General features: G+C 62.4%; 212 protein-coding genes, 2 pseudogenes and 2 riboswitches (1 of these 216 cut by a window edge). Of the genes and pseudogenes, 107 read left to right on the top strand and 107 right to left on the bottom strand.

Annotated elements, in window-relative coordinates; genetic code table 11:
• From CLU93_RS28405 to CLU93_RS28485, 13 genes and pseudogenes are all read left to right on the top strand, one after another.
• The coding region (locus CLU93_RS28405; protein WP_218968315.1) for a hypothetical protein at window positions 1-198 on the top strand (198 nt) is incomplete at its 5' end.
• On the top strand, window positions 165-533 hold the full coding sequence (locus CLU93_RS00005; RefSeq protein ID WP_099759478.1) for a S24 family peptidase: 369 nt from the start codon (window positions 165-167) through the stop codon (window positions 531-533). The genes CLU93_RS28405 and CLU93_RS00005, both read left to right, overlap by 34 nt.
• Window positions 534-551: 18 nt before the next feature.
• Window positions 552-938 (top strand): hypothetical protein, encoded by a 387-nt coding sequence (locus CLU93_RS00010; RefSeq protein ID WP_143451675.1) that lies wholly within the window; start codon window positions 552-554, stop codon window positions 936-938.
• 154 nt (window positions 939-1092) lie between these two features.
• Complete coding sequence (locus tag CLU93_RS28090; RefSeq protein ID WP_180287760.1) at window positions 1093-1245, top strand: hypothetical protein; 153 nt, start codon at window positions 1093-1095, stop codon at window positions 1243-1245.
• Window positions 1246-1386: 141 nt separating this feature from the next.
• Window positions 1387-1830, top strand: a complete 444-nt coding sequence (locus CLU93_RS27750; RefSeq protein ID WP_143451676.1) for a hypothetical protein — start codon at window positions 1387-1389, stop codon at window positions 1828-1830.
• A 1610-nt stretch (window positions 1831-3440) separates the two neighbouring features.
• On the top strand, window positions 3441-3770 hold the full coding sequence (locus CLU93_RS00020; protein WP_099759481.1) for a hypothetical protein: 330 nt from the start codon (window positions 3441-3443) through the stop codon (window positions 3768-3770).
• A complete protein-coding gene (locus CLU93_RS28480) occupies window positions 3767-3901 on the top strand; it encodes a hypothetical protein (protein WP_257224800.1) in 135 nt (44 codons plus the stop codon). The genes CLU93_RS00020 and CLU93_RS28480 overlap by 4 nt, the downstream gene beginning before the upstream one ends.
• Window positions 3898-4143, top strand: coding sequence for a hypothetical protein (locus tag CLU93_RS00025; RefSeq protein ID WP_099759482.1), 246 nt, complete (start codon window positions 3898-3900; stop codon window positions 4141-4143). Before CLU93_RS28480 ends, CLU93_RS00025 begins: the two co-directional genes overlap by 4 nt.
• Window positions 4144-4255: 112 nt before the next feature.
• A complete protein-coding gene (locus CLU93_RS00030) occupies window positions 4256-4834 on the top strand; it encodes a hypothetical protein (protein ID WP_218968316.1) in 579 nt (192 codons plus the stop codon).
• A gap of 40 nt (window positions 4835-4874) precedes the next feature.
• The gene (locus CLU93_RS00035; RefSeq protein WP_257225113.1) at window positions 4875-5324 is read left to right on the top strand and encodes a DUF1367 family protein; all 450 of its coding nucleotides are present in this window, start codon (window positions 4875-4877) and stop codon (window positions 5322-5324) included.
• A 27-nt stretch (window positions 5325-5351) separates the two neighbouring features.
• Window positions 5352-6056, top strand: a complete 705-nt coding sequence (locus CLU93_RS00040) for a hypothetical protein (RefSeq protein WP_099759484.1) — start codon at window positions 5352-5354, stop codon at window positions 6054-6056.
• Window positions 6057-6069: 13 nt separating this feature from the next.
• A pseudogene (locus tag CLU93_RS28410) lies at window positions 6070-6990 on the top strand (recombination-associated protein RdgC); the annotation flags it as partial.
• 240 nt (window positions 6991-7230) lie between these two features.
• The gene (locus tag CLU93_RS28485; protein ID WP_257225146.1) at window positions 7231-7539 is read left to right on the top strand and encodes a DNA translocase FtsK; all 309 of its coding nucleotides are present in this window, start codon (window positions 7231-7233) and stop codon (window positions 7537-7539) included.
• 11 nt (window positions 7540-7550) lie between these two features.
• Here the strand turns inward: CLU93_RS28485 and CLU93_RS00050 are convergent, their stop codons facing one another.
• Complete coding sequence (locus CLU93_RS00050) at window positions 7551-8171, bottom strand: hypothetical protein (RefSeq protein WP_143451677.1); 621 nt, start codon at window positions 8169-8171, stop codon at window positions 7551-7553.
• 14 nt (window positions 8172-8185) lie between these two features.
• On the opposite strand from CLU93_RS00050, the gene CLU93_RS00055 reads away from it, so the two are divergent.
• The 8 genes from CLU93_RS00055 to CLU93_RS00080 are packed head-to-tail and all read left to right on the top strand — an operon-like array spanning window position 8186 to window position 12421.
• A complete protein-coding gene (locus CLU93_RS00055) occupies window positions 8186-8854 on the top strand; it encodes a hypothetical protein (RefSeq protein WP_099759486.1) in 669 nt (222 codons plus the stop codon).
• On the top strand, window positions 8851-9285 hold the full coding sequence (locus CLU93_RS27755) for a hypothetical protein (protein ID WP_143451678.1): 435 nt from the start codon (window positions 8851-8853) through the stop codon (window positions 9283-9285). The genes CLU93_RS00055 and CLU93_RS27755 overlap by 4 nt, the downstream gene beginning before the upstream one ends.
• Window positions 9282-9404, top strand: a complete 123-nt coding sequence (locus CLU93_RS28490; protein WP_257224801.1) for a hypothetical protein — start codon at window positions 9282-9284, stop codon at window positions 9402-9404. Before CLU93_RS27755 ends, CLU93_RS28490 begins: the two co-directional genes overlap by 4 nt.
• A 9-nt stretch (window positions 9405-9413) precedes the next feature.
• Window positions 9414-9740 carry a hypothetical protein gene (locus tag CLU93_RS00060; protein ID WP_218968317.1) on the top strand — a complete coding sequence of 109 codons (327 nt, stop codon included), beginning with the start codon at window positions 9414-9416 and terminating at the stop codon, window positions 9738-9740.
• Window positions 9737-9979, top strand: a complete 243-nt coding sequence (locus tag CLU93_RS00065) for a hypothetical protein (RefSeq protein WP_099759488.1) — start codon at window positions 9737-9739, stop codon at window positions 9977-9979. Before CLU93_RS00060 ends, CLU93_RS00065 begins: the two co-directional genes overlap by 4 nt.
• The gene (locus CLU93_RS00070; RefSeq protein ID WP_099759489.1) at window positions 9976-10974 is read left to right on the top strand and encodes a hypothetical protein; all 999 of its coding nucleotides are present in this window, start codon (window positions 9976-9978) and stop codon (window positions 10972-10974) included. The genes CLU93_RS00065 and CLU93_RS00070 overlap by 4 nt, the downstream gene beginning before the upstream one ends.
• Complete coding sequence (locus CLU93_RS28100) at window positions 10971-11306, top strand: hypothetical protein (RefSeq protein WP_180287762.1); 336 nt, start codon at window positions 10971-10973, stop codon at window positions 11304-11306. The genes CLU93_RS00070 and CLU93_RS28100 overlap by 4 nt, the downstream gene beginning before the upstream one ends.
• A 5-nt stretch (window positions 11307-11311) precedes the next feature.
• Window positions 11312-12421 carry a tyrosine-type recombinase/integrase gene (locus tag CLU93_RS00080; protein ID WP_257224802.1) on the top strand — a complete coding sequence of 370 codons (1110 nt, stop codon included), beginning with the start codon at window positions 11312-11314 and terminating at the stop codon, window positions 12419-12421.
• A gap of 188 nt (window positions 12422-12609) precedes the next feature.
• On the opposite strand, the gene CLU93_RS00085 is transcribed toward CLU93_RS00080, so the two are convergent.
• Window positions 12610-12906, bottom strand: coding sequence for an RnfH family protein (locus tag CLU93_RS00085; RefSeq protein WP_099759491.1), 297 nt, complete (start codon window positions 12904-12906; stop codon window positions 12610-12612).
• Window positions 12899-13330 (bottom strand): type II toxin-antitoxin system RatA family toxin, encoded by a 432-nt coding sequence (locus CLU93_RS00090; RefSeq protein ID WP_099759492.1) that lies wholly within the window; start codon window positions 13328-13330, stop codon window positions 12899-12901. Before CLU93_RS00090 ends, CLU93_RS00085 begins: the two co-directional genes overlap by 8 nt.
• A 93-nt stretch (window positions 13331-13423) precedes the next feature.
• On the opposite strand from CLU93_RS00090, the gene smpB reads away from it, so the two are divergent.
• Window positions 13424-13873, top strand: coding sequence for an SsrA-binding protein SmpB (gene smpB, locus CLU93_RS00095; RefSeq protein ID WP_034752217.1), 450 nt, complete (start codon window positions 13424-13426; stop codon window positions 13871-13873).
• Between the two features lie 318 nt (window positions 13874-14191).
• On the opposite strand, the gene CLU93_RS00100 is transcribed toward smpB, so the two are convergent.
• The 5 genes from CLU93_RS00100 to ppsA all read right to left on the bottom strand — a co-directional run bounded on the left by CLU93_RS00100 (window position 14192) and on the right by ppsA (window position 19753).
• Window positions 14192-14500 carry an H-NS histone family protein gene (locus CLU93_RS00100; protein WP_071077739.1) on the bottom strand — a complete coding sequence of 103 codons (309 nt, stop codon included), beginning with the start codon at window positions 14498-14500 and terminating at the stop codon, window positions 14192-14194.
• Between the two features lie 604 nt (window positions 14501-15104).
• Window positions 15105-16049 carry an SPFH domain-containing protein gene (locus CLU93_RS00105; protein WP_099759493.1) on the bottom strand — a complete coding sequence of 315 codons (945 nt, stop codon included), beginning with the start codon at window positions 16047-16049 and terminating at the stop codon, window positions 15105-15107.
• A 15-nt stretch (window positions 16050-16064) separates the two neighbouring features.
• Window positions 16065-16481 carry an NfeD family protein gene (locus CLU93_RS00110; RefSeq protein ID WP_099759494.1) on the bottom strand — a complete coding sequence of 139 codons (417 nt, stop codon included), beginning with the start codon at window positions 16479-16481 and terminating at the stop codon, window positions 16065-16067.
• Window positions 16482-16656: 175 nt separating this feature from the next.
• A complete protein-coding gene (locus CLU93_RS00115; protein WP_099759495.1) occupies window positions 16657-17154 on the bottom strand; it encodes a Dps family protein in 498 nt (165 codons plus the stop codon).
• Window positions 17155-17320: 166 nt separating this feature from the next.
• Window positions 17321-19753, bottom strand: coding sequence for a phosphoenolpyruvate synthase (gene ppsA, locus CLU93_RS00120; RefSeq protein WP_099764156.1), 2433 nt, complete (start codon window positions 19751-19753; stop codon window positions 17321-17323).
• Window positions 19754-19904: 151 nt separating this feature from the next.
• On the opposite strand from ppsA, the gene ppsR reads away from it, so the two are divergent.
• The 3 genes from ppsR (at window position 19905) to CLU93_RS00135 (ending at window position 22229) form a co-directional block, all read left to right on the top strand.
• A complete protein-coding gene (gene ppsR, locus CLU93_RS00125) occupies window positions 19905-20753 on the top strand; it encodes a posphoenolpyruvate synthetase regulatory kinase/phosphorylase PpsR (RefSeq protein ID WP_096235121.1) in 849 nt (282 codons plus the stop codon).
• Window positions 20754-21206: 453 nt separating this feature from the next.
• Window positions 21207-21617: a DUF4136 domain-containing protein gene (locus CLU93_RS00130; protein WP_099759496.1), complete on the top strand. Its 411-nt coding sequence runs from the start codon at window positions 21207-21209 to the stop codon at window positions 21615-21617.
• Window positions 21618-21677: 60 nt separating this feature from the next.
• Window positions 21678-22229 carry a hypothetical protein gene (locus CLU93_RS00135; RefSeq protein WP_099759497.1) on the top strand — a complete coding sequence of 184 codons (552 nt, stop codon included), beginning with the start codon at window positions 21678-21680 and terminating at the stop codon, window positions 22227-22229.
• A gap of 36 nt (window positions 22230-22265) precedes the next feature.
• Here the strand turns inward: CLU93_RS00135 and CLU93_RS00140 are convergent, their stop codons facing one another.
• The 17 genes from CLU93_RS00140 to rpsB form a co-directional block, all read right to left on the bottom strand.
• Window positions 22266-23462 carry an aminotransferase class V-fold PLP-dependent enzyme gene (locus CLU93_RS00140; protein WP_099759498.1) on the bottom strand — a complete coding sequence of 399 codons (1197 nt, stop codon included), beginning with the start codon at window positions 23460-23462 and terminating at the stop codon, window positions 22266-22268.
• 11 nt (window positions 23463-23473) lie between these two features.
• Window positions 23474-24259, bottom strand: a complete 786-nt coding sequence (locus tag CLU93_RS00145) for a TrmH family RNA methyltransferase (protein ID WP_099759499.1) — start codon at window positions 24257-24259, stop codon at window positions 23474-23476.
• The gene (gene rnhB / locus CLU93_RS00150; protein WP_096235118.1) at window positions 24256-24894 is read right to left on the bottom strand and encodes a ribonuclease HII; all 639 of its coding nucleotides are present in this window, start codon (window positions 24892-24894) and stop codon (window positions 24256-24258) included. Before rnhB ends, CLU93_RS00145 begins: the two co-directional genes overlap by 4 nt.
• Before the next feature lie 44 nt (window positions 24895-24938).
• The gene (lpxB, locus tag CLU93_RS00155) at window positions 24939-26123 is read right to left on the bottom strand and encodes a lipid-A-disaccharide synthase (RefSeq protein WP_099759500.1); all 1185 of its coding nucleotides are present in this window, start codon (window positions 26121-26123) and stop codon (window positions 24939-24941) included.
• On the bottom strand, window positions 26107-26898 hold the full coding sequence (gene lpxA / locus CLU93_RS00160; protein WP_099759501.1) for an acyl-ACP--UDP-N-acetylglucosamine O-acyltransferase: 792 nt from the start codon (window positions 26896-26898) through the stop codon (window positions 26107-26109). Before lpxA ends, lpxB begins: the two co-directional genes overlap by 17 nt.
• A complete protein-coding gene (fabZ, locus tag CLU93_RS00165; RefSeq protein ID WP_071077748.1) occupies window positions 26898-27392 on the bottom strand; it encodes a 3-hydroxyacyl-ACP dehydratase FabZ in 495 nt (164 codons plus the stop codon). The genes lpxA and fabZ overlap by 1 nt, the downstream gene beginning before the upstream one ends.
• A complete protein-coding gene (gene lpxD, locus CLU93_RS00170; protein WP_099759502.1) occupies window positions 27389-28444 on the bottom strand; it encodes a UDP-3-O-(3-hydroxymyristoyl)glucosamine N-acyltransferase in 1056 nt (351 codons plus the stop codon). Before lpxD ends, fabZ begins: the two co-directional genes overlap by 4 nt.
• Window positions 28445-28469: 25 nt before the next feature.
• Window positions 28470-28988 (bottom strand): OmpH family outer membrane protein, encoded by a 519-nt coding sequence (locus tag CLU93_RS00175; protein WP_071077751.1) that lies wholly within the window; start codon window positions 28986-28988, stop codon window positions 28470-28472.
• A gap of 51 nt (window positions 28989-29039) precedes the next feature.
• Window positions 29040-31376: an outer membrane protein assembly factor BamA gene (bamA, locus tag CLU93_RS00180; protein WP_099759503.1), complete on the bottom strand. Its 2337-nt coding sequence runs from the start codon at window positions 31374-31376 to the stop codon at window positions 29040-29042.
• Between the two features lie 83 nt (window positions 31377-31459).
• Window positions 31460-32821: an RIP metalloprotease RseP gene (gene rseP, locus CLU93_RS00185; protein WP_099759504.1), complete on the bottom strand. Its 1362-nt coding sequence runs from the start codon at window positions 32819-32821 to the stop codon at window positions 31460-31462.
• Window positions 32818-34002 carry a 1-deoxy-D-xylulose-5-phosphate reductoisomerase gene (gene ispC / locus CLU93_RS00190; protein WP_099759505.1) on the bottom strand — a complete coding sequence of 395 codons (1185 nt, stop codon included), beginning with the start codon at window positions 34000-34002 and terminating at the stop codon, window positions 32818-32820. Before ispC ends, rseP begins: the two co-directional genes overlap by 4 nt.
• Window positions 34003-34010: 8 nt before the next feature.
• Complete coding sequence (locus CLU93_RS00195; protein ID WP_099759506.1) at window positions 34011-34844, bottom strand: phosphatidate cytidylyltransferase; 834 nt, start codon at window positions 34842-34844, stop codon at window positions 34011-34013.
• Window positions 34844-35611, bottom strand: coding sequence for a polyprenyl diphosphate synthase (gene uppS / locus CLU93_RS00200; protein WP_099759507.1), 768 nt, complete (start codon window positions 35609-35611; stop codon window positions 34844-34846). The genes CLU93_RS00195 and uppS overlap by 1 nt, the downstream gene beginning before the upstream one ends.
• Window positions 35612-35710: 99 nt before the next feature.
• Window positions 35711-36271 (bottom strand): ribosome recycling factor, encoded by a 561-nt coding sequence (gene frr / locus CLU93_RS00205; RefSeq protein ID WP_071077757.1) that lies wholly within the window; start codon window positions 36269-36271, stop codon window positions 35711-35713.
• A 175-nt stretch (window positions 36272-36446) separates the two neighbouring features.
• The gene (pyrH, locus tag CLU93_RS00210) at window positions 36447-37163 is read right to left on the bottom strand and encodes a UMP kinase (protein ID WP_071077758.1); all 717 of its coding nucleotides are present in this window, start codon (window positions 37161-37163) and stop codon (window positions 36447-36449) included.
• Window positions 37164-37310: 147 nt separating this feature from the next.
• Window positions 37311-38222, bottom strand: coding sequence for a translation elongation factor Ts (gene tsf, locus CLU93_RS00215; RefSeq protein WP_071077759.1), 912 nt, complete (start codon window positions 38220-38222; stop codon window positions 37311-37313).
• A gap of 159 nt (window positions 38223-38381) precedes the next feature.
• Window positions 38382-39134 carry a 30S ribosomal protein S2 gene (rpsB, locus tag CLU93_RS00220; RefSeq protein WP_071077760.1) on the bottom strand — a complete coding sequence of 251 codons (753 nt, stop codon included), beginning with the start codon at window positions 39132-39134 and terminating at the stop codon, window positions 38382-38384.
• A gap of 390 nt (window positions 39135-39524) precedes the next feature.
• Between rpsB and map the strand changes: the two genes are divergently transcribed.
• From map to CLU93_RS00240, 4 genes are all read left to right on the top strand, one after another.
• Window positions 39525-40337 carry a type I methionyl aminopeptidase gene (gene map / locus CLU93_RS00225; RefSeq protein WP_096238442.1) on the top strand — a complete coding sequence of 271 codons (813 nt, stop codon included), beginning with the start codon at window positions 39525-39527 and terminating at the stop codon, window positions 40335-40337.
• Window positions 40338-40373: 36 nt separating this feature from the next.
• Window positions 40374-42941 carry a [protein-PII] uridylyltransferase gene (locus CLU93_RS00230; protein ID WP_099759508.1) on the top strand — a complete coding sequence of 856 codons (2568 nt, stop codon included), beginning with the start codon at window positions 40374-40376 and terminating at the stop codon, window positions 42939-42941.
• 41 nt (window positions 42942-42982) lie between these two features.
• Window positions 42983-43732 carry a pseudouridine synthase gene (locus CLU93_RS00235; protein ID WP_096235107.1) on the top strand — a complete coding sequence of 250 codons (750 nt, stop codon included), beginning with the start codon at window positions 42983-42985 and terminating at the stop codon, window positions 43730-43732.
• Window positions 43733-44007: 275 nt separating this feature from the next.
• Window positions 44008-44772 carry a flagellar brake protein gene (locus CLU93_RS00240; RefSeq protein ID WP_099759509.1) on the top strand — a complete coding sequence of 255 codons (765 nt, stop codon included), beginning with the start codon at window positions 44008-44010 and terminating at the stop codon, window positions 44770-44772.
• A 177-nt stretch (window positions 44773-44949) separates the two neighbouring features.
• Here CLU93_RS00240 and def read toward each other — a convergent pair whose 3' ends face one another.
• The 7 genes from def to CLU93_RS00275 form a co-directional block, all read right to left on the bottom strand.
• Window positions 44950-45486 carry a peptide deformylase gene (gene def / locus CLU93_RS00245; RefSeq protein WP_099759510.1) on the bottom strand — a complete coding sequence of 179 codons (537 nt, stop codon included), beginning with the start codon at window positions 45484-45486 and terminating at the stop codon, window positions 44950-44952.
• Complete coding sequence (gene galU, locus CLU93_RS00250) at window positions 45483-46376, bottom strand: UTP--glucose-1-phosphate uridylyltransferase GalU (RefSeq protein ID WP_099759511.1); 894 nt, start codon at window positions 46374-46376, stop codon at window positions 45483-45485. The genes def and galU overlap by 4 nt, the downstream gene beginning before the upstream one ends.
• A gap of 25 nt (window positions 46377-46401) precedes the next feature.
• On the bottom strand, window positions 46402-48753 hold the full coding sequence (gene ligA / locus CLU93_RS00255) for an NAD-dependent DNA ligase LigA (protein WP_099759512.1): 2352 nt from the start codon (window positions 48751-48753) through the stop codon (window positions 46402-46404).
• Window positions 48754-48767: 14 nt separating this feature from the next.
• A complete protein-coding gene (locus CLU93_RS00260) occupies window positions 48768-49934 on the bottom strand; it encodes a cell division protein ZipA C-terminal FtsZ-binding domain-containing protein (protein WP_099759513.1) in 1167 nt (388 codons plus the stop codon).
• Window positions 49931-53458, bottom strand: coding sequence for a chromosome segregation protein SMC (gene smc / locus CLU93_RS00265; protein WP_099759514.1), 3528 nt, complete (start codon window positions 53456-53458; stop codon window positions 49931-49933). The genes CLU93_RS00260 and smc overlap by 4 nt, the downstream gene beginning before the upstream one ends.
• A gap of 181 nt (window positions 53459-53639) precedes the next feature.
• A complete protein-coding gene (locus CLU93_RS00270; RefSeq protein ID WP_257224804.1) occupies window positions 53640-54275 on the bottom strand; it encodes a phosphatase PAP2 family protein in 636 nt (211 codons plus the stop codon).
• Between the two features lie 148 nt (window positions 54276-54423).
• Window positions 54424-55008 (bottom strand): ATP-dependent Clp protease proteolytic subunit, encoded by a 585-nt coding sequence (locus tag CLU93_RS00275; protein WP_257224805.1) that lies wholly within the window; start codon window positions 55006-55008, stop codon window positions 54424-54426.
• Window positions 55009-55177: 169 nt separating this feature from the next.
• Window positions 55178-55264, top strand: a riboswitch (glycine riboswitch).
• 27 nt (window positions 55265-55291) lie between these two features.
• A riboswitch (glycine riboswitch) is annotated at window positions 55292-55397 on the top strand.
• Window positions 55398-55477: 80 nt separating this feature from the next.
• On the opposite strand from CLU93_RS00275, the gene gcvT reads away from it, so the two are divergent.
• The 3 genes from gcvT (at window position 55478) to gcvP (ending at window position 60063) form a co-directional block, all read left to right on the top strand.
• Window positions 55478-56599 (top strand): glycine cleavage system aminomethyltransferase GcvT, encoded by a 1122-nt coding sequence (gcvT, locus tag CLU93_RS00280; protein ID WP_099759517.1) that lies wholly within the window; start codon window positions 55478-55480, stop codon window positions 56597-56599.
• Between the two features lie 70 nt (window positions 56600-56669).
• Entirely contained in the window at window positions 56670-57050 is a 381-nt protein-coding gene (gene gcvH / locus CLU93_RS00285; RefSeq protein ID WP_071077771.1) for a glycine cleavage system protein GcvH, read from the top strand.
• 112 nt (window positions 57051-57162) lie between these two features.
• Window positions 57163-60063 carry an aminomethyl-transferring glycine dehydrogenase gene (gene gcvP / locus CLU93_RS00290; RefSeq protein WP_099759518.1) on the top strand — a complete coding sequence of 967 codons (2901 nt, stop codon included), beginning with the start codon at window positions 57163-57165 and terminating at the stop codon, window positions 60061-60063.
• 169 nt (window positions 60064-60232) lie between these two features.
• Here gcvP and CLU93_RS28105 read toward each other — a convergent pair whose 3' ends face one another.
• Window positions 60233-60400, bottom strand: coding sequence for a hypothetical protein (locus CLU93_RS28105; RefSeq protein WP_180287764.1), 168 nt, complete (start codon window positions 60398-60400; stop codon window positions 60233-60235).
• Between the two features lie 145 nt (window positions 60401-60545).
• Here CLU93_RS28105 and CLU93_RS00295 point away from each other — a divergent pair, with 145 nt between their 5' ends.
• On the top strand, window positions 60546-61763 hold the full coding sequence (locus tag CLU93_RS00295; RefSeq protein WP_099759519.1) for a Bcr/CflA family efflux MFS transporter: 1218 nt from the start codon (window positions 60546-60548) through the stop codon (window positions 61761-61763).
• A 25-nt stretch (window positions 61764-61788) separates the two neighbouring features.
• The gene (locus CLU93_RS00300) at window positions 61789-62406 is read left to right on the top strand and encodes a TetR/AcrR family transcriptional regulator (RefSeq protein ID WP_099759520.1); all 618 of its coding nucleotides are present in this window, start codon (window positions 61789-61791) and stop codon (window positions 62404-62406) included.
• Window positions 62407-62602: 196 nt separating this feature from the next.
• On the opposite strand, the gene CLU93_RS00305 is transcribed toward CLU93_RS00300, so the two are convergent.
• Together CLU93_RS00305 and CLU93_RS27760 are read right to left on the bottom strand one after the other, a co-directional pair.
• Window positions 62603-63346 (bottom strand): hypothetical protein, encoded by a 744-nt coding sequence (locus CLU93_RS00305; protein ID WP_099759521.1) that lies wholly within the window; start codon window positions 63344-63346, stop codon window positions 62603-62605.
• Between the two features lie 194 nt (window positions 63347-63540).
• Window positions 63541-63882: a hypothetical protein gene (locus tag CLU93_RS27760; RefSeq protein ID WP_143451679.1), complete on the bottom strand. Its 342-nt coding sequence runs from the start codon at window positions 63880-63882 to the stop codon at window positions 63541-63543.
• 511 nt (window positions 63883-64393) lie between these two features.
• Between CLU93_RS27760 and mgtA the strand changes: the two genes are divergently transcribed.
• Genes mgtA through CLU93_RS00320 form a run of 3 tightly spaced genes read left to right on the top strand, consistent with a single transcriptional unit; the run spans window position 64394 to window position 67977 of the window.
• Entirely contained in the window at window positions 64394-67078 is a 2685-nt protein-coding gene (gene mgtA, locus CLU93_RS00310) for a magnesium-translocating P-type ATPase (protein ID WP_099759522.1), read from the top strand.
• Between the two features lie 36 nt (window positions 67079-67114).
• Complete coding sequence (locus CLU93_RS00315; RefSeq protein WP_099759523.1) at window positions 67115-67468, top strand: DUF6677 family protein; 354 nt, start codon at window positions 67115-67117, stop codon at window positions 67466-67468.
• Window positions 67465-67977 carry a ribonuclease HI family protein gene (locus tag CLU93_RS00320; RefSeq protein ID WP_099759524.1) on the top strand — a complete coding sequence of 171 codons (513 nt, stop codon included), beginning with the start codon at window positions 67465-67467 and terminating at the stop codon, window positions 67975-67977. Before CLU93_RS00315 ends, CLU93_RS00320 begins: the two co-directional genes overlap by 4 nt.
• Window positions 67978-68030: 53 nt before the next feature.
• Here CLU93_RS00320 and CLU93_RS00325 read toward each other — a convergent pair whose 3' ends face one another.
• From CLU93_RS00325 to CLU93_RS00335, 3 genes are all read right to left on the bottom strand, one after another.
• The gene (locus CLU93_RS00325; RefSeq protein ID WP_099759525.1) at window positions 68031-69668 is read right to left on the bottom strand and encodes a methyl-accepting chemotaxis protein; all 1638 of its coding nucleotides are present in this window, start codon (window positions 69666-69668) and stop codon (window positions 68031-68033) included.
• 80 nt (window positions 69669-69748) lie between these two features.
• Window positions 69749-71377 carry a methyl-accepting chemotaxis protein gene (locus CLU93_RS00330; RefSeq protein ID WP_099759526.1) on the bottom strand — a complete coding sequence of 543 codons (1629 nt, stop codon included), beginning with the start codon at window positions 71375-71377 and terminating at the stop codon, window positions 69749-69751.
• 216 nt (window positions 71378-71593) lie between these two features.
• Window positions 71594-72085, bottom strand: a complete 492-nt coding sequence (locus CLU93_RS00335; RefSeq protein WP_035818113.1) for a chemotaxis protein CheW — start codon at window positions 72083-72085, stop codon at window positions 71594-71596.
• A gap of 332 nt (window positions 72086-72417) precedes the next feature.
• On the opposite strand from CLU93_RS00335, the gene CLU93_RS00340 reads away from it, so the two are divergent.
• The 4 genes from CLU93_RS00340 (at window position 72418) to CLU93_RS00355 (ending at window position 76267) form a co-directional block, all read left to right on the top strand.
• Window positions 72418-73068, top strand: a complete 651-nt coding sequence (locus CLU93_RS00340; RefSeq protein WP_099759527.1) for an HD domain-containing protein — start codon at window positions 72418-72420, stop codon at window positions 73066-73068.
• Between the two features lie 119 nt (window positions 73069-73187).
• The gene (locus tag CLU93_RS00345) at window positions 73188-74471 is read left to right on the top strand and encodes a TCR/Tet family MFS transporter (protein WP_099764157.1); all 1284 of its coding nucleotides are present in this window, start codon (window positions 73188-73190) and stop codon (window positions 74469-74471) included.
• Between the two features lie 100 nt (window positions 74472-74571).
• Window positions 74572-75399, top strand: coding sequence for a substrate-binding periplasmic protein (locus CLU93_RS00350; protein ID WP_099764158.1), 828 nt, complete (start codon window positions 74572-74574; stop codon window positions 75397-75399).
• 10 nt (window positions 75400-75409) lie between these two features.
• On the top strand, window positions 75410-76267 hold the full coding sequence (locus tag CLU93_RS00355) for a DMT family transporter (protein ID WP_099759528.1): 858 nt from the start codon (window positions 75410-75412) through the stop codon (window positions 76265-76267).
• Here CLU93_RS00355 and CLU93_RS00360 read toward each other — a convergent pair.
• Complete coding sequence (locus tag CLU93_RS00360) at window positions 76264-78243, bottom strand: CocE/NonD family hydrolase (protein ID WP_099759529.1); 1980 nt, start codon at window positions 78241-78243, stop codon at window positions 76264-76266. The two genes, CLU93_RS00355 and CLU93_RS00360, sit on opposite strands and share 4 nt — an antisense overlap.
• Window positions 78244-78540: 297 nt before the next feature.
• Between CLU93_RS00360 and trpS the strand changes: the two genes are divergently transcribed.
• From trpS to CLU93_RS00375, 3 genes are all read left to right on the top strand, one after another.
• Window positions 78541-79617 carry a tryptophan--tRNA ligase gene (trpS, locus tag CLU93_RS00365; RefSeq protein WP_243420194.1) on the top strand — a complete coding sequence of 359 codons (1077 nt, stop codon included), beginning with the start codon at window positions 78541-78543 and terminating at the stop codon, window positions 79615-79617.
• A 163-nt stretch (window positions 79618-79780) separates the two neighbouring features.
• Window positions 79781-81370 carry a pyridoxal-dependent decarboxylase gene (locus tag CLU93_RS00370; protein ID WP_099759530.1) on the top strand — a complete coding sequence of 530 codons (1590 nt, stop codon included), beginning with the start codon at window positions 79781-79783 and terminating at the stop codon, window positions 81368-81370.
• A gap of 36 nt (window positions 81371-81406) precedes the next feature.
• Window positions 81407-82648, top strand: a complete 1242-nt coding sequence (locus CLU93_RS00375) for a voltage-gated chloride channel family protein (RefSeq protein ID WP_099759531.1) — start codon at window positions 81407-81409, stop codon at window positions 82646-82648.
• A gap of 201 nt (window positions 82649-82849) precedes the next feature.
• Here CLU93_RS00375 and CLU93_RS00380 read toward each other — a convergent pair whose 3' ends face one another.
• Both CLU93_RS00380 and CLU93_RS00385 read right to left on the bottom strand, forming a co-directional pair.
• Window positions 82850-83761, bottom strand: a complete 912-nt coding sequence (locus tag CLU93_RS00380; RefSeq protein WP_099759532.1) for an ADP-ribosylglycohydrolase family protein — start codon at window positions 83759-83761, stop codon at window positions 82850-82852.
• Between the two features lie 15 nt (window positions 83762-83776).
• A complete protein-coding gene (locus tag CLU93_RS00385) occupies window positions 83777-84334 on the bottom strand; it encodes a helix-turn-helix domain-containing protein (RefSeq protein ID WP_180287765.1) in 558 nt (185 codons plus the stop codon).
• A gap of 51 nt (window positions 84335-84385) precedes the next feature.
• Here CLU93_RS00385 and CLU93_RS00390 point away from each other — a divergent pair, with 51 nt between their 5' ends.
• Window positions 84386-85297 carry a DMT family transporter gene (locus CLU93_RS00390; RefSeq protein WP_099759534.1) on the top strand — a complete coding sequence of 304 codons (912 nt, stop codon included), beginning with the start codon at window positions 84386-84388 and terminating at the stop codon, window positions 85295-85297.
• Here the strand turns inward: CLU93_RS00390 and CLU93_RS00395 are convergent.
• The 5 genes from CLU93_RS00395 to CLU93_RS00415 form a co-directional block, all read right to left on the bottom strand.
• Window positions 85294-86241 carry a cupin-like domain-containing protein gene (locus CLU93_RS00395; RefSeq protein ID WP_099759535.1) on the bottom strand — a complete coding sequence of 316 codons (948 nt, stop codon included), beginning with the start codon at window positions 86239-86241 and terminating at the stop codon, window positions 85294-85296. The genes CLU93_RS00390 and CLU93_RS00395 overlap by 4 nt on opposite strands.
• 226 nt (window positions 86242-86467) lie before the next feature.
• Entirely contained in the window at window positions 86468-87211 is a 744-nt protein-coding gene (locus CLU93_RS00400) for a DNA-binding protein (protein ID WP_099759536.1), read from the bottom strand.
• Window positions 87212-87353: 142 nt separating this feature from the next.
• Window positions 87354-87971, bottom strand: a complete 618-nt coding sequence (locus CLU93_RS00405) for an LON peptidase substrate-binding domain-containing protein (protein WP_099759537.1) — start codon at window positions 87969-87971, stop codon at window positions 87354-87356.
• Between the two features lie 66 nt (window positions 87972-88037).
• Window positions 88038-89276 carry a DEAD/DEAH box helicase gene (locus CLU93_RS00410; protein ID WP_099759538.1) on the bottom strand — a complete coding sequence of 413 codons (1239 nt, stop codon included), beginning with the start codon at window positions 89274-89276 and terminating at the stop codon, window positions 88038-88040.
• A 117-nt stretch (window positions 89277-89393) separates the two neighbouring features.
• A complete protein-coding gene (locus CLU93_RS00415) occupies window positions 89394-91475 on the bottom strand; it encodes a TonB-dependent receptor plug domain-containing protein (RefSeq protein ID WP_257224807.1) in 2082 nt (693 codons plus the stop codon).
• Window positions 91476-91861: 386 nt separating this feature from the next.
• On the opposite strand from CLU93_RS00415, the gene asd reads away from it, so the two are divergent.
• Window positions 91862-92710 carry an archaetidylserine decarboxylase gene (gene asd, locus CLU93_RS00420; RefSeq protein ID WP_099759540.1) on the top strand — a complete coding sequence of 283 codons (849 nt, stop codon included), beginning with the start codon at window positions 91862-91864 and terminating at the stop codon, window positions 92708-92710.
• A 17-nt stretch (window positions 92711-92727) separates the two neighbouring features.
• Here the strand turns inward: asd and CLU93_RS00425 are convergent, their stop codons facing one another.
• Window positions 92728-93633: a LysR family transcriptional regulator gene (locus CLU93_RS00425; protein WP_099759541.1), complete on the bottom strand. Its 906-nt coding sequence runs from the start codon at window positions 93631-93633 to the stop codon at window positions 92728-92730.
• Window positions 93634-93758: 125 nt separating this feature from the next.
• Between CLU93_RS00425 and CLU93_RS00430 the strand changes: the two genes are divergently transcribed.
• The 3 genes from CLU93_RS00430 to CLU93_RS00440 all read left to right on the top strand — a co-directional run bounded on the left by CLU93_RS00430 (window position 93759) and on the right by CLU93_RS00440 (window position 96370).
• Complete coding sequence (locus CLU93_RS00430; protein WP_071077794.1) at window positions 93759-94358, top strand: FMN-dependent NADH-azoreductase; 600 nt, start codon at window positions 93759-93761, stop codon at window positions 94356-94358.
• Between the two features lie 67 nt (window positions 94359-94425).
• Entirely contained in the window at window positions 94426-95301 is an 876-nt protein-coding gene (locus tag CLU93_RS00435) for a pirin family protein (protein WP_099759542.1), read from the top strand.
• Window positions 95302-95419: 118 nt separating this feature from the next.
• On the top strand, window positions 95420-96370 hold the full coding sequence (locus CLU93_RS00440) for a cation diffusion facilitator family transporter (RefSeq protein WP_099759543.1): 951 nt from the start codon (window positions 95420-95422) through the stop codon (window positions 96368-96370).
• Between the two features lie 74 nt (window positions 96371-96444).
• On the opposite strand, the gene CLU93_RS00445 is transcribed toward CLU93_RS00440, so the two are convergent.
• Genes CLU93_RS00445 through CLU93_RS00455 form a run of 3 tightly spaced genes read right to left on the bottom strand, consistent with a single transcriptional unit; the run spans window position 96445 to window position 100008 of the window.
• Window positions 96445-98697, bottom strand: a complete 2253-nt coding sequence (locus CLU93_RS00445) for a RelA/SpoT family protein (protein WP_099759544.1) — start codon at window positions 98695-98697, stop codon at window positions 96445-96447.
• A gap of 32 nt (window positions 98698-98729) precedes the next feature.
• Window positions 98730-99080, bottom strand: a complete 351-nt coding sequence (locus CLU93_RS00450; protein ID WP_099759545.1) for a RidA family protein — start codon at window positions 99078-99080, stop codon at window positions 98730-98732.
• A gap of 46 nt (window positions 99081-99126) precedes the next feature.
• A complete protein-coding gene (locus CLU93_RS00455; protein ID WP_099759546.1) occupies window positions 99127-100008 on the bottom strand; it encodes an alpha/beta fold hydrolase in 882 nt (293 codons plus the stop codon).
• 226 nt (window positions 100009-100234) lie between these two features.
• Between CLU93_RS00455 and CLU93_RS00460 the strand changes: the two genes are divergently transcribed.
• Together CLU93_RS00460 and CLU93_RS00465 are read left to right on the top strand one after the other, a co-directional pair.
• Window positions 100235-101572 carry a dicarboxylate/amino acid:cation symporter gene (locus CLU93_RS00460; RefSeq protein ID WP_257224809.1) on the top strand — a complete coding sequence of 446 codons (1338 nt, stop codon included), beginning with the start codon at window positions 100235-100237 and terminating at the stop codon, window positions 101570-101572.
• Window positions 101573-101808: 236 nt separating this feature from the next.
• The gene (locus CLU93_RS00465; protein ID WP_099764159.1) at window positions 101809-102219 is read left to right on the top strand and encodes a DoxX family protein; all 411 of its coding nucleotides are present in this window, start codon (window positions 101809-101811) and stop codon (window positions 102217-102219) included.
• Between the two features lie 50 nt (window positions 102220-102269).
• Here the strand turns inward: CLU93_RS00465 and CLU93_RS00470 are convergent, their stop codons facing one another.
• Entirely contained in the window at window positions 102270-102920 is a 651-nt protein-coding gene (locus tag CLU93_RS00470; RefSeq protein WP_071077802.1) for a CoA transferase subunit B, read from the bottom strand.
• Between the two features lie 21 nt (window positions 102921-102941).
• Window positions 102942-103640 (bottom strand): CoA transferase subunit A, encoded by a 699-nt coding sequence (locus CLU93_RS00475; protein WP_099759548.1) that lies wholly within the window; start codon window positions 103638-103640, stop codon window positions 102942-102944.
• Between the two features lie 147 nt (window positions 103641-103787).
• On the opposite strand from CLU93_RS00475, the gene CLU93_RS00480 reads away from it, so the two are divergent.
• Window positions 103788-104354, top strand: coding sequence for a LuxR C-terminal-related transcriptional regulator (locus tag CLU93_RS00480; protein ID WP_099759549.1), 567 nt, complete (start codon window positions 103788-103790; stop codon window positions 104352-104354).
• 30 nt (window positions 104355-104384) lie between these two features.
• On the opposite strand, the gene CLU93_RS00485 is transcribed toward CLU93_RS00480, so the two are convergent.
• Window positions 104385-105161 carry an SDR family oxidoreductase gene (locus CLU93_RS00485; protein ID WP_034752351.1) on the bottom strand — a complete coding sequence of 259 codons (777 nt, stop codon included), beginning with the start codon at window positions 105159-105161 and terminating at the stop codon, window positions 104385-104387.
• A gap of 251 nt (window positions 105162-105412) precedes the next feature.
• On the opposite strand from CLU93_RS00485, the gene CLU93_RS00490 reads away from it, so the two are divergent.
• The 8 genes and pseudogenes from CLU93_RS00490 to CLU93_RS00525 all read left to right on the top strand — a co-directional run bounded on the left by CLU93_RS00490 (window position 105413) and on the right by CLU93_RS00525 (window position 114871).
• Entirely contained in the window at window positions 105413-107089 is a 1677-nt protein-coding gene (locus tag CLU93_RS00490; protein WP_180287766.1) for an electron transfer flavoprotein-ubiquinone oxidoreductase, read from the top strand.
• A 262-nt stretch (window positions 107090-107351) separates the two neighbouring features.
• Window positions 107352-109922, top strand: coding sequence for a tetratricopeptide repeat protein (locus CLU93_RS00495; RefSeq protein WP_180287767.1), 2571 nt, complete (start codon window positions 107352-107354; stop codon window positions 109920-109922).
• Window positions 109919-110400, top strand: a pseudogene (locus CLU93_RS00500) (DegT/DnrJ/EryC1/StrS family aminotransferase); the annotation flags it as partial. The gene CLU93_RS00495 and the pseudogene CLU93_RS00500, both read left to right, overlap by 4 nt.
• Window positions 110361-110897 carry an FkbM family methyltransferase gene (locus tag CLU93_RS28805; protein ID WP_180287768.1) on the top strand — a complete coding sequence of 179 codons (537 nt, stop codon included), beginning with the start codon at window positions 110361-110363 and terminating at the stop codon, window positions 110895-110897. The pseudogene CLU93_RS00500 and the gene CLU93_RS28805, both read left to right, overlap by 40 nt.
• A gap of 148 nt (window positions 110898-111045) precedes the next feature.
• Complete coding sequence (locus CLU93_RS00510) at window positions 111046-111654, top strand: class I SAM-dependent methyltransferase (RefSeq protein WP_099759553.1); 609 nt, start codon at window positions 111046-111048, stop codon at window positions 111652-111654.
• A gap of 116 nt (window positions 111655-111770) precedes the next feature.
• On the top strand, window positions 111771-112253 hold the full coding sequence (locus CLU93_RS00515; protein ID WP_143451680.1) for a tetratricopeptide repeat protein: 483 nt from the start codon (window positions 111771-111773) through the stop codon (window positions 112251-112253).
• 228 nt (window positions 112254-112481) lie between these two features.
• A complete protein-coding gene (locus CLU93_RS28415) occupies window positions 112482-113672 on the top strand; it encodes a flagellin N-terminal helical domain-containing protein (protein ID WP_257224810.1) in 1191 nt (396 codons plus the stop codon).
• Between the two features lie 98 nt (window positions 113673-113770).
• Window positions 113771-114871 carry a hypothetical protein gene (locus CLU93_RS00525; RefSeq protein WP_180287769.1) on the top strand — a complete coding sequence of 367 codons (1101 nt, stop codon included), beginning with the start codon at window positions 113771-113773 and terminating at the stop codon, window positions 114869-114871.
• Window positions 114872-114940: 69 nt separating this feature from the next.
• Here the strand turns inward: CLU93_RS00525 and CLU93_RS00530 are convergent, their stop codons facing one another.
• The 7 genes from CLU93_RS00530 to CLU93_RS00560 are packed head-to-tail and all read right to left on the bottom strand — an operon-like array spanning window position 114941 to window position 121255.
• Complete coding sequence (locus CLU93_RS00530) at window positions 114941-117028, bottom strand: flagellar biosynthesis protein FlhA (protein WP_099759555.1); 2088 nt, start codon at window positions 117026-117028, stop codon at window positions 114941-114943.
• Window positions 117025-118164, bottom strand: a complete 1140-nt coding sequence (locus CLU93_RS00535) for an EscU/YscU/HrcU family type III secretion system export apparatus switch protein (protein WP_099759556.1) — start codon at window positions 118162-118164, stop codon at window positions 117025-117027. The genes CLU93_RS00530 and CLU93_RS00535 overlap by 4 nt, the downstream gene beginning before the upstream one ends.
• Window positions 118154-118954, bottom strand: a complete 801-nt coding sequence (locus CLU93_RS00540) for a flagellar biosynthetic protein FliR (protein WP_099759557.1) — start codon at window positions 118952-118954, stop codon at window positions 118154-118156. Before CLU93_RS00540 ends, CLU93_RS00535 begins: the two co-directional genes overlap by 11 nt.
• A gap of 12 nt (window positions 118955-118966) precedes the next feature.
• On the bottom strand, window positions 118967-119239 hold the full coding sequence (locus tag CLU93_RS00545) for a flagellar biosynthetic protein FliQ (RefSeq protein ID WP_034757874.1): 273 nt from the start codon (window positions 119237-119239) through the stop codon (window positions 118967-118969).
• Between the two features lie 3 nt (window positions 119240-119242).
• Window positions 119243-120013 carry a flagellar type III secretion system pore protein FliP gene (fliP, locus tag CLU93_RS00550; protein ID WP_099759558.1) on the bottom strand — a complete coding sequence of 257 codons (771 nt, stop codon included), beginning with the start codon at window positions 120011-120013 and terminating at the stop codon, window positions 119243-119245.
• Window positions 120010-120375: a FliM/FliN family flagellar motor switch protein gene (locus CLU93_RS00555; protein WP_099759559.1), complete on the bottom strand. Its 366-nt coding sequence runs from the start codon at window positions 120373-120375 to the stop codon at window positions 120010-120012. The genes fliP and CLU93_RS00555 overlap by 4 nt, the downstream gene beginning before the upstream one ends.
• A gap of 1 nt (window position 120376) precedes the next feature.
• Window positions 120377-121255 (bottom strand): FliM/FliN family flagellar motor switch protein, encoded by an 879-nt coding sequence (locus CLU93_RS00560; RefSeq protein WP_180287770.1) that lies wholly within the window; start codon window positions 121253-121255, stop codon window positions 120377-120379.
• A 551-nt stretch (window positions 121256-121806) separates the two neighbouring features.
• On the opposite strand from CLU93_RS00560, the gene CLU93_RS00570 reads away from it, so the two are divergent.
• From CLU93_RS00570 to CLU93_RS00650, 17 genes are all read left to right on the top strand, one after another.
• Window positions 121807-122145, top strand: coding sequence for a flagellar hook-basal body complex protein FliE (locus CLU93_RS00570; protein WP_099759562.1), 339 nt, complete (start codon window positions 121807-121809; stop codon window positions 122143-122145).
• A 60-nt stretch (window positions 122146-122205) separates the two neighbouring features.
• Window positions 122206-123942, top strand: a complete 1737-nt coding sequence (gene fliF, locus CLU93_RS00575; RefSeq protein ID WP_099759563.1) for a flagellar basal-body MS-ring/collar protein FliF — start codon at window positions 122206-122208, stop codon at window positions 123940-123942.
• A complete protein-coding gene (locus tag CLU93_RS00580) occupies window positions 123917-124960 on the top strand; it encodes a flagellar motor switch protein FliG (protein ID WP_099759564.1) in 1044 nt (347 codons plus the stop codon). The genes fliF and CLU93_RS00580 overlap by 26 nt, the downstream gene beginning before the upstream one ends.
• Complete coding sequence (gene fliH, locus CLU93_RS00585; protein ID WP_099759565.1) at window positions 124957-125646, top strand: flagellar assembly protein FliH; 690 nt, start codon at window positions 124957-124959, stop codon at window positions 125644-125646. Before CLU93_RS00580 ends, fliH begins: the two co-directional genes overlap by 4 nt.
• Window positions 125643-126953, top strand: coding sequence for a flagellar protein export ATPase FliI (gene fliI / locus CLU93_RS00590; RefSeq protein ID WP_099759566.1), 1311 nt, complete (start codon window positions 125643-125645; stop codon window positions 126951-126953). Before fliH ends, fliI begins: the two co-directional genes overlap by 4 nt.
• An 8-nt stretch (window positions 126954-126961) precedes the next feature.
• Entirely contained in the window at window positions 126962-127399 is a 438-nt protein-coding gene (locus CLU93_RS00595) for a flagellar export protein FliJ (RefSeq protein ID WP_070289072.1), read from the top strand.
• A gap of 86 nt (window positions 127400-127485) precedes the next feature.
• The gene (gene fliD / locus CLU93_RS00600) at window positions 127486-128901 is read left to right on the top strand and encodes a flagellar filament capping protein FliD (protein WP_099759567.1); all 1416 of its coding nucleotides are present in this window, start codon (window positions 127486-127488) and stop codon (window positions 128899-128901) included.
• Between the two features lie 72 nt (window positions 128902-128973).
• Window positions 128974-129360 (top strand): flagellar export chaperone FliS, encoded by a 387-nt coding sequence (gene fliS, locus CLU93_RS00605; RefSeq protein WP_373629684.1) that lies wholly within the window; start codon window positions 128974-128976, stop codon window positions 129358-129360.
• Entirely contained in the window at window positions 129353-129661 is a 309-nt protein-coding gene (locus CLU93_RS00610; RefSeq protein WP_099759569.1) for a hypothetical protein, read from the top strand. The genes fliS and CLU93_RS00610 overlap by 8 nt, the downstream gene beginning before the upstream one ends.
• The gene (locus CLU93_RS00615; protein WP_099759570.1) at window positions 129658-130818 is read left to right on the top strand and encodes a flagellar hook-length control protein FliK; all 1161 of its coding nucleotides are present in this window, start codon (window positions 129658-129660) and stop codon (window positions 130816-130818) included. The genes CLU93_RS00610 and CLU93_RS00615 overlap by 4 nt, the downstream gene beginning before the upstream one ends.
• 11 nt (window positions 130819-130829) lie before the next feature.
• Complete coding sequence (locus CLU93_RS00620; RefSeq protein ID WP_243420191.1) at window positions 130830-131294, top strand: flagellar basal body-associated FliL family protein; 465 nt, start codon at window positions 130830-130832, stop codon at window positions 131292-131294.
• A 33-nt stretch (window positions 131295-131327) separates the two neighbouring features.
• On the top strand, window positions 131328-132071 hold the full coding sequence (locus CLU93_RS00625) for a FliA/WhiG family RNA polymerase sigma factor (RefSeq protein ID WP_099759572.1): 744 nt from the start codon (window positions 131328-131330) through the stop codon (window positions 132069-132071).
• Between the two features lie 69 nt (window positions 132072-132140).
• Window positions 132141-133055, top strand: a complete 915-nt coding sequence (gene motA, locus CLU93_RS00630; RefSeq protein ID WP_099764161.1) for a flagellar motor stator protein MotA — start codon at window positions 132141-132143, stop codon at window positions 133053-133055.
• Window positions 133039-134043 carry a flagellar motor protein MotB gene (locus tag CLU93_RS00635; RefSeq protein WP_243420190.1) on the top strand — a complete coding sequence of 335 codons (1005 nt, stop codon included), beginning with the start codon at window positions 133039-133041 and terminating at the stop codon, window positions 134041-134043. Before motA ends, CLU93_RS00635 begins: the two co-directional genes overlap by 17 nt.
• A 16-nt stretch (window positions 134044-134059) precedes the next feature.
• Window positions 134060-134350 (top strand): flagellar biosynthesis anti-sigma factor FlgM, encoded by a 291-nt coding sequence (gene flgM / locus CLU93_RS00640; RefSeq protein WP_071077837.1) that lies wholly within the window; start codon window positions 134060-134062, stop codon window positions 134348-134350.
• Window positions 134347-134787 carry a flagellar export chaperone FlgN gene (flgN, locus tag CLU93_RS00645; protein ID WP_099759573.1) on the top strand — a complete coding sequence of 147 codons (441 nt, stop codon included), beginning with the start codon at window positions 134347-134349 and terminating at the stop codon, window positions 134785-134787. Before flgM ends, flgN begins: the two co-directional genes overlap by 4 nt.
• Window positions 134774-135523 (top strand): glycoside hydrolase family 73 protein, encoded by a 750-nt coding sequence (locus CLU93_RS00650; RefSeq protein ID WP_099759574.1) that lies wholly within the window; start codon window positions 134774-134776, stop codon window positions 135521-135523. Before flgN ends, CLU93_RS00650 begins: the two co-directional genes overlap by 14 nt.
• Window positions 135524-135528: 5 nt before the next feature.
• Here CLU93_RS00650 and flgA read toward each other — a convergent pair whose 3' ends face one another.
• The gene (flgA, locus tag CLU93_RS00655; protein ID WP_099759575.1) at window positions 135529-136176 is read right to left on the bottom strand and encodes a flagellar basal body P-ring formation chaperone FlgA; all 648 of its coding nucleotides are present in this window, start codon (window positions 136174-136176) and stop codon (window positions 135529-135531) included.
• 254 nt (window positions 136177-136430) lie between these two features.
• Between flgA and flgB the strand changes: the two genes are divergently transcribed.
• From flgB to CLU93_RS00720, 13 genes are all read left to right on the top strand, one after another.
• A complete protein-coding gene (gene flgB / locus CLU93_RS00660; protein WP_034758109.1) occupies window positions 136431-136793 on the top strand; it encodes a flagellar basal body rod protein FlgB in 363 nt (120 codons plus the stop codon).
• 8 nt (window positions 136794-136801) lie between these two features.
• The gene (gene flgC / locus CLU93_RS00665; RefSeq protein WP_099759576.1) at window positions 136802-137218 is read left to right on the top strand and encodes a flagellar basal body rod protein FlgC; all 417 of its coding nucleotides are present in this window, start codon (window positions 136802-136804) and stop codon (window positions 137216-137218) included.
• Between the two features lie 3 nt (window positions 137219-137221).
• Window positions 137222-137875 (top strand): flagellar hook capping FlgD N-terminal domain-containing protein, encoded by a 654-nt coding sequence (locus CLU93_RS00670; protein WP_099759577.1) that lies wholly within the window; start codon window positions 137222-137224, stop codon window positions 137873-137875.
• A 58-nt stretch (window positions 137876-137933) separates the two neighbouring features.
• Window positions 137934-139112, top strand: coding sequence for a flagellar hook protein FlgE (locus tag CLU93_RS00675; RefSeq protein ID WP_099759578.1), 1179 nt, complete (start codon window positions 137934-137936; stop codon window positions 139110-139112).
• 26 nt (window positions 139113-139138) lie between these two features.
• Window positions 139139-139867, top strand: coding sequence for a flagellar basal body rod protein FlgF (locus CLU93_RS00680; protein WP_099759579.1), 729 nt, complete (start codon window positions 139139-139141; stop codon window positions 139865-139867).
• A 42-nt stretch (window positions 139868-139909) separates the two neighbouring features.
• Complete coding sequence (gene flgG / locus CLU93_RS00685; protein WP_180287771.1) at window positions 139910-140698, top strand: flagellar basal-body rod protein FlgG; 789 nt, start codon at window positions 139910-139912, stop codon at window positions 140696-140698.
• Complete coding sequence (gene flgH, locus CLU93_RS00690) at window positions 140698-141372, top strand: flagellar basal body L-ring protein FlgH (RefSeq protein WP_243420189.1); 675 nt, start codon at window positions 140698-140700, stop codon at window positions 141370-141372. Before flgG ends, flgH begins: the two co-directional genes overlap by 1 nt.
• Before the next feature lie 9 nt (window positions 141373-141381).
• A complete protein-coding gene (locus CLU93_RS00695) occupies window positions 141382-142494 on the top strand; it encodes a flagellar basal body P-ring protein FlgI (protein WP_099759581.1) in 1113 nt (370 codons plus the stop codon).
• Window positions 142494-142886, top strand: a complete 393-nt coding sequence (locus tag CLU93_RS00700; RefSeq protein WP_373629686.1) for a flagellar biosynthesis protein FlgJ — start codon at window positions 142494-142496, stop codon at window positions 142884-142886. Before CLU93_RS00695 ends, CLU93_RS00700 begins: the two co-directional genes overlap by 1 nt.
• 81 nt (window positions 142887-142967) lie before the next feature.
• On the top strand, window positions 142968-144329 hold the full coding sequence (gene flgK, locus CLU93_RS00705; RefSeq protein WP_099759582.1) for a flagellar hook-associated protein FlgK: 1362 nt from the start codon (window positions 142968-142970) through the stop codon (window positions 144327-144329).
• A 10-nt stretch (window positions 144330-144339) separates the two neighbouring features.
• A complete protein-coding gene (flgL, locus tag CLU93_RS00710; protein ID WP_099759583.1) occupies window positions 144340-145251 on the top strand; it encodes a flagellar hook-associated protein FlgL in 912 nt (303 codons plus the stop codon).
• Between the two features lie 5 nt (window positions 145252-145256).
• On the top strand, window positions 145257-146300 hold the full coding sequence (locus CLU93_RS00715; RefSeq protein ID WP_257224814.1) for a hypothetical protein: 1044 nt from the start codon (window positions 145257-145259) through the stop codon (window positions 146298-146300).
• A 120-nt stretch (window positions 146301-146420) separates the two neighbouring features.
• Entirely contained in the window at window positions 146421-147542 is a 1122-nt protein-coding gene (locus CLU93_RS00720; protein WP_099759584.1) for a glycosyltransferase family 2 protein, read from the top strand.
• Between the two features lie 9 nt (window positions 147543-147551).
• Here CLU93_RS00720 and CLU93_RS00725 read toward each other — a convergent pair whose 3' ends face one another.
• Both CLU93_RS00725 and CLU93_RS00730 read right to left on the bottom strand, forming a co-directional pair.
• Window positions 147552-149705, bottom strand: coding sequence for a putative bifunctional diguanylate cyclase/phosphodiesterase (locus CLU93_RS00725; RefSeq protein WP_257224815.1), 2154 nt, complete (start codon window positions 149703-149705; stop codon window positions 147552-147554).
• 117 nt (window positions 149706-149822) lie between these two features.
• Window positions 149823-150281, bottom strand: coding sequence for a hypothetical protein (locus CLU93_RS00730; protein WP_099759585.1), 459 nt, complete (start codon window positions 150279-150281; stop codon window positions 149823-149825).
• 194 nt (window positions 150282-150475) lie between these two features.
• On the opposite strand from CLU93_RS00730, the gene CLU93_RS00735 reads away from it, so the two are divergent.
• Window positions 150476-150943 (top strand): PACE efflux transporter, encoded by a 468-nt coding sequence (locus CLU93_RS00735; protein WP_099759586.1) that lies wholly within the window; start codon window positions 150476-150478, stop codon window positions 150941-150943.
• Here CLU93_RS00735 and CLU93_RS00740 read toward each other — a convergent pair.
• The 3 genes from CLU93_RS00740 to CLU93_RS00750 all read right to left on the bottom strand — a co-directional run bounded on the left by CLU93_RS00740 (window position 150919) and on the right by CLU93_RS00750 (window position 153607).
• The gene (locus tag CLU93_RS00740; RefSeq protein ID WP_099764167.1) at window positions 150919-151800 is read right to left on the bottom strand and encodes a LysR family transcriptional regulator; all 882 of its coding nucleotides are present in this window, start codon (window positions 151798-151800) and stop codon (window positions 150919-150921) included. The two genes, CLU93_RS00735 and CLU93_RS00740, sit on opposite strands and share 25 nt — an antisense overlap.
• A 121-nt stretch (window positions 151801-151921) precedes the next feature.
• Complete coding sequence (locus CLU93_RS00745) at window positions 151922-152671, bottom strand: YcbK family protein (RefSeq protein WP_373629687.1); 750 nt, start codon at window positions 152669-152671, stop codon at window positions 151922-151924.
• Window positions 152672-152770: 99 nt separating this feature from the next.
• Entirely contained in the window at window positions 152771-153607 is an 837-nt protein-coding gene (locus CLU93_RS00750; protein WP_099759588.1) for an EAL domain-containing protein, read from the bottom strand.
• Between the two features lie 232 nt (window positions 153608-153839).
• On the opposite strand from CLU93_RS00750, the gene CLU93_RS00755 reads away from it, so the two are divergent.
• The gene (locus CLU93_RS00755; RefSeq protein WP_099759589.1) at window positions 153840-154652 is read left to right on the top strand and encodes a class II glutamine amidotransferase; all 813 of its coding nucleotides are present in this window, start codon (window positions 153840-153842) and stop codon (window positions 154650-154652) included.
• 66 nt (window positions 154653-154718) lie between these two features.
• Here the strand turns inward: CLU93_RS00755 and CLU93_RS00760 are convergent, their stop codons facing one another.
• Window positions 154719-155249, bottom strand: a complete 531-nt coding sequence (locus CLU93_RS00760) for a GNAT family N-acetyltransferase (protein ID WP_099759590.1) — start codon at window positions 155247-155249, stop codon at window positions 154719-154721.
• 401 nt (window positions 155250-155650) lie between these two features.
• Here CLU93_RS00760 and CLU93_RS00765 point away from each other — a divergent pair, with 401 nt between their 5' ends.
• Window positions 155651-156607: a sulfate ABC transporter substrate-binding protein gene (locus tag CLU93_RS00765; RefSeq protein ID WP_165829587.1), complete on the top strand. Its 957-nt coding sequence runs from the start codon at window positions 155651-155653 to the stop codon at window positions 156605-156607.
• A 43-nt stretch (window positions 156608-156650) separates the two neighbouring features.
• Here the strand turns inward: CLU93_RS00765 and CLU93_RS00770 are convergent, their stop codons facing one another.
• Window positions 156651-157799 carry a helix-turn-helix transcriptional regulator gene (locus tag CLU93_RS00770; protein ID WP_099759592.1) on the bottom strand — a complete coding sequence of 383 codons (1149 nt, stop codon included), beginning with the start codon at window positions 157797-157799 and terminating at the stop codon, window positions 156651-156653.
• Window positions 157800-157940: 141 nt separating this feature from the next.
• On the opposite strand from CLU93_RS00770, the gene CLU93_RS00775 reads away from it, so the two are divergent.
• Together CLU93_RS00775 and CLU93_RS00780 are read left to right on the top strand one after the other, a co-directional pair.
• The gene (locus CLU93_RS00775; protein ID WP_099759593.1) at window positions 157941-159005 is read left to right on the top strand and encodes a hypothetical protein; all 1065 of its coding nucleotides are present in this window, start codon (window positions 157941-157943) and stop codon (window positions 159003-159005) included.
• 123 nt (window positions 159006-159128) lie between these two features.
• Entirely contained in the window at window positions 159129-159347 is a 219-nt protein-coding gene (locus CLU93_RS00780) for a TOBE domain-containing protein (protein ID WP_099759594.1), read from the top strand.
• Window positions 159348-159413: 66 nt separating this feature from the next.
• Here the strand turns inward: CLU93_RS00780 and CLU93_RS00785 are convergent, their stop codons facing one another.
• Both CLU93_RS00785 and CLU93_RS00790 read right to left on the bottom strand, forming a co-directional pair.
• A complete protein-coding gene (locus CLU93_RS00785) occupies window positions 159414-160163 on the bottom strand; it encodes a LytR/AlgR family response regulator transcription factor (protein ID WP_099759595.1) in 750 nt (249 codons plus the stop codon).
• Window positions 160160-161290, bottom strand: a complete 1131-nt coding sequence (locus tag CLU93_RS00790) for a sensor histidine kinase (RefSeq protein ID WP_180287772.1) — start codon at window positions 161288-161290, stop codon at window positions 160160-160162. The genes CLU93_RS00785 and CLU93_RS00790 overlap by 4 nt, the downstream gene beginning before the upstream one ends.
• On the opposite strand from CLU93_RS00790, the gene CLU93_RS28115 reads away from it, so the two are divergent.
• Entirely contained in the window at window positions 161258-161686 is a 429-nt protein-coding gene (locus CLU93_RS28115; RefSeq protein ID WP_180287773.1) for a hypothetical protein, read from the top strand. The genes CLU93_RS00790 and CLU93_RS28115 overlap by 33 nt on opposite strands.
• 145 nt (window positions 161687-161831) lie before the next feature.
• Window positions 161832-162710: a serine hydrolase gene (locus tag CLU93_RS00795; protein ID WP_099759597.1), complete on the top strand. Its 879-nt coding sequence runs from the start codon at window positions 161832-161834 to the stop codon at window positions 162708-162710.
• Here the strand turns inward: CLU93_RS00795 and CLU93_RS00800 are convergent, their stop codons facing one another.
• Window positions 162711-163643: a DMT family transporter gene (locus tag CLU93_RS00800; protein ID WP_099759598.1), complete on the bottom strand. Its 933-nt coding sequence runs from the start codon at window positions 163641-163643 to the stop codon at window positions 162711-162713. It abuts the gene before it with no gap.
• 109 nt (window positions 163644-163752) lie between these two features.
• On the opposite strand from CLU93_RS00800, the gene CLU93_RS00805 reads away from it, so the two are divergent.
• Window positions 163753-164652, top strand: coding sequence for a LysR family transcriptional regulator (locus CLU93_RS00805; RefSeq protein ID WP_099759599.1), 900 nt, complete (start codon window positions 163753-163755; stop codon window positions 164650-164652).
• Window positions 164653-164658: 6 nt separating this feature from the next.
• On the opposite strand, the gene CLU93_RS00810 is transcribed toward CLU93_RS00805, so the two are convergent.
• From CLU93_RS00810 to CLU93_RS00835, 6 genes are all read right to left on the bottom strand, one after another.
• Window positions 164659-166599, bottom strand: coding sequence for a methyl-accepting chemotaxis protein (locus CLU93_RS00810; RefSeq protein WP_099759600.1), 1941 nt, complete (start codon window positions 166597-166599; stop codon window positions 164659-164661).
• Window positions 166600-166771: 172 nt separating this feature from the next.
• Window positions 166772-168730 (bottom strand): exodeoxyribonuclease V subunit alpha, encoded by a 1959-nt coding sequence (recD, locus tag CLU93_RS00815; RefSeq protein WP_099759601.1) that lies wholly within the window; start codon window positions 168728-168730, stop codon window positions 166772-166774.
• Window positions 168720-172394, bottom strand: a complete 3675-nt coding sequence (gene recB, locus CLU93_RS00820; RefSeq protein ID WP_099759602.1) for an exodeoxyribonuclease V subunit beta — start codon at window positions 172392-172394, stop codon at window positions 168720-168722. The genes recD and recB overlap by 11 nt, the downstream gene beginning before the upstream one ends.
• Complete coding sequence (recC, locus tag CLU93_RS00825; RefSeq protein WP_099759603.1) at window positions 172391-175810, bottom strand: exodeoxyribonuclease V subunit gamma; 3420 nt, start codon at window positions 175808-175810, stop codon at window positions 172391-172393. The genes recB and recC overlap by 4 nt, the downstream gene beginning before the upstream one ends.
• Window positions 175811-175885: 75 nt before the next feature.
• Window positions 175886-178933, bottom strand: coding sequence for a CHASE domain-containing protein (locus tag CLU93_RS00830; RefSeq protein WP_099759604.1), 3048 nt, complete (start codon window positions 178931-178933; stop codon window positions 175886-175888).
• Between the two features lie 142 nt (window positions 178934-179075).
• Window positions 179076-179966: a LysR family transcriptional regulator gene (locus tag CLU93_RS00835; protein WP_099759605.1), complete on the bottom strand. Its 891-nt coding sequence runs from the start codon at window positions 179964-179966 to the stop codon at window positions 179076-179078.
• Window positions 179967-180074: 108 nt separating this feature from the next.
• Here CLU93_RS00835 and CLU93_RS00840 point away from each other — a divergent pair, with 108 nt between their 5' ends.
• A complete protein-coding gene (locus tag CLU93_RS00840; RefSeq protein WP_099764168.1) occupies window positions 180075-181058 on the top strand; it encodes a cyclase family protein in 984 nt (327 codons plus the stop codon).
• Window positions 181059-181060: 2 nt separating this feature from the next.
• Here the strand turns inward: CLU93_RS00840 and cobA are convergent, their stop codons facing one another.
• The 11 genes from cobA to CLU93_RS00895 form a co-directional block, all read right to left on the bottom strand.
• The gene (gene cobA / locus CLU93_RS00845; protein ID WP_099759606.1) at window positions 181061-181831 is read right to left on the bottom strand and encodes a uroporphyrinogen-III C-methyltransferase; all 771 of its coding nucleotides are present in this window, start codon (window positions 181829-181831) and stop codon (window positions 181061-181063) included.
• Between the two features lie 26 nt (window positions 181832-181857).
• Window positions 181858-183036 (bottom strand): CmpA/NrtA family ABC transporter substrate-binding protein, encoded by a 1179-nt coding sequence (locus CLU93_RS00850; protein WP_099759607.1) that lies wholly within the window; start codon window positions 183034-183036, stop codon window positions 181858-181860.
• A gap of 157 nt (window positions 183037-183193) precedes the next feature.
• A complete protein-coding gene (locus CLU93_RS00855; protein WP_099759608.1) occupies window positions 183194-183832 on the bottom strand; it encodes an ANTAR domain-containing response regulator in 639 nt (212 codons plus the stop codon).
• A gap of 74 nt (window positions 183833-183906) precedes the next feature.
• Entirely contained in the window at window positions 183907-185406 is a 1500-nt protein-coding gene (locus CLU93_RS00860; RefSeq protein WP_099759609.1) for a CoA-acylating methylmalonate-semialdehyde dehydrogenase, read from the bottom strand.
• 10 nt (window positions 185407-185416) lie between these two features.
• Window positions 185417-186214 (bottom strand): 5-deoxy-glucuronate isomerase, encoded by a 798-nt coding sequence (gene iolB, locus CLU93_RS00865; protein ID WP_099759610.1) that lies wholly within the window; start codon window positions 186212-186214, stop codon window positions 185417-185419.
• On the bottom strand, window positions 186211-187125 hold the full coding sequence (iolE, locus tag CLU93_RS00870) for a myo-inosose-2 dehydratase (protein WP_099759611.1): 915 nt from the start codon (window positions 187123-187125) through the stop codon (window positions 186211-186213). The genes iolB and iolE overlap by 4 nt, the downstream gene beginning before the upstream one ends.
• A 1-nt stretch (window position 187126) precedes the next feature.
• On the bottom strand, window positions 187127-188956 hold the full coding sequence (gene iolD, locus CLU93_RS00875) for a 3D-(3,5/4)-trihydroxycyclohexane-1,2-dione acylhydrolase (decyclizing) (protein ID WP_099759612.1): 1830 nt from the start codon (window positions 188954-188956) through the stop codon (window positions 187127-187129).
• Window positions 188953-190899: a bifunctional 5-dehydro-2-deoxygluconokinase/5-dehydro-2-deoxyphosphogluconate aldolase gene (locus tag CLU93_RS00880; protein ID WP_099759613.1), complete on the bottom strand. Its 1947-nt coding sequence runs from the start codon at window positions 190897-190899 to the stop codon at window positions 188953-188955. The genes iolD and CLU93_RS00880 overlap by 4 nt, the downstream gene beginning before the upstream one ends.
• Window positions 190900-190907: 8 nt before the next feature.
• Window positions 190908-191693, bottom strand: a complete 786-nt coding sequence (locus CLU93_RS00885) for an ATP-binding cassette domain-containing protein (RefSeq protein WP_099759614.1) — start codon at window positions 191691-191693, stop codon at window positions 190908-190910.
• Between the two features lie 3 nt (window positions 191694-191696).
• The gene (locus CLU93_RS00890) at window positions 191697-192818 is read right to left on the bottom strand and encodes an ABC transporter permease (protein WP_099764169.1); all 1122 of its coding nucleotides are present in this window, start codon (window positions 192816-192818) and stop codon (window positions 191697-191699) included.
• Window positions 192819-193113: 295 nt separating this feature from the next.
• Window positions 193114-194118 carry a sugar ABC transporter substrate-binding protein gene (locus CLU93_RS00895; RefSeq protein ID WP_096238433.1) on the bottom strand — a complete coding sequence of 335 codons (1005 nt, stop codon included), beginning with the start codon at window positions 194116-194118 and terminating at the stop codon, window positions 193114-193116.
• Between the two features lie 260 nt (window positions 194119-194378).
• Between CLU93_RS00895 and CLU93_RS00900 the strand changes: the two genes are divergently transcribed.
• The 3 genes from CLU93_RS00900 to CLU93_RS00910 are packed head-to-tail and all read left to right on the top strand — an operon-like array spanning window position 194379 to window position 197275.
• Entirely contained in the window at window positions 194379-195245 is an 867-nt protein-coding gene (locus CLU93_RS00900; protein ID WP_099759615.1) for a MurR/RpiR family transcriptional regulator, read from the top strand.
• On the top strand, window positions 195238-196224 hold the full coding sequence (iolG, locus tag CLU93_RS00905) for an inositol 2-dehydrogenase (protein ID WP_099759616.1): 987 nt from the start codon (window positions 195238-195240) through the stop codon (window positions 196222-196224). The genes CLU93_RS00900 and iolG overlap by 8 nt, the downstream gene beginning before the upstream one ends.
• 28 nt (window positions 196225-196252) lie before the next feature.
• A complete protein-coding gene (locus CLU93_RS00910) occupies window positions 196253-197275 on the top strand; it encodes a Gfo/Idh/MocA family oxidoreductase (protein ID WP_099759617.1) in 1023 nt (340 codons plus the stop codon).
• Window positions 197276-197290: 15 nt separating this feature from the next.
• On the opposite strand, the gene CLU93_RS00915 is transcribed toward CLU93_RS00910, so the two are convergent.
• Together CLU93_RS00915 and CLU93_RS00920 are read right to left on the bottom strand one after the other, a co-directional pair.
• The gene (locus CLU93_RS00915) at window positions 197291-197638 is read right to left on the bottom strand and encodes a helix-turn-helix domain-containing transcriptional regulator (RefSeq protein WP_099759618.1); all 348 of its coding nucleotides are present in this window, start codon (window positions 197636-197638) and stop codon (window positions 197291-197293) included.
• Window positions 197595-197960, bottom strand: a complete 366-nt coding sequence (locus CLU93_RS00920) for a type II toxin-antitoxin system RelE/ParE family toxin (RefSeq protein ID WP_441326501.1) — start codon at window positions 197958-197960, stop codon at window positions 197595-197597. The genes CLU93_RS00915 and CLU93_RS00920 overlap by 44 nt, the downstream gene beginning before the upstream one ends.
• Before the next feature lie 219 nt (window positions 197961-198179).
• Here CLU93_RS00920 and CLU93_RS00925 point away from each other — a divergent pair, with 219 nt between their 5' ends.
• Both CLU93_RS00925 and CLU93_RS00930 read left to right on the top strand, forming a co-directional pair.
• The gene (locus CLU93_RS00925) at window positions 198180-199415 is read left to right on the top strand and encodes a hypothetical protein (protein ID WP_180287774.1); all 1236 of its coding nucleotides are present in this window, start codon (window positions 198180-198182) and stop codon (window positions 199413-199415) included.
• A 20-nt stretch (window positions 199416-199435) separates the two neighbouring features.
• On the top strand, window positions 199436-200464 hold the full coding sequence (locus CLU93_RS00930; RefSeq protein WP_099759619.1) for a ParB/Srx family N-terminal domain-containing protein: 1029 nt from the start codon (window positions 199436-199438) through the stop codon (window positions 200462-200464).
• 73 nt (window positions 200465-200537) lie between these two features.
• Here the strand turns inward: CLU93_RS00930 and CLU93_RS00935 are convergent, their stop codons facing one another.
• The 5 genes from CLU93_RS00935 to CLU93_RS00955 form a co-directional block, all read right to left on the bottom strand.
• The gene (locus CLU93_RS00935) at window positions 200538-201647 is read right to left on the bottom strand and encodes an ABC transporter ATP-binding protein (RefSeq protein ID WP_096234991.1); all 1110 of its coding nucleotides are present in this window, start codon (window positions 201645-201647) and stop codon (window positions 200538-200540) included.
• A 9-nt stretch (window positions 201648-201656) separates the two neighbouring features.
• On the bottom strand, window positions 201657-202532 hold the full coding sequence (locus CLU93_RS00940) for a carbohydrate ABC transporter permease (protein WP_071077886.1): 876 nt from the start codon (window positions 202530-202532) through the stop codon (window positions 201657-201659).
• Complete coding sequence (locus CLU93_RS00945) at window positions 202529-203413, bottom strand: carbohydrate ABC transporter permease (protein WP_071077887.1); 885 nt, start codon at window positions 203411-203413, stop codon at window positions 202529-202531. Before CLU93_RS00945 ends, CLU93_RS00940 begins: the two co-directional genes overlap by 4 nt.
• A gap of 113 nt (window positions 203414-203526) precedes the next feature.
• Entirely contained in the window at window positions 203527-204780 is a 1254-nt protein-coding gene (locus tag CLU93_RS00950; protein WP_099759620.1) for an ABC transporter substrate-binding protein, read from the bottom strand.
• Window positions 204781-205049: 269 nt separating this feature from the next.
• Window positions 205050-206363, bottom strand: coding sequence for a maltoporin (locus CLU93_RS00955; protein WP_099759621.1), 1314 nt, complete (start codon window positions 206361-206363; stop codon window positions 205050-205052).
• 344 nt (window positions 206364-206707) lie between these two features.
• On the opposite strand from CLU93_RS00955, the gene CLU93_RS00960 reads away from it, so the two are divergent.
• Both CLU93_RS00960 and CLU93_RS00965 read left to right on the top strand, forming a co-directional pair.
• Window positions 206708-208621 (top strand): glucokinase, encoded by a 1914-nt coding sequence (locus CLU93_RS00960; RefSeq protein ID WP_099759622.1) that lies wholly within the window; start codon window positions 206708-206710, stop codon window positions 208619-208621.
• On the top strand, window positions 208605-209690 hold the full coding sequence (locus CLU93_RS00965) for a LacI family DNA-binding transcriptional regulator (RefSeq protein ID WP_099759623.1): 1086 nt from the start codon (window positions 208605-208607) through the stop codon (window positions 209688-209690). The genes CLU93_RS00960 and CLU93_RS00965 overlap by 17 nt, the downstream gene beginning before the upstream one ends.
• 34 nt (window positions 209691-209724) lie before the next feature.
• Here the strand turns inward: CLU93_RS00965 and CLU93_RS00970 are convergent, their stop codons facing one another.
• The 5 genes from CLU93_RS00970 to CLU93_RS00990 form a co-directional block, all read right to left on the bottom strand.
• Window positions 209725-211365 carry a diguanylate cyclase domain-containing protein gene (locus tag CLU93_RS00970; RefSeq protein WP_180287775.1) on the bottom strand — a complete coding sequence of 547 codons (1641 nt, stop codon included), beginning with the start codon at window positions 211363-211365 and terminating at the stop codon, window positions 209725-209727.
• A 232-nt stretch (window positions 211366-211597) separates the two neighbouring features.
• A complete protein-coding gene (locus tag CLU93_RS00975) occupies window positions 211598-212521 on the bottom strand; it encodes a carbohydrate kinase family protein (protein WP_099759625.1) in 924 nt (307 codons plus the stop codon).
• Entirely contained in the window at window positions 212518-213732 is a 1215-nt protein-coding gene (locus CLU93_RS00980) for an AGE family epimerase/isomerase (RefSeq protein ID WP_099759626.1), read from the bottom strand. Before CLU93_RS00980 ends, CLU93_RS00975 begins: the two co-directional genes overlap by 4 nt.
• Window positions 213733-213801: 69 nt before the next feature.
• Complete coding sequence (locus CLU93_RS00985) at window positions 213802-214803, bottom strand: tetratricopeptide repeat protein (RefSeq protein ID WP_099759627.1); 1002 nt, start codon at window positions 214801-214803, stop codon at window positions 213802-213804.
• A complete protein-coding gene (locus CLU93_RS00990; RefSeq protein ID WP_180287776.1) occupies window positions 214800-215624 on the bottom strand; it encodes a tetratricopeptide repeat protein in 825 nt (274 codons plus the stop codon). The genes CLU93_RS00985 and CLU93_RS00990 overlap by 4 nt, the downstream gene beginning before the upstream one ends.
• A 152-nt stretch (window positions 215625-215776) precedes the next feature.
• Between CLU93_RS00990 and CLU93_RS00995 the strand changes: the two genes are divergently transcribed.
• On the top strand, window positions 215777-216166 hold the full coding sequence (locus CLU93_RS00995; protein ID WP_168208325.1) for a DUF1090 family protein: 390 nt from the start codon (window positions 215777-215779) through the stop codon (window positions 216164-216166).
• 13 nt (window positions 216167-216179) lie between these two features.
• On the opposite strand, the gene CLU93_RS01000 is transcribed toward CLU93_RS00995, so the two are convergent.
• From CLU93_RS01000 to CLU93_RS01030, 7 genes are all read right to left on the bottom strand, one after another.
• A complete protein-coding gene (locus tag CLU93_RS01000; protein WP_099759630.1) occupies window positions 216180-218207 on the bottom strand; it encodes an SWIM zinc finger family protein in 2028 nt (675 codons plus the stop codon).
• Window positions 218204-219337: a VWA domain-containing protein gene (locus CLU93_RS01005; RefSeq protein WP_180287777.1), complete on the bottom strand. Its 1134-nt coding sequence runs from the start codon at window positions 219335-219337 to the stop codon at window positions 218204-218206. Before CLU93_RS01005 ends, CLU93_RS01000 begins: the two co-directional genes overlap by 4 nt.
• On the bottom strand, window positions 219330-221840 hold the full coding sequence (locus CLU93_RS01010; protein WP_257224819.1) for a DUF5682 family protein: 2511 nt from the start codon (window positions 221838-221840) through the stop codon (window positions 219330-219332). Before CLU93_RS01010 ends, CLU93_RS01005 begins: the two co-directional genes overlap by 8 nt.
• A complete protein-coding gene (locus CLU93_RS01015; protein ID WP_099764172.1) occupies window positions 221831-222934 on the bottom strand; it encodes an AAA family ATPase in 1104 nt (367 codons plus the stop codon). Before CLU93_RS01015 ends, CLU93_RS01010 begins: the two co-directional genes overlap by 10 nt.
• Before the next feature lie 17 nt (window positions 222935-222951).
• Window positions 222952-226692: a DUF4132 domain-containing protein gene (locus CLU93_RS01020; RefSeq protein WP_099759631.1), complete on the bottom strand. Its 3741-nt coding sequence runs from the start codon at window positions 226690-226692 to the stop codon at window positions 222952-222954.
• 213 nt (window positions 226693-226905) lie between these two features.
• A complete protein-coding gene (gene mmsB, locus CLU93_RS01025; RefSeq protein ID WP_099759632.1) occupies window positions 226906-227799 on the bottom strand; it encodes a 3-hydroxyisobutyrate dehydrogenase in 894 nt (297 codons plus the stop codon).
• Window positions 227800-227809: 10 nt separating this feature from the next.
• Window positions 227810-228238: the 3' end of a CoA-acylating methylmalonate-semialdehyde dehydrogenase gene (locus tag CLU93_RS01030; RefSeq protein ID WP_099759633.1), read on the bottom strand. It continues 1086 nt past the right edge of the window; the window shows 429 of its 1515 coding nt (coding positions 1087-1515); its start codon lies off the right edge, out of view — the gene reads right to left on this strand; its stop codon occupies window positions 227810-227812.

Raw genomic sequence — 228238 nt, forward strand, 5'->3', positions numbered from 1 at the left:
CAGATTGAGGATATTCCTCAAGATCACGGCGATCCCGTGTCTACCTCCCCTGCCCACCCTCTGTTGCCCGGCGCCCGCCGCGTCACCGTAGGCGAAGCCATCCATGCAACGATTCCCATCAAACTGGTCACAATGCACTTGCAGGCCGGGATCATGGATTTGAAGTGGAGCAAAATTTTGAAGATGGCGGCACCTTAGATGTACCATTGCAATGGGTCGAGGAAAATGATTACGTCCCACACTGTCTTATTGCCATCAAAGTGCGAGGCGATAGCATGCAGCCCCTGCTTTACCAAGGCGATATCGCCGTGGTAAATATCGCAGATAATAAAAAGGTAAGTGGGGGCGTCTACGCCATCAATTTCAATGGCGAGCCCGTCATTAAGCGCCTCAAATATGAGGGGCGCGAATGGTACATGACGTCCGAAAATGGCGACCCACGATACGCGAGAAGGCTTTGCCGTGGCGGTGATTGCATTATTGTTGGGCGCATAGTGCGGTTTGAGGCGCGCAATTTCAAAGACCGGCTTTAATTCACGACTAGAATGATTATGAAAAATTTAATCTTGGCGCTAGTCGCCCTCGTAAGCGTCCCAGCCTATGCGCAATACGCATCATTGACACAGAATGCCGCCTCAGCAGCAGAGCTTAAACAAGCAACTCTGCTGGCGGCGCGTGAAAAAATGGCAGGTGCGAAGTTTTGGATCGCGCCGAATGCTTCTGCAATTAGCCGGAAGGAATTTATTGGCGCAGAGGAAGACGGCTCTATCGGCAGTGAAAAATTCGTGGTGACGGAGGCGACCAGCTTTTCAGTTATTGGCTTTGCAACTCATAGATATCGAAATTACGTCAAGATAACTTTCCCCGATGGAAAAATTGCATATTTAGAAGAGGGCATACTATTCCATAAACGACCCGAAAAAATACGCTCTTTTTGATGACCTATATGAGATTGGGAAGCCCAGGCATAATTTTGTTGAATACATCCTGCCAATATCACCAGATGAATTACGCATTGCGGAGAAAAAGTCTAAAACCAAAGCGACAAATGCCAATGCCGCATGGAAAGCTCGTGGCGGAGTCCGTATTGGAATGACCGCAAAGCAGGTTCGCGCATCCAACTGGGGCGGGCCGGAGAGCGTCAATCGCAGCACTGGCACGTACGGCGTACATGAGCAATGGGTGTATGGCGGCGGCAATTATATTTATCTGGAAAACGGCGTGGTTACGTCGATTCAAAATTAAACATGATGTTCATCGCATCGCCGACCTCAAGCACTTGGTGCGCGAGCTGCTGACAAGTGACAATTCGCTAGATTCCCAGTTGCCAATTTATCATATAATGCTGCGGCGAAACAGCACGCACATGCTGAACAATAATGGATTATGAAAAAATTTCTCGCTACAGTATTTATGGTTGTTTTCTTGGTAGGTTGTGCGGCTTCCGAATTTAGAACAGCCCGAGAAAATGCGAATTTGGTTAAAAACGGTATGACTGTTTCCCAGGCATCCCAAATTCTCAGCATGACTCCCAGTCATCAAACATCGGAATTCGCCGATTGGCGCAGAGGAAACGCGCAGACCTACAATGGAACTCGCAATGGCTCAATCAGATTTCAACTAAAGGATGGAGTAATCTACGGCATCCCGGAAGGTGGAATATTTAGCCAGGCAGCGTTCAAAAAATTTGAAGACGAGCGCATCGCAAAACTTGAGGCCAAAGGACTTGCCGATAGGAAGGCCGAGAATGAGGAGCGGGCCAAAGTCCTCGCTGATATAGAAGAAGAAGAAAAAGGCCGCAGTCGAATCTGTCGTCACATGCGCAGATAAAACAATGTGTACGAAAGTTTTTTCCCTTGCACAAATATATACTGCCCGCAATTCCGATCAAAAAATCCAAGTCGCAACAGATACGATTATCGAAACATACAACCCCACTGAAAACGGAAAAATAGGTATCTCGATTGTAAAAACTCCTGGGCGGGGCACTATCGAAACTGTAACCATTGTCCCTACCTGCAAAGTATCGACAAGCAATAAACTTAGTAAGGACCTGTGTCGCAGCAAGCGCATGCTGGTTTATTTAGGGTTCCGCTCATTCATCGAAGAAAATCTAAATCGCTAAGCATCGCTCGCGCCAGCGGGTGTGCGGCTGGTGAATTAAGCTGCCGAATTGCGCGGCACGCGCGGAGTATAAGCGCCCGTCCCATCACGTTCATGCTTGGCCGCCCTGGCCTCCCATTCGCGCAATTTCTCCGGCGTAGCATCGACTATAGTAACGGGCTTCCGGCAGAGCTTCTCGCCCAGCGACGCAAAAGTATGCGTCGATGATTGGGCGGGCATATTGGCGGAATTGGACTGAAGGTATCCCGAGTGCGTCACAATGCTCGGGATAATCGCGCAGCAAAGCAAGCGCTATTTCGGCTGGGTGTTTTTTCGTTTTCCATTTTGAGGAATCCTTATGAGCAATATTTTGTTTGAAAATTCCAACCGTTGACGGCGGCCAAGGCCGCATCGCGGGAGTGGCGATCCTTGCAGCGAGATCGTCAAGCCATATACGGCGACGACGTTTCCCCACCAATTCAGAACGTGATTATCGAAGTACTTACATCGTCCGGCGCACTAGTTCGGGTAGTTATTCCAAATTCAAATACAGGTACTGCGTCCGTTTATTTGGACGATAAAGAAATTTAATCCCGCCTTTTTTTTTCGGTCGAGGGATGTGATCATCAGCGTCCCACCCACCCCAACACCCTTCCCGCATCCGGTCCAACCGGGCTTTCCTTGCGACGGAGTCGAATTATTTCCCACTCCTATTTCCCCTCTATAGGCACTAAAAAGTACCTTATCTTGCACTTGATGCCAGCTTTTGATCTTGCGCTTCAAGGTCAAGAGCACTGCGCTTTTCTCTATGTCCTAGGCTTCGGGACCGAGAACAGCACCTCCCAGTAATCAAGCAAGAACTTGACTACCGTGAATTGCTACATGCCTCCTAAGTATCCAGGGACGCGTTTCACATAGGGCAGACGTTGGGCCGTTTCCTGCCCCCGCCGATTGGCGCTCCGCCCTCTATCCCCCCCCCTGCGGCCAGTCAACTCCTTCTTGCCACCCTACACGCCTTGCTCGTTTCGCTGGTTTCCCCTGGGGTACTGCGAGGCGCTGCCAACTCCATCTATCAGGACTTGCGCAACCCGGCGAGATTTGACCCGGGCTTCCGGTCGCCTGAAATTTCTGGCGACGAAAACATTTTACATGAATTCGACAAAATAAAAGCAAATTGCTCTTGCTATACTAAAAGCAAATTGCTATAGTTCACTCCATCAAAAGCAAACACAGGAGTACGACATGTCCCCAGCAGAGCTTGCAGCACTCGAAGCGGTCCTCATCGCCCACGGCGAAGTGATCCCGACAATCGCCATCCCAGCGCGCGGCTGATCGTCATGCAGATCACATCCTCCACCGTTCAGCAGCTCCTGATCACAGGCGCGCCCGGCCTGGACCCGATCCGTGTATTGATCGAAGACCTGGAGCCGGGCAAAGGCCTGCTGACGGTCTGCTGCTTCCACGCCGCCTGGGCCATGGCCTTCACCGGCTACTGGGGTGCGATGTCTGACCGCACGCTGACGCAATTCCTCGTGGACTGCGATCCGGATTACATCGCTGGCAACCTTGAATGGTCGCTGCCAAAGACGCGTAAGCAAACGAAGTACCTCACAAGCATCGTTATCGCAATGCAAGCGGCATTGCGCGAACTGGCGGTGAAGCCATGAGCTACTTCATAACCACCCGTACAGCTACCGGCAGCCAGCAAACCTACACCGGCACCGGCAGCCCTGACGCCGCCCTCGCCGCGTTGCCAGAGGACGAGCCGATGAGCATCACCGTTCTGGTGCGGCCATGATCACCCTCTTCAACCGCCTGCTGGCCGCCCACCGCCACTACCAGGCTCAGCACCAGCACTGCATGAACAAGATGCGCCTAGCCGGCGTGCGCCGCGAGCTGGCCGGGCTTGAGGAAATGCGCAAGGAACTGATCACCGCGCAGATCGAAGCACTGATCGACCTGGACGCATCCGCAGCGCGCGTGAAGCAGCTGGGCCGTGCCCACCGGGAGGCGCAGTGGACGTCGTCAGCCAAGCCGTGATCGACGTAGCCAGCCAGGCCTTGCGCAACTGGCATGCCGGCCACGCCATCGTCTACGCCGTCCGCCTGGCGCTGTTGAAGGCTGAAATTATAAAACTTACAAGGAGAAAGTCATGAACGCAGTTACGCAAGAAAGCCAAACCGCAATGCAAGTATCGCAATTCGACCAGGGCGAGCTGCCAGTTGCGGCAACCAGCACCGCCGCCCCGATCCTCGGCAGTGCAGGCATGGACAGCATGATGCGCCTGGCCGAGGCTGCGCCTTTCAAGCTGAGCAAGGAACTGCTGGCCGGCCTGCTGACGGGCCGCGAATACGGTAAGGAAATAGCGAAGGAAGAAGAACTGCAGGCCAAGGCCGCCGGCCTGATCGTGATTTTCGGCGCTAGCGACGACTTGATGGAGTTCCGTGGCTTCGTGGACGACGAGCGCGGCGCGCCGACCATCGCACTGCTTGACGCCAAGGGTTTGCTGCCGTTCCGCGAGGATATCCAGCACGACGACGATGCACTCAAGGATTATTTCACCCGGGCGCCGCAGGTGCGCGCCGTGGATGCCCTGTGGGCCAAGGAAGACGGCTACAGCTGGACCTACCGCACCGACGTGCCGCACGCCACCTTCGAAATCGTGGAGGACGGCGAGCCGTACTGCCGCGGCATCGTGATCGACGTGGCCGACCTGGCGCCAGCAGTGTGATGGCCCGGCGCCACGCGGGAGCACCGCCTTGACAGAAATCGTGCTCATGAAAATGGCCAATATCCTCGTGCCGCACGACGAGGCGGCGGCCGATTTCATCCAGAAGATGAAGGCCGGCGCGCTGATGCACGCCGACTTCAAGAAGGTGCGGAACTACCAGTTCCACAAAAAATACTTCGCCCTGGTGTCTTTCGCCTTTGATCAGTGGGAACCGCGCGGCGGCCTGACCTACCAGGGCCAGCCAGTAGCGAAGAACAAGGAGCGGTTCCGGAAAGACGTGGCGATCCTGGCCGGCTTCTTCGAATCGACGGTGAACCTCAAGGGCGAGGTGCGCCTGGAGGCGAAAAGCATTTCGTTTGCGCAAATGGACGAGATCCAGTTCGAGGCGCTCTACAGCGCGACCATCGACGTGATCTTGTCCCGGATTTTGACCAAATACACCAGGCAGGACCTGGACAACGTAATTAACCAGCTGCTGGCATTCACATAAAAGCCGGCGGCAGCAACGAGGAAGATCATGGACCAATTGAAAGAGGCAGTCGCCACAGCATTTGACAAGATAGTCGCATCCGGCGCCATCGAAGAAGCCATTCAGAAGCAGATCGGCGCGGCCGTCACCGCCAGCATCAACGAGCACCTGCGCGACTACAGCGACTTCGGAAAGGCGCTCAAGGCCAAGATTGGCACCCTGATCGAAGTCGACCTGGACAAAATCGACCTGCCATCTTATCGCCAATTGGTCGGCGACATCATCAAGAAGCGCGTCGGTGCGGTCATGTCCACGGAATTCACCGAGAAACTGGACAAGGATATTGCCGAACTGCTGGAGCCGGTGCCGGACTCCATCACGCTGCAAGCGCTGCTGGATGAGTTCATCGAAAGCAAGAAAGACGCGTGGAACGCGCATGAGCTGCGCGGCGAGAAATTCACACTGAACATCAACCGCAGCGAAAACTGTGATGACTACCTGGATGTTTCAATCGATGAAGACCCAAACCAAAGGCGGCACTCGTCCTGCGCCATCCACCTGCGCATCCGGGGAGACGGTGAGGTGTGGGCGCTCAGCCTCGGTGGCACCGACATCAAGAACAAGATTTTCGTCGGACCGCTTTTCAATTTCGAAAAGCGCCTGTTCCAGATGTACACGGCAAAGACCCGCCTGATCATCGACGCAAACGCGGATGCCGACGACTTCGACACCACATTTCCATACAACGATTAAGCGAGCAGCCGCCATGTTTTTCAAGAATTTGCAGATTTACCGCTTGCCCGCCGCTTGGGCCATGACGGCCGCAGTGCTCGAGCAGGCGCTGGCGCCGCAGCAGTTCACGCCCGCTACCAGCATGGACCTGGTGCGCCAGGGCTGGGCCGCGCCACGCGGCGCCGATCAGCCGCTCGTGCACGCCGTAGGCGGCCAGTTCCTGCTGCAGCTGAAAACCGAGAAGAAGCTGCTGCCGTCGACCGTGGTCAATCAGGTGGCCGCCGCCCGCGCGCTGGAAATGGAAGAAGCCCAAGGCTTCGCGCCCGGCAAGAAAGCTATGAAGGAATTGAAAGAGCGCGTCACCGACGAGCTGCTCCCGCGTGCCTTCGCCATCCTCAGCACCACGGCCGTGTGGATCGATCCGGTGAATGGATGGCTGGTGGTGGACGCGGCCAGCCCGAGCAAGGCGGACGAGGTGATCAAGTTGCTGCTGAAATCCGTCGACAAGTTGCCGCTGGAAAGCCTGCGCGTGCAGCGCTCGCCGGTGGGCGCGATGACGGAATGGCTGCAGGCGGACGAATCCCCGGCCGGCTTCACGGTCGACCAGGACGCGATCATGCGCGCCACGGGCGAAAGCAAGGCCCAGGTGGCGTACAAGCGCCATACGCTGGAAGCAGACGATATCCGCCGCCACATCGCCGCCGGCAAGCAGTGCACGCGCCTGGCCATGACCTGGAGCGACAAGATCAGCTTCGTGCTGGACGAGAGCCTGGCCATCAAGTCGGTCAAGCCGCTGGAAATTATCAAAGAAAGCGCCACGCGCAACGACGACGAGCGCTTCGACAGCGATTTTGCGCTGATGACGGGCGAGCTGGCCAAGATGCTGACCGACCTGGTCGAGGCGCTGGGCGGCGAGGCCGACATGGAGGCGCAAGCAGCGGGCCAGGCTGTTGCCGGCCAGCAGAAGATCGAACGCGCCGTGAACTTGACTGCCGATCTGTACAAGCTTCGCGCCCGTTACCGCGATGTGCTCAACGAGCTGTATGACAGCACCGTGCAGCCGGCCGTTGCACGCGTGCGCGAACACATGGCGGAAACCGCCGAGGGCGCGATTAAATCGGCGTTGACGCTGGCCAAGGAGCTGCCAGGCGGCTCGCGATCCGTCGACCTGCTGCTGGTAGCCGCCATTGAGATCATGGAACCAAGCCTACGGCCGGCAGCGGGCGATGCCCCTGTCCGCCAGCAGCGCCCGGCGCTGCAGCTGAATGGCGAAGCGGCAGGCACCGTGCTACCCGGCGACGGCAGCACGAGCGATCCGCTGTACGCCCAGGCCGTCGAGGTAGTGCGCAGCCGGCAGCGCGCATCGATATCCTTGGTGCAGCGGTATTTGGGCATTGGCTATAACCGCGCGGCTCGGCTGATCGAGACGATGGAGTTCGCAGGCGTGATCAAGGACACCCAAGGCATCTACACGGTGGCGGCCTTGGCAGGAGTGCAAGCGTGAACTCACCTAGATCAAATATCTGGAACAGTGCGAAGCGCCCGCTCAAGTTGGAGGACGACGCGGGAAATGCCGGTGGCGGCTTTCTGCGCTGGCTCCTTCACAAACTCTCTCAGCGCGTCACCTTCGACCATGAGCTGGAGGTAATGCATATTCGACACCGCTTGCATATGGGATATAACTTGCTTGAGTCTCGTCCGCTCGATTTCCATTCGAACAGCAACTTCGCCTGGAAAGATCGCAAGCGGCTGCACCTCCGCCACCGTCCAAAATTCGCAGTCGCGGATTTTACCTGCCACGGTCCCGTAGTCCGCTTGGCGTTCCTTCATACGAGGATCGCTCACCACGTCCATGCATTCTTCGAGAGTGTATTCGAGTGCTTTCAATCGGAGAATCAAACTTCCAGCGGCAAGAAGTGCAAGTTCGTGCTCCTTCGCGGCCGTGCGCCGGGCCTGCCCGCTTGCGATCCATATTGCGCCGAACAACGCTCCTACCGAGCCAATTGCGCCGACCCAGGCTGCGCAGTCAGCGGTGGTTACCGGCGGGGAGCAATAAAGCGATGCACCAAAGTAACCAAGGAAATAACCGGAACAGGCGCTAGCGAAACCTCCGCCGGCAAAGTGAAGTATTTTCATAGGGAAATTCTATCATGAGCAAAGAGCATCCCATCCTCATGAACGGCGCCATGGTACGCGCCGTGCTCGATGGCAGCAAGACGCAGACGCGGCGCATCGTCAAGAAAGTCGGATTGGCGGCGCCTGCGCCGCAATCGGTTATTGATGGCGCAGCCACCTACGCGGGCGGCATGGTCGCGCATTGCCCCTATGGCCAGCCAGGCGATCGCAACTGGGTGCGCGAGACGTGGGGCGTCATCAGCCACGCCTGGGATGAGGCCTGCAATCTGATTGATTGGGCGCCTGATCGCCCTGCGACGGCAATCAGCGAAATGCCATTCGGCCAAGGCTACTACTCTGGCCATGTAATCTATGCGGCTGACGGTGCCTTTCAATGGTCCGGCGATGACGATGGTGATGGCGACCCGCGTTCGGCGTGGCATCCATCCATCCACATGCCCCGGCGCGCCAGCCGCATCCTGCTGGAGATCGTGTCCGTGCGCGTCGAGCGCCTGAATGACTGCAGCGACGCCGACGCACGCGCCGAAGGCACGCCTGGTGGCCATGGCGTCATTCCGAGTTACAACTACCACGCGACACCGAGCGAGCACTTCAGCCACCTGTGGGAATCCATCAACGGCGCCGGCAGCTGGGCAGCCAACCCGTGGGTGTGGGTGATCGAGTTCAAGCGGGTGACGCCATGAACCCGCGCATCTACAAGAAGCAGGCAAAGCGCGCGGTCCAGCTGCTGCGCAGCCATGGCGACACGACGAAATACACGCCGTCGCGCGAACCGGGCGTCGTCGATGAGGCGTTTTCGTGGAAGCGCGGCAAGTGGCTGCGTCGTCATCGCCCCGCCGAATACGGCTTGTGGCAACGCATCAGCGCGATTCCAGAGGTTTCTTGGCAAGACTTCGATGGCGAGTGGGATGGGCATGATTCCCGCACAGGCTGGGAGCGCCATTACGATCACGCCCGTTTGCCAGCGGATTACTGGGAAGGGCCGGAATGGGAGTGCGGTGGCAAGCCATGGCCGCGCATGACCACTAGCCAGCGCATGAGGATGTGGCGGCACAACCAGATTGCGCCAGGCTGGCGGTGGCGTGGTGGGCGAGCAGCAAAGGTGGTGCCATGACCGACAACGACGAAGTGCCGAACAGCGAGCGTAGCCCCGGCGCCGCGCGAGTGGCGGCGGCCCTGATCCTGATTTACGTGGCGGCGACCCTGGCGGGCGTCCTGGCCGCGACAACCTGAAAGGTGGATATGAAAAAGATAATTGAAGCAGCACCAGTCATACGCGATGCTCAAGGCTGGTATAGGCATCCTGATCTGCCACCCTTTGACGAAGGCGATGCCGCCAAATTCAAGGAATGGATAGACGCCCAGGGGCTGGAGGTCCAACGCGTCTGGATGGACGGCGACGCGCCCGACTTGGCAGAACGCTACCTGGAAGGTGATGGCGATCCGAGCGCATTGGTCGACTGGCAGCCCACGGCGCCGGCCCCAGGCTGGTTCCTGCTCGCGCTGTACGACGAAGAGAACGATGGTCCTGTGGCATGGTTCGCGCGCCGCGCGTCGGCGGCGCAATGAGCAGCCGCACCCCAGCGCCCGCGCCGGAAACTCCGGCCGAGGCCGCCTACAAGCTGGACCGGGCCGTGCTGCGCGCGATCCACACCTGCCAGACCGTGCTGTTCGAGGGTAAGCAGCCCCACTTGCGCGGCATGAGCACCCAAGTGCTGGGCGGCGGCGTGTCTTCCGTGATTTACCTGATGGGCGACGCGACACCGCGCCAACCAAGCGAGATAACCTTTTTGGAGCATGCAGAATGAACAACAACGCTAGTATTGACGCGCTGGAGCAAGGCGGCCCCCTTTCGGTCGCCGTAACGGCGCAGCGCCTGGCCGTGCAGGACGGCTGGAAGCTGGTGCCGGTTGAACCGACGCCTGAGATCATCGCTGGCGCCGCAATCGCATCCTGGCCAACCGCAACGCTTGCCGATATCGACCTGGCTCGCCAGGCGGCGCCAATCGTCTTGATGCAGATGAACATGGCGCCGGGCACGACCGTCGATGCGTTGGCTGGCATGCTGGCTACGATGGCGCCGGCATATCGAGCGATGATCGCCGCGGCGCCTGCCCCCCCATCGGTGCACATCGTGGGTAAAGACGCGACGGTTGTGGGCGCGTGCGCCGAAATGTGCGCCTTGTGCAGCGCCTGCGGCGGAACTGGCGACGTGCATGGGCTGGACGGCGAGTGGCGTGGCCAATGCACTTGCGTCCATGCATGGCAGCAGCGCGCCGAGAAAGCCGAAGCCGATTTGAAGCAGGTCAACGAATGGCGGGCAGCGGCCCTGACCGAAAGCCAGACATTGGGCGAACTGTGGGCCAGCAAGGTGGAGCAAGCCGAAGCCCGCGTGAAGGAGCTGCAGGCCGAGCTCGATATCGAGCTGGAGCGCGCATACGACCGCCTTCTTGCCGCCCGCACCAACAAGCAGGCCGACCGCCAGGTACTTCAAGCCGACGGGAGGCACCCGGCGCCATGCGCGCGCGATTGCGAGGCGCCGGCATTCAAGAACCAGGTGCGGGAGCGCGATGCTCGCATTGCGCAGCTGGAAGCCCGGCTCGTGCGTCGCCGCGCCCCGCTCTCGCCCGAGGCGCAGCAAGCCATCGCGGCAGCGCGCGCCGCCGGCCAGACCATTGCGGCAACGCCGGGCGGCCTGGTCTTCTTGAACAGCGGCGCCGAACCAGGCAGCGGCGAACTGGACTGCCCCGCTTGCGGTGGTAGCGGGCATGCCGGCGACTTGCCGGCCGGGAGCGCGCCATGAACATGAGCGAGCACGACATGGTGGCCAAGCTGGTCGAAACCATAGAGCGAAATGCGCGCGCGGCGGCCGCCAAGGCAGAGGCAGAGCGTCAGCCTCTGGCTTGGGTGAAGCTGGAGCGCTACGTCGAAATATCAGGTGATTCCGTCGATTCCGTCCAGGCCCGCCGCAAGGCTGGCAAGTGGCTCGATGGCAATCAATGCAAAATTGTGGATGGTCGGCTGTGGATCAACCTGCCGGCAGTAGAAGAATGGGTAGCAAAATGGGAACAAGCAAGTCCAGTCCGCCAGGCGTCGAACTCCGGTCGGGCGTCCAAAGCGAATCGATCCGCATAAAATTTATGTACCGGGGAACTGAATGCCGGGAAACGTTGAAGCTCGCGCACAGCAAGGCAAACATCAAATACGCCGAGCGCCTGCGCGGCGAGATCCTGAACGCGATTGCGCTGGGCAATTTCAGCTATGCCAAGTATTTTCCCGAATCGACGCAGCTGAAGAAGTTCGGCTTGCAACCTCGGGGCAAGGATGTAACCGTTGGCGACCTGCTTGAAAAGCAATTCGAGATCTATGAGCGCATCCTTGCGCCCAGCACGCTGAAAAGCTATAAGCGCGTGCTCAACAAAATTCTGTTGGGGCAATGGGGCGACACCCTGCTCACAGACCTTACGCCGGCCGCGCTGCGTAGCTGGATTGTCGATCTGTCGCTGAAAGCCACCTCGGTCCGACAAATTCTCATTCCGCTGCGCGGCGCGCTGGAGCTTGCGATAAATGACGACCTGATCGATAGCAACCCGCTGGATCGGGTGAAATTGCAAAAAACGCTGGACCGCGACGCCTACAAGGCTGAATACGAAGTGGATCCTTTTTCCGCTCAGGAGATTGCGGCCATCCTCGATGCTGCCCAAGGCCAGGCCCGCAATGTCTTTCAGTTTGCCTTCTACACAGGCATGCGCCCGAGTGAATACATCGCGTTACGCTGGGAATCGGTCGACTGGGCCGGATTCAAGGCGAAGGTGGAGCGTTCGCGCGTGATGGGTGAATCGCGCGAGGAACTAAAGACGCGCGCTGGCCGCCGCCTGGTCGACCTGCGGCGCGGCGCTGTGGAGGCGCTGGTTGCACAGAAACAACATAGCTTCCTTGCTAGTGGCCTTGTGTTCCTTGATCCGGCTACCGGTCAGGGCTGGGACAACACGCAGCGCCTGAGCCTCTTCTGGGCGGCAATGATCAAGAAGGCCCAGGTTCGCTACCGAAATCCGTATCAAACGAGGCACACATTCGCGTCGACGCTACTATCGACGGGCGCCAACGCAATGTACGTGGCAAAGCAAATGGGGCATACCGATACGACCATGATCACCCGAACGTATGGCCGCTGGGTTGAGCAGGAAGGTGGCGTGTTGCCTGATCAGTATTGCAAAATGACTGATGGGCTAAAGGCAGGGGCAGCTTAGTATTTTCGCCCACGTTTCGCCCATGCAAACGGCAAAAGGACTGGAACCCGCATGTATGCTTGCTTGTGGTGGCTAAAAGCAAGTTATACAGAAAAAAGTACCCTCCGTCCTTGCAGCATAGAAAAGATATTTGAAAATGACAAAAAATAGCGCTCGCCGGACGGCGGGCATGCCGCCGCCCTGCCCGCTCAATCCTTCGCTGACTTGCCACTGGCACGCCGTCGGCGCGCCTCTTTCGGGTCGGCCTGCAAGGGGCGGTACACTTCCACCCGGTCATGCTCGCGCAAGACCGTATCGAGCGGCTTTCTCTTGCCATGTATGCCCACCATATTGATGGCCAGGTCGATGCCAGGGATAGCCTGCAGCAAGCCGCTCTGCGCCACCGCCTGCTCGATGGTGGTGCCTGCAGGCACGCGCAAGGAGCGCAGAAAGGTGTTGTCCGGCAGCGCGTGACAAACCTGCACCGTGATGCCCGCTTCAGCCATACACCGTCTCCGCGCGCTTGCAGAAGGAGTCGACCATGCTGTTGGCGATCATGCCGAAGACGGGGCCGATGATCTGTTCCAATACGCGGCTGGAAAACTCGTAGTGCAGGTCCAGTTCGATTTTGCAGGCATCGTCACGCAGGGCCTTGAAGGTCCACACGCCATCGAGGGTCTTGAAAGGACCGTCCACGAGCTTCATCTTGATGCAGGTCGGCGGCACGTTCTCGTTGGACGTGGTGAAGCTTTGGCGCACGCCGTGGTAATGTATGCCCACGCTGGCGACAACCGTGTTCTCGCCCCGTTCGCGAACCTCGACCGCACCGCACCAGGGCAGGAATTTGGGATAATCCTCCACCGCCGCCACCAGCGCGAACATTTGTTCGGCGCTATAACCGAGAAAAACTGATTTATGTACTACTGCCATTGAAGAACCATTTGCTATGATGTTGGATACATTTGATTTGATCGCGCTTGCGCGAGACAGTAGTTTAACCGACCCGCGCACATTTACCATCTCATGACCATAGCAGACAACAGAAAAGCCTTCCACGACTACTTTATCGAGGATCGCTACGAAGCGGGCATCGTGCTGGAAGGCTGGGAAGTCAAAGCCATCCGCGACGCCCGCGTACAAATCAAGGAAGCCTACGTCGTCGTCCGCGGCGATGAACTCTTCCTGTTCGGCGCGCATATCAGCGCCCTGCCGACCGCCTCCACCCATATCCATCCGGAAGCCGTACGCACGCGCAAGCTGCTGCTGCACCGCACGGAAATGGATAAACTGATCGGCAAGGTGGAACGCTCCGGCTACACGCTGGTGCCGCTCAACCTGCACTACAAGGGCGGCCGCGTGAAATGCGAAATCGGCCTGGCCAAGGGCAAGAAGCAGCACGACAAGCGGGCAGCCGAGCGCGACCGCGATGGCGCGCGCGAAGTGCAGGCGGCAATGAAGTCGCACCGCCGCTGATCCGGCACTGCGCGCAGCGTGCTGCGCCGACACCCTCAAGCCCGGCTATATGCCGGGTTTTATTTTGCCACTATCTGCGGCAAACGGAAAAAAAGCCCGGCGCAGCAGGATTAAAACAGGGAGGGAATGAGATAAGGCGGGAAAAAAGACTGGCATTAATAAAAATACCATGGGGATAAGCCGAGGTAAATCAGCTTGGCCGAGTTGGCCAACGAAAACGAATCAACAAAGTTCCGGATGCTTGCATGCTGCCTTGTACTACACCTGTACCACTTCACAGGACAAGCATCCGAATGAACGGTTTTTAAACCTTCAGGATTACACCTTCAGCAGATCGCGCGACTTACCCGAATCGGTCCACTCTTTGACCCATTTCGGTTGACGGCCACGGCCAGTCCATTGCTGCGTCGCATCATCCGGATTGCGATAGCGCACAGCGACCGTACCCGTTTTAGCGCGAATCCCTGTACCCACCAGATCTTTTACGGAAACGCCGACGCTCTGGGCAATCGCCAGGATTTGCTCGCGTGCTTTGGACAGATCATCCTGTTCGCGTTTCTTCATTTGCTTCTTGATGTCGTCCTGCAAGGTGCGCAGTTCGGACAGGGATAAGTTCGACAGATCCATGGTATTTCCTTGTATGAGTTGAAAAATATAACTGAACAGTTAAATTCTATCCAATTGTAACGCGACTGAGGTGATTTTTCTGAAGATTTGATTATTTTTTACAATTCTTTTACCAAAAAAACCCGTTTTCCGGGCTGTCAAACGATGCAAGCCTTCAATCACGGCAGCACACATCGGCCACGGACTACCTGCGCGATCCCCTGCTTTGTGCGGCTACGATTCAATCCGGCGCCATCGGCTGTATTTATTTTGCAGCACTTTCTGTTTCATTGCCATTTATAGCAACTATAAATGGCAATTCAAAATATACATGGGTTCGATACTATCGCCAATCGCACATCGCCTGCAAACGCTACCCGCGATCCTGCGCGGCAGATGTTACGTCAATCAAGGAAATAAGCGCCGCACGACTGCACATAATGCTGAAAGTGCGCATAGCATAGCATGAAGAAAATATTTTCAACGCCATGCATTCAGCCACCGATACTCCAGCCCTGCTGCCGCCACCTATTCCAGGCCCGCAAATGCAAACTGCCCGCTATACAGCGGGCAGTACTGACAAAACATTGCTACAAGCTTGCTATTCACCCAGCCAGCAAGGTAATCAAGGTATAGTCACGTTGCCTTTCGGCTTCTGCGTTTTCACCACCTGCATCGCCGTGGCGATCAACCCGCTTATATCGCCCAGATTGGCCGGCACGATAATCGAGTTATTCGTTTTCGCCAATTGCGCGAACGCGCCCACATACTGTTCGGCCACTTTCAGATTGACGGCATCTTCACCGCCCGGCTCGCGGATGGCGGCGCCCACCTGGCGCAGCGCCTCGGCACTGGCTTGCGCCAGCGCGACGATGGCCGTAGCCTGGCCTTCGGCGCGATTGATCGATGCCTGCTTTTCGCCTTCCGAGCGGGCAATGTTCGCTTCGCGCTCACCGCTGGCAATATTGATCTGCTCTTGCTTGCGTCCTTCCGAAGCGGCAATCAGTGCGCGCTTTTCGCGCTCGGCCGTAATCTGCGCCTGCATCGCATGCAAAATCTCCTTGGGCGGCGTCAAATCCTTGATTTCATAACGCAATACCTTGACACCCCAATTCGCCGCCGATTCATCGATCGCATTCACGATGGCCGTATTAATATGGTCGCGCTCTTCAAATGTCTTGTCGAGTTCCATTTTACCGATCACCGAACGCAAGGTCGTTTGCGCCAACTGCGTAATGGCGGCAATATAGTTCGACGAGCCATACGAAGCACGCATGGCGTCGGTAATCTGAAAATACAGAATACCATCGACCTGTAATTGCGTATTGTCACGCGTGATGCATACCTGCGGCGGCACGTCGAGCGGAATTTCCTTGAGCACGTGCTTGTAAGCGATGCGGTCGACGAAAGGCACAACGATATTCAGGCCAGGACCCAATACCGCGTGGAACTTGCCCAGGCGCTCCACCACCCAGGCATGCTGCTGCGGCACCACATTGACCGTCTTGAAGACAAATACCAATGCCAGCAATAACAAGATCAGCGACATGCTTCCGATGCTTACTTCCATAATCTACTCTCCAGGTTATCCAACAATCAAACGACTGCCACGCACGGCACGTATGGTGTAATGACCGGCCTGCGTATCGCTGCCAGCAATCAGTTCCACATCCCACAAGGCGCCGCGATACATGACGCGCGCCGCGCCATCAACCCAATGCGCGACCGCCACGCTTTGGCCGATATCCAGGTTCACATTCGGATCCTGTGCCGCATCGCGCCGCCCCGCCCTGCCAAAACGGCTGCGCCGCAATAACAGCGTGGCCGCCACGCCGACGATGGCCGCTGTCGCGGCCTGCCAGCTGCCATTGCCGCCCGCCAGCGCCACCAGTCCTCCGGCAGCGATACCGATGGCGATCATCAGCAAATAAAACGTGCCCGTAAACAGTTCCAGGATCAATACCGCGCCAGCCGCTACAAACCAGCCACCCCATTCAGCCATGATGCCTCCACTCTTGCGATTCCAAAAATAAAAAACCCCGCGGCCTATATAAGCGACGGGGTTTAATGCGCAGTATTGCCTGATATTCTTCTTGCCAAACACCTATATACAAACAGTCTAACGCAATTCCTGATGGCGTCAATAGCCGGGGGCGAATTAGCCGCCGGCCCGGCCTTTATTCCTCGAGCAGGCTGCGCAGCATCCACGCCGTCTTTTCATGCACATCGAGGCGCTGCGTGATCAGGTCGGCCGTCGGCTGGTCATTGGCTTTTTCCAGCAGCGGGAACAAGCGGCGCGCCGTGCGCGCGGTCGCTTCCTGCGCCGCCACCAGGTAGCTGACCATGTCCAGCGCCGGCGGCACGCCGTCGATTTCCTTGATCGAGGCCAGCTTGACGAATTCCTTGTAGGTGCCCGGCGCCGGATAGCCGAGGGCGCGGATGCGCTCGGCGATCAGGTCCAGCGCGCCCCACTGCTCCGTGTATTGCGTCATGAACATCAGGTGCAGCGTATTGAACATCGGCCCTTTGACGTTCCAGTGGAAATTGTGCGTCATCAGGTACAGGGTATAGCTGTCGGCCAGCAGGCCGGACAGGCCTTCCGCGATCTTCGCGCGGTCCGCCTCGGAAATACCGATGTCGATCTTTGCTGCTTTGCTCGGTTTCTTGCTTGCCATATGAACTCCCGTCAATGTGTTGGTGGAATCATTTTAGCTGATCTTGCGCCACCTCATCATTCAGGCGCGTGCGCCGGCCGCCATGGGCTTGATGTGAATGAGCCAGACGTAAAAAAACCCGCTGCCAGGTGAGCGGCAGCGGGTTTTCAGACGGCGGGGAAGACGCTTACGCTTTCAGCGCAGCGAGCTTTTGCCAGGTGTCGATCACCGAGTCCGGATTCAGGGACATCGATTCGATGCCCTGCTCCATCAGCCAGACGGCGAAGTCAGGGTGATCCGAAGGACCCTGGCCGCAGATGCCGATGTACTTGCCGCGCGCCAGGCAAGCCTTGATGGCCAGCGACAGCAGTGCTTTGACGGCTGGATCGCGTTCGTCGAAGTCGGCGGCCAGCAATTCCATGCCGGAATCGCGGTCCAGGCCCAGGGTCAGCTGGGTCAGGTCGTTCGAACCGATCGAGAAGCCGTCGAAATGGTCGAGGAACTGGTCGGCCAGGATGGCGTTCGATGGCACTTCGCACATCATGATGACGCGCAGATCGTTTTCGCCGCGCTTCAAGCCATTTTTCGCCAGCAGGTCGATGACTTTCTCGGCCTGGCCCAGGGTGCGCACGAATGGCACCATGATTTCCACGTTCGTCAGGCCCATGTCATTGCGCACGCGCTTCATCGCTTCGCATTCCATGTTGAACGCTTCGGAGAAGTCGGCCGACAGGTAGCGCGCCGCGCCGCGGAAGCCCAGCATCGGGTTTTCCTCGTCCGGCTCGTAGCGCGAACCGCCGATCAGCTTCTTGTACTCGTTCGACTTGAAGTCGGACAGGCGCACGATGACTTTTTTCGGCCAGAACGCGGCGGCGATGGTGGCGATGCCTTCGGCCAGCTTGTCGATATAGAACGCTTTTGGCGAAGCGTGGCCACGCGCCACCGATTCGACGGCCTTTTTCAGGTCGGCATCGATGTTCGGGTATTCCAGGATCGCGCGCGGGTGCACACCAATATTGTTATTGATGATGAATTCCAGGCGCGCCAGGCCCACGCCGGCATTCGGCACGGACTGGAAGTCGAACGCCAGTTGCGGATTGCCCACGTTGAGCATGATCTTGGTGTCGAGCTTCGGCAATTCGCCACGCGACACTTCCGACACTTCCGTTTCCAGCAAGCCATCGTAGATCTTGCCCTCGTCGCCTTCGGAGCACACCACGGTGACGAAGGTGCCGTCTTTCAGCACGTCGGTGGCGTTGCCGCAGCCGACGACGGCAGGCACGCCCAGTTCACGCGCAATAATTGCTGCATGGCAAGTACGGCCGCCACGGTTGGTGACGATGGCTGCTGCGCGCTTCATGACCGGTTCCCAGTTCGGGTCCGTCATGTCGGCAACGAGCACGTCGCCTGGCTGCACGCGTTCCATGTCGGCCGGGTCGTGAATCACGCGCACGGGGCCGGCGCCGATCTTCTGGCCGATGGCGCGGCCGGATGTCAATACGGTGCCGGTGCTTTTCAGCTTGAAGCGTTCCTGCACGTCGGTCGCCTTTTGCTGCGACTTGACGGTTTCAGGACGCGCTTGCAGGATGTACAGCTTGCCGTCGCGGCCATCCTTGCCCCACTCGATGTCCATCGGACGGCCGTAGTGGTTCTCGATGATGACGGCGTACTTTGCCAGCTCCACCACTTCGCTGTCGTTCAGCGAGTAGCGGTTGCGCATTTCGACGGGCACGTCGACGGTTTTCACGGAACGGCCAGCTTTCGCTTCGTTCGTAAATTCCATTTTCAGCAGTTTCGAGCCGATATTGCGGCGGATCACAGGCGACTTGCCTTTTTCCAGCATCGGTTTGTGCACATAGAATTCGTCGGGATTGACGGCGCCCTGCACCACGGTTTCGCCCAGGCCATAGCTGGAGGTGACGAAGACCACGTCCTTGAAGCCCGATTCCGTGTCGATGGTGAACATCACGCCGGCCGCGCCCAGGTCGGAACGCACCATGCGCTGCACGCCGGCCGACAAGGCCACTTCCGCGTGCGTAAAGCCTTTATGTACGCGATACGAGATGGCACGGTCGTTGTACAGCGAGGCGAATACCTGTTTCATGGCGTCGAGCACGTTGTCGATGCCGACCACGTTCAGGAAGGTTTCTTGCTGACCAGCAAACGACGCGTCCGGCAAATCTTCCGCGGTGGCGGAGGAACGCACGGCAAACGACATTTCCGTGTCGGAATCGGCCACCAGCTTGGCGTAGAACTGGTCGATTTCAGCGGCCAGGCGTGGCTGGAATGGCGTTTCCACGATCCATTGACGGATCTCGGCGCCGGCTTGCGCCAGCGAGCGCACGTCATCGATGTTCAGCCCTTCGAGGCGCTGGGCGATGCGTTCGGCCAGCGGCAAGCCGCCGTTGGCGCTGTACGACAGGAAATCGCGGAATGCCTGCGCCGTGGTGGCAAAGCCACCGGGCACGCGCACGCCGGCTTCCGCCAGCTGGCTGATCATTTCGCCCAGGGAGGCGTTCTTGCCGCCGACGGATTCGACATCCGTCATGCGCAAATGCTCGAACGAGGCAACATACACCGCGTCCTTGTCTTCCTGCTGTTGCGATACTGCGTTGGTCATAATGACACCCTTACTGATGATAGAAATCTTTACGCGCGGTGCACGGACAGTCTTCTTGTTATTCTTGGCGTCGTGCAGCACAATCATACCGTTGCAGCCATTTTACCTTGTGCGGCGCAAATTGACGACGCACAATCTTGATCGAAAACCCATGACACAAGATCCACGCCCCCCCCTGCCCTCCGCAGCCCGCACCGTCTTCTTCGTTTCCGACGGCACCGGCATCACCGCCGAGACCTTCGGCCACTCGGTGCTGACGCAGTTCGATCTGCGTTTCCGCCAGATCCGCCTGCCCTTCATCGATACCATGGACAAGGCCTACGAGGCGGCGCGCAAGATCAACGAAGCCTTCGTCAGCGATGGCCAGCGCCCGATCATTTTCTCCACCCTGGTGAAGAACGACCTGTCGGCCGTGATCCGCAAGTCCAGCGGCATGCACATGGACCTGATCCAGACCTTTGTCGCCCCGCTGGAGCAGGAACTGGGCGTGATGTCGACCCACACCATCGGGCGCTCGCACAATATCGTCGACAGCGAAGAATACAAAAATCGCATCGAGGCGATCAACTATTCGCTGGCGCACGACGATGGCCAGTCGCACAAGAACCTGTCCTCGGCCGATGTCATTCTGGTGGGTGTTTCGCGCTCTGGCAAGACCCCGACCAGCCTGTACCTGGCCATGCAATACGGTATCAAGGCAGCCAATTATCCGCTGATTCCCGACGATTTCGAGCGCGACAAGCTGCCTTCCGCCCTGCTGGAATTTAAGAATAAAATTTTCGGATTAAGCATTACGCCCGAACGTTTGTCGGAAATACGCAACGAAAGACGCGCTGGAAGCAAGTATGCGGCCATCGAAAATTGCCGTTACGAGGTCAACGAGGCGGAAAAAATGATGAAACGCGAAGGTATCCGCTGGCTCTCCTCGACCACCAAATCGATCGAAGAAATTTCCACCACGATCCTGCAAGAGATCAAGCCGAACCGCCGCGAGTATTGACGCAGGAAGGTCCGCCGCGTAACGCAGGCATCACGTCGAAAGCAAGGTGTCTGCAATAAAACCTGAGGTGGCCCAAGCTATCGCCTGTTGAAGTGGCACTGCCGCTGGCCGAGGTCTTGCCAGTGGCTTGCTCTTAAAATATCTTTCGCACTTTCCACGACCCTACTCTCTGCTGCAGTCATCCCCGACTGGCCAGCGATCAAAAACTCCCTTCGATGTCCCTGACCAAACTGCGGTGATCCGGCGTGGCCGGTCGCAGGCCAGGTCGCAGCGGACTGAAAACTCCATCTTTACACTTTCCTATTTATCAAAAATGCATTATTATTTTATTTCTTAAAAGCAAATACGAGTTCTCCAGCGCGCGGACTTATTTTTGCTCGATCGCGTTACCACCTAGGCCATCATAGTATGTTTACACGTAATGCCCTTTCCGTTTTTGCTTCAAGCTGCACTATGCTGGCAGCCCTGTCACTGACCGGCTGCGCTGTCAATAAAGCCACCAGCTCGCTCAGTCCGGGAACCGATCTGAACAGCATCAAAAGCGTCTACGTGGTGAAGTTGCCGCAAGACGGGCGCCATATCGACAAAATCATCAAGGCTCATCTGGAAAAGCGCGGCTATGTCGTGACCAACGGTCCTGTATTGGTGGGTCCATACAACGCCGATGTCGCCGTCACGTACGCCGACAAGTGGGTGTGGGATATCACCATGTACATGGTGGAACTGAGCATCAACTTGCGCGACCCGAAAACCGGCTTCCCGCTTGCCACTGGCAATTCCTTCCATACCTCGATGTCGCGCAAGTCGCCCGACGAAATGGTCGATGAAGTGCTGAACAATATTTTTTCCGCCCCGCCGCAGTAAATCCTGCGGTTTGCTGCCTGTGGCAAACCGCGCCGTGTTCACTCATCCACGCCCCATATCATGAAAAAAATTCTGCCATTCCCTGCAGCGCGCCTGCTCGCCATCCCTGTCGTTGCCACTTTGCTGGCACTGGGCGGTTGCGCATCACCCGTCACCTATCAGGCAATGGTGCCGGTGACGCTGAAAGTAAGCCAGCAACATCCACAATCGGTGTCAGTGGCGGCGCTCGGCGGCAGCGACACCGACAGCATGGGTAAGTCGCAGATCGACAACGCGGAACTGGCGAAAGCGGTCACCGAAGCGATCAACCAGACCAAGACCTTTTCGCGCGTGGTGCCCGGCAAGGGCGGCGACTACCTGCTGACCGTCAACATCGTCAACGTCGTCCAGCCCAATTTCGGCTTTTCCTTTACTGTGGGCCTGGAAATGGGCTGGACACTGATACGCGCCAGCGACAGCAGCAAGGTATGGCAGGAAGCCATCAAGTCGGAACACACGGCCGGCGCCACCGACGCCTTCGCAGGAACCACACGCCTGCGCCTGGCGACGGAAGGTGCGGCACGTAACAATGTCGAACAGGGCCTGCGCAAAATCGCTGAGCTGAAACTGTAAGTCACCGCGCAGCCGGCTTTCCTGGCGGACCTGCCGCTATGCCTCGCTGCCCAGCACCTCCAGCGCCGCCACCAGCCGGTCCAGTTCAGCGGTGGTGGTGGTGACGGCCACCGTGGCGCGCACGACGTCCATGTCGCCGATATTGCGCTGCACGGTAAAGACGCCAAAGCGCTGCAGCAAGGCCTGTTGCAGCGCGCGTGGGTCCATGCCATCGACGGCAAACGCCACCAGCGCCGTGCCGCGCAGCGCATCGAGCGGCGACAGCAGGCGTACGCCAGGCAGTTGCGCGGCGCGGCTGACCCAGTAGTTCCTCAGCCAGGCCAGGCGTGCCGTCTTGGCTGGCGTGCCGCCCAGGCGTTCATGAAAGTCGAGCGCGGCGGGCGCGGCCAGGATGGCGCCGATCGGCGGCATGCCCATGTGCAAACGACAGCGGATATCGTCCAATGGATAATCGTCGTCGCCGAAATGCGGCTCGATCTTGTGCAGCTGCGCGGTGCGGATATACACAAAGCCCAGCCCCGGTGGAGCACCCAGCCATTTATGTAAATTAAAACCGGCAAAATCGACATCCATCGCCCGCACATCGAGCGCCACCTGCCCCAGGGCATGGGCACTATCGAGCACGACATCGATGCCGTGTTCGCGCGCCAGCGCAATCAAGGCGCGCAGCGGCAACTGCTGGCCATTCGCAGGCGTCACCTGCGACAGCAGCAGCAGTTTCGGCCTGACGGCCTGGCGCATGGCTTGCGCATAGCGGGCGATGATCTCGTCATCGCTGATGGGCAAGCTCAATGTGACTTGCGTGCTGGTGACGCCATGGCGCTGCGCCAGCCAGCGCATGGCCGTGCGCGTGGCCGGATAATCGAGATTACTCCACAACACGGTATCGCCGGGCGCCAGGCCGTGGTATTGCGTGATCAGCACCTGCATGGACTCGGTGCCGCTGCGCGTCAGCAGAATCTCGTGCGGTTCGGCGTGGATCAGCGCGGCCAGGCGCCGGCGCAGAATATCCACATGCGTGCGCGTGAACTCGCCGCGCACGAATGGACTCAGCTGTTCATTCGTGTAGCGCACGGCCTGCTCGAAGGCGGCTTGCACGGGCGCGGCCATGGCGCCGAAATAGCCATGTTCGAGATTGACGATGGCGTCCGGCGGCGCGGGATACAACGCGGCGACCTGGCGCCACCAGGCCTCGTCACGTGTGGCACCGTCGGCGAGCACAGGGAAAGACATGGCGACCCTGTTCAGGCCTGGCCCTGGCGCAGCTGTTCGAAGAAGCAGACGGCGGCGCAGGCGGCCACGTTCAGCGATTCGATCTGGCCCAGGTGGGGAATGACCACCTGGTGCGTCGCCATCGACAGCAGGTCGTCGGCCACACCCTGCCCTTCATGGCCGAACAGCCAGGCGACGGGCTGGCGCAAGTCGACGTCGTACAATCGCTGGGTGGCGTAGCCGCTGGTGGCGAGCGTCGCCACCTTCGCGCCAGCGACCAGCGCCGCCAGATCGACATTTTCAAAGATGTCGAGCACGAAGTGCGCGCCCATCGCCGCACGCAGCACCTTCGGCGACCAGCAGAAGGCCGTGCCCGCGCTGCAGTACACCTGCGTGATGCCGGCGGCGGCCGCGCTGCGCAGGATGGAGCCGACATTGCCCGGGTCTTGCAGGTTATCGAGCAGCACGGCCGACATGCTCAGGGGCTGCGTGACGGCCCGTTCCGGCGTCTCGATGAGGAACATCACGCCTACGCCGTGTTCGACCTGGCTCACCGCGTGATACAGCGCATCGGGCAAGCCCAGTACGTGCGCACGCTGGCTTTCCAGCTGGCCGACGATCTCCATCACTTCCGGATTGCGCAAGGCGCTTTCGCTGACGATGCACTGCTCCGGCATGCCGCGCAGCTGCAAATACGACTGGCACAGGTGCACGCCGTCGAGCAAGGTGCGGCCGGACTTGCGGCGCGCCTGCGAACTGCCCGCCAGTTTCAGCAGCTCCTTGTATTGCGCATTGTCGCGCGAGGTAATCGTCTTCATGCCACCACCTCCTGCGCGCCAAACAGGGCGATCACGTTGCGCACGGGCGCGAACGAGCGGCGGTGTACGGGCGAAGCGCCGTGCAGGTGCAAGCGCTCCAGGTGCAGCTTGGTGCCATAGCCCTTGTGCTGGTCGAAGCAGTACTCGGGATAGGCCGCGTGCAGGTGCACCAGGGCCGCGTCGCGCGCCGTCTTGGCCAGGATCGAGGCGGCGGAAATCGAATCGACCTTGTCGTCGCCACCGATGATGGCCATGCCGCGTATCGGCATCACGGGGCAGCGGTTGCCGTCGATCAGGGCCAGGGTCGGCACGGTACTCAAGGCCTCGACGGCGCGGCGCATGGCCAGCATCGACGCCTGCAAAATGTTCAGGCGGTCGATTTCCTCTTCGGACGCTTCGGCGATGGCCCAGGCCAGAGCCTTGGCCTTGATCTGCGGCGCCAGCAGGTCGCGTTTGGCCTCAGTGAGCTTTTTCGAGTCGCGCAAGCCGTCGATCGGCTGGTTCGGGTCGAGGATCACGGCGGCGGCGAACACGGGGCCGGCCAGCGGGCCGCGCCCTGCCTCGTCGACGCCGCAGATGATTTCATCGAGCGAGAATGGCAAGTCGTCAAACAGGCCGGGATAGATATTTTTCACGTTAAATCTTTGGTTGGTAATGCGCTTGAAGCGGTGAGCGGGAGTTACTTGCGGTTGGCGGCGATGACTTGCATGACGGCGTTGGCGCTCTCGCGCGCGCTGTCGCGCAGCAGGCTGTGGTGCATGTCCGTGAAACGCTGCACCAGGCGCAAACGGCCCGGCACGTCGCTCAGCTGCTGCCACATGGCCTCGGCCAAGGCCTCGGGGCTGGCCGCGTTTTGCAGCAGCTCGGGCACCAGGTAGTCGCGCGCCAGGATGTTTGGCAGCCCAATCCACGGCTGGTAGCCCATGTGGCGCATGATTTCCCACGAGGCGCGCATCATCTTGTAGGCGATGACCATGGGCTTCTTGTACAGCGCCACTTCCAGCGACGCCGTGCCGGACGCCACCAATACCGCATCGGCGGCGCAGATGGCCGTGTGCGAGCCGCCATCGGTGAGCAATATCTCGACGTCCTGCAAGCCAGCTTCCGCGATCAATTGCAGGAAGTACTGGCGCTGCTTCTCGCCGGCCATGGGTACGACGAAACGCAAGGAGCGGTCGCGCGCCAGCAGCAGCTTGCAGGCGCCGACAAAGGCCACCGTATTGTATTTGAGTTCGCCCATGCGGCTGCCCGGCATCAGGGTCACGACATTCGCGTCATCCGGCAAGCCCAGGGTGCGGCGCGCTGCCGCTTCGTCGGGCTGCAGGGGGATCATCTCGGCCAGCGGATGGCCGACATAGGTGACGGGCACGCCCGCCTTGCGGTAGATTTCTTCTTCGAAGGGGAAGATCACCAGCATGTGCGAGACGGCCTTGATGATTTTCTTGATGCGGCCACCGCGCCAGGCCCAGATCTGCGGCCCGATGTAGTGCACGGTGGGGATGCCGCCTTCCTTCAGTTGCTGTTCCAGCCCCAGGTTAAAACCCGGGTAGTCGGCGCCGATGAAGACGGCGGGACGCTCGGCCAGCAACTGGTCGCGCAGCGCGTTCTGGATGCCCTTGATTTCGCGGTAGCGGGGAATGATCTCGAACAGGCCGCGCACGGTCAGCTTGTCGAGCGGCCAGTCGGACACAAAGCCCTGTTTGGCCATGTGCTCGCCACCGATGCCGTGGAAGCGCGCGCCGGGCAGCTGCGGAACCAGGCCGGACAGCAGCCGGCTGGCCAGCAGGTCGCCCGACACCTCGCCAGCGACGATGGCGACGTTGGCGACCGGCAGGCCGCTGGCCTGGTCAGCGGACGATGCCACGCGACGCCACGCCCAAAAATTCACGCATGGCGCGAATGTGCTGCGCCACCTCGGGCGACGAGGCCTGCTCTTCTTCGAACAGGGCAGCCTTGGATTCTTCCAGGGTCAGGCCGGAACGGTAGATGAGCTTATACGCGGTGCGGATGCCGTTGATCTGCTCGCGCGTAAAGCCGCGGCGCTTCAAGCCCTCGATATTGACGCCATGCGCCTGCGCCGGATTGCCGTTCAGGAGCACGAACGGCGGCACGTCCTGCGTCAGGCTGGTGCTCATGCCGACAAAGGCGTGCGCGCCGATCTTGCAGAACTGGTGCACATTGGCGAAACCGCTCATGATGACCCAGTCGCCGATTTCCACGTGGCCCGCCAGCTGGGCGTTGTTCGAGAAAATCGTGTTGTTGCCCACCAGGCAGTCGTGCGCCAGGTGCACATACGCCGAGATCCAGTTGTCATTGCCCAGGCGCGTCACGCCGCCACCTTGCACGGTGCCCGTGTTGAAGGTGCAGAATTCGCGGATGGTATTGCGGTCGCCGATGTCCAGGCGCGTCGCCTCGCCCGCCCATTTTTTATCCTGCGGTTGCGCGCCGATGGAAGAAAACTGGAACAGGTGGTTGTCGCTGCCTATCGTCGTGTGGCCGTCGATGACCACGTGCGGGCCAACTTTGGTGCCGGCACCGATGCGCACGTGCGGACCGATGATGGTGTACGGACCCACCTCGACCGAGCTGTCGAGCTCAGCCTTCGGATCGATGACTGCCGTAGCGTGGATGGCCGCCATCACTGCCCCGCTGGCTGGCTCGCAGACTGGCTCGCATCCTGCGCGCTACGGATGGTGCACATCAATTCCGCTTCCAGCGCCACTTTGCCGTCGACCGAGCCGACTGCCTTGTATTTCCAGATGCCGCGCGAGACGCGCAGGATTTCCACATCCATCTTCAGCTGGTCGCCCGGTTCGACAGGACGCTTGAAGCGCGCATTGTCGATGCCGACAAAGTACACCACCGAATTCTCGTCGGGCTTGACGCCCATCGACAGGAACGACAGCAAGGCCGCCGTTTGCGCCAGCGCTTCGATCATCAGCACGCCGGGCATGACCGGCTTGTGCGGGAAATGGCCCTGGAAGAACTCTTCGTTGACCGTCACGTTCTTGATGGCGGTGATGGTTTTGTTCGCTTCCCAGTCCAGCACGCGGTCAACCAGCAGCAGCGGATAGCGGTGCGGCAGAAGCGATTTGATAGCCAGGATGTCGAGGGTCTTTTTTTCAGTAGTCATTTTTCGTCTTGCGTGGTCAGTGTTTTAATTGTTTTTTCAAGCGTGCGGATCTTCTCGCGCATGCTTGACAGGTTGCGCACGATGGCGGCGCTCTTTTCCCAGTCGGCATTCTTGGCCAGCGGATAAAAACCCGTGTACTGGCCCGCCTCAAGAATCGAACGCGAAACCATGCTGCCCGAGCCGACATGAACGCGGTCGGCGATCGTCAGATGACCGAGCACCATGGCGGCGCCGCCAAAGGTGCAGTACTTGCCGATGATGGCGCTGCCGGCCACGCCGACGCAGCCGGCCATGGCCGTATGCGCGCCGATATGGCAGTTGTGGCCGATCTGGATCTGGTTGTCGAGCTTGACGCCATCTTCGATGATGGTGTCGGCCAGTGCGCCACGGTCGATGGTGGTATTGGCGCCGATATCGACATCGTCACCGATCACCACCCTGCCCGTCTGCGGAATCTTGATGTACACGCCGCCTTCGTTGGCGAAGCCGAATCCGTCGGTGCCGATCACGGCGCCGGAATGGATGATGCCGCGCTGGCCGATCACGCAACGCGCATGAAAGGTTACGTTGGCGAGCAATTGCGTGCCCGCGCCGATGACGGCATCGCGCCCCACCACGCAGCCGGGGCCGATGACGCAGCCGGCACCGACGATGGCGCCGGCCTCGATCACCGCGTGCACGCCGACAGAGGCGCTGGCATCGACCTGCGCGCTGGCATCGACAAAGGCGCGCGGATGGATGCCGATTGGCGCCTTGATCTCATGCAGGGCGGCGAAATACTGCGCCGCGCGCGCGAAATACACATAGGGATTCGGTGTGACGATGCGCGCGCCGGCGTACTCGCCGCCGATCAGCGCAGCGTCGGCCGGCGTGAGTATCAGCGCCGCAGCGCCGCTCTGGGCGGCCTGCGCGCGAAATTTGCTATTGCTGAGAAAGCTGATGTGCGAAGCGCCGGCGTCGGCCAGCGGTGCGATCCCTGTGACTTCCAGGTTGGGATCGCCCGCCAACTGCCCGCCGAAGCGTTCGACCAAGTCTCCTAGTCGAGTGCCCATCTTGATAACCCTTATTTTGTTACTATTACTTGTCCAGCGCCTTCAAGACCTTGTCGGTAATGTCGATGCGCGGGCTGGCCCACAGGGCTTCCTGCAGCACGATGTCATATCCTTCGATATGCGCCATCTGCTGGATGATGGTGTTGGCTTTTTCCGCGATGGCGCTGCGCTCTTCGTTCGTGCGCTGGCTCAGGTCTTCGCGAAATTCGCGCTGGCGGCGTTGCAGCTCCTTGTCCAGCTCGAAGAATTCGCGCTGGCGCTTGGCGCGCTCGGCCTCGCTCAGGGTGGGCATATCCTTTTCCAGGGCTTCGTTGGCCACCTTGAAGCGGCTGCCCAGTTCCTGCACCGCTTTTTCGCGCGAGCGGAACTCTTCGGCCAGCTTGGCGCTGGCCGCTTTGGCCAGCCTCGATTCGTTATAAATACGTTCGCTGCTGATCCAGGCGATCTTCGACTCCTGAGCCTGCGCCTGCACCGGCAACAGCGAACTCCAGCACAATGCGATCACGGCAAGGGACTTGGGCAGGGTAGCGGATGCGGTGTTCATGATACTCCATGGTCAAAAGGTAAAAGCTGTCGCCCCGGTTCAGATGGCCGGTCAGAAACCGGTGCCCATCTGGAACTGGAAGCGCTCCAGGCGGTCCGTCGGCTTGGCGTTCAGCGGTTTGGCATAGCTCAGCTTGAGCGGGCCCACCGGTGAAATCCAGCTGATGCCCAAGCCAGCAGAATAGCGCAATTGCGAGATCCGCATTTTTTCGCCTTCCTGGTAAACCTGGCCGCCGTCAAGGAAACCGAACCAGCGCAGGCTGCGGTCATTGCCCGAACCGGGGAATGGCATCTGCAGTTCGGCGTTACCGATCAGGCGCGAAGCGCCGCCCAGTGCATCGTTGGTGCTCGGTTCTACCGCGCCCAGCGAGGAACTCAGGTAGCCGCGCACCGAACCGATGCCGCCGCCGTAGAAGTTCTTGAAGACCGGATACACGTGCTTGCCGATGCCATGGCCGTAATCGATCTCGCCTTTCAGCGCCAGGGTGACCTTGCTGAACAGCGGACGGAAATACTGGTGCTCATAGATGGCACGGAAGTACTTCTGGTCGCCGATCAGGTCAGCCTCCAGGTTGACGCGCTGGTAGCGGCCGATCGATGGCGTCAGGGCGCTATCGCGGCTGTCGCGCTGCCATGCCGCCGTCAGCGGGATGGAATTGGTGGTAGCCGAACCGATACCGTCCGACGGGCCGCCATTGTCAACCACGTATTGCTTGAAGCGGATCGGGCTGGTGATGTCGGTTTCGATGCGCGAGCGCTCGGCGCCGATGCCGAAGAAGACGGTGTCGACTTCCGAGAATGGCACGCCGAAACTGACGCGGCCACCGGTTTGCTTGATCTTGTAGCTGCCGATGTTCAGCGCCGGCGGTTCCGTCGTCCGCAGGTACACTTCAAAGCTGCGCGAAATGCCATCGTCCGTAAAATACGGATTGGTTTGCGAAAACGCAATCGTGCGGCTGTAATGGCTGGTATTGAGTTCAATGCCGACCGTGTTGCCGCTACCGGCGAAGTTGGCCTGCGAAATCGATGCCGACAGGGTGAACTTCTCCGACTGCGAAAAGGCGCCGCCGATCAGGAAGTTACCCGTTGGTTTTTCCACCACCGTCACGTTGACGTCGACCTGGTCAGTCGTGCCCTGCGCTTCCGGCGTGTCGATGGTCACATCCTTGAAGTAGCCCAGGCGGTCGACACGGTCGCGCGACAGCTTGATCTTGTTGCTGTCGTACCAGGACGATTCGAACTGGCGGAATTCGCGGCGGATGACTTCATCGCGCGTGGTGGTGTTGCCGGCGATATTCATGTGGCGCACGTACACGCGCTTGCCCGGATCGATGAAGAAAGTAAAACCCACTTCATGCTTGTCACGGTTGATTTCCGGATTGGCATTGACGTTGGCAAAAGCATAGCCGAACGTGGCCAGGCGGTCCTGGATGCGCTTGTTGGTGGCCGTCAGGCGCGCGCCCGAATAGATTTCGCCTTCGCGCATCAGGTTCAGCGCTTTCAGCTCTTCTTCGCGGCCGAACATCTCGCCTTCGAACTTGGTGCCGGCGATCTTGTACTTTTCACCTTCGGTGATATTGATCGTCAGGTAAATGTCTTTTTTATCGGGCGTGATCGACACTTGCGTGGAGTCGACCTGCATCTCGATATAGCCACGGTCCAGGTAGTAGGACTTCAGCGACTCGATGTCGCCCGTCAGCTTGGTCTTCGAATACTGGTCGGCCTTGGTGTACCAGCTGAACCAGCCGCCCGTGTTCAGGGCCAGCTGATCGCGCAGTTCCTTGTCAGTGAAGGCCTTGTTGCCGACGATGTTGATCTGCTTGATGCGGGCCACGTCACCCTCGTCGACGGCGAACACCACGTTGACGCGGTTGCGCTCGATCGGCGTGACGGTGGTGGTGATCTTCACGCCGTACAGGCCATGCGACAGATACTGGCGCTTGAGCTCTTGTTCCGCGCGGTCGACCGAAGCCTTGTCGAAAATCTTCGCTTCGCCGACGCCGATTTCCTTCAAAGCCTTGACCAGCACATCTTTTTCAAATTCCTTGGTGCCCGTAAATTCCACGGCAGCGATGGCCGGGCGCTCCTCGACCAGCACCACCAGCACGTCGCCATCGACTTCCAGGCGCACGTCCTTGAAAAAACCCGTCGCGTACAGGGCTTTGATGGCGGCAATACTCTTCTCGTCGGAGAACGTTTCGCCGACGCGCACCGGCAGATAGCTGAAAACAGTACCCGCTTCAGTACGCTGGATCCCTTCGACCCGGATGTCCTTGACAGTAAATGGCTGGACGGCCAGCGCATGGCCGGCACAGAAGGCCATGACGGCGGCGCCGATCAGGCTGCGACGAAAGGAAGGCAAGGCAAAACGAGCAGAATGTAATTTCATTGGGGTTATTCAATGGGTAAATCAATGGACAACATACACAAAAGATTGCTTGTGCGACTCACGCAATGGCATCAACCACCGCCCTAATTCAGCAATCGCAACACGTCATTAAAGACGGCAAGCACCATCAAGGTCAGCAACAAACCGATCCCCAGGCGCTGGGCAATCTCGCCTACGCGCTCCGGCAAGGGGCGTCCGGTCAAAACTTCCAGCGAATAATACAGCAAATGCCCGCCATCCAGAACAGGAATGGGTAGCAAATTCATCACGCCCAGACTGATACTGATGAAGGCGATGAAGCTCAGGTAGCTTACCAGGCCGGTGCGCGCCGTCTGGCCCGCGTAATCGGCGATGGTAATGGGGCCCGTCACATTCTTCAGCGAGACCTGGCCGGTAACCATTTTACCCAGCATTTTCAGGCTCATGACACTGGTGTCCCAGACCTTGCTGGACGCCTTGCCCACGGCAGAGAACGGTCCGGAGGCCACGTTGATCATATCCGGCACCTGCCCCAGCTTTGCCTGGATCTTACCAACTGTTACAGCTCCCTCTGCCCCCGCACCCGGCACGGCCTCCGGCGTAATGGGCAAGCTCAGGTCCTGGCCCTGGCGCAAGAGTTGCAATTGCAAGGTCCGGCCAGGCGCCTGGCTCAGGGTGGCGATGACGGCCGCCACGTCGTGCACGGGTTGCTCGTCGATGGCCAGGATCTGGTCATTTTTCTGCAGGCCGGCGCGCGCGGCGGCGCCACCGGGCATGACTTCCATCAGGGTAGGCGCGGAACGGGCCAGGGTCAGGCCCAGCTTGCCCAGCACGTCGCCTTCCAGGTCCGTCTCCGTCAGGCTGGCCGTCGGCAAGGTCGCCTCCTGCTGGCCACGGTCGGGACGGCGCACTTCGATGCGCGCCGGCTGCTTGTCGAGCGTGGCCTGGATCAGTTCCCAGCGCAGCTCGGACCAGCTGGCCACGGCCTTGCCGTTGACCGTTTCAACCGTATCGCCGCTGCGCAAGCCGGCCGCGTAGGCGGCCGTTTGCTCTGCCACGGGACCGAGCTTGCTCGACGGCTCTTCGATGCCATGCATGAACAGGCCCGCGTACAGCACGATGGCGACGAGGAAATTGGCCAGCGGGCCCGCGGCCACGATGGCGATGCGGCGCCACACGCTCTGGCGCGTGAATTCACGGCGCAATTCGCTTTCCGGCAAATCGCTGAGGTCTTGCGCGCGGCTGTCGAGCATGCTGACATAGCCGCCCAGCGGCAGCGCGGAAATCGCCCATTCCGTCTGGTCCTTGCCAAACTTGCGCGAATACACTACTTTTCCCATGCCGATCGAGAAGCGCAGCACTTTCACGCCGCACCAGCGCGCCACCAGGTAGTGACCCAGCTCGTGCAAGGTAATCAGTGAACCGAGCGCGACGATAAAGGCCAGCAAGGTAGTAATCAGCGTCATGCAGCCAGCCTCTGGGCGATAAACGCGTGCGCGGCCGCTCTGGCCAGGCGGTCCTGCTCCATCACGGCCTCGATGCTGGAGGCGGCGCCATGCGGCACCGTCTCGATCACGTGGGCGATGACTCTGTCGATCTGGCGGAAGCCGATCTGCTCGTCGAGGAAGGCTTGTACGGCCACTTCATTGGCCGCGTTGAGCAGGGCCGGCGCCGTACCGCCAGCGCGCAAGGCGTCGAACGCCAGCGCCAGACAGGGGAAACGGCGAAAATCGGGACGTTCGAACTGCAGGGTGGCCACTTGCGCCAGGTCCAGCTGTGCCACGCCGGAAGCGATACGCTGCGGGTAGGCCAGCGCATGGGCGATCGGCGTGCGCATGTCCGGGTTGCCCAGTTGGGCCAGCACGGAACCGTCGACATACGACACCATCGAATGGATCACGCTTTGCGGGTGGATCAGCACCTCGATCTGCTCGGCCGGCGCGCCGAACAGCCAGTGCGCCTCGATCACTTCCAGGCCCTTGTTCATCATGGTGGCCGAATCGACGGAAATCTTGCGCCCCATGGCCCAGGTCGGATGCTTGCACGCCTGGTCCGGCGTGACCGTGTCGAGCGTCTCGACGTCGCGCGTGAGGAAAGGGCCGCCGGAAGCCGTCAGCACGATTTTTGCCACGCCCGCGGCGCCAGGCGTGCGGCCATGGGCGTGCGGCATGCACTGGAAGATGGCGTTATGTTCGCTGTCGATGGGCAACAGCACGGCGCCGTTATCGTGCACGGCATCGATGAACAGCTGGCCGGACATGACCAGCGCTTCTTTATTGGCCAGCAATACTTTCTTGCCGGCGCGTGCCGCCGCCAGGGTGGGCGCCAGGCCGGCCGCGCCGACGATGGCCGCCATCACGCCCGTCACTTGCGGCGCGCTGGCGATGGCGCACAGGGCTTCCACGCCATACTCGACTTGCGTATCGACGCCCTGCCCGCGCAGCAAGCGTGTCAGCTCAAGGGCGCCATCCGCCGTGCCGACGACGGCGCGCTGCGGACGGAACTGCAGGCACTGCGCGGCAAGTTCGGCTACGCGGCTATGCGCGCTCAGCGCATAGACGCTGTATTGCTCGGGATGACGCGCGAGCACGTCCAGGGTGGACACGCCGATCGAGCCGGTCGCGCCAAGGATGGTGATGTATTGCATGAGTTTCCTTAAAGCCAGCTGGCCACGAGGGCGGCAAATGGCAGGACCGGGATCAGCGCGTCGATACGGTCGAGTACGCCGCCATGGCCAGGCAGCAGGTTGCTGCTGTCCTTGATGCCGGCGCGGCGCTTCAATTGGGATTCGAACAGGTCGCCGACGATGCTGGCCGCGACGACCAGCAGCAGCACCAGCAAGGCCACCAGCCAGCCGCGGCGCAATTGCAGCTGCACGGCGAAGGTGTCTTGCAAGACCGGCAGCGATGGCGCGGCGATAATCGTGATGGCGGCGATGAGCAGCACGGCGATGCCGCCGCCGATGGCGCCTTCCCATGATTTGCCTGGGGAAATACTTGGCGCCAGCTTGCGCTTGCCGAATGCCTTGCCCGAAAAGTAGGCGCCGATATCGGCGATCCACACCAGGGCCATGACGGACAGCAGGTACAAGGGGCTATGCAGGAACAAGGCGATGATGGCAACAAAGCAGCCGACGATGGTCACCGGGTACACCAGGCTGAGCAAGGTATTGCCCAGGCCTTCGGTGGGCGGCAAGCCCGTCGCCAGCGAGGGCACGAAGCGGATCAGCCAGATGGCCACGCACAGGGCGAACCAGAAATTGAGCTGCGCCATGCCGTTGCCGACAAAAAACATATACGCGAAGGCGGCAGTCCAGACGGCAGCAATCAGGAGCGCCTGGCGATTTTTGAAGATGCGGAAGCTTTCCCAGACGGCGGCGCCGAAAAACGCCGTGGCGATCACGGCGAAGGCGGGGAAATAATTCAGATACAGAACCGGCAGCAAGACCGCCAAGAGGACCAGGGCGGTGATTATCCGTGTTTTCAGCATCAGTTTGTCTTTTCAGTTAATTGCGCGCTGGTACGGCCAAAGCGCCGTTCGCGCTGCTGGTAAGACGCGATTGCCGCGTCGAGGCACTCATCATTGAAGTCGGGCCAGAAAGTCTCGGTAAAAAACAGCTCAGTGTACGCCAGTTGCCACAGCAGGAAATTGGAAATGCGCTGCTCGCCGCCCGTGCGGATGAACAGGTCAGGCTCGGGCGCATAGGCCATGGCCAGGTGCGGCGCCAGTTGTTCTTCCGTGTAAGCCTGTCCGGCGCTCTGGCCGTTGGCAGCGGCCTCGAGCGTCATTTTGTTGACTGCCTGCATGATGTCCCAGCGTCCGCCGTAATTGGCGCAGATCGTCACCGTCAGGCGCGTGTTGCGCGCCGTCTTGCGCTCGGCATTGGCAATCAGGGTTTGCAGCTGCTCGTTGAAGCGCGACAGGTCGCCCACCACTTTCAGGCGGATGTCGTTGGCATGCATCTTGACCACTTCGCGTTCCAGCATGGTGACGAACAGGCGCATCAGCATCGACACCTCTTCTTCCGGGCGGCGCCAGTTTTCCGAACTAAAGGCAAACAGGGTCAGATATTCGACACCCCGTTCGAGGCAGGTCTCGACGACACCGCGCACGGCGTCAGCGCCCTTGACGTGGCCAGCCACGCGCGGCAGGAAACGTTTGGTTGCCCAGCGGCCATTGCCATCCATAATGATTGCCACATGGCGCGGCACAGTGCCAACCTCAGGTACTGCCGTTGTCGAACTCGAATAGATCATGAAAACACGAACACCAAAAATAAAAGATAACTATTATGCGCCAAATAGCACTGCCCGGAAAAGCCATGCTTTCCCGGGCAGCGTCAAAAGGACTGAAAACTAGACCGTCAGCACTTCTTTTTCTTTGTCGACCACCATCTTGTCGATGTCGGCAATAAACTTGTCCGTCAGTTTCTGCACTTCTTCCGACGAGCGGCGCTCATCGTCCTCGGAGCAGGCTTTTTCCTTGACCAGTTTCTTCAGCGACTCGTTGGCATCGCGGCGAATGTTACGCACGGCAATCTTCGCGTCTTCCGCTTCGGTCTTGACCAGCTTGACCATTTCCTTGCGGCGCTCTTCCGTCAGCGGCGGCGTCGGGACGCGGATCATGTCGCCCTGCGCCGATGGGTTCAAGCCCAGGTCGGCGTCGCGGATGGCTTTTTCAACGGTCGAGGCCATCTTCTTTTCGTACGGCTGCACACCGATGGTGCGCGCGTCGATCAGGGTCACGTTGGCCACCTGGGTCAGCGCCGTCGGCGAACCGTAGTAATCGACCATCACGTGGTCCAGGATACCCGTATGGGCGCGGCCGGTACGCACTTTGGCCAGATCGGCCCGCAGTGTTTCCAGCGACTTCGTCATGCGTTCCTGGGTGTTCTTTTTAACGTCAGCTAAGGACATGCTGCTCTCCAATCTTGATAATAATGAATATTTCTACTGCGCTTGCGATGAAAACACTAGCTCAGTCGGGAGTGCCGAAAACCGTTCAGGGCAAGGCGCGGCGCCGAAGACAGTACGAATGTACGGCGAGGCGCTGCAACGCAGCCATGGACGGTTTCTCGGCGCTCCGCTTCCCTTATACGTGAACCAGCGTGCCCTCATCTTCGCCCATGATGACGCGCATCAGCGCGCCTGGCTTGGTGATCGAAAACACTTTGATCGGCAGTTTCTGGTCGCGGCACAGGGCGAATGCGGTGGCATCCATCACTTGCAGGTGCTTGGCGATGGCGTCGTCGAACGTAATCGTGTGGAACAGGGTGGCGTTCGGATCCTTCTTCGGATCGGCCGTGTAGACGCCGTCGACCTTGGTGGCCTTCAGGACGATCTCGGCACTGATCTCGGAACCGCGCAGGGCGGCTGCCGTGTCGGTGGTGAAGAACGGATTGCCCGTACCGGCGGCGAAGACCACCACTTTGCCTTCTTCCAGGTATTGCAGGGCTTTCGGACGCACGTACGGCTCGACGACTTGCTCGATGCCGATGGCCGACATGACGCGTGCAACGATGCCGACGTGGCGCATGGCATCGGCCAGGGCCAGTGCATTCATCACGGTGGCAAGCATGCCCATGTAGTCGGCGGTGGCACGGTCCATGCCTTGCGCGCCAGGTGCGACGCCGCGGAAGATATTGCCGCCGCCAATCACGATTGCCAGTTCCACACCCAATTTCGCCACCTCGGCCACATCGGCCACCATGCGCTCGATCGTGGCGCGGTTGATGCCGTAGGGATCATCGCCCATCAGGGCTTCGCCGGACAACTTGAGGAGGACGCGCTTGTAGGCTGGTTTTGACATGAGCTGGGGCTCCATAAATGAGGTTATTCGAGTATGACATGGCGCAGCGCCTTGCAGCGCCGGATAGGCGCGCGGGGCTGCCCATGCCGCCGCCCGGCACGACAGGTGCGGGCGGGCCAAAAAAACGGGCCTCTCGGCCCGCTTTACTTACGCTCCCTGGGAGGCAGCCATCTGTGCTGCGACTTCTGCTGCGAAGTCGTCTTGCTTCTTCTCGATGCCCTCGCCTACCACGTACATGGCAAAACCTTTGACGCTGGTGTTAGCCGCCTTCAGCATTTGCTCAACCGACAGCTTGTCGTTTTTCACGAAAGCCTGGTTCAGCAGCGATACTTCTTTCAGGAACTTCTGTACGGAACCTTCCAGGCGCTTGGCCAGGATTTCCGGCGATTGCGCTGGCTTGCCTTCGGCGGCCGCTTTGACTGCGTCTTCTTCGGCTTTCAGTTGGGCAACCGAACGCTCTTTTTCGATCAGTTCCGCTGGAACTTCGTTCGACGACAGCGACACTGGCTTCATGGCAGCGATGTGCATGGCCACGTCTTTGCCGACTTGCTCATCGGCGCCGTCGAATTCGACGATCACGCCAATGCGCGCACCGTGCAGGTACGACGCCAGCTTGTTGCTGGTTTCGAAACGCTGGAAGCGGCGGATGGTCATGTTTTCGCCGATTTTGCCGATCAGGGCAGCGCGCACTTCGTCCAGGGTCTTGCCATCGAGTGGCAGGGCCAGCAGGGCAGCGACGTCAGCCGGGTTGTGTTCTGCTACCAGGCGGGCAGCGTTGTTGGCCAGTGCCAGGAAATCGTCGTTTTTCGCAACGAAGTCGGTTTCCGAGTTCACTTCGACCAGGGCGCCTACGCCATTGGCGATGTAGGTTGCCACGACGCCTTCAGCGGTGATGCGTGCCGATGCTTTCGATGCCTTGCCGCCCAGTTTGACGCGCAGGATTTCTTCCGCACGCGCCATGTCGCCATCGGCTTCGGTCAGTGCTTTTTTGCATTCCATCATTGGTGCGTCGGTTTTGCCGCGCAATTCGCCTACCATCGCTGCTGTAATCGCTGCCATGTGTTTCTCCTGATTCGGTGAGTCGACAGTCGCGGCCGGGCAGATATGCCTCGCCAGCGGTCACTATCGTTTTTTTTGTTAAAAAAAAGGGGGAGCTGCTGCCACCCCTTTTCCCTTACTGCTGTGCTTACAAACGGCTATCTTGCGATAGCCTGGCCATTAAGCCTGTTCGTTTACTTCGACGAATTCGTCGCCAGCGGCTGCTTTAACCATTTCAACAACTTCGTTACCGGCAGCTGCACGGCCTTCGATGATTGCATCAGCAACACCGCGAGCGTACAACATGATGGCTTTCGAGGAGTCATCGTTACCTGGGATCACGAAGTTCACGCCTTCTGGGGAGTGGTTGGTATCGACAACGCCGATGACCGGGATACCCAGTTTAGCTGCTTCGGTGATCGCACCTTTGTGGTAGCCGACGTCGACGACGAAGATTGCGTCAGGAATGCCGCCCATGTCCTTGATGCCGCCGATCGATTTTTGCAGCTTGATCATTTCGCGGGAGAACATCAGCGCTTCTTTTTTCGACAGCTTCTCGATCGAACCGTCTTCAACCATGACTTCCATGTCTTTCAGACGCTTGATCGAGGTTTTGATCGTTTTGAAGTTGGTCAGCATGCCGCCCAACCAACGTTGATCAACGAAAGGCACGCCAGCGCGTTGTGCTTCAGCAGCGATGATTTCGCGAGCTTGACGCTTGGTGCCAACCATCAGGATGGTGCCACGGTTTGCAGCCAGTTGACGCACGTGCTTCATTGCGTCCTGGTACATCGCCATGGTTTTTTCCAGGTTGATGATGTGGATCTTGTTGCGATGGCCGAAGATGAACGGTGCCATTTTTGGATTCCAAAAACGGGTTTGGTGACCAAAGTGGACACCGGCTTCCAGCATTTCGCGCATTGTTACGGACATTATTAACTCCAGGGTTGGGTCTGGAATCCGATCAGTCACCATACAGGCACCCTTGTCGACCGGATTCGCGTGTTTATATAAATTAAAGACACTGTTTTACTGCATTGCCCAAAAGAGAATTCAAGCAACCCGGGATTCTACACCGAAATGCCCATTCCATCAAGTCCACGGCGCAAATCGCGCGCGCGGCGACGGCAAGCCTTGCACCACACTGGTGCAAGGCGTATCCGCCATGGCCTTTCCCGCAAAAATCGCCTGCCCGCCATAGGATGGAGGCGGCGGATGCGGGGCGCCTCGTTTATAATTTCGACATATTTGCAGACGTATCCTCCTACGCTGAGGTTCGTCTGTGCTTTTCACCCGAACATCTTGCAGATTGCGAATCACACCATGTCCACCATCCGTATCAATAGCGCCGCCGACATCGAAGGCATGCGCGTTGCCGGCAAGCTCGGCGCCGAAGTACTCGATTACATCACCCCCTTCGTCAAGGTCGGCGTCACGACCGGCGAACTGGACCGCCTGTGCCACGAATACATGGTCAACGTGCAAGGCACCATCCCTGCCCCGCTGAACTACTGCCCGCCAGGCTACACGCCTTACCCGAAGGCCATCTGCACCTCCGTCAACGACGTCATCTGCCACGGCATTCCCGGCGACAAGGTCTTGAAGAGCGGCGACTCCGTCAACCTCGACATCACCGTCATCAAGGATGGCTACCACGGCGACAACAGCCGCATGTTCCTCGTTGGCACACCGACCATCCTGGCCAAGCGCCTGTCGGAAATCACCTATGAATGCATGTGGCTGGGAATCGACCAGATCAAGCCAGGCGCCCACCTGGGCGATATCGGCCACGCCATCCAGCAACATGCGGAAAAAGCCGGCTACAGCGTGGTGCGCGAATTCTGCGGCCACGGCATCGGCAAGGTCTTCCATGAAGAGCCGCAAGTGCTGCACTACGGCAAACCTGGCACCCTGGAACGCCTGGAAGCGGGCATGATCTTCACCGTCGAACCGATGATCAACTCGGGCCGCCGCGAGATCCGCGAAATGAACGATGGCTGGACCATCAAAACCAAGGACCGCAGCCTGTCGGCGCAATGGGAACACACGGTGCTGGTGACGGAAACGGGCTATGAAGTGCTGACCGTCTCGCCCGGCATGCCGCCACCGCCCGCCCTGATCCTGAACAAAGCCTGATTCTCCCCTCCCATGCACCGCCACCCCAGGGCCCAGATGAAAAAGCAGATTCGGGAACAGCTGAAACAGCAACTGAAAGCCGACCGCCAGGTCGTCATTGCGGCCTTCCAGGCCGACGGCAAGCCTGAAAAACTGCTGCGCAGCCTGCGCCACAGCGTCGATGGCGTGCTGGCGCGCGCCTGGCAGGAAGCGGGGCTGCCGCCCGGCACGGCACTGGTGGGCGTGGGTGGCTACGGCCGCGGGGAACTGTTTCCGCATTCCGACGTCGACCTGCTGATCCTGCTGCAACAGGCTCCGGACGCCGCCACGCAGGAAAAACTGGAAGAACTGGTGCAACTGCTGTGGGACCTGGGTCTGGAAATCGGCCACAGTATCCGCACGGTCGATGAATGCATGGTCGAATCGAAGGCCGACATCACCGTACAAACCAGCCTGCTCGAAGCGCGCCTCGTGTGCGGCAACGCGGACCTGTTCGCGCAGCTGCAGCAGCGCTACGCGGCGGCCATGGACCCGCAGGCGTTTTTCCAGGCGAAAACGGCGGAAATGCGCCAGCGGCATGCCAAATACGAAGACACGGCCTTCAGCCTGGAACCGAATTGCAAGGAAAGCCCGGGCGGCCTGCGCGACTTGCAAGTGATTTTGTGGGTGGCCAAGGCGGCCGGCCTGGCCAATTCCTGGCGCACCCTGGCCACGGGCGGCCTGATCACCCTGACGGAAGCGCGCCAGCTGATGGAAAAGGAGCGCGCCTTCAAGGATATCCGCGTGCGCCTGCACCTGCATGCGGGACGGCGCGAAGACCGCCTGGTGTTCGACGTGCAGACGGCGATCGCCGAATCGCTGGGCTTGCAAGCCACGGGCAGCGGGCCGCACATGCGCCGCGCCAGCGAATACCTGATGCAGCGCTATTACTGGGCCGCCAAGACGGTGACCCAGCTCAACACGATTCTGCTGCAAAACATCGAAGCACGGCTGTTTCCGCAAGACGATGTGGCCGTGCCCATCAACGAGCGCTTCAATGAAGTCAACAGCCTGATCGACATCAGCGCCGACGATACGTTCGAACAATACCCGTCGGCCGTACTGGAAATCTTCGTGCTGATGACGCAGCGCCCGGCCCTGAAAGGCATGACCTCGCGCGCCACGCGGGCGCTGTGGCACGCGCGCTTCAAGATCGACGCCGCCTTCCGCCAGGACCCCGCCAACCGCGCCCTGTTCCTGCGCATCATGAAAGCACCCGTGGGCATCATCCATGCGCTGCGGCGCATGAACGAGATGAGCATCCTGGGGCGTTACCTGCCGAATTTCCGCCGCATCGTGGGCCAGATGCAGCACGACCTGTTCCACGTGTACACGGTCGACCAGCACATTTTGATGGTGGTGCGCAACATGCGCCGCTTCACCATGAGCGAACATGCGCACGAATACCCGTTCTGCAGCCAACTGATGGCCGATTTCTCGCAGTCGTGGCTGCTGTATGTGGCGGCCCTGTTCCACGACATTGCCAAGGGCCGCGGCGGCGACCATTCCAAGCTGGGCGTGGCCGACGCCACCCAGTTCTGCCAGGAGCATGGCATGTCGACAGAGGACACGGAACTGGTCGCTTTCTTGGTGGAAAATCATTTGACCATGTCGCAAGTGGCGCAAAAACAGGACCTGTCCGATCCCGACGTCATCGCCGCGTTCGCGAAAGTGGTCAAGGACGAGCGCCACCTGACGGGCCTGTACCTGCTGACGGTGGCCGACATCCGCGGCACCAGCCCGAAAGTGTGGAACGCGTGGAAGGGCAAGCTGCTGGAAGACCTGTACAAGATCACCCTGCGCGTGCTGGGCGGCGAACCGCACACGGCCGACCGCGAACTGAAGAACCGCCAGCAGGAAGCGCTGGCCACCCTGCGCCTGTACGGCTTGCCGCCCGATGCCCACCTGAAACTGTGGCAGCAGCTCGATGTGGCGTATTTCCTGCGCCACGACGCCTCCGACATCGCCTGGCAGACGCGCTCGCTGTATGACAAACTCGACAGCAAGTTGCCAGTGGTAAAATGCCGGCTGGCGCCCATCGGCGAAGGCTTGCAGGTGGCCGTGTACATTCCCGACCAGCCTGACCTGTTCGCGCGCATCTGCAGCTATTTCGACCGCAAGAATTTCAGCATCCTCGACGCGAAGATCCACACGACCAGGAATGGCTATGCGCTCGACACCTTCCTCGTCACGGAGCAGAACTTCGCCAAGAGCTACCGCGACATCATCAGCCTGATCGAGCATGAGCTGGGCGAACTGCTGCAGTCGCAAACGCCGCTGCCGCAGCCGGGCAAGGGACGGTTGTCGCGCCTGTCGCGCACCTTTCCCTTCCAGCCGACGGTGGACTTGCGGCCCGATGAAAAGGGCCAGTACTACCTGCTGTCGGTGGCCGCCAACGACCGCACGGGCCTGCTGTATGCGATCGCCAATGTGCTGACCAAGTACCGCATCAACCTGCACACGGCCAAGATCATGACCCTGGGCGAGAGGGTCGAAGACGTCTTCCTCGTCGACGGCCCCGCGCTCAACAATGCCCGCAACCAGATATTGCTGGAAACCGATTTACTCGATGCGCTGAAGGTGTAAACCTTGCGCGCAGCGCCTACCCTTACTGAAACTGAAACAACATGACCGAAGAATTATTACGCTTGTCCAAACGCATGTCCGAACTGGGCCTGAGCTCGCGCCGCGAAGCCGATGAATGGATCGCGCGCGGCTGGGTCCGCGTAGATGGCAAGGTGGTATCCGAGCTGGGCAGCAAGGTCTATCCCAGCCAGAAAGTCACCGTGGAACGCCAGGCGGCAGCCGAACAGTCGAAACGGGTTACCGTCCTGATCAACAAGCCGATGGGCTATGTCAGCGGCCAGGCCGAAGATGGCTACACGCCCGCCGTGGCCCTGATCAAGGCGGAGAACCGCTGGGCGGAAGACCGCAGCCCGGAACAGTTCCACCCGACCCAGCTGCGCAGCCTGGTGGCCGCCGGGCGCCTGGACATCGATTCCGTCGGCTTGCTGGTCCTGACGCAGGATGGGCGCGTGGCCAAGCAGCTGATCGGCCACGATACCGATATCGACAAGGAATACCTGGTGCGCGTGAGCTACACCAAGGGCGACGTCCTGCCCGACAGCGAGCTGAAAAAGCTCAACCACGGCCTGTGGCTCGACGGCAAGCCGTTGCTGCCGGCCAAGGTGCGCTGGCAAAATGAAGACCAGCTGAGCTTTACCCTGCGCGAAGGCAAGAAACGCCAGATCCGCCGCATGTGCGAAGCCGTGGGACTGAAAGTACTGGGCCTGAAACGCGTGCGCATCGGCAAGGTCAAGCTGGGTGACTTGCCAACGGGCCAGTGGCGTTACCTGAGCGCGGACGAACAGTTTTAGAGTACCGAACATAACCTACTGCGCGTCGCGATTTGCGGCCTCCGATGCTCACTGACTCGGCGTCCCCGTGCATGCGCACAGCTGCGCTTCTCGGCCGCAACTCACTGCCGCTCGCTACGGTTCTGTTAGGCACTCTCAAGCAGCGACGTCAAGGTGCCATGCCAGACTACAACAGGAATATAGTGATATAAAATCAATTATTGTGATTTAGTTAGCAAATATTGCCTTGAACCTATACACTATTCCCCATTAGAAATTACAAGAGATACGCTGTCGTGAACGATCCCATTCCTAATCCCCTGCGCAAAGGCGCGCCCAGCCTGGCCGATGTGGCCGAGCCGATGGAGCCAGGCACCAAGCCGCACCATATGAGCGATCCGTGGGATATCGGCGAAACCCTGTGCAGCCTGGCTGATAACGGCGACGCCATTTCCATCTACCCGACAGGCGGCGAAGACGTCATCCTGGCGCGCATCTTGTCCGTCGACGACGACTTGCCGCAATTCGTGCTGGAACTCAATGAGGGGGCCACCCTGCCCGAAGGCGGCGCCACGTTTGTGTCGTGGGTGCAAAACGCCAAGCTGCAATTTACCATCAATGGCGAATGGGAGGCGTATCCCGAGCGGCCGAACGTCTACCTGACGAACTTCCCCAGCCATTGCCTGGTGCTGGAACGGCGCGAGTCGGCGCGCCTGGAAACGCCGCTGGGCGTGTACTACCTGGCCGCCTTTGTGCTGGAAGGCCGACCGTATGAATTGCAGCTGTATGATTTCTCGGCCGGCGGCATCGGCATGCGTGCCCACCCGCGCGATACGGTCGGCCTGTATGTGGGCCGCAAGCTGTCGCGCGTACGGTTGGAACTGGGGCCGGACAAGGTCATGATCGCCGACCTGGAAATCCGCCTCTCGCGCACCTTCCGCTCCTTCCTGCTGGGCGAGCAAGTGCAAATTGGCTGCCGCTTCCTGAACCTGACCGATGCCATGCAGGATGAGCTGAAGGCGCTGCTGGATCACCTGGGCAGCAGCCGCAAGGTGCGCTAGGTTTGCTTCACGTACAAAAAATGGCCGCCCAGCTCATGCTGCGCGGCCATTTTTTGTTTGACAGTCAAAGTCGCGAGGCACCTGAAAAACGTTCAGGGCAAGGCGCCTTGCCGAAGACAGTACGAATAGTACGGCGAGGCAAGGCAACGCCGCCATGGGCGTTTTCTCAGGCGCCGATCAGTCGTCGTCGTTTGGATCGAGATCGGGAAACATCACTTCCGTGTAGCCGAATTGCGTAAAATCAACGATACGCATCGGATACAAAATGCCATGCAGGTGGTCCACTTCATGCTGTACCACGCGCGCATGGAAGCCGTCGCAATCGCGGCTGATGGGTTGGCCGAACTGATCCACGCCTTCATAGTGCAGCTCGCTCCAGCGCGGCACGCTGCCGCGCAAACCTGGCACCGACAGGCAGCCCTCAAAGCCCTCTTCCTTGCGCTCCGTCAACGGTGTCAGCACAGGGTTGATCAGCACGGTTTCCGGCACTTGCGGCGCATCGGGATAGCGCAGATTCTGCTTGAAGCCGTAGATCACCAACTGCAGGTTGACACCGATCTGCGGCGCCGCCAGGCCCGCGCCATTGGCCGCATGCATGGTGTCGAACATGTCGGCGATCAAGGCGTGCAATTCGGGCGTATCGAATTCGCGCACAGGCTCGGCCATGCGCAGCAGACGCGGATCGCCCATCTTCAGAATTTCACGTACCGTCATTTTGTTTCCAGTGTTAATTGTAGTTCTTGCAAGTAAGCGCGGAAGGCAGCGCCCGTTTCCGGATGCTTCAAGCCCATCGCCGTCGTTGCCTTCAGATAACCGAGCTTGGAGCCGCAATCATAACGCTGCCCCTGGTAGCGGTAAGCCAGCACGCGCTCTTCGCGCATCAGGGCGGCGATGCCGTCCGTCAACTGGATTTCGCCGCCGGCACCCGTCCCCAGGTTTTCCAGGTGACCGAAGATGCGGCTGGTCAGCACATAACGGCCCACTACGGCCAAGGTCGACGGTGCCTCTTCGGGCGCAGGTTTTTCCACGATGGCCGACACCAGTTCCAGGTCGGGCTGATAGTTCTTTGCCGACACGATTCCGTACTGCCTGGTTTCCGCCCGCGGCACATCCTGCACCGCCAGCAGCGAGCAATTTTCATACTGGAAGACATCGGCCATCTGCGCCAGCACGGGGCGCACGCCCTCTTCCACATCCATGAAATCGTCGGCCAGCAAGACGGCAAACGGCTCGTCGCCAATCACGGGACGGGCGCACAGCACGGCATGCCCCAGACCCAGCGGCGCCGACTGGCGTATGTAAATGCAATTGATGTGCTTGGGAATGACGTTTTGCACCATGTCGAGCAACACGCGTTTGCCGGCCGCTTCCAGTTCCGACTCGAGCTCATAGGCGGTATCGAAATGGTCTTCGATGGCGCGCTTATTGCGGCCCGTGATGAAGATCATTTCCGTGATGCCCGCCGCCACCGCTTCTTCCACTGCGTACTGGATCAGTGGCTTGTCGACGATGGGCAGCATTTCCTTCGGTTGCGCCTTGGTCGCAGGCAAGAAACGGCTGCCCAGGCCGGCGACGGGAAAGACTGCTTTTCTGATTTTTTTCATGGGTCTTCTGTCATATTTTGAACGATTAGTCCTGCGCGAGCAAGGCCAGCAGACCAGCCTCGTCGAGGATAGCCACACCCAGTTCCTGCGCCTTGGCCAGCTTGCTGCCGGCGTCCGAGCCGGCCACGACATAGCCTGTCTTCTTCGACACGGAACCGCTGACCTTGCCACCGGCCGCCTCGATCAGCTCCGCGGCCTCGTCGCGGCTCATATTGGGCAAGGTGCCCGTCAGGACGAAAGTCTTTCCGTCCAGCTTGCCGCCAGCGGCTGACGTTTCAGGTAATTGTGACAGTAATTCATTTCGGAGGGCGTCCAGTTGACCGAGCAGCTTGACATTGTTCTCATCGGCCAGCCATTGCGCCAGCGACTCGGCCACGGCGGCGGGCAAGCCCGCGTGGAAGCTGGCGCCTTGCGCCGCCAGGCTGGCCAGGGTCACGCCCCGTTCCACCAGCTGCTTGCTGCGCGGCTCCGTCAGCTTGGGGATGCCGATGGCCGCCAGCAACGTCGTTTGCTCCAGCTGCGTACGCAGCTTGGCACTGGGCGCATGTTCACCCTGCGGCGTGACGCCAGCGTCCAGCAATGCCTGCAGCGCCTGCTGGTTCTTTTCTTCCGCAAAAAAGTCGGCGATGGACATGGCCACGGTGCCGCCGATGTCGGGCAGCACACGCAGCAAGGCCGCAGGCGCTTTGCGCACATACGCCAAGCTGCCCAGCCACTCGGCCAGCGTCTTGGCCGTCGATTCGCCCACGTGGCGAATACCCAGCGCAAACAGGAAACGCTCGAGCGGCGGCCGCTTGCTTGCTTCTATGCCGGCCAGCAAATTTTCCGCCCATTTGGTGGGAATTTTGCCTTGTTGCACTGTTTCTGGCGTCGAACCATCGCGCTCGTCGGCGCGCACTTTCATTTCCAGCAATTTATCCAGGGTCAGGCTGTACAGGTCGGCCAGCCCATGCACGTATTCCAGTTCGACCAGGGTATCGATATAACGTTCCCCCAGGCCTTCAATATCCATCATGCGCCGCCCGGCAAAGTGACGGAACGCTTCCTTGCGCTGCGCCGAACAGAACAGGCCGCCCGAGCAGCGGGCAATCGCCTCGCCCTCTTCGCGCACCACGTGGGAATCGCAGACGGGACAGCGCTCCAGCATCTTGAACGGCAACGGCGCCGGTTCGGGGCGCTTCTCCAGCACCACGGACAACACTTCCGGGATCACGTCGCCGGCGCGGCGCACGATGACGGTATCGCCCACGCGCACATCCTTGCGCAGCACCTCGTCCTCATTGTGCAAGGTGGCATTCGTCACCGTTACGCCGCCCACGGACACGGGCGCCAGGCGCGCCACGGGCGTCATGGCGCCCGTGCGGCCCACCTGGATATCGATGCCCAGCACCACGGTGAAGGCTTCTTCGGCGGGGAACTTGTGCGCCAGCGCAAAACGCGGCGCGCGCGAGACAAAGCCCAGCTCCTGCTGGTCTTGCGTCGCGTTCACCTTGTAGACCACGCCGTCGATTTCATACGGCAAGGCGGGACGGCGCGCGCCGATATCGGCGTAGTAGGCCAGCAAGCCCTGCGCGCCCGGCACCACACGGCGCTCCTTCGACACGGGTATGCCCAGCGTCTCGTACCAGTCGAGCAAGGCCGAATGCGACACGGGCATGGCGGCGCCATCGAGGGCACCGATGCCATACGCATAGAATCGCAGCTTGCGCTGCGCCGTGATGCGCGAATCGAGCTGGCGCAGGCTGCCGGCGGCCGCATTGCGCGGGTTGGCGAATTCCTTCTGCCCCGCGTCGCGCTGGCGCTCGTTCAGGCGGGCAAAATCGGCCTTGAACATCATCACCTCGCCACGCACGTCGAGCACGGTGGGAATCTTGTCGCCATGCAGGCGCAAGGGAATGCCGGAAATGGTGCGGATATTCGCCGTCACATCTTCGCCCGTGGCGCCATCGCCGCGCGTGGCCGCCTGCACGAACAAACCGTTTTCATAGCGCAGGTTGATGGCCAGGCCATCGAATTTCACTTCGGCAGCGTAGTCGACTTGCGCAGCGTCAAGGTCCAGGCCATCGCGTACGCGGCGGTCGAAGTTGACGATATCGTCATCGGTGAAACCATTGTTCAGCGACAACATCGGCACCGTGTGCGTGACTTGCTCGAATTGCGGCAGCGGCGCCGCGCCCACGCGCAAGGTGGGCGAATCCGCTGCCCGGAGTTCCGGATGGGCCGCTTCCAGCGCCTGCAGTTCGACAAACAGCTTGTCGTACTCGGCGTCGGGAATGGTGGGATTGTCGAGCACGTGGTAGGCGTGCAGATGCCGGTTCAGCTCGGCAGTGAGTGCCAGAACGCGCTGGGCGGCGTCCTGGTTGGTCAGATCAGTCATTATTGCAGGATTCTTCAGCTAAATAAACGCAGGGCGCGGGTGGAACCGGCCGGAATGTCGGCCGCGTCCATTTCCTGGTAAAACTCTTGCACCTGGCCGGCGATCTCGGCCAGCGCCGCGTCCGACAAGGCCTGGTTGTAATCATCGACGATGGTGGCGTCGAGGCGGCCCACCAGTGCCTTGGCGCAAGCGACCATGGCGCCAAAGCCGTCGCGCGCGGGTGCCACGCAGGGCACGTCCAGCAACAGGGTCAATCGGGACGTGGTTTCCTCGGCCAGGGTGACATTCGTCGACAGCGAGAACAGATAGCTGCCGTCGCCATCGGGCATGACGAAGCGGCCGTCCGGACGCACGTCGAAGCCCTGCTTTTCCAGCGCAAACAGCAAGGTGGAAATGGCCCACGGCGCGCCGTTCGTGTGCAGGTTGACGCCCAGTTGCGCGTCGTGGCCGGCGACAAAGCGGTGCAGGTTGCGCGCTTCGGCCATCACTTCCATCATGTCGGGTACTTCCGGCTCGGCACCGATCTCGTCGGCCACGCCACGCAAGCGCGTGACCAGTTCCGAGTATTCGAGTTCATTCAGGGCCGTGCTGCGGCTGGCCAGCTGCACGCCGCCCTGCATCTTCGTATAGACACCGCCATGCGTGATCGGTTCCCAGTCGCCATTCACGTGCAAGCCGATGAAGTGCACGGGCTTGTTGCCCACCAGGCGCAGGGTTTGCAGCACGGGCAGGATCTTGTCGCCGCGCACGGGCGCTTCCAACGACAAAGGCAGCAGGCAGTCGATCAGCGGGTCGACCAGGCTGGTCGCCTGTTCGCTGGCGGCGCTGACTTCTTGCACGGGCTCGGCGGCTGGTGACGCGACCGTCTCGGCAGGGATATCCCCCAGCGACGGTTCCGCGTGCACGGGGGCATCGGACACGGGCGCGGCTGGCGGCGCGCCGAACGACGGTTCAGCCTTGGCGGCTGGCGCGGCGTCAAAGCGCGGTTCCTGGCGCAGGACGGGTTCCTGGGCGTCGGACACGGGGGCGTCGCCCTCGCGCATCAGCACATCGTCGTGGTCGGTGGAAAAGGCCCGTTCCACGCTTTTCTTGGCCTTGTATTCCTGCCATTTGTTGTACGAGAAAACACCGACGATAAAGACGCCGCCGGCGCCGAACAAGGTAATTTGTAAGTCTGTCATGCTGCTTGTGCCTCGGTTGCAAAATTTGCGGCGGACTCCATGTCCACCGCCACGATGCGCGATACGCCCTGCTCCTGCATCGTCACACCGATCAATTGATGGGCCATTTCCATCGCAATCTTGTTATGCGAAATGAAAAGGAATTGGGTCTGGTCGGACATGCGCTTGACCATGCGGCAAAAGCGTTCCGTGTTCGAATCGTCCAGCGGCGCATCGACTTCGTCGAGCAGGCAGAACGGCGCCGGATTCAGGCGGAACATGGAAAACACCAATGCGGTCGCGGTCAGCGCCTTCTCTCCACCCGATAACAGGTGGATGGTGGCATTTTTCTTGCCCGGAGGCTGCGCCATGACTTGTACACCGGAATCGAGAATCTCGTCGCCCGTCATGGTCAGCCTGGCCTGCCCCCCGCCAAACAGGATGGGGAACAGCTCGGAAAAGTGATGGTTGACCTTGTCGAACGTGTCTTGCAGCAAGTCGCGCGTTTCCTTGTCGATCTTGTGGATCGCGTCTTCCAGCGTATTGATCGCTTCCGTCAGATCGGCATTCTGGGCGTCGAGGAAATTCTTGCGCTCGGACGCCTGCGCCAGCTCGTCCAGCGCGGCCAGGTTGACGGCGCCCAGGGACGTGATGGCGTTCGTCAAACGCGTCACTTCGCCCTGCAGGTACGATGGACGCATGTCCGGGTGCAACTTTTCCGTCAAGGCGGCCTCGTCGGCACCCGATTCCAGCAATTGCTGGGCGAATTGCTCCTGGTTCAGGCGCGCGGCCTGTTCCTTGAGCTGCATTTCCATGATCTTGTCGCGCTGCGGCTGCAGGCTGCGCTCCGATTGCGTGCGCGCATCTTCGGACAGACGCAACTGCTGCGTAATTTGATCGAGTTCATGGCGCGCGTCCGCCAGCGCCCGCTCCTGCGTGGTGCGGCGCTCGAGCAGATCCTGCAAGCCGTCGGCCGCCGCGCCGCTTTCCAGATTCGCCAGTTCGAGTTCACCGGCCTGCAGGCTGGCCGTTACTTGCTGCGCCTGCGTGCTGGCCGTGGCGATATTGCGGCGCAATTCCTCGATCTTCGCGCGGTGGGCTTTTTCCGCATATTCCGTATCCTTGGCAGCCCGCTCCAGGTCGCGCAAGGCTTCGCGCGCTTCGGCCAGACGCTGTTCCTTCTGCAAAAAGTCCGTATGGCCGTCTTCGTGCGCTTCCTGCAAGTTGCCCAGTTCCATGTCCAACTGTTCGAATTTTTCTTCCGATTCCAGCTTGGTCTGCATCTGCTCCGCTTCCTGCGCGGCGATTTCGGCCAGATCCGCGCCGATCTGCGTGCTGCGCTGGTTGAAGCGCGCTTCGACTTCCGACAATTTGACCACGTCGAGTTGCAGAGTATGCACGGAGGAAGTGAGCTGCTGTATGCGCAGGCGCAACTCGGACAAGTTGCGCGTCAGGGTGGCGACGGCCGCATCGGCCCGCACGGAACGGGCGCGCGCCTCTTCAGCCAGCAATTGCTGGGCGCGCAACTGCTTGCCGATATTCTCGATTTCCTGCTGACGCCCCAGCATGCCTTCCTGCTCCGAATCGGCCGCATAGAAGCGCACGCTGGTGGCCGTGACCACGTGCCCAAGCCGCGTGACGAAATAGCCGCCCGGCGGCAACTTGCCGCGCTCGGCCAGCGCCTCGGCCGCGTCTTCCACGGCATAGGCGTTGTACAGCCAGTCCTGCAGCAAGCCGCGCAAGCCCGGATCATTGAGTTTCAACAAGTTCAGGAATGGCTTCAGGCCTGGCACATCCGGCATCGGCAGCGGCGCCACGGTGGACGGCGCGTACAGGGCCAGCTTGGCCGGTGGCGCGTCGGCAAAGAAAGCCTTGGCCCAGTCGATATTCGACAATTGCAGGGCCGACGTGCGCTCGCGCAAGATCGATTCCATGGCCGCTTCCCAGCCCGCCTCGATCTGCAGCTTTTGCCACAGGCGCGGCAAGGTGTCGAGCTCGTGCTTTTTCAGCCACGGCTGCACCTTGCCCTGGGTTTGCACCCGTTCCTGCAATTGTTTCAAAGCTGAAAGACGCGCTTCCAGCTGGGCGTTGGCGGCCGTCTCGGCATTCACCTGCGCCTGGGCTTCAGCGCGTTCCTGCTCCAGCTTCGGTTGTTGCTCCAGCGCTTCTTCCAGGTAGAAACCCTGCTCTTCCAGCGTCTGCTGCTTTTCTTCCAGCTGCAGTTTCAGGTTTTCCAGGTGGCTGCTGTCGGGCAAACTGAGGCTGTTCTTTTCCTGCTGCAGGCGCTCGCGGCGCGTCAACAGGCTGGCCAGGATGTTCGAGGCGTTGCGCTGATGCGCCGATTCCAGTTCCAGTTGCTGCTGCGCCTGCATGATGCGCGCGCGCGATTCCGTGCTCTTGTTTTGCGCGGCGCGCCAGGCGGCGTCCAGTTCGGGCAATTGCTCGCCCTTCTGCTCGGCCATCATTTGCGATTGCTCGACCTTGGCGGCCAGTTCTTCGAGGTGAAACTCCGCCTCTTCGATCTGTTCCTGGTATTCGCTGCCCTGGCTGCTCCACTGATCGCGCTGGGCCGTCAGGGTCGCCAGCTGGGCCTGCAGGCGCGCGCGCGATTCGATGACGAACCTGATCTGCGCTTCCAGGCTGCCGATTTCCGCATTCGTCTGGTACAGATGGCCTTGCGCCGTATGCAAACGGTCGCCCACGGCAAAGTGCGCCTGGCGCATCTGTTCCAGGGTCAGCTCGACGTTGCGCAGCTTGGCCGTCTGTTCTTCCAGGTCGGTCTGCGCCTGTTCCACTTCGCGGAAATAGCGCGTCTGCTCGTTGTGCGCCTCGTTCTTGCGCAGCAGCCACAACAATTTCTGCTTTTCTTCCTGGTCCGCCTGCAAGGCGTGGAAACGCGTGGCCACGGCCGCCTGCGCTTCCAGCTTTTCCAGGTTGGCATTGAGTTCGCGCAAGATGTCTTCCACGCGCAGCAAGTTTTCGCGCGTGTCTTGCAAGCGGTTTTCCGTCTCGCGGCGGCGTTCCTTGTATTTCGACACGCCCGCCGCTTCTTCCAGGAAGACGCGCAATTCTTCGGGGCGCGATTCGATGATGCGCGAAATCATGCCCTGGCCGATGATGGCGTAGGCGCGCGGGCCGAGGCCCGTGCCGAGGAAAATATCCTGGATGTCGCGCCGGCGCACGGGCTGGCCATTGATGTAATAGGTGGACGTGCCATCGCGCGTCAGGGTGCGCTTGACGGCGATCTCGGCGTACTGGCCCCACTGGCCGGAAGCTTTGCCATCGTTGTTGTCGAACACCAGTTCCACGGAAGCGCGTCCGGCGGGTTTACGATGCGTGGAGCCGTTGAAAATGACGTCCTGCATCGATTCGCCGCGCAATTCCGACGCTTTCGATTCGCCCAGCACCCAGCGCACGGCATCGATGATGTTCGACTTGCCGCAGCCATTCGGCCCTACCACGCCCACGAGCTGGCCTGGCACCTGGAAATTGGTGGGATCGACGAAAGACTTAAATCCCGACAACTTGATGGAAGAGAGACGCACGTGTTTTAGAGTTCCTGGCCTATGCTGGCGGTTGAGATCGGCGAACCCGGTTCATATTCAGTTCAGATGCACCATGGCGACGGCAGTCTGCCCGCTCACCGCAAAAAAGTGGTTCATCATACCATTTCCTGATGCTTTTCTGGCCAAAAAACAGCGGCATCGAGCGCCGGCCGGCACCAGCTCAAGGGGCTGGGCGACCATCCTGCGCCAGTTTCCAGTCTTCACGGGAAAAAACGCGCTCATGGCCGGACAACACCATGGCCAGTTTTTGCAGCCACTGCTCGGTCGGCATGGGCTCGGCCTTGAAGCTCAGCGCCACCATCAGCACCAGGCTGGCCAGCGCCAGCGCATGACTGACGGCGAAATTAACGGCGCCGCGGGCATTCCACATGAAGCCCAGCGCCAGCGCCAGGCCCAGCACGCAGCCGCTGACGGCTTCCGACACGCTGTGCGCATGTACGACCACGCGGGAAATGGCCACCAGCACGGCAAACGCCACGCCGACGAGCACACCAGCATGGCGCCAGCGCGGTTCGGCCCGCTGCAGCAGCACATACATCAGCACGGGAAACACGGCGCCGGCGCGCATGGCGTGCCCGCTGAAGCCGGTAAAATCGAGCGCGCTGCTGCCCACGCCCCAGCTCATGAAGGCCAGCTTCGACAGCACCACGAGGGCCAGGCCGCCGCCGTACCACAGGCTCCAGCTGAACACCAGGCGCCACTGGCGCGAGACGAGCAGCCACAGGGCAATCGCCACGCCAGCCGGCCCCATCACGGACATATCGGCCGCAAAAGAAATTCCATTCCACCAAGTCATCGTGCCTGCGCTTATTTCATGATCAGCGTGCACTATGCCACGACTCGGCCCTGTTCCGCGCGGCTTTTGCTGTGCCGCAGCAAAGAATTACATTCCATTACAAAATTTCCGCGCCAAAACTATCCACTTGGCAAGTACCAGGCACGCATCAGATATTCGTCAGGCGCTTGCCCCTGGCCGGCGCAAAGTCGCGGATCGATTCGATCATGCCCACTTCCAGCGCCTGGTCGGCCGTCAGGTGCAGGTCGGAGTACGCATGCACCTGCCATTGCTCGTCCGTCAGGTTGACCTGGCTGCGCAGGATGCGCTCGGTACGCATGTCGTCGGCGCGCAAGCCCTCGACGATGATGCTGAGCGCATCGGGGCGCGAACCGGGCGAGGCGGTCGCATGCGACTTGTGCACCATGAAGCGGGCCGTGTCGCTGGCATGGCGATGCCGCCCCGCCAGAAACAGGGTGACGGCGATGGACGCCACGGCGCCTGCGTTGTAGGTAATGATGTCGAACGGCAACTTGCTGAGGAAGTTGTACAGACAAATGCCATCGCTGACATAGCCGCCGTTCGACTGGATCAGGATGTGCGCGGTGGTAAGCTTGTCTTCCGTGATGTCGGCCACGGCGTTGAAGACGCGCCGTACCATGTCACTGTTGACGTCGCCCGAGAGGGTAAAGTAACCGTGCTGCTCGGTGTTGTTTTGTGTCTCGTGTTGTGTCCCGCTCTGTGTCGTGTTCATGGCAGCCACCCGCAAGAAAGCCAGGACTTCATCATAGTCCATTCCCGCGCGGCCGGGCGTCCTTTTGCAGTGGATCAGGCCCCTGCCCAGCCCCGCAAATCGGGGGTTTTGCGGCAATTTGGCAACGTCTTTACAGATTGACAGAATACCCCTGCTGACATATATTCCTCACACTTGATCGGGAGAGGGCAACCCAGCGTTGCCGCCGAAGGGGCACTACCCAAAAACTCTCAGGCAAAAGGACCGATCAGGCGGACTGAAGCTGTTGCTTTGGCGACATCTTTAGCTCAACTCTGGAGAGCGGCCGCGGCTATTGCCGGCGGCCCACCGAAGGGGCGCACGGGGCAAGCCCCCGTAATCTCTCAGGTACAAAGGACAGGGGGGTCAGTGATCACGATGGAGTGCCGTTTTGGCGCTCGATATTCTGTGTTCTGTTAACTTCCCCCTTTACCTTCGTCCCGAGGAATCCATGACGCTCAAAGCGACCCCACTCAACAACGCCCACCGTGCCCTCGGCGCCCGCATGGTCGATTTCGGCGGCTGGGACATGCCCGTCAACTACGGCTCGCAAATCGAAGAACACAACGCCGTGCGCGGCGACGCCGGCATGTTCGACGTGTCGCATATGTGCGTGGTCGATATCGAAGGCCCGAACGTGCGCGCCTTTTTGCGCGGCTTGCTGGCCAATAACGTCGACAAGCTGCAAGTGTCGGGCAAGGCGCTGTACTCGTGCATGCTGAATGCCGAAGGTACCGTCATCGATGACCTGATCGTCTACTTCTTCAACGAAAACTGGTTCCGCCTGGTCGTCAACGCGGGCACGGCGGAAAAAGACGTGGCCTGGATGCAGCAGCAAAATACCACCACCAACAGCGGCCTGACGATTACCGAACGCCGCAATGCCAACGAGCCGATGGCCCTGGTGGCCGTGCAAGGCCCGAACGCGCGCGCCAAGGTATGGCAAGTGCTGCCGGAAACGCAAGCGGCGTCCGAAGCCATCAAGCCGTTCAACGTCGTCATCGTCAAGGACACCGCATTCGGCGAAGTCATGCTGGCGCGCACCGGCTACACGGGCGAAGACGGTTTTGAAATCGGCGTGGCCGCCACCCAGGTGGAAGCGCTGTGGAACGCCCTGATCGCCGCCGGCGTCAAGCCGGCCGGTCTGGGCGCGCGCGACACCCTGCGCCTGGAAGCGGGCATGAATTTGTATGGCCAGGACATGGACGAAAGCGTCAACCCGCTCGACGCGGGCCTGGCGTGGACCATCGACCTGGTCAGCGAGCGTGACTTCATCGGCAAGGCCGCCCTGCTGGCCAAAGGCCAGAACGCGCAATTTGTCGGCCTGATCCTGCGCGAAAAAGGCGGCGTGCTGCGCGCCCATCAAAAAGTCATCATCGCCGGCAGCGACGCCACGGGCGAAATCACCAGCGGCACCTTCAGCCCCACCATGCAGGAAGCGATCGCCCTGGCGCGCGTGCCCAACGGCGTGAACGTGGGCGACAGCGTGCACGTGGAAATCCGCGGCAAGCAACTGGCCGCCTCCGTCGTCAAGCTACCTTTCGTGCGTAACGGTAAAATCCTGGTTGCGTAAGCGTATTAGAGCCGCCCGCAAGACCGCATAAACATAATCAATAACGAACACTTACCATCTGGAGCCACACATGAACATTCCTGCAGACCTGAAGTACACCGCTTCCCACGAATGGGTACGCCTTGAAGGCGACGGCACCGTCACCGTCGGCATCACCGAGTACGCGCAGGACGCCCTGGGCGACATCGTCTTCGTCGAACTGCCAAGCGTGGGCAATACCTATGGCGCCGGCGACGACGCCGCCGTGGTGGAATCGGTCAAGGCCGCGAGCGACATCTACGCGCCGATCGCCGGCGAAGTCGTGGCCGTCAACGACGACGTGGTCAACTCGCCTGAGTCGATCAACGCCGACGCCTACGCCAACTGGCTGTTCAAGATCAAGCCAGCCGACGTGTCGGCCCTGGACGGCTTGCTCGACGCCGCCGCCTATGGCGCCACCACCAGCGCCTGATCGCGTCTGACTCACGGGCCGCGTTTGCGGCCCGTTTGCTTTGGTTGCAATAAATTACAGCAGCGCCCGCGCGCCGCCTCCCGGTTTTTCAGTCTTTTTTGGCCTCTATATCATGACCCGCACCAGCCTGACCCAACTCGAAGCACGCGATGCCTTCATCGCCCGCCACATCGGCCCATCCGCCACCGAACAGCAAGCCATGCTGGCGACCCTCGGCTATCCATCGCGCGCTGCGCTGATCGACGCCCTGGTACCGGCCAACATCCGCAACAAGGGCGCCCTGCCCTTGGGCGCGTATTCGCAGCCGATGCCGGAACAGGAAGCCTTGTCGCGCCTGAAAGCCATCGCCGGCAAGAACCAGGTTCTGAAATCGCTGATCGGCCAGGGCTATTACAACACCTTCACGCCAGGCGTCGTGCTGCGCAACATCTTTGAAAACCCGGCCTGGTACACGGCGTACACGCCTTACCAGCCAGAGATTTCGCAAGGCCGCCTGGAAGCGATTCTGAATTTCCAGCAAGTGATCACCGACCTGACCGGCATGGGCATCTCGAACGCCTCGATGCTGGACGAAGGCACGGCCGCCGCCGAGGCGATGACCCTGATCCAGCGCGTGGGCAAATCCAAATCGAACGTGCTGTATGTCGCCAATGACGTGCTGCCGCAAACGCTGGAAGTGGTGCAGACGCGCGCCCAGCCGATCGGCATCGAAGTGCGCACGTTTGACCCGGCTGAAATCGAAGCGCTCGACGCCTGCTTCGGCGTGCTGCTGCAATACCCTGGCGTGAACGGTGTCGTGCGCGACTACCGCGCCGGCGTGGAAAAACTGCACGCGAATGGCGCCATGGTCATCGTCGCTGCCGACCTGCTGGCCCTGACCATGCTCACGCCACCTGGCGAATGGGGCGCCGACGTCGTCGTCGGCAACAGCCAGCGCTTCGGCGTGCCGCTCGGTTTCGGCGGCCCGCACGCGGGTTATCTGTCCACGCGCGATGAATTCAAGCGCAATATGTCGGGCCGCCTGGTGGGCGTGACCGTCGATGCGCAAGGCAACAAGGCGTACCGTCTGGCCCTGCAAACGCGCGAACAGCATATCCGCCGCGAAAAAGCCACCTCGAACATCTGCACGGCACAAGTGCTGCTGGCCGTGATGGCTTCGATGTACGCCGTCTACCACGGCCCTGCCGGCCTGCTGCAGATCGCCCAGCGCGTGCACCGTTTTACGGGCGTGCTGGCCGCCAACCTGAAGACCCTCGGCTATGGCGTCGTCAATGCGAGCTACTTCGACACATTGACCGTCAACGTCGCCGATGCGGCGCAACTGCACGCGACGGCCATGCACCACGGCGTCAACCTGCGCAAAGTGGATGCTACCCACGTCGGCGTGTCGCTCGATGAAACCACCACGCGCGACGATATCGCGCTGCTGTGGAAGGTCTTCGCGCACGGCCTGGTCAACGCGCCAGCCGCGCCTGACCTGGACGCCGTTGAAGCGAATGTGACCAGCGCGCTGCCGGCGAATCTGGCGCGTGAAAGCGCGTATCTGACGCACCCTGTCTTCAACAGCTACCACTCGGAACACGAAATGCTGCGCTACCTGCGCAGCCTGGCCGACAAGGACCTGGCGCTGGACCGCACCATGATCCCGCTCGGTTCGTGCACCATGAAGCTGAACGCGACAAGCGAAATGATTCCCGTCACCTGGCCGGAATTTTCGAACATCCACCCGTTCGCGCCAGACGCGCAAACGGTGGGCTACCGCGAAATGATCGCGCAGCTGGAAGAAATGCTGTGCGCGCTGACGGGCTACGCTGCCGTCTCGCTGCAGCCGAACGCCGGCTCGCAGGGTGAATACGCGGGTCTGCTGGTGATCAAGGCGTATCACGAATCGCGCGGCGAAGGCCACCGCAACATCTGCCTGATCCCGTCGTCGGCGCACGGCACCAACCCCGCATCGGCCAACATGGTCGGCATGCAGGTGGTCGTCACCAGCTGCGACGCCAACGGCAACGTCGACCTGGCCGACCTGAAAGCGAAAGCGGAAAAGCACAGCGCCAACCTGGCTTGCGTGATGGTCACCTACCCGTCCACCCACGGCGTGTTTGAAGAAGGCATCCAGGAACTGTGCGAAATCATCCATTCGCACGGCGGCCAGGTCTACATCGACGGCGCCAACATGAATGCGCTGGTCGGCGTGGCCGCTCCCGGCTCGTTTGGCGGCGACGTGTCGCACCTGAACCTGCACAAAACCTTCTGCATCCCGCACGGCGGTGGCGGACCAGGCGTCGGCCCGATCGGCGTCGGTGCGCACCTGGCGAAATTCCTGCCGAACCAGCGTTCGTCGGGCTACCAGCGCGACGCCGCTGGCATCGGCGCCGTCAGCGCCGCGCCATTCGGCTCGGCCAGCATCTTGCCGATTTCGTGGATGTATATCGCCATGATGGGCGCGGAGGGATTAACCGCAGCGACCGAGACGGCGATTCTGGCGGCGAACTACATCGCGCGCCGCCTGGCGCCGCACTACCCGGTGCTGTACTCGGGCCACGACGGCCTGGTCGCGCACGAGTGCATCCTGGACCTGCGCCCGATCACGGACGCCACCGGCATCAGCAACGAAGACGTGGCCAAGCGTTTGATGGACTTCGGTTTCCATGCGCCGACCATGAGCTTCCCCGTGCCGGGCACCTTGATGATCGAGCCGACGGAAAGCGAATCGAAAGTGGAAATCGACCGCTTCATCGACGCCATGATCGCCATCCGCGCGGAAATCGCCAAGGTCGCCAGCGGTGAATTCGACCACGACGACAACCCGTTGAAGCATGCGCCGCACACGGCGCAGGTGCTGATGTCGGACAACTGGGAACGCAAGTACAGCCGTGAAATCGCGGCCTACCCCGTCGCTTCCCTGCGCCAGCGCAAATACTGGCCACCGGTCGGCCGCGCCGACAACGTCTACGGCGACCGCAATCTGTTCTGCGGCTGCGCGCCCATCAGCTCCTACGAAGAAGAGTAAACGCCACGCGCCCGCTTAGACGGGCGTGCCAGCGACAGGAAGGCAGGCCAGACGGCCTGCCTTTTTTCATGTCCGCAAGGGTAGGTCGGATTAGGCCCGGAGGGCCGTAATCCGACACCACCACCGGCCTCGCCAACAATGTTGTCGGATTACGCTACGCTAATCCGACCTACGCAACCGGCAACGCCAGCAAGACCGCACCCGGCAGCCCCAGCACGGTGCCCAGTATCGTCAGCAACATGACATCGCGCCGCTCGCAGCGGGTGCGGTACGAGCTCCAGGCGGCAAACAGCAACGCGACGGCCACGCCGCTGAGCGAAATTCCCACTTCTGTCATGCCCGTTCTCCCATCATAGTTTCTTCCTTCATCGTTCTCATCCTTTCATTGATCGAACAAGCTACCTATCGGTAGGTAGCCAGTGTACAATAAAAAACACGGCGGCGTCCATGCCCCGTTTTTTTGATGACATGAAGGAAGCGCAATGCAGCAGCAAACCACTCTCCCCGCCGCCAGTCTTGGGCTGGCGGCTTCCCTGGCACTGGTGGCCGTGCTCGGTCCGGCCGGCATCGACATGTACCTGGCCTCGATGCCCGCCATGGCGCGCGAACTGCACACCTCGTATGCGAATGTGCAGCTGAGCCTGACCGTTTTCCTGCTGGCCCTGGGCGCTGGGCAGCTGCTGTGCGGGCCCCTGACGGACATGCTGGGCCGGCGCCGTCCGCTGCTGGCCGGCATCGCCGTCTACATCGTGGCGGCCATGTGGGCGGCGCAGGCAGATCAATTGACCACCCTGCTGCTGGCGCGTTTGCTGCAGGGCCTGGGCGCGGCGCTGACCTTGGTGGTGGTGATGAGCATGGTGCGCGACGTGGCCGATGGGGTTAAAGCGGCGCAGCTGTTTGCCCTGCTGATGACCATCGTGGGCCTGGCGCCCGTGCTGGCGCCCGCCGTGGGCGGCTTGCTCGATGCCCATTACGGCTGGCGTGCCGTGATGCTGGCTCTGGCCGCGCTGGGAGCCTTGACCCTGCTCAATAGCGCATTATTCCTGCCGGAAACGCTGCCCCGCGCCCGCCGCGTCTCGCCGCGCGGCCTGCACCGCACGTATGCGCGCATCGCGCTGGACCGCGCCTTCCTGCTGCCCGCGCTGGCCCTGTCCGCCACTTTCTTTTTCCTGTTTGCGTATATCGGCGGGGCGTCGCTGGTGTACCAGCGCGATTTCGGTCTGTCCGCCGGCAGTTTCGGCCTGGTGTTTGGCGCCACGGGCGTGGCCGTGCTGCTGGGCGCGATGGCCAGCGGCCGCCTGGTGGAAAGGTACGGCGTGGCGCGCCTCTGCGTGGCGGGCAGCGCCGCCATGCTGGGCGGCGCCGTGCTGGCCCTGCTGGGCGCCTGGGCGGGCTTCGGCATCGCCGCCGTCGTGCCAGGCATGTTCGTGGCCCTGTTTGGCCTGGGTATCGCGGAAGCGGCGCTGATGGCCATGGCCATGGGTTCGCAACAGCGTGCGCTCGGTTCCACGGCGGCATTGCTGGGCGCCATCCAGATGACCTTGTCGTCGCTGGCCACGCCGCTGGCGGCCAGCCTGTCCGAATGGGGGCCGTTGCCCTGGCTGCTGTTCTTGACGGTGGCCGGCCTGCTGGTATCATGGCTGACCCTGGCCACTGCGCGCGTCCATCCGGTCCATGCCAGCAGTCTGGGCGCGCACTGACGCTTCACCCAACCACTACCCTCATATGAAGAAACGCTCGGCCTCGGCCGATAACATCTGCGCCGTCGCCGTCGTGCACTTTTCGGAACATGGCTACGATGCCTCGTCCCTCAGCGACATCGCCGAACAGGCGGGCATGCGCAAGGCTTCGCTGTATTCGCACTTCGCCGGCAAGGACGCCCTGTTCCTCGACGTGTTTGCCGACGCGCTGGCCGAAGAGCAAGCCTTCATGGACGCCTGCTTCGCCGACGAGGCGGCACTGGCGGCGCCCGGCGGCCAGCAAGCTGGCGCCCTGTACTGCGACCGCATGGCCCAGCGCTATGCCGATTCAGCCCATTTGCGCTTCCTGCTGCGCACGGCGTATTTGCCGCCCGCCACCCTGCGCATCGAAGTCGGCACGGGCTATGAAGCCTTGCTGGCACAGTTGCAGCAACACTACGTGGCCAGCCTGGGCCGATTCGCGCCTGCGCTGCCTCCCCAGCGCGTCGCCCTGTACGCGCAAGCCTACCTGGGCATCGTCGACAGCCTGCATGTGGAACTGATCTACGCGGGCGGCGCCGCGCTGCAGCAGCGCCACGCGGCGCTGTGGCACATCCTCTCCGATTCGCTGGCGATGGCGGCGCAATCGGCCGATGCGCTATAGCTTACTGCCACACGCTGAACCGACAACCAGGTCTGACACAGGCCGCCATCGGCTCTGCGAAAGCGCCGCTTTGCCACCTTCAAATGTGGTACGGCTTGCTGGCGGATTTTTCGCCTGCGAAGTTCCGTTTTCGCCCCATAGCGGCCTATTAACAGCCAGGAAAGTTCATGAACTGAGGTCCTGCCGAGCGAAGTGGTTACCGCCGAAGTTTAGTTAAATGGTAGTGAATTTCCTTTTTCTCATCGAACGAAATGCGACCTGTATGAGAAATTTGAAATTCTCCGATACACATTGCGTCCGAACTAAGTGTCTTCCGCAAAGCCTCAATAAACGGTTCAGGGTCCAACTTCTTCTCTTTATGCGTGCTGGGTTTAGGCAGAACTCCAGTGCTGCTCGAAAGCACTTCGTTGAGCAATTGATATGCCATTGATTCTGGAACAAATGGTACCAAGGCAGGCGCAACAAATTCACATCTGTCGAGGCTGAGTCCATCTCTTGTCTTCGCAATATCATTTGGCAGCAGATGTACGTGCCATGGCAGTCGGCCAGTTGAGGAGTCGAAGACGGTAAACAGAGCAATTTCCTCTTTTCCTAGGAGGCATACCAGATGGTCGCGAGCAAGTTGAGTGAAGTCATCTAGGTACATTTCAAACTTGTACTGGCAATCGAAATCATGAGTAATTGAAAATGGTTGTGTCATCGCATGAAAATTCGCAGTGGCATAGACCGCCTTACCAGACATCGAGACCGCTCCAAAACCATATGTTGCGGAGCGTGTCTCCGAGATGTACGGGAACACGCACGCCATAGAGGCAGGTGGTCTGTAGTTTTGTTCGTCGTCATCATCACCGTATCGCGAAGAGCCACGAGAACTGTAGTACGCGTCGTTATTGGGATTGAGTTGATTGGACCGGTTGTCTGTGTCAGATTTGCTGGACATGAGGCTTCTCCTTGTATAGTGTCGAAAAACTCAGGTACGTAGACCCTTAAATAAATATCCTGCCAGCCCAGACTGGCCAATACCGTCGCCGTAAAACAGTCATCCTCCGGTTTCCAGACGTACTGAGCAGCAACATCGTGGAAGCTGGCTGAGAACCAGAGGTTTTTGGCAAGGCACACCACGCCAAAAATGGGTCAGGCATACGCGTGCACCAGTAGCAAGCCAGCCAGCGGAACGACGGCAAACAGCACAACAACGCCAAGGCATCCAGATCTGGAACCGGCAGGAGAAGCGCTACGCTCACGCTCGCGTGGCGCCCTGGCACGTACCCATTTGAGATGACAGGACTGGCAGAAGAATGTGGTTTTGTTGTTGCGCCAGGCTTCGATGGTTCGATCGGTATGGCGTGCAAGCGTGCCGCAACGGGCACATTCGAAATGTGTTTCTTTTGGCAATTTTTTTGAAAAGTACTTGCCGGCAAAGAACATGACAACAAGTCCCGCGATTACTGCCCCAACGATCAATTCCATAGACATGTGTTTTTCTGTATTTGCATCGTGTTCACCATGGCCATTTCCAGCCCATCAGCGTACCCGAGCATAACGGATTGCCAAGCAAGAAGAATCACACATTGTCACAGCAACGCGAATGGCCGCGTCCGGCCAAAACAAAGCCCACACCCACATTACACTTTGGAAACCTAAGATTTCTTCAGTTGACACCCTCGCAGCCCATCCATAAGATGCCCCCATTATTCATTTACGGAGTCCCACGTGGGTACTTGTTCTAGTGACAGTAGCCGATCTTGTATCGGTGATTGCCTCGGCAGCTAAACAGCAAGCAACGCGGAACTCTCTTTCCTCCGTGCCTTGCTGAGCAAGGTGCGGTGTCTCTCGCGGCCAGTCTGGCCGTGCGCCTCTCCCCCTCTTTCCGATCGCGACCGGCTACTGACCCGGATTGCCCGCCAGCACTATTGTGTCTTGGCGGCACGCAAGTCTTGCCTGCGGCTGCGCCGCCCGTCAACACCTCGCCGTGAAAGGAAGAGCCATGAATCTCTTCACCCGCTTATTCGAATCATTCCTGCGCAAGCGCCATACGGCCGGCCATTTCCGCCGCCGCGCCATGCCGCTGGAAAACAGTACGGCCCGCCCCGTGCCCGACCATCTGGCGCGCCAGTTGCTGGCCGCCGCCCATGAAGAACTCGACAGCGCGCTGAACCGGCTGCACACGCGGGCCGAAGGCTTGCGCGATGCCGAGGCGCAAGTGATCGGCGCACAAACGGGGCCGAATGAAGTCGAGCATGAAAAACCGCTGGCCTGGTACCAGCACCTGTGGCTGTGCTACAAGAATCCGTTCAACCTGCTGCTCACCGTGCTGGCGATTGTTTCCTACCTGACGGAAGACCCGAAGGCCACCATCGTCATCGGCACCATGGTGATTTTGTCGACCCTGCTGCGCTTCGTGCAGGAAGGCCGCTCGAACCGGGCCGCCGAGCGCCTGAAAGCCATGGTCAGCAATACCGCCACCGTGCTGCGCAATGGCCAGCAAATCGAGCTGCCCATCCGCCAGCTGGTGCAGGGCGACATCATCGTGCTGTCGGCCGGCGACATGATCCCCGCCGATTGCCGTTTGCTTTCCGCGAAAGACCTGTTCGTCAGCCAGGCCGCCATGACGGGAGAATCCTTGCCCGTGGAAAAGATGGCAGAACTGGCCGATGCCCATGGTAAAGACCCGATGGAGCTGGCCAATCTGCTGTTCATGGGCACGAATGTGATCTCGGGTGCGGCCACGGCGCTGGTCCTGGCGACCGGCAACCGCACCTATTTCGGCACCATCGCCACGCGCGTGACGGCCACCGAGCGCACGCCGACGGCGTTTGAAGCGGGCGTCAACAGCGTCAGCTGGCTGCTGATCCGCTTCGCCCTCGTGATGGCGCCGCTGGTGTTCCTGATCAATGGCTGGACCAAGGGCGACTGGATGGAAGCGTTCCTGTTTGCCCTGTCCGTGGCCGTGGGCCTGACGCCGGAAATGCTGCCGATGATCGTCACCAGCACCCTGGCCAAGGGCGCCGTGAAACTGTCGAAAAAGAAAGTCGTCGTGAAACGCCTGGATGCCATCCAGAACTTCGGCGCCATGGATGTGCTGTGCACGGACAAGACAGGCACCCTGACGCAGGACAAGATCGTGCTCGAGCGCCATACGGACGTGTTTGGCCAGCCCTCCGATGAAGTGCTGCAATTTGCCTACCTGAACAGCCACTACCAGACGGGCCTGAAAAACCTGCTGGACCGCGCCGTGCTCGACCATGTGGAATTGCAGACGGAAATGCAGCTGGCGCGCGATTACGTCAAGGTCGATGAAATCCCGTTTGATTTCGTGCGCCGCCGCATGTCCGTCGTCGTTTCCGAAAAGAATGACCACCATGAGCTGATCTGCAAGGGCGCCGTCGAGGAAATCCTCGCCGCCTGCAGCCATTTGCGCCTGAATGGCGTGGACGTACCGCTCGACGCCGTCCTGCTGGCGAAAGTGCTGGACACCACGCACGGCCTGAATGCGGAAGGGCTGAGAGTGGTGGCCGTGGCCGTCAAGGAAGTGCCGCCGCATAAAACCGTGTACGGCGTGGCCGATGAAACGTCGCTGACCCTGATCGGCTATGTGGCGTTTCTTGATCCGCCGAAGGAATCGACGGCGCCCGCCCTGCGCGCGCTGGCGGAACACGGCGTCACCGTGAAAGTTTTGACGGGCGACAACCACCTGGTGACGGCGAAGATTTGCCGCGAAGTGGGCCTGGCCGTGCATGGCGTGCTGCAAGGCCCGCAACTGGACGAGATGGACGACGCCACGCTGGCCCGCGCGGCTGAAGAGCATACCGTGTTTGCCAAGCTCAGCCCTCTGCACAAGGAGCGCCTGGTGCGCGCCCTGCGCGGCAATGGCCATATCGTCGGCTTCATGGGCGACGGCATCAACGACGCGCCCGCCCTGCGCGCGGCCGACATCGGCATTTCCGTCGATTCGGCCGTCGATATCGCCAAGGAGGCGGCCGACATCATCTTGCTGGAAAAGAGCCTGATGGTGCTGGAAGAAGGCGTGCTGGAAGGCCGGCGCACCTTCAGCAACATGCTCAAATATATCCGCATGACGGCCAGCTCGAACTTCGGCAATGTGTTTTCCGTGCTGGTGGCCAGCGCCTTCCTGCCGTTTTTACCGATGCTGCCGCTGCACTTGCTGGTGCAAAACCTGCTGTATGACGTGTCGCAGATCGCCATTCCCTTCGACAATGTCGACGCCGAACTGATCCAGAAGCCCCTGAGCTGGAACCCGCGCGACATCGGCCGCTTCATGGTGTTCTTCGGTCCCATCAGCTCGATCTTCGACATCAGCACCTTTATCTTGATGTGGCATGTGTTTGGCGCGAATACGCCTGAGCAGCAAACCCTGTTCCAGTCCGGCTGGTTCGTCGTGGGCTTGCTGACGCAAACCCTGATCGTGCACCTGATCCGCACGCCCAAGCTGCCCTTCATCGACAGCATCGCTTCCGTGCCCCTGCTGGTGGCCACCACCCTCATCATGGCCGTGGGTGTGTTCCTGCCGATGGGACCGCTGGCGACTTACTTCAAGCTGCAAGCCTTGCCACTGGGCTATTTCCCCTGGCTGCTGGGCATTCTCGTCTGCTACACCGTGCTGACGACGTTCATGAAACGCGTGTACCTGCGCAAATTCGGCTGGCAATAGTATGATGAGCCGCTCTTCCACCCACACAAGGCGCGCATGAGCGGCTCTCCCTCATCTCCATCAAAATCGAAACGCACGCAAGCCCTGCTGCTGTCGGCCCTCGTCTTTCCCGGCAGCGGGCATTTCCTATTGAAACGCAAGGCGCGCGGCTGCCTGTTCCTCGTGCCGGCGCTGGTCGCGCTGGTGCTCGTATTGCGCCAGATCATGGCACGTTTGGACCAAGTTATGGCACAGATCGACAGTGGCGCCCTGCCCCTCGACGTGCAGCTGATCGTCGAGAAAGTCGATGCGCTGTCCGCCAATGACGGCCCCGCCATGACGCTGGCCGTGAGCGTGCTGGTGGCCTGCTGGATAGGCAGCCTGATCGATACCTGGTTCCTCAAGCCATGACGGCGGAAGCGCAGGCGCGAAAACTGCGCAAGGAAGCGAAGATGCAGGCGCGCCGCGCGCAGCTGGCGCTCAGCCGCCAGGACGATGGCGGCCCGCTGGCCTGGCGCGGCTGGTTCGATGGTTCCGCCCATCCGAACCCGGGCAAGCTGGGCATAGGCGCCCTGCTGCTGGGGCCGCATGGCGAGCGCATCGAAGTGAGCCAGGCGGCCGGTTATGGCAGCAGCAGCGACGCGGAATATGCAGCCCTGATCGCCGTACTGCGGGCGGCGCAGGCCGTGCGCCCGCCGCCCGAGCAATTGCTGCTGTTCGGCGACAGCCAGGTGGTGATCAACGATGTGCTGGAAACGACGCCGGTCGGCGCCAAGGGGCTGGAAATGCACAGGGCCACCGTAGTGGCCCTGCTGGAACAATTCAACGATGTGAGCTTGCGCTGGCTGCCGCGCCACAGGAATGGCGAGGCGGACCGGCTGTCGCAGCTGGCGATTGCCGGCTTCACCCCAGAGGCTTAAATACCGGGGTCGTACCCTCAGGGTACGACCCCAGCCGTTACGGGGTAAGCAACTTAAGCGGCGCGGCCGATCCGCAAGCTAGCCTTGGCTTCCTTGCCTGCCGGACGTTTTACACCCTTCAAGCCGCTGACACTGGCCTGCTGTCCATTCAATTTGAACACGCTGACCACTTGCGCCAGGTTGTGCGCCTGGTGCTGCATCGATTCGGCGGCGGCCGCCGACTCTTCCACCAGGGCCGCATTTTGTTGCGTCACGGCATCCATCTGGCCGATGGCGCGGTTGATCTCGTCGATGCCCACGCTTTGCTCGCTGCTGGCCGCCGTGATTTCCGTGATGATGTCGCTCACGCGCTGCACGCTGTCGACGATGTCGTTCATGGTCGAACCGGCCTGCGCCACCAGCATGCTGCCCGCGTTGACTTGCTCCACGGATGCACCGATCAAGGTCTTGATCTCTTTTGCAGCCGAAGCCGAGCGCTGCGCCAGGTTGCGCACTTCCGAGGCCACGACGGCAAAGCCGCGGCCCTGCTCGCCTGCGCGCGCCGCTTCCACGGCCGCATTCAGGGCCAAAATGTTCGTCTGGAAGGCGATGCCATCGATGACACTGATGATGTCGACGATCTTGTTCGACGAGGCATTGATCGATTCCATCGTGCCCACCACTTGCGCCACCACGGCGCCGCCCTTGACGGCCACTTGCGCCGCCGACGCCGCCAACTGGTTCGCCTGGCGCGCATTATCCGCATTCTGTTTCACGGTGCTGGTCAGCTCTTCCATCGACGAGGCTGTTTCTTCCAGCGAACCGGCTTGCTCTTCCGTACGGGAAGACAGGTCCTGGTTGCCGGCGGCAATCTGCGTCGAGGACGTTGCGATGCTGTCCGTGCCGCTGCGCACTTCGCCGACGATATTGAGCAGGCTGGTGTTCATGTCCTTCAGCGCTTGCAGCAATTGCCCGGTTTCATCCTTGGCGCTGGCATCGATCTGCGCCGTCAAGTCGCCATCGGCCACCTTGCGGGCAATCTCCACGGCCGTGCGCAGCGGGCGCACGATGCCCATCGTCAAGACCCAGGCGCACACGACGCCAAAGCCCAGTGCCAGCGCGGCCAGCGCCAGCAGCAGGTTGCGGCTGGTCTTGGCGACGGCATCGATCTCGCGCGCGGTGGCGTCAATGCTGGCGCGCTGGTGTTCCAGCATGTTCATGATGACTTTCTGGTACTTCGTCGAGCCGGGCACGAACACGGCCTGGAAGGCCTTTTCCGCTTCTTCCGTCTGGCCGGCCGCCTTCAGCTTCGAGACTTGCTCACGGGAATCCAGATACACCTTGCGCATTTCGCTGACCTGGCGGAACAGTTCCGTTTCTTGCGGGCCGGAAATCAGGGCTTCGATTTTCTTTTGCAATTCACTCGAAACGACGGACGACTGTTTCGCTTCTTCCGCAAAATACGGTCCCAGCGAGGTGTCGGCGCTGCGCACGATGGCCGTGGTGCGGCGGATGCCGCTGTCGATCTTGCTGTACCAGTCGGAAATATAGCGTTCCTTCGCCAGCGGCTGCTCCATCATGGTGCGCGTGGCGGTGGCCACGTCGTGCAAACGCCAGACGCTGATGCCGGTAATGACCAGGGAAAACAGCAAAATGACGGCAAAACCCAGGCCGAGCCGCACACCAATACTGACGTTTCTTAACAAATTCATGTGAATATCCTGAAAAATCGGAACCAGACTATATAAAAGGAGCTGAAAGCTGCGGCTGCACGGGGCAGCCGCAGCGGCATTCAGCGTCCGCCGAGGCGCAAGGCAGTGTGCGGCGCTGCCGGCTGCTTCAGCGTGCTCGCGCCACTTACCTTGGCCTGCTGGCCATTGAGCTTGAACACGCTGACGACTTGCGCCAGGTTGTGCGCCTGGTGCTGCATCGATTCGGCGGCAGCAGCCGACTCCTCCACCAGCGCCGCGTTTTGCTGCGTCACGGCATCCATCTGGCCGATGGCGCGGTTGATCTCGTCGATGCCCACGCTTTGCTCGCTGCTGGCCGCCGTGATTTCCGTGATGATGTCGCTCACGCGCTGCACGCTGTCGACGATATCGTTCATGGTCGAACCGGCTTGCGCCACCAGCATGCTGCCCGCGTTGACTTGCTCCACGGACGCGCCGATCAGGGTCTTGATCTCTTTCGCCGCCGAAGCCGAGCGCTGCGCCAGGTTGCGCACTTCCGAGGCCACGACGGCAAAGCCACGGCCCTGCTCGCCTGCGCGTGCCGCTTCCACGGCCGCATTCAGAGCCAGGATATTCGTCTGGAAGGCGATTCCATCGATGACGGCAATGATATCGACGATCTTGTTCGACGAGGCATTGATCGATTGCATGGTGCCCACCACTTGCGCCACCACTTCGCCGCCCTTGACGGCCACTTGCGCCGCCGACGCCGCCAATTGATTCGCCTGGCGCGCATTGTCCGCATTCTGTTTCACGGTGCTGGTCAGCTCTTCCATCGACGAGGCTGTTTCTTCCAGCGAACCAGCCTGCTCTTCCGTACGGCTCGACAAATCCTGGTTGCCGGCGGCAATTTGCGTCGAGGATGTCGCGATGCTGTCCGTGCCGCTACGCACTTCGCCGACGATATTGAGCAGGCTGGTGTTCATGTCCTTCAACGCTTGCAGCAATTGCCCAGTTTCATCCTTGGCGCTGGCATCGATCTGCGCCGTCAGGTCGCCATCGGCCACCTTGCGGGCGATCTCCACGGCCGTGCGCAGCGGACGCACGATGCCCATCGTCAACAGCCAGGCGCACACGACGCCAAAAGCCAGCGCCAGCGTCGACAGCAATAACAGCAGGTTGCGGCTGGTGCTGGCGATGTCATCAATCTGGCGCGCGGTGGCGTCGATGGTGGCGCGCTGGTGCTCCAGCAAACCGTAGACCATCTTCTGGTACTTGGCGGCGGCGGGCACGAAGGTTTTTTCAAACACTTCGTTGGCGGCCTCGGACTGGGACTCGCCCTTGAGCTTGTAGACCTGGTCGCGCGAGCCGACATACACTTCGCGCAATTCCAGCAAACTGGCGAACATGGCCTGTTCTTTCGGGTCCTTCAGCAACGCCGCGATCTTCTTTTGCAGGACAGCCGAGCTGGCACTCGACACTTTCGACTCTTCGGCGAAAAAGCCGCTCAGCGAGGTGTCGCTGCTGCGGGCGATGGCGATCGTGCGCCGCACGGCGCTGTCGATGCGCGTATACCAGTCGGAAATATACCGCTCCTTGGCCAGCGGCTCTTCCATCATGGTGCGCGTGGCGCTGGCCACGTCATGCAGGCGCCAGACACTGATGCCGGTGATGATCATGGAAAACAGCAAAATGACGGCAAAGCCCAGTCCCAGACGGACCCCGATGCTGACGTTTCTTAACAAATTCATGTGACTATCCTAATATCCTGAAGAGAGGCCCTGCAGCCAGCGCCTGGAACAGCATGGCGGACGCCGCCAAATCTGTCCCGCCAAGTAAACTGGCGCACGGTTCGGTTGAACCGTGCGCCAGGAAAATGCGCTAGCGTGCTCCCTGCGGAAACGATATGCAATACTTAATGTCAATAGTTTTTGACAATATGCAGGGAAATTCTCTTCACTGCGGCATTACGCCGCCAGTTTCTCGATCAAGCCCATGTCGGCGCTGGACATCAGCTGGTCGATATCGACCAGGATCAGCATGCGCTCGTCGATGGTGCCCAGGCCGATCACATATTCCGTATTGATCGAGCGGCCCATGTCCGGCGCCGGCTTGATCTGTTCCGGCATCAGGGTCGTGACGTCGGAGACGCGGTCGACGACCATGCCGACCACGCGGTTGCCAATATTGAGGATGATGACGACGGTGAACTGGTCATAGCTGGGCGTGCCCAGGTTGAACTTGATGCGCATGTCGACGATCGGCACGATGATGCCGCGCAAGTTGACCACGCCCTTGACGAACTCGGGTGCGTTGGCGATGCGGGTCGGCGTTTCATAGCTGCGGATTTCGCTGACTTTCTGGATGTCGATGCCATACTCTTCCTGGCCCAGGGTAAAGGCCAGGTATTCGGCAGCCTTGGCAACGGTTGCGCCAGTGTCGCTGGAAATGGTGTTCATGATAATCCTTTCGTTAACTCGCCTGGGGCGCAGGCCAGGACACGCTGTACGCGAGCCTGGACGTGACGAGCCATCCACAATGCAATGAATGGCCGCCACTTGTATGTTTTTTGCAAATACTTTCTAGCAATTAGCTTATGTTTCTAATTTCCGTGCGGCAATGTTACCCCATGTAAATTTTACATGCACTAAAAAAGAGCGATCCCCGGGCTGATGCTTTCCCAAAATGCACTTATGTGGCAAATGCGGCACGCCGGGGCGCCACGCTCCCTGCCACCTGTGGCGGCGTTTTATGCCACACTGGCGGCCCCTGCTTTTTACGACCTTGAACCATGGATTCTTTGCTTTCTCAATGGCAACCACGCCTGCTGGCACTGGCCACGGCCGGCCTGGGCGACGACAGCGCCCACGACATCAACCACCTGCAGCGCGTCTGGCGCAACGCCGCCGTCCTGCTGCAAGACCATGCGCAGGCCGACGCCCTCACCGTGATGGCCGCCTGCTATCTGCACGACCTGGTCAACCTGCCGAAAAACCATCCCGAACGCCACCTGGCCTCGCGCCAGGCAGCCGCGCTGGCTTGCCGCCAGCTGGCGGAACTGGATTTTCCGGCAGAAAAACTGGCCGGCGTGGCCCACGCCATCGAAACGCACAGCTTTTCTGCCAATTTGCCGCCGCACACCATCGAAGCGCGCATCGTGCAGGATGCCGACCGCATCGACGCGCTGGGCGCCGTGGGACTGGCGCGCCTGTTCTATACGGCGGCGCGCATGGATAGCGCGCTGGCGCATGGCGCGGACCCGCTGGCGCAGCATCGTGAACTCGACGACAAGGCCTACGCGCTCGACCATATCGTCACCAAGCTCGACAAGCTGCCCGGCAAGATGCAGACGGCGGCGGGCCGCGCCCTGGCCGAACAGCGCCTCGCCGTGCTGACGGATTTTCGCGCCGCCTTTGCCGACGAATGGGGAATGCGCGCATAAGCTTGGTGGCGATAGCCAGCGTGGCTCATGCTGTCTATAATGCAAGCCTCAGCTATCGCGCCGCGCGTCGCCAAAAACCTGTCACGCGCCGGCGCTTTGCCAACGCGCCGAAAGCATGCATGTCCGATAAAACCAGCCACGACAGCCATTCCCCGTCCTCCCCCGCCGCGCCCGCGCGCGCCGGCAACCTCAATTTCATCCTCGTCTGCGTCTTCATCGACATGCTGGGCATCGGCTTGGTGGTGCCCGTGCTGCCCATTCTGATCGGCGACTTTGTCAACGGCAAGGAAGCGCAAGCGTTCTGGTACGGCATCATGGCGGCCGTCTTCGGCTTGCTGCAGTTCATCTTCATGCCCATGCTGGGCGCCATCAGCGACCGCGTGGGACGCCGTCCCGTGCTGCTGTACTCGATGGCCGGCATGGGCGTCAATTTTCTCGCCACGGGCTGGGCGCCGAACCTGGCCTGCCTGTTCATCGGCCGCATCATCGGCGGCGTCTCGTCGGCCAGCATGTCGGTCGCGTCCGCGTATGCCTCCGACATTTCCACGCACGACAACCGCGCCAAGAGCTTCGGCAAGATCGGCGCCGCCTTTGGCCTGGGCTTCATTTGCGGTCCCATGCTGGGCGGCCTGCTGGGCGAGATCAATCTGCACCTGCCGTTTTACGTGGCGGCGGGCCTGTCGGCGGCCAATTTCGTCTACGGCTATTTCTGCGTGCCCGAATCGCTGCAGCCCGGCCCCCGCGCGCCATTTACCTGGGCGCGCATCAATCCGTTTGCCGCCCTGCTGAAACTGGTGCGCCGCGTGGACATCCGCGGCCTGGTGCTGGCCTTCGGCCTGATGACGTTTGCGCAAATGATGCTCAACACCACCTGGGTGCTATATACCCATTTCCGCTTTGACTGGACGCCGCGCCAGAACGGCATCGCCCTGTTCTGCGTGGGCCTGTGCGCGGCCGTGGTGCAGGCGGGCTTGCTGGGCATTTTGATCAAGCGCTTTGGCGAAGTGCGCCTGTCCTTGCTGGGCATGGCCTCGGGCGCCCTCACCTATTTGCTGTACGGCCTGGCGACGCAGGGCTGGATGATGTATGCGCTGATCCTGTGCAACCTGCTGGCCTTTGCCGCCGGCCCTGCCCTGCAAGGCATCATCTCGAAATCATCAAACGCCAGCGAACAGGGAGAACTGATGGGTTCTTTGCAGTCGATCAGCAGCCTGGGCATCATCATCATGCCTTTGCTCGGCAGCATGATCCTCGGTGAAGTGAGCCATTTGCCGCCGCAAGACTGGCGCATCGGCAGCACCTTCTATCTGTGCGCCATCATGCAAACCCTGGGTATCCTGGTGGCCTGGCGCTACTTCAAGGCACAACGCCAGGCCAGACTTGCGGTTTCCACCACAAAGTAGTCGGCAAGATAATATTGCACTTGAGAAATAAATAGGCGAGAATGGGATAATCAAGCGGGCGTTGCCGACGCCCGCGATTCGATGGCAAGCAAGGATGGGTATGACTGACTTTTATTCCAGCGCCTGGCGCCGAACCGTAGCCCTGCTGGCGCTGGCGCTGGCGCTGCCATCGCTGGCAAGCGCGCAGTGCTCGCGCGACATCCAGGTACCCGTCTCGGCCATCGGCGCCAGCGTGGTCGTCAATGGCGCCAGCATCAGCGGCATCTATCCCGACTTGCTGCGCAGCATGGGCGCCAAGCTGGGCTGCAATTTCATCTTCACGGCCGTGCCCCGCGCGCGCCTGGAAGCGATGTTCGAGGCGGGCAAGGCAGACTTGCTGATCCCGGCCAGCAGCACGCTGCGGCGCGACCAGCATGGCCTGTTCATCCCCATGCTGGGCAGCCGCCCCCTGCTGATCTCGCTGCAGGGCGCGCGCACGCCGATCAACACCATGCAGGAACTCATCGAGCGGCGCGAATTGCGCGTGGCGCTGGTGCGCGGCTATGACTATGGCGCACCGTACCAGGCACTGGCGAAGGAGCTGAGCAGCCAGGGACGCCTGTTTTATGAAGTCGACGCCCTGTCCGTGGCGCGTCTGATGCAAAGCGGCTTCATCGATGCCACCATCATGGCGCCCACCATCCTCGCCGGCGTGGCGCAAAACGATGCGCGCGTGTACGGCCTGGCCGACCGCCTGCGCCTGGAAGCGCTGCCGGAGCTGCCCTGGGGCATGAGCGGCGTCTACCTGTCGCGCAAGTCCCTCACGACGGAAGACCAGGCCACCCTGCGCGAATTGCTGGACAAGGCGGGCCGCTCGGGCACCGTGATGGACGCCTTCCAGCGCCATCACCGCCAGGAACTGCTCTCGCTGAGCATACGCCCGCGCTAAGGATACTTGCATGTCCGGCCTGGTCGTCGCCGTCGTCCTGTTTGCCGCCCTGCTGCACGCCAGCTGGAATGCCATTGTCAAGTCGGGCAAGGATACGTTCCTCACGACCGTGCTGGTGTCCGTCGGCGCGGCCCTGATTTCGCTGGCCGTCTTGCCCTTTGTCAACAGCCCCGCGCCCGCCAGCTGGCCCTGGTTGGCCGCCTCGGCCGTGGCACAGCTGGCCTATTACTCGCTGCTGGCGGCCGCCTACCAGGCGGGCGACATGAGCCATGCATACCCCTTGATGCGCGGCAGCGCACCGCTGCTCGTGGCGCTGGCCAGCTGGCCGCTGATCGGCGAGCGGCTGTCCGCCATGCAGATGGGTGCCGTGGCCTGCATCTGCGCGGGCATCCTCGGCCTGTATGTTGCGGCGCGCCTGCCCGCCACGGCCGGCATCGCGAAAAACACGGGACGCGCCACCGCCTTTGCGCTGGTCAATGCCTGCGTCATCGCCAGCTATACCCTGATCGACGGCATCGGCGTGCGCCTGTCGGGCGCACCGGCCGCCTACACGATGTGGATTTTTGTCTTGAACGGCACGGGACTGCTGCTGTGGACCTTGCTGCGCCGCCGCGCCGGCCTGCTGGCGTATGCGCAAACGCAATGGCATCTGGCCGTGTTGGGCGGCCTCGGTACCCTCGCCTCGTATGGCCTGGCCCTGTGGGCCATGACGCAGGCGCCCGTGGCGGCCATCGCGGCCCTGCGCGAGACGTCGATTCTGTTCGCCATCGCCATTGCGGCCCTGTTCCTGCGCGAAAAAATCAGCCCCCGCCGCTACCTGGCCATCGCCCTGATCGCGGCTGGTGCAGTGCTGATGCGCATGGGCTAGCGGGCGTCGAGCGGCGCGATCGGCAACTCGATGGCGCTGGTCGCCCCTGTCGCGTGGTACACGCGCTGCGTCGCCTTTCTGTAATGGCCTGGGTCGGCCAGGAAGATGTTCGGCACGTAGTTTTGCGGGTTGCGGTCGTACAGGGGGAACCAGCTCGACTGCACTTGCACGGCGATGCGGTGGCCGGGCAGGAAGACGTGGTTCGCGTTCGGCAAGGCGAAGCGGTAGCGCTCCACCTTGCCCGGCGTTATCATCGACGGGTGCTCGAAACTCTCACGGTAGCGGCCGCGGAAGATATCCATCGCCACGCCCAATTGATACCCGCCCATGGCCGGCTGCGACGGCACCTCGTCCGGATACACGTCGATCAGTTTTACCACCCAGTCCGCATCCGTACCGCTGGTGGCGGCGAACAGGTTCACCATCGGCGCGCCGGCGATGCGCACGGCCGTCTTCAACGGTTCGGAAACATAGCTGAGCACGTCCGTGCGGTCCGCATAGCCGCGCTGGTCGCTGACCAGCCATGGCTTCCACACGTCGGCGTCATTGAGGCGCACGGGACGCGGTACGAACGGCACGGGTTTCGCGGGATCGGACACGTATTCGTCGAAGGCACCTTCCGCCGCATCCGCAGCGCCCGATGGCGCCACAAAGCCCAGCTGGAAGCCATCGTGCAGGTAGATCGGCGTCAGCTTCGTGTCGCAGGTCTCGCAGGCCAGCGGCCACTGTTGCAGGCGCTGCCACTGGTTGGTGCCGCTCTGGTACGACACCACGGGCGCCGTGTTCGCTTCCGGCGCGCCATCCTTCAAGTATTGATTGAGGAATGGCTGCATGACTTTTTCACGGAACTGGCGCGCCGTATCGCCGTCAAACTTCAAGGCGCCCAGGCTGGAGCCGTCATAGTTGACGCCGCTGTGGCGCCACGGGCCGATGGCCAGGTAATTGAGGTTGTTGCGCGTGTCGCGCCCTTCCATGGCCCAGTAGGTAGCGTACGGGCCATAGATATCTTCCTGGTCCCACTGTCCTACCACGTGCATGGTGGGCACGATCAGCGGGCGTTTTGCGAGGATTTTATCGAGCGCCTGCTCCTGCCAGTAACTGTCGTAGGCCGGGTGTTCGAACAGCTTTTTCGTATAGGTCAGCTTGTCGATGCCGAATTTCTTCGCAAAGTCGCGCGCCGAGCCGATGCGCAGATACGCCTCGTAATCGTCGTAGACGCCCAGGGCCGGCGATTCGCCGCTGCCGCGCACGCTCGTCTGCCCCGCGATGTACGACAGGCTGGGCATGCGGAAGGCGCCATTATGAAACCAGTCGTCGCCGCGCCAGCCGTCGACCATGGCGCTCATCGGTATGGCCACCTTCAGCGCCGGATGCGGGTCGACCAGGGCCATCAGCACCGTATGTCCCTCGTACGAGGAACCCAGCATGCCCACTTTGCCATTCGTTTCCGGCACATTTTTCACCAGCCAGTCGACGGTGTCCCACGCATCGGTGACGTTATCGACCTTGGTATCGTTGAGCGGGCCGCGCACGGGGCGCGTCATCACGTAATCGCCTTCCGAGCCATGCTTGCCGCGCACGTCCTGGAACACGCGGATGTAGCCATTTTCCACCAGGGTATCGTCGCCCTGCGGCAAGGTGGCCAGCATGCTGGGGCTGGCCGTGCGCTGGGCGCGGCGGGCCGCATTGTAGGGCGTGCGCGTGAGCATGATCGGTGCTCCTTTCGCGCCTTTCGGCACGACGATCACCGTGTACAGCTTGACGCCGTCGCGCATGGGGATCATCACCACGCGCTTGACGTAATCATTGACGTCGGGCATCACCAGCCTGGCGCCGATATCGGGCGTCATCGGCGGCGTTTGCGGCGTTTGCAGCAGTCGTGGCGTTTGCGGCGTTTGCGCCAGCACGGGAGCGATGAACAAGGTACTGACAAGCAGGGCCAGGCCACTCAGGCGGATGGGGGATACAACAGGCATACACGTCTCCAAAAGATTCATGTCGACAATAGTACTCGCAAAGCAAGGTTGACAGAAATTCAGCAGCCGCTTGCGCGGCAGATAAATCGGCACGCAACTTGACAGAACGCGCACGAACTGCAACCATAACGCCATGAAATTTATCCCGTCACAACACGCCTGCTTGAATTGGTGGTCCCGCTCACTTTCGCGCGGCCACTCTATAGTGATGTGAATTTGATCCACGCCGCCTCGATCGGTGGCGTAACAGGCTCAGCCTGGATCATCCCCGATGCAGGCGGCTCAAAAGGAAACTTGATGAGCTTGCCTAACACCCCCGATACCCCCGACACCGACAACGCCCCGGCAGCACCGCTGTCGGCTGCCGCCATCGCTTCGCAATCCGTGATCCTGACGGGCGACCGCCCGACCGGCCCCTTGCACCTGGGCCACTACGTGGGCAGCCTGCGCGACCGCGTCCGCTACCAGAACAGCTACAAGCAGTTCATCATGCTGGCCGACGCGCAGGCGCTGACGGACAATATGGATGACATCGACAAGGTGCACCGCAACGTCGTCGAAGTGGCGCTCGATTACCTGGCCGTCGGCATCGACCCGACCAAAACCACGGTCTTCATCCAGTCGCAAATCCCGGAACTGGCCGAGCTGACCTTTTACTACCTGAACATCGTCACCGTGGCGCGCCTCGAGCGCAACCCCACCGTCAAGGAAGAAATCCGCTTGCGCGGCTTCGAGCGCGACATTCCAGCGGGCTTTTTGACCTACCCGGCCAGCCAGGCGGCCGACATCACGGCCTTCAAGGCGGGCGTGGTACCCGTGGGCGAAGACCAGATCCCCATGATCGAGCAAACAAATGAAATCGTGCGCCGCTTCAACCGCATGTACAACCGCGAAGTGCTGATGGAATGCAAGGCGCTGGTGCCCGACATCGGCCGCCTGCCCGGCATCGACGGCAAGGCGAAGATGAGCAAGTCGCTGGGCAACACCATCAACCTGGGCGCGACCTCAGCCGAAATCACGGCCGCCGTGAAAAAAGTCTACACGGACCCGCTGCACCTGCGCGTGGAAGACCCGGGCCACCTGGAAGGCAACATCGCCTTCACGTACCTGGACGCGTTCGACCCGGAAAAAGCGGCGCTGGCCGAGATGAAAGCGCATTATGTGCGCGGCGGCCTGGGCGACAGCATCGTCAAGAAACGCCTGGACCTGGTCTTGCAGGAAATGCTGGCGCCGATCCGCGCCCGCCGCGAAGAGTTCGCCAAAGACAAGGGGCAAGTCATCCAGATGCTGAAAGAAGGCACCTTCAAGGCGCGCGAAGTGGCGGCCCGCACGGCCGATGAAGTCAAGTCGGCGCTGGGCCTGAATTACTTCTGATTACCATTTACAAATAGCAAACTGATGCGCCTTGGCGGAGTCGGGTAGAATCCCGTCTCCGCAGGGCCTTTTTTTTGCCTAACCCAACAGCAGAGTCTGGGGTCGGCCCCTGAGTCCGACCCCGGCACTTGTCTTAGGGTCACCATATATTGAAACATATCTAATGACCGACTCCGCTATCGAACAGCTGCTGCAGCAGCATTTTTCCATCGATGCGCTGCAACGCTCGCCCGCGCCCCTGCAGCAGGCGCTGCGCATGCTGGGCGGCTGGCTGGCGGCAGAACGCGACACGGCCTATCCGCACACGCCGTACGCGGAACTGCTGACGCAACTGTCCGACACTTGCCTGCCCGCGCACGGCATGCCCGTGGCGGCATTCCTGCAAGAACTCCACACCACCGTGCTGGCCAATACGGCCCAGCTGAATCACCCGCAATACATCGGCCACATGACGCAGGCCTTGCCCTGGATCAGCGTGCTGGCCGAAGCGTTTACGGCCACCCTGAACCAGAACCAGGTGAAGATCGAGACGGCGTATGTCTCGACCCTGATCGAAAAACAGATCCTCGGCTGGCTGCACCGCCAAGTCTACCAGCAGCCGGACGCCGTCTACACGCAGGCGATGGCCGCCACCAGCGGCGCGCTGGGCAATGTCGTCAATGGCGGCACCATGGGCAACCTGACGGCGCTGGCCGTGGCGCTGGAGCAGCAATTGCCCGGCACGCGCAAGCGGGGCCTGTTTGCCGCCATGCAGGATTCTGGCCATGCAGGGCTGGCCGTGATCGGTTCGGCCCGCAGCCATTATTCCGTGAAAAAGGCGCTGGCCACCCTGGGCCTGGGCGAAAACGCCCTGCACCTGGTGGCCGTCGACCGCGACAACCGCATCGATGTCGCCGCGCTGGAAGCGACGATTGCCGATTTAAAACAGCGCAAGATCAAGGTCGTTGCCATGATCGGCATCGCCGGCACGACGGAAACGGGCGCCATCGATCCGCTGGCCGCCATGGCGGCGATTGCCGCGCGCGAATCCATCTGGTTCCACGTGGACGCGGCCTGGGGCGGCGCGCTCTTGATCGCCGATGAGTACCGCGCGCTGTACGACGGCATCGCCCTGGCCGACTCCGTCGTCATCGACGGACATAAACTGCTGTGGGTGCCGATGGCGCAAAGCATGGTGCTGTTCAAGGACAGCACCAGCCTGAACTTGCTGAAGCACAACGCCAACTACATCTTGCGCGACAACTCCGGCGACCTGGGCCAGACGTCGCTGGAAGGCTCGCGCCGCTTCGATGCCTTGAAACTGTGGACGTCGTTCAAGGTGCTCGGTGTGTCCGGCTACACGACCCTGCTGCTGCAGGCAGCTACCCTGTCCGGCCAGTTGCAGCAGTTACTGGCCGAGCAGCAGGATTTTGAACTCGTCACGCGTTCCGACACCTTCATTCTGACTTACCGCTACGTGCCCGCGCACTTGCGCCAGCGCATGGAAAGCTTGCTGGCCAGCGGCCAGCTCGATGCGGCGACGGAACTGAACCAGCAGCTGAACACCTTGAACGCCAAGCTGCAAAACCGGCAAAAGGCGCAAGGCCACAGCTTTGTCTCGCGCACCGTGCTGGAATCGACGCGCTACCCCGGCCCGACCAACGTCCTGCGCGTGGTCATGACCAATGTCAAGACGCGCCCCCACCACCTGCGCGCCATCCTGGCCGAGCAGCGCGCCATCGGCCAGGCGCTGGTGGCGGAACTGGGCCTGTAAAGAAACACCCACCCATCAGCCCTGACTGGATGCCCGATGCACCGCCTGAGCGCCCTCACCGACCTGTTACGGCATCTGTTGAAATGGCTGCTGCTCGCGAGCATCGTGGCCGCGCTGGCCGGCACGGCCTCGGCCGGCTTCCTGTTCGCCCTCGACTGGGCCACGCGCACGCGCCTGGCGCACGCCTGGCTGATCTGGCTGCTGCCCGTGGCGGGCTTCGCCGTCGGCTGGCTGTATTTGCGCTATGGCAGCAGTGTCGAGGGTGGCGCGAATCTGCTCATCGATGAAATCCACGACCCGAAAAAAATCATCCCCTTGCGCATGGTGCCGCTGGTGCTGGGCGGCACGGTCCTCTCGCATCTGTTCGGCGCCTCGGTCGGGCGCGAAGGCACGGCCGTGCAGATGGGCGGCGCGCTGGCCGACCAGCTGACCCGCATGTTTCGCCTGAACAATGAAGACCGGCGCATCATCCTGATGGCCGGCATCAGCGCCGGCTTTGCCTCCGTCTTCGGCACGCCGCTGGCAGGCGCCCTCTTCGGCCTGGAAGTACTGGCCATCGGCCGCCTGCGCTATGAAGCCATGCTGCCCTGCCTGGCTGCCGCCGTCATCGCCGACCAGGTGGGCCTGTTGTGGGGCGTCCAGCATACGCATTACGCCGTGCCTTTGATCCCCGCCCTTTCCGCCTGGACTTTGTCTGCCATGGTGATCGCCGGCGTGCTGTTCGGCGTGACCGGTAAAGTGTTTGCGCAAGCCACACACGGCTTGAGCGCCTTGATGAAACGCCGGATCAGCTATGCCCCGCTGCGCCCGCTGATAGGCGGCCTCGCCGTCGCGCTGGCCGTGTGGCTGCTGGGCACGGATCGCTACATCGGCCTGGGCATTCCCACCATCGTCGACGCGCTGAAGGAACCACTGCCCGCCTGGGATTTCCTCGGCAAGATGGCGTTTACCATTGTTTCACTCGGCACCGGCTTCAAGGGCGGCGAAGTGACGCCATTGTTCTTCATCGGCGCGACCCTGGGCAATGCGCTGGGGCCGCTGCTGCACCAGCCCGTCGCCTTGCTGGCCGCCATCGGCTTCGTCGCCGTGTTTGCGGGCGCGGCCAACACGCCGATCGCCTCGACCCTGATGGCGATGGAACTGTTCGGCGCGGAGATCGGCATGTACGCGGCCATCGCCTGCGTCGTGGCCTATCTGTTTTCCGGCCACGCGGGCATTTACCGGGCGCAACGCAGCGGCCACGCCAAGCGCCATCCGGCCAAGGATCTCGACATATGACACAGAACATCTACGACGACGCCTTTTCTGTCAGCTACGCCCGGCTTGATCTGGAACAACTGGCCTTGCCACCATCCGCCAGAGTTTACAACCGGACGGCAAGCGGGTGTTTTCCATCGAGTACCCGATCTTCATGGCGCAGCAGCCCCCCCTGGCGGAAGAGCGCGAACGGCCGATGCTGCTGGCGGGACGCAGCCTGCGCTAGCCACGGCGGCGCTCGAACAATTTGCCCGCCAGTTCCTCGATATCGCCGCGCATGGCCAGGGTGTTCAGCCACGCCGGCGGAATCGCCTGGGCGCCATAATACGCACCGGCAAGCTGACCGACGATGGCGCCGGTCGTATCGGCATCTTCGCCCAGATTGACGGCGCGTAACACGGCCTCTTCCAGTGAGTCGGTATTGAAGAAGCACCAGAGCGCCGCTTCCAGCGACTCCACGCAATAACCCGTGCCGCGTATCTGCTGCTCCGCTTTGGCGATGAAGTTACCGCTAGCCAGCTCCACCAGCCTGGGTTCGGCAGGCCGGTACGCGATACTCGCGATTAGCTCTTCTTTCGGCGTGCCCGCCAGCGCGCTGCACAGCAAGGCGGCGAACAACTGGCAGCTTTCGACCGCCTCGGGTGCCGCATGGGTGGTGCGGGAACTATCGGCGGCATAGGCCACGGCCGCCTCGGCATCAGGATAAGCAAACAGCACGACCGGGGCCAGGCGCATGAGCGAACCATTGCCCGCCGTGTCCGGCGCGTTGGAACCGCTCCAGGGATTGCCCGTTTCCTGGAAACTGGCCAGCGCGCTTCTTACCGTGCCACCGATATCGAAGCAGCTGCCCGTGGAACTCAGGTAGCCCCATTGCCACCAGTTCAGATACCGTACCATCTGGTCCGCCGGATCGAACGCCCCTTTCAGTATCAGACTCTCGGCCAGGCACAGCGCCATCGAGGTATCGTCCGTCCATTGTCCTGGCTGCAGGCCGAACGGGCCGCCGCCAGTCATCTCCGTCACGGGCGCGAAGCTGCCGCGTGGAGAAAATTCCACGCTCGTGCCGACGGCATCGCCACAGGCCAGCGCCAGCATGGCGCCCAGATAACGGTTGTGCAAAGTTGGCGTATTCATGGTTTCCATTAATTCTTAGCTGGCCACATTGCGCGTAAAGCGCAAGGTGGATGCACCCGCATTCACGTAGGCATATGCTTGCGCGCTGCTGAAGACGAAAAAATCGCCGGTGGCCAGGTGTCTGGTTCCGGCCGCCAGGACCAGCTGCAACTCGCCTTCCAGCACGTAGAGCATTTCGCTGAATCCCGCCGGATCGGCTTGCGCATCATAGCGCTCGCCTGGCGCCAGGGTCCACGACCACAGTTCCACCTGGCGGCTGGCGGGCGCCGCGCCCAGCAGCACGGCCTGGCTCGCTTGCGATGCGCTTTGCCACATCAGCACGCGCAGGCTGTCGTGCGGCTGCTGCGGCGGCTGCACCAGGTCGACAAAGGCTACTTTCAAGGCTGCGGCCACGTGGTCGAGGTTGGCCAGGCTGATGTTGGTGCTGCCCGCCTCGACGCCATTGACCATGCGCCGGCTGAGGCCAGACAGGCGCGCCAGCTCTTCCTGGCTGAGGCCGGCGGCCAGGCGCAAGCGCCGCAGATTTGTCGCCAGGTGTGCCAGCACGCCACCGGCCTCGGCTTGACTGCGCAATATATTGCTCCTATGATGATGGGAAATATTTTGCTCATAGCATAGCTCCCCATGAAAACACATGCAAGTCCCCCGCCCGCCCTCGGCCTGCCCGAGCTGGCCTTGATCGCCATTACCTTCATCTGGGGCGGCACTTTTCTCATCGTGCAGCATGCCGTGACGGTCAGCGGGCCGCTGGCCTTTGTCGCTGCCCGCTTTGCCGTGGCCGCCAGCATCGGCGCCCTCGTTTGCCGGGGCCAGTTGCGCCAGTTGACGAAGGCCGAGTTATTCACCGGCATGACCATCGGCGTGAGCATCTTTGGCGGCTACGCGCTGCAAACCTATGGCTTGATGCATATTACGAGCAGTAAATCAGCCTTCATCACGGCCTTCTATGTGCCCATCGTGCCGCTGGTGCAATGGCTGGTCTTCAAGCAGCGGCCCCGCGCCGCCGTGTGGGTGGCCGTGGTGCTGGCTTTCGCCGGCTTGCTGTTGCTCACGGGAACGGATGGCTTGAGCATGGGCTTGGGCAAAGGCGAGCTGATGACGGCCGTGGGCGCCATCGCGATCGCCCTGGAAATTATTTTGATCAGCCGCGTCTCGCCGCAATTGAACATCTTGCGCGTGACCATCGTGCAACTGGCGACCGCATCCCTGATCGCCCTGCTGCTGATGCCCGTCATGGGCGAAGCGCCACCCGCCCTCAGCCAAACGTTCATCCTCAGCGTGCTGGCCCTGGGCTGCGCCAGCGCGCTGATTCAATATGTGATGAACTGGGCGCAAAAGCGCATTTCCGCCACCAAGGCTACCTTGATCTATGCGGGCGAACCTGTCTGGGCCGGCGTCATCGGGCGCATTGCGGGTGAACGCCTGCCCGCGCTGGCCATCGTGGGGGGGATATTGATCATCGCCGCGGGCATCCTCAGCGAGTGGCGGCCGAAGCGCCTGCGTGCCGATGGCAAGGCCATCGCGCCAGCAGATTAAGCCTCGGCCCGCCGCAGCGCCGTATCTCCATGCAGCGCCAGCGGCACGGCCCTGGCCCAGCGATTCGAGGACAGCGAAAACGTCAGCGCGCGCACCTGGTGGTACCAGCCGGCGGGCACGTACAGCATGTCGCCAGGCTCGACGAGGCATTCGATCATGGTGGCCTGGCGCGCCAGGGGAAAACGCTGGAAATCGGGCGCTTCCGGGTCGAAGGGCGAACCGAACAGGATGGCGTTCGCCTCGCTGGGGTACAAGAAGGTATCGTGGTGCGGCGGCGACAAAAAGATGCGCTTGCGGCCCCACACTTGCGCGAAGATATTGTCGTCGTAATCACAATGCAAGGGCGTCACCGTACCGGCCGGCCCGACCCAGAAACGTGGCGGACCCATCTTGTCAAAATACGTGGGCCAGTGGCACAGGCGGTTCAGCTCGCGCAATTCCAGATTGCCCAGGTACGGCGGCAGCGCATACTTGCCCTCTGCCACCAGGTCCAGGTATTGCCCCATCAACATATCCTGCATGGCGCGGTCGGCCGCAAACGCCGTGTTGATGTAGTCGCCCACCCGCGCGCGCACGGGTACGTGGCTGAACTGCTGGCGCAAGACGTCGGGCGCCAGCCCGGACAAGGGCCAGCGCTGCACCAGCCCGCGCATCAGGAAGGGCAAACCGAGCGCGGCACGCGCGCGGAAGGCGGCGGCGTCCAACATGGCCAGGCGCGGCACCTCGGTGATGGTGGGCAAGTCACGCGCCGCCTGCTTGATGGCTTCGCGCATGGCGTCGATCGAGGTGACGCCGCGCACCTGCGCATCCTTGTCTTCGCGCGCCTGCTTGCGCGCCAGTGCCGCTGCGGGCGAACTGCATTCTGCTGGCGGCCTGGGCGGCAAGGCGCGCGGCGCGATGGGGGTGGCCGCAAGCTCGTGCGGCACTTCTTTTTCTACGGACATAAACCTTCTTTGCGATCAGGGCGCCGCGCGGCATGACGCGACAGTGCGCCATTCTAAGCCAGCAAGGCCCGTTCAGCACGCATGACAGATTCCCTACGACGCATCGACACCTGACAAAACCGTCGCGAGCGGAAGGGAGAGGCGGCCGAGAAGCGCAACCGCACTGAGGTGCGGTGAGCATCGCAAGCCGCCTATACCAACGCGCAGCAGGTTTGGTCAGGCGTCCTCAGACAGGCGTCTTGAAGATGGGGTCGACGATGAACTGCTGCGCCTTGATGCGCAAGGTGCGCTCTTCGTCCAGCTCGGCGCGCGTTTCGCCCAGCTCTTCGCGTTCCGCTTCCAGTTCCAGGCGGGCGGCCGCCAGTTCCGTTTCCACGCGCGTCAGGCTTTCCAGCTTCAGCTGGGCCTGGATCAGTTCGGCGCGCGCCGCTTCGGCAGCCTCTTCCAGGCGTGGGATGCCTTCGAGCTTGAATTGCGCCTTGGCCAGATCCATGCGCGCCTGCTCGGCCGCCTCTTCCAGGCGTGGCAAGCCTTCCAGGCGCAGCTGCGCCTTGGCCAGGTCCGTGCGCGCCTGGTTCGCCACTTGCCGCTCGCGTTCGAGTTCCCCGCGCAAGGTTTCCAGTTCACCCGCCTGCAGGTCGAGCAACTCTTGCTGGCGCTCGTTCTCGCTGGCCAGATCCATCAATTCCTGTTGATTGTCGTTCATCTCGGCTTCGTGCGCGCTGTGGCTGGCGCTTAATTCCTGTCCTACATAATCGAGGATGGCTTGCTGCAGCACGGGCGACAGTTCAGCAGCGGCAGCGATCTGGCGTTGCGCACCCGCCTTGCGGCGCAGCAAGAGCTTGCTGATCGTGCCCAGACAGGCGCCGTTGCCCAGCCGTTCGCGCAAGGCGCGCACCGTGATGGCATGTCCTTCACCCGCCATCGCTTCCATTGCCGCATTGATCTGTTCCGCGCTTACTTTTGCCATGTCGTCTGCTCTTGAATGTTGCCCAAGGCAATCTTGCCCAGGGGCACTATCTTATGCCAGCGGCGGCAAAGCGTAAAGTATTTCTCAATAGAGATTGCAATTGCACAACGCGAGCGTGAGAAAACATGCGGCTTCAGCGGATTTACTCTTCGAGCAAACCATTTTCAGTGAGCATATCTTGCACCAGTTCCAGGCGCAGCACGGGATTGTCCTGGCTCAGCAGCAATTGCTTTTGCATGGCGCTCAGGGATAGCAGCTCGCACCAGCGGTTCGCCACCCAGCCGCACTCATCGAGGCGGAAAGGCGGTTGCAGGGGCATTTGCTCAGGCGGGATCTTTTGCTCCTGCAAGGTGCGGATCAGGGCGCCGAGCGCGTCGGCGACGTTCTGCTGCTCTTGCGGAATGGGAATGGTCTTGTCGGGCGGCAAGGTTTCGACCTGCGCCATCCACAAGCCGTGCTTGAGCTGCTCGCTGGACACGATGTGAAAGCGCTGCATGCCCATGCATTTGATTTGCAGCAAGCCCGACAGGGGCGCGGCCCAGTCGATGACGCGCGCCAAGGTGCCCACGGGCGCCAGCGTTTCTTGCTGGCCCGGCTTGCGCACTTCCGCGCCGTCCAGCAGTTGCACCACGCCGAACGGCTGCTCGCCCATGATGCACTTGCGTATCATGTCCAGGTAGCGTACCTCGAAGATCTGCAGGGGCAGATAGCCATCGGGATACAGCACCGTATTGAGCGGGAACAAAGGTATCGAGGTCATAGCCGCATGATGGCACGAATGGCATATCCGTGCTGCGCGCTTGCCTTGTCAGCTTGACTGCGCCGATTACTTGTAAAAGCGCCTTTTCTTGGCCCGCTCGGCCGCCTTCGGCGCCAGCACCTTGATGGCCTTTTTCTGGATGGTGCCGCCGGCGGACGTGCCCGGCACGCGGTGCTCGGCCTCGAAACCGGGTTCCTCATTGCGTTTGAGGGTTTGCCGCGTCAGCGCTTCCACGGCCGACAGCAATTCCACCTCGTCGGCGCAGACGAGGGAAATGGCTTCGCCCGAAGCGCCCGCGCGGCCCGTGCGGCCGATGCGGTGGATATAGTCTTCGGCGACCGTCGGCAAGTCGAAATTGACGACGACGGGCAATTGATCGATGTCCAGGCCACGGGCGGCCACGTCGGTGGCCACCAGCACCTGCACCTCGGCAGATTTGAAACGGGCCAGCGCGCGCAGGCGGTTCGGCTGCGTCTTGTCGCCATGAATCGAATCGGCGCGCACGCCCTGCTCCAGCAAGGTATTCACCAGCAACTCGACGCCCTTGCGCGTCTTGACGAAGACCAATACCTGGCCCCAGCGCTTTTTCTTCAGCAAGTGCAAAAACAGTTCCGGCTTGCATTTTTTATCGCACACGATGACCGACTGTTTCACGGCCTTGACCGTGCTGTTGCGCGCGCTCACTTCCACCGAGACGGGATCCTTCAACATGGTTTTCGCCATGGCGCGGATGGCGTCCGAGAAGGTAGCCGAGAACAACAGGGTCTGGCGCTGCTTGGGCATTGTCATCAGCAATATATCGAGCTCGCGCTCGAAGCCCAGGTCCAGCATGCGGTCCGCCTCGTCCAGCACCAGGGTTTGCACTTGCTCGAACTTGACGGCGCCCTGCGTCTGCAAGTCCAGCAAGCGGCCCGGCGTGGCCACCAGTACGTCGAGGCCCTTGCGCAGTTTGCTGATCTGCGGCTCGATGGGCACGCCGCCGTAGGCGACAAAGCTGCGCAGCGGCAGGTTGCCGCCATAGCTGCGGAAACTGGCATAGACTTGCTCGGCCAGTTCGCGCGTGGGCACCAGCACCAGCACGCGCACGCACTGGGGCGCCACCACGCCTTCCAGGGCCAGGCGCTGCAGCAGCGGCACGGCAAAGCCGGCCGTCTTGCCCGTGCCCGTCTGGGCGGCGGCCATCAGGTCACGGCCGGCCAGCACGGCAGGAATCGCTTGCGCCTGCACGGGCGTGGGCTTGGCATAGCCGAGCTCATCGAGTTTGCGGACCAGGGGATCGATCAGGCCGAGGGAGGAAAACGTCATGGGGAAGCAATCTTGGCAAAGTAAAAGGTGGCGCGCACGGACTGGCCGTGCGCGCAATTGCCGAGATTATAGGCCAGCGGGGATGCCGGCCGGGGTTTCAGCGTTAAAACAACCGCGTCAAAACTTCATTTCCAGGGTCGCGCGCGCCTGCGGCGAACTCGGCGAAATGCTGTTGCGGGCTATCGTGCCGCTGGCATCCGTATAGATGGTGTCGCTTTCAAAGTCTTGCGCCAGCAAGTTCGACACGGCCAGGCGCAGCTGGTTCTTCGCGTCGAATTTCCACAGCGCATAGATATCGAGGTCGCGCCGCGGCGACGTATAGGCGCTCTGGCGCTCGGTGATGCGCACGGGGCCGCCATTGCGGAAATTGAAGCTGCCACCCGTGGTCAGCACGCCATCGGGCGTCTTGTAGTCGAGACCGAAGTTGCCGCTGACGGGGGTTTGCTGGTCGAGCCGGTTGTTTGGCCCCGGCACCTGCTCCACTTGCGACCAGTTGCGGCTGACGCTGGCGCGCAAGTCGATGGCCGGCACGGGCGCGGACAACACGGCGCGCAGCGGGAACTTCGCTTCCAGTTCCAGTGTCTGCGTATTCGCGCGGCCATCGTTGACGGGCGTCGATACCCAACGGTCATTGATGAACAGCAAGCCCTGGCGCGTATAGCCGTCGATGCGGCGGGCCGAGGCGCGCGCGCTGAGCAAGGCGCCTTCGGCCCAGTAATGTTCGTACGAGGCGTCGATGCCGAGCGCCAGCTCCGGTTTCAGATACGGATTGCCTTCGCGGTCGGGGTCCGTCTGGCTATTGTTGGTCGAGGTATTGCGGCGCGGAATCAGGCTCGCCGTGGGCTGCGCCTTGTAGGTGCGCGTCAGGGCCAGGCGCACCTGGTCGCCGCGGGTGGAGGGTAACTTCCACAGGGTTTGCAGCAGCGGACTCCACACGCTGGTGCGCTGATTCACTTCGTCGTAGGTATCGCCCGCGCTGCGCGTATCGATGCCTTCCCAGCGCACGCCCGCATACATGGACCAGCGCGGCGTGATTTCCCAGTCATCCTGCACAAACAGGGCCAGGCGCTGGATGGTGGCGTCGAAACCCTCGTCGCTGTTGACGGGCGGGCGCGCGCCGGACACGCCCAGCGCCGCTTCGCGCTGGCGGCGCGTTTCGTCGCGCTGCGTGTGCGCGCCATCCCAGCCCATCGACAGGGCATGGCCCGGCAGCAAGGGCGTGGAATACTTGCCGGTGGAACTGACGCCGTTTTCCGTCGCCTTCACGCCCACCTGGCGCTCCAGCGCCAGGCCGCTGCCGTCGATAAAGCCCTGCTGCAGGCTGTCGGATGTATTGCGGGCGGCCGAGGCGCCGATTTTCAGTTCCAGCCTGGCGCCGCCAGCCAGCTTGTGCATCCACGTCAGGTCGCTGCGGCCGAAGGCATTGTGGTTGCTGGAACTGCCCGTATTCGTGTCGTAGTCGGGGCGCAAGCCCTGCTCTGTTTGCGCGCGGCTGACATTGCGGTGATTCGAGCGCCCGCCATTGAAAAAGAATTGCGCCGTCAGATTGTCGCCGCCGGCCAGCACCCAGTTCAGGCGCGGCGACAGATTGATGCCTTCCGGACGGCCATCGCCGGTGCCATTCGTGCGGCGCAGCAGGTTTTGCCGGCCGTCAGGCGCATAGCCCAGTTCCAGTCCGGGATTGTCGTAGTGGTAATCGTAGCGGAACAGCGAGCCGGCCATCGAATACGAGAAATTGCCGTCGCGGTCGGACAGTTGCAGATTGACGCTGGGCGAGAAACTCACGTCGCTGCCCTGTACGCCCAGCTTGAGCTCGCGCTGCGCTGTTTTGACGGCCTTTTTCAGCACTACGTTGATGGTGCCGGCGATCGATTGCGTGCTGTATTCGGCGCTGGCCGCGTGCAGGATCTCGATGCGTTCGATCACGTCGGGCGACAGGGTGTCGAGCGAGAAGCCGGCCGGCGCCCGTTCGCCGTTAAGCAATATCTGCGTATAGCCGCTGCCCAGGCCGCGCATGCGGATTTCACCGCCCGAGCGCCCGGCCGCGCCGGACACGGTAATGCCGGGCAAGCGCTTGAGCACGTCGGTGACATTCGTGTCGCCATACTTGAGGATTTCCTCGCTGCCGACGACCATCTTGCTGGCCGTATCGTCGCGGCGCGGATCATAGCCACTGCCCTTGACTTCGACGCTCTGCATGGCGGGCGCGGCAGGCTTTTCAGCCTTCAGTGGCGCACCGGCGGCCTCAGAGGCGGCGGGCGCTTCGGATTGCTGGGCCTGGGCATTCCAGGCAAGTAAAACGGCGGAACAAAGGACGGTAAGGCGAAGGCAACGGCGTGGCATCATGACCTGGCTAAAAAAGTTGGCTGAATAAAAATGGCTAAATGCTAAAAAACAGGCCGCTATATTGTGCTGCAATTTTTTCCGACTGGCACAGTTTCCTGAAAATATTTCCTATAGCAAATTAAATTCGGCAGCAGGCTGTGATACGTACCCTTGCATACGGCGCATATCATTGCGCGCCACATCGCCGCTATAATGCGTTTTCATCATTGTTCCCATCACCCCGTCAAAGGCTTCCCATCGTGTCTGACCGTCTTGCCGTTTTGCCTCAATATCTGCTTCCAAAAGGAGCGTTGACCAACTTTGCCGGCCGCATCGCTGGTGCCAAAGGCGGCGCCATGACGACGCGTTTGATCCGCTGGTTCGTCGGCCGCTACAACGTCAACATGGATGAGGCGCTGGACCCGGACATCACGCACTACACGAGCTTCAACGACTTTTTCACGCGCGCGCTGCGCCCGGATGCCCGTCCGCTGGCCCAGGCCGACTACGTCTGCCCCGTCGATGGCCGCATCAGCCAGTTCGGCAGCATCGACAAGGACCAGATCTTCCAGGCCAAGGGCCACAACTTCAGCACCACGGCCCTGGTGGGCGGCGATGCGGCCCTGGCGGCCCAGTTCGAACACGGCAGCTTCGCCAATCTGTACCTGAGCCCGCGCGACTACCACCGCATCCACATGCCGTGCGATGGCCGCTTGACGCGCATGATTTATGTCCCTGGTGAATTGTTCTCCGTCAACCCGACGACGGCGCGCGGCATTCCCGGCCTGTTCGCCCGCAACGAGCGCGTCGTCTGCGTGTTCGACACGGCCAATGGCCCCTTCGTCATGACCCTGGTCGGCGCCACCATCGTCGGCAGCATGGCCACCGTCTGGCACGGCGTCGTCAACCCGCCCCGCACGGGCCAGGTGCGCGACTGGAGCTATGCGAACGACAATGTGGTGCTGAAACAGGGCGCAGAGCTGGGCCGCTTCCTGCTCGGTTCCACCGTCGTGATGCTGTTCCCGCAAGGCACAATCAATTTCAATGCCAACTGGCAACCGGCCGGCCCCGTGCAGCTGGGCGAAGTCATGGGCAACGTGTCCATGTAAGCGAGCAGGATGCGCGCCTACACGGGCGCGTCCGTTTGATACATTTCCTCCATCAGGTCGAGAAACGCGCGCGTCTTGGCCGGCATCAGCCGCCGGCCGGGAAACACGGCCCAGCCGGTGACCAGCGGGAAACTCCACTCCGGCAGCACGCGCACCAGTTCCCCCGTCTCCACATAGGTCTTGGCGAAACGGTCCGTGCTAGCCGCGATGCCCACGCCCGTGCAGGCCATGCGCACCAGCAATTCCGGCGAATTGGCCAGCAGCCGCACGGGTAAATCGCGCTCCCACGTCGTCTTGCCACGGATCAAAGTCCAGTGCACGAGGCCATGCACGGCGCGGGGCAAGCTGAGCAAATCGTGGCCATACAGGTCGTCGGGATGCTCGGGCAAGCCGTGCACGCTCGTGTATTGCGGCGAGGCATACAGGGACAGGGTGCTGAAGGCCACGCGGCGCGCGGCCAGGCTGGCGTCGTCGGGCAAGTTGCCCATGCGGATGGCCAGGTCAAAATTTTCTTCCAGCAAATCCACGCGGCGCGCCGACAAGTCCAGCTCCAGCGAAATGGCCGGGTAGCGGCGCACGAACTCGGCCAGCACCTGGCGCATCAGCGCGTCGCCGAAGTCGGCCGGCATGGAAATGCGCAGCAAGCCGCTGGGTCCCGCCTGGCGGTGCTGGGCCAGCGCGCCGGCCGCTTCCGTTTCCTCGACCACCTTGCGCGCATGGTCGAGCAGGCTGGCGCCAAATTCCGTCAGCGCCAGCTTGCGCGTGGTGCGCAGCAACAGCCGTTCACCCAATTTCGCTTCCAGCAGCGAAATGCGGCGCGACAGGGTCGACTTGGGCAAGTCCACGCGCTGGGCGGCACGACTGAAACTGCCGCACTCGACGACGCGCGCGAACAGCAGCAAATCTCCGGGATCGATATCCATACACTACCTTTACGCTCGATTGTTCCATGAGTGGATTAATGTTATCCATTTTAACGGCTTCCGCATCAATTTTGGAATTGCTATAGTTCATCCATCGCAAGACACCTCACAACGGAGAAAACAAGATGAACATCCTGCAAATCAATTCCAGCGCCCGCAGCACCGGTTCCGCCTCGACCCGTTTGGCTGACGCCATCGTTGCCCGCGTGCAAGCCGCCAACCCTGGCGCCACCCTGGCGCGCCGCGACCTGGCTGCCGCACCGCACCCCGTGCTCGACGAGCCGACCCTGCAAGCGCTGTTCACCCCGGCCGACAAACGCACGCCGGAACAAGCGGCCCGCATCGCCCTGGACGACGCGCTGATTGCGCAAGTGCAAGCGGCGGACGTGATCGTCATCGGCGCACCGATGTACAACTTCGGCATCACCGTGCAACTGAAAAGCTGGTTCGACGCGATTGCCCGCGCCAACGTCACCTTCAAGTACACGGAAAACGGCCCCGTGGGCCTGCTGACCGGCAAGAAAGTCTACGTGGGCCTGTCCCGCGGCGGCTTGCACCGCGATAGCGCCAACGATAGCCAAGTGCCTTACCTGAACACCATGTTCGGTTTCCTGGGCCTGACGGACGTGCAATACGTGTATTCGGAAGGCATGGGCATGGGCCCGGAAGCCGTGGCCAAGGCGCAGGCGCAAGCGGACGCCGAGATCAACGCGATCCTGGTGTAAGTCAAAGATTGATGGGCATCAAACCGGGGCGGCGCACGAGCGCCGTTCTTCCCAACTGGAGAACACAATGAGCGATACCACCACCGTCAACAAGCCACGCGGCGTCGAGCGCGTGATCGCCGGCCAGGCCGTCATGGATGGCGCCGGCGTGAAGATCAACCGCGTGCTGACGCAGCAGCTGCAGCGCCGTCTCGACCCGTTTTTGATGCTCGACAACTTTGCCAGCGACAAGCCGAACGACTATATCGCCGGCTTCCCCGAGCATCCGCACCGGGGTTTTGAAACGGTGTCGTACATGATCACGGGCCGCATGCGCCACAAGGACAGCGCGGGCCACGAAGGCTTGCTGACCTCGGGCGGCGTGCAATGGATGACGGCTGGCAGCGGCGTGATCCACTCGGAAATGCCGGAACAGGAAGAAGGCGTGATGGAAGGTTTTCAGCTATGGCTGAACCTGCCTGCGCGCGACAAGATGCGCACGCCGTGGTACCGCGATTTTACCAGCGCCGAGATCCCCCGCTACACGACGGACGACGGCGTGGCCGTGCAAGTGATCGCCGGCGAGAGCCATGGCGTGACGGGCGCCGTGCAGCGCGAGCTGACGGAGCCGCTGTATCTCGACATCGACTTGCCGGCCGGCAGCACTTTCGAGCAGCCCTTGCCGCCAGGCCATAACGCTTTCCTCTACACGTTCCGTGGCGAAGTGCAGGTGGACGGCAAGGGCGTGCCCGCCCTGCGCATGGCCATCTTCGCCAACACGCCGGGCAGCGACGGCGTGCGCATCGAAGCGCCGCAAGGCGGCCGCGTGATTCTCGTCGCCGGCCAACCCTTGAACGAGCCCATCGCGCAGTATGGCCCGTTTGTCATGAATACCCAGGCGGAAGTGTTCCAGGCCGTGCAGGACTTCCGCGAAGGCAAGTTTGGCGAGACGGCGGCGCAGTAACGTTATTTGCTCCAGGAAAAACCTGCAGCGCCTCCGGGCCTGCAGGTTTTTTTTACGTGCCGACTATGTTGTTGCTTTTCAATTACACTGACGGCAACCTCATTCCACAAAGCATTCCATGCCGCCGACGCACACAGAACACGACGCCACCCATTTGCACGCCCACCTGAAGGGCGACGCCCAGCACACCCACTCGTTCGAGGGGCGCAGCCAGAGCATCCTCGCGTGGGCGCTGGGACTGACCCTGTCATTTGCCGGCATCGAGGTGGCGGCCGGCTTCCTGTCCAATTCGCTGGCCCTGATTTCCGATGCGGGCCACATGGTCACGGACGCGGCCGCACTGGGACTGGCCCTGCTGGCGCAACTGATCGCGCGCCGCCCGCCGTCGCCGCGCCACTCGTTCGGCTTCGGCCGCGCCGAGGCGCTGGCCGCCTTCGTCAACGGCCTGGCCATGCTGTGCGTGGTGGGCTGGATCTGCTATGAAGCCGCGCTGCGCTTTTCCGCCCCGCAACCTGTCAAGGGCGGCATGGTCTTCATCGTCGCCTTCATCGGCCTGGCGATCAACGTGGTGGTGGCGTGGGTCTTGTCGAAAGACAAGCAAAGCGTCAACACGCGCGCCGCCCTCGTGCACGTGATGGGCGATTTGCTCGGTTCGGTCGCCGCCATCATCGCCGGCGCCGTGATTTACTTTACGGGCTGGATGCAGATCGACCCGCTGCTGTCGGTGCTGGTGTCCCTGCTGATCCTGAAATCGACTTTCGGGGTATTAAAAGAGTCGTACCACTTCCTGATGGAAGGTGTGCCCCTGCACATCGACTATATCGCCGTGGGCACGGACGTGGAGCAAGTGGACGGCGTGATTGCCGTGCACGATCTGCATGTATGGGACATGTCGCCAGGCCAGCCAGCCCTGATCGGCCACGTGGAAATCGAACACCTCGACCATTGGCCAAAGGTCTTGCGCGCGATCAAGAAGATGCTGTTGGCCAAGCATGGCATCGACCATATTACCTTGCAGCCGGAGACGGCGGCGATGGCGGGGTTACATCAGGGTGACAAAACCCACTGATTGAACCCAACGGCAAATACTGGGGTCGTACCCTTAGGGTACGACCCCAGCCTCTGCTCTTGGGTTGAACAAGATTAACTGCGTCTTGCTTCCAGCACCCCACTGACATCCTTGATCACATTCAGCGCCTTCAACAACTGCGCCGTCGAGCTGATCTCGGCCGTAAAGGTCATGCGGGCCTGGCCCTTGGCGCTTTGGGTGTTGACGCCGATGACGTTGATTTTCTCTCGCGAAAAGATTTCGGAGATGTCGCGCAGCAAGCCCTGGCGGTCGCCGGCGAGAATGAAGACGTCGACCGGATATACCGTGTCGTGCACGCCCGTGCTGCCCCACTCGGTAAAAATCACGCGCTCGGGCGCCTTGGCGCGCATTTCCTCGAAATTCTTGCAGGTGGCGCGGTGTATCGACACGCCCTTGCCGCGCGTGACGAAGCCGACGATGCTGTCCGGCGGCGCCGGTTTGCAGCACTTGGCCAGCACCGTCATCAAGCCCTCGGTGCCCACCACCAGCACGCCAGACTTGGCGCCCTGCTCCACGCTGGAAGCGCGGCTCTTGCCCACCAGCACGGCGTCTTCCGGCACCACCACTTCGCCATTGTCGTGCAGCGCCTGCTCCACGTGGCGCAGGCTGAATTCATCCTTGCCCACCGACAGGAACAGCTCGTCGACTTTTGCAAAGCCCAGCTTTTGCGCCAGCGCTTCCAGATTGACAGCCGTCTTGCCTTCGCGCTGCAGGGATTTTTCCACCAGCGCGCGGCCGTGGGCCAGGGTTTCCTGCATGTCGATGGCGTGGAACCAGGCGCGGATCTTCGAGCGCGTGCGCGTGCTGACGGCGTAGCCGGCGCCCAGCCAGTCGCGCGATGGACCGGCCGTACCCGGCGCCCCCTTGGCCGTGATGATTTCGCAGGTCTGGCCATTCTTTAATTGCGTATTCAGGGGCACCATGATGCCGTCGACCTTGGCGCCGCGGCAGCGGTGGCCCACGTCCGTGTGCAGGTGATAGGCAAAATCGACGGGCGTGGCGCCCACGGGCAATTCCAGCACCCTGGCCTGCGGCGTCATGACGAAGATGCGGTCGTCCAGGGTGGCCGATTTGAGCTTTTCCACCCATTCGCGCTGGATTTCTTCCTGGCCCACGACAGCGTCGGCCACTTCCGTCTTCCACGCCAGCAACTGGCGCAGCCAGGCGATCTTTTCGTCGTATTTCTGGCCCGCAAAGTTCGAGCCGCCCTCTTCCTTGTAGCGCCAGTGCGCGGCCACGCCGTATTCGGCAAAGCTGTGCATTTCATTGGTGCGGATTTGCACTTCCAGCGGGCGGCCATCCTCGGCCGTCACCACCGTGTGCAGCGACTGATACCCATTCGGTTTCGGCCGCGAAATGTAATCGTCGAATTCTTTCGGGATGGGGGTCCAGATATTGTGGACCACGCCCAGTACCGTGTAGCAAGTTTTCACGTCGGAAACGATGACGCGGAAGGCGCGCACATCGTACAGGGCCGTGAAATCGAGTTCCTTGCCGCGCATCTTGTTCCAGATGCTGTAAATGTGTTTCGGGCGGCCAAACACTTCCGCCTGAATACCGGCCGAGGCCAGTTCCGTCTGCAGGCGCAGAATCGCCGAGGAAACAAAGCCCTCGCGCATCATGCGCTTTTCTTCCAGCATCTTGGCGATGCGTTTATACGCTTCCGGTTCGATGAAGCGGAACGATAAATCTTCCAGTTCCCACTTCAGCTGCCAGATGCCGAGGCGGTTGGCCAGCGGCGCGTACAAATCCAGCGTTTCCTTGCCGTATTCGCGCGTCATTTCGTTGAACAGTTTTAGTTCAGCAAAGTAACGCAAGGTCGTCACGCAAGCGGCCAGGCGCACCAGCACGACACGCATGTCGGACGCCATCGCCAGCAGCATCTTGCGCAAGGTTTCCACCTGGGCCACGGCTTGCTGCGCCGCATTCTTGCCGCGACCGGCAGCGCTGCCGTGCTGCGCCTGGGTCAGCGCGCGCAAACGGATCAGCTGGCGCACGCCTGTCGCCAGGTCGCACACCTGCTTGCCGAAGCGCGGCTCGATATCGGCCGCCGTATCCGGCTCCAGCAGGGTCAGCTCGAACATCAGGCCGGCAATGCGCGTTTCCGCATCGCTGCGCAGGAAAGCCAGGGTGGTGGCCACGCCGATGGCGAATTCCAGCGCAGAACGGCCGGCAAAGGTCTGCTTGTCGCCATACGCTTCGGTGGCATACGCGAACGCGTCCAGCACGCGCGCGCTGTCCGGCGCACTCAAGCCCTCTACCAGTTGTTCCGAGGTGACGCTATTCGGGGCCGAGATGGAAACCATGTATTGCCTTATAAACTGAAAAACTAAATAACCTAGCGCTCTGCAGCGATGATGACGATTTCAACCAGGCACGCCGGATTGGCCAGCTTCGCCTCGACGGTGGCGCGCGGCGGGGTGTGGCTTGACGCGACCCAGTCATCCCATACTTCATTCATGCCATCGAAGTCTTTCATGTCGGCGATGTAGATCTGGCACGACAGGATGCAGGTCTTGTCGCTGCCCGCTTCCGCCAGCAAACGGTCGACATGGCCGAGCACTTCGCGCGTCTGGCCGACGATATCTTGCGTCGTGTCTTCGGCGATCTGGCCAGCCAGGTAGATGGTGTTGTTGTGTATGGCTACTTCGGAGAGGCGCTTGCCTACGTGCAATCGTGTAATTTCCATGCTTCTTCTTTCGGTTGTTTCAAAATCTGTACAGCGTTACTGATGATTACTTGTCCAGCAAAAACTTGCGCGCGATGGCGATCTGGTCGTCGTGCACGAAGGTGGGCGCATGGCCCACGCCGGCGATTTCCACCAGCTGCGCCTTCGGGCCCCGGCCCAGCATGATCTGCGCCGTCGCGTGCGACAGCAAATCGGACTCCGACCCGCGCACCAGCAAGGTGGGGCAGCGCACGGCATCATACGCGGCCCACAGCATGGCTTCGTCGCTGGCCGCCGATTCCGGCGTGGCCGAACGGAACGGCATGGCCAGGCCCATATCATAGTGGCGGCGCCAATGGCCATCCTTATCCTGACGCAACACATCCACCGCCAGTTTATGCCATTCCGCGTCCGTGTGCGGGCCGAAGCTGGCGGATACGTCACGCACAAACCTGGCGCCCTGCTCGAAGGTCTCGAAACGCAAGTCCTGGCCGATGTAGTCGCCGATGCGCTGCAAGGCTTCCGGCGCCAGGGTCGGGCCGATATCGTTCAGCACCAGTTTGCTGATCGGGCTGTTGGGCAACGATGCCAGGCCCAGGCCGATCAAGCCGCCCATCGAGGTGCCGAACCAGTCCACCGTCTGGCGCTCGCCATTGGCCAGCACGCGCGCCAGCAGGGTCACCATGTCGCTCACATATTGCGGTACGCGGTAAAACTGGGGATTGGCCAGCCAGCCCGAGCGCCCACGCCCGACCACGTCGGGGCAAATGACGCGGTAATCGCTGGCCATGGCGCGTGCCAGGTTGTCGAAGTCGTCCGCCACGCGCGTCACGCCATGGGCGCAGACGAGCACGTTCGGATTATCGGGCGCACCCCACTCTTTATACGACATGCGGTGCAAGCCCGCCGGCGAGATGCATTGCACTGACTTGATGCTGGCTTCGATCATGCGATTTCCTTATTTGATATAAAAAGAGCACCGCTTTCTGCCTGCCAAGGGATGTCCCGCGCGCGACGCTACGGCAGTGTAGCGCAGCGCGGGCAATGCTCCAAGCGCACGGCTGAAATGCTGCGCCGCAGCACAGCACTGGCACCTTCGCCATGGCGCAATACCCGATATAGCGAAACTGCATATCTGCGGTTATCCACAATTGAGCCGGCCCGGCAATGGGCGGATGATCGCAGCATCAACCCGCAAGAGGAGACCACTCGTGAAAAAACCATTCTATAAAATCCTGTATGTCCAGGTGCTGTTCGCCATCGTGGCAGGCGTGCTGCTGGGGGTGTTCTACCCATCGAACGCCGTCGACATGAAACCGCTGGGCGACGGCTTTATCAAACTGATCAAGATGATCATCGCCCCGGTGATCTTCTGTACCGTGGTCTCCGGCATCGCCGGCATGCAGGATGTGAAGAAAATCGGCCGCGTAGGCGGCAAGGCGCTGCTGTACTTCGAAGTGGTCTCCACCTTCGCGCTGGCCATCGGCTTGCTGGTTGCTAACATCCTCAAACCAGGCGCCGGCTTCAATGCCGATCCGGCCCACCTGGACGCCAAGTCGATCGCGCAATACACGCACGCCGAAGGCATGAGCACCGTCGACTTCGTGATGAACATCATCCCGAAGACCTTCGTCGATGCGTTCGCCAAGGGCGACATCCTGCAAGTGCTGCTGATCGCCATCCTGTTCGGCTTCTCGCTGTCCCTGCTGGGCGAGCGCGGCCGTCCGGTCACCAAGCTGATCGACGACCTGTCGCATGCCATCTTCGGCATGGTCAACATCATCATGAAAGTCGCTCCCGTCGGCGCGTTCGGCGCGATGGCCTTCACCATCGGCAAATACGGCCTGGCTTCGCTGATCCCGCTGGCTAAACTGATGGGTTCGTTCTACCTGACCTGCTTCCTGTTCGTCTTCGTCGTGCTGGGCCTGATCGCCAGGTACACGGGCTTCTCCATCGGCCGCTTCTTGCTGTACATCAAGGAAGAACTGCTGATCGTGCTGGGCACGAGCTCGTCGGAATCGGCACTGCCGGCCCTGATGAAAAAACTCGAGCGCCTGGGCTGCTCGAAACCGGTGGTCGGCCTGGTCGTGCCTACCGGCTACTCGTTCAACCTGGACGGCACCAACATCTACATGACCATGGCAGCCCTGTTCGTGGCACAAGCGACCAACACGGAACTGACCATCTGGCAGGAACTGACCATCCTGGGCGTGGCGATGCTGACCTCGAAAGGTGCGTCCGGCATCACGGGCGCCGGCTTCATCACCCTGGCCGCCACCCTGGCCGTGGTGCCGACGATTCCCGTGGCCGGCATGGCGCTGATCCTGGGCATCGACCGCTTCATGAGCGAATGCCGCGCGCTGACCAATTTTGTCGGCAACGGCGTGGCCACCATCGTCGTGTCGAAATGGGAAAAAGAACTGGACATGGACAAGCTGCACAGCGAGCTGGCCAATCCCACCCACCCGACCGACGACGCCTACGTCGCACCGAGCGTGAATATCGTCAAGTAAGCGGTAAGTCAATATTGAAAAGCCCCGCGGAGCGATCCTCGGGGCTTTTTGCATTGCGCGCAAGTTTGATCGCATCATCAACCAACAGTAAATCATGCATCAATATTTATCATGATGATCAATGAATAAAAAACCATTACAGTGCTGTCACCTGTTCGCCGCCAGGCTCCCGCATAATGACATTGCGTTAATGCAAGCCTGACACCGAACCATCCACTTTTTAAATGGAGTACGCCATGTCCCTCTCGCCCGCCCTCTACGCCACCTGGTCCCCACGCTTGCTGGGCCTGCTTCGCATCATCCTCGGTTTCCTCTTCCTGCAGCACGGCACGGCAAAACTGTTCGGCGCGCCGCATGTGGCCATGTTCGATGGCTTGCAACTGTTGTCCGTGATGGGCGCGGCCGGCGTCATCGAGCTGGTCGGCGGCAGCTTGCTGCTGGTGGGCCTGTTCACGCGCCCCGTCGCCTTCATCCTGTCGGGCCAGATGGCGGCCGCCTATTTCATGGCGCACGCGCCAAACGGTTTCCTGCCGATCCTGAACGGCGGCGAAATGGCCGTGATGTACTGCTTCACCTTCCTGTACTTCGCCGCTGCGGGCGCCGGCGCCTACAGCCTGGACGGCTTGCGCGGCAAGGCGGGCGCATAAAAAAAGGGCGGACATCGCTGTCCGCCCTTTCATTCCATACAACAAGCCATTTATACGGCCGAAACGTCCAGTTCTGCACCCGTGGCCGCCTGCACTTGCTCCTTGGTCACGCCCGGCGCCAGTTCCACCAGCTTCAAGCCGTTTTCCGTCACGTCGATGACGCCCAGGTCGCTGATGATGACGTCCACCACGCCCACGCCCGTCAGCGGCAAGTCGCACTGTTTCAGCAATTTATGCGACGTCGTGCCATCCTTGGCCGTGGCCACGTGCTCCATCAGCACGACGACGCGCTTGACGCCGGCGACGAGGTCCATCGCGCCGCCCATGCCCTTGACCATCTTGCCTGGAATCATCCAGTTCGCCAGGTCGCCCTTTTCCGACACTTGCATGGCGCCCAGGATGGCCAGGTTGATCTTGCCACCGCGGATCATGCCAAACGAGTCAGCCGAGCTGAAGTAGGCGGCGCCGGGCAAGGCCGTCACCGTCTGCTTGCCGGCGTTGATCAGGTCGGCATCGACTTCCGCGTCGGTGGGGAACGGGCCGATGCCCAGCAAGCCGTTTTCCGACTGCAAAAACACTTCCATATTGTCCGGCACATAGTTCGCCACCAGGGTCGGCAAGCCGATGCCCAGGTTCACATAAAAGCCATCCTGCAATTCCTTTGCCGCGCGCGCGGCCATTTCGTCACGTGTCCAAGCCATAATCATCTCCCAATCTTGTATTTAATCGGCGCGCACGGTGCGCTGCTCGATGCGTTTTTCCGGGTTCGCGTTGACCACGATGCGGTGCACGAAGATGCTCGGCGTATGCACCTGATCCGGATCGATTTCGCCCACTTCGACCAGTTTTTCCACTTCGACGATGGTGATCTTGCCGGCCATGGCCACGTTCGGGTTGAAATTGCGCGCCGTCTTGCGGTAAACCAAATTGCCGGCGCGGTCGGCCATGTAGGCTTTCACCAACGATACGTCAGCTACGAGGCTGCGTTCCATCACGTATTGTTCGCCATCGAATTCGCGCAGTTCCTTGCCGTCGGCAACGATGGTGCCCACGCCCGTCTTGGTGAAGAAGGCGGGAATGCCGGCGCCACCGGCGCGCAGTTTCTCTGCCAGGGTGCCTTGCGGCGTGAATTCCAGTTCCAGTTCGCCGGCCAGGTACTGGCGCGCGAATTCCTTGTTTTCGCCCACGTAGGAGGCGATCATTTTCTTGATCTGCCGCGTGGTCAAGAGCTGGCCCAGGCCGAAGCCGTCCACGCCGGCGTTATTCGAAATGGCCGTCAGGCCCGTCACGCCCGAATCGCGCAAGGCAGCGATCAGGGCTTCGGGAATGCCGCACAGGCCGAAGCCGCCGACGGCGATGGTCTGGCCATCTTGGACGATACCGGCCAGCGCCGAGGCGGCGTCAGGATAAACTTTATTCATGAGTGTCCCTCTATCTTTTGTTAAGCTTTGGTCTTGAGTCCATGACTCAGGCAGCGACTCAGCATAAAATACGCGAGTGGAAAGTACAATACCGTAGAACTACCGGCGCCGTGCCAGCAATCCCCCTGTGAGAGTGATACGTATCAGATGAACGCCGCGTCAGCCATCGATTATGAAAGCATCTTCCTGCACGCGCCCGTGGGCATGTGCATGTCGGAAAACCGCATCATGCGCAGCTGCAACGAGGCGCTGGCATCCATGTTCGGCTATGCGCGCGCCCAGCTCGACGACCAGTCCTTCGAAGTACTCTACCCCACGCACGACGAATTCCTGCGCACGGGTGACCGCATCATCCCCATCATGAACACCAAGGGCCGCTATTCGGACGAGCGCATCATGCGCCGCAGTAATGGTGAATTGTTCTGGTGCCATGTCACGGGCCACGCCATGCTGCCGGGCCAGCCACTGGGAGCGGGCATCTGGACGTTCGAGGATGTCAGCGAGAAACGTCCCGTGACGGCCCAGTTGACCCCGCGCGAGCGCGAAATCGCCGCCCTGCTGGTGGAAGGCAAGACCAGCAAGGTCATCGCCCGCCAGATCGACCTCAGCCCCCGCACGGTGGAAATGCATCGCGCCAAGCTGATGCGCAAATTCGCCGCCGCGACCTCATCCGAACTGGTGCACAAGCTGGTGGGACTGCAGCTGCAGCGCTAGGGGCCGCAACTGCCGGTTTCAACGCGGGGATTAAAACGTGCTCATGCCACCGTCTGCGGAAATGATCGCGCCGTTGATAAAGTGCGAATCCTCGCCCGCCAGCAGCAGCAGCAGCCCGTCCAGATCTTCCGGCTTGCCCGGACGCTTGTTCGGCAGCATCTCGATCAGCTTCTTGCCCTGCTCGGTGGCAAAGTAATCTTCGTTGATCTCGGTGGAAATGTAGCCGGGGCAGATGGCGTTGGTGTTGATGCCATATTTGCCCCACTCCACCGCCATGGCGCGCGTCATGTGCACCATGCCTGCCTTGCTCATGCAATACACGCCGATCTGCGGCAGCACTTGCAAGCCCGCCATCGAGGCGATATTGATGATGCGGTGCTGTTTCTTCGGGTCACCCTTGGCGCGCGCGATCATGCGCTTGGCCGTCTGCTGGGCCACGAAGAACGAGCCGCGCAGGTTGGTGTCCATCACGAACGAGTAATCTTCGGGCGTGACGTCGACCAGACGTTGCGTGGTGGAGACACCGGAATTGTTGACGAGAATATCGATGGGCCCCGCTTCCGTTTCCGCATGCGCGATGGCCGACTTGATGCTGGCGAAGTCGGTCACGTCGAGCGACACCACGTGCGCGGCGCCGCCATCGGCTTCGATTTCGGCGCGCAATTCCTTCAGGCGTTCGGTGCGGCGCGACGCCAGCACGACCTGCGCGCCCGCCTGGGCCAGCACTTTCGCAAAGCGCGCGCCGAGGCCGCTCGATGCGCCGGTAATCAGGGCAATCTTGCCCTCGAAATTGACTTCTATGCCCACGAGCTACTCCTGTTTTGTTTTAGATAACACTTTACACCGTGCCACTGGCACAGGGGCAAAATACCCTGCGTCACACTTGAGCAAAGGTAAACGCCATCATTACACAAAATGGCCGGATTTAGATTGCGGCGAGGGGCAATGTCACGCAAAATGGCGCCAAAGTTGCAATCCTCGCCAAAAACAAGCACACTCGTGCTTAAATTTATTCGAAGATTCCTCACCCACCCATTTAGTGACTAACAATCGAGACCATGACACAGCCTAATAACTTAGTTGAACAGTACGGACCGCGCGAGACCATGGAGTATGACGTGGTGATCGTCGGCGGTGGCCCCGCAGGCTTGGCGGCGGCCATCCGCCTGAAGCAGCTGGCCGCTGAAAAGAGCCAGGAAGTGTCCGTCTGCGTGCTGGAAAAAGGCGGCGAACTGGGCGCGCATATCCTGTCCGGCGCCATCATGGACCCGAAAGCGTTGACCGAACTGATACCGAACTGGAAAGAACTGGGCGCGCCCCTGAACACGGCAGTGACGGAAGACCGCATCCTGTTCCTGACGGAAACCAAAGCGTACAAAACGCCGAACTTCGCCGTGCCGGCCTGCTTTGAAAACCATGGCAACTACATCGTCTCGCTGGGCAATGTGGTGCGCTGGATGGGCCAGCAGGCGGAAAACCTGGGTGTGGAAATCTTCCCCGGCTTCCCTGCCGCGGAAATCCTCTACAACGACGACGGCTCCGTGAAAGGCGTGGCGACCGGCAATATGGGCGTCAAGCGCGATGGCGAACCGGGTCCCGACTTCCAGCTGGGCATGGAATTGCACGCCAAGTACACCCTGTTCGCCGAAGGCGCGCGCGGCCACCTGGGCAAGCAATTGATGGCCAAGTACGACCTCAACGCCGGCAAGGATCCGCAATCGTACGGCATCGGCATCAAGGAATTGTGGGAAATCGACCCGGCTCAGCACAAGCCGGGCCTGGTGATCCACTCGACCGGCTGGCCGCTGGACGCGAAGACCTATGGCGGCTCCTTCCTGTACCACCTGGAAAACAACCAGGTGATGGTCGGCTATGTGGTGGGCCTCAATTACGAAAATCCCTACCTGTCGCCATACGAGGAATTCCAGCGCTATAAAACGCATCCGGAAATCCGCAAATTCTTCGAAGGCGGCAAGCGCATCTCGTACGGCGCGCGCGCGATCACGGCCGGCGGCCTGCAATCGTTGCCGAAACTGGTGTTTGCCGGCGGCGCGCTGATCGGCTGCGATGCGGGCTTTTTGAACATGAGCCGCATCAAGGGCAGCCACGCCGCCATCAAGAGCGGCATGCTGGCGGCGGACGCGGCCTTCGGCGCGCTGGGCGAACAGCGCCAGCACGACGAACTGTCCAGCTACCCTGTCGCGTTTGAACAATCCTGGCTGCATGAAGAGCTGCACGTGGCGCGCAACGTCAAGCCTTGGCTGTCGAAAGGCCTGTACCTGGGCAGCGTGATGACGGCCGTCGACCAGATGCTCTTCCGCGGCAAGGCGCCATGGACCCTGCACCACACGCATGGCGACCACGAATGCCTGAAGCCTGCGGCCCAGTCGAAAAAGATCGTGTATCCGAAACCCGATGGCAAGCTGACCTTCGACAAAATGTCGTCCGTCTTCATCTCGAACACCAACCACGCGGAAGACCAGCCGATCCACCTGACGTTGAAGAACGCCAGCGTGCCCGTCGACGTCAACCTGGCCATGTATGCGGGTCCGGAAGCGCGCTACTGTCCCGCCGGCGTGTACGAGTTCGTGAAGAATGACGACGGCGCCGAACGCCTGCAGATCAATGCGCAGAACTGCGTGCACTGCAAGACCTGCGACATCAAGGACCCGACGCAAAACATCGTGTGGGTGACGCCGGAAGGCGGCGGCGGACCGAATTATCCGAATATGTAAGCTACTGATTCCTGGCAAGCAGCGAGGTAGAATGGCGTGGACGTCGCAAGATGTTCACGCCATTTTTTTCAAACTGAACTTTCTGAAGAAGATGTTTCTACAAAGCACTGCCAACCGTTACAATCGAAGGTGGCATACACTCTCCCCTCCTCTCATGCACGCTACCGATCCCGCAACATCGCCGCCGAGCGACGTTCAACAGCCGAGTCAACAGGAAATCGATCACATCGTTCGCCTGTATGAAAGCGGTGAGCAACTCCAGATGGAGGAGGCGACACGCGCCATGGTGGACGCCTGCCCCATGTCGGCGCTGGCCTGGAGCGTGCTGGGCATGGCCTTGCGGCTGCAGGGCAAGGACGCCTTGCCGGCCCTGCAGAAGACGGTGGAACTGGCACCCGACGACGCCGAAGCCCATCTTCACCTGGGCAATGCCCATATGGATGGCGGCCATCCCGACCTGGCCATGCCATATTTCATGCGCGCCCTGGAACTGGCGCCAGCCTTTGCCGAGGCGCTCAGCCGCCTGGGCGACGTGCTGCAAGCGCAAGGGCATCTGAAGGAAGCCGGGGAATGCTATGGCGGCGCGCTGGACATCGATCCCGCGCTGGCCATGGCGCATCGTGGCAAGGGCGATGTCTTGGTGGCGCAGCAACAATTTCAGTTGGCGCAGTCGAGCTATCGCCAGGCGCTGACACTGGAACCGGGCGCAGCCGACATTCATCGCAAGCTGGGCGACGTGCACGTCGCCCTGAACCGGCCCGATGCGGCACTGCAAAGCTATGCGGCAGCGCTGGAAATGGATCCTGAAAACGCCATGGCGCATGGCGGCATGGGCAATGTGCTGTTCCGCCTGGATCGCAATGCGCAGGCGGCGGCCAGCTATCGCAACGCCACGGCGCTGCCGACGGCAAACGCGGCTCACTACCATGGCCTGGGGCGCAGCTTGCATGCGCTCGGCGCAACGGCCGAGGCCGAAAGCGCGTACCGGCAATCGATCGCGCTCGACGCCTCGCTCGCCGCACCCATGCTGCATTACGCCGACCTGTTGCGTGAAACCCGGCGCAAGGAGCCGGCCATCGCCATCTACCAGGCGGCGCTACTGTTGGAACCCAATAATATCGACGCCCTCAACAACCTCGGCATGGCCCTGCAGGAAGACGGCCAACTGGAGGCGGCGCTGGCGTCCTTCCGGCAAGTGGCCCTGCTGGCACCGGACAATCCTGTCACCCACAGCAATATCGCCGCCGCCCTAAACGATATGGGACAGCGCGAAGCCGCGCTGGAAAGCTGCCGGCGCGCCGTGAAGCTGGGGCCAAAATCGACCGCCGCGCATGTCAACCTGGGCACTTGCCTGATGGAGATGGGCCGCCTGAGCGAAGCCGTCAACAGTTTTGAAACCGTGGTCAAACTCGATCCGCATCACCGCAGGGCGTATGTCAATATCAGTGACGCATTGAGCCGCCTGGGCCGTATCGACCAAGCCATCGTGCATTGCCGCAAAGCACTGAAGATCAACCCGGACTGGGATGAATTGCACAGCAACCTGCTGTTCTACCTGACGCATAGCCAGGACATCGACGCGGCCACCCTGTTTGCCGAACACCTGAAGTATGCCGAGCATTTCGAGGCGCCGTTGCGCGCCTCCTGGCCGCAGCATACCAATGTACGTGATCCCGAGCGCACGCTGCGCATCGGTTTTGTTTCAGCCGACCTGCACAACCACCCGGTGGCAAATTTCATCACGCCCATCCTCGAATGCTTGAGTCAATCCCGGCAAGTGGAAATCGTGGCCTACGCCAACAGCTTTCACGACGACCATGTCAGCCGGCACCTGCACGGCCTGTTCGCGGTCTGGCGCCAGGTTGAAAAACTGAGCCATGCGGAGCTGGCGCAACTGGTCACCAGTGACGCGATCGACATCCTGATCGACCTGTCGGGCCATACCGGCTTCAATCGCCTGCCCACTTTTGCGCGCAAGCCGGCACCGCTGCAGCTCAGCTGGATCGGTTACCCAGGCACCACAGGCTTGCAGGCGATGGATTATTTTCTGACGGATCGCTATTTTTCACCGCCCGGTGAGCTTGACAACCAGTTCACCGAGAAGTTGGTGCGCTTGCCTGCTACCGCGCCTTTTCTGCCATCTCCCGAAGCGCCTGCGATCAGCCCGGCACCGGCGATCGAAAATGGCTACATCACTTTTGGCAGCTTCAATCGGGCTGGCAAACTGAGCCGTGGTGTTATCGCCCGTTGGGCCGCATTGTTGCGCATGGTGCCAGAGGCAAAAATGCTGCTCGCGGCTATGCCCAACAAGCAGGCCAGCGACAGGCTGCGTTCGTGGTTTGCCCGCGAGGGCATCGACGCGGACCGGCTGACGTTTCATGGCTACACCAATATGCACGATTACCTGGCATTGCACAGCCAGGTCGACCTCTGCCTCGACACCTACCCGTACACCAGCAGCACCACCTGCTTTCACGCCTTGTGGATGGGTGTGCCCACATTGACCATGGTGGGTTCCACCTTGCCAGGCTACGCCAGTGCCGCCATCCTGTCGGATGCGGGATTGCAGGATTTCATCGCCCACGGAGAAGAAGAGTTCCTCGCCAAAGGAGTGGCGCACGCCAGCGATCCCGGCCGGCTTGCCGGCATTCGCCTGGAAATGCGCGAACGGATGCGCAACGCGGCCAGCGGGCGGCCCGACAAGATTACCCAGGGGCTGGAAGTCGCCCTGCGTCATATGTGGCAACGCTGGTGTGCGGGAGAGGTGCCGGCAAGTTTTGAAGCGACAAGTAGCGGTATTGTAGGGGAACCGCAAGAGGAAGGGCAACCATAAACCAAGAAGAAAAAAATGCGCCTGTCTACATTACACAGCCCACGCTGCTGCCCCTGGAGGAATTTATTCCTTACCTGGAGCAGATCTGGAATAACAAGATTCTGACCAACGGTGGGCCTTCCATCGCCAACTGGAGCAGGCCCTGGCCGATTATCTGGGCGTGAAATACATTTCGCTGTTTACCAATGCTACCCTAGCGCTGATGACCGCCTTGCAGTCCCTGCGTATCACGGGCGAAGTGATCACCTCTCCATATTCCTTTGTCGCCACTGCGCACTCCCTGCTATGGAATGGCATCAAGCGCGTATTTGTCGATATTGAACCAGGTACCTTCAATATCGCCCCCAGGAAAATGGAAACGGCGGTCACACCACGCACCACCGCCATCATGCCCGTGACTGCATTTCGAGGACTTCCTGTGCTTGTCGGGCGAAGTGTTTGTCGACGCCGGCGGATTCGACGGCGATACGACCGAGCTGTTCTGCGAACGCTATCCCGACTACCGGACCGTGTTCCTGTTCCTGTTCGAACCGTCAGCGAAGAACATGCAGGACGCAAAAACGCGCCGGGCGCAGCGGCACGGCATCAGCTTCATCGAACAAGGTATTTCCGACCAGGCCGCCGGATGCAGGTTCGGCCAGCGCAGTCAGTGCGGCCGGTTCGAGCAGTATCGAGGTAACCACCCTCGACCTAGCCGTCACGCAGGCCGTCAGTTTCATCAAGATGGATCTGGAGGGCTGGGAAATGCAGGCCCTGGCCGGCTCCCAGCGCCATATCCGCGCCGAGCATCCCAAGCTGGCCATTTCCGTCTACCATAACGCCGCCGATTTCCATCGCATCCCCGACTATATCGCCAGCATCCGCCAGGACTACGACCTGTATTTGCGCCATTACACGCAGGGCTGGTCGGAAACGATCATGTACTTCGTGCCACGCCGCAATACCGCTCAATCCCCGGCGGAATCAGCAGCTTAACAATGACAGGCCCCATCATGCCTACCACCACCAGCGCCCCCAGGTCAGCGCGCTACGCCCCAAAGTTCTTTTCCAGAAGGTTGAAACGAGCCTTCCCGACGCAAACATCACGTTCAGCGTCAGCATCCCCAGCAGCGCCATCGGTGGCATGACGCTGCTGGGAAGCTCGATCCTGGTCAGCCTTGCGAAGCTGACCGGGGCGCAGACTTTTTTTGAATTCGGCACCTACATGGGCGCCACCTCGGTTTTACTGGCGAGCAACGCACCGCCCGGCTCCCATGTCACCACGCTGGAGCTGCCGCCTGCCGAGATCGACCTGACCGCCGCCAGCGGCGACACGGCCGCCCTGATCCTGCAAAATGACACGGAAAACGACAATTACCTGCGCCGCCAGTTTGCGGAAAAAGGCGCGTTCTATATCGACCGCGCGCCAGTCGACGTCCAGTCCGCAATTACCCGCCTGCACCTGGACAGCCGCAAGCTCGATCCACAAGCGCAGCAATTGAGCTCTCAATTCGATTTCATCTTCATCGATGGCGGCCATGATGACGAGACGGTGGCACTCGATACCGCCAACGCACTGGCCATGGCCAAGCCTGACTCCGCTATCCTGTGGCATGACTACCGCTCGAAGATCCATGGCGACGTTACCCGCTTTGTCGATGATTTCAGTGGCGACCATGCCGTGAACCATATTGAAAATACCATGCTGGCCTTTATACTGAATGACAACTTCAAGTACCTGCTCGCACAATAACATGACAGAAAAAATCGCTGCAAAGCCACCAACCCGGGTCAATTGGTACCGCAGCAAGCTTGCAGGCACCGAACTGTCGGCCTTGATGCGGCGCTGCGACATGCAGGGGGCATTGCATGTCGCCAGCCATCTGCTGCTCTGCGGCAGCGGAACGCTGGCGTACTGCGCTGCTGCGTGCCGTACCGCAAGCCCGAATGGTCGTCAGCGCCATCCCCAGTGAACAGTTCCGCAACATGCTGCTGGGGTGGTTTGCAGAAGAAGGCATCACGGCAGAAAGCCTGAATTCTCATGACATCACCAGTACATCTGATTATCTGGCTTTGCACCGGCTGGTTGACGTCTGCCTCGACACCGCTCTGCAAGCGCAGGACAAGGACGCCTTGGCGGTGCTGCAACGCGCGGTAAAGCTCAGTCCCGCAGACGCCCAGGCACATGGCAACCCGGGCAATGCATGCCAGGATGCCGGCGACTACCGCGCCGCCATTGAATGTTATCGGCGCGCGTTGAGCTTGAGCCAACGTTGGCCGAAGCATCGCTTCGATGGCGCGGCCACGCACTATCGGCAGGCACGCGCGTTGGTTCCCGACGCCCCACAATGACATCACGACCTGGGCCAGGTACTGCAGGCAATGGCCCGCCTTGAAGAAGCGCATGCCAGTTTTTCGCGTGCGCAAGCGCTGGCGCAAGGCCATCCGAATCCTGACGGCCAAATAAATTTAAAAAATTTCCCATAAGAATTTAATTTTCCTGAGGGAATGGTCGTCTTGTACTTGGGAGAGCGCAAAAATGCTGCTCCGAAACGCAACCAACTAACTGGAGTATCTTTCATGCTGAGCCTTCACACCAATTCCGCGGCCCTGTCCGCCCAATCGTCGATCTCGAAAACCCAACAATCGCTGTCGACGTCGATGACGCGCCTGTCCACCGGCTACCGCATCAACTCGGCAATGGATGACGCTGCCGGCCTGCAAATTGCAACCCGCCTGAAAGCACAAACCAGCGGTATGGCCATGGCTATGCGCAACACGCAAAACGCCACCTCGATGATCCAGACCGCCGACGGCGCTTTGGGCGAAACCGTCAACATCCTGGTTCGCATGAAAGACCTGGCCACGCAAGCTGCCGACGGTTCGTCGACGGCTGACGACCGCAAAGCCATGCAAGCTGAATTCGACACGCTGACCAACGAACTGAGCAACGTTCTGGGCAACACCTCGTTCGCTGGCGCGAAACTGATGTCGAAACAGGCTACTGCACAAGACAGTGCAAATGCCAAAAACACCATGGAGATCAATAAAGCAGATGTGATGGGCTCCGATGGCGTTGGCGCAACTGACGGCAAGAAGTTCGACATGGACGAAGCGAAAACCGCTTACGACGCCGCCTTACTCGCCTACCAAGGAGACCCAACAGATGCAGCCTTGGCAACAGATCTGGTAGACACCGGCAAAACGCTGGCAGATACCACCAAACTGTACGATGTTGCTAACGCAAAATACACTGCATCCGTTGCATATGAAGCCACCGTAGACGCCAGCTTCACCTCCGCAACAAATGGCAACGGCAAATTTGCAGGTAATCTGGATTTCCAGATCGGCGCATCGACAACTGAATCGATGAGCTTCGACCTGTCTTCCCAACTGACCGCGATGCATGCCGCGATCGGCGGCGCCACGAAAGAATACAACAGCTTCGGCGCAGCTTCGGCAAGCGCCGGCACTGAACTGACCGGCGTTGGCACCGCATCGACATCGATCGACAAACTGCAAACCGCCATCGATGCCGTCGGTACCGCCCGTTCGGCACTGGGCGCCGCTGGTAACCGCCTGGACCACGTCGCCACCAACCTGGCCAACGTCAGCACCAACACCCAGGGTGCATCGGGCCGCATCATGGATACCGACTTCGCGACCGAAAGCTCGAACATGACCGCTTCGCAAATGCTGCTGCAAGCTGGTACCGCCATGCTGAAACAAAGCAACAGCATGTCCTCGATGGTCATGTCCCTGCTGCAATAATAGCAAGCGCGTCCTGACCTGGCTCAGGTCAGGCCGACCAGAGCCAACTGCGCAAGCAGTTGGCTTTTTTTTATTCATCCCATGCGGGAGGAGCAGCAATGGCGATAGAGCGTGTGTCCGCAGGCAATCCCCTGCCCCTGATTACCCAGCGCTTCGACGTCAGCCCTGCTACGCCGATGACACCGGGCGTGGTGCAGCCGCTGGTGCCCATCGGGCCCTACATGGCACCCGCGCCAGACGCCGGCACCCTGCCCGCCCAGTTGGCGCAAAAAGGCCAGGATAGCCTGGCATCCCTGATCAAACCGAATGCCGATGGTACGGGCGGCGCCATGCCGCGCGACAGCAGCGCCATGCAGGTCAATCAACTGTTCTTCACGCGCCAGCTGGTCTGGCAGCCGCCCGACGCGGCGCAGCTGGCCGCCTCGTGGCGCGTGATGGTCAAGACGTATGGCGAGCAATACGCCGCCCTGCAGGAACAGGCGCGCGGCCAGCATGTGCCGGGCAACCTGTTCATGGCCGAGCAGCAACCGGCCCTGCTGCGCGAAGGTGCCCGTCCACCGTTGACGGTCGACAGCGAAGCGTGGCGCTTTGCCGTGTATGGCTGGGGCGGCCAGCGCCTGCTGCTGCGCGTGCTGGCCAGCGACGAAGACGAAGAGGCAACGCCGAGGCGGCGCGGCAAGGTGGCGCTGCGCGTCGAACTGCTGATTGCCGGCATCGGCCGGGTGGTGATCCAGATGGAACCGTCCGGCGACGGCGTGCTGCTGGAACTGGCGGCCGACGAGGAAGCCGCGCTGCGCCACTTGCGCCTGGCCCTGCCCGAGATTGCCGCCGCCGTGCGGCGCGCGGGCTTGCGCGTGCTGCGCTGCCGCCTGAACCGCCAGTTGCACGCGCAGCGCGTGCATGGCAATTACCCGATGCAGGCGGGCGCCGCCTCGCTGTCGCTGTCGCTGTTCCGCGCCATGGCCGAAGTGGCACTGCTGCTGACGCAGCCGGAAGCGGAAGTGGCGGCCGATCCCGAAGCGCCTGCGGCACACGCCGCCGAAGCCGAAGAGGAGCCCATCATCGTCTCGAAGGAAGTGGCGGCACCGCTCGGTTACGACTATGGCGATGAGGAAGAAACGGCGCAAGGCCGCACCGTGCTGCTGCTGGCCGACGGCCAGGAGCACGAGCTGCTGCCGCCCATCGACGAGCAGGATTGATGCGGCAAGATTGATACAACAGAATTGATACAGCATAAAAAAACGGCGCCCGCAGCGCCGTTTTTCATTTTATCCCACCGTGCCGATGATGCTCACTTCGCGGTTTTCCGGGATTTCGTTATACGACAGCACATGCAGGCCCGGCGCGAACAGGCGCGCATAGCGGGCCAGCAGCGGACGGATCTGCGGCAGCACCAGCAGCAGCGGCGGCGTGGCCTGCTGCTTCATCTGCTCGCGCGCCACCGGCATGTTCACCTGCAGTTGCGACAGCAGGTGCGGGTCGATCGGGTAATTATCCAGGGTCACCTTGCCGGACTGGCGCGCCTGGTTCAGCGAACCGAGCAGCATGTTTTCCAGCTCGCCACCAAGGTTAAACGCCTGCATTTCCATCTTCTGGCCAAACAGGCCGCTGACGATCTGGCGCCGCAGCGCGCAGCGCACCTCGGCCGCCAGCAGGATCGGATCCTTGGTAGTTTCCGAACTGTCGAGCAAGGTAGTGGCGATGGGCACGATATCCTTCAGTGACACGTTTTCTGCCAGCAAGACGCGGAACACGCGCAGCATTTGCGTGTGCGTGAGGGCCTTGTCCAGCGCGCCGGCCAGCTTGGGCGACAAGGCCGTCAGGCGCTCCATCATGTTCGAGACGTCTTCGTGGCGGAACAGTTCCGGCAAGTATTCGCGCACCATCTTCGACAAGTGCGTGGCGATCACGCTGGGCGCTTCGATGACCTGGTAGCCCAGGCCCAGCGCATGCGCCTTTTCACCGGGCTCGATCCAGGTGACGGGCATGCCGTAGGCCGGTTCGATGCCGGGAATGCCATCGAGCTGGCCATACACGTTCGGCGACGGGATCGCCATCAGGCGGTCGGCCTGCACTTCCGCCTGCGCCACCACGGTGCCCGACAGCACGATGGCATACTGCGACGGCTTCAGGGCCAGGTCGTCGCGCACGCCGATGTTCGGCAGCAGCAAGCCCATCGATTCGGACAGGCTCTGGCGCACGCCCTTGACGCGCTTGGTCAAGGGTTCGCCTTGTGTTTTATCCACCATGCCCACCAGTTTATAGCCGAGCATCACCATCAGCGGCTGCACGGCAGGCAGTTGCTGCCACTCCATCTCGGCAGGCTTGTCCTCGCGCAAGGCCGCCTCGATGGCCGCCATGTCGGCCGTATCGGGCCCCTTCACGCGCTTGGTCAGGCGCCATGCCACGAAGGCCAGCACGCCGGCAAAGGTCATGAACATGAACCACGGCATGCCCGGAATCAAGGCCAGCGCCACCATCATGCCGGACGCGCTGAAGATCACCGTTGGCGAAGTCAGCACCTGACCCGCCACTTGCTGTTCGAAGTCGCCCGAATCGCTGATACGGGTCACCAGGATGGCGGCCGCGGCCGACAGCAGCAGCGCCGGGATCTGCGCCACCAGGCCATCACCGATGGTCAGCAGTGCGTATTGACGGAAAGCATCGCCGAACGACAGGTCGTGCATCAGCGAGCCGATGGCCACGCCGCCGACCATGTTGATGATCAGGATCAGGATACTGGCGACGGCGTCGCCGCGCACGAACTTCGACGCGCCGTCCATGGCGCCATAGAAATCGGCTTCAGCGGCCACGTCCTTGCGGCGCAACTGGGCTTTTTCCTGGTTGATCAGGCCGGCGTTCAGGTCGGCATCGATGGCCATCTGCTTGCCCGGCAAGGCATCGAGGGTAAAGCGCGCGGACACTTCCGAGATGCGCTCGGCACCCTTGGTGACGACGGCGAAGTTAATGATCATCAAGATCACGAAGACCACGATACCGACGACGAAGTTACCTCCGATCACCACGTTACCGAAGGCCTCGATCACCTTACCGGCCGCGTCCGCGCCCGTATGGCCGTGCAGCAACACCACGCGCGTCGACGCCACGTTCAACGTCAGCCTGAGCATGGTGGTGGCCAGGATCACCGTCGGGAAGACGGAGAAATCGAGCGGTCGCTTGGCCGACACGCTGACCAGGATGACGATCAGAGCCAGCACGATGTTGAAAGTGAACAAGATATCGAGCAGCACCGGCGGCAGCGGCAGGATGATCATTGCCAGGATCACCAGCAGGAACAGCGGCGTGGCGAACTTGTGGCGGCGCATTTCGGCAACCACGCGGTTCAGGAAATTCATGAAGGGACTACCTCGCTCAAATGAGATGGCACGGCCATCTCGGTGGGTAATACGGGCTGGGCAGCACGCTGCCCGGACCGGAATGCTTTCAGTTGCAGTATGTAGTTGAGCACCTGCGACACGGCCTGGTACAACTGCACGGGAATCTGCTGCTGTACCTGGCTGGTGTTGTAGATGGCGCGCGCCAGCGGCGGCAACTCCAGCGTTTCAATATGGTGCTCCTTCGCCACTTGCCGGATATACAGCGCCATCTCGTCGACGCCCTTGGCAACGACAAACGGCGCCTCGGCGCGGTCCTGGTCATACTTCAATGCAACGGCGTAGTGCTCGGGGTTGACGATCACCACGTCGGCGTCGGGCACGGTCTTGCGCACGCTGCGCCGGCCGATCTGCTGCTGCAACTGGCGGATGCGCTGACGCACTTCGGGCCGGCCTTCGCTGCTTTTATGCTCTTCCTTGACGTCCTGCTTGCTCATGCGCTGGTCGCGGGAAAAAAAGAAGGCCTGCGCTGGCACGTCGATGATGGCAAACAGGATGAAGACGGAAATGAGGGCCATCAAGCCGTCGAGCATCAGCGCCGAGCCATCGAGCATGGCTTGCTGCAGGGGCCGGTGTTGCAAGTCCACGTACTGCGTCAGGCTGGAACGGCAGACATGCACGATCACCATGCCCAGCACGCCGGCCTTGGCGATGGACAGGCCGAATTCAAAGCCATGCTTGGGCGACACCAGGCGGCCCAGATTCTTGGCCGGGCTCAGGCGCTCCATCTTCGGCATCCAGTTCTTGCCGCTGATGACCCAGCCGCCGGGAATCAAGGAGCCGAGCACGACAAACAGGGGCACGCAAAACAGCGGCACGATCATCTTGATCAGCAAGCCCACCGAGGTGGTAAACGCCATCGACATGGCATTGTCGAGCGCGCCCTTGCTGTCGAGCGGCATGAAAGCCATGGCGAACAGTCCGCGGAAGGTATCCAGATAAGAAGGCAGCAGAAACACGAACAGCTTCATGCTGATCAGGATGCCCAGCGCCGTCGACAGGTCGCGCGAGCGCACCACCTGCCCTTCCTGGCGCGACTTCTTCAGCTTTTGCTGTGACGCCTTTTCGGTCTTGTCGCCGGTGCTGTTATCCGCCATGGGCCACCCGCATCTGTTCGGCGATCATGTCCAGCACGCGATTCGTCATCGCAATATAGTGTTCCGGGATAAAGCGCACGATCTGCGCCAGCATCAGCAGGCCGAACACGGTAATCATGGAAAAACCCAGCGAAAACAGGTTCAGCGACGGCGCCACGCGGTTCAGGAAGCCGAAGCCCAGTTGCACCACCATGGTGGAAAAGACGATGGGCAAGGCCAGCAGCATGGCGGCGGCGAAGATCCACGCCACGTTGTAGGCCACCGTCTGCAGCAGCAGCGGGGCATAGCCCTGCCCCACGGGCCAGGCCTTGAAACTGGCGCCGATCACGCCCGTCAGCACCAGATGGCCGTCGATGGCAAAAAACACGATCATGCACATGATGGTGAGCAGACCCGTGATCACGTCCGACGAGGTGCCGTTGAGCGGATCGTTCATGACGGCCATGGAAAAACCCACCTGGCTCGACACCAGGTAGCCGAGCACCGACATCACCGACATGGCGAAGTGGAAGGCCAGGCCGAGGACGAAACCGATGACGGCCTGCTCCAGGGTAGCGACGATGGCGTACAGCGAAAACGGATCGATTTTCAACAAGTCCTGCGAGATGCCCGAGGCCTGCATCACGGGCAGCATCAGGATCGCCAGCACCAGCGACAGCAAGATGCGCACGGTGACGGGCACGACGCCGTCGCCGATCACGGGCGAGGCGCTGAGCATGGCCAGGATGCGGCAGAACGGCCACCACACGGCCAGCAGAAACGGCAGCACCTGATTGAAAATCTGATCCATGGGCGCGCGGCGCTATCCGACCAGGGTGGCCGCGCGCTGAAAAATGGACACGCAATAATCCATCAGGTAACCGGCCATCCAGCGTCCGGCCAGGATCAGCGCCAACAGGGTGACCAGCAGGCGCGGCAGGAAACTCATGGTCTGTTCATTGATCGAGGTGGCCGCCTGCACCAGCGCGACCAGCAAGCCCATGAGCAAACCGGGCACGACCAGGATCACCACCAGCAGCATGACGACATGCAACGCTTCGATGATCAGGTCGACGGCGACTTCAGGGGTAAACATCGATCAATAGCCCTGTATGCTGGTAACGAGGGTGTTGACGGTCAGGGTCCAGCCGTCGACCAGCACGAACAGCAGCAGCTTGAACGGCAGCGAAATGACCAGCGGCGAGAGCATCATCATGCCCATCGCCATCAGCACGGACGCCACCACCAGATCGATGATGAGGAACGGAATGAACAGCATGCAGCCGATCTGGAACGCTGTCTTGAGTTCGGACAACACAAACGCCGCCAGCTTGACCGTGAAACTGTGGTCTTGCGGGCGCATGCTCGACGGCTCGCCGGCCAGGTGCGCGATCTGCGCCAGCGCGGCCTTGCTCGTCTGCGCCAGCATGAAGCGCGAAATCGGCACTTCGGCGATCTTCAGCGCTTCCTGCATGCCGATCTGGTCGCGGTCGTAGGGCACGAACGCCTCCTTCCACACCTGGTCGCCGATGGGGCGCATGACGAGCAAGGTGAGAATCAGGGCGATGCCGGTGACGATACGGTTGGGCAAGCCCTGCTGCAGGCCCAGGGCCTGGCGCAACAGGGACAGCACGATGACGAAGCGGGTAAAGCTGGTCATCATCATGACCATCACGGGCAACAGCCCGAGCAGGGTCATGACGACGAGGATCTGCATCTTCACCGACAGGTCGGTCTTCGCGCCCGGCACCACGCCGGACAACAAATCCTGCGCCCCGGCGGCGCTGCAGCACAGCATCAGAAAGGGGACAGCCAGCGCGGCAGCCAGCGCGCCGCGGCGCCGGCTCAAACCGGGTACCGCCAGCTTCATGCTGTCATCAGGTCGAGATTAAGACCGTCGAGGTCAATGACTTTCAGGCCATAGTTCTCGCCGGCCACCACCACTTCGGCACGGCCGATCGGCGTGCCGTTGACCTTGATCACCAGCGGCTCGCCGGCCAGCATGTCGAGTTCAATCACGCTGTCCGGGCCGATGGCCATCAGTTCTTCCAGCGAAATGCGGGCCGAACCCACTTCCAGCGTCAGGGTGACGGGGATCTTGCGCATCATCTGCGGAATGTCGCGCCGCGCGCGGGTGCTGGCCACGTCGGACATGTCGCCCTGGTCGATGATCATGTCATCGCCCAGGTCTTCCAGCAGGGTTTCGCTCTGGTTGGTATCGGTGATATTCATATTATTCGACATCTTCAAATGAGGTTAAACAGAGCTTGCCCTTGTGTTCGGAAACAGCCGCTGTAAATAAACGGGAATCGTCCAACATGACGTCGGTGCGGCTCAGGCTGACGGGAATCACGTCGCCCACGCGCAGGTCGAACAAGGCGCCCAGCTGCACCTGCTTGCTGACGAGCCGCCCTTCCAGGGTCACTTGCAGACGCGAAGCGAGCGGGCGCACGCTGCCACGCAAGGCTTTCTTCGCCTGCGCGCGCTCGGGCAGTAAGCCGCGCAGCACATCGGCCATCAGGCGCTTGTCCAGCGAGAACCAGAAATGGCCGCTCTGCCCACCCTCGACGTCGCTGAGCGCCACGCTGACGATCCAGCTGCCGCGCGCCGGATGCACGCCTGACTGTACGGCGACCTCGGCACTGGTGTCGATGTCGCTGCTTTTGCCCACGCTTTGCAGATTCTTGTGGATGCGGGTAAACAAGCTGTTCACCAACTGTTGTCCCAGCACCACAGCGAGGCGCTCCTCGGTGGCCGTCACGCGCACCTGCGCCGGATCGGGCAGCACGCCCTTGGCGCCGGCACTACCGTAACGATAGTTCAGCACGCTCAAGAGTATCTGCCGTTCGAGCGTAAAGCCCGTCTGGCCGGCAGGCGTGGAAAAACTCAGCCAGCGATTCACGCTGTTTTCGTTTTCCGCGCGCGACAACGTCACGGCGTCGATCTGGAAATTACCCCAGTAGCGACGGCTCATCGGCTGGCGCAGGGCCGCAGCCAGGTCATCGCGCAGCTGGGCGCCGAATACATGCAGCAAATGGACAGGACGTCCAAGCAGACAGGAATCGAGGACTTGATGGCGCGCAGTTTGATCTGTCTTGGTAATGATTGTCATGTAGTAGTCATGTCGGTATTGCGGTGGCAGAACAAATTATACGGATCGCCTGAAATTAAATACAGCATCATCTTGGCTTTACCCACAGCTGCGCAAGCAAACGATTGCGCATCGTATCGCATGCTAGATGACTACGGTGCTGAACAATACATGAAAAAGCCAAATATTGCCATGCATCAATATTCCTTGAGCCAATCCTCTCTTTACTTTATAGTTGCCGCGAGGTAAGCTTACAGTGACAAAATAGTGATTTGCAGTGCGCCATTCCGCTTACCTGATTCCGGTTTTTATGGCAGTTTTCAGTTCTTCTTATTGCCAGCAGCAGAAACTTTTATCAGATAAATATTAGTTATCATGGCCATGTAAATCATGTCAACGTGGGTTTACTGGGTTTGTTTGAGTCTGCTTGAGCGGATGGTGTGGCAACTGATAAAACTGATGGGCCTTGCGGATCGGGCCGGGCAGGATGGCATTTACAGGCACGACTGCCGGATTGGCAACACCAGTAATTCTGATTGATACGTCACCGCATATTGAAAGTAGAGGGCAAGATGAGCAACGAACTCGCAGGTCTGATCAAGGCCGATCTGGCAGCACTGAGCAATGACGCGCACGCCCTGGGCGCCAGCATCGCGCCCGCCGCCCAGTTTGGCGCGCCGGAAGCATCCGGTTTCTCCTTCGCGCAAAGCATGAAGGACGCCATCGGCAAGGTGAATGGCGATGACCGCATGGCAGCGCAGAAAATGAGCGACGTCGACAGTGGCAAGAGTGACGACATGGTCGGCGCCATGCTGGCCAGCCAGGAAGCGAGCCTGTCCTTCTCCATGTTGATGCAGGTGCGCAACAAGGTCATGGGCGCCGTCGATGAACTCATCAAGCTGCCTCTGTAATCTTCACGCCCTGATCCACGCCCAGCCTCCCAGCGAAAGTTAACCCAAGTGATTACCCCCATGAAGTCCGCATTTGCGCGCTGGCGCCTTGGCGCCCAGCCCGCCATCCCGCCCGCCCTGCTGAAAAACCTGGTTCCCATCGTCGTGCTGGCCATCGGCATCACCGCCATGGTGACCATGTATGCCTGGCGCGACCAGGCCAACTACAAGCCGGTGTTTGGCGCACGCGAAAAAGTGGCCGTGACGGACATGATGGCCACGCTGGACGCCGAGCACATCCCCTACCGTTTGCATCCGGACAGCGGCCAGGTGCTGGTGCCCGATGCCATGCTGGGCAAGGTGCGCATGCTGCTGGCCTCGAAGGGCGTGACGGCGCAGCTGCCGGCCGGCCTGGAACTGATGGACAAGAATGACCCGCTGGGTGTATCGCAATTCGTGCAGGACGTGCGTTTCCGCCGCGGCCTGGAAGGTGAATTGGCGCAAAGCATCATGACGATGGACGCGATCGCTTCGGCGCGCGTCCATCTGTCGATTGCCAAGTCGACCTCGTTTGTCGCCAGCGACGGCGACAAATCGTCGGCCTCCGTGGTGGTGGCGCTGAAACCGGGCCGCACCCTGGCGCCGGAACAGATCGCCGCCGTCATCAACATGGTAGCCGGCAGCGTCGCCAGCCTGGCGCCTACGCGCGTGAGCCTGGTCGACCAGGGCGGCAACCTGCTGTCTTCGCACATCGACTTGACGGACGGCTTCGACGCCTCGGCTGCTGGCAATGAAGGCGCGAAACGCTTCCAGGATGAAATCCGCCGCAACGTCACGGGCCTGCTTGGCCCCGTTATCGGCGAAGACAACTTCAAGCTCAGCGTGACGGCCGCCGTGAACAACGACCGCGTGGACGAAACGCTGGAAAAATACGGCGAAGCCCCGAAAGTGACCAGCGAAGCGATGCGCGAAGAGCAGGAACGCAACCGCACCGTGGCCGGCGTCCCCGGCAGCCTGTCGAACCGCCCACCGGCGGCGGCTGTGCCGGCACCGGCCGACGCCGCGGGCGCCGCACCGGCCAATGGCGCGCCGAAAGCGGCCGACGACGGCACTGCGCGCAAGAACGCCACCACGCGCCAGTACGCGTATGACCGCAGCATCACGCAGATCAAGCGCAGCCGTGGCCGCCTGGAAAAACTCAGCGTGGCCGTCGTGCTCAACAGCGCCGCCGCGCCGAATCCGAAAACCGGCTGGACCCCTGCCGAACTGGGCAATATTGAAAAAATGCTCAACAGCGGCCTGGGCATCAGCGCCCAGCGCGGCGACAGCCTGAGCCTGACTGCGCTGGCCTTCCCTGCCAAGCCTCCCGTGGCGCAGTGGTGGGAAGAGCGCGATACCGTCGTCGATTTCAGCAGCTGGCTGCTGTACGCCCTGGGCGCCGTGCTCGGCTACTTCCTGATCCTGCGTCCGCTGATGCGTTTGCTGACCACGCGCATGACGCCGCCGGCACTGAAACAGCTCGATCCTGCCCTGGCACTGGGCGGCAGCAGCGCCGCCGGCACGCCTGGCGTGGCTGCCGCTGGCGCGCCAGCCCTGAGCGTGAATGGCACCCCGCTGGCGCTCGAAGGTGAAGCGACCGGCACTGACAGCATGCCGGTCGTGCCGCTGCTGGAAAACTATAATTTGCCGCCACCTGGCTCGGCGGTCGACGTGATGGTCGATCACCTGAAAGTGCTGGCTGAAAAAGAACCCGAGCGTGTCGCCGAAGTCGTCAAACAATGGATGCAGAAAAATGGCCGAACTCAACAACAACAATAATCCCTCCGACGGCGCCGAGTACGAAAGTGCCAGCCTGAATCCCGTGGAGCAGGCCGCCATCGTGCTGCTGAGCATAGGCGAGGAACAGGCAGCCAACGTGCTGCGCTGCCTGTCGCGCGAAGAATTGCTGGAAGTCACGCAAGTGATGTCGCGCATGAGCGGCATCAAGGTCGAATCGGTCAAAACGGCCATGCAGACCTTCTTCGACGACTACCGCCAGCAGAGCGGCGTGCACGGCGCCTCGCGCAGCTACCTGAAGCGCTCGCTGGACCTGGCGCTGGGCAGCGATATCGCAAATAGCGTGCTGAACAACATTTATGGCGACGCCATCCGTCCAAAAATGGCGCGCCTGCAGTGGGCCTCGCCAAAATGGCTGGCCGAATACATCGTCAACGAGCACGTGCAGATGCAAGCCGTGTTCCTGGCCTTTTTGCCGCCCGCGCTGGCCGGCCAGATCCTTGACGCCCTGCCCGTCGAAGGCCGCGATCTGGTCTTGCTGAACCTGGCGCGCCTGGATGAGATCGACCGCGACCTGCTGGTCGAGCTCGACGAACTGGTGGGCCGCTGCCTGGGCACGCTCGACACGCAAAGCACCAGCGTCGAAGGCATACGCCAGGCCGCCGAAATCCTCAACCGCATGCCGGGCAACCGCGCCGCGCTGGTCGAACTGCTGCGCGCACACGATCCGGACGTGGTCTCGGAAATCGAGCTGAGCATGTACGACTTCCTGATCCTGTCCACGCAAAGCGATGTCACGCTCACGCGCATCCTGGAAGACGTGCCGATGGAACAGTGGGCCATCGCGCTGAAGGGCGCGGAACCGGCGATCCGCGACGCCGTGCTGAAAACCATGCCGCGTCGCCAGGCACAGAGCTTCGAAGACATGATGCGCCGCTCCGGCCCCGTGCCACTGTCACGTATCGAACAGACGCGCCAGGAAATCATGGCCACCGTCAAGGGTCTCGCCGATGCGGGCGAGATCGAAGTGCAATTGTTTGCCGAAGCGGTGATCGAATGAAACACTTCCGCTCGTATCGTTTCCCGCCCCTGTCGCAATTCATCGCCGCCGGCCAGCGTGCCTCCAACGAGGATACGGATGGCCAGTGGCAGGCGTCCGTCTCGGAAGGCTTCGAGCAGGGCCAGCGCGATGGCTACGAAGTGGGCCTGGTGCAAGGCCAGCAGGACGGCTACGACACCGGACGCAGCGATGGCATGGTGCAAGGCCGCGAAGAAGGCCGCAATGAAACCCTGGTGGCGCTGGACCGCCTGGCGCGCCCCGTCGACGCCATCTTGCGCGACCTGAAAAAAGTGCGCGCCGATTACCGCGAAGCACAGCGCAAGGAAGTGGTCGACCTGGTGGCCAAGGTGGCGCGCCAGGTGATCCGCGCGGAACTGGCGCTGCAGCCGGTGCAATTGCTGGCCCTGGTCGACGAGACCCTGGCCTCGATGCCGCCCACGCGCGAGGAAATCGACGTCTTCCTCAATCCGGAAGAACTCAAACGCATCAGCGAACTCGATCCGAAGCGCGCCAAGCGCTGGAACCTGATCGCCGACGCGCGCCTCGACGCGGGCGAATGCCGCATCAAGGCGGGCGACAATGAAGTCGATGCCGGCTGTCACCAGCGCCTGTCGGCCTGCATGGAACAGGTCAGCAGCCATCTGGCGCTGGCCGCCGAACATGCGGACCAGGGCGCGCCTGCATGATCGCCGACACGCTGCGCAGCTTCGAGATCGGCGATATCCCGGTCGCGACACCCACCGGCCGCCTGGTCGGCGCCTCCGGCCTGCTGCTGGAAAGCGCCGGCTGCCGCCTGCACACGGGCCAGCGTTGTCAAATTGAAACTGTGAGCGGCGAGTGGCTCGATGCGCAAGTCGTCGGTTTTCGCGAAAAACTGTCCTACCTGATGCCCTTCAAGAAGGCCACGGGCCTGACCACGGGCGCGCGCGTGCTGCCCCTGCCCGACAAGGCCAGCCTGCAGATCGGCCCCTCGTGGCTGGGCCGCATGGTCAACGGCCTGGGCGAACCGATCGACGACCTGGGCCGCCTCGGCGGCGAACACATCCTGGAAGTGACGCCACCGAAAATCAACCCCCTGAAGAAACAGCCCGTGATCGAACCGCTGGACGTGGGCGTGCGGGCGATCAACAGCATGCTGACCCTGGGCAAGGGACAGCGCGTGGGCCTGATGGCCGGTTCCGGCGTCGGCAAGAGCGTGCTGCTGGGCCTGATCACGCGCCAGACGGTGGCCGATGTCGTCGTCGTCGGCCTGATCGGCGAACGGGGCCGCGAAGTGCGCGAATTCGTCGAAAAGTCGCTCGGTGCCGAAGGTTTGAAGAAAGCCGTGCTGGTGATCGCGCCGGCTGACGAATCGCCGTTGATGCGCATCATGGCCACTGAGCTGTGCCACTCGATTGCCGCGCATTACCGCGACCAGGGCAAGCACGTGCTGCTGCTGGTCGACTCGCTGACGCGCTATGCCATGGCCTTGCGCGAAGTGGCGCTGGCCCTGGGCGAGCCGCCCGCCACGCGCGGCTATCCGCCCTCCGTCTTTTCCAATTTGCCGCAACTGGTGGAGAGCGCCGGCAACGGCGCCCACCAGGATGGCAGCATGAGCGCCATCTACACGGTGCTGGCCGAAGGCGACGACCAGCAAGACCCGGTGGTCGACACGGCACGCGCGATTCTCGACGGCCACATCGTGCTCACGCGCGAACTGGCCGAGCGGGGCCACTACCCCGCCATCGACATCGCCGCCTCGATCAGCCGCTGCATGGCGCAGGTGATCACGCCCGAGCACATGCAGGCGGCGCGCGCGCTGAAAGCGTCGATGGCGCGCCATGCACGCGTGCGCGACCTGATCCCGCTGGGCGCCTACGTGCCCGGCGCCGACCCGATCACCGACCGCGCGGTGCAGTTGCACGCCCCCATCGAATCCTTCCTGTGCCAGGGCACCAAGGAAGAAGCGCCAATGGGGCCGTGCATCGCCCAACTTGAACAGATCATGGCCTAGGAGCATATGTGAGCGACGCGCATACCATCCGCAACCTGACCACCCTGGTCGGCCTGCGCAGCACGGAAGTGGAACGCCTGCAAGGCGAAATGGCGGCGCAGACGGCCGTGCGCGAACGCTACCAGAAAAACCTGGAGCGCCTGACGGGTCTGTACACGGATAGCGGCCCCAGCGGCGCCCTGCCCCTGGCCCTGTCGGTCAATTGCGGCAACTTCAAGCAAGCGGTCATGCAGATGGCCGACCAGCACCGTACCGATTTGCACCTGCACGAAGCCAACATGGCCGTCTCGCAGCGCGCCCTGAATACGGCCTGGGCCAAACGCGAGGTACTCGACCAGGTGTTGACGCAAAAACAAAAGCATGTTGCAAATGAGCAACAACGTGTCGATGCCAAGCGGCAAGATGAGCTGGCGACGCAGTTCTGGTTCCGCGGGCAGGTAAAATAATGTTTTACAGAAATAATTTCAGAAAAGTGAATATTTGGTCGCCTTGTCATTGGGTATATCCTGCATGCTAATTTTAGGAGTTTGACATGGCCTTTTCCACTTCCGCTTCGAATACCTACGACCCGACGGCGTCGGCCCAGGCATTGACCGACAAATACACGGCCGATCTGCAGGCGCGCATCACTGCCCAGACCAAGGCCGCCGCGGCCACTTCGGGCGGCCTGGTGAACCTGAAAATGGCCTTGACCTCCTTCAGCTCCAGCTTGCTGAGCCTGACGAGTGGCAAGACCATGCTGGTGCAAGGTGCCACCTTCAGCAATACGGCACTGGGCAGCGCCACGGCGTCGGAATCGGCTGCCGCCGGCACGTATTCGCTATTCGTGGAAAAGGTTGCCACAAACGACCAGGTTTCGCTGGGCGGGCTGAGCAACATGGCCATGCCGGCTGCCGACAAAGGCACGCTGAAAATCAAGCTGGCCAACAATACCGATTTCACGGTGGACTTGAGCAAGGCCAATACGGATGCCGACGGTGCCACCCTGTCAGCCAAGGATATCGCCGCCGCCATCAATGCGGAACCCAAGAACAACTCGCGCGTGACGGCGTCCGTCATCACCATCGGCGGTATCGCCCAGCTGGTGCTGACGTCGAATGTCAGCGGCGAGGAAGGCGCGCTGTCGCTCGATACAAGCGCGATGAACCCGGGCGCGCTGAAAGATGCGCTCGCTGCCACGCCCAAGCAGCTGGTCGAAGCCCAGGATGCCGTCATCTGGGTCGGCGGCAAGCCAGCCGATACGTCCGACACCAGCAACCGCGTCAAGCAATCGTCGAATACCTTCAGCAACATCGATGGCGTGAAGATGACCTTCACCAAGGCGCAGGCGAGCGGCGACGCGCCGATGACCCTGACCGTGGCGCTCGATTCGTCCGCCACGACGACCAATGCGCAAAGCTTTGTGACTGCCTACAACAAGCTCAAGGCCGTGCTGGACGGCTTGACCGACCCGGGCGATCCGGCATCGGCCAAGGCTGCCGGCGTCTTTTCGTCCGACAGCGGCGTGCGCGTGCTGCGTGACCAGCTGGTGCGTACCTTGCGCGAAACGGCGACGGGCGCCCTCGCCAATTTCGGCATCACCGCTCAGCGCAACGGCACGCTGGCCCTCGATGCCACCAAGCTGACGGCAGCGCTGAAGACGAATCCGGGCGGCCTGGACAAGGCAATCGGCAACAGTTCCGCCAGCGCGCCGAGCGGCATCGCCGGCAAGCTCGATAAATTCATCGAAACCTGGACCTCGACCAATGGCCAGTTGTCGCAGCGCGAGACATCGGTGGCCAAGCTGCAAAAATCGCTGGGCGAACGCCAGACCAAGTTCGAGGCCGACTACACGGCGATGTACAACCGCTACAAGGCGCAGTTCACCCAACTGCAAGCCTTGCAGGCACGCATGGCGCAAACGACCGATATGTTCGATGCCCTGTTCAGCAGCGACAAGACTAAATAGAGGCCGGCGCCGTCTGCATGACGGCGGCGCCGGCCTTCCAGCCGCACCAAGCTTTTACAGTGAGAAAAAATAATGAATCACGATGCATACAGTAACTACCACGCCGTCAACCTGGATGCGCAGACGTCGCGCGCCACCCCGGTCGAACTGGTCTTGCTGCTCACCGACGGCTTGCTGGAAGAACTGGCGCGCGCGCGCGGACATATCGTCGGCAAGCGCTATGAACAAAAGGCCATCAGCCTGAACAAATGTACGGAAATCATCAACGGACTGTCGAGCTCGCTCGATTTCGAGAATGGCGGCGAAGTCGTCGCCAATCTGGGCCGTCTGTACGAGTACTGCACCGGCCGCCTGTATTCGGCCGGCATCACGCTCGATCCTGCCCTGATCGACGAGGTGACCACGCTGTTGACGACGATCAAACAAGGCTGGCTCGGCGTCCAGGCCAAGAATGGATAGCACCCCCTTGTCGCTCCAGCTGACGCGCGAAGTGCTGGCAGCCAGTGCCAGCCAGAACTGGGACGCGCTGGAGTTACTCGACAGAAAACTGGCGCAGCACCTTGCCAGCCTGGGCATATTGAGCGAACGTGAAAAAGCCGCCCTGCTCGCCTTGCGCAAGGCGCATGCGCAGGCATACCAGGCGTGTTCCGACGAAAAACATCGGCTGGGCATGCAGTTGGGCGAAATCCATTCGAAACAAGAAGGCTGGGTCGCGTATGCGATTGAAAATGCCATGTATCAAGATGAGAATCCAGCATGAAAATGAGCGTCAACACAACAACGAGCAGCGCGACCGCGCCACCGAGGAGCGCCCAGGCGGGCGTTAACGCGTCCGTGAGCAAGGGCGCGCCCGAGAGTGGCACCGCGCGCAACCTCCTGTTCTCACTGCCCACGCCAGCGCAGAGAACGGTCGCCAGCGATGCCGGCCAGGCGCAAGACCTTGCCGCGGACCTGACGGACGATGGCGCCCCCGCCACCGACGTAGCTGCCGACATCACTCAGGCTGCGACAACGCAGGACGCGGGCCTGCCCGCCATGACGCCACCGCTGATGGCGCCCATGCTGCCCGTCTCGCCGCAAGCCGACGCTGCCGCTGCCGCCGCCGCAGCAGCCAAGGGAAACGCTGGCGTAGCGGCTACGCAACAAGGCAATGCACAGCAGACCCTGGACCTGAATAGCCGCCTGCATCCCGATGGCCTGGCTTTCAATGTGCAGACCGCCAGGATGGCGCCTGCGCGCGATCTGGGCGAACCGGTGGCGGCAGCCCAGCCAACACCCGCCACTGCGGCCGGCAGCAAAAGCGCGCTGCCAGCCGCCGGCTTCGATGCGGCGCCGGCCATGACAGCCACGCCCGCGGCAACAGCGCCCGCCGCCACGCGCGATGGCGAGCGCGGTGCTGCCACGCCCATCAGCCCGGGTCCGGCAGGCGGCGTGCACAATGGCGCCGCTGCAACGCCGGGCGCAGAGACGATCAAACTCAACGGCCCTGCCCAGCAATGGCAGGAACCGTTGCGCGAAGCGCTGGGCGAGCGCCTGCAGACACAGATCGGCCGCAACAGCGAACACGCGACGATCCGCCTCGATCCGCCCATGCTGGGCCGCATTGAAATTTCCATCCGCCACACGGCCGGCGCGCTGCAAGTGAACGTCACGGCGTCGAACTCGGAAGTGTTGCGCCAGTTGCAAGGCATCGGCGAAAACATGCGCAGCGACCTGGCACAGCGCCAGTACACCGACGTGGCCGTGAATATCAGCGCCACCCCGCGCAGCCCTGCCGCCCAGGCGTTTGCCGAAGGCGATGCACGTGGCCAGCGTCAGCCCGGCCGCCAGAACGACGACGCCGAGCCGGGGCGCGCCCTGTCCGACGGCAGCACTGCCGCTACCACTTACGCCATGCATGAGCGAGATACTGCCTGATGAATACGAAAATGAAATTGATAGCCGGCTTCATCGCCGTGGCCGTGCTGGCTGCCGGCGCGGCCGGTGGCGCCATGTGGTACCTGTCCAAGCCGGTCGCCGGCCATGCCGAGGCTGCCGACGCCAAAGCCCCGCCACCGCCCGCCACCGGCAAGAAGGCGCGCAAGTTCATCACCCTGGACAAGGTCATCGTGATGCTGCGCCGCAGCCCCGGCGACAGTGATACGCATTACCTGTCGGCCGACCTGGTGATCGCCACCACCGAGGAAAAGGAAAAGCTGACCAAGGACCACTTGCCGCTGATGCGCTCGATCGCCGTGAGTACCTTGTCGAGCTTTCCGGTGGACAAGGCACAGTCCATGACGGTGGAGCAATTTGCCGAACAGATCAACAAGGCCTTCAATGTCAGCTATGAACGCGAACAGATGGAAAAGCCCTACACCGAAGTCATGGTCGGCAAGCTGATCATTGAATAAGCCAACACGCCAGCCGACCTAGTGGGAGACCCCGTGGCCTATGCAGAGCAATACCAGGAAGCGTATGGCGCCGGCGAATACGCCGCCGCCAGCGCTTGCGCGGCCGTGCTCAGCGTTACTGAAGAGCAACAACATCTGGTGGCGTACGCCCCTTTGGTGAAACGCATCGTGCGCCAGCTCAATTCGCAGGTGTCGGGCGCCATCGACCGCGACGACATGGAACAGATCGGCCTGATGGGTTTGCTCGAGGCGCTGCGCCGCTACGGCGTGCCGGACCAGTCTTTCGGCAGCTATGCCAGCCTGCGCATTCGCGGCGCCATCCTCGATGAGCTGCGGCGCCAGGACTGGCGCCCGCGCGCCGTGCGCCAGGAAAGCCATCGCTTGCGCGACAGCGTGCGCGCCCTGACCCGGCGCCTGGGGCGCGAACCGCTGGACGCGGAAATCATGGCCGCCCTGAAGCTGACGCCGGAAGCCTTCCAGGAATACCAGCTGGCGGAAAACGCCGAGCTGATCGTCAGTTTCGACGAAGTGCTGCAAGAAAGCCTGGGACAGGCCGACAGCGCACCGAGTCCGGAAGAGCAATTGATGGTGCGGCGCAGCCTGGAACAGGCGCTGCGTACGCTCGACGAGCGCGAGCAGCGCGTGATCCAGATGTACTACGAATTCGAACTGAGCTATAAAGAAATTGCCGCCGTGCTGGACCTGAGCGACGCCCGCGTCTGCCAGCTGAACAAGACGGCACTGGGCAAGATGAAAGCCATGCTGCAAGATACATAAAAGTGAAGCAGTAGTTTCAGCAAGACCCATCAAATTGATGTAGCACAATGACGCAGAAAGGCAGTTGACATGGTAATTATCGGTATCTTAATCGTGATGGGGTGTGTATTCGGAGGCTTCGCCCTGATGGGCGGCACCGTCCACGCGATCTGGCAACCGGTCGAGTTGATCATCATCATCGGCGCCGCCGTCGGCGCCCTGGTGCTGGGCAACCCGAAGCATGTACTCGGGGAAATGCTGCACCAGATGCGCAAGATCGTCACGCACAAGAAGCAAGGCTCGGAATTCCAGCGCCAGTTGCTGCTGCTGATGTATGAACTGCTGCAAACGGCCGCCGGTGGCCTGAAGGCGCTCGACGCGCACGTCGAGGCGCCGCGCGAAAGCGCCCTGTTCCAGCGCTATCCGCTGGTGCTGGAAGAGCCGAAGCTGCTGGCCTTCATCGTCGACAACTTCCGTTTGATGGCGATGGGCAAGATCAACGCGCATGAGCTCGAAGGCGTGCTGGAACAGGAACTCGAAGCCATCCACGACGAGCTGCTGCAACCGTCGAAGTCCCTGCACAAGATCGCCGAAGCCATGCCGGGCTTCGGCATTCTGGCGGCCGTTCTGGGTATCGTGATGGCCATGAATTCCGTGGCCGACGGCGCCGATGCGGCGGAAATTTCGGAAAAAGTGGGCGCCGCCATGGTCGGTACCTTCATCGGCATCTTCTTTTGCTACGGCGTGCTCGATCCGATGTGCAACATGATGAAACAGCTGGTGGGTGAGGAAGGTTCGACCATGGAATGCGTGAAGGTCGTGCTGGTCACGCACGTGGCGGGCAAGCCGCCCCTGCTGGCCATCGATGCGGGACGCCGCCTGGTGCAACTGAACATCAAGCCGAGCTTTGCCCAACTGGAAAGCTGGATCACTGCGCTCGAAGGTGGCGGCGCCGAACAAGAGCAGGGCCAAGGCCGGGGAGGCCGCCGTGCTAAAGCCGCATGAGAAACATGAACAGGCCATCATCAAGCGTGCCGGTCGCAAGCATGACGACGATGGCCATGGCGGCGCCTGGAAAGTGGCGTTCGCCGACTTTTGCCTGGCCCTGCTGTCGCTCTTCCTCGTGCTGTGGCTGATGGCCGCGCGCGAGCAGCAGGCGATGAAGGAAATCATGATGGACGCGTCGGCCAGCAGCCGCCAGGGCGAAGGCCAGGGCGTCATGCCGGAACAGAGCGGCGGTCCGCGCGGCAGCCTGATCGAGCGCTTCCCCATGCCCCGCAAGGGCTCGGGCGACACGCGCACGGAAGGCAAGCAAACGCAGGAAGGCAAGGCCGGCGCGGCGCCGCAAAACCAGACCAAGGTCAGCTACCAGTCGCCGGAAGACCTGCTGTCGCTGTCGCGCGCGCTCGACAAGCTCAGCGACGAAGCGGGATTGAAGAGCAATCTGCAATCGGTGATCACGCCGTACGGCTTGCGCGTCATGCTGCACGATACGGACAAGCAAGGCATGTTCGTGCGTGGCAGCGCCGTGCCGACCGATCGTTTCCGCAAGCTGCTGCGCCAGATGGGCCCAGTCTTCGCGCAGATGGACAACCAGATGCTGATCGTCGGCCACACCGACTCGCTGCAATACGCCAATAACGGCTATGAAGGCTATTCGAACTGGACCCTGTCGGCCAACCGCGCCATGTCGGCGCGCGCCCAACTGTTGATCGGCAGCATGAATCCGGAAAGCGTGCTGCAAGTGGTGGGCATGGCCGACCGCGCGCCGCTGGACGTAAAAAATGCCAGCGCCGGCATCAACCGCCGCATCGAACTGTTAATATTGACGCGTGGCCAGGCCGACAGCATCGCCGCCATGTTCGGCATGGCCGGGCAAAAGGCGCAAGGCGAAGAGCTGCAAGTGGGTGAACCGGACTCGGGAACCTTGCAGCGCCTGCGCGACAAACTGGGCCTGCCCGCAAAGAAGGAGCGCGATGAGCATGCAAATTAAGGGCAAGGGACAACGTATGAAAATCTCCTCCGGCAATACCGGCGCTGCCGTACGCAGCAGCGCCATCGCGCCGGCCGAGGCGATCGCCGAGAACGCGGGCGCCGCCGGCGCCATGGGTGGCTCGTCGGCCGGGGCGGAACTGCAATCGGCCGTGCTGCAACCGGCCATGGCCGCCCTGCGCGCCATGCCCGAGATCGACCACGAGCGCGTGGCCATGCTGCGCGATGCGCTGGCCAAGGGCGAATTGCCATTCGATCCAGCAAAACTGGCAGGGCTGATCCAGCGTTTCCACGGCGGTGAATCGTGACCGCCGCGCGCAAGGGCATCACGCGCCAGGAAGCCGTGCGCCGCGTGCTGCAAGGCATGAAAGACGACAGCGTCGGCTACGCCGCCTTGCAAACCTTGCTGGAAGAGCAATTCCAGGCCACCTTGCAGCACCAGAGCACCCGGCTGACGGCACTGGCCGACCAGGTCATCGCCGCCGTCGAGCCCCTCGATGCGCGCCGCCGCCAGCGCGTCAGCCTGGTCACTGCCCTGCTGGGCCCGCAAGGCGATATGCCGCAATTGTTTGCATTGTTGCAAGAAGACGCGCGCGCCACCGCCGTACGCGACTGGGTCGCGCTGGAGCAGATGGTGCTGGAATGCAAGCGCCTGAATGCCCGCAACAGCGATTTATTAACAGAGCAGTACAGCATCATGCAGCGCGTGCTGCATGGCGAGGAAGATACGTATGCGCCAGGCTGATTTCGCCACACCCCGCGCCATGGCGGCGACGCCATCGACGGCGGCCACATCCGCCGTGCAGAGCAATATGCGCGCCACCGACGCCACCGGCGCCGGCGGCAACTTCAGCAGCGTGTTCCGGCAAGTGCAGGGCGAAGTGGCCCGCTTCATCGAACAGGGCGGCGGCAACGCCACCAGCCTGAGCCCGCAAGGACGCGCCTACCTGGAGCAGAGCCAGCCCGTAAATGTGCTGGGCAGCATCAACCAGGGCGGCGAGATCGGCGAAGTGCAGCAGCAGTTCCTCGCCTCGATCAAGCCGTGGACGGAAGAAACGGGCGCGCGCCTGGGCGTGGCGCCGGAAATTGTCGCCGCCCACGCCGCGCTGGAATCGGGCTGGGGCCAGCGTCCGTTGCGTCAGAGCACGGGCGCGGACACGAATAATCTGTTCGGCATCAAGGCCGGCGGCAAATGGCAGGGTGACGTGGCCAGCAATGTCACCACCGAATACGCGGCCGGCAGCGGCACGGCGCTGAAGAAAACCGAGCGTTTCCGCAGCTATCCGGACCAGGCCAGCGCCTTCCGCGACTACGCGCAAGTGTTGCTCGACAATCCACGCTACCGCGCCGCCCTGAACACGGGCGCCAACGCGGGCGCCTTCGCACAAGGCCTGGCGCGCGGCGGCTATGCCACCGACCCCGACTACGCCACCAAGCTGACCCAGCTGGCGACGCGCCTGCAGCGCACGGCCGCAGACTGACCTCCTTAACGGCCGGCAAGATCGGCCGGTTCCACCACGCCCGCATCGACCACCCTGGCACGTATCACCGTGCCGCTGGTGGCGTTGCGCACGCGGATCACCTCTCCCAGCGCGCCCGGATCCAGCGCTTCGCCGGCCATGCTCACTTCCACCTGCTCCTTGCGCGCCACGATATTCACCGCACTGCCCCGCTTGATCAGCATGGGTGCGGCCAGCTGCCCCTGGCGCAGCACTTCGCCGGCACGCAAGCTGCGCCGGCTCGACAGGCCGATGGCGCCGGGCAAGGAGGAAATACTGTCCGGCACCATCGTCACGTCGCGCCGCGCCAGCGCCACGTCGCCAGATTGCAACGGCGTATTGGCCGTGACGGGTGCGCTGGTGACGGCCACCTGGGCCGTGATGCTACCGCGCGCCAACATTTCATAACGCCAACCGTTGCTTCCAGGACACACTGCTACAAAGCGCATGCGCTGCGCCGAACGGCTGTCCGCCGTCTCCAGCGTGACAGGCGCCGCGCAAGCGGGCACGGGGCGCGTGCTTTTCACCACGGCCACCTGAAACTGCGGTTCCAGCAATCCTGCCGTGGCTGCCTGCTGCGCCAATTGCTCTCGCGCCAGCTGTTCCACACGCGAAAATATATTGTCGGCTGGCAATTCTGCGCGACCTGCACTACTATATAGGCTGGTCAGTAAAAATAGGCCAGGAACTAGTATATAAGGACGTGGCACCTTGTTTCGGAGCATCGTAATGCTGTTGAAATGAATCATTGCTAACCTTAATCAAAGATACTGAAGCGGCATGACCTTACCATGCGTCAACATGACCAGGCTGGGATTTTACCTCTGCACCACCTATTTTCTAGCCCGAACCGCAAAAAGCACGATCGAATTCAATACAAAGGATGACCATGGGGATTAATTTCAAGGATGCGCTGGGCGTGCATGCCGATGCACTCGCGCTGCGTGCCGACCGTACCCGCGTGCTGGCGGCCAATATTGCCAATGAAAATACGCCCGGCTTCCAGGCCATGGACATGGATTTCGGCAGCGCCCTGCAGCAGTTGCAGGACAACGAAGCGGGCCTGCTGTCGACCGATGACGATGCCAGCGCCCTGTACCGCGTGCCCTACCACCCTAGCCGCGACGGCAATACCGTCGAAATCGGCGTCGAGCAGGCGGCGTTCTCGCAAAATGCCACCGACTTCCAGACTAGCCTGACTTTCGTCAACATGAAACTGAAGGGTCTGTCCAAGGCCATTTCCGGACAATAAGGATCAGCATGAGCTTCCAGGATATTTCCAAGATCGCCGGTTCGGCGATGGCGGCGCAGACCGTGCGCCTCAATACCATCGCCAGCAATCTGGCCAATGCCGATTCCGTTGCCGGTTCCGAAGGCGAAGCCTACCGTGCACGCAAGCCCGTGTTTGCCGCCGTGATGGATGGTTCCGGTGCCAGCGGCGCCGGCGGACGCGTTCAAGTGCTCGACGTGGTGGAAAGCGATGAGCCGCTGCGCAAGGTGTATGAACCGGGCCACCCGATGGCCAATGCCGATGGCATGGTGTTCTACCCCAACGTCAATCAGGTCGCCGAGATGACCGACATGATGTCGGCTTCGCGCGCGTTTGAAACCAATGTCGAAGTTCTAGGCCGCATCAAGTCGATGCAGCAATCGCTCCTCAAATTAGGTGAAGCATAATCCATGGAAACCAATCTCTTTACAAACAACACCAGCGGCAACAATAGCAGCAGCAATGCCGTCAAGTCGCAGAGCAATGCCACCCAGGATATGTTCACCAAATTGCTGGTCGCGCAGATCAAGAACCAGGATCCGCTCGCGCCCACCGATCCGAGCCAGTTCGTCAATCAATTGACGCAGCAGGCGCAAACGGAAGCGATGCAGAACCTGTCCTCGCTGACCAGCGCCAATGCCAGCGTACTGCAATCGATGCAAGTGCTGGCCCTGGGCGCGCAAGTGGGCTCCGAAGTGATGGTCAACAGCGAAACGGTGCAGCTCGACAAAAGCAAAGTCAGCGGCAGCATCGCGCTGGCCGCCGGCACCACCAAGACCACCGTGACCCTGAAAGGCGCGGACGACAAGGAATACAAGATCGAACTGGGCGCCAAGGGGGCCGGTACCGTTCCCTTCACCATCGACCCCGTCGCGCTGGGCTTGCCTGCTGGCACGTATAGCATGGCAGTCACCACCAACGGTACCGAAAAGCCATCGGTCGACATCGCAGGCAAGCTCAACAGCGTGCGCCTGTCGTCCGGCGGCAGCATGATTCTGAGCGTGTCGAACCTGGGCGAAGTCAACCCCGGCGCGATCACCGGCTTTAACGGTAAGACGGCCTGATCCGCTCGCGCCTTCGTTTCCTGAACACTAATCTCGTCCTTCACTAAAGGAAGTCAACATGAGTTTCGACATCGCCCTGTCCGGCATCCAGTCCATCAACCAACAGTTGAACAGCACCAGTAACAATATCGCCAACGCCGGCACCTACGGCTTCAAGAGCAGCCGCGCCAATTTTTCGGCCATGTACGCCGGTTCGCGCGCCACGGGCACGGAAATCGGCTCGCTGACGCAAAGCATGTCGCTCAACGGCGGCGTGCTGAACACGGGCCGCGCGCTCGACGCGGCCATCGATGGCCGTGGCTACTTCGTCTCGCGCGACGCGCAAAACACCATGAGCTACAGCCGCGTCGGCATCTTTTCGGCCAGCAATGAAGGCAAGCTGATCGATGCAAACGGCCGCCTGGTACAGGGCTATGCCGCCGTCAAGGACAGTACCGCTCTGGGCACCATGGGCGACATGCTGATTCCAACGGGCCAGATTCCCGCCGTGGCGTCGACCAAGCTGGCGTATGCCGCCAACATGTCGTCCGAATGGCCCATCAAGGCCGCGACCTTCGACAAGACCAACGAACTGAGCTACAACAGCGGCAAGTCCTCGATCCTCTACGATTCGCTGGGCGCCAAGCACTCGCTGGGCCAGTACTTCGTCAAGACGGCGGCGGGCGTGGACGTGCATTACACCTTCGACAACGCCGATGTATTGCCGGTGACGAAGATGACCTTCGACACGAACGGCAAACTGGTGACGGGCACGTCTGCCTCGCCGGTCCTGCCGACGCCGCCTGGCGCGGCACCGATGTCGGTTGCCATCGACTACACGGGCACGACCCAGTTCGCCGGCGAATCGACGACCTCGACCGACCGCGCCGACGGCTATGCCTCGGGCACCTACACGGGCGTGGAACTGGCCGCTGACGGCTCCGTCGTGGCGAAATACACAAATGGCCAAAAACAAAGCATCGGCGTGATCGCCCTGGCCACCTTCCCCGACGAAGGCGCCTTGACGGCCGTCAACGATACCAGCTGGATTGCCTCGACCACGTCCGGCACCGCCATGTATGACCGTCCGGGCGTCGGCATGGTCGGCAAACTGGTGACGAGCTCGCTGGAACAGTCGAACGTCGACATCACCTCCGAACTGGTGGGTCTGATGACGTCGCAGCGCAATTACCAGGCGAACTCGAAGGTCATCTCGACCGAGAACGCCATGCTGCAATCGCTGATGCAAGCGCTGTAATCCACGATACGCAAAGGTAAAGAGCAATGGATGCGCTGATTTATACCGCCATGAGCGGGGCCGACCGTGCCCTGCGGGCACAGCAGGTACACGCCAACAACCTGGCCAATATCGAGACGGGCGGCTTTCGCGCCAACCTGGAAGTGTCCACTGCCCAGCCGCTGCAAAACGGCTATGGCTACGACGACCGCCACATGACGCAGACGCAGTCGAGCGCCGTCGGCACGCGCACGGGCGCCATCAAGGAAACGGGACGCGAGCTCGACGTTGCCGTCACGGGACCCGGCTTTCTCGCGGTGCAATGGCAAAACGGCGAAGCCTACACGCGCGCCGGCGCCATGGACCTCGATGAAACGGGCGCGCTGACCATCAACGGCCGGCCCGTGCTGGGCGAAGGCGGCCCCATCACGATTCCCGAGCACACCAGCCTGTCGATCGGCGCCGATGGCACGATTTCCATCCAGGTGCCAGGCACCGCACAGATGCAGACCGTCGACAAGCTCAAGCTGGTCAACGCCGAAGGCGGCGAGCTGACCAAGAACGAGGCGGGCCTGATCGTGGCGCGCAGCGGCGAAGACTTGCAGGCTGATCCGACGGTACGCCTGCGCGACCGCCACCTGGAAGGCAGCAACGTCTCGGCGGTCGAGGAAATGGTCGCCACCATGAGCCTGAACCGCAGTTTCGAAATGCAAATGAAAGTATTCAAGGCCAGCGATTCCATGACGGAATCGGGCAACCGCCTGCTCGCTACCTAAGCGTACCGGGCTCAACGCGACGAAATATTCAAGGAGTAAACCATGAATCCAGCAATGTGGATCAGCAAGACCGGCGTGCAGGCACAAGATGCCAAACTGCAAGCCATCGCAAATAACCTGGCCAACGTCAACACGGTAGGCTTCAAGCGCGACCGCGTCGTCTTCGAAGACCTGTTTTACCAGGTCGAGCAACAGCCGGGCACGCAGCGCGCCGACAATACCCTGTCGCCATCGGGCGTACAGCTGGGTAACGGCACCCACATGGTGGGCACGCAAAAGGTGTTTACCACCGGCAGCCTGCAAACGACCAGCCGCGAATTTGACGTCGCCATCACCGGCAACGGCTTTTTGCAAGTACTGCGCCCGAACGGCGAAGCGGCCTACACGCGCGCTGGCCAGCTGGGCATCAATGAAAACGGCGTGATGGTCAACGCCCAGGGCTTGCCGCTGGTGCCGCAGATCACCGTGCCGAACAATGCCACGGCGATCACCATCGGCGAAAACGGCATGGTCACGGCCAGCGTGCCAGGCAATGTCAACGGCACCCAGCTGGGCCAGCTGAACCTCTCCAGCTTCATCAACCCGACGGGCCTGCTGGCACTCGGTGAAAACCTGTTCCAGGAAACGGCATCGAGCGGCACACCGACGGAAGGCCGTCCCGGCGAAGGCGCACTGGGCAAGCTGAAGCAGTTTGCCCTGGAAGGCTCGAACGTGCAGGTGGTCGAAGAGATGGTCGACATGATCGCGGCCCAGCGCACCTATGAAATGAACACCAAGGTGCTGTCGGCCGCCGACAATATGCTGCAATACCTGGCGCAAGCGGCACGCTGATGACGGTCGCCATGAAAGCCACGGCGGCCCTGCTGCTGGTGTTGATGGCCGGTTGCGCCAGCCATCCAGCCGCGCCGGTGGCGCCCAGCTTTTCCGATACGCCGCTGCCCGTGGCGCCGCGCAGCGCAGCGCGCGGCGGCGTGGGCGGCGGCGTGTTCAATCCAGATGCGGGCCTGGACCTGATCTCCGACAGCCGCGCCTTCCGCGTCGGCGACGTCGTCACGGTAGCCCTGCAGGAAACCACGCAGGCCAGCAAGAAGGCCGGCACTTCGTTCAACAAGGGCTCGTCCGTCGGCGTGAATGCGGCCAACATCCTCGGCAAGACCTTCCCCAAGACGGGCATCGACCTGTCGGCCGACCGCAACTTCGCCGGCGACTCGACCAGCACGCAGCAAAATGCCTTGTCCGGCGCCATCACCGTAATCGTGCAGGAAGTGCTGCCGAACGGCCTGCTGCGCGTGCAGGGCGAGAAAACGCTGACCCTGAACCAGGGCGAGGAATTCGTGCGCCTGCGCGGCTACCTGCGCGCGGCCGACATCGATTCGAACAATCAGGTATCGTCCTTGCGCATCGCCAATGCACAGATCGCCTATTCCGGCCAGGGCACCCTGGCCGAAGCCAATACACCGGGCTGGCTGACGCGCTTCTTCGTCGGCCCGTGGATGCCGTTTTAAGGTGACCTCATGAAATTTCGTTCCGCCCTGCCCCTGGCAGCCATGCTGGCCGTGCTCTCCGGCCTTGCCCTGCCCGCCAGCGCTGCGCAAGTGCTGCGCAACCTGGTCAGCATCGAGGGTGTGCGTGACAACCCGCTGATCGGCTACGGCCTCGTCGTCGGCCTGAACGGCAGCGGCGACACCACCCAGGTGAAGTTCTCCAGCCAGTCCGTGGTCAACATGCTCAAGCAGTTCGGCGTGAAGATGCCGGACGGCGCCGAAGCGAAAAGCAAGAACGTCGCCACCGTCATGGTCAGCGCCGTGTTTCCACCAGGATACCGCCGTGGCCAGGCCATCGACGTCACCGTCTCCTCGCTGGGCGATGCGAAAAGCTTGCGCGGCGGCACCTTGCTGCTGACGCAACTGCGCGCGGCCGACAATGAAACATATGCGCTGGCGCAAGGCAACGTGGTCGTCGGCGGCTTGAACGCCACCGGCAAGAGCGGCTCGTCCGTCACCGTCAACACGCCCACCTCGGGCCGCATTCCCAACGGCGCCAACATCGAGCGCGAGATTCTCAGCGACTTTTCCACCAGGCCTTCCGTCACCCTGAACTTGCGCCACCCGCATTTCGAGACCGCCATCAATATCGTCGAAGCCGTGAACCGCCGCTTCGGCGCCGTCGCCACCACGCGCGACGGCACCAGCGTGGACGTGCTGGCGCCGGAAAACCCGACCCAGCGCGTGGCGTTCATGGCCAAGCTGGAAGCCTTGAGCGTCGATGTGGGCGTCGACACGCCGAAAGTGGTCTTCAATTCGCGCACCGGCACCGTGGTCATCGCCGAAGGCTTGCGCGTGAAGGCGGCCGCCGTCACGCACGGCTCGCTGAAAGTGGTCATTTCCGAAAGTTCCAACGTCAGCCAGCCGGCGCCGTTCGGCCGCGGCCAGACCACCGTCACGCCGCAGTCGAAGGTCTCCGTCGACCAGGGCAATGGCAATATGTTCAAATGGCCGGCCGGCGCCAAGCTGCAGTCCATCATCGACGTGGTCAACAGCCTGGGCGCTTCACCCGATGACATCATGGCAATTTTACAAGCCCTCGACCAGGCCGGGGCCATCGAAGGCGAACTGGTGGTAATTTGATGCTGAATATCAATGACAGCAGCAGCGCCCTGCCCTCGGCGCTCGACGACCGCTCTCCTGCCGCCGCCACGCCGGCCGATCCCCGCTATGCGGCCAAGGCCACCGAGGCGGCCGTCAAGTTCGAAGCCTTCTTCATCTCGCACATGCTGCGCCAGATGCGTTCGGGAACGCGCGAGATGGCGGGCGAGGACAGCGTCTTCAAGGACCCCGTCAACAGCGACATGCTGGAAATGGCCGACAACCTGGTGGCCGACAAAATGGCCGGCCAGCGTGCCTTCGGCATCGCCGACGCCATCCTGCGCCAGCTGCTGCCGGCGGCCAGCGCGCCCGTTGCGGCCAAAAGCACTGTCCAGACCGACAATATTGCGGCGCCGCTTAATAAACCTGCCTGAAACGTCGCCTGTACAAGGTAGTAACGATTCACTGCCTGCCCACCCGCACGCGCCACACTCTTCACGAAAGAAAATTGCCCAATGAGCATCATCAGCAATGCATTGTCAGGCAGCATCGCCGCCCAGGCCGCACTGAATGCGGCCAGCCAGAACATCGCCAACCTGCAAACGGCGGGCTATACGCGCCAGGGCGTGCTGTTGTCCTCGCTTGGCGCCGGCGCGGGCGTGCGCTCGGCCGGCAATGGCGTGGAAGTGTCGGCCCTGCTGCGCTTTGCCGATGCGTATAAAAGCCAGCAAATGTGGCGTGCCGCGTCCGACCAGGGCGCCCGTGCGCAGACCCAGCCTTACCTGACGCAGCTCGAGCGCGTGATGGGTGACAATGCATCGAGCATCAGCAATGGCATCGACGGCTTTTTCGCCTCCCTCAACGCGGCCGCCGTCGACCCGACGTCGACGCCGCTGCGCCAGCAGATCATCACCTCGGCCGACGCCTTGGCGCAGCGCTTCAACAGCATCAGCACCGTCATGGGCAACCAGTTGCTGTCGGTGCAGCAGCAACGCGCAGCGATCGTGCCGCAAGCTAACACCACCCTGGCCAACATCGCCGTGCTGAACCAGCGCATCAGCGCCTCCGCCGCCTCGGGCACGAATGTATCGTCGCTGATGGATGCGCGCGACCAGCTGATCGATGGCCTGGCCTCGCAGATGGGCATCGACGTGCTTGACCAGCCGGACGGCTCGCGCAATATCGCACTGAAATCGGGACAGCCGCTGGTCATCGGCAACCTGGCCGCTACCCTCAGCAGCAACATGACGAGCACGGGCGACCAAACCCTGACCCTCGATTTCGCCAAATCGTCGTACACCCTCGATCCGGTCGCCATCGGCGGCCAGATGGGTGGCCTGGGCGACTTCGAACAAAATACCCTGAAACCGCTGCAGCAGTCGCTGCAAGACATGGCCACCCAGTTAACCAGCAAGATCAACACGCAACTGGCCCTGGGCAAAACCATGGCAGGCGCCGCCGGTGGCCCCCTTCTGGCCTACGCAAATGGCAAGCTGGGCATTACTCCCGCTTTCAACGCGAAGGACCTGGCGCTGTCGCTGACGGGCGCCGCTGGCGACAGCGGCAACTTGCAGAAATTAATCGACATCAAGAATCAACCGATCAGCGTCAGCTGGGTGGGTGATGTCCTGATGAGCGATGCGGACACGCAGCTCGTCGGCAAACTGGGCATCTACAGCCAGCAGAACCAGGCCTTGCTGAAGACATCCAACACCGTGCGCGCGCAAGCCGTCGACGACTGGAAATCCACCAGCGGCGTGAACAAGGACGAGGAAGCGATGAACCTGGTTGAATTCCAGAATATGTACCAGGCAAACATGAAAGTCATTTCCGTGGCGAATACCTTGTTTGATGCCACTTTGCAAATGATGGGTTAAGGAGAAAAGCATGCGTGTCGCCAGCAGCCAGTACCAAACGCTGATTAATATTTCTCTTCAGGAAAATCAGGAACGCATCAATTACTTGACCCAGCAGATGTCCTCGGGTTTGCGCATCCAGCTGCCATCGGACGATCCGATCGGCAATGTGCGCGTCTCGCGCCTGACGCGCGAGCAAGCCATGGTGACCCAGTACCAGGACAATATCGCGACGGTGAAAGTGCGCCTGCTGAAAAACGAAAACTACCTGTCAAGCATGGTCACCGACATGGGCCAGGCGCGCGACCTGCTGGTATGGGCCGCGGACGGCAGCAATGCGCCGGACGACCTGAATGCGATGACGCAGTCGCTGCTCGCCATGCGCGACAGCGTACTGTACACGGCCAACCTGAAGGACCAGGAAGGCCGCTACATGTTTTCCGGCACCGCTACCGACCAACCCGCAATCAAATACGATGCGGCGGCAACTGCAGGGTCGCGCTACACCTACATCGGCAATACCGACACGCAGACCGTGGTGGTGGGCAATGGCGTAACGCAGGCGGCCAACGTCGACGTGGACAAGCTGCAAGCATGGCTGAACAAGATCGACCAGGCCATCGACACGCTGGGCAAGTCCGGCGTCAACCCTGCCGATCCGACCGTGCGCAGCGTGGTGGTCGCCGCGCTCGATGGCACCGATGATGGCATGGAATTGCTATCGGGCAAGATTGCCATCTTCGGTGGCGCGCAAAACATCCTCACCACGCTGTCCGGCAACCTGGCCAACGTCTCGCTGTCGAACGACATGGCCTTGTCAGATCTGAAGAAGACCGACATGGGCGCGGCCGCCATTGACCTGAACGGCTACCAGACGGCGCTGCAGGCCACGTACAAGGCCTATGCCAAGGTGGGTAACATTTCCCTGTTTGATCTTCTCTGACCATCATGCAAATCGTTCAGACCTCCTCCTCTTCCGGCGTCAATGCCAAAGGCGCCGGCACAGCCCGCGTCGTCGATGACGCGTCCGCGACCATCAATGGCAACGCCAGCGCGCGCAGCGAGGCGCCGGCGGCGAAGAGTTCGACAGCGAGCCTGAAGCACAACCTGAGAAACTGGGATCACCAGTTGCAGGGAGAAATTTCCAACGCGCAGCAAACACTCGATTACCTGGAACGCAGCAGCAGCCAGCTGCAAGCGCTGAAAAGCGAGCTGGCGGCCAAGCTGGCCGCGCGCCAGGGCCGCGAGGGGCAAGTGGAAGCACGTGTGCGCCAGTTCAGCAATACCTGGCGCCAGCGCGCCAGCGCCTCGGCCGGCTCGCTCGACGCACAGCTCGGCTATACCAGCCCGCAGTCGGCACAGCAGCAGTTCAGCATCCGTGGCCTGACCATGGCCAGCCTGCAGGAAGGTCCGCAGGAAGTGCTGGCGTTCTCCGTCGGCGGCGCGAACCAGGCCTTGCGCTCGGTGAATATCGAACCTGGCCTGAGCGAGAGCGAAATCGTGTCCCGCTTCGACCGCGCACTCATGCCTTCAGGCATCGGCGTCAAGCTGGGCGAGAATGGCGAGCTGGTGTTCAGCACGTCAGAAGCGGCCTGGGCCAACGTGCGCGACAGCCTGTCCGTGCGCGGCAGCGGCATCCGCTATCCGACCGGCCAGATGAGCCGCGTGCGCACGGATGCGGAACCGGCCGCCATCGCCCCGGAAGAATGGCAGACCGGCGACGTGGAAGCCTTGCGCGCCACCTTGCAGCAAGTGGTGCAGGCGCTGGCGCAGTTGCAGGCGGCGCGCAATTCCGTCAGCCTGGCCCTGGCGCAAGCGACGGGACGGGTGGCCAAGGCGCAGCCGGTGCAGGCCAGCGTCAGCATGGACACCCTGGCGGAAAACTTCACGCAAAAGGCCAGCCAGCCCGGCTATGAATCGCTGCTGGCCATCAGCTCGGCGCTGGTCGGCATCAGCCGCGAGCGCGTCGTCGCCCTGCTGGGCCTGAAGTAAGCCTGGTCCGGCAGCACAATTGCCAGGCGCATGCGGTATCAATAGTTGCGGCAAGAAATTTCATTTCACAAAAACAAGAAATTCAGTCAAGATAGCGCCACTTCCATTGCGCACCTATCCATGACCAACACCATCTCGCTGAGCCTCATTGTTCCCGCATACAATGTCCAAGACTACATTCGCGCCAGCATCCTGGCTATTGCCACGCAAATGCGGCCATGCCATGAGCTGATCGTGATTGATGATGGCTCCAGCGATAGCACGCTGGCGGAACTGCGGCACTTGCAGCAAGAGTTTGAACACTTGCGCATCACGGTCTTGGAGCAAAGCAACCAGGGGGTCGCAGCGGCCCGCAATCAGGGCTTGGCCCTTGCACGCGGCGACTATATCGCCTTCGTCGACAGCGATGACATTCTGATGCCTGGTTCCCTTGATGCCCTCGATGAAGTAATACGTCAATCACGCCCCGATGTCATCGCCTGCGATCTGCAATTCTGGTATCCGCAACGCGAGTCGAAAAACAAGCGGATCACCACGGCCTTTGCGCCTCATGTCTTGACGACAAGCAAAGACGAGATACTCAATACCTATTTTGACGAATGTCATATGTTCGTCTGGTCAAAGATTTTCCGACGCGAAATCTACTTGCGGCAGACGACACCCGTCTTTCCGCTGGGAAGAGTCTATGAAGATGTGACCGCTTTGCCGCAACTGCTCGATAGCTGCGACAACCTGTATTACCTGCCGCATTGCATTATCAAGTACCGTCAGCGCGACGGCAGCATCAGCAAGAGCAGCAGCGCCAAGTCGTTCCGCGAGCTTTCCACCGCCCTGCTGCCAGCGCGCCGCCACTTTGCCGATAGCGGCCTGAATGCCGGCAGCCGCCTGTATTTCGACGTGGCGCTGTGCCATGTCTACATCGGGATCGTCAAGGATACCTACAATCTGCCACTGCTGCAGGGCCGCCGGCTGCGCAAGGAAATCCAGGCAACCTTGCTGGGGGCGCTCTTCCATCCGTGGCAGGACGTGTTGGCGGCCATGCCGCTCCCCCGTGACAGCCAGGGCGGGCGCGATGGCGCCGCGGCACAGGAACGCAGCGAGTTCCGCAGGAAGCAGGCAAGGCAATTGCGCCAGGTGCTGGGGGGCAGTATCGCCTTTGACGTCAAACAGACCATCAGCCGCACCGTGCGTGCCTGGCGCAACAAGCTGAGGATGGGCCTGGGCCGCGCCGCCGTGTCTTGACCACCAGCATCAGGCCACTATCAACGCTGCCAGTTGATGCGCCGGTAACGCGCGGGAAAAGAAATATCCCTGCGCATAGTCGCAGCCGGCGGCGCGCAGCAAATCGCGCTGCGACGCCGTTTCCACGCCTTCGGCCACGACTTTCAGCCCCAGCCGCTGTGCCAGCGCAATGATCGCCTCGCACAGGCCCAATCCGGCATCGTCGCGGCCCAACTCGCCGACCAGCGAACGGTCGATCTTGAGAATGTCGATATCGGCCGTTCTCAGGCATGCGAGCGATACCTGGCCGCTGCCGAAATCGCCGAGCGCCAGCGCCAGGCCCATGGCGCGAAACTGGCGCAGCCGGTCGACCACCTGGCACGCCTCGTCGAGCAGCACCGCTTCCGTTGTTTCGATGACGATGGCGCCCGGCGCCAGCCCCTGGCGCGCCAGGTGCCCGCCCCAGTCCTGGTACAGCGCGGCGTCGCAACGAAATTCCACGGCCGACTTGTTGATGCTGATCTGGAACGCGGCGCCATGCTCGTCTTGCCACTGCCGTGCCTGGCGCACCACCTGGCGAAACACCCACTCGCCGATATCGATGATCAGACCGTTCGCCTCGGCAAAGGCGATGAAATCGGCGGGCAGCAGCAGGCCGCGCAGCGGATGGCGCCAGCGCAGCAGCGCCTCGGCCCGCTCGACGACGCCATCGCACAGGCGGATGATGGGCTGGTAATGTACTTCGAACTGGTCCTGCGCCAGCGCCAGGCGCATCTCGCGCACCGTGTTGCGGCGCAATTCGGCCGCCTGCTGCACGGCCGGCGTGAAATAGCTGTAACCGTTGCGCCCCGCGCTCTTGGCCGCATACATGGCCTGGTCGGCATGCCGCAGCAAGCTGTCCGGCGCCTCGCCGTCAGCCGGATACAGCGCCACGCCCACGCTGGCCGACACGTGCGCGGTATCGCCATCGAGCAAGAAAGGCAGGGCCAGCGCGCCCGTCAACTCCTGCAGCACGCGCTCGATACCGCCCAATTGCCCCACGCCGGCCAGGATGACGGTGAATTCATCGCCGCCCAGGCGCGCTACCGTATCGGTGGCGCGCACGTGCTCGCTGATGCGCCGCGCCGCCTGGCGCAGCAGCATGTCGCCCTTCTCGTGGCCCAGGCGGTCATTCACCTGCTTGAAATGATCGAGGTCGATGAACAGCAGGGCCAGGCAAGCGCCTTCGCGCCTGGCGTGGTGCGCCTCGTGCTGCAGCCGCTCAAGAAACATATGGCGGTTCGGCAAGCCCGTCAACTGATCGAAATTGGCTTGCCGCCAGATGCGCTCGGACGCTGCACGCTGCAGCGTGATGTCACTGACCAGCGCCAGCGCACCCAGGTAGGTACCGCCGGAGTCGAAGATGGGATTGGTGGCCAGGGTGGCCCACAAAGTGCTGCCGTCACGCCGCAGGAACTTGAATTCATGGCGTTCGGCAATGCCATCCTGACGCCGCGCAATGTTGCGCTCCAGGATGGCGCGTCCCTCGTCATCCATGAAGGCCGCCAGCGGCTGGCCCAGCATCTCCTCGATCTGGCAGCCCAGCATATGCGCCATCTTCGGATTGACAAAGCTGGTCAGCGCCTGCGCATCGATTTCCCAGATGCCCTCCTCGGCACTGTGCACGATGCGCCGGAAGCGCTCTTCGCTGCGCTCAAGCGCGGCCAGCTTGCCCTCGGCCTGCTCCAGCACCAGGCGCAGCGCCTGGCCGTTAGGATCGGCGCTGCCCAGCAGGCTGACGGGCAAGCCGGCCGCGCGCGCGCCGGGACGGGAGCGCAACTGCAGCTGGATGCGCTCGGGCTCGCTACTATTGAGCACGCGCTGCACGAACTGCTCGTAATCGTGACGGAACGCCTCGTGGATATAGGAACGGAACAGCACGTGGCCGGGCCGTTCCCGCGGCAGGCCGAGCAATTCGGCCGCCACCAGGTTCATCTGCACGATGACGCCATCGAGACCCAGCACGAAATAGGCGACGGGCGCCAGCAGGTATAAGTCGTTGAAATACGCTTGTTCGCGTTCAGCCTTCACCCGTTCCGGGCTGAAAACGCCATCGTCGAGCAGCGGCGCGGCATGCTGCGGCACGCCGTCGTGGCAGCGCGGGGAGGAATCCGGAGCAGGTACCGCTTGCGGTGGTGTGTCCATGGCTGTCCTTTGCACCGCCGCCCAGGCAAACAGGCAGGTGCAGTAGCGAGACTAGCACGCGCCATGCGCAGTGTCGAGCGATGCCTGCCGCAGATAACGTTTCTGCCACAAGGCCGATCAGCGGCCCTGCCGCATACTACGCCGGCGCAAGCCGAAATCATGGCCCACCACCAGCAAGGTGCTGGCCACCAGGCTCGATAGCCCCACGATCAGCTGGATCAGCTTATCGTCAGGCAAGATCCACAGGGACGAGTCCGGCGCCTCGCAGCCCGTCGCCGCGCTGATGAGGGGCGCAACCCAGGCCGCGTCCGGCGTCACGTCGAGCACGACGGCGCCGTCGGCGCTCGTCTGCATATAGATATCGCCCCCTTCGGCGAGGGTAAAGCAGATGCCCACGCCCGTTTCCGTGGCGCGGATATTGTCCTGCATGCTGCGGTTATGCTCCTCGATCCATACTTCCACATCGTACGGCGTTTCCAGGTGCTGCCACGGAACGGGGCGAAAACGGGGACGTTCATCCGGGCTGGCGGAGGTGTCGAGGGTATCGGGGATGTTGCTGTCTGCTGCGCCTTGCATGCTCGTTGACCTTTTCTGCGGTGATGTTCTGCGGTAATGCGCGGGACCGGTTGCCCGCCAGCCGCCATTATCCACCGTTCATGGCCAGCATGGTATTGCTGGCGCACATTCATCAGAAAAACTGACAGCTATCAACTTTTAACATCAGCATACCTGACTTAAAATACGCGCCATCTCTTCTTTACAGGCTTTACATGCAAGGCATCAAACGCAAAATCGTCTACGTCACCGCCTTTGAAATCATCGGCATGGCCATTTCCACGGCCTGGCTGACCCTGCTTTCGGGCGAGTCGCCCACCAGCACGGGCCCGCTGGCGCTCATGATCACGACCATCGCCGTGATCTGGAACCTGCTCTACAATACGGCCTTCGAATACTGGGAAATCCGCCAGGTGTCGCGCACGCGCACCGTCTGGCGCCGCATCCTGCACGCGATCGGCTTCCAGATCACGCTGGTGATTTACCTGATCCCGCTGATCGCCTGGTGGCTCGACATCAGCCTGTGGCAAGCCTTCGTGCTGGACTTCGCGCTGATGCTGATCATCCCGTGCTACAGCTTCATCTTCAATTACTTCTTCGACGGCCTGTTCGGCGTGCCGCTGTCGGCGCAGCAGCCGAAGGAAGAGCCCGGCAACGTTCAGGCAGCGTCGTTGAGCAACTGAAGAAAGGACCGCGCCGCCATGCCCAGCGGCCGGTCCTTCATCCACACCAGGTGGATGGGCACGACCAGGCCATTGCCCGTATTCTTGAACGCCACGCGGCGCACGCGCCCCGCCGCCAGCGAATGGGCGATGGCCGAGGCGGCAAAATTGCCCCACCCCAGTCCCGCCTCCACCATCGCCAGCGCCATCGGCAAGCTGTCCGTGCGCCAGTAAGACAAGCCCACCACGGGACGCGCATCGGCCAGGTCGAGTTCGCGGCTGGCCACGATGATCTGGCGCAAATTCACCAATTCCTCGATATACAGGGGCCGGCCCGCCACGTCGGGCGGATGCTGGGTGGAAATAATCGCCAGCAAGGCGTCGCTGCCCACCAGCTGGAACTGTTCCTCGTGATTGATGCGCCCGCCAGCGAAGGCCATGCAGGCACTGATGCGGCCCCGGTGCAGCATGTCGAGCACATCGTCCTGCGGCGCCGTCAGCACCTCGATGTCGAGCAGGGGATGGCGCTGCGACAGCGCGCGCACGGCGGCCAGGAAAGGCGTATGGTCGAGCTCGGCCGCGATGCCCAGCGAAATGCGGCTTTCCAGACCCTGCGACAATTCCTGCACGTGCAGGTGCAACTGCTTCAGCTGTTCGGCGATCAGGCGCGCATGCGGCAGCAGCGCCATCGCGGCCGGCGTGGGCACGGCTTCGCGCGCGCCGCGGTCGAACAGGGCGATGCCCAGTTCCGCCTCGATGTTGGCCATCGCCATGCTGACGGCAGACGGCGCCCGGCGCAAGGCGCGCGCAGCAGACGAAAACGAACCGCCGTCGACGACGGCCAGGAACAGTTCGATGTTATGGCTGGAGAGTTTCATGGAGTGGAAAAGGATGGCACTTTTTGACGCGCCGGCGGTCAAATCGGCACTGACCGAAGTCAACCTGCCTCATCCACTACCCTGCCGCGGCGGTGATATAGCGCCTGCCTGGCGTGGGCACTTAGCCCTTCCAGACGCGCTGCAATCCCGTATCGGCATGAATCCAGCCGCCACGCGGGCCGTTGCGGTAATAGAAACCCACGCCGCCCTGCTTGAAGCTGCGCACCAGTGAACCGAGCACTTCCGCATTCAGATTCGCCACGCGGATGTCGGCGGCGCGGCCCGAGATGTGCAGCGACTGGCGCGCGGCTGGCACACCCGCTTCGCGCAGCTTGCCGTTCGATTCGGCCGTGCGGTAGCCCGACAGGATCTCCAGCGGCTGCTCGATGCCGTAGCGGGCCACGAACGCTTGCGTGCCCCACAGGGTTTCCAGCAGTTTCGGGTCGATGGGCGCCGTCTTCTTGCCGTTCACGTCGCGCAGCAAATGGCACAGTTCCTGGTAAGCCGAATCGATGACTTCGCCATCTTTCCAGTACAGCAGCCTGGCCTTTTCATTGCTGGCCGGGCGCACCACTTCCAGGGTGCGCGGCTTGAGCCAGAATTCCAGGTCCAGCGCCTGTGCATCGAAGATATCGGGAGGCGGTGCCATCTCGGTGATGGCCTGGCGCGACTGCGACGTGATCGAACGGTCGACGCTGGCCAGTTGCGTCGGCTGGGGCGGCACGCCCGTGCGCGGCGCGCGCGGCTTGGCGCTGGCCGAAGCCGAGGCGGGAGCGGCCGTGCGCGAGGCGCAGCCGATGAGGGGGGTGGCTACCAGGCCCAGCGCGGCCAGGCCCATACCGTGGTGTAGAAAGTTTCTGCGCGATGCCATAGTCAGTCCAATTTAACGATGGGAATACTATAGCGTATTGTGCTGCGAAGAAAAACCCTCAATGCCTATCGTGCCACCCTCATTTCAGCATTGGACGCCCTAAGCGGTGGCCGCGCTGGCCGCCACGTCGCGGCTTGCCTGCGCCAGCGCCGTCAACGGTTTATCCAATAAATAGCCCTGTGCGACGATGGGCAAGCCCGTGGCAGCGGCGACGCGCTGCAACGCGGCCAGCGCGGCCGGCGTGTCGAGGCGCTTGAAAATGACGCGGATTTTCGCCGCATGGCACACGGTGACGAAGCTGGCAACGGCTTGCTCGTCGCTGAGGTTGCCCGCGTCGAGCTTGAACGCATGCGGGTGCAGGCGCTCCAGCATGCCCGTGGCCTCTTGCACGCTGGCCACGTTGATGGCCAGGCGGAAACCGTTGCGCCGGTAATTGTCAGCCACGTAGTTGAGCAGCCAGCCCTGGTTAGTCGTCACCGTCGGCAATTGCAGCACGATGCGCTCGATGGGCAAGCCCAGCGCGTCGAGGATGCGCTGGAAGGCGTGGCCGTGATTGCTGCTGACGGCGCTCAGCAGGCGGTCATGCACGTTCAGGTACAGGTCGGACTGTTCCGCTTCGCCCTGGCGAAAGAAATTGATGGCGTGCAGCATGCGGCACAGCCGGTCCAGCTCGACCGATTCGTCGTCGCTGGCCGCGTGATCGAGCAAACGCCACAGCGACAAGCCCTCGTCCGCCTTCGACACGCTGCGCGCCAGGCCCTCGAACGCCACCAGCTTGCCGCTGTCCAGTTCGCGCAGCGGCTGGAAGGCGCTGGTCATGGTGCAATTGAAAAAGCGCCCCAGCGCCCTGCCCTCCCCGTCGAGCCAGACGCTGGTGCCGGCCTGGGTTTGATGCGACAAACGGGCCAGGTAATTTTTCAGGACGGGAAATGGCATACGTGCTCCTTCATCGGGCTGCACCGGCATCCCGCATGGGGAAGACGGCGCCAAAGTGTGCAGAGTAAGGCGGCGCCAGGCAAAGGAGAACGAATGGTTTCGCCATTTGATATGCGGCCAGCACATAAGGGAGGCGACAGCCAGCGCATATCGATAGTCGGAAACATTCCTTCCAGCACCCTGCCCCGGCCTTTACTGTGGGCGTGTACCGATACCATCAGGAAGGGCCGCCATGTGCCAGTTACTCGCAATGAACAGCAGCAAGCCGGCCGCGCTGGGATTTTCCTTTGCCGGCTTTGCCGAGCGGGGTGGACGCACGGACGAGCACCGCGACGGCTGGGGCATCGCCTATCATTCCAGTAGCGGCTGCACCTTGCTGACGGACCACCTGGCGGCCATCGATTCGCCGCTGGCGGCCACCGTGCAGCGGCATCCCGTGAAGGCGAAAAACATCGTCGCGCACATCCGCAAGGCCACGCAGGGCCGCATCGCACCGGAAAACACCCACCCGTTCGCCCGCGAACTGTGGGGCAAGACCTGGTCCTTCGCCCACAATGGCGACCTCAAAACCTGGCGCCCGCCCGCCAATGCCTACTACCATGCCAGCGGCGACACGGACAGCGAACAGGCCTTCTGCCACCTGCTGGCCCGCTTGCGCACGCAGTTTCCCGCAGGTGAACCGGCGCGCGCCGCCTTGCGCGCCGCCGTCGGCGAGGTGGCGCGCGAGCTTGCCGCGCACGGCAGCTTCAATTTCATCCTGTCGGACGGCGAACTGCTGTTTGCCCACTGTTCCACGCATTTGCACTACGTGATACGTGAATACCCGTTTTCCGTGGCGCAACTGATCGATTGCGAGCGTAGCATCGACTTTCGCCAGCACAACCACCTGGACGACCGCATCGCCGTCATCGCCACGCATCCGCTGACGCAAAACGAGGATTGGCTGGCGTTTGCACCCGGCGAACTGAAACTGTTTGCCGGCGGCACCTTGCTGCTGGCAGACGATGCCGCGCCGCAAGGCGTGTATATCCAGATCAGTTACTGAAGGGAAATATTCAAAGTGAGGGAAAAGCCCGCCGCCGGATGGGCGGGCTGAAGTGCAGGATAGCCGTCAGGCCGAATTGCAGTTGCAAAAGCGCTTGCGCTTGGGGTCGCCGGTGGCGATCCCTGCGGGGTCAATCTGTTTCCAGCAGAAAATCGTTTCCACACCATACGGCGAGCGCACATTGCCCGCCTCAAGATAGCCCTGCCTGACGAAAAAGGCCTGGCTGCTGGCCGTGCTGTGCAATTGCAGAGCCTTGATGCCCCACTCGCGCGCCTGCGCTTCCAGCTGTTCCACCAGGGCCTTGCCGCCGCCCTGGCCTTGCGCCTCGGGCAGCAGGTAGCACAGGGCCAGCTTGCCGGCGCGCGTCAGCAAGCCGACGCCGACGACGGCGCCCTGCTCGACTGCGACCAGCGAAAAATTGGTAGGCGACGCAAACCAGCACGCCACCATCTGCGGTGTTTTATTGCCCAGCCAGGCTTCCAGGATGGCCGGATCGCCCCGATGATCGAGGCCGCAGCATTCGACGATGGAGCGTCGTAATACGTTGCACGCCTCGAAAGCGTCGGTCGATGTTGCAATACGAATTTCAAGACTCATGTACGCTCACAAAATATTCCAGTTGCCGATGCAGACGGTTTTACCCCTGTATCGCGCCATTCGACTATACACCAAGCAGCGCGATCGGGTTTTTTCGCGCCACGCCACAGGACCGATTTGCCTATGACGCGATGGCTGCAGACTAAGTGCTGATGCGCATCTTGCCCACGAATGTTTCCAGAAATCGATATCTGTTTTTTAGCGCAAACGGGAATCGGATCTAAGCATATTACGAAAAATTCGTTTCTTTTCCGGCCGGAATTTTAGACTATGACTGTCTATTCTCACAACAAGAGTTCAACATGCCCCATTCCAACGCCGTATCGACTGCCGCAGCGACATTCACCCAACGCTCGCGCCGCTGGTTCCTGGCCAGCGCCCTGGCCGCTTCCGCCGCCGCCATGAGCCTGCCCATGAGCGTGTCCGCCGCCGAACCCGTGGTCTTGCTGAACGCCTCGTACGATGTGATGCGCGAATTATTCAAGGATGTGAATCCCGCGTTTATTGCTGATTGGAAAGCCAAAACGGGCGAAACCATCACCATCAAGCAGTCGCACGGCGGCTCCAGCAAGCAGGCGCGCTCCGTCGCCGATGGCCTGGAAGCGTCCGTCGTGACCATGAACCAGGCGAATGACATCGATATCCTCGTCGACCGCGGCCTGGTGGTGGCCGACTGGGCCAAGAAATTCCCGAACAATGCGGCGCCGTTCTATTCCACCATGGTGTATCTGGTACGCAAAGGCAACCCGAAACACATCAAGGATTGGGACGACCTGGCCAAGCCCGGCATCAAGGTCATCGTGCCGAACCCGAAAACCTCGGGCAACGGCCGCTACACGTATCTGGCAGCCTGGGGCTATGCCGTGAAAAAAGGCGGCAGCGAAGCGCAGGCGCGCGACCTGGTGACCAAGCTGTTCAAGAACGTGCCCGTGCTCGACGGCGGCGGCCGCGGCGCCACCACCACTTTTACCCAGCGTGAAATCGGCGACGTGCTGGTGACGTTTGAAAATGAAGTGCAACTGGTGCGCGCCGAATTCGGCGACAACTTCGAAGTGGTGTATCCAAGCATCTCCATCCTGGCCGAGTCGCCGGTGGCCGTCGTCGACAAGGTGGTCGACCGCCGCGGCGTGCGCAAGGAAGCCACGGCCTACCTGCAATACCTGTACTCGGAAGCGGGACAGGAACTGGTCGCCAAGCACTACCTGCGTCCCCGTTCGGCGGCAGTCGCGAAGAAATACGCGGCCAGCTTCAAGCCGATCAGCCTGTTTACCATCGATGATGTGTTTGGCGGCTGGAAACAGGCGCAAAAGAAACATTTTGACGACGGTGGCGAGTTCGACAAGATTTATCAGAAGTAATCTGATCTGCATCAACCAACAACCGGGACTTGTCCCGGTTTTTTTATGGCGCTGCGCCAGCGTCCCACTCCAGTGCGCTGAACAGGCTGGCGATCTCGCTGCTGCGGCGCGTGCCCGTCTTGGCCAGGATCGCCTGTATCTGGCTACGAACGGTACTGATGCACACGCCCTTGCGCTGCGCGTACTCGGCAGGCTCCACGCCGTCCGCCAGCGCCAGCGCCAGCGTCCACTCGGCGCCCGTCAACCCGCAAGGACGCTCGGCCGTGCCCGGCCAGTGCTGCCGCCCCGCCCGGAACAACGGCCGCAGGGACAGCATGACCATCGTCGCCCCATCACCGGCACCGTCCGGTCCTATGCGCACGGGCAATGGCAGGACGCCAATTTCCAGCGCCGGCCGTCCATCCTCATCGCAGGCATACAAGGGAGCGGGACGGTGGCAGGCCAGCCCTGCGCACGCTTGCCGCACGCGTTGCGCCAGTTGCTGCTGCAGCAAACTGGCGCGCACGTCCACGCTGCCGCCGCGCAAGGCAATCAAGGTGTGCGTCTGAGGCGCGGCGGCCAGCAGCCGCTGCGCCGCCAGGTTCATGAAGACCAGCCGCAGGCAGGCGTCGACCAGCAAGATGGCGCGCGGCAAGGCATCAAGCGCTTCCCAGGCCAGCGCGCCATGCGCCTGGGCTTGCTGTGCCGTATCGCGCAGGCGAAACACATGCGGCAAATGATCGAGCACGCGCTGCAACTGGCCGCGCGTGTTCCGATCATAGGGACCTTGGCCGGCGGCGCGGTGCGCCGACAGGATGGTGAGCGCGCCGTTGTCGCGCACGACGCCGCTGCATGAATAGCGCACGCCCGCGCGCAAATAGAAATCCTGGAAATACTCGCTGCGCGCCACGGCCTGGTCGCTGAAGTAGTCTTGCATCAAGTGCATGTGCCCAGGCGGCCCCTGGGTGAGGACCGCATAGCCGGGATCGAGCGCGTGATAGTAGCGGCGGTAACCGTCCTCCCAGGCACTTTGGTCCAGCCCGGTCACATAGCCGCGCGACGGCACAGCACCCGTTTCCGCCTTCAGGAAACAGCAGGCGACTTCACCGCCCGCCAGCCGGGCGAACGCGCGCATCGCCACGCTCCACTGCAGCGGTTCCAATGCCGCCCGGTAAAAGGCGGCGATGACAGGATCGGCGCCTTCTGTATTCACGCCCCCCTCCCAATAGCACCACATCCTTCATATGAAGGATGTGTACGCGCACCAAGCCATGCACCATGTGGTCAATGGCGGCGGCCTGCGGCGCTGTCGCCAGCCGATCAATGTAACCATCAACGTTCAAGGAGTCAGATCATGCCCGCCATACACACCAGCGTTTCCGACAATACTGTGTCGGCTCGCCTCACCCATACCTCTTGGCGCCTGGCAGTGAGCAGCGCGGTAATGCTGTCGCTCTCGGCCTGCGCCAATTTCAACACCATCGATCGCACTACGGCACTGCCCAGGCATGGCACTGCGATACATCTGGATGCGCCGCAACGCCTGGCATATGCCGATGCCGAAGGCGTGATCTGTGCCGAGCCTACCCCCGACGCCTTGCAAGCCTATATTTCATCGCTAGGCGCATCTGTCAGCACCGAAGGCAACGCAGCTTCGGTATCGAATGCGTTGCAGGCCAATTCGCAAAGTATCGGCCTGCATTCGCAATCGATCACCTTGATGCGCGAGCATCTATTCCGTATCTGCGCATACGCACAAAACAATTGGCTTTCCGACGGCGATGTAATGATGCTCATGGCGCGCTCGCAGGATCTCACATTAGGAGTATTGGCCATCGAGCAATTAACGGGCGTGATGACTCCGCGCAAGACAGCCAAATTGCCGCTTTCAGACATGGAGGCCACCAAGCAATTGCAAAACACACTCGAACAGGCAAAACTTGATCTCAACGACAAGAAAACAGCTCTGACACAATTGAACGACACGGCAGGCACGCAAAACGCGCGTACCGGCGATCACCCCGACAGAGCGGCGCTTCTTGAAGATCAGACCAAAGACGGCAAGAACAGTTCCGCGCCGACTGAGGTAGTAGCCGCGCGGCTGGCGGTGGTATCTGCCCTGGAAAAGGTATCGTTACTGGAACGACAAGTCGAAGCAAGCAAAGTACAAGCCGGGTTTATGACCTTGCCCGATGAGAGCGGTAATCAGCTTTCTCCAACAGCAGCAGAGCATATCGCTAAGGCCACGGCGCATATTGTTGAGCAGATTTTGCAGAAAAATCATCTGACTGACATGTGCATCAACATGCTCAACCGTTTCAGTCGCAACAAGCAACTGCCCGAAAAATATATGGACATGATGGCGCGATGTGACCTCGTCCTTAAGAACGCGGTCACGCACCTTGCTGCTACGCCCTGACGTACTTCCACATGAGCCTTTTCGCATATCGATATGCGCATCGATTCGTGGTCAAAACCGTGCGCGCGCCGTACTCTGGTCATGTCGCGCCGCACGGCGTTTTACGGGCACAAAGGAAATATCATGGCTATCTCGGAAGTGAATGTACGCAACCAGTTCAGCGGCAAGATCAAGGAAATCATCTTTGGCCCCGTGGTCTCGGAAGTGGACGTGGAAACGCCGCACGGCATCGTCACGTCGGTGATCACCTCGCGCTCGATCAAGGACCTGGACTTGAAAGTGGGCAGCGAAGTCATCGCCCTGGTGAAATCGACGGAAGTGTCGATCGCCAAGATCCAGTAAGCCTTGTCCACCCACCGACGCCGCGCCCCTTGCCATCCGGCAGCGGCGCGGCGTTTGCATTGCAGGCTAATCGCGAAACAGATACGTAAACGTGCGGCTGACGGGCAACTTTTCCGTGCTGCCACGCACCAGCACCTGCATGCGCTCGGCGTCGATGCGCTCGGCCGCCTCGATGGCTTTCACGTTGACCATGGTGCCGCGGTGGATTTGCCAGAACTGTTCCGGATCGAGCCCGCCCAGCAAATCCTTCAGCGGCGTGCGCACCAGCGCTTCCGAGCCGGCCAGCACCACGCGCGTGTACTTGGTGTCGGCCTGAAAGAACAGCACGTCGTCGATGTCGATCAGGCGGATCTGCTTGCCCACGCTGGCCTTGATCCATTTCAACTTGTCGCGCGGCGGCGCCGGCAGGGCGGCGCGCAGCGACTGCAATAAATTGGCCATGTCGGCCGGCTGCGCACCGAGCTTGTCGCGCAGCCGGGCCAGCGCCCGCTGCAGCCGCTCGGCCTGCACGGGTTTCAACAGATAGTCGACGGCGCCCGCGTCGAACGCATCGACGGCGTACTGGTCGTAGGCCGTGACGAACACCACGTGGGCGCGCTTGCCGATGCGCTCGGCCACTTCCAGGCCCGACAGGCCAGGCATGCGGATGTCAAGGAAGACCACGTCCGGCTCGTGCTCAAGGAAACCGTCCCAGGCGTCGTTGCCGTTTTCCGCCACCAGCACCACTTGCGCCTCGGGCCAGGCTTGCGCCAGCAGCATTTGCAGGCGCTCGCGCATCAAGGGTTCGTCTTCGGCGATCAGGATGGAGGTGTTCATGCGGCAGATTCTTTCAGGCTGGATGCAATGTTAATGGGCAACACTATTTCGGCGATCACGCCGCCCTCTTCGCCGTCGCGCAGGCTCAGGCTGGCAGACGGATCGGACAGCATCAGCCGGCTGCGCACGTTTTCCAGGCCCAGGCCACTTCCAGGCGCGCTGCCCGCGCCGCTGGCCGGCAAGCCCATGCCCGTGTCCTGCACGCGCAGGTGCAGCATGCAGTCCACCCGCAGCGCCGACAGGCGGATCTCGCCGCCGCGCAACGATGGTTCAATACCGTGCTTGATGGCATTTTCCGCCAGGGTCAGCAAGATCATGCTGGGTATCGTCGCGTGCGCACACTCGGCCGGCAAGTCCAGCGCATAGCGCAGGCGCGAGCCCATGCGCGCCTGCATCACGCGCAAATACGCGGCCACCATGTCGAACTCGCTTTGCAAGGGCACTTGCTCGCTGCGCATCTCGGCCAGGCTGGCGCGCAAGAAGGCGATCAGGTCGGCAGTCAGCGCTGCGGCCCTGGGCGCTCCCTGCTCGGCCAGTTGCTGCACGGCGCCCAGGGTATTGAACAGGAAATGCGGCTCGATCTGCGCGCGCAGCAGGCGCAGCTGCGATTCGCTGAGCGCGCGCGCCAGACGGGCGCGCTCGCCATCCTGCTGCATCTGCAGGAACAGCGCTTCGTATTCGCGGTTACGCCACAGGGCAACGATGGACATCGGCACCAGATAAATCAGGCTGGCGGTGGCAGTGGCATAGCCGCCGATGCGGGCACCGTGCGCCATGGATTCGGCAAGCGAACTGCCGGCATCGAGAATGGATAACAGCAGTCCTATCAGCAAACCTCCCAGGAATGGCAACAACAGCATCGACAGGATCAACAGCCTGATCTTCCTTCGCACCAATTTGCGATAGTTGAACCACACGCCCAGGACACCCCATGCCATCGCAAAGCCCAGGACATTACTCAGCAGCAAAGCCTTGCCCCAATCCAGTTTGTCTGGAACCATCAGGTGCAGCAAGACGCCCAACACACTGAGCAGCAGCATCAGCTTGACTGCGGCGATAAAAAAGGCCATGCCCCGATATTTTTCCATGAAAGCATGGAACTGCCGGCGCTCGATGGGCGTCAGCATTGCCAGCCGCCTTGCGATGCAGCGTCGCCAGCGGCCCTGGACATGTTCTGCCATCTCGGGATGCTGAAGCACCAGCAAGGCTTCAGCATCGACACTGCGGTACCACACGGTGTATCTCTTCCACATTTGCGTTCTCCTCTTGCGTTAGTCAGGTATGAACGCAGTCTATGGCGGCGCCCATCGGTGCCATACCAGCAGGTGACGAACGACGAACTGGCGGGCATCAACGACGAAGCGCGTGGCATCTATCAGAGCATCGCTGCCAATCTTGCTGAAACAATACGAAGTTTCCACGACGAAATCAATAAATGCACAACAATTTTCACTACGGCAAGAATAGCCCCATTTATTTGCCAAATTGGCCGCAACGCCGCCTGTTGCGGGCTTGTACCGTAGACATCGCTTGATCTTTAATGGTATTGTTTAAGCTTGGCAAATATTGCCTCCGAGATACACGCCGCGTCCCCGCGCGGCCCCGTTCCGGATTTGCGCGCAGCGCCCTTGATGGCGCCCCAAAACTGCTTTCCCACATACAAATCCCATGCTCAAAAAAATGTTCGCCGCGGTGCTGATGACGCTTTCGACAGCGGCCATCGCCGTGCCCTTCGGTTCCCAGTCGATCCTGGTAGTCGAAGACGGCACAGGCAAAATCTTGCTTGAAAAAAATTCCAACGTGGTGGTGCCCATCGCCTCGCTGACCAAGCTAATGACGGCCATGGTCGTGCTCGACTCCAAGGCGAATATGCAGGAAGAGATCAGCATCGACCGCGAGGATGTTGACACTTTGAAACACAGCACCTCGCGCGTGCCCGTGGGCGCCACCCTGAGCCGCCACGACGTGCTGCAACTGGCGCTGATGTCGTCCGACAACCGCGCCGCCGCCTCGCTGGCGCGTACCTTCCCCGGTGGTCCGACGGCGTTCGCCGTGGCCGTGAATGCCAAGATCAAGGCCCTGGGCATGCGCCAGACCGTCATCGAAGAGCCGACGGGCTTGTCGCCGAACAACCAGTCGACGGCAGCGGACCTGGTCAAGATGGCCGTGGCCGCCTCGCGCTACCCGGAAATCAGCCGCATCACCACCGATTCGAAGGACGTGATCCAGATCAAGGGCCGCGACGTGGAATACCACAACACGAACCGCCTGGTGGGCGCCAAGGGCTGGGATATCGGCCTGTCAAAGACCGGCTACACGAATGAAGCGGGGCGCTGCCTGATCATGCGCATCAAGTCGGCCGGCAAGTTCGCCACCATGATCCTGCTCAACGCGCGCGCCAATTCCGTGCGCGCCATGGACGCCGTCAACATCCGCCGCATGCTGGCGGCCGAGAACGGCATCGCAGAGCCGAAGGTGATGCGCGCCTCCGTCAGCCGGCACAAGAAGGCGCCGGCGAAACCGAGCAAGCGCCGCCGCGCCAAGTAACTATTTCGCTTGCCGGTTGGTCATCACCACGCCGGCGATCGTCACCGCGCCGCCCACCAGCATCGAGACGAGCACGGGCTCGCCCAGCAGCACCGCCGCCAGCACGATGCCGAACACGGGCACGAGGTTGTTGAACACGGCCGTGCGCGACGGTCCCAGCGCTTTGACGCCCTCGTAATACCAGACAAAGCCGATCACCGTGCCGAACACGCCCAGGTAGCCGATGGCAGCCCACACTTGCCAGCCAAAGCTGTGCCATGGCACCGTCGGGAATTCCACCACCGCCCCCACCAGCAAAAAGGCCAGGCCCCACATCGAGGCATACGTGGTGGCGGCGATCGGGCTCAGGCCCTTCAGCGCGACCCGGCCGATCAGGGTATAGGCGGCCCAGCTGGAGATGCCGCAAAACATGAACACCTCGCCCATGCCGATGCCGCCGCCCGTGCCGTGCAGCACGCCGCCGAGGTCACCGCGCGTGATGACGATGGCCGTGCCGCAAAACGCCAGCATGATGCCCAGCCACTTGAAGGAACCGAGCCGTTCGCGGAACAGCATGGCCGAGGCCAGCGCCGTGACGATGGGATTCAGGGCCACGAACAGGGCCGTGCGTCCGGCCGGCATGCGCGACAGGGCCGCCAGGAAGCACAGGTTGTACAGAAAGATGCCCGTCAGGCCCAGCGCGGCCGTCGTCATCAATTGCTTGCGGTCCAGGCGCGGCAAGCCCCCTTCGAGTTTCCATGCAAGTAGCACCAACAACAGCACGGCTACGCCGAAGCGCCCGCTGGCAGCCGTCATCGGTGGCATCTGCTGCGCCAGCACGCGGCCGGCGATAAAGGTGCCGCCCCAGAACAGGGCGACGAAAATCAGTTTCAGATAGACGAGCGGCGATTGCACGGCAGGCAAGGCGGCGGATGGTATGGCGGTAGTGCGCATGGAAAGTCCTATGATATCGCTTGTGCAGCGGACGCTGCAGATATATATTAATACTAATATCAATTCATGAAATAATGAGTAAATACTCATAGCACAGGAAAGCCACAGCATGACCTTCACGCAACTGGAAATTTTTACCCTGGTGGCCGAACTGCATGGCTTTTCCGCCGCCGCCGCGCAGCTGGGCATCAGCCAGTCGGCCGTCTCGCATGCGTTAAAAGCGCTGGAAAAGGAAATGGGCGTGGACCTCATCGTGCGCCACCAGGCGTCGGCCGAGCTGACGGACGTGGGCCGCCAGTTGCTGCTGCGCGCGCGTGAAATCCTCGGCCTGTCGGAAGCCATGCGCCAGGAAGCGGCCGACGTGCTGGGCCAGCGCCAGGGCAGCCTGCGCATCGGCTCGTTCGGCCCCACCTCGTCGTTGAACCTGCTGCCGGCCATCACGGCGCAGTTCCGCCTGCGCTATCCGGGCATCACCCTGCGCATCGACGAGGGCGCCGACCATGAAGTGGTGCAGTGGATACGCGAACGCCGCGTCGATGTGGGTTTCGTCGTGCTGCCCGACGAGCGCTTCGATACGGCGCCGCTGGTGGAAGACCAGATGATGGCGCTGGTGCCGCGCAGCCACCCGCTGGCCAGCGAAACGGCCATCACCCTGGCGCAGCTGTGCGAAGGACCGTTCATCATGTCCGAGGCGGGCTGCGCCTGCCTGATCGAACCGCTGTTCGCCAACGCGGGCTTGCAGCCCAATGTCCCCTACCGTATCAGCCAGGTGATCACCATCCTCGACATGGTCAGCCGCGGCGACGGCCTGTCCATCGTCGCCGAACTGGCCCTGCCGCAGCGCCTGCGCGAGCAGTATGCGGAACTGGTCGCCTTGCCGTTACATCCGCCCGTCAGCCGCAAGGTGGGCCTGGCCGTGCGCGACCGGCGCCAGAACACGCCCGCCACCAACGCTTTTTTTGCGGTGGCGAAGCAGATGGCGCCGACCCTGGCGCCCCGGCGCTCCTAGCAACTGCTAGAACGTTTCCCACTCGTCGCTGCGCTCGGGCTTGGCGACGGGCGTTTTTGCGGGACGGCTGGCGAGGCGCGGCGCGATGGCTGCCCGCGCCACGGGCCGGACTGGCTGCGGCTGCGGTTTCTGCTGCTGCGCTGCTTGCCCCTCATCGAGCTTGAACACGCCCACCACCTGCGCCAGGGTGCCGGCCTGGTCTTGCAGGCTTTCCGCCGCAGCCGCAGCCTCTTCCACCAGGGCCGCGTTCTGCTGCGTCACCTGGTCCATCTGCGCAATCGCCTGGTTGACCTGTTCGATGCCGGCACTCTGCTCGACGCTGGCGGCCGTGATCTCGCCCATGATATCGGTCACGCGGCGCACGCTGTCGACGATTTCCTGCATCGTCAAGCCGGCCTCGTCGACCAGGCGCGCGCCCGAATCGACCTTGCCCACCGAATCGTCGATCAGCAGCTTGATTTCCTTCGCCGCGCCAGCCGATCGTTGCGCCAGGCTGCGCACCTCTGTTGCCACCACGGCAAAGCCCCGTCCCTGCTCGCCCGCGCGCGCCGCTTCCACGGCCGCATTGAGCGCGAGGATATTCGTCTGGAAAGCGATGCCGTCGATGACGCTGATGATGTCGACGATCTTTTTCGACGAATCGTTGATCGAGGCCATGGTCTCGACCACCTGCGCCACCACCTGCCCGCCCTTGCTGGCCACGCCGGACGCCGACTGCGCCATCTGGTTGGCCTGGCGAGCATTGTCCGCGTTCTGCTTGACGGTGGAAGTCAGCTCCTCCATCGAAGCGGCCGTTTCTTCCAGCGAGCTGGCTTGCTGTTCCGTGCGCGACGACAGGTCCTGGTTGCCGGCGGCGATTTCCATTGATGACACCTTGACCGATTCGCTGGCCGTGCGGATTTTCACCAGCACGGCGGCGATCTTGTCGATGAAGCGGTTGAAGGCGTCCGCGATCTGCGCCAGTTCATCCACGCCGGAAGCGTCGAGGCGGAGAGTCAGGTCGCCTTCGCCGGAAGCGATATCGTCGAGCGCATCGCGCACCAGTTCCAGGCGCTTGAGCATTTTAAAGACCAGCAGCGACAGCAGCACCGCCGCCGCGCCGGCCAGCAGCACGGCCGTGATGGTGGCCGTCGTCAGCATCGTCTGCAAGGCCTGCATGGCTTCCTGCTGGTCGAGCACCACGGCCAGCAGCCAGTCGGTACCGGCCACGCGCGTGACGTACAGCATGCCGTCGCGCTCGTTCAGGCGCACGGCCTCACTCGTGCGCGTGCTTTCCAGCCGGTTGACCTGCGCGGCCGACAGCGCCGCATCGATTTTGGACAGCGGCTGCAGGCTCAGTTCCTTGTCCGCATGGGCGATGATGGTGCCGCTCTGGTCGACCAGGAAGGCAAAGCTGTGCGGCGTCGGCTTGATCGCCACCACATTGGCGATGACCGTATCGAGCAGCACGTCCGCCCCCGCCACGCCGACCAAGGCCTCTTTCGGCCCGACGGGCGCCGTAAACGACACCACCAGCTTATGGCTGGCAGCGTCCACGTACGGCGGCGTCAGCATCGGCACGCCCGCCTTGACGGTGTCCGTGTACCAGGCGCGCGCCGTCGGGTCGAAATCGGCCGGGCGCCCGGGATGGGTAAATACGGAGCGCTTGTCCGCATAGCCGATGAACACTTCCGCAAAATCGCCGGCCTTTTCCGCGATCTGGAAGGCGCGCAGCGGATCGGGCGTCTCGGCCGACATGACGACGGACGCCATGACCTTTTTCTTGCCATCGACCCATTGCGCCAGCACGGCCGACTGGCTGTGCAGCAGTTGCTGCATCTGCTGGTCCGACGACGCCAGCATGCTGCTGCGCGTCGTCACGTAATTGGCAACCGACAAGGCCAGCATGGACAGTACGACAATGGCCACGCAAATGAGCACCAGCCGCGTGCGAAGGGAAGACAACATGATGGACTCCTCGTTTCGATTTTAATGGCGTGAAATAGTGGCAAAAAACAGTGCTTTTGCACCACTTTCTCTACGAAAGTATTTTCACACAAAAATCGGAACAATTATCATCAATATTCGGAATACAACACATATATTTCTATGTGGAAACCTGCAGAGCCCGGTCAAACCGTCAGCCGATCAGCCCCCTCAAGCCGCTGGCCCGCTGCGTGCGGCGCAGAATCGCGTCGAACAGCACGGCTTGCGTGGGCGAGACCAAGGTAAAGAAGTCGCGCGCGCGCGTGATGCCCGTGTAGACCAGTTCGCGCGCCAGCATGGCGCCGCCCTCCTGCGGCAGCACCAGCACCGTGTGGCGAAATTCCGAGCCCTGCGACTTGTGCACCGTCATGGCGAACGCCGTTTCCACGTGGCGCAGGCGCGTGGCCAGCACGCTGCGCACATGCTCGCCTTCCAAAAAATACACGCGCAATGACCCCGGCCGGGCAGGATCGCGCAAAGTCAGGCCGATGTCGCCATTGAACACGCCCGTGCCATAGTCGTTACGCGTGACCATCACGGGGCGCCCCACATACCATTCGCTGCGGCGTATCCAGCCTTCCTTTTCCAGCCGCAGTTCGATGGCCGTGTTCAGGCCCGCCACGCCCCACTCGCCTTCACGCACAGCGCACAGGATGCGGAACGCTTCAAATGCGTGCAGCACGGCGCGCACCCAGTCATCATGCTGCCCATACGCTGCTTCACCGGCATGCACCAGTGCCAGGTAAGGCTGATACCCGCCCGGTGCATCCGCACGTCCGCGCAAGGCCAGGCGCAGCACGTCTTCCTGCTGCGCCGGCACGCTCCACGCCAGCTGGCCGCCGCTGTCGCTGGCAAAACACGCCTTGGCCAGATCGGGCCTGCCGCCATTCACGGCCAGCGCCAGCTCGCCGATCGGGCCGCTGAAACGGTGGCTGTGGCGCAGCATCACCGTCTGCTGCGCCAGCGCGCCAGCCGCTCCCGCGAAGGCGGGCGGAATGGCCACGCCGCTGGCCGCCTGCGCATACGCGATGGTGGCCTCCGTGTAGCCGCCCGCCTGCGCATCGTGGCACAAGTCGCCCAGCACGGCGCCCGCTTCCACCGACGCCAGTTGATCCTTGTCGCCCAGCAGGATCAAGATGGCCGTCGGCGGCAAGGCGTCGAGCACCGAGGCCATCATCTCCAGGTGCACCATCGACGCTTCATCGACGATCAGCACATCGACGTCGAGCGGATTGCCCGCGTGGTGGGCAAAGGCGCGCGTGTCGGGCCGCGCGCCCAGCAAACTATGCAGGGTGCGCGCCGCGCCCATGCGCCGCGCCAGTTCCAGCAGCGGCAAGGCTTCCCCGACCTTTTCCGCCAGGCCGCTCAAGGCCTTGTCGATCGACTGCTTTAATCGCGCGGCCGCCTTGCCCGTCGGTGCGGCCAGCGCGATGCGCAACTGCTCCGGCTGCGGCGAGACGGCAAACAGCAGGGTCAACAGGCTCGCCACCGTGTAGGTCTTGCCCGTGCCGGGACCGCCCGTGATGATGGCCACCTTGCCGCGCAGGGCGATGGCGCACGCCACTTTTTGCCAGTCCGGGCCACCGTCTTTGGTCGGCTGGTCGAACAGGATGTCGAGCCATTGCCGCACCTGTGCCAGCGGCGGCGTGCCCAGATCCTGCGCGCGCACGGCGATCTTTTCACCGACCAGTGTCTCGTCACGCCAGTAGCGGCGCAGGTACAGACGATCGCCATCGAGCACCAGCGGCTGGCGCACATCGGCCGCACCCACCTGCCACACCTGCGGCGCGCCGGCCAGCAGCGCGCGCCAGCCAGCGACGCTGTCCGGTAGCGGCCCGGAAACGGCCAGCACGCCATGCCAAAGCTCCTCGCTCCAGCCCAGCAGCTGCGACGCTTCGCCAGCCAGGTCAGCCAGCATCAGACAGCTGTGCCCCCGCCCTTCCAGCTCGGACAGCACGACGCAGGCCACGGCCACGGCGGCGGCATCCGGCGCGTCCTCGTCCAGGCTGGCGATGAAGCGGGCAAAGGCGGCGCTCAGGCGGCGCAGATGGCCATCCCCGGCAACGCCGTCGACGTGGCTGAACAAGGCATTCATTTGCTCACTATGCTGCATGATGTTCCGCTTCTTCAGATAACAGTTGATCGAGTCCGTCCAGCAGTTCCAGCTGCGGCGCCAGCCAGTAGCAGCCGTGCGTATCCGCATTCGCGATGCCGCGCAGGAACAGGAAGATGGCGCCGCCCAGGTGCTCGGCAGGATCGTACGCATCGCCGAGCCGGCTTTTCAGCAGCCGGTGCAGGGCCAGCATGTAGATGGCGCCCTGGATATCGTAGCGGTGCTGCGCCATGCCGGCCGCCAGCGCGGCCGTGTGGTAGGCGGCGTCGTTGGCGCCCAGCGCATTCGACTTGTAGTCGAGCACCCAGTAGCGGCCATCGCGTTCGATGACCAGGTCGGCAAAGCCTTTCAGCATGCCGTGCAGCTGGCGCCGCGGCAGCACGGGACGCGGCGCGCCGTCGAGCAGCAAGCGCGTGCACAGCTGGTCGAGCGCTGCGGTGGACAAATGCTCGCTGGGGAACCAGAACTCCATCTCGGACAGGGTGCTGTCCAACTGCGACAGCGAGGCGTCGAGCAGCGGCAGCGGCGTGATGGCGATTTCCCTGAGCCAGGCGATGGCGTCGTCCTGGCGGTGGCCCCAGCCCGCCCGCTCGCAGCGCGCCGCCAGGCGCGTGTCAAAATGGGCATCGTGGACGCTGTCAAAACCTTCGCCGCCCATCCACTCGAGCTGCTCGTGCAGGAAATTGCCGGGCACGGAACCGCGCGGGAAGCGGTGCCACGGCGCGTCGCCCATCTGCAGCGGCGAGACCACGGCCACCGCCGTGCCATCTTCCAGCAAGGTTTCTTCCAGCGCCCGCTGCGGCACGTGCGCGGCCGCCATGGCGCCGATCTGCCGCGTCAGCGAGGTAAAACTGCCCACCGACCAGTCGCGTTCGAACTCGCCCACGAACACGGGCGCGGGCCGCAAGGCGGGGCGCCGCTCGACCCGGTCCAGCACCGTGCAGGCATCGGGCTGCGCCAAAGAGCTCACGTAAATGGCCTCGCAATCGCCCGCCACCTGCTGCCAGCGCAGCAGCAGCTGCTCCGCCGGCAGCTTGTCGCCGCCCGTCAGCAGGTAACCGAGCGCCGATTCGTGCAGGGTATTCTCGCCCGCCTTGCGCGCCGCCTGGGCGGCCACGCCCAGCCACAAAAAGTGGCGCGCGCGCGTCAGGGCCACGTACAGCAGGCGCAAGTCTTCCTCGATGCGCGCCTCTTCGACCGCCGCCATGGCCTCGTCGGACAAGGACAGATCGAGGCGGCGTTCGCCTTTTTCATCCGCATAGTCGAAGAAGCTGCGGTTGCGTTTATCCACCTTGCGCGCCGTGACAGCAAACGGCAGGTACACGAGCGGGTATTCGAGGCCCTTGGATTTATGCACGGTGATGACCTTCACCAGTTCCGCATCGCTTTCCAGGCGCAGGACGCGCTCGTCGCTGCCCTCGCCTTCACCGGCAATCTGCTCGGCCAGCCAGCGTATCAGCGCCTGTTCGCCATCGAGCTGGCGGCTGGCCGATTGCAGCAGTTCGGCCAGGTGCAGCAAGTTCGTCAGCCGCCGCTCGCCGCCCGTCTGCTGCAGCAGCATGGCGGGTAGCTGCAATTCGTGGATGAAGCGGCGCAGCATGGCCAGCACGCCCTGGCGCTGCCAGATCAAATGCAGGGTCTTCAGTTGCTCGACGCGGCGCTCCCATTCCAGCTCGTCGCTCGACAGGCGCGCCAGCTCGCCCAGCGACAGGCCGATGGTGCGCGTGGCAAACGCGGCGCGCGCCAGCCCCCCGTCGAGCGGGTTGGCCAGCGCCGCCAGCCAGCGCAGCACGTCTTGCGCTTCTTCGCTGTCGACGACGGAATCCTTGTCGGACAGGTAGACGCTGGCGACCCGGCGGCGTGCCAGCGCGCGGCGGATGGCCGCCGCTTCCTTGCGGTCGCGCACGAGGATGGCGATATCGGCCGGTTCCAGGCGCGTAAAACCGTCGGGGCCAGTGAAACCGGCTTGCGCATCGCCCAGCATGGCGACGATATGTTCGGCACAATGCTGCGCGAAATACTCGCGGTAGCTGTCGCCGCGCAGCCCTTCATCGCTGGCGCAGGCGGCCAGCAGCGCCGGCAGCGGGCCGCCGGCGTTCACCAGCCATTCATCGCGGCCCTTGGCGTCGACCGCCTCGAACGGCAGCGGATTCTCGTCCCCTTTCCGGTAGCGGAAGGCCCCAAGCGGCACCTCATCGCGCTCGGCGTGCAGGAACAGCTGATTGACGGCCGCCACCAGCGGCGCCGTCGAGCGGTAATTGGTGCCCAGCTGATAATGGCGTCCCGTTGTCGCGCGGCGCGCCGCCAGGTAACTCTGGATGTCGGCGCCGCGAAAGCCGTAGATCGACTGCTTCGGGTCGCCGATCAGGAACAGGCCTTGCGCCGGATCGTTGTCGGCGATGCGGTACAGCAGGTTGAAAATCTGGTATTGGGCCGGTGCCGTATCCTGGAATTCATCGACCATCGCCAACGGGTATTGGTCGACGATGCGCTGGCGCAGGGCCGCGCCATTCTCGCCGGCCAGCGCGTCGTGCAAGCGCTGCAGCATGTCGGCAAAGCCGAACTGGCGCGACTGGCGTTTTAACTGATCCATGCGCCGCGCAATGGCCGCCGCCGCATGCAGGTGCAGCGTGTGCCCCAGCGGTGTAATTCCCGCCAGGGCGCTCCCCAGCGCCTCGGTATGCTCGAAGCACTCGGGCACCTGGGCCGTGAAACTCTTGGCAAACGCATCCTCGATGCCGAACGGCGTTAATCTCTCCCACGCCTTGGCCGTGATGGCTGGCTGCAGCAAGAGCGGATCCTGCGCCCAGCGGCGCAAGCCGTCGAACCACTTCGCCAAATTTTCCGGCTTCATCTTGACGCCGTTAAAACACTTGGGATTGGCGGCGCGATGGTCGTTGATCCACGCGGCCATCTGGTCGACGCGCTCGACCCAGCCCGCCTTCAGAGTGGCCAGCTGCGCGGCCAGCGCCCGCTGTTCGCGCGCGATCAGCATGGATAACGGTTCTTCGTGCGCCATGCCCATGATGTCCGCGCGGCGCGCCAGCTCGCGCGCGCCTTTCTTCAGGGCCCCCACGTCGGGCCAGCACGCCAGCAGCACCTCGAGCGCCTGCGGCGGCAAGGGATACACTTGCTGGCGCCAGTAATCGTGGGCCGCATCCTCGAACAGCGCTTGCTCGTCGCTGACCAGTTCTTCGTCGAACAGGCTGCCGCTGTCGAACGCGTGCTCGCGCAGCATGCGCTGGCACCAGGCGTCGATGGTGAAAATCGCCGCTTCATCCATCGTCTCGGCGGCCAGCATCAGCCGGTGCGCGGCCTTTTGCCGTTCGCTCTCGTCGGGATAGGATACCAGCAAGGAGTCGAGAAACGGGTCGCTGCCACCGGATTCAATGCGGAACTCATTGCGAAAATACGCGGCCGCCTCGATCAGGCGCTCGCGCACGCGGTTCGACAATTCGCGCGTGGCGGCGCGCGTAAACGTCATCACCAAAATATCGGCCGGCAGCAGCGGACGCGTAAAGCGGCTGTCGTCGTCGCCGTGTCCCAGCACGAGCCGCACGTACAGCGCGGCGATGGTCCAGGTTTTACCCGTGCCGGCCGAGGCTTCGATCAGGCGCGAGCCGTGCAGCGGGAACGCCAGGGGGTTGAGCAGATGGCTCGTCATGGTTCTTCTCCCGCGCCATCATTGGGCGCGCTGATCGGGTCTATCGTGATGTGCTGCTGCAGCCAGTCGGCCAGCGGGCCATACAGCTCGCGCGTGCAGTCTTCCCAGGCTTCTTCCGCAGCCAGCGCGGAAAACTCGGGCCACAGGCGCGCCAGGCACAGTTCGTCGCGCTCGCCGGACAGTTCAAAACCGCCATCGTAGACGGCGCGCGGGTCACCCTGCTGCACCAGCGCCAGGCCCGTCTTGCACGCCGTGGGCAGCGGATGGTTCATGCCTTCGCGCCACAGCGCCAGCAAGGTGGCCAGCGCATCGCGCGACGTGGCCGGGTCGAGCGGCGCCATGCTGACGATGGCGTCGCGCGCCACCAGATAGCCGGTGACGGGAAAGCCGAGGGCGGCGGCAGCCAGCTGGCGCAGCCACATCAGCATCAGCTTGTCGCCGCGCGCCAGGCCGCTCTTGTCCGTCACCTTCGAGGAAATCTGCATCAGCCAGGCCGTCTCCTGCCCGTTGCTGCACAATTTGTCGAGCCAGTCGTCGATCTGCAGCTCACCGAACGGCAAGTTGATGGCGCGCTTGTCGGCCGCCAGCGGGAACGAGGCGCGCAGCGACAGCCACGCGCTGCGCACGGGCACCAGCGCCTCGACCAGCTGCGCCTGCACCTGCTGGCCGATCAGGCCGATGGGCAGCACGCCTTCGCGCGCCAGCTTCTGTGCGCGCGCTTGCAGGCTGGCGCGCACGTCGTCCAGCGCTTCGACGGCGCCGCCGTCGTCGAGCATCGTGTCTTCCAGCAGATAGCGTTCGAGCGCGTTCAGGCCGAACGGCTCTTCATCCTCGCCCAGCATGGCCGCATCGGCAAAATACACGCTCAGGCGGCGGCGGAAAAAGTACTTGACGGGCTGGCGCAAAAAGCTGGCCAGCTCGCCCAGTTTCAAGCGCGTGCCGGGATCGAGTTCGTAGGGACCCAGCGGCAGCACGGCAGCCTGCGCATCCGCATCGGCATGCGCGACGCGCCATTCGCGCGCGTAGGTCAGCAAGCCATCGGCCTCGAAATAGCGGCGGCTGAACGGCTGCAGCGCGTGCTCGGTCGTCAGGCTTGCCAAATGCCGGTCCAGCGACCAGCCGGCGGCCAGGTAATCGCGCAGCTGCGACACCAGCACGGACGGCGGCTGCTCGGAATTGTCGCGCACATTGCGCCCCACCCAGCTCACATACAGTTTGTCGCGCGCGGCCAGCAAGGCTTCGAGCATCAGGTAGCGGTCATCGTCGCGGCGCGAACGGTCGCCCGGACGCGCCATGCCGGGCAGCGCCAGCAAGTCGAAATCGGCCTTTTGCGCGCGGCGCGGGAAGTCGCCATCGTTCATGCCCAGCAGGCACACCACGCGGAACGGCACGGCGCGCATCGGCATCAAGGTGCAGAAGGTGACGCCGCCGGAGACGAATTGATGGTTCAGGGTCGGCTCGTCCAGCGCGCCCAGCCACGCCACGCGCAGCACGGACAGCGGCACCTGCTCGACAAAGCCCGCATGCTCGCAGGTTTCCAGCCAGCCCTGCAAGGCGCCTTCCAGCTGCGCCAGGGTCAGGCGGTCGCCTTCGTCGTCGGCATCAAAGAAGGCGGCCAGCAGCGCGCGCGCCTGCACGCCCCATTCGGCTGGCGTGTGCGCGTTGGCCAGCACGCTGCGCCAGTGCAGCAGCGCCTCGACCAGCTGCGCCAGCGAGCCCGCCAGCGCCGCATCGAGGCCGCCCACTTCCGCATACGGCTCGATGCCGCCAAAGCTGGCACCACTGCCGCTGGCATAGCCGAGCAGCATGCGCCGCACGCCGAAGATCCACGCATTCTGTTCCCCGGCCGCGCCCAGCCCCAGGCCGGCGCGGTGCGCCTGGTCCAGGCCCCAGCGCACGCCCGCCCCTTCGATCCAGGCGCCCAGGGTCGGCAGGTCGTCCGGCTGCAGGCCGAAGCGCGCCGCCAGCGCCGGCACGTCGAGCAGGTCGCGCACTTCGCTCTGGCGGCAGCGCTGCTGCGGCAGTTGCAGCAGCCACTCGAGCGCGACGAGCAGCGGATTGACGCTGCGGTCCTTCACGTCGCCGATCTCGAACGGAATGAAACGCTCGTCATTGCGCCGGTACTGGCCGAAGACGGCGTGGATGGCGGCCGTGAAGGTGTCGATGTCGGGCACCATCACTACCACGTCGCGCGGACGCAGGCCCGTCTCGGCGCTGTGCGCGAACATGGCCAGCAGCTGGTCGTGCAGCACTTCCACTTCGCGCTGCACGCTGTGCGCCACGTGAAATTCGATCGAGCGGTCGCCGGCCTCGGGCGGCGTTTGCTCGTGCTCGGCCAGCGGACGCAGTTCGCGGATGGCCACCTGCACCTGCTGCAGCAGGGTCTCGCCCGTTTCCTCGCCAAACAGGTCGATGCGCAGGCTGTCGTCGCGCCCTTCGGCTTGCGCGTGTTCGTCGAACTCGTCGAGCATGCGGATGAAGTCGCGCCCTTGCCTGCCCCAGCTGGCCAGCAGCGGATGGCTGTGCGCATGCAGTGCTTCGAGCGGAATTTGCGCCAGGTCGGTGCCATTGCGCTGCCGCTGGCGCTTGTTTTGCGCGCGCAGCAAGTCGCGCCCGTCGATGATGTCGCCCCAGTAAAACTGGCACGGATTGGGCACGGCCAGCACCACCTGCGTGTGGCGCGCCAGCGCGGCCAGCGCCTGCAAGGTCTGGTATGGCAGGGCCGACACGCCAAACAGCACCACCCTGCGCGGCAGCTTGCCGGCAGGCGCATCGCCGGCGGCGATCGCCGCCAGGAAAGCGTCGTGGATGTCGGCGCGGCCCGTGTCGCGCTCGAAGGCTTCGACATCGGCCGACACGGCGCGCCACAACTGCGCCTGCCAGCGCTGGTCGTCCTTCAATGCGATAGCTTCGCCGCGCGCCGTGCGCAACTGGTCAAGCCCCGCCGCCCAGTCGGCCAGCCAGTCGGCGCGGTAGACCTGGTACTGGTCGAACAAATCGGCCAGGCGCTCGGCCAGCTGCAGCCGGCGTTCGCTATCGCCATCGGCCAGGAAGTAGCGCAGCGGCGCGAACACCGGGTCGGCCAGCAGCGACGGCAATAGACGCATCAAACGCCAGGTCAGCGGCGATTTATCAAATGGCGACACGCGCGGCACGCGTTCGCGCCCCAGCATGCCGCGGTAGCTTTCCCACAGCAGGCGCGCCGGCAGGGCGATGCGCGTGGCGGCGCACACGCCCATTTCCTCGGCCAGGGCGATCTTCAGCCATTCGGCCACGCCGTTCGACTGCACCAGAAAGATATCCGTTTCCAGCGGTGCCAGCGGATGCTGGCGCAGCCACTGGAAGACGGCGGCGCGCAGCTGTTCCAGCTGGTTGCCATGCAGGATGAGAAGGCCGGGCGTGACGGGAGTATGCATGCTGATCCGATGGGTTGCCGCGTCTCTGGCCGGGTGGCCAGAGACGTCAAAGGCATATTATCGCCGCTGCCTGCGTCAGGGGGCGTCGCTGACGGCAAATTCCAGTGAAATTTGTTCCGCCACCAGCGCCAGCGCCGGCCCCAGGGCCGTCAGCAAGGCGCGCGCCTGCTGCCGGTCGCCGCCCAGGCGCAAGCCTTCGATCGACACGCACAGGCTGGCGAAGGCATGCGCGCCCACGGCCAGCGCCGATGATTTGCTGCGGTGTCCCAGGTCGGCCAGGCGCCCCAGGTCTTCCAGCGCCATGGCCTGCTCCATTTCGGCGATGCCGTCACGCGCCGTATCGAGAAACAGCTGGGTGTATTTGCGCATCTTCACGGCGTCATTGCTGAACGTCAGCGCCAGGGTGGCCAGATCGAGGACGGCCATGTCGCGCAAGTCCGGTGCGGCGGCCGACGGCGGCGCTTTCGGCAGCGCCGCCAGCCTGTCGCCCACGCGCGCATGAGCAAGGCTGCCGATGCCGCCAATACCGCCACGCTGGCGAAACCATTTCGCCAGCAGGTGAAACAGCAGATTCGGGGCGATCGGCTTGGTCACGAACTCATCCATGCCGGCCGCCAGGCAGCGGGCGCGGTCTTCGCTGCCCGCATTGGCCGTCATGGCGATCACCAGCAGACCGCTGAGCCTGGGGTCGGCGCGGATGCGGCGCGTCGCTTCGAAGCCGTCCATCTCCGGCATCTGCACGTCCATCAGCACGCAGTCATAGCGCTGGTGGGCCAGCAATTCCAGCGCTTCGCGGCCATTGCAGGCGACGCAGACGGTGGCGCCGGCGTCTTCCAGCAATTCGCAGCCCACCTGCTGGCTGAAGACGTTATCTTCCACCAGCAGGATGGAGGCGCCACGGATCACGCCCAAGACTTCGGGCTCGACTTCGGCGATGCGCTCATCGCCCGCTTGCGCACTTTTCTCCAGGCGCGCCGTGAACCAGAAGGTGCTGCCCTGGCTAGGCTGGCTGTAGACGCCCACCTTGCCGCCCATGAGTTCAACCAGCTGCTTGCTGATCACCAGCCCCAGGCCGCTGCCGCCATACTTGCGCGTGGTCGAGGGGTCGGCCTGGTGGAAGGAGCGGAACAGCTGCGCCACTTCTTCCTGCTTCATGCCGATGCCCCGGTCCTGCACTTCGAAGCGCAGCATGGCGTGGCTGCCGCGTTCCTCCGACTGGCGCACGCGCACGTAGATGCTGCCATTGTCGGAAAACTTGATGGCGTTGCTGGTCAGGTTCAGCAAGACCTGCTCCAGGCGCAGCGGATCGCCGCGCCAGCGCTGCGGCAACTCGGGCGCGATATCGAACTGCAGCGCCAGGCCCTTGACGGCGGCCGCGTCGCCGAGCTGGCTGGCGATGTTCGCCAGCAGGGTGTCGAGACGGAAGTCCAGCACTTCCAGTTCCAGCTTGCCCGCCTCGATCTTGGAAAAATCGAGGATGTCGTTGATCAGGCCCAGCAAATGCTGGCCCGAATGGAAGATCTTTTGCAGATAATCGCGCTGGCGCGCATCGGCCACCGATTTCAGCGCCAGGTGCGCCATGCCGATGATGCTGTTCATCGGCGTGCGGATTTCATGGCTCATGTTCGACAGGAAGTCGCTCTTGGCCTGGCTGGCCGCGTCGGCCTGCTCCTTCAGGCGGTGCAGTTCCGTCACGTCGGTGGACAGGCAGATCAGGCCCGTGACGGGACCGGGCAAGCCCAGCGGCACCTTCACGCTCCACAGGTGATGCACCTGGCCCTGCGCATCGACGAAGCGCTCTTCGCCGACGAACTTGGCGCCGCTGTCGAACACCTGGCGTTCGGTCAGCTGCGCGGCGGCGGCCGCATCGCCGAGCGTCAACTCGCCATCCTGGCGGCCGATCAACTGCTCCGCCGAGCGGCCCAGTATCTTCGCCGTGCGCGCATTCACGTAGCGGTAGCGCAGGTCGGCATCCTTCATGTAGACGTAGGCATCGACGCTGTCGAGCACCGTATCGAGCAGGGTACGCTGCGCCACCGCGTTGCGGCGCGAACGGTACAGGGTAAAGATGTAGCCATAAATGAGCAGGGTGCCGGCCATGCCGACGCCCAGCGCCAGCCACGGGAAATAGCGGTCAAAGGGGCTGTACAGCTCCGCCTTGCGCACGCGGAAATGGGCTTTCCATACGCCCCCCTGATACACGATGGGCAAGACCTGGTCGAAATACGCGCCATCGCCGCCCGGTTGCGGCGGCGCTGCCGCCAGGTCGCCGCCATCGTTGAACAGCAGACGATCCTGCGGCGCGATGCGCAGGACGCCTTGGGCCGGCAGAGGTTCGACCGCGCTGTACAGAGTCAGGTGCAGCGGCTCCAGGGCGCTGCGTTCGAGCGCGCTGTGCACGAGTTGCGCGACGCCAAAGCCGATGCCCACGGACCCCTGGTAGGCGGCACGGCGCTCGGCCACGCTGCCTTGCGGCATGCCATTGCGGTACACGGGCAGGCGCATGCCCAGGCCCACGTGCGCGGGCGGCCCCTTGATCATGATCACCTGGCCCGACGCGCTGACTTCGCCGCTGTCGCGCGCCTGCGCCAGCGATTGCGCCACCAGCGGGTTGGCGCCGATATCGACGCCCATGCGTTCGGCCAACAGGGAATCGGGTTCCAGGTAGGTGAGCACCGTGTGTTCCGGCCGCTCCCCCGCAGGCCGGATGGTGAAGGCGGGATAGCCGCGCGGCGCCAGGCTGGTGTCTTTGCGCACGGTCTCGATGAAGGCGGCGCGCTGCGCCGACGGGACGGCCACCGCATAGTTGACCGATTCGATGGCGGGGAACTGGCGCGCGATATCGAGGCCGGCCACGTAATCATGGAACTGGCGACGCGTCAGGTACTCGCTGGTGCGGAACAGGGCTTCGAGGCCACGCAGCAGGTCGGAATAGCTTTTTACGCGCGTGATCAGGCTGTGCTGGGCACTATGCGTGAGATTGTCGAAACGCTGTTCGGCGTCGTCATTGACCGTGCGCACTGCGCCCGCATACAAGGCGCCACCCACCGCCAGGGCCAGCAACAGGCCACCTGCCCAGATTCTGATGCCTGATCCCGCCCCGCCCTTGCTCAAAGTGTGCATTGTCGATCGCTTATTCCGGTTTCCTCGAATGTACGGCGCAGTGCCGCCCAGCAAGTACGAGGATACTATCAAAGCCCCTGCCCGACGCATCTGACCGCGAAAAAAAGCGCGCACGATGGTTGCACTGGAAAACACCCAGCGCCTATGCCGCCTGCAGCGCCCCGGCCAGGAAGTCGCAAAAGGCGCGCACCTTTTCCTGCACGTGGCGTCCATCGGGCGTCAACGCATACACGCCGCGCCTGGCCATGCCATGCAACGGCAGCACGCGCACCAGGGCGCCGCTGGCCAGCAGGGGTGTGGCGACGAACGACGGCAGCGCGCCCACGCCGATGCCCGCCACCAGCATATCGGCCAGCAGCAGGCTACTGTCGGCGGAAAAGCGCACGGGCAGGACGATGCTGCTCGCCCCTTCCGGGCCGGCCAGCTGCCAGACGCCGGGGCTGTCGGCCAGGCGGTAGGCCAGGCAATCGTGGCCGTGCAAATCCTGCACCTGCCGGGGCGTGCCGCGCCGCGCCAGGTAGGCGGGCGCCGCGCAGATCATCTGCTCGACATCGCCCAGGCGGCGCGCCACCAGAGTCGAATCGGCCAGCGTGGCGCGAATGCGCAGCGACACGTCATAGCCCTCCCCCACCACGTCGCGCAGGCGGTCGTCCAGGGTCATCTCGATGCTGACTTCCGGATGGCGGGCCATGAAGACCGGCAGCAGGGGCGACAGCACTTTCAGGCCAAACGACAGCGGCGCATTCACGCGCAGCCGCCCCGCCACCTTGCCGGCGCAGCCGCGCGTGGCCAGTTCCAGCGCGTCGACCTCGTCGAGCAGGCGGCAGCATTCAACATAATAGGCGCGTCCGCCGTCCGACAAGCTCATGCGCCGCGTGGTGCGCACCAGCAGCACGGTGCCCAGGCGCGCCTCCAGCTGGCGCACCTGCTTGCTGATGGCCGCCGCCGACTGGTTCAGGTCCTGCGCGGCCTTGCTGAAGCTGTCACGCTCGACCACCTTGCGAAACACGCGCATGTGCGCCAGGACATCCATGATTCTTTCCTTGCAGTTGAATATCTTATTATTTTATCGCTGATTATCATTGAATTGGAAAACAATATGATGGTGGCTTCTTCATTCATGTCACGCAAGGAGCACCCCATGTTCACACCATCTGCCACCCTGACTACCCTGCTGCTGGCGCTGCTGGCAGGAGCGACGCAGGCCGCCGCCCTGCCTGAAGTGGGCATCAGCCCCTGGGGGCCGAAAGACGAAATCGGCCGCCTGAACCTGATGACGCCGGCCTCACGTGCCGCCATTCTGGCGCGCATCGACGGCGGCAAGAGCTATGACCTGGCCGTCGATTTCTATGTCGGCATGCCCAGCTGGCAGGCGGCCGGCGATCCGCCCTACCAGATGTGGATGACGCACACGCCGAAGGGCAACGTCGTGGCCGACTCCATGAACGTGGGCGAACAGATGAACCGCCACGTCAGTTACACGGGTTCGGCCGTGTCCATGTATGCGCACATGGGTACGCATATCGACGCGCTCAACCACTTTGGCTTGAACGGCAAGATCTGGAACGGGTTTACGGAGGAGCACTACCTGGGCGACCGTGGCTGGACCGTGACGGGCGCGGAAAAGCTGCCGCCGATCGTGGCGCGCGGCGTGCTGATCGACGTGGCCGTGGCCAAGGGACTGTCACAGCTGCCCGACAATTACCGGGTCACGCGGCAGGACTTGCGCGCGGCGCTGGCCCAGCAGAAGATCACGCTGGAAAAGGGCGACGTGGTGCTGATACGCACGGGCCGCATGCAACACTATGAGCAGGCGCAAGCCTATATGGCCAATCCCCCCGGCCTGTCGCTCGATGCGGCGACATTCCTCGTGGAAGATGGCGGCGCCATGGTGGTAGGGGCGGACAACCTCAGTTTCGAGGCGTTTCCGTCCGAAGTGGAGGGCAATTACCTGCCCGTGCACACCTATCTGCTGGCGCAACAGGGCACGCCCATCCTGGAGCTGGTCGACCTGGAAGCCTTGTCGCGCGACAAGGTGTACCAGTTTGCCTTCATCGGCGCCTCGTTGAAATTCCGTGGCGGCGACGCGGCGCCCATCCGGCCCGTGGCCCTGCCTATCCGTTAAAATCAGATGGCAGCGGCCAGCAAGGCGCCGGTTGCATGCGCATCCCATGCATCGGCGCAGCGCACCACCTCGCCCACGACGATGATGCTGGGGCTGCCCAAGCCACTGGCCAGCAAATCGGCGGGCAAAGCGTGCAAAGTGCTCAGCAATTCGCGCTGGGCCGGCAAGCTGGCCGATTGCACCACGGCCACGGGCGTGCCGGGCGCCATGCCGCCGGCCAGCAAGCCCGCCTGGATCGCCGCCACCCTGGCCACGCCCATGTAGATGACCAGGGTCAGGCCGCTTTGCGCCAATGCCGCCCAGTTCGGCTCCGAGGCGCTATCCTTGCCATGGCCCGTGACGAAGATCGCGCCCTGGCTCCAGCTGCGGTGCGTCAGCGGCACGCCGATGGACGATGGCGCGGCCAGGCCGCTGCTGATGCCGGGTATCACCTCGACAGCCACGCCGTGGCTGCGCAAATAGGCGCGCTCTTCGCCGCCACGCCCGAACAGATACGGGTCGCCCCCTTTCAGGCGCACCACATGCTGGCCGGCGCGCGCCTCGGCCAGCATCAGGCGCTCGATGAACGCTTGCGGCGTGGAAGCGCAGCCACCGCGCTTGCCCACCTCGACCACGCGCACGCCTTGTGCCGCATGCGCGAGGATGGCTGGATTGACGAGGTCGTCGATCAGCACCACGTCGGCCCGCGCGATGGCCTTCACAGCTTTTAATGTCAACAGGTCCGGGTCGCCGGGACCGGCGCCGACCAGGGTCACGCTTCCAAGTTGCGCCATGCTGCAGTCTCCAGTCAGAAATTGAGTTAAAAACAGTGGCCGATGGCAAATGATGCCGCGTACGCTTCCGGCGCGCTGCCATCCCACACCACGCCGTCACACAGGGTCGAGCTGCGCATGGGGGATTTTGGTACGGGCGTGGCCGTCATTTCCGCCGCCTGGCGGTACAGGTCGATGCGGTTGACTTGCCTTGCCACCGCCAGGTAATCGGGTTCATCACGCAGCAAGCCCCAGCGCCGGTGCTGGGTCATGAACCACATGCCGTCCGACAAATACGGGAAATTCACGGCGCCGGCGCCATAAAACTTCAAAGCGTGCGCCTCGTCCCAGGTCTTGCCCAGGCCATCCTGATAATGGCCGAGGATGCGCGGCGCCAGCATTTCCTGCGGTGTATTCAAGTAAGCGGGCTCGGTCAGGATGGCCGCCATGGCCAGCCGGTTGGCGTCGCTGGCGTCGATCCAGCGGCCCGCCTCAAGCACGGCGGCGATCAGGGCGCGGCAGCTGTTCGGATGCTGGCGCGCAAACGCGGCACTGGTGCCCAGCACCTTGCCCGGATGGTCGGGCCAGATGGCGCCGCTGCTGGCGGCCGTCACGCCCACGCCATCGACGATGGCCTTGTAGCCCCACGGTTCACCCGCGCAAAAGCCATCCATCTGGCCCGCACGCAAGGCCGCCACCATCTGCGACGGCGGCACCGTCATCACGCGCGCGTCGCGCAGCGGATCGATGCCATGCGCGGCCAGCCAGTATTGCAGCAGCATCGCGTGGTTGCCGGTCGGGAAAGTATGCGCAAACGCAAACGGCCGCGCCGCGCCGCGCATGTAGCGCGCCAGTGTGGGGCCATCGTGGGCGCCCTCGCGCGCCAGCGCCGCCGACAGGGTGACGGCCTGGCCGCTGTGATTGAGGTTCATCAGCACGGCCATGTCGCGCTGCTGCCCGCCGATGCCCATCTGCACGCCATACACGAGACCGTACAACACGTGGGCCGCGTCGAGTTCGCCATTGTTCAATTTGTCGCGCACGCCGGCCCACGACATCTCCCGGCTCAGTTCGATCTTGATGCCGTATTTTTCATCCAGGCCCAGCTTGGATGCCATCACCAGCGAGGCGCAATCGGCCAGCGGCAGGTAGCCGATGCGTATCGTCTGTTTTTCCGGATGCAGGGTGCGTACCAGTTGGACGCTGTCTCCCATTTTCTCTGTCATACCATTCCTTGCTGATAAGTACTGTTTTTCCGCGCCACCGTGGGCAAGGTTCTCCCCGTCCAGCAGCAAGGACCATGCCTGTGCACGCCCCGCCCAAGACGGCTGGAAACGCACCGCGATGGTGCGCTGCACCAGCATGGGCCAGAAAATGGTCGAGTCATCCCAGCAAGTCCTCCACGTCGAGGATGCGCTGGGCAATTTCCGCCAGCTTCAGCTTTTTATTCATCGCCATGCTGCGCAGCCGCTGGTAAGCCTGCTCTTCCGTCAAGCCCTGATGCGTCATCAACAGACCCTTGGCCCGTTCGATCACCTTGCGTTCCAGCAGCTTGTGCCGCGTGTCGAGCAATTCGGCGCGGAGTTTTTCTTCCTGGCGAAAGCGCGCCAGCGCCACGTTCAGCACGGGCAAGATGCGCTCAGCCTGCAAGCCGGCGACGATGTAGGCGGACACACCGGCCGCCATGGCCGCGTCGATGCTGGCCGTGGCGCCGTCTTCGGTAAATAATACGATGGGGCGGCGCTCGTCGCGCGTGGCGATGACGATGTGTTCGAGCACGTCGCGCGCGTCCGATTCGGCATCGATGATGATGAGGTCAGGCTGCAGTTGCGCGATGCGCTCGGGAAGGTAGAGGTCGGCTGGCAGCGAGGCGACGATGTCGAAACCCGATTCCAGCAAGCCGATGCGCAAGGCATTGCCGCGCAGCACCTGGGCAGCCAATGCCGCGTCCGCGTGCACGCCGTGCTCGACAATGGTGTTGACGACAACGATGCGCAAAGGCTGGGTACGGCTGGACGTCATGGGAGCGATCTGGAATGGCTAAACACAACCATTGCAGTAAGCAAGAAGCGAACCAGCCGGATTTACATGGTGCTTTACTTCAGGGTCGGCATGGCAAACTCGGCGCCAGCAGCCGTCGAGGCTGGCCAGCGCTGCGTGACGGCCTTTTGTTTCGTATAGAAACGCACGGATTCCGGGCCATGCGCATGGTGGTCGCCAAACAGGCTGCGCTTCCAGCCGCCGAAGCTGTGGAAGGCCATCGGCACGGGGATCGGCACATTCACGCCGACCATCCCCACCTGCACCCGGTGCGTGTATTCGCGCGCCGTGTTGCCGTCGCGCGTGTAAATGGCCGTGCCATTGCCATATTCATGCGCGTTGACCAGGTCCAGCGCCGTCGTAAAATCGGGCACGCGCACGATGCACAGGACAGGGCCGAAGATTTCCTCTTTATAGATGGTCATCTCGGGCGTGACATGGTCGAACAGGCTGCCGCCGAGGAAAAAGCCGTTTTCATGGCCGGGCAGCACGAAACCGCGTCCATCACTGACCAGCTTGGCGCCTTCCTTGACGCCGGTGTCGATGTAGCCGGTAATTTTGTCCTTGTGCACCTGCGTCACCACGGGCCCCATTTCCGCCGACAAATCCATGCCTTGCGTGATTTTCAAGGCGGCGATGCGCGGCACCAGTGCTTCCACCAGCTGGTCCGCCACATTGCCGACGGCCACAACGACGGAAATGGCCATGCAGCGCTCGCCCGCCGAACCGAAGGCAGCCCCCATCAGGGCATCGACCGTCTGGGGAATATCGGCGTCGGGCATGACGACCATGTGGTTTTTCGCGCCACCCAGCGCTTGCACGCGCTTGCCCTGCGCGCAGCCGGTGGCGTAGATGTACTCGGCGATCGGCGTGGAGCCGACAAAGCTGACGGCGCGTACGTCCGGATGGTGCAGCAAGCCGTCGACGGCTTCCTTGTCGCCCTGCACCACATTAAAGACGCCATCGGGCAAGCCCGCATCCGTCAACAGCTGCGCCAGCAGCAGGCTGGCCGACGGGTCGCGCTCCGATGGTTTGAGGACGAACGTATTGCCGCAGGCAATCGCCATCGGGAACATCCACATCGGCACCATCACGGGGAAATTGAACGGCGTGATGCCGACGCAGACGCCGAGCGCCTGGCGGATCGACCAGGCGTCGATGCCGCCGGCCACTTGCTCCGAGTATTCACCTTTCATCATTTGCGGAATGCCGCAGGCAAACTCCACCACTTCGATGCCGCGCGTCACTTCCCCTTTCGCATCCGTAAACACCTTGCCATGTTCGGCCGTGATCAGGGCGGCCAATTGATCCGCATGCTCTTCCAGCAATTCCTTGAACTTGAACATGACGCGTGCGCGGCGCAGGGGCGACGTTTGCGACCAGGCGGGAAAGGCCGCATAGGCGGCGGCCACGGCCGCGTTCAGCTCGGCGGCAGTCGCCAGCGACACCTTGGCCGTGACGGCGCCCGTGGCGGGATTGAAGACCTCGCTCGTGCGCTCGGAGCGCGAAGCCATGGGGTTGCCACCGATAAAGTGGCCGATCTGTTGCGTTGTCATCTTGAATCCTCTATTTGGTATGCATCAGCCACTCATGGGCCGGGTCGTTTTTAAAGTGCCACACGCGTTTCGGGCCCGCCATCACGTTCAGGTAATAGCCGTCATAGCCATACGGCACGGTGACGGGGTGGTAGCCCCTGGGCACCATCACCACGTCGTGGTTTTCCACGGCCATGGCTTCGTCGATGGAACGGTCATCCGTGTAGACTCGTTGGTAGGCAAAGCCCTGCGCCGGATTGAGGCGGTGGTAATACGTTTCTTCCAGCGAACTTTCCAGCGGCACATTGTCGCTATCGTGCTTGTGCGGCGGATAGCTGGACGAGTGGCCGGACGGCGTGACCACCTCGACCACCAGCAAGCCGTCCGCCTCTTCCGTCTGCGGCAGGATGTCGCACACATAGCGGGTATTCGAACCCTTGCCGCGCACGGAGCGCGTCATGCTGGCCGGTTCGATCAGGCGCGCCGGACGGTGCGTGGTGGCTGGCGCGCTGCACAGGGCCACTTCGGCGGCGCTCACGGCCGTGATGCTGACCTGAGTATCGAGCGGCACATACACGGCGTAGGGCGAGACGTCCTCGAAGACGCTGGCGCGATTGCCGATGGCTTCCCAGCGCTGCTCGCCCGCCTGCACGGTGACCGTGCCCGTCAGCACGACGATGCACAGTTCGCGCTGGCCCGTCTCCAGACTGATGTGCTCGCCGGCGTCCAGGCGGTGGGCGGCAAAGCCCACATGCGTCCAGCCGGCCGACTCGGGCGTGACTTCGACGATGGTCTGTCCCTGCCCCGCTTTCACCAGCAGCGGGCTCATGCCGCTTCCCTGCCCAGACGGGGAATCGCCTCGACGAGATGCGCCAGGTAATCGTGGCCCATCTTTGCATACTGGTAACTGGGCGCCACGGCCGGGTCTTGCTCCGCTTCCACCACCAGCCAGCCCTCGTAGCCATGCAGATACAAACGCGTCAGGATCGCTGGAAAATCGATGCTGCCGTCGCCGGGCACGCTGAAGGCGCCATTGATGACGGCTTGCAAGAAACTCCAGTGGCCATTGCGGGCCAGTTTCACCACGTTCGGGCGCACGTCCTTGCAATGCACGTGGCAGATGCGATCGATATGCTTGTTCAAAACCGCCAGCGCATCGCCGCCGGCAAACGTGATATGCCCCGTGTCGAACAGCAAGCCCACTTCCGGCCCGGTCAGGGCCATCAGTTGATCCACGTCCGCCGGGGTTTCCACATACGCGCCCATGTGGTGGTGATACGCCAGACGCACGCCGTTGTCGAGCAAGTGCCTGGCAAACGCCGTCAATTTGTCGGCATAGTCCTGCCATTGCTGCTGAGACTGGAAACGCGGGCGTTTGTACAGCGGGCGCGCTTCGCCCTGAATGGCGTCCGCCACTTCGCCGTAGACCATGACGGTCGCGCCGCTGTCGGCCAGCAGCCGTAAATGCGGGCCGACGGAAGCGATCTCTTCTTCCACAGACCGATGGGCCAACCGTCCCGAATACCAGCCGGAAACACAGGCAAGATTGTATTTGCCCAGCACGGCGTTCAGGGCCGGGGCATCTTTCGGGAACTTGTTGCCCAATTCAAAACCCACGTAGCCGATCTCGGCGCCCTCTTTCAGCGCTGTCTCCAGCGGGGTCTCGCCGCCCAGGCTGGGCAAATCGTCGTTCATCCACGAGATCGGGTTGATGCCGATCTTGACATTCCAAGTGTTCATCTCAATTCCTTTGTTTCAGACGGTCAAGTTCATAACGGGCGCGCGCCGCTTGCACGCCTGGCTGGGTGGAGACTTCGGGCACGGCCACTTCCCACCAGCAACCACCCTCTTCTGTCGTGCGCGTGTCGTCCGTATTGATGCAGATCAGATACGTGCGCGGTGCGGCGCGGGCGCGCAGCATGGCCTGTTCCAGTTCGGCGATATTGCCAACGTGTTCGGAGAGCGCGCCCAGCGACTGCGCATGCAGGGCAAAGTCGATGGCGGGGGCGCTGTCGGGCAACATATTGTTGAACGAGGCATTGCCACAGGCCTGCTGCAAGCGGTTGATGCAGCCATAGCCCCTGTTGTCGAGCACAACAATAATCAGCTTTTTGTCCAGCATGACGGAAGTGGCGATTTCCGAATTCATCATCAGATAGCTGCCATCGCCCACCATGACGATCACCTCGGCATCCGGCTTGGCCATTTTGACGCCGAGGCCGCCGGCGATTTCATAGCCCATGCACGAATAGCCGTATTCCATGTGGTAGCCGCCCGGTGTTTCCGTGCGCCACAGCTTGTGCAGTTCGGCCGGCAAGGTGCCTGCCGCGCAGACGACGATGTCGCGGGTGGTGGAGTCCTCGGATGAACGCTGCACGGCGCCGATGACTTCGCCGTCATACGGCAAGCCGGCCACTTCCCTTTTCCCGGTGATGGACGCCACCGTCGCGCGCCAGGCATTGCCCGCCTGCTGCGCCCGGTCCAGCCAGTGGCCCGCGCTGTTCCAGCTGCCCAGTAGCCGCGACAGACCCTGCAAGCCAAGCGTCGCATCCGCCTGCAGCCCCATGCCCCGGCGTTTCAAGGCGTCAAAACTGTTGACGTTCAGGCTGAGCAGTTGCGCCTGCGCAAACAGGGAGTTCGAGCCCGTGGTGAAATCCTGCAGGCGCGTGCCGACGGCCAGCACCACGTCCGCATCAAACGCCAGGGCATTCGCCGCAGGCGAACCCGTCACGCCGATGGCGCCCAGTTGCAAAGGATGGTCCCACGGCAAGGCACTCTTGCCGGCTTGGGTTTCCGCCACGGGGATGCCATGCCGCTCGGCAAACGCCTGCAGGGCAGCGCTGGCCTTGCCGTACAGCACGCCGCCACCGGCCACGATCAGCGGCTGTTTCGCATTTTTCAATAGCAGCGCCGCCTCTTCCAGCTCCTGCTCGACGGGCGGCACGGCGCGGAAACGCACGATGCGCGGTTCGAAAAAATCGGCCGGATAGTCATACGCCATCGTTTGCACGTCTTGCGGCAGCGACAAGGTGACGGGACCGCAGGCGGCCGGGTCCGTCAAGGCGGCAATGGCGCGCGGCAGGGCCGTCAGCAATTGCTCCGGATACACGATGCGGTCAAAGTAACGCGACAGTGGCTTGAACGCATCGTTGACCGAGACGCTGCCGTCGCTGGCATCTTCCAGCTGCTGCAGCACCGGGTCCGGCGCCCGCGACACGAAGACGTCGCCCGGCAGCAAGAGCACGGGCAAGCGGTTCACGTGCGCCAGCGCGGCGGCTGTCAGCAAGTTGGTGGCGCCCGGGCCGATGGAACTGGTGACGGCCATCATGCGCCGGCGCATGTGCGCTTTCGCGTAGGCAATGGCCGAGTGCGCCATCGCCTGCTCGTTGTGGGCCCGATACGTGGGGAAGCTGTCGCGGTACTGGTACAGCGCTTCGCCCAGGCCAGCGACATTGCCGTGGCCAAAGATGGCGAAGGCGCCGCCAAACAGGGGCTGACCGTCATCGGTACGCAATACCGACAGATAGCGCACCAGCGCCTGCGCCATGGTCAAACGAATAGTGGCGCTCATGCCGCACGCTCCTGCCGATTGCGCGTGCGTTGCCACAAGCTGATGAGTTGTTCGAAGTTGGCGCGCACGGCGGCGATCAGGCCCGCATCGTCGAGGTCGCCGGCCAGCCAGCGGCGGCTCGGTTCCTGGAAGATGGTGCGCCCCACCATGAAGCCGCGGCAGGTGGTGCTGGCACTGGCTTGCTCAAAACTGGCAGCCAGTTTCTCGATCGGGGCATTCAAGCCCAGCAAGACAACGCCACGGCAATACGGATCGCGCTCGTGCACGAGGGCATCGATGGCTTGCCATTGCTTGGCCGACATGCTTTCCAGCTTCCACCATTCCGGATAGATACCCAGGTTGTACAGGCGTTTGACGGCGCGCAAGACGGTATCGTCACTGTGCGGCAGGGATTCCGACGGGATCACTTCCAACAGCAGTTCGTGACCACTCACTTGCGCCGCGTCATACAGGGCCTTGATCTGCGCTTCCTGCTCCAGCCGGTTTTCCACGGTGTCGTCCGGGTGCAGCTGCACCAGGCATTTGATCACGTGTTCCTTTGGCCAGTTGAGCAGATGCGAACCGATGGAACGGCCCCAGTCGAATTGCAGCGGGTTCGATCCAGGCAATTCCACGGGACGGCCGATCCACCAGCCCCGCCCCGTCGCATCGTTGAGCGCGTCGACACCATAGCGGCCATCGATCAGCACGCCCGTCTTGCCGGCCAGCTGCAAGGCCGTTTCCGTCTGCGCCACGGCTTGCACCATCAGTTGCTTCAGGGCCGAGATACGCGATTCGGCTGCGCCCGTCTGTTGCGCCAGCTCAAAGAACTGCGTGCGGTGGTCGAAGGCAAACACGCATAATTCATCCCATTGCTGGCGCGCTACCGTCGTGCGGTGCAAGCGCGACAAGGTGGCGTCCTGGTCCGGCTGCGTCAGCTTGGCCGCATTGGCCAGAAAATAGTCGAGCTCGACGGGCGACGGCATGGCCGGCGCGCAGCCGTGGCGCGAGACGACCAGGGCGCCGCAACCATTCGCATAGCGGCAGCACGCTTCGTATTCCTCGCCGCGCAACCAGCCTTTCAGGAAGCCGGACAGAAACGCATCGCCTGCGCCCAGCACGTTGAGCACTTCCACGCGCACGCCACGGTAGTTATACGCGTCATCCAAACTGGCCGGCACCACATTGTCGATGACGGCACTGCCCAGCGGGCCCCGCTTGACGACCAGGGTGGCCAGGGTGGCGGCCCGCACGGCGCGCAAGCTGGCCATGATGTCGGCGCCGCCGCCGGCGATCATGAATTCCTCTTCCGTACCGACGATCAAGTCGAATTGCGGCAGGATCGCCTGCAAATGGCTGGTCACGCCGTCGTTCGAAACGAAGCGCGTTTCGCCGTCCGCCTTGCCGGAGAGTCCCCACAGCACGGGCCGGTAATCGATGTCGAGCACGGTGCGCACATTGTTGGCGCGGGCCAGTTTCAATGCTTGCGTGCTGACGGCGTGCATGGCACTGGTAGAAAAATGCGTGCCGGTGATCAGGAGCGCTTTGCTGGAGGCAATGAAGGCCGCATCCACCGACGCCAGGTCGATGGCCATGTCGGCGCAATTTTCCCTGTAGAAGATCAGGGGGAAGGTGTTTTTATCCTTGATGCCCAGCATGACGAGGGCCGTGAGGCGGTCGCGGTCGATGCCCACATGGCTGACGTCGCAGCCCTCTTTCGACAAAGTATCGGTGAGGAAACGGCCCATGTGGTCGTCGCCCACTTTCGACAGCATGGCCGATTTGAGGCCCAGGCGGGCCGTGCCGAAGGCGATGTTCGCCGACGAGCCGCCCAGGTACTTGGCGAAACTGGTCGCGTCTTCCAGGGTGCTGCCGATCTGCTGCGCATACAGGTCCACCGCCAGGCGGCCCAGGCAAATCACGTCGAGCGCGCGGCCCTGGGCAAATTGTGTCGGGTTATTCATGGTTATCCTTAAATCGTGACACCGTCGAGTTCAGCCATCAGCGTTTGCATTTCCGCACCGCCCGCCATCATGTCGAGTACTTCATCCTTGGAAACGGTTTCCTTGGTGTAAGTGCCCAGCGACTTGCCCCGGTTCAAGAGGGTGAACGAGTCGCCCACGGGGTAGGCGTGGTGCACATTATGGGTAATAAAGATCACGGACAAGCCCCGTTCGCGCGCCTTGTAGATCAGTTTCAGCACGTTGAACGACTGCTTCACGCCCAGCGCGGCCGTCGGCTCGTCGAGGATCAGCACGCGCGCGCCGAAGTGGATGGCGCGGGCAATCGCCAGGCACTGGCGTTCGCCGCCCGACATGGTGCCCACGGCCTGGTGCGGATCGCGCACCATGATGCCCATTTCGGCCAGTTTGTCGCGCGCCGTGGTGGCCGCATACTCCATATCCATCACGGGCAGCACGCCGAACATTTTTTTGATCGGCTCGCGGCCCATGAAGAAATTGCGCGCCACCGATAACAAGGGCACCAGCGCCAGGTCCTGGTAGACGGTGGCCACGCCCAGGTCGAGCGCCTCTTTCGGCGAATTGAAGCTGACGGGCTTGCCATCGACCAGGTATTGCCCGCTGGTAGGCCGGTGCACGCCGGCCAGGGTCTTGATCAGGGTCGACTTGCCGGCGCCGTTGTCGCCCAGCAGGCAATGCACTTCGCCCGGTTTCAGGCGCAGGGTGACGTTTTGCAGGGCGATGACGGAGCCGAAACGTTTGCTGATGTTTTCCAGCGCAAGGATGTATTCGCTCATGGCTTATCTCGCTTCCGTGACACGTGCACGGACAAAGTTGTTGAACAGTACCGCGATCAGCAGCATGACGCCGAGGAAGACGCGGAACCAGTCCGAATTGATATTCGTATAAGTAATTCCGATCTGCACCACGCCAAAGATCAGCGCGCCGAAGCAGGCGCCGACAACGGAACCGTAGCCGCCCGTCAGCAAGGCGCCGCCGATGACGGCCGCGATGATGGCTTCGAATTCCTTTTGCATGCCGCGGTCGGCGGCAGCCGATCCCACGTCAAATACTTGCAGCGTGGCAAACAGGCAGGCGCAGAAGGCGGTGAAGACAAACAGCGATACCTTGATGGTTTTCACGGGCACACCCACGTTCTTGGCCGCGTTGGCGTCGCCGCCGACGGCGAAGATCCAGTTGCCGATGCGGGTGCGAGCCAGGACGAAGCCGGACACCAGCGCCAGGCCGGCCCACCAGACGATGACTTTCGGTATGCCCTTGACCAGCGGCGCGCCATTGTCAAGCGCCGTGATCCAGCCCGCCTTGGCCATCCAGGCGAACAGCGAGGTGCCCACTTCACCATGGAACAGGGTCGTGGCCAGCCAGTCGTCGGCGGCCAGCGCGCCGATGCCGCTGACGATGGTGCGGTTGGCAAACATGATGGACAGGGCCAGGGTCAGGCCGCGCAAGATGAACAGGAAGGCCAGGGTGACGATAAACGACGGCAAGCGCGTCTTGATGACCAGGTAGCCGTTGAGCCAGCCCAGCGCCATCGAACCGGCAAAGGCGAACAGGATGGCAGCCCACACGGGCCAGTGGAAATACACGGAAGGGATGGCGATCATCATGCCGGAAAAGCCGATCATGGAGCCGATCGACAGGTCGAATTCGCCGGCGATCATCAGCACGCAGGCGCCGATGGCGATGATGCCCAGGTAGGCGGCCACTTGCGCCCAGTTGATCACGCCGTCGAGGTTGAACATGCCAGAGTCGCCGGCCGTCAGGATGAAGAAGGCGAACACCAGGATGGCGCCCGAGATCGAGGCGAACTCGGGACGGCTGAACAGCCGCTTGAGCCAACTGACCTGCCCCACGCGCTCATCGGCAGCCTGTTTTTGCGGCGGCGTGCCCGAGGCGGCCATGCCGCCCTGTTCCACGCTGAATTTCACGGTACTCATGCTATGTCTCCCTTGTTTATAGCAACCTGCCAGCCTCGACAACAATTTCAGGGCGGCAGGACCCGCGCGCCGGCAAGCTTGGCCTGCGCGCGGGGACAACAACCAAGAACACCTGTCAAAATCTACTGCGCGTCGCGATTTGCGGTCTCCGATGCTCACTGTGCATTCGCACAGTTCCGCTTCTCAACCACAACTCCCATCCGCTCGCTACGGTTTTGTCAGGCGTTGTAAGGTATTGATTGAATTGAAAAGTGGCTGCTTAACGGAACTGGCCGGCGTATTTTTCCACCTTGCCGATATTGTCCTTGGTGACATACCCAGGACCGGAACCGATATGGCGCGGGCCATACGATGGTGCCAGGCCGTATTCGGCCAGGCGCGCCTTGAACTTGGCGTTATTGATCAGCTTTTCACGTACCTTGGCCAGGTCCGTGGTCTTGTCCTGCTTCATGATGGCCAGCACGGCAACGGGGATGTAGCCTTGCAGGTAGGGTTGCTGGTCGATGGCAAACTGGATGCTGCCATCCTTGATCGCTTTCGAGATTTCATCGGACAGGTCGAACGTGGCGAACCACATCTTGCCCTTCAAACCCATTTTCTCCAACGCCTTGAGCGAAGCGTGGGCCGAGGTGGGGCCCAGCGCCAGCACGGCCTGGGTTTTCGGGTTGTTGCGCAGGAAGGCGCTCAGCTTGCTTTCGATGGTGGTCGGGTCTTCGCCCGCGTCCAGGGTGGCGGCCTTGAAGTCGACGCCGATCGCATCGGCAAAACCGCGGCAGCGCTCGAACGACGATGGATTCGTCGCGTAATGGTTGACGCAGACGAAGGACTTGATGCCGGCCGCCTTGGCTTTTTCGCCGGCGCCCTTGCCTGCCTCGTATTCAGGCTGGCCCACATGCATCACGGCGCCCAGCTGTTCGCTTTGCGCCAGGGTGCCCGAGTTGATCGTGATGAAGGGGATTTTCTTCGCCGCCACCAGGCCCAGCGGTTTTTGCAGCACGCTGAAGTCGGCGATGCTGACGATCACGCCATCGTAGTTGCGGGCCGCCGATTGCTCGACCAGGCGCGCCATGTCAGCCAGGTCGCCATTCGGCGGGTTGCGGTAGTCGACGCTGACATTGAAGTCTTCACCTGCTTGCTTGACGGAATTTTTGATCGTATTCCACCAGGAATCGGAATCGGGCGCATGGCTGATCAACACGAATTTCTCGCCCGCCGCGTGGCTGGCGTTCATGCCCAGACCCAGTCCCAGGCCGAGGCCCAGCATGGCCAGGCTCTTCAGAAATCCCTTACGCTTATTGCTTTGCATGAATGTCTCCTTGAAGGATTAATTTTTATAGTTGCCAGCTTTTGAAGCGTGTCAACGGGGAGCCGGAAAGCCGGCAAGACCCGATGCACTGCGCACAGCTTAGGCCACAAAAAAGACAAATGCAATAAAATTTTCAAAATATATTTAAATAGAAAATCATTTCTATTTTCTGAATTCACTCCTATAATTCTCGCCAGAACCAGCCCAAAGGAAACAACATGGCAGCCACCGCCCCCATCGAACAACTGATGCAACACATCGCTGCCGAGTACGACAATCTGTCGCGCCAGTTGAAAGTCATCGCCCAATACATTGAAAAACACCGGGCCAGCCTGATGCTCGAACGCATCAGCGACATCGCCACCGCTTGCGACGTGCAGCCGTCCGCCATCGTGCGTTTCGCGCAGCGCTTCGGCTACACGGGCTTTTCCGAAATGCAGGATGTGTTCCGCCAGGCTTATACGGACCAGGCCGGCGCCACGCCCGATTACCAGCAGCGCATCCGCAAGCTCATTTCCACACGCGACTCTGCCCTCAGCGCAGGCGACCTGACGCGCGAATTCGTCGGCGCCAGCCGTGCCGGCCTGGACGACCTGGCGGCAGGACTCGACGACGCGCAGCTGGAAGCGGCCGTCAATCTGCTGTTAAAAGCAGAAAATATTTATGTGATCGGCGTGCGCCGGTCCTTTCCGATCGCCTCCTACATCGCCTACGCGCTGGAACACACGGACAAGCGTGTGCACCTGATTAGCGGACTGGGCGGCATGCACCGCGAACAGATGCGCAGCGTGCGCGAACGCGATGTGGCGATCGCCATCAGTTTCTCGCCTTACGGCAAGGAAACCCAGCAGTGCATCAAGGCGGCGCAAGACAAGGGCGCCAAGGTCCTGGTGATTACCGACAGCAAACTGGCCCCGCTCGCGCGGGCCGCCGACGCGCTGCTCACCGTCACCGAGGGCAGCGCCTTCGCCTTCCGCTCGCTGACCAGCACCATCTGCCTGTGCCAGGCGCTGTTCATCGCGCTGGCATATAAATTAGAGCTCGACATCGAAGAAATCCACACCCCAGGAGAACATGATGATTGAAGTAGCGTTGTTCGGCGCCGGACGCATCGGCAAAATCCACGCAGCCAACCTGGCTGCCCAACCCGGCGTGCAGTTCAAGTACGTAGTCGACGTCAACCAGGAAGCGGCCGCCGCGCTGGCCGGCTTGCATGGTGGCAGCAGCGCCACGGTGGAAGCGGCGCTGGCCGACCCGGCCGTCAAGGCCGTCGTCATCGCGTCCAGCACGGACACCCACGCGGACCTGATCCTGCGTTCGGCCGCCGCCGGCAAGGCTATCTTTTGCGAAAAACCCGTCGACCTGACACTGGACCGGGCGCGCGCCTGCGCCGCCGCCGTCAAGGAAGCCAAGGTCATGTGCATGCTGGGCTTCCAGCGCCGCTACGACCCCACTTTCAATGCCGTCAAGACACGGATTGAGGCGGGCGAAATCGGCACGCCGGAGTTGCTCATTGTGACCAGCCGCGATCCTGGCCCGCCACCGGTCAGCTACATCAAGGTGTCGGGCGGCATCTTCAAAGATATGCTGATCCACGATTTCGACATCTTCCGCTGGATACTCGACGACGAAGCCGTCAGCGTGCACGCCACAGGCAGCTGCCTCGTCGATCCAGCCATCGGCGAGGCGGGCGATCTGGACACGGCCGTCGTCACCATCCGCACGGCGAAAGGACGTTTGTGCCAGATCAATGCCTCGCGCCGCGCCGCCTACGGCTACGACCAGCGCTTCGAAGTGCTGGGCAGCGCCGGCATGCTGCAGGCGGGCAACCACAAGCCGACGGAGGTGACGGCATATGGCGCCATCAACGTCAGCGTGGACAAGCCGGAAGACTTCTTCCTGGAACGCTATCGCGTGGCGTACGCGCAGGAAATGGCGCACTTCTTTGACGCCCTCAGCCACGGCACGCCGCTGCGCACGACCGTGCACGATGGCTTGAAGGCACTGGAACTGGCCGAAGCGGCGACCCTGTCCTGGCGCGAACAGCGCGTGGTCACTTTATAAACCAATAATAAAAATATCTGGAGACAGCATGTCATCCCCAACATTAAAAGTCGGCATCGTCGGCCTGGGCCGGCTGGGCCAGCGCCACGCCATCAACCTGGCGCAGCGCGTGCCCAATGCGCAAGTGGTCGCCGCCTGCAGCCCCGTGCCAGCCGAACTGGACTGGGCGGCCAGCACACTGGGCATCACCACCGGCTATGCCGACTACGACGCCTTGCTGGCCCATCCGGGCCTGGACGCCGTGTTTCTCGTCACGCCCACCTCGCTGCATGCGGACCAGATCATCGCCGCCCTGCGCGCAGGCAAGCATGTATTTTGCGAAAAGCCGCTGTCGCTGGACCTGGCCGATTGCCTGAAGGTGGAAGCGGAAGCGGCGCGCCACCCGCAGCTGACCATCATGATCGGCTTCGTGCGGCGTTTCGACGCCAGCTACCATGACGCGCAGCAAAAGATCGCCCAGGGTGTCATCGGCAAGCCGTATCTGGTGCGTTCGCAAACCTGTGACCAGAACGACCCGAGCGGCGCCTTCATGCGCTTCGCCCCCACCAGCGGCGGCATCTTCCTCGACTGCAGCGTGCACGACATCGACCTGGCGCGCTGGCTGCTGGGCAATCCCGTGCCCAAGCGCGTGTATGCGAGCGGCACCAACGCCATCCACACGGGCTTGCAGGCGTTCGGCGACGTCGACAACGGCCTGGCAACAGTCGAGTTTAGCGATGGCAGCATGGCCAGCTTCATGGCCTCGCGCACCATGGCGCATGGCCATGAAACCCTGACGGAAGTGTTCGGCACGGGCGGCCGCCTGGCCGTGGGCAGCAATCCGCGCCTGAACCGGGTGGAAATCTCGGATGCGCATGGCGTGCGCAATGAATGCACGCCGGACTTCTATGCACGCTTCGCCGACGCTTTTTTGATCGAGGCGCAGGAGTTTACGGATGCGGCACTGGGCCGGCGCACGCTGTCACTGACCTTGCACGATGCGACGGAAGCGACGCGCATCGGCCTGGCCATGACGCAAGCGATGCGCGAGGCAAGGCCCGTCGAGTTTTAAGCCACAGGCAGGGACTCAGGCAGCCGGCGCAGGAAATGGACTTTCGGGCTGTTTGGGTTCCACGGCCAGGCGCAAGCCCATGGCGTCGAGGATGGCCGTCAAGGTGCTCAAGGACGGATTACCATCGGGCGACAAGGTGCGGTACAGCTGGGTAGGATTGAGCTTGGCCGCCTGCGCCACGGCAGGCACGCCGCCAAAGGCGCGCGTCAGCTGGCGCAGCACGGCCAGCAGTTCGCCGTGATCGCCATCGACGAGGATATTGTTGATCAATTCAAGGGCGAAGGCGGGATCGTCGCGGTACAGCTCAGCCATCGCGGCGTCATGCGAGCGGTCTCTCGGTGGTTTGCTTAGTTCCTCTTTCATGTCCTCTCTCCTTCCAGTCGTGCCAGCAGGCACAGGCGTACTCGATATCTTTCGGTTGGGTGCGCTTGTCGCCTCCGCACAGCAATAAAATGATCTGTTCCCCGGCAATGGCGTAGTAAATACGGTAGCCTGCACCCACATCGATGCGCAATTCCCACACGCCGTCGTGGCAAAACTTGTGATCGCCAAAATTTCCGGGAATCATACGCAGTACGCGCCGCACGATGGCCACCCTGGCCGTATTGTCGCGCTGGCGTTTCAGCCATTCCGTATATAAATCCCTGCCCGATGACGTCAGATAGTGCCGGATCTCATACATCATATTCGTCCATAAACGAAGAAAGATCAAGGAGAAAATCACGCAAGTTCGAAAAAAAGAAGACCACGCCATCTTGCGACCAAACCGCGTGACGCAGGTGCCGAATACCGGGATCACTGATGTATATCAAGATACGTTTCCCCAGTTACTGTAGAGAAATCATGTGGCGCGTACACGCCTCACATGCATCCGATTGCGCTATACAATAAACGCTGTCCAACCGTGAAAAACCCTGCCGCCATGACGCACAACGACAGCAACTCCCCTTCCCTCGCCCACGTGGCCGAACGCTACGTCAAGCTAGTCCTGGCCATGGGCCGGCACGACGCATCGTATGTGGATGCGTACTACGGCCCGCCCGCCTGGCAGCAGCAAGCGGTCGAACAGCCACAGAGTTTGAGCGATATCCAGGATGGCGCAAACGCGGCGCTGGCCCTGCTGGCGGGCCAACATTGCCTGCGCGCCGTCAACCTGCGCAAGCAGTTGCAAGCCGTACTGGCCAAGGCCGACATGCTGCAGGGATCACGCCTCGATTTCGATACGGAAAGCGCGCGCCTGTACGATGCCGTCTCGCCCCACCACAGCCGCGCATGGTACGAGGCACTGGTGGCGGAAATCGACGCCTTGCTGCCCGGCGAGGGCACAGTCAGCGACAGGGTCAACGCCTTTCGTGCGCAACTCGTCATTCCCGCCGACAAGCTGCGCGCCGTCATGCAGGCGGCCATCCGCGCGGGCCGCGAACGCACCCTGCCGTACATCGCCCTGCCGGAAGGCGAAGATTTCGTGCTGGAATTCGTCAGCGACAAGCCATGGAGCGGCTACAACTGGTACAAGGGCAACTACCAGAGCGTGATCCAGATCAATACGGACTTGCCCGTGTATATCGATCGCGCCGTCGACCTCGGTTGCCACGAAGCGTATCCGGGCCACCACGTCTACAACGTGCTGCTCGAGCGCGACCTGGTGCGCGGCAAGGGCTGGATGGAGTACTGTATTTATCCGCTGTATTCGCCCCAATCGCTGATCGCCGAAGGCACGGCCAATTACGGCATCGAACTGAGTTTTACGGATGCGGAACGACTGAATTTCGAGCAGCAGGTGCTGTACCCGCTGGCTGGCCTGGACCCGGCGCTGGCGCCCCGCTATGCGCAACTCAATGCGCTGCTGGCCAAACTCGGCTACGCCGACAACGACATCGCGCGCCAGTACCTCGAAGGCAGCATCACGCGCGAAGAAGCGCTGGAATGGCTGGTCAATGTGCGCCTGTATCCGGCCGAGAAATCGGCGCAGCGCCTGCAGTTCTACGATGCCATGGGTGCTTATGTCATCAACTACAACCTGGGCCAGGACATGGCGAAAGCCTATGTCGAACGCCAGGGCAGTACGCGCGCCGAGCACTGGGCCGCCTTCCGCGATTTGATGTCCTCGCCGCGCGTGCCCAGCGCGCTGCTGGCATGAGGCGCGCACAGGAGAGTCGCATGCACACCACGCACACTGCCAGCGCCCTGCTGCTGGCCCTGTTCTTCAGCCATGCGGCATGGGCCAAAGATGCCGCCGTCGCCACCGCACCGCCACTCAACGCGCGCCAGCAGGCCTTGATCAATACCGTGGTGGGCAGCGCCGCCCATCCGCGCATCCTGCAGGTGCGCCTCGATGAACTGCGTCCGACCCAGCCCGCGATCGGCTACGACCAGGTGTACTACAAACTGGGACGCTATGCGGCCGAAGAAAAACACATCGCCGACATCGCCAGGCCGAAGAAATTCGCCGACCTGTGCGAGGCCAATGGCCAGGGCGATGTCTTGCCCAACACGGCCAATGTGCCTGGTGCCAGCCTGGCCGCGCCACCGGCCGGCTACCGCTGCAAGGCGGCCGTGGGCAGCCGCCCGGCCGACATGAAGAGCGTCGTCATCGGCCCGCGCGGCGTCGTGTACCTGACCGATGGCCACCACACGTTTTCCACCTTTTGGGAGGCCGATGGCGGGCGCAATCATCAATTGAAGGTGTGGGTCAAGGTCAGCGACAATTTCAGCGCGCTGGGCGAAGCGGCGTTCTGGACGCGCATGCGCGCAGAAAACAAGGTATGGCTGAAGAACGGCCGCAACCAGGCCATCACGCCGCAGCAGCTGCCACCCGCCATCGGCCTGGCGGCGCTGGGCGACGACCCGTACCGCTCGCTCGTCTACTTTACGCGCGAGATCGGCTACCAGCCGCCCGCCCAGGCCACGGAATTTCTCGAATTTTACTGGGCCGGCTGGCTGCGCGACAAACCGGCGCTGGACCTGGCGCGCATCGACCTGCTTGATCGCGCCGCGTATGCCGGCGTCATCCTGCAAGCGGCGCAGGCCATGGTGGCGCTGCGGCCCGATGACATCGTCAGCGGCGGCAAGCGCGCCGCTGACCTGGGCGCACTGGACAAGGTCGAGCGCGAAACGCTGGACGAATTGACGCAGAACAAAGGCAAGCTGGGCTACGCCATCGCATACAGAAAATCGCTGGTGCAGTAATCGCGCCGGCGCAAACAACAACGGCCCGCCTGTCAGCTGACAGGCGGGCCGTTATCTATGGCAGGTGTGCCGCTTACGCGATGCGTTCGCCATTGGCCGGATCAAACATGGCCGCTTTCGACAGATTGAACGACAACTGCATGGTCTGCCCCGGCAGCACGGCTTCGCGCGGGTGCGTGCGGCACGTCACGGCCGCGCCGTTCAGGCGCGTCGTCAGCAGGGTATCCGGACCGGTCGGCTCAACCAGGTCGATCAGACAACCGAGTTCCTGGCCCACGTCGCCGTGCGCGCTGCTCATGTCCGTGATCTGTTCCGGACGCACGCCCAGGACCACCTCGCGGCCCGCGTAGGCGCGCAGCTTGTCGGCGTCGAAAGGCAAGGCCAGGCGCATGCTCTTGCCCGCGTTGTCGATGGCGACAAATACCTCGTTACCCTCGATGACAGGCTTGACGGTAATGAAATTCATCGATGGCGAGCCGATGAAGCCGGCCACGAACAGATTCGCCGGATTGTCGTAGATCTCCTGCGGCGTGCCCAGTTGCTGCACTACCCCATCCTTCATGACGGCGATCAGGTCACCCATGGTCATCGCTTCGATCTGGTCATGCGTGACGTAGACGATGGTCGCTTTCAGGCGCTGGTGCAGCAGCTTGATCTCGGCGCGCATTTCCACGCGCAGCTTGGCGTCCAGGTTCGACAGCGGTTCGTCGAACAGGAACAGCGAAGGTTTGCGCGAAATGGCGCGGCCCATGGCCACGCGCTGGCGCTGGCCACCCGACAGCTGCGCCGGACGGCGGTCCAGCAAGTGCGTGATCTGCAGCGTTTCGGCGACGCGGGCGACGATTTCTTCCTGCTCCGCCTTTGGCACCTTTTTCACGTTCAGGCCAAACGCGATGTTTTCGCGCACCGTCATCGACGGATACAGCGCATACGACTGGAACACCATGGCGATGTCGCGGTCCTTCGGCGGCAGGTCGTTGACGACCTTGCCGTCGATGAGGATCTCGCCCGAGGTGACGCTTTCCAGGCCGGCCACCATATTGAGCAAGGTCGATTTGCCGGAGCCGGAGCCGCCGACGAGGATCAGGAACTGGCCATCCTTGATCTCGATGTCGATGCCTTTCAGGACTTCGACGCCATTCGTGTACACCTTGCGGATACCGCGTATCGATAAACTGGACATATTATTTCCTTAACCTTTGACTGCGCCTGCGGTCAGACCGCGCACAAAATATCGGCCTGCGACCAGATAGACCAGCAGGGTAGGCAGCGCGGCAATTACCGCGGCCGCCATGTTGACGTTGTATTCCTTCACGCCCGTGGACGTGTTGACCAGATTGTTCAAGCCCACCGTGATCGGTTGCGAATCGCCGCTGGCGAAGACGATGCCGAACAGGAAGTCGTTCCAGATCTGCGTGAACTGCCAGATGATGCAGACGACGAAAATCGGACCCGAAATCGGCAGCACGATCTTGCGGAAGATCAGGAAGAAGCCGGCGCCATCGATGCGCGCCGCCTTGATCAGTTCTTCCGGCACGCCGATGTAGTAGTTACGGAAGAACAGGGTCGTGAACGCCGTGCCGTACACCACGTGCACGAAGACCAGGCCCGTGGTGGTGTTGGCCAGGCCGAATTCGCCCAGCAAACGCGCCATCGGCAAGATCACTACCTGGAACGGAATGAAGCAGCCCACCAGCAAGGCGGCGAACAGCATTTCCGAACCACGGAAGCGCCAGTGCGCGAACACGTAGCCGTTGAAGGCGCCCAGGAAGGTCGAGATCAGCACGGCGGGTATCACCATCTTGATCGAGTTCCAGAAGAACGGCTGCATGCCGTCGCAAGTGACGCCGGTGCAGGCCGAAGACCAGGCCTTGGACCAGGAATCGAATTGCCATACGTGCGGCAAGGCCAGCAGGTTGCCGCTGCGGATTTCATCGAGCGACTTGAACGACGTCGACAGGGTCACGTACAGGGGCACGATGTAGTACACCGCGAACAGAATCAGCAGCAGGTACAACACCACCCGTCCCAGAGTGAGTTTGTTGTTACGTGTAGGAGTGTGTGTCATCTCATCGCCTTTGCGCTGCGCGTTTCCAGGTACATCAGCGGCACGAGAACGGCCACGATGGTGGCCAGCATCATCATTGCCGATGCCGAGCCCAGGCCCAGCTGGCCGCGGGTGAAGGAAAACTGGTACATGAAGATGGCCGGCACGGACGACGAGTTGCCAGGTCCGCCAGCCGTCAGTGCGATGACCAGGTCGAAGCTCTTGATGGCGATATGCGCCAGGATCAGCAGCACGCTGAAGAACACGGGCCGCATGGCGGGAATCACGATGCGCCAGTAGATCGTCGGCAGCGAGGCGCCGTCGACTTGCGCCGCCTTGATGATTTCATCATCGATGCCGCGCAGGCCGGCCAGGAACAAAGCCATGACGAAGCCCGACGATTGCCACACGCCGGCGATCACCACCGTGTAGATGGCCATGTCGGAGTTCACCAGCCAGTCGAAGGTGAACGAGGTCCAGCCCCAGTCGTGCATGACCTTTTCCAGGCCCAGGCTGGGATTGAGCATCCATTTCCAGGCCGTGCCGGTGACGATGAAGGACAGCGCCATCGGATACAGGTAGATGGCGCGCAGCGCGCCTTCGGCGCGGATTTTCTGGTCCAGCAGGATCGCCAGGAACAGGCCGATGGCGATGCTGCAACCGATGAACAGGACACCGAAGATGCCGAGGTTCTTGAGCGAGGTCCACCAGCGCTCATTGTCGAACAGCTCGACGTATTGCACCAGGCCGGCGAACTCGTAGTTCGGCATCAGCCGCGATTCGGTCAGCGACAGCCAACCGGTCAAAAAGATAAAACCATAGACGAATAGCAGACTGGCGATGAGCGTGGGGCCCAGCACCATCTGCGGTATCCATCGGTCGAATTGCTTGCGTATGGACATAGGAGAGCCGTAGAGAGAACTGCGTGTGGCGCCGGCCTGGATGAACACCAGGGCGGGCGCCTGCGATGCATGCGATGCAGCGGGCGCCGGCGGGAGTGCCGGCGCCGGCGTGATTACTTCACTTTTGCCGCTTTGGCCAAGGCTGCAACCGCGTCTTTCGAGCTCATGTTGGTATTCATGAACTTGGCGATGACGTCGGTGACGGCGCCTTGCGTGGCCGATGGCAGCGCCATGCCGTGCGCGAACGATGGCACCAGGCCGCCGGTCTTGTTGGTGGCGTCCATGTCTTCCATCGATTTCAGGGCGCAAGCGTCAAACTTGTCCTTCGATACGCCGGAACGCACGGGGATGGAACCCTTGTTCAGGTTGAAGATCGACTGGAACTTCGGATTCATGATGGCGTTGGCCAGGGCGATCTGCCCTTTCTTCGCATTCGCATCCTTTTGCGTGAACATGGCAAACGAATCGATGTTGAAGGTGTAAGCCTTGTCCGTGCCAGGCGCTGCCACGCACAGGTAGTCCTTGCCCGGCACCTTGCCGGCGGCCGTGAACTCGCCCTTGGCCCAGTCACCCATGAACTGGAAGCCGGCCTTGTTGTTGATGACCATGGCGGTAGCCAGGTTCCAGTCGCGGCCGGCCGCATCCTTGTCGATGTAGGTCTTCACCTTGCCCAGGGTGTCGAACACCTTGAGCATGGTCGGGCCGGTCAATTCCTTCTGGTCCAGCTTGAGGATGGCCTTTTTGTAGAATTCCGTGCCGCCCACGCCCAGCGCGACCGATTCAAACACGGTGGCGTCCTGCCAAGGCTGGCCGCCGTGGGCAATCGCGATGCCGCCCGATTTCTTGATTTTCTCGGCCGCGTCGAAGAACGCATCCCAGGTGGTCGGGGTGGTGGCCACGCCGGCTTTTTTCAGCACTTCCGGATTGACCCACATCCAGTTGACGCGGTGGACGTTGACGGGAGCGGCAACGTAGTGACCTTTGTATTTCATGATGTCGGCGACGACTTTCGGCAGCACGGCATCCCATTTGCCTGGAACGGCGGCATCATCGATGTTGGCCAGCACGCCTTCGGCGCCCCACTCCTGGATCGATGGACCCTTGATCTGGGCGGCCGTTGGCGGGTTGCCGGAAATGACGCGGGTTTTCAGCGCGGTCGCGGCGTTTTCGCCAGCGCCACCAGCCACGGCGAAGTCTTTCCAGCCGAAGCCGCTTTCTTTCACGATTTGCTGCAACTGGCCCACGGACTTCGCTTCGCCGCCGGAGGTCCAGTAGTGCAACACTTCCACGTCGGTCGCAAAGGCGCTGCCGGCAAATGCCAGGGTGGTCAGTGCGGCCAGTTGGGTAATCTTGAATTTCAGTTTCATCTCCACATTCCTTTTTTGATCAAGCTTTTAGGGGGCTTCGGCATACGGGGGCCGAAAAAGGTGAAATCTGCGCCTGTACCGGCGCTCTTGTGCTCAGACCCGCTTGCAAACGGGCATCATCTTCAGTGAAAAGACGGCGCCGTGATCCATGACATGCTTACATCGTATTTATATCACGGGACGGCGCCAAAAACGCATCCGCGAAGGATGCGCCAGGTTGATCTGCACTTACAAACATCAACACTGAACAAAACCGTTTTGTTCGGTGTTTAGAACCAGGTTTCGACTTGGAAGCCGTACGACGTGCCGCTGGTATTGTTGTTGTAGATCGGGCCGCCGTTGTTCGACGCATTGACCGAGGCGGTGGCCGCATCGTTCCATTTGCCGTAGGTAACAAAAGCGCGCAGTTCAGGACGCGACCACAGGCCAGGACCGGCCGAGATCGTCGGCGCGATGGTCAGCTTGGTCAGGCGCTTGGCCGGTTGGCCGCCCGATTGCGTCACTCTGTCCGTGCCCAGTTCGCCCACCAGCTTGAAGTTGTCGGTGAATGCATACACAGGACGCACGCCGACCGAGGTCCAGGTCGAGGAACCTTTGGCGTTCGACTCGTCTTTTTGCCACAGAGCGACGAATTCCATGCCGAAATTGGCCATCGGCTGGATCGCCATGTCATTGAAGATGCGCGTGCGTTTCACGTCCGAACCGAAATTGGTGTCGCCCGACGCGCCGAACTGCGCGCCATTGCCGGTGCCAGGACCGACGCCGTACTGCACGCCAAAGGTGTTGCCGCCGCCGAACACTTTACCTTGACGGTGGAAGGCCGACAGTTGCCAGCCGTTATTGCGCTTGCCCAGAATGGCGTCATCCTTGCCTTCGCCGATGATGTAGGTCGCGGCCAGGTCCAGGGTGCCGTTTTCATTGACGGGAATTTCGCCGTAGATGAAGTTCTGGCGCACGGCAGACTTGGTACCCAGGTAGGCATTCGGTACGCCGCTGCGCGAACCTTTGTCGTCATCGCGCTGGACGATGTCGTTGTCCTTGAAGAAGGCGTAGGAGAATTTGCCCGGACCGGCAGGAATGCGGTCCAGGCCGGCGCCCGTGCCGTTCATGTTGATGTATTGCAGATCCAGCATGTGGATGTCAGGACGGTAGTAGAAGCGTTTACCGACCCAGGCCGTGCCGCCGTTCAGGAAATCGAGTCCCTGCGCTTCGACGTAGGCCTTGACGATGCCCAGTTTGTTGTCGCCGAAATCGGAGTTTGGCGCGTAGGCGTTGACCCAGATGGTGGCCAGGTAGTTCACGCCGCCGGACTTGGCGACGGACTTGGTGTAGCCGAATTCCGTGTAGGCGTCGCACTCATTGCCCAGACGGTATTTCATGGTATTGCCACCCAGGCCGAAGCAGCCTTGCGAACCGCCGTCGCCCGACGTATTGCTGCCGGCGCCGGCGCGCAGGTAGCCGTGGAAGCCTTCGGCGTCGGATGGATACATTGGATCGGCGACAGCGGAACCGCTGGCGATGGCTAAGACGATGGCAGCTGGCAGCGTTTTCAACACGGCCTTCAACATGGTGCGATGCAGCATGGTAAGTCTCCTCAGTAGTTATTTTTTATCTAGTCATTCGTGGCCGAATGTACTGGCCAGAATTCTTTCCAGCAGGGACATAGTAACTATACTACGAACAAATATCAACATATTATGTTGTAATCCTACGACTACTCTGCGACACTTTATTTGCGTACTGATGTGCGAGTTGACTGCCCTGTTTTTCCGCTGGCGCCAGCGTTTCTGGCGCTGCATGCAGGCATTTGCGCAGGCACCCTGCATTTTTCGGCACGCGGCACGTATACGAATTAAAATCCTTGGTTTTTGCCCATAACGACAGTGCGCCGCCACGACCGCGCACGCAGACGAGACTAAGCACCGCCATGAAAATTGATGAAAAAATGGAAGTAGCAGGCAGCGATCCGGCGGAGCGTTTCAGTGAAGGGCCGCGTTTGCTGGCCGACATCGGCGGCACCAATGCCCGCTTCGTGCTCGAAACGCGCCAGGGCCACCTGGAAGCGGTGGCCGTGCTGCCCTGCGACGACTACGCTTCGCTGCTCGACGCCATCACCGCATATATGGATAGCAGCGAGGCGCGTGCCGCCGGTTCGGCGCGCGTGCGCCATGCAGCCATCGCGATCGCCAATCCCATCGACGACGACAATATCCGCATGATGAACCATCACTGGTTCTTCTCGATCGAAGCCATGCGCGCCGCGCTGGGCCTCGACACACTGCTGGTGGTGAACGACTTCACGGCGCTGGCCATGGCCCTGCCCTATCTGCGGCCCGACCAGCGCCTGCAGATCGGCGGCGGCATGGCGCGCGCCGACAGCGTCATCGGCCTGCTCGGTTCGGGCACGGGCCTGGGCGTGTCGGGCATGATTCCCGCCGAAGACCGCTGGATCGCGCTGGGTAGCGAAGGGGGCCACGTCAGCTTCGCGCCCTGCGACCAGCGCGAGATGGACGTGCTGTCCTTCGCCTGGCGCGAACTGTCACACGTCTCGGCCGAGCGCCTCGCCTCCGGGCGCGGCCTGGAACTGATCTACCGCGCCCTGTCCGAGCGCGCAGGCAAGCCCGATGCGCCGCCGCTGCTGGCGGCCGACATCACCAGCCGCGCCCTGAACAATGAATGCGACGTGTGCATCGAAGCGGTGGACTGCTTTTGCGCCATCCTCGGCTCCATCGCCGGCAACGTGGCCATGACGCTCGGTGCGCTGGGCGGCATCTATATAGGCGGAGGCATCGTGCCGCGCCTGGGTCCCCTGTTCGAACAGTCGCAGTTCCGCGCCCGCTTCGAACAAAAGGGCCGCCTGAACGAATACCTGGCGCAGATCCCCACTTTCCTGATCACGGCCGAACTGCCTACTTTTCTGGGCATCGCCGCCATCCTGGCGCAAAAGCTCAAGCGCGCCCATTCCGGCGCACCCGTGCTCGAATCGGTGCGCCAGGCGCGCGGGCGCATGAGCCCATCGGAATGCAAGGTGGCAGACTGGGTGCTGAAAGAGCCGAACGCCATGCTCACCTTGCCGATCGCCGAAATCGCCCAGAGGGTCGGCGTGAGCCAGCCGACCGTGATGCGCTTTTGCCGCTCGATCGGCGTGCAGGGCCTGGCCGACTTCAAATTGAAGCTGGCGTCCGGCCTGACGGGCGGCGCCATCACGGTGGCGCACTGCCACGTGGAGATCTCGGACTCCGACGCCGAACTGGCGCGCAAGGTGCTGGGCAATAACGCCTCGGCCGCGCTGGCCCTGCGCGACATGCTCGACGTGAAGGCGCTGACGGCCGCCATCGAACTGCTGCGCGGCGCGCAGCGCGTGGAATTGCTGGCCGTGGGCAGCGCCCGCGTGGTGGCCGACGACATGCAGCACAAGCTGCTCAACCTGGGTATCGTCAGCAGCTTCTTTGCCGATCCGCAGGCACAGGAAATGAGCGCCGCCATGCTGAAACCAGGCGACGTGGCGCTGGTCATTTCCCGCTCGGGCGCCCTGCCCGAGCTGCTGCGCACCGTCAAGGTGGCGCAGGGCTGCGGCGCACGCGTGCTGGCCATTACAGCCAGCGGTTCGCCGCTGGCCAAGCTGGCCGACGTGCTGCTGACCCTGAACCACCCGGAAGGCAACCTCAATTTCGTGCCCATGATCGTGCGCCTGCTGCAGCTGATGATGCTCGATATCCTGTCCGTGGGACTGGCGCGGCGCGACACGGCGCAGCGCACCAGCGCCGCCGAACTGGAAGAGGGTCAATTGCACGGCATGCGCATCAGCGGCAAACTGAAATTCGGTGGCCACCTCGAATAAGGCGGCGCACGCCGCCCCCGCCTCCTCCGACGCCGCCAGCGGCGCCACCGTGCATGACGTGGCGCGCGTGGCCGGCGTATCGGCCATGACGGTGTCGCGCGTCATCAACGGACGCGCCAGCGTCAGCGCGGCCACGCGCGACAAGGTCGAGGCGGCGATCGCCAGCCTGCACTACCAGCCCAACCTGGCGGCCAGATTCGCCCGCACGGGCACCTTGCGCATCGGCCTCTTGTACAGCAACCCCAGCGCCGCCTTCCTCAGCGAATTTTTAGTTGGCGCCATGGATCAATGCCGCCAGGGCGGCGGCCAGTTGCTGCTCGAACGCTGCGAAGACATCGACAGCCAGCGCGCCGGCATCGCCTGCCTGGTGGCGGCCGGCGTGGACGGCATCCTGGTGCCGCCGCCCCTGTGCGATTCGCCGGCAGTGCTGGCGCAGCTGAACCAGATGGGCATTCCCGCCATCGCCGTGGCCACGGCGCGCCCCTCGCCCGATGTGTCGGCCGTGCGCATCGACGACTATGAAGGCGCGCTGGCCATGACGCGCCATCTGCTCGCGCTGGGCCACCGCGACATCGGCTTCATCGAAGGCGATCCGGCGCACACGCCCGCCCTGCTGCGGCGCCAGGCTTTCGAGGACGCCATGCGCGAAGCGGGCTTGCAGGTGCCGCCGCACAGGGTGGCGCAAGGCTACTTTACGTATCGCTCGGGACTGGACGCGGCGCGCCAGTTGCTGGCGCAAACACCGCGCCCCAGCGCCATCTTCGCCAGCAACGACGACATGGCCGCCGCCACCCTGGCCGTGGCGCACGGCATGGGCTTGCAGGTGCCGGCCGAATTGAGCGTGTGCGGCTTCGACGACACGCCCGTCGCCACCACCGTCTGGCCCGAGCTGACCACCATCCACCAACCCATCGCCGACATGGCGCGCGCCGCTGTCAGTCTCGTCATCGACGAGATCCGCCAGCGCCGCGCGGGGGAAGCGGCGCCCGCGACGCATCGCCTGATGGAATTTACGCTGGTCGAGCGGGCATCGTCGGGCAGGTATGCGCCGCCGGGGGCAAAGGAATAGCGCAGACCTTGACGCTGCCAGAACAGGCGATGTCCTACACCGCCTCGGTCAAGGCGGGGCTGCCGATGGAAGTGATGGCATAACGGTTGCGGCCAGCGCTTTTTGCCTGGTACAGCGCCGTATCGGCCGCCGTCAATAATGTCCCTGCGGTCGTATCGCCCCGGGCGCTGAACGCCAGGCCAACACTGGTGGCGACATGCAGACCGATGCCGCCGCAAGCAAAGTGCACGACCATCTCTTGCACGATTTTCTTGCCCAGTATCGCGAGTTCGGACTGATCCGTCAGTTGTTCAAAAATGATCACAAACTCGTCGCCGGCAAGGCGCGCCACCGTATCAGAGGCCCGCACGCAAGCTTTGAGCCGCTTGGCAAATTCAATCAACACCAGGTCGCCGATGCCATGCCCGTATGTATCGTTTATTTTTTTAAAATAATCGATATCCAGATAAGCCAGCGCCAGGCCCGTACCAGCGCGTCGGGCGCGCGTCAATGCCGCAGCCAGCGCCTCGTCAAACATGCGCCTGTTGTGCAAGCCGGTCAGCATGTCGGTGTGCGCCAGAACAGCGAGGTTGCTCTCCGCAGCTTTCCTTTGCAGCGACAGCGCATAGAATGCACGGCTCAGTTTTCCGAACTCGTCTTTGCGGGCGATATCAAACACCGCAATATCGGCATTGCCGGAGCGTATGCTCGCCACATGCCGGCCCAGATCGCCCAAGGGTCGCAAGAGCAACATCACCGCGAGCCAGCCGGCACAACTGGCCAGCAAGGCGACGCCTGACGAAGCAATGATGACCTGGGCATAAATATCGGTGATCGGCGTGAATGCCTCGCTTTCAGGGTAGACGGCACCGACGATCCAGTCGGCCGCATGCAAATGTTTGTACGTGATAATGGCCTGCACGCCCAGCTTGCTTTTACCCTGCGTCCAGCCATCAAAACCACGCAATGCGGCCAAGGTGGAAGGCGTAGCCCCACCCTTTTCCTCACTCACGCGCTTCAGGACGCGCGCCGGGTCCGGATGGTGAAGTATCGTGCCGTCGTCGGTCAGCATGAACAGATAACCGCTCTTGCCCGGCTTGAGCTGCTCCCACTGGCCGAAAAATGTCGGGCTTTGCAAATTGATACCACCAGCGATCACATACAGCAATGTGCCGGCGGCGTCATAGATCGGTTCGGTTACCAGCACAATCGGTTTGCCCGACAGCTGGCTCTTGAATGGACGCGATATCACGCCTTCCCTGAATTTCACGGTATCGATAAAATAGTCCCGCGCGGCAAAATTGAACTTGCCGACCACGCGCCTGTCATTCATGCTGGCAATTAATAGCCCAGTAGCATCCAAGGCGACAAGATTGAAAAATTCCTCGCGCAGGCTTGGATGCTTTTCAATAAATGCCTGCATCCGCTGCGGATGTGCAAGCACCTCTGCGGGTAGCCCTTCCGCCAGCACCTTGAGCAGTGCTTTCTTCGCATTCAAGTCTGCATCGATATAGGCAGCCGCACTGGTCAGCAAGGCATATTGCTGATTGCCGATGACGGATGCCATCTGCCCTTGCGCGACGGACAGCGATGTGAGCGCGACAGAGCCGGTCGCGCCCAGCACCAGCAGCCCAACGAGCACAGCCATCTTGAACTTGAAGCTCCTGGGATTGAAAAATTTCCAGATCTTGTGCATGCGGCCTTCCTTCTCAGCGCCCATGCTCTGCAAAGCACACAGATCCGGCCAGGTGGCGCCATGCATGGCACTGGGAGGAATGGCATAATTTTCAGCGCATGACTTGGCGCCTGTCCCCGCAGATGAATTCAGCTCCCGGGACAGACTCTTGACATGGCAAGAAAGTAAAGCTTACGCCTATTCTTGCAAGCAGGGCGCACTGGCGCTGCTGAAGACGCACGCGCTACCCACATCATCCCAATATAGTGCGCTCCAGCAACGATTCCACCAATTGCACCGAGGGCGGCGAGCCGCCGGCCGCCAGGCAGGCGCCCGCGCCGGCCGCCACGGCAAAGCGCAAGTGCTCCCCGCCGTCGGCCTCTGGCCGGTACATCAGGCTGTACAGCAAGCCGCCGATGCTGGCGTCGCCCGCCCCCACCGAGTCGACCACCTCGATGACGGGCGGCGCCGCCTGCCATGTCTGCTCGCCCCGGTACAGGGCCGCGCCCTGCGCGCCGCGCGTATACAAATACGTGGCGTGCCGATTCCAGCCGCGCAGCACGGCAAACGCGCCATCGATGTCATCGTGGCGGAACAGGCCCGCCAGGTCTTCGTCCGACACTTTGACCACGTCGGCCAGTTCCACCATGCGGCGCAGGGTAGTGTCGTAGCGCTCATCCATCATGATGCGGAAATTCGGGTCGTAGCTGATCTTCACGCCAGCCGCCTTGAGTTCCTGCGCCAGCGCCACGAGCTTGCCCGCCAGCGGTTCGCGCGCCAGGCTGATGCCGCCGAAATGCACCCATTGCGCGCCCTGCATCCAGCCGGCAGGCAGCTGCGCCGCGTCGAAATGCAGGTCGGCGCTGTCGTCGCCGATGAAGTAATAGGTGGGCGGATGCAGTTCATGCACGATGGCCAGCAGCGGCGACTTCGCGCGGCGCTGCAAGAAACGCATGTCCAGGCCCGCCGCTGCGGTGGCAGCGGCCAGCGCGTCACCGAAGACGTCGAGGCTGACGGCACCGGCAAAGGCGCTGGGCACGCCCAGGCGCGCCATCACGCGCGCCACGTTCCAGGTCGAGCCGCCCACCTGGCTGCTCCAGGTGTCCGCGTCCGTGCGCAGCATGTCCGTCAGCGCTTCACCGGCCGACACAAAGCGTGGGAAATTGGCGCCGTTCATGCGGCACCTTTGAGCACGTTCAGCACTTCATGGCAGGCGCCCATGGTGTGGTAATCGACCTTGCCGGCCGGGCTTTTCTCGTTGCTGATTTTTTGATTCTCGGGCGTCAAAATGCGGTACCAGGCGCCGTGTTCGTGGTCGACGAAATGCGTCCAGCTGTAATCCCAAATCTTGTCGTAGCTTTGCCAGTAGGCGTCGTCGCCCGTGCGCGCGGCCAGCACGGCAGCGGCGGCGAAGCTTTCCGCCTGCACCCAGAAGTATTTGTCGCCATCGCAGATCTCGTCCTGCGGGCCGAAACCGTAGTGGATGCCGCCATGCGCGCCATCCCACGCCTTGGCCAGCGCCGTGTCGTACAGGGCGCGCGCGCGCGGCAGCAGCCAGTCGGACGGGCCAGCCATGAATTTTGAATGGCGCTCCATGATCAGCAGCAGCTTGGCCCATTCCGTGAAGTGGCCAGGCTGGTAGCCCCAGGGACGGAAGATATTGCTCTTGTCGTGCAGGTTGTAATCCCAGTCGATCGACCAGTCGGGCGTGTAGTGCTCCCAGATCATGCCGTCCGCCAGACCCGCCTGGCGCACCGTGACGTTGTGCGCCAGCGTCTCGGCGCGGTGCAGATAGCGCGCTTCGCCCGTCGCCTCGAACGCGGCCAGCATGGCTTCGCAAGCATGCATGTTGGCGTTCTGGCCCCGGTAGCCGTCCAGCGTCGCCCAGTCGGCACTGGCCACGTCCGCATACAGGCCGTGTTCGGGCAGCCAGAAGCGCTGTTCCATCAGTTCAAACGTTTCGTCCAGATACGCGCGCGCTTCCTGCATCCCCGCCTGCAAGGCGTGCGCATACGCGAGCAGCACGAAGGCCAGGCCGTAGCAGTGATTGGCGCCGTCTTCCACCGTCTTGACGCCGTCTTGCCATGTCAGTTGCCAGGCGTAGCCGCCCGTGGCAGGGTCGCGGTGCACGTCGCGCAAGAAGGCAACGCCGTGGCGCAGGGCCGCCTGGTAATCGTCATCGCCGAAACGGCGGTAAGCCATGGCGTAATTGAAGATAAAGCGCGTGCTGCTGACCAAGTGCCGCGTGGCCGCGTCGTACACGGTGCCGTCGTCGAGGAAGAAGTGGTAAAAGCCGCCGCTCGCATCGATGGCGCGCGGGTGATAAAAGTGCATCGTGTGCAGGATGTGATTTTCAAGCATCTGCCTGGAGCGGAAGTCGGGATTCATGGGTCTCTCATGATATTGTTATCGATAACAATTATGATAGCATGCCGTCCCCCGCTGCGTCATGCCCGCTCAAGGGGTCTTGGCCAGCCTGAGCTTTTCGCGCCACAGTGCCGCCTGCGCGGGATCGGCTGCCTGTTCCAGTTCGCCCTTATCGTACACCTTGATCAGCCGTTCGATCGCTTCCACGTCGCCCTGCCTGGCCGCCAGCAGGTACAGCGCGAAGGGCTTGGGCGCCGGCCCCTGGCGGGTGGGTCCGCCACGACCCTGCTCCAGCAGCCGCGCAAAACCCGTCTGGCCCGGTGGACTCTTGGCGATGGCCGCCATTTCATACCAGCCCAGGGCACCCTCGTCGCTCTGCGGCACGCCCTGCCCCACTTCATACGAGTAGGCGACATTGTTCAAGCCGGGCGGATCGAGCGCCTTGGCCGCGCGCATGTACCAGGTGAACGCTTCCTTGCGCTGCGCCTCGTCCTTGGCCGTCAGCATCAGCCGGTAGCCGATTTCATTGTAGGCGTAAATAAAGCCGTTTTCGGCATAGTATTTGAGCCAGTGCAGCGCATGTGCCTGTTCTTCCGGGCTGCTGTGGATGTTTTCGAAGTGCATGGCCAGCGTGAAGTTGGCCAGTTCCACGCCTTGCGCGGCGCCCTTGCGCGACCAGTATTCGCCCAGCTTGCGGTCAATGGCCATGCCCTGCCCCAGCGTATAGGCCACGCCCAGGAAAGCCTGCGCCGGGCCATAGCCGCCTTCGGCCGATTTCTGCATCCACGCCAGGCCGGCGTCGACGTCACGCGGCGTGCCCTCGCCGTCGTGCAGCATCTGCGCCAGGTCCAGCTGGGCGACCGTGTCGCCCCCTTCCGCCGCGCGGCGTATCTTCTCAAACGCGGCGACCTTGTCTGGCGACAGGTCGGCCGGGCGGTTGATCACGGCCTGCACCCTGGCGCGCATGGCGTCCAGGCCAGACATATCGAATTCGACCAGCGCCGGATGCTGGTGCGGCGCTGGCAGGGACGCTGGCTGCGCCAGCACGCTCTGCGCCAGCGCCAGGCTGAATACAAACAGGATGGTCTTCATTGCTTTTCTTTCTCGGCCAGTTTCGCGCGCCACTCGGCGGCGTCTTCGGCATTCGCCTGCTGTCCCAGTTCGCCCTTGGCATACACGTCAATCATGCGCCGCATGGCCGGCACGTCGCCGCTCCATCCCGCCCGCTCGTACCAGATCAGGGCCCACTTGTCCGACTGTTTCACGCCCAGGCCCAGCTCGTGCGCGCGGGCCAGGTTGCGCATGCCGGCCGGCTGCATTTCACGCGCCGATCTGTCATACCAGTGGAAGGCCTCGCCGCGACCCTGTTCATCGACGGCTGCCCGCATCAGATGCTCGCCCAGCGCATTGTAGGCGGGCACAAAGTGCTGCTCGTTCGCCGCCGCCTTCAGCCAGGTGATGGCCAGCGCCTGTTCTTCGGCACTGCTGTCGCCATCGATGAATTCCAGCGCCAAAATGGTTTGCGCCAGTGCGTCGCCTTGCGCCACGCCCTGGCGCAGCCAGTATTCGCCCTGCACGCGGTCGATGGGCACCTTGCCGCCCACGGCGTAGGCCAATCCCAAAGCCGCTTGCGCCGGCGCATAGCCGCCTTCGGCCGACTTGCGTATCCAGGCCATCGACTGCGCCGTGTCTTGCGGCGTACCGACGCCCAGCTGCAGCATGCGCGCCAGTTCCAGCTGCGCCTCCACGTCGCCAGTTTCAGCCACCCGCCGGGTCTCGGCAAACTCGGCGATGCTTTCCGGGCTATGGGTCGTCACATCGGCCCTTGCCTTGATGGCGATCAGCTGCAGATCGAGCAAGGTGGGCGAGGTTTGCGCCAGAACAGGCAGCGGCAATACTAAAGGGATCAGCAAGAGTAATTTCCTGGGCATGCGGCGCAGTCGGGAAGAAGAAAACAGGCATGGTAGCCGATGGCTCGCCAGAACGGCGCGCACGGCAGGCGAAGTTTGACAGGGGGCGTTGGCAGGCTTACATTGCACGGGCTCACCACTTAGACAGGAACACCATGAACCGCCTCGCCACAACCGCCTTGACCCTGCTGCTCGCCGCAGCCTCCGTGGGCGCCAGCGCCGCCGACACCCAGCTGGCAGGCTGCGCCGCCAAGCGCGAAAGCATCCGCAGCGAATTACGCCAAGCGCAGGAACAGGGTCTGTCCGACAAGGTCGCGGGCCTGACGCGCGCGCTCGACGAAGTCAACGCCCACTGCCGCGATAGCACCCTGATCGAACGCCACAACAAGAAGGTGCTGAAGGCGCAGGCGAAAGTGAACCAGACGGAGCGTTCGCTGCGCCTGGCCCAGGAAGCGAATAAAGAACCGAAGAAAATCGCCAAGCTGGAAGGCAAGCTGGAAAAAGCCAGGGCGGAACTGGCCGCCCTGCAGGCGCAGCAGCCCTGACGGCAAGCTGCGGCTAGCCTGCCTCCAGCGCGAGGCACGTCGTGCAGACATACGCCAGGCGCAAGGCTTGCGCCGCGCGCGGCGTGCTGACGTAGACCCCCAGCAGGCCGGCCGGCAAATCCAGGCCCAGCGCGCGCAAGGTGGCACCATGCTGCGCCAGTTCGCCAGCCAGCTCGGCTTCCAGCCGTGGCCGGCCACTACGCGCCTGCAGTGCGAGAAGGTCGAGCACCTGGGCCAGCACCCGCGATGCCGCCGAGCTTTGCTGCGGCACCGATGACGCCAGGCTGGCGCCCCCCAGGCTCTTGAAAAAACGCGCCAGCGCCGATGGCAGCGTGCCTGCGTCGATCTCGAAATCGAGCGACACCACGCGCAGCTTGCCATTCTTGGCGATCAGCAGCGCCACCGGCTGCCAGCCACCTGGCTCGCCACGCGCGCGGCTGGCCAGCACGGCCCGGATATCGGCGCCATCGGCCACGGCCGCCTGCAGCCGCGTGATGCGCGGACGCAGCGCCGGCAGTGCCGGAATCTGCAAGTCCAGGGCGGCGCCACAGGTGTCGAACACTTGCCAATCGAGCCGCTGACCCACTTCGTCGAGCTGCGGCCGCGCCACGGCCGCCGGCCGCAGCACCACGCAATCGACGGGCTCCGGCGTCAAGCCGACGTTACCGCTCATGAAAGCGGCCAGCGCCGTCCAGTCGCTGAAACCCAGACTCTGCCAGCGCGCATCGTCGAGCGCCCACAGCGGCGCCGCACTGGCGCGCACCCCGCTGTCCATGGCAAGCCGCCCATCGTCGGCCTGGGACGCGCCTGCCAACTGCCAGCTCGCCCCGCACATATGCCGGGCGCTGCCGGCGCCCGTCCACAGGCTGCCCCCATCCCATGCCGATTCGCGCGTAAACGAGCGGTCGCTGGCGTCGGGCCGCGCCAGCACCGCCTGCACGATACGCCCCTCGCCCTCCTCGGCATGCTGCCAGAACGACATGGTCAGACCATGCGCGCCGCCGCGCGTTTCCCACCAATACGCGCCCAGCGGCAGCAGGTCGATGGGCGCGTCGCCGGCCGCATCGAAGCTGCGCCGCGCCTGTCCGCGCAAGCGCTGCAAGAGCGGGCCAGGCGCGTGTTCGAGCGCCGCGCACAAGGCGCCGATGGCCGCCATCTCCTCGAATGCCTGGCGCTCGCTGGCGTGGTAATCGCGCCGCACGAGCAAGTCCAGCGTACCGCCCAGGCCACGCAACAGGGCGGCAAGACGGGGCAGGTTTTCACTGCGCGCCGACATGGTCAGCGCGCGCAGCTGGCCGGCGGCAATCGCGCTGGCGTGCGACAGGCCATTGTCGTACAGCTCACCGAGCAGCCGCCGCACCTGGGCCAGGAACACCAGCTCGGACGTACTCATGCCCGGCGCTGCGGCGGCGGGCGCCGTCGCGGCGCCCACCGGCCAGGCAAACTCCCGGCCATGCTTGCGCCAGACGCAGGCCAGCGCATACAGGTGCAGCGCCTTGCGCAGGGCGGCCGGGGTGTCGGACACCATGGCGTCCACACCGGCGCCGCGCAGATAGCTGCAGCCCAGTTTCAACAGGGGCAGCTCGATCTGCAGCCTGGCGTTGACGATGGTGACGTCCGCCTGGTCGCCTTGCGCCAGCCAGGCCAGCGCCTGGCGCACCGCCGGCTTGCCCGCCTGCTTGCAGACGGCCGCACTGTCGAGCGCCAGCACCTCCTCCTGCACGCCGGCCGGCAGCGCATCTTGGACACCGTCCTGTCCACTGTCTTGTCCACTCTCCTGCGGCAGTTCGCGCAGCCACACGGCAGCGGCCAGGATATGCCTGCACATGCCGGGGGCCGGGCAATCGCAGCGGCCCTTCTGCGGCCCGCCCGCATCGAGCGCCACCCGCTGGCCGTCGGCGACCAGGGCGCCGCCCACGGCATCCTGCCAGCCTACCTTGCCCGCCTCGATATCTTTCAGGGCGCGGCGCAGCAGGCCCGCGTTGGCCAGCGTCGCCAGGCTGTCGTCGTCAAAGCTGCGGTACACGGCGTGCCAGCTCATCCCATCACCCCGGCCAGCCATTCGGCAAAGTGCTGTGGCGTCAGTGCCGCCACGTGCATGCCCTGATCCGCCAGGCGCTGCGCCATGCCGTGGTCGTACACAGGCTGCGCGCGCGCGTCGAGCGCGGCCAGGCCCAGCAGGGTGACGCGCGACTCGGCCATGCGTTTGAGCGCCGCCAGCAGCGGCCCTGGCGGCGCCCCTTCCTCGAAATCGCTGATCAGGGCCAGTACCGTGCGCTGCGGATTGCTCACCAGCTGCTCGCAGTACTGCACCGCGCGGCCGATATTCGTGCCACCGCCCAGCTGCACCGTCAGCAGTACCTCGACCGGGTCGGCGGCCAGGTGCGTCAGGTCCACCACGCTGGTGTCGAACACCACCAGCCGCACATTCACGGCCGGCAGGCCGGACAGGATGCCGGCCACCACGGCCGCATAGATCACCGAATCCATCATCGAGGCGCTCTGGTCGACGCACAGGATGACGTCCCACGGCAGGCTGCGCTTGACGCGCGCATTGAAGACGGGCCGCGCCATCAGCAGGCGGCGGCTGGCCAGATCATAGTGTTTCAGGTTGGCGGCAATGGTGGCGCGCCAATCGAAGTTCTGCGCGCTTTGCATCTGCGTGCGGCGAAAGCGGTTGCGCCGCCCCACCACCGCGTTGACGAAATCCTTGCGCAGGCGCTCGGTGATTTCCTCGACCACGTGGCGTATCACGGCGCGCACTGCGTCATGCATGTCCGCGCCGAGCCGCCCGCGCATGCCGATCAGGGCGCGCGCCAGCGCCTGGTTCGGCTCCAGGCTGGCCAGAACAAACGGGTCGCGCAGCAAGCCGCTCAATTCATAGCGCTCGATCGCGTGGCCCTGCACGCGCTCGTACACGTCCTGCGGAAACAGCTTGCGCGCCTGCGCCAGCCAGTCGATGGCGCGCAGCTGGCTGGGGTCCAGCGAACCGCCACCGCTGGCGCGCAGCACGCCCTTGCGCTCATACTCGCGGCCATACAGATAATCGAGGCTGGCATCGAGCCGGCCATCGTTGGCGGACCAGGCTTCCGTTTGCAGCGGCTGCGCGTAGCGTCCCAGCATCAGGCGCCAGCGGCGCAGCAATTCCTGATGATGCAGATTCTCAGCCATGCGGCTTCTCCGTTGAAAGATCCAGCCAGACAGACAGCGCATCGCGCTCCAGGCAGGCGGCCAGCGCCGCGTTCAGGCGGCCGCCCGCCAGCATCTCGTCTTCGCTGACGTCGTAGTGGAATTCGGCCTGCAAGGCGTCCGGCGCGGCGCCGTTGAGCACCGCCAGCGCCTCGGCCAGGTCGCTCGTCTCCTGCGGCTTCAGGCCAGTGAAGGCCAGCCGCAAATCGGGCAGATACTGAATGAAACTGGCCTCGTCCCAGCTGCCGACGAGGGTGTTGAAGCTGCGCCGCAGTCCCGGCTGCGTCAACAGCAATTCAGGTGCGGCGGCCATCAGGCCCGACAGGAAGCGCACGGCATCCTGCGGCGTGGCGCCGGCGCCGAAGCGCTGTTCCAGCAAGCGCGACAAATCCTGCTCACCCCAGGCGCCATCGAGGAACAGCAGCGCGGCGGCAGCGCCGCAGATGCCGGGCGCGCAGCTGCGCGTCGCCGTCAGGGCCTGCAGGCGCCGGTGCAGGTCGCCGGCGTCGAAAGCCAGGCCAGCCTCCTGCTCCGGCAAGGCGCTGCGCGCGGCACGGCCAAATTCGCGCAATGCCAGCAACTGCCCCACTTGCGCGCCTTCCCCGTCCATCCCCGTGTCTGCCAGTGCGGGCAGCAGGAACAGCGCGGCCGGCCAGACACGCCGCATCAGCGCCAGCACGCCGGGATGCTCGCGCACGCCCAGCGGCTCACGCGCGCGCCACAGGGTCACCAGCGCATGGCCGCAGGCGACGACGGAGGCAAAATCGGCATCGTCATCGAGATGGCGCGACAACAGCGACAGCAGATCGGGCAAACGTTCATGCAAGCCCACCAGGCAGGCACGCACCAGCAGGGCAGCGGCGCTGCCGGCCGAACGGGCCCGGCCCGCGGTGCCCAGCGCCTGCTCTTCGCGCAGCAGCCGCGCCAGCGCCACCTCGGCCAGGGTGCTGCCATCGGCGGCCAATTCGATCAGGCGCGCTTCGACCAGCGGCGTCCACGCATACGTCCATTCCTCGAACAGCAGTTCGAGCCGGCTGCCGGCCATGAAATCGGGGCCGCCCTGCCAGCGCGCCAGGTCCGTGTCCAGATACTGCATCAGATGAAAGAAGCGGCTGCGCAGGCGGTGGCGCTGCTTGCGGTACAGATCCAGCCGCGCCAGCCGCTTGTCGCCGTCGTCGAGGCGCAAGCCGTGGCGATGCGCAGCCGCGCGCGCGTCTTGCACCAGCGGCGGCGAACCGGCCGATGGCGGCACGTCGCCCAGCCGGCTGCCCGTCATCTGGCGCCGCACGTCGTCGAACAGGTTTTGCATGCCATCGTCGATGGCGCCCTTGACGAAGCAGGAGCGCATGGCGTCGAGCACATCCTGGCGGCCTGGTCCCGCATGGCCGCGCAAGGCCGCCAGCCTGGCCGCCTGCAGCACGGCCGCCTGTACCTGCGCCGTGGAAATGCGCTCGTGCACCCCGCGCGCGCGACTGTGCTGGGCCAGCCTGGTCAACTGATCCACGGCGACGGCAAGCTGGTGCTCGCCCGGCGCCGGCGACTGCAGGGCATCCCAGACGGCCTGGTAATAGGCGGGCGCCGGCATGCCGGCGCCGTAGCCATTCAGGGCATCGAGCCGCTCAAAGCTGTAACGTATCAGCCAGCTGGCGCCGGCAATGGCTGGTACGGCAGGTGCAGCAGGCGCGGCAGGCGGGGGATTCGCGTCAAGCAGTTCGATCAGCGCGCTGGTGTGAAAGCCGCCGGTGACCACCACCACGGGGCCATCGACCTGCTTGCGCCAGCGGGCGATATGCGCCGCCATGTGGCGTTCGCGCGGCAGACTGCCCTCCGCTTCCAGCACGGCCGGCTCGTAATCGAGGCGGGCCATGGCGCAGTAGGAAAACACGTCGCCAAACACGCTGCGCCAGTCCGCCAGCGCCGCGCGCGAGCGCGCTTCGAACAGGTGATCCCACAGTTCGTCCTGGTCGCGGCAGCCGGCGCGCACGGCCAGGGCGTTCAGATAGCGGCTGTGGGCCAGGTAGCGCTCGGCCATCAGGCTGCGCGCATCGGCATCGTGCGCAGCCGCCGTGCCCGCGCGCGCCTGCCACGGCAGGTCAATGAAGGCCAGCTGCGCCTGCACGGCCGCCCCCTCGCGCAGCGCCACCCATTCGGGACTGTAATCGCAAAACGGGAAAAACGCCGATGCCGTGCGTGCGCCCTCTGCGCCTGCCGCTGGTGTCTGGCACAGCAGCGCCACGGGCGGGCGCGTGCGTTCGTCCAGCAGCAAGGGCAGCATGTCTGTGAAGCCTTCCGGCCCCTCGATCAGCACGGCGGCCGGGCGCAATTCGCGCAGCATGGCCTGCAATGCCTGCGCGCATGCCGGGCTGTGGTGGCGCACCGGCGCAAAGTACACGCCCTGCCCGAACAGCCTGGCGCGCGCGGCAGCCACGCCGGCCGGCAAATTCGGCTGCAAGTTCGGCTGCGAATCCGGCTGCACTACAGCCATAGCTGGCGCGCCGCGTCGCCGAAGCTTTTCCACAAATCGTCGCGGCGACCACGTTCGCGCACCACCGTGTCGAAATAATGGCGCACGCGCTTGAGGTCATCGGCGTTGTCCTTCAGGACCACGCCCTGCAACTGGTTGGCCAGTTCGCGCGGGCGCAAGGTGCCGTCGCCGAAATGCAGCGCCTCCAGCGAGGCCGCATAGACCAGGTTGACCGCCTCGGCACTCGACATCACCGCCTCCGGCGTCTTGATGGCCGTGCCTTCGCGGGTCTGGCCGGCGCGCAGTTCCTGGAACGTGGTCACCAGCAGTTCGACCACGTCACGCTTGACGATGACGGCGGCGCCGATGGCATCGAGTTCGCGCTGCAACTGCTGCATCACCAGTTCGACTTCGAAGCCATGGTCGCGGATAGGCTTGACGGTTTCGAAGTTGAAGCGGCGTTTCAGCGCCGACGACATTTCATGCACGCCGCGGTCGCGCAAGTTGGCGCTGGCGATGATATTGAAGCCGCGCCGCGCATGCACGCGCGCGTCGCCGCCCAGTTCGGGAATCATCAGCTGCTTTTCCGACATCAGTGAAATGAGCACGTCCTGCATCTCGGGCGCGCAGCGCGTGATTTCCTCGAAGCGCACCAGCTTGCCCGCTTCCATGGCCTGGAACAAGGGTGACGGCACCAGTGCGCGCCGGCTCGGCCCTTCGGCCAGCAGCAAGGCATAGTTCCACGAATACTTGATATGGTCTTCAGTGGTGCCGGCCGTGCCCTGTATCGCCAGCGCGGAGTCGCCGCTGATGGCCGCGGCCAGCAATTCGGACAGCAGCGACTTGGCCGTACCCGGCTCGCCCACCAGCATCAGCCCCTGGTGCCCCATCAGGGTGACGATGGCGCGGTCGACCAGCGGATCGTCACCATAGAATTTGCGGCTCACTTGCAGCGCCGCGTCGCCCAGGATGAAACGGCGCACCGCGCGCGGCGACAGCTGCCAGCCCTGCGGGCGCGGATCGGTATCGGCCGCCTTCAGGCGCTCCAGTTCACTGGCGTAGCGCTGTTCGGCGCTGCGGCGCACCACCTGGTTATCGTTATGTTGTTCCGTCATGATGTTGCTTTCTTTGCTTACCACGGCATTTTACTTTCCCATTGCGCATCATAGCCGCCGCACGCCTTCGACACCGCCAGATAATCGGCATAGGTTTCGGCCAGCAGCACGGACGGCACGTCGGCCAGCGGCACCGCCTCGTCGCGCCAGGAGCGCGGCAAGGGATAGAATTGCAGCGTTTTCAGGGCGGCCGCCATCAATTCCTCGGGCAGGCTGCTGCCGGAAAATTCGATCACTGCGCGCAAGCCGGCGCTGATGAAATCCTTGTGATACTCGGTAAAGACGCCGCCATCCTCGGCCTGGCCGCGCTGATAGCCATGCTTGCCGAAGGCGCCGCGCAAGCCGAAGGTGTCGCCCACCCAGCCTTCGCGGTCCGCGATGTGCCGGCCCGCCATCAGCGACGCGTCGGGCAACTGGTGCGCCAGCTGCTCGAACAGGGGCTTGACCTTGTAATCCTTGAAATGGCGCTGCCAGGCGGCGATCTGCGGCGCGTCCAGCAGCGAGGCGTGCGCCAGGCGCAGCCGGCTGCCTTCAGGCAGCGCGACTTCCTCGTCGTCCGCGTCGAGCAGGCTGCCATCGTCGCTGGGGCGCAGCAGGGTGCGGCCTGCGTCGTCCTCGCTGATCCACACCAGCGCCTGCACCAGGCGGCCCGCGATCGGATGGCCGAGCAGGTAATCGCGCCACTCCTGCGCCGGCCAGACACGTCCGGCGCACATGGCTTCGTACAGGCGCGCCGTCTGCATGGTGATGACTTGCTTGAGTTCCCTCTTGCACACCGATAGCTGCTGTTTGGCCTCCTTGGCCAGTTCCGGCGCTTCATCCTGGCGCGGCTCGGGCAAGGCCTTGATCTCCTTGCCGTCGGGGTTGTGCAAGCGCGGCTTCATGGCGCCGTCCAGCGTCACCTGGAAGACCCGCTCGCCATACGACAGGTCGAGGCGGCCGCTGTCGTCGAAGCCGCCGGTCGGGATGGTGCGGTCGCCCAGTTGGTCATGGCTCCAGCCCTTGCCTTGCGCGATGCGCTCAACCAGCAGACGCGCCTTTTCCTGCACCGAGGCCGTGCGGTAGCGCCGCGCGATCCCCAGGAGTAACTGGATGACGGCCGGGTCGTAGCCATCGGCCAGACCGTCAAGCATCGCTTCGATCTGCGCGCGGCGCGGGTAATGGTCGCGCATATACGCTTGCAGCAGGCTGATCGCCACATGACCAGGCGTATGCGCGGCCAGCGCCAGGATGCCCTTTTCGCCGATGGCGCTGCCCAGGTATTCGGCCATCTTGTTGCGGCGGATCTGGTCGAACACCTGCTCTTCGCTCATCTTGCCAAGCGCGGCATAATACTCGGGATAGCGCCTGGCCTGGTCCTGGTAGCTCAGGTAGGCCTGCGGCGCGCGCGCCTGCGCTTCGGCGGTCGCCACTTCCAGGCTCGGGCCGCGCAGATCCTCGGTGATGAACAGGCGCAGCACCGTCTCGCCCAAGGTGGCGCGGCTTGCCGCGTCGAGCAGGCCCAGATAGCGCAGCAGCAAGGCGTTGCCGCCCGGCTCCTTCAATTTGCAGGCCAGCACCACCCACCAACGGATGATGCCGGCGTCGACCGGCGTGCCATCCTGCCAGCGGCAGGCGGGCAGCGCCTCGAAGACGAACCAGGCCAGGCCGACGGGCGCCTTGCCCTTCAAGCCCTTGCGCGCGGCGGCCAGCAGGATCTCGGGCGACAGGCGCGGACTCAGGTCCTCGCCCAGTTTTTCCAGCGCCGTCATCAGCGCGGCGATCACGGTCTCGCGCGTCTCCTTGTCCAGCGCCTGGTACAGCGCCGGGACGGCAGCGCGGTAGTCGAGGTCGGCCAGCCAGCGCGCCGCGCCGATGCGCATGTCCTGCTTGCCCGATCCCAGCGCCTCGGCCACGCGCTTGCCGATATCGGGCAGGCTGGCCAGCACCTGCTGCGCGCTGGCGCGGTGCTGCTTGCCCTCGCCCAGCGCGATCTCCATCACGCGCGGCAGCCATTGCGCCGGCAGCACCGGAAAGGTGGCCAGCACTTCCAGCGTGGGAGCCAGCTCGGGCGCCACGCCCCGGCGCCTTTCGACGGCGCGCAAGCCCAGGCCCTGCTCGATCAGTTCGGGGCGTTCCGCGAACAGCGGCCAGACCATGTCCGCCGCCAGCACCTGCTGCGGCTTGGCGCCCCACCAGTTGCTGGCCATGCAGGCCATGGCCACGCTGTCATGCTCGTCGCCGGCCTCGCGCATGGCGCGCGCCAGCAGGCGCAGGTCGAAGGTGGACAGGTCCTGCCGCGCCAGCCATCGCTGGAAAAAGTCATCGTGCCAGAAATGAAAAATATTGCGCCGCGTGGCCAGCAGCCAGCGTGCCATGTGCGCCACGCCAAACTCCGGCAAGGCAGCCAGCTTGCCCTGCAGCTCGACGGGTTCGCGCGCCAGGTTACTTTGCAAGGGCCCCTCGTCGCCCTTCGCTGCCTCGCCATTGAACACGCGGATGGCCGCTTCCAGCCAGGCCGGCTTGAACGCCTCATAGCGTTTCAGGCGCTCCTGCTTCCATTCGTACTTGTGTTTGGCGTGCTGGTTGTCTTCGCGCTCCTGCCGTGCTTCGGCGCGGTACTTTTCCAGCAGTGCCGCATGATTGGCCTGCAGCAGTTGCAGCGCGGCGTCGCCCAGGCGCGTCGCCGGCGGCGCGGGCGGCAGCGGCGGCACGGGCAGTTCCGCCGCGCCCGCATCGCTGGCCGCGCCCAGCCACGACAGGGCATTGCGGATGGCCGCCTGCACCGGCTTGCTCGTCTCCTGCGCCAGCGCCTGTTCCAGCAGCGCGCCCTGCTGCGGCCCCAGGCTGCGGCCCAGCAGCTCGGCCGCCTGCACGCGCTCTTCCGTCTTGCCCGTCAACAGGCATTGCTGCAGCAAGACGGCCCTGCGTTCCACGGGAATGGCGGCCAGATGCGGAGCCGCTTCGATGCGCACGCTCTTGCCGCCATCGACGGCCAGGCGCACAAGGATGGCGGCATAGGCGTCGGCCAGCGCGGGCGCGGCGCCCAGGCGCCTGGCCAGCTGCGCCTTGCCGCTGGCCGACAACAGCGTTGGCAATTGCTCCACCTGCGCAGCATGCGCGAGCATGTAAGCGTCGAGCGCGCCCGGCGCCAGCAGGCGCTGCAGGCAGTTATCGCGCACGTACTCGTTCAATTCGCGCCGCTCGAACACCAGTTGCAGCGCGCCTTCTTCCTCCTCGCCATCGGCGGCCAGCAGGCGCGCCAGCAGCACCACGTCCCAGCCGCGCCGGTTGACCGTGGTCGCCTGCGCGCGGGTCTCGGAAAAACTGGCGAACAACGCATCGCCGAGCAGGTAATCGAGCCACTGCGGCACCGCGGCGCCCGTGCGTTCCAGCGTATCGCCCCCGTCGGCGGCCTGCAGCAGCTTGCCCAGGCGCACCAGCAGCGCCGCGTCCAGCGTCGCCGCGTCGGACTGGGCGTAGAACTGGTGCCGGTGGCGCAGACTTTCATTGGCCAGCGCGCCATCCTTGTTACTCAAATTATGGGTATAAAAATGCGAGTACAGGCGCCCGGGCTTGCCCAGCAAGGTGCCGCCGCGCGGCGCCGCTGCCTGCACATCGAGCAGCACGCCTTCCTGGCGTCCTTCGCAGACAAACTCGCAGGCGCGCTCCCACAGCGCAGGCGAGATCTGCGCCAAGCCGCGCAAGCCCTTCTTCAACTGCGCCTGCTCATCCAGGCCGACCACGCCCTGCGCCAGTGCCAGTATTTTTTTAAACATCGGGGATCCGTCTTTCCTGTTCATCAAGGCCCTTGCCGGGCGTGTTTTCTTTTCGCAATCGGCGTCCATATCGGCAGCCTGCATCTTGCATCAACTTGCGTCCAATCAAGTTGCTGATTGTATATTCTTACCGTCCTGATAGCATGTACGGTTGGATGACGATCAACAAAAAAAAAGCGCTCCCGCAGGAGCGCCATCGCCACGGCAGCGGCCTTATGCCGGCGTATCCTGCAGCCGGTAGATGCTGGAGAAATCGAGCCCGCCCGATCCTGCCTTGCTGTGCATGTCATACAGCGTGCGCGCCAGGGCGCCCAGCGGTACGCTGGCGCCCGACGCCTCGGCGCTTTCCATGGCCAGGCCCAGGTCTTTGAGCATCAGGTCGACGCCAAAACCGCCCGTGTAGCCGCGCGACGCGGGCACGTTCTCGGCCACGCCGGGACATGGGTTGTACACTTCCAGGGTCCAGTTGCGGCCCGAGCTTTTCGCCATCACGTCCGACACCACCTTCGGATCCAGGCCATTGGCCACGCCCAGGCGTATCGCTTCGCTGGTGCCGATCATCAAAATCCCCAGCAGCATGTTGTTACAGATCTTGACGGTCTGCCCGCAACCGGAGCCGCCTGCGTGAAAAATAGCCTTGCCCATGACCTCCAGGCAGGGCCGCGCCGCCGCCAGCGCCGCGTCTTCACCGCCCACCATGAAGGTCAGCGTGCCGTTGGTGGCGCCCGCCGTGCCGCCCGAGACAGGCGCGTCCAGCATGGGCATGCCCTTTTCCTCGGCCGCGCGGCCCACCTGGCGCGCCGCTTCGGTGGAAATCGTCGAACAGTCGATCAGCAGGGTGCCGGGCCGCGCCTGCGCCAGGATGCCCGCGTCGCCAAGGTACGCGCCGAGAACATGCCGGCTGGCCGGCAGCATGGTGATGACTATGTCGGCCGCCTGGATCGCCGCTCCCTGGTCATCGGACACCAGGCCGCCGCCGTCGGCGAACTGCCGCACGCTGGCCGGCAGCAAATCGAAACCCGTCACGGCATGGCCGGCCCGCACGAGGTTTTGCGCCATGGGCAAGCCCATGTTTCCGAGGCCGATGAAAACGATATTGGTGCTCATCGCCGCCCCCTTATTTCATCGAGATGGTGGTATTGACGCCGCTGCCGCCGTCGTCCGGGGCAAACCAGCGCGCCGTGACGGTCTTGGTCTGCGTCCAGAAGTACAAGGCTTGCTTGCCGTTCGGGCCCAGGTCGCCCAGTTTCGAGGCGCGCGAGCCCGTAAAACTGAAATAGGCGACGGGTACGGGAATGGCCACGTTGATGCCCACCTGCCCCACGTCGATCTCGTTCTGGAACTTGCGTCCCGCCCAGCCCGACGAAGTGAAGATTGAGGTGCCGTTGCCGTTCGGGTTGGCGTTGATGAAGGCGATGGCCTGATCCAGCGTATCCGTTTCGACCACGCACATGGCGGGGCCGAAGATTTCCTGCGTGTAGACGGAGTTCGAGGCTGCCACCTTCGAGAAAATCGTCGGGCCCATGAAGTTGCCGCCCTCGTAGCC

The organism is Janthinobacterium sp. 35 (assembly GCF_002754575.1).
GTDB classification, from domain to species: Bacteria; Pseudomonadota; Gammaproteobacteria; order Burkholderiales; family Burkholderiaceae_D; genus Janthinobacterium; species Janthinobacterium tructae.

Excerpts from the sequence above, each read along its gene's own strand:
- CLU93_RS00010 (WP_143451675.1), top strand. The coding sequence starts at position 552 with ATGAAAAATTTAATCTTGGCGCTAGTCGCCCTCGTAAGCGTCCCAGCC.
- CLU93_RS28090 (WP_180287760.1), top strand. The coding sequence starts at position 1,093 with ATGACCGCAAAGCAGGTTCGCGCATCCAACTGGGGCGGGCCGGAGAGC.
- CLU93_RS27750 (WP_143451676.1), top strand. The coding sequence starts at position 1,387 with ATGAAAAAATTTCTCGCTACAGTATTTATGGTTGTTTTCTTGGTAGGT.
- CLU93_RS00020 (WP_099759481.1), top strand. The coding sequence starts at position 3,441 with ATGCAGATCACATCCTCCACCGTTCAGCAGCTCCTGATCACAGGCGCG.
- CLU93_RS28480 (WP_257224800.1), top strand. The coding sequence starts at position 3,767 with ATGAGCTACTTCATAACCACCCGTACAGCTACCGGCAGCCAGCAAACC.
- CLU93_RS00025 (WP_099759482.1), top strand. The coding sequence starts at position 3,898 with ATGATCACCCTCTTCAACCGCCTGCTGGCCGCCCACCGCCACTACCAG.
- CLU93_RS00030 (WP_218968316.1), top strand. The coding sequence starts at position 4,256 with ATGAACGCAGTTACGCAAGAAAGCCAAACCGCAATGCAAGTATCGCAA.
- CLU93_RS00040 (WP_099759484.1), top strand. The coding sequence starts at position 5,352 with ATGGACCAATTGAAAGAGGCAGTCGCCACAGCATTTGACAAGATAGTC.
- CLU93_RS28485 (WP_257225146.1), top strand. The coding sequence starts at position 7,231 with ATGGAACCAAGCCTACGGCCGGCAGCGGGCGATGCCCCTGTCCGCCAG.
- CLU93_RS00050 (WP_143451677.1), bottom strand. The coding sequence starts at position 8,171 with ATGAAAATACTTCACTTTGCCGGCGGAGGTTTCGCTAGCGCCTGTTCC.
- CLU93_RS00055 (WP_099759486.1), top strand. The coding sequence starts at position 8,186 with ATGAGCAAAGAGCATCCCATCCTCATGAACGGCGCCATGGTACGCGCC.
- CLU93_RS27755 (WP_143451678.1), top strand. The coding sequence starts at position 8,851 with ATGAACCCGCGCATCTACAAGAAGCAGGCAAAGCGCGCGGTCCAGCTG.
- CLU93_RS28490 (WP_257224801.1), top strand. The coding sequence starts at position 9,282 with ATGACCGACAACGACGAAGTGCCGAACAGCGAGCGTAGCCCCGGCGCC.
- CLU93_RS00060 (WP_218968317.1), top strand. The coding sequence starts at position 9,414 with ATGAAAAAGATAATTGAAGCAGCACCAGTCATACGCGATGCTCAAGGC.
- CLU93_RS00065 (WP_099759488.1), top strand. The coding sequence starts at position 9,737 with ATGAGCAGCCGCACCCCAGCGCCCGCGCCGGAAACTCCGGCCGAGGCC.
- CLU93_RS00070 (WP_099759489.1), top strand. The coding sequence starts at position 9,976 with ATGAACAACAACGCTAGTATTGACGCGCTGGAGCAAGGCGGCCCCCTT.
- CLU93_RS28100 (WP_180287762.1), top strand. The coding sequence starts at position 10,971 with ATGAACATGAGCGAGCACGACATGGTGGCCAAGCTGGTCGAAACCATA.
- CLU93_RS00080 (WP_257224802.1), top strand. The coding sequence starts at position 11,312 with ATGTACCGGGGAACTGAATGCCGGGAAACGTTGAAGCTCGCGCACAGC.
- CLU93_RS00085 (WP_099759491.1), bottom strand. The coding sequence starts at position 12,906 with ATGGCTGAAGCGGGCATCACGGTGCAGGTTTGTCACGCGCTGCCGGAC.
- CLU93_RS00090 (WP_099759492.1), bottom strand. The coding sequence starts at position 13,330 with ATGGCAGTAGTACATAAATCAGTTTTTCTCGGTTATAGCGCCGAACAA.
- smpB (WP_034752217.1), top strand. The coding sequence starts at position 13,424 with ATGACCATAGCAGACAACAGAAAAGCCTTCCACGACTACTTTATCGAG.
- CLU93_RS00100 (WP_071077739.1), bottom strand. The coding sequence starts at position 14,500 with ATGGATCTGTCGAACTTATCCCTGTCCGAACTGCGCACCTTGCAGGAC.
- CLU93_RS00105 (WP_099759493.1), bottom strand. The coding sequence starts at position 16,049 with ATGGAAGTAAGCATCGGAAGCATGTCGCTGATCTTGTTATTGCTGGCA.
- CLU93_RS00110 (WP_099759494.1), bottom strand. The coding sequence starts at position 16,481 with ATGGCTGAATGGGGTGGCTGGTTTGTAGCGGCTGGCGCGGTATTGATC.
- CLU93_RS00115 (WP_099759495.1), bottom strand. The coding sequence starts at position 17,154 with ATGGCAAGCAAGAAACCGAGCAAAGCAGCAAAGATCGACATCGGTATT.
- ppsA (WP_099764156.1), bottom strand. The coding sequence starts at position 19,753 with ATGACCAACGCAGTATCGCAACAGCAGGAAGACAAGGACGCGGTGTAT.
- ppsR (WP_096235121.1), top strand. The coding sequence starts at position 19,905 with ATGACACAAGATCCACGCCCCCCCCTGCCCTCCGCAGCCCGCACCGTC.
- CLU93_RS00130 (WP_099759496.1), top strand. The coding sequence starts at position 21,207 with ATGCTGGCAGCCCTGTCACTGACCGGCTGCGCTGTCAATAAAGCCACC.
- CLU93_RS00135 (WP_099759497.1), top strand. The coding sequence starts at position 21,678 with ATGAAAAAAATTCTGCCATTCCCTGCAGCGCGCCTGCTCGCCATCCCT.
- CLU93_RS00140 (WP_099759498.1), bottom strand. The coding sequence starts at position 23,462 with ATGTCTTTCCCTGTGCTCGCCGACGGTGCCACACGTGACGAGGCCTGG.
- CLU93_RS00145 (WP_099759499.1), bottom strand. The coding sequence starts at position 24,259 with ATGAAGACGATTACCTCGCGCGACAATGCGCAATACAAGGAGCTGCTG.
- lpxA (WP_099759501.1), bottom strand. The coding sequence starts at position 26,898 with ATGGCGGCCATCCACGCTACGGCAGTCATCGATCCGAAGGCTGAGCTC.
- fabZ (WP_071077748.1), bottom strand. The coding sequence starts at position 27,392 with ATGACTACTGAAAAAAAGACCCTCGACATCCTGGCTATCAAATCGCTT.
- lpxD (WP_099759502.1), bottom strand. The coding sequence starts at position 28,444 with ATGGGCACTCGACTAGGAGACTTGGTCGAACGCTTCGGCGGGCAGTTG.
- CLU93_RS00175 (WP_071077751.1), bottom strand. The coding sequence starts at position 28,988 with ATGAACACCGCATCCGCTACCCTGCCCAAGTCCCTTGCCGTGATCGCA.
- bamA (WP_099759503.1), bottom strand. The coding sequence starts at position 31,376 with ATGAAATTACATTCTGCTCGTTTTGCCTTGCCTTCCTTTCGTCGCAGC.
- rseP (WP_099759504.1), bottom strand. The coding sequence starts at position 32,821 with ATGACGCTGATTACTACCTTGCTGGCCTTTATCGTCGCGCTCGGTTCA.
- ispC (WP_099759505.1), bottom strand. The coding sequence starts at position 34,002 with ATGCAATACATCACCATCCTTGGCGCGACCGGCTCGATCGGCGTGTCC.
- CLU93_RS00195 (WP_099759506.1), bottom strand. The coding sequence starts at position 34,844 with ATGCTGAAAACACGGATAATCACCGCCCTGGTCCTCTTGGCGGTCTTG.
- uppS (WP_099759507.1), bottom strand. The coding sequence starts at position 35,611 with ATGATCTATTCGAGTTCGACAACGGCAGTACCTGAGGTTGGCACTGTG.
- frr (WP_071077757.1), bottom strand. The coding sequence starts at position 36,271 with ATGTCCTTAGCTGACGTTAAAAAGAACACCCAGGAACGCATGACGAAG.
- pyrH (WP_071077758.1), bottom strand. The coding sequence starts at position 37,163 with ATGTCAAAACCAGCCTACAAGCGCGTCCTCCTCAAGTTGTCCGGCGAA.
- tsf (WP_071077759.1), bottom strand. The coding sequence starts at position 38,222 with ATGGCAGCGATTACAGCAGCGATGGTAGGCGAATTGCGCGGCAAAACC.
- rpsB (WP_071077760.1), bottom strand. The coding sequence starts at position 39,134 with ATGTCCGTAACAATGCGCGAAATGCTGGAAGCCGGTGTCCACTTTGGT.
- map (WP_096238442.1), top strand. The coding sequence starts at position 39,525 with ATGTCCACCATCCGTATCAATAGCGCCGCCGACATCGAAGGCATGCGC.
- CLU93_RS00230 (WP_099759508.1), top strand. The coding sequence starts at position 40,374 with ATGAAAAAGCAGATTCGGGAACAGCTGAAACAGCAACTGAAAGCCGAC.
- CLU93_RS00235 (WP_096235107.1), top strand. The coding sequence starts at position 42,983 with ATGACCGAAGAATTATTACGCTTGTCCAAACGCATGTCCGAACTGGGC.
- def (WP_099759510.1), bottom strand. The coding sequence starts at position 45,486 with ATGACGGTACGTGAAATTCTGAAGATGGGCGATCCGCGTCTGCTGCGC.
- galU (WP_099759511.1), bottom strand. The coding sequence starts at position 46,376 with ATGAAAAAAATCAGAAAAGCAGTCTTTCCCGTCGCCGGCCTGGGCAGC.
- ligA (WP_099759512.1), bottom strand. The coding sequence starts at position 48,753 with ATGACTGATCTGACCAACCAGGACGCCGCCCAGCGCGTTCTGGCACTC.
- CLU93_RS00260 (WP_099759513.1), bottom strand. The coding sequence starts at position 49,934 with ATGACAGACTTACAAATTACCTTGTTCGGCGCCGGCGGCGTCTTTATC.
- CLU93_RS00270 (WP_257224804.1), bottom strand. The coding sequence starts at position 54,275 with ATGACTTGGTGGAATGGAATTTCTTTTGCGGCCGATATGTCCGTGATG.
- CLU93_RS00275 (WP_257224805.1), bottom strand. The coding sequence starts at position 55,008 with ATGAACACGACACAGAGCGGGACACAACACGAGACACAAAACAACACC.
- gcvT (WP_099759517.1), top strand. The coding sequence starts at position 55,478 with ATGACGCTCAAAGCGACCCCACTCAACAACGCCCACCGTGCCCTCGGC.
- gcvH (WP_071077771.1), top strand. The coding sequence starts at position 56,670 with ATGAACATTCCTGCAGACCTGAAGTACACCGCTTCCCACGAATGGGTA.
- gcvP (WP_099759518.1), top strand. The coding sequence starts at position 57,163 with ATGACCCGCACCAGCCTGACCCAACTCGAAGCACGCGATGCCTTCATC.
- CLU93_RS28105 (WP_180287764.1), bottom strand. The coding sequence starts at position 60,400 with ATGACAGAAGTGGGAATTTCGCTCAGCGGCGTGGCCGTCGCGTTGCTG.
- CLU93_RS00295 (WP_099759519.1), top strand. The coding sequence starts at position 60,546 with ATGCAGCAGCAAACCACTCTCCCCGCCGCCAGTCTTGGGCTGGCGGCT.
- CLU93_RS00300 (WP_099759520.1), top strand. The coding sequence starts at position 61,789 with ATGAAGAAACGCTCGGCCTCGGCCGATAACATCTGCGCCGTCGCCGTC.
- CLU93_RS00305 (WP_099759521.1), bottom strand. The coding sequence starts at position 63,346 with ATGTCCAGCAAATCTGACACAGACAACCGGTCCAATCAACTCAATCCC.
- CLU93_RS27760 (WP_143451679.1), bottom strand. The coding sequence starts at position 63,882 with ATGTCTATGGAATTGATCGTTGGGGCAGTAATCGCGGGACTTGTTGTC.
- mgtA (WP_099759522.1), top strand. The coding sequence starts at position 64,394 with ATGAATCTCTTCACCCGCTTATTCGAATCATTCCTGCGCAAGCGCCAT.
- CLU93_RS00315 (WP_099759523.1), top strand. The coding sequence starts at position 67,115 with ATGAGCGGCTCTCCCTCATCTCCATCAAAATCGAAACGCACGCAAGCC.
- CLU93_RS00320 (WP_099759524.1), top strand. The coding sequence starts at position 67,465 with ATGACGGCGGAAGCGCAGGCGCGAAAACTGCGCAAGGAAGCGAAGATG.
- CLU93_RS00325 (WP_099759525.1), bottom strand. The coding sequence starts at position 69,668 with ATGAATTTGTTAAGAAACGTCAGTATTGGTGTGCGGCTCGGCCTGGGT.
- CLU93_RS00330 (WP_099759526.1), bottom strand. The coding sequence starts at position 71,377 with ATGAATTTGTTAAGAAACGTCAGCATCGGGGTCCGTCTGGGACTGGGC.
- CLU93_RS00335 (WP_035818113.1), bottom strand. The coding sequence starts at position 72,085 with ATGAACACCATTTCCAGCGACACTGGCGCAACCGTTGCCAAGGCTGCC.
- CLU93_RS00340 (WP_099759527.1), top strand. The coding sequence starts at position 72,418 with ATGGATTCTTTGCTTTCTCAATGGCAACCACGCCTGCTGGCACTGGCC.
- CLU93_RS00345 (WP_099764157.1), top strand. The coding sequence starts at position 73,188 with ATGTCCGATAAAACCAGCCACGACAGCCATTCCCCGTCCTCCCCCGCC.
- CLU93_RS00350 (WP_099764158.1), top strand. The coding sequence starts at position 74,572 with ATGACTGACTTTTATTCCAGCGCCTGGCGCCGAACCGTAGCCCTGCTG.
- CLU93_RS00355 (WP_099759528.1), top strand. The coding sequence starts at position 75,410 with ATGTCCGGCCTGGTCGTCGCCGTCGTCCTGTTTGCCGCCCTGCTGCAC.
- CLU93_RS00360 (WP_099759529.1), bottom strand. The coding sequence starts at position 78,243 with ATGCCTGTTGTATCCCCCATCCGCCTGAGTGGCCTGGCCCTGCTTGTC.
- trpS (WP_243420194.1), top strand. The coding sequence starts at position 78,541 with ATGAGCTTGCCTAACACCCCCGATACCCCCGACACCGACAACGCCCCG.
- CLU93_RS00370 (WP_099759530.1), top strand. The coding sequence starts at position 79,781 with ATGACCGACTCCGCTATCGAACAGCTGCTGCAGCAGCATTTTTCCATC.
- CLU93_RS00375 (WP_099759531.1), top strand. The coding sequence starts at position 81,407 with ATGCACCGCCTGAGCGCCCTCACCGACCTGTTACGGCATCTGTTGAAA.
- CLU93_RS00380 (WP_099759532.1), bottom strand. The coding sequence starts at position 83,761 with ATGAATACGCCAACTTTGCACAACCGTTATCTGGGCGCCATGCTGGCG.
- CLU93_RS00390 (WP_099759534.1), top strand. The coding sequence starts at position 84,386 with ATGAAAACACATGCAAGTCCCCCGCCCGCCCTCGGCCTGCCCGAGCTG.
- CLU93_RS00395 (WP_099759535.1), bottom strand. The coding sequence starts at position 86,241 with ATGTCCGTAGAAAAAGAAGTGCCGCACGAGCTTGCGGCCACCCCCATC.
- CLU93_RS00400 (WP_099759536.1), bottom strand. The coding sequence starts at position 87,211 with ATGGCAAAAGTAAGCGCGGAACAGATCAATGCGGCAATGGAAGCGATG.
- CLU93_RS00405 (WP_099759537.1), bottom strand. The coding sequence starts at position 87,971 with ATGACCTCGATACCTTTGTTCCCGCTCAATACGGTGCTGTATCCCGAT.
- CLU93_RS00410 (WP_099759538.1), bottom strand. The coding sequence starts at position 89,276 with ATGACGTTTTCCTCCCTCGGCCTGATCGATCCCCTGGTCCGCAAACTC.
- CLU93_RS00415 (WP_257224807.1), bottom strand. The coding sequence starts at position 91,475 with ATGCAGAGCGTCGAAGTCAAGGGCAGTGGCTATGATCCGCGCCGCGAC.
- CLU93_RS00425 (WP_099759541.1), bottom strand. The coding sequence starts at position 93,633 with ATGGATATCGATCCCGGAGATTTGCTGCTGTTCGCGCGCGTCGTCGAG.
- CLU93_RS00430 (WP_071077794.1), top strand. The coding sequence starts at position 93,759 with ATGAACATCCTGCAAATCAATTCCAGCGCCCGCAGCACCGGTTCCGCC.
- CLU93_RS00435 (WP_099759542.1), top strand. The coding sequence starts at position 94,426 with ATGAGCGATACCACCACCGTCAACAAGCCACGCGGCGTCGAGCGCGTG.
- CLU93_RS00440 (WP_099759543.1), top strand. The coding sequence starts at position 95,420 with ATGCCGCCGACGCACACAGAACACGACGCCACCCATTTGCACGCCCAC.
- CLU93_RS00445 (WP_099759544.1), bottom strand. The coding sequence starts at position 98,697 with ATGGTTTCCATCTCGGCCCCGAATAGCGTCACCTCGGAACAACTGGTA.
- CLU93_RS00450 (WP_099759545.1), bottom strand. The coding sequence starts at position 99,080 with ATGGAAATTACACGATTGCACGTAGGCAAGCGCCTCTCCGAAGTAGCC.
- CLU93_RS00455 (WP_099759546.1), bottom strand. The coding sequence starts at position 100,008 with ATGATCGAAGCCAGCATCAAGTCAGTGCAATGCATCTCGCCGGCGGGC.
- CLU93_RS00460 (WP_257224809.1), top strand. The coding sequence starts at position 100,235 with ATGATCGCAGCATCAACCCGCAAGAGGAGACCACTCGTGAAAAAACCA.
- CLU93_RS00465 (WP_099764159.1), top strand. The coding sequence starts at position 101,809 with ATGTCCCTCTCGCCCGCCCTCTACGCCACCTGGTCCCCACGCTTGCTG.
- CLU93_RS00470 (WP_071077802.1), bottom strand. The coding sequence starts at position 102,920 with ATGGCTTGGACACGTGACGAAATGGCCGCGCGCGCGGCAAAGGAATTG.
- CLU93_RS00475 (WP_099759548.1), bottom strand. The coding sequence starts at position 103,640 with ATGAATAAAGTTTATCCTGACGCCGCCTCGGCGCTGGCCGGTATCGTC.
- CLU93_RS00480 (WP_099759549.1), top strand. The coding sequence starts at position 103,788 with ATGAACGCCGCGTCAGCCATCGATTATGAAAGCATCTTCCTGCACGCG.
- CLU93_RS00490 (WP_180287766.1), top strand. The coding sequence starts at position 105,413 with ATGACACAGCCTAATAACTTAGTTGAACAGTACGGACCGCGCGAGACC.
- CLU93_RS00495 (WP_180287767.1), top strand. The coding sequence starts at position 107,352 with ATGGAGGAGGCGACACGCGCCATGGTGGACGCCTGCCCCATGTCGGCG.
- CLU93_RS00510 (WP_099759553.1), top strand. The coding sequence starts at position 111,046 with ATGACGCTGCTGGGAAGCTCGATCCTGGTCAGCCTTGCGAAGCTGACC.
- CLU93_RS00515 (WP_143451680.1), top strand. The coding sequence starts at position 111,771 with ATGTCGCCAGCCATCTGCTGCTCTGCGGCAGCGGAACGCTGGCGTACT.
- CLU93_RS28415 (WP_257224810.1), top strand. The coding sequence starts at position 112,482 with ATGCTGAGCCTTCACACCAATTCCGCGGCCCTGTCCGCCCAATCGTCG.
- CLU93_RS00525 (WP_180287769.1), top strand. The coding sequence starts at position 113,771 with ATGGCGATAGAGCGTGTGTCCGCAGGCAATCCCCTGCCCCTGATTACC.
- CLU93_RS00530 (WP_099759555.1), bottom strand. The coding sequence starts at position 117,028 with ATGAATTTCCTGAACCGCGTGGTTGCCGAAATGCGCCGCCACAAGTTC.
- CLU93_RS00535 (WP_099759556.1), bottom strand. The coding sequence starts at position 118,164 with ATGGCGGATAACAGCACCGGCGACAAGACCGAAAAGGCGTCACAGCAA.
- CLU93_RS00540 (WP_099759557.1), bottom strand. The coding sequence starts at position 118,954 with ATGGATCAGATTTTCAATCAGGTGCTGCCGTTTCTGCTGGCCGTGTGG.
- CLU93_RS00545 (WP_034757874.1), bottom strand. The coding sequence starts at position 119,239 with ATGTTTACCCCTGAAGTCGCCGTCGACCTGATCATCGAAGCGTTGCAT.
- fliP (WP_099759558.1), bottom strand. The coding sequence starts at position 120,013 with ATGAAGCTGGCGGTACCCGGTTTGAGCCGGCGCCGCGGCGCGCTGGCT.
- CLU93_RS00555 (WP_099759559.1), bottom strand. The coding sequence starts at position 120,375 with ATGAATATCACCGATACCAACCAGAGCGAAACCCTGCTGGAAGACCTG.
- CLU93_RS00560 (WP_180287770.1), bottom strand. The coding sequence starts at position 121,255 with ATGACAATCATTACCAAGACAGATCAAACTGCGCGCCATCAAGTCCTC.
- CLU93_RS00570 (WP_099759562.1), top strand. The coding sequence starts at position 121,807 with ATGAGCAACGAACTCGCAGGTCTGATCAAGGCCGATCTGGCAGCACTG.
- fliF (WP_099759563.1), top strand. The coding sequence starts at position 122,206 with ATGAAGTCCGCATTTGCGCGCTGGCGCCTTGGCGCCCAGCCCGCCATC.
- CLU93_RS00580 (WP_099759564.1), top strand. The coding sequence starts at position 123,917 with ATGGCCGAACTCAACAACAACAATAATCCCTCCGACGGCGCCGAGTAC.
- fliH (WP_099759565.1), top strand. The coding sequence starts at position 124,957 with ATGAAACACTTCCGCTCGTATCGTTTCCCGCCCCTGTCGCAATTCATC.
- fliI (WP_099759566.1), top strand. The coding sequence starts at position 125,643 with ATGATCGCCGACACGCTGCGCAGCTTCGAGATCGGCGATATCCCGGTC.
- fliD (WP_099759567.1), top strand. The coding sequence starts at position 127,486 with ATGGCCTTTTCCACTTCCGCTTCGAATACCTACGACCCGACGGCGTCG.
- fliS (WP_373629684.1), top strand. The coding sequence starts at position 128,974 with ATGAATCACGATGCATACAGTAACTACCACGCCGTCAACCTGGATGCG.
- CLU93_RS00610 (WP_099759569.1), top strand. The coding sequence starts at position 129,353 with ATGGATAGCACCCCCTTGTCGCTCCAGCTGACGCGCGAAGTGCTGGCA.
- CLU93_RS00615 (WP_099759570.1), top strand. The coding sequence starts at position 129,658 with ATGAAAATGAGCGTCAACACAACAACGAGCAGCGCGACCGCGCCACCG.
- CLU93_RS00620 (WP_243420191.1), top strand. The coding sequence starts at position 130,830 with ATGAAATTGATAGCCGGCTTCATCGCCGTGGCCGTGCTGGCTGCCGGC.
- motA (WP_099764161.1), top strand. The coding sequence starts at position 132,141 with ATGGTAATTATCGGTATCTTAATCGTGATGGGGTGTGTATTCGGAGGC.
- flgM (WP_071077837.1), top strand. The coding sequence starts at position 134,060 with ATGAAAATCTCCTCCGGCAATACCGGCGCTGCCGTACGCAGCAGCGCC.
- CLU93_RS00650 (WP_099759574.1), top strand. The coding sequence starts at position 134,774 with ATGCGCCAGGCTGATTTCGCCACACCCCGCGCCATGGCGGCGACGCCA.
- flgB (WP_034758109.1), top strand. The coding sequence starts at position 136,431 with ATGGGGATTAATTTCAAGGATGCGCTGGGCGTGCATGCCGATGCACTC.
- flgC (WP_099759576.1), top strand. The coding sequence starts at position 136,802 with ATGAGCTTCCAGGATATTTCCAAGATCGCCGGTTCGGCGATGGCGGCG.
- CLU93_RS00670 (WP_099759577.1), top strand. The coding sequence starts at position 137,222 with ATGGAAACCAATCTCTTTACAAACAACACCAGCGGCAACAATAGCAGC.
- CLU93_RS00675 (WP_099759578.1), top strand. The coding sequence starts at position 137,934 with ATGAGTTTCGACATCGCCCTGTCCGGCATCCAGTCCATCAACCAACAG.
- CLU93_RS00680 (WP_099759579.1), top strand. The coding sequence starts at position 139,139 with ATGGATGCGCTGATTTATACCGCCATGAGCGGGGCCGACCGTGCCCTG.
- flgG (WP_180287771.1), top strand. The coding sequence starts at position 139,910 with ATGAATCCAGCAATGTGGATCAGCAAGACCGGCGTGCAGGCACAAGAT.
- flgH (WP_243420189.1), top strand. The coding sequence starts at position 140,698 with ATGACGGTCGCCATGAAAGCCACGGCGGCCCTGCTGCTGGTGTTGATG.
- CLU93_RS00695 (WP_099759581.1), top strand. The coding sequence starts at position 141,382 with ATGAAATTTCGTTCCGCCCTGCCCCTGGCAGCCATGCTGGCCGTGCTC.
- CLU93_RS00700 (WP_373629686.1), top strand. The coding sequence starts at position 142,494 with ATGCTGAATATCAATGACAGCAGCAGCGCCCTGCCCTCGGCGCTCGAC.
- flgK (WP_099759582.1), top strand. The coding sequence starts at position 142,968 with ATGAGCATCATCAGCAATGCATTGTCAGGCAGCATCGCCGCCCAGGCC.
- flgL (WP_099759583.1), top strand. The coding sequence starts at position 144,340 with ATGCGTGTCGCCAGCAGCCAGTACCAAACGCTGATTAATATTTCTCTT.
- CLU93_RS00715 (WP_257224814.1), top strand. The coding sequence starts at position 145,257 with ATGCAAATCGTTCAGACCTCCTCCTCTTCCGGCGTCAATGCCAAAGGC.
- CLU93_RS00720 (WP_099759584.1), top strand. The coding sequence starts at position 146,421 with ATGACCAACACCATCTCGCTGAGCCTCATTGTTCCCGCATACAATGTC.
- CLU93_RS00725 (WP_257224815.1), bottom strand. The coding sequence starts at position 149,705 with ATGGACACACCACCGCAAGCGGTACCTGCTCCGGATTCCTCCCCGCGC.
- CLU93_RS00730 (WP_099759585.1), bottom strand. The coding sequence starts at position 150,281 with ATGCAAGGCGCAGCAGACAGCAACATCCCCGATACCCTCGACACCTCC.
- CLU93_RS00735 (WP_099759586.1), top strand. The coding sequence starts at position 150,476 with ATGCAAGGCATCAAACGCAAAATCGTCTACGTCACCGCCTTTGAAATC.
- CLU93_RS00740 (WP_099764167.1), bottom strand. The coding sequence starts at position 151,800 with ATGAAACTCTCCAGCCATAACATCGAACTGTTCCTGGCCGTCGTCGAC.
- CLU93_RS00745 (WP_373629687.1), bottom strand. The coding sequence starts at position 152,671 with ATGGCATCGCGCAGAAACTTTCTACACCACGGTATGGGCCTGGCCGCG.
- CLU93_RS00750 (WP_099759588.1), bottom strand. The coding sequence starts at position 153,607 with ATGCCATTTCCCGTCCTGAAAAATTACCTGGCCCGTTTGTCGCATCAA.
- CLU93_RS00755 (WP_099759589.1), top strand. The coding sequence starts at position 153,840 with ATGTGCCAGTTACTCGCAATGAACAGCAGCAAGCCGGCCGCGCTGGGA.
- CLU93_RS00760 (WP_099759590.1), bottom strand. The coding sequence starts at position 155,249 with ATGAGTCTTGAAATTCGTATTGCAACATCGACCGACGCTTTCGAGGCG.
- CLU93_RS00765 (WP_165829587.1), top strand. The coding sequence starts at position 155,651 with ATGAGCCTGCCCATGAGCGTGTCCGCCGCCGAACCCGTGGTCTTGCTG.
- CLU93_RS00775 (WP_099759593.1), top strand. The coding sequence starts at position 157,941 with ATGCCCGCCATACACACCAGCGTTTCCGACAATACTGTGTCGGCTCGC.
- CLU93_RS00780 (WP_099759594.1), top strand. The coding sequence starts at position 159,129 with ATGGCTATCTCGGAAGTGAATGTACGCAACCAGTTCAGCGGCAAGATC.
- CLU93_RS00785 (WP_099759595.1), bottom strand. The coding sequence starts at position 160,163 with ATGAACACCTCCATCCTGATCGCCGAAGACGAACCCTTGATGCGCGAG.
- CLU93_RS28115 (WP_180287773.1), top strand. The coding sequence starts at position 161,258 with ATGGAACTGCCGGCGCTCGATGGGCGTCAGCATTGCCAGCCGCCTTGC.
- CLU93_RS00790 (WP_180287772.1), bottom strand. The coding sequence starts at position 161,290 with ATGCTGACGCCCATCGAGCGCCGGCAGTTCCATGCTTTCATGGAAAAA.
- CLU93_RS00795 (WP_099759597.1), top strand. The coding sequence starts at position 161,832 with ATGCTCAAAAAAATGTTCGCCGCGGTGCTGATGACGCTTTCGACAGCG.
- CLU93_RS00800 (WP_099759598.1), bottom strand. The coding sequence starts at position 163,643 with ATGCGCACTACCGCCATACCATCCGCCGCCTTGCCTGCCGTGCAATCG.
- CLU93_RS00805 (WP_099759599.1), top strand. The coding sequence starts at position 163,753 with ATGACCTTCACGCAACTGGAAATTTTTACCCTGGTGGCCGAACTGCAT.
- CLU93_RS00810 (WP_099759600.1), bottom strand. The coding sequence starts at position 166,599 with ATGTTGTCTTCCCTTCGCACGCGGCTGGTGCTCATTTGCGTGGCCATT.
- recD (WP_099759601.1), bottom strand. The coding sequence starts at position 168,730 with ATGCAGCATAGTGAGCAAATGAATGCCTTGTTCAGCCACGTCGACGGC.
- recB (WP_099759602.1), bottom strand. The coding sequence starts at position 172,394 with ATGACGAGCCATCTGCTCAACCCCCTGGCGTTCCCGCTGCACGGCTCG.
- recC (WP_099759603.1), bottom strand. The coding sequence starts at position 175,810 with ATGCATACTCCCGTCACGCCCGGCCTTCTCATCCTGCATGGCAACCAG.
- CLU93_RS00830 (WP_099759604.1), bottom strand. The coding sequence starts at position 178,933 with ATGCACACTTTGAGCAAGGGCGGGGCGGGATCAGGCATCAGAATCTGG.
- CLU93_RS00835 (WP_099759605.1), bottom strand. The coding sequence starts at position 179,966 with ATGGATGTCCTGGCGCACATGCGCGTGTTTCGCAAGGTGGTCGAGCGT.
- CLU93_RS00840 (WP_099764168.1), top strand. The coding sequence starts at position 180,075 with ATGTTCACACCATCTGCCACCCTGACTACCCTGCTGCTGGCGCTGCTG.
- cobA (WP_099759606.1), bottom strand. The coding sequence starts at position 181,831 with ATGGCGCAACTTGGAAGCGTGACCCTGGTCGGCGCCGGTCCCGGCGAC.
- CLU93_RS00850 (WP_099759607.1), bottom strand. The coding sequence starts at position 183,036 with ATGACAGAGAAAATGGGAGACAGCGTCCAACTGGTACGCACCCTGCAT.
- CLU93_RS00855 (WP_099759608.1), bottom strand. The coding sequence starts at position 183,832 with ATGACGTCCAGCCGTACCCAGCCTTTGCGCATCGTTGTCGTCAACACC.
- CLU93_RS00860 (WP_099759609.1), bottom strand. The coding sequence starts at position 185,406 with ATGACAACGCAACAGATCGGCCACTTTATCGGTGGCAACCCCATGGCT.
- iolB (WP_099759610.1), bottom strand. The coding sequence starts at position 186,214 with ATGAGCCCGCTGCTGGTGAAAGCGGGGCAGGGACAGACCATCGTCGAA.
- iolE (WP_099759611.1), bottom strand. The coding sequence starts at position 187,125 with ATGAACACTTGGAATGTCAAGATCGGCATCAACCCGATCTCGTGGATG.
- iolD (WP_099759612.1), bottom strand. The coding sequence starts at position 188,956 with ATGAGCGCCACTATTCGTTTGACCATGGCGCAGGCGCTGGTGCGCTAT.
- CLU93_RS00880 (WP_099759613.1), bottom strand. The coding sequence starts at position 190,899 with ATGAATAACCCGACACAATTTGCCCAGGGCCGCGCGCTCGACGTGATT.
- CLU93_RS00885 (WP_099759614.1), bottom strand. The coding sequence starts at position 191,693 with ATGAGCGAATACATCCTTGCGCTGGAAAACATCAGCAAACGTTTCGGC.
- CLU93_RS00890 (WP_099764169.1), bottom strand. The coding sequence starts at position 192,818 with ATGGCCGCCTCGGGCACGCCGCCGCAAAAACAGGCTGCCGATGAGCGC.
- CLU93_RS00895 (WP_096238433.1), bottom strand. The coding sequence starts at position 194,118 with ATGCTGGGCCTCGGCCTGGGACTGGGTCTGGGCATGAACGCCAGCCAC.
- CLU93_RS00900 (WP_099759615.1), top strand. The coding sequence starts at position 194,379 with ATGGCAGCCACCGCCCCCATCGAACAACTGATGCAACACATCGCTGCC.
- iolG (WP_099759616.1), top strand. The coding sequence starts at position 195,238 with ATGATTGAAGTAGCGTTGTTCGGCGCCGGACGCATCGGCAAAATCCAC.
- CLU93_RS00910 (WP_099759617.1), top strand. The coding sequence starts at position 196,253 with ATGTCATCCCCAACATTAAAAGTCGGCATCGTCGGCCTGGGCCGGCTG.
- CLU93_RS00915 (WP_099759618.1), bottom strand. The coding sequence starts at position 197,638 with ATGAAAGAGGAACTAAGCAAACCACCGAGAGACCGCTCGCATGACGCC.
- CLU93_RS00920 (WP_441326501.1), bottom strand. The coding sequence starts at position 197,960 with ATGATGTATGAGATCCGGCACTATCTGACGTCATCGGGCAGGGATTTA.
- CLU93_RS00930 (WP_099759619.1), top strand. The coding sequence starts at position 199,436 with ATGCACACCACGCACACTGCCAGCGCCCTGCTGCTGGCCCTGTTCTTC.
- CLU93_RS00935 (WP_096234991.1), bottom strand. The coding sequence starts at position 201,647 with ATGTCCAGTTTATCGATACGCGGTATCCGCAAGGTGTACACGAATGGC.
- CLU93_RS00940 (WP_071077886.1), bottom strand. The coding sequence starts at position 202,532 with ATGACACACACTCCTACACGTAACAACAAACTCACTCTGGGACGGGTG.
- CLU93_RS00945 (WP_071077887.1), bottom strand. The coding sequence starts at position 203,413 with ATGTCCATACGCAAGCAATTCGACCGATGGATACCGCAGATGGTGCTG.
- CLU93_RS00950 (WP_099759620.1), bottom strand. The coding sequence starts at position 204,780 with ATGAAACTGAAATTCAAGATTACCCAACTGGCCGCACTGACCACCCTG.
- CLU93_RS00955 (WP_099759621.1), bottom strand. The coding sequence starts at position 206,363 with ATGCTGCATCGCACCATGTTGAAGGCCGTGTTGAAAACGCTGCCAGCT.
- CLU93_RS00960 (WP_099759622.1), top strand. The coding sequence starts at position 206,708 with ATGAAAATTGATGAAAAAATGGAAGTAGCAGGCAGCGATCCGGCGGAG.
- CLU93_RS00970 (WP_180287775.1), bottom strand. The coding sequence starts at position 211,365 with ATGCACAAGATCTGGAAATTTTTCAATCCCAGGAGCTTCAAGTTCAAG.
- CLU93_RS00975 (WP_099759625.1), bottom strand. The coding sequence starts at position 212,521 with ATGAACGGCGCCAATTTCCCACGCTTTGTGTCGGCCGGTGAAGCGCTG.
- CLU93_RS00980 (WP_099759626.1), bottom strand. The coding sequence starts at position 213,732 with ATGAATCCCGACTTCCGCTCCAGGCAGATGCTTGAAAATCACATCCTG.
- CLU93_RS00985 (WP_099759627.1), bottom strand. The coding sequence starts at position 214,803 with ATGAAGACCATCCTGTTTGTATTCAGCCTGGCGCTGGCGCAGAGCGTG.
- CLU93_RS00995 (WP_168208325.1), top strand. The coding sequence starts at position 215,777 with ATGAACCGCCTCGCCACAACCGCCTTGACCCTGCTGCTCGCCGCAGCC.
- CLU93_RS01000 (WP_099759630.1), bottom strand. The coding sequence starts at position 218,207 with ATGAGCTGGCACGCCGTGTACCGCAGCTTTGACGACGACAGCCTGGCG.
- CLU93_RS01005 (WP_180287777.1), bottom strand. The coding sequence starts at position 219,337 with ATGGCTGAGAATCTGCATCATCAGGAATTGCTGCGCCGCTGGCGCCTG.
- CLU93_RS01010 (WP_257224819.1), bottom strand. The coding sequence starts at position 221,840 with ATGGCTGTAGTGCAGCCGGATTCGCAGCCGAACTTGCAGCCGAATTTG.
- CLU93_RS01015 (WP_099764172.1), bottom strand. The coding sequence starts at position 222,934 with ATGACGGAACAACATAACGATAACCAGGTGGTGCGCCGCAGCGCCGAA.
- CLU93_RS01020 (WP_099759631.1), bottom strand. The coding sequence starts at position 226,692 with ATGTTTAAAAAAATACTGGCACTGGCGCAGGGCGTGGTCGGCCTGGAT.
- mmsB (WP_099759632.1), bottom strand. The coding sequence starts at position 227,799 with ATGAGCACCAATATCGTTTTCATCGGCCTCGGAAACATGGGCTTGCCC.